Source organism: Arthrobacter sp. MMS24-S77 (assembly GCF_054888235.1).
In genome coordinates, this window is sequence record NZ_JBTZRN010000001.1 from 1540673 (window position 1) to 1770045 (window position 229373).

General features: G+C 64.1%; 204 protein-coding genes, 4 tRNA genes, 3 rRNA genes and 6 pseudogenes (1 of these 217 cut by a window edge). 158 read left to right on the top strand and 59 right to left on the bottom strand.

The genetic code is table 11. The features are described 5' to 3' along the window. From ACX5I4_RS07000 to ACX5I4_RS07040, 9 genes are all read left to right on the top strand, one after another. Positions 1 to 1262, top strand: partial view of a YibE/F family protein gene (locus ACX5I4_RS07000; protein WP_461836046.1) — the 3' portion only. It extends 172 nt beyond the left edge of the window; 1262 of the gene's 1434 nt are visible here — the last part of the coding sequence; its start codon lies off the left edge, out of view; its stop codon occupies positions 1260 to 1262. A gap of 105 nt (positions 1263 to 1367) precedes the next feature. Continuing rightward, entirely contained in the window at positions 1368 to 2306 is a 939-nt protein-coding gene (locus ACX5I4_RS07005; RefSeq protein ID WP_461836047.1) for an ABC transporter ATP-binding protein, read from the top strand. Then, positions 2303 to 3079: an ABC transporter permease gene (locus tag ACX5I4_RS07010; RefSeq protein WP_461836048.1), complete on the top strand. Its 777-nt coding sequence runs from the start codon at positions 2303 to 2305 to the stop codon at positions 3077 to 3079. Before ACX5I4_RS07005 ends, ACX5I4_RS07010 begins: the two co-directional genes overlap by 4 nt. Before the next feature lie 22 nt (positions 3080 to 3101). Next, positions 3102 to 4256, top strand: a complete 1155-nt coding sequence (locus tag ACX5I4_RS07015) for a sensor histidine kinase (protein ID WP_461836049.1) — start codon at positions 3102 to 3104, stop codon at positions 4254 to 4256. Next, positions 4253 to 4864 carry a response regulator transcription factor gene (locus ACX5I4_RS07020; RefSeq protein WP_461836050.1) on the top strand — a complete coding sequence of 204 codons (612 nt, stop codon included), beginning with the start codon at positions 4253 to 4255 and terminating at the stop codon, positions 4862 to 4864. The genes ACX5I4_RS07015 and ACX5I4_RS07020 overlap by 4 nt, the downstream gene beginning before the upstream one ends. 38 nt (positions 4865 to 4902) lie before the next feature. Further along, positions 4903 to 6084, top strand: a complete 1182-nt coding sequence (dusB, locus tag ACX5I4_RS07025; RefSeq protein ID WP_284751334.1) for a tRNA dihydrouridine synthase DusB — start codon at positions 4903 to 4905, stop codon at positions 6082 to 6084. A gap of 113 nt (positions 6085 to 6197) precedes the next feature. Next, positions 6198 to 7508: a deoxyguanosinetriphosphate triphosphohydrolase gene (locus tag ACX5I4_RS07030; protein WP_461836051.1), complete on the top strand. Its 1311-nt coding sequence runs from the start codon at positions 6198 to 6200 to the stop codon at positions 7506 to 7508. Between the two features lie 59 nt (positions 7509 to 7567). Continuing rightward, positions 7568 to 9490 carry a DNA primase gene (gene dnaG, locus ACX5I4_RS07035; protein ID WP_461836052.1) on the top strand — a complete coding sequence of 641 codons (1923 nt, stop codon included), beginning with the start codon at positions 7568 to 7570 and terminating at the stop codon, positions 9488 to 9490. Positions 9491 to 9553: 63 nt separating this feature from the next. Beyond that, a tRNA-Asn gene (locus ACX5I4_RS07040) sits at positions 9554 to 9626 on the top strand. Positions 9627 to 9683: 57 nt separating this feature from the next. Here ACX5I4_RS07040 and ACX5I4_RS07045 read toward each other — a convergent pair. Together ACX5I4_RS07045 and ACX5I4_RS07050 are read right to left on the bottom strand one after the other, a co-directional pair. Next, positions 9684 to 12890: a fibronectin type III domain-containing protein gene (locus ACX5I4_RS07045; protein ID WP_461836053.1), complete on the bottom strand. Its 3207-nt coding sequence runs from the start codon at positions 12888 to 12890 to the stop codon at positions 9684 to 9686. A gap of 275 nt (positions 12891 to 13165) precedes the next feature. After that, a complete protein-coding gene (locus tag ACX5I4_RS07050; protein WP_461836054.1) occupies positions 13166 to 13936 on the bottom strand; it encodes an MBL fold metallo-hydrolase in 771 nt (256 codons plus the stop codon). A 162-nt stretch (positions 13937 to 14098) separates the two neighbouring features. Here ACX5I4_RS07050 and ACX5I4_RS07055 point away from each other — a divergent pair. Further along, a tRNA-Asn gene (locus ACX5I4_RS07055) sits at positions 14099 to 14171 on the top strand. 78 nt (positions 14172 to 14249) lie between these two features. On the opposite strand, the gene ACX5I4_RS07060 is transcribed toward ACX5I4_RS07055, so the two are convergent. The 3 genes from ACX5I4_RS07060 to ACX5I4_RS07070 form a co-directional block, all read right to left on the bottom strand. Further along, complete coding sequence (locus ACX5I4_RS07060; RefSeq protein WP_395801685.1) at positions 14250 to 14657, bottom strand: hypothetical protein; 408 nt, start codon at positions 14655 to 14657, stop codon at positions 14250 to 14252. Positions 14658 to 14715: 58 nt separating this feature from the next. Continuing rightward, complete coding sequence (locus ACX5I4_RS07065) at positions 14716 to 14898, bottom strand: hypothetical protein (protein ID WP_461836055.1); 183 nt, start codon at positions 14896 to 14898, stop codon at positions 14716 to 14718. A 62-nt stretch (positions 14899 to 14960) separates the two neighbouring features. Continuing rightward, positions 14961 to 16190, bottom strand: coding sequence for a multidrug effflux MFS transporter (locus ACX5I4_RS07070; protein ID WP_461838668.1), 1230 nt, complete (start codon positions 16188 to 16190; stop codon positions 14961 to 14963). 175 nt (positions 16191 to 16365) lie between these two features. On the opposite strand from ACX5I4_RS07070, the gene ACX5I4_RS07075 reads away from it, so the two are divergent. The 12 genes from ACX5I4_RS07075 to ACX5I4_RS07130 all read left to right on the top strand — a co-directional run bounded on the left by ACX5I4_RS07075 (position 16366) and on the right by ACX5I4_RS07130 (position 28264). Next, the gene (locus ACX5I4_RS07075; RefSeq protein WP_461836056.1) at positions 16366 to 17214 is read left to right on the top strand and encodes a phage holin family protein; all 849 of its coding nucleotides are present in this window, start codon (positions 16366 to 16368) and stop codon (positions 17212 to 17214) included. 50 nt (positions 17215 to 17264) lie between these two features. Next, positions 17265 to 17888 carry a CDP-alcohol phosphatidyltransferase family protein gene (locus tag ACX5I4_RS07080; RefSeq protein WP_461836057.1) on the top strand — a complete coding sequence of 208 codons (624 nt, stop codon included), beginning with the start codon at positions 17265 to 17267 and terminating at the stop codon, positions 17886 to 17888. Continuing rightward, on the top strand, positions 17888 to 18793 hold the full coding sequence (locus ACX5I4_RS07085) for a DMT family transporter (protein ID WP_461836058.1): 906 nt from the start codon (positions 17888 to 17890) through the stop codon (positions 18791 to 18793). Before ACX5I4_RS07080 ends, ACX5I4_RS07085 begins: the two co-directional genes overlap by 1 nt. Positions 18794 to 18903: 110 nt before the next feature. Beyond that, a complete protein-coding gene (locus tag ACX5I4_RS07090) occupies positions 18904 to 20100 on the top strand; it encodes a glycosyltransferase (protein WP_461836059.1) in 1197 nt (398 codons plus the stop codon). A gap of 109 nt (positions 20101 to 20209) precedes the next feature. Next, positions 20210 to 20283: transfer RNA gene (locus ACX5I4_RS07095), tRNA-Ile, on the top strand. 154 nt (positions 20284 to 20437) lie between these two features. Beyond that, a complete protein-coding gene (locus tag ACX5I4_RS07100; RefSeq protein ID WP_461836060.1) occupies positions 20438 to 20872 on the top strand; it encodes an EAL domain-containing protein in 435 nt (144 codons plus the stop codon). Between the two features lie 185 nt (positions 20873 to 21057). Further along, on the top strand, positions 21058 to 22515 hold the full coding sequence (locus ACX5I4_RS07105; protein ID WP_461836061.1) for a glycogen synthase: 1458 nt from the start codon (positions 21058 to 21060) through the stop codon (positions 22513 to 22515). A 24-nt stretch (positions 22516 to 22539) separates the two neighbouring features. After that, complete coding sequence (locus ACX5I4_RS07110) at positions 22540 to 23988, top strand: hypothetical protein (protein ID WP_461836062.1); 1449 nt, start codon at positions 22540 to 22542, stop codon at positions 23986 to 23988. Continuing rightward, positions 23988 to 25142, top strand: coding sequence for a hypothetical protein (locus tag ACX5I4_RS07115; RefSeq protein ID WP_461836063.1), 1155 nt, complete (start codon positions 23988 to 23990; stop codon positions 25140 to 25142). Before ACX5I4_RS07110 ends, ACX5I4_RS07115 begins: the two co-directional genes overlap by 1 nt. A 393-nt stretch (positions 25143 to 25535) precedes the next feature. Continuing rightward, complete coding sequence (locus ACX5I4_RS07120) at positions 25536 to 25943, top strand: SulP family inorganic anion transporter (protein ID WP_461838669.1); 408 nt, start codon at positions 25536 to 25538, stop codon at positions 25941 to 25943. A gap of 106 nt (positions 25944 to 26049) precedes the next feature. Continuing rightward, positions 26050 to 26985 carry a polyphosphate kinase 2 gene (gene ppk2, locus ACX5I4_RS07125; protein ID WP_461836064.1) on the top strand — a complete coding sequence of 312 codons (936 nt, stop codon included), beginning with the start codon at positions 26050 to 26052 and terminating at the stop codon, positions 26983 to 26985. 88 nt (positions 26986 to 27073) lie between these two features. After that, entirely contained in the window at positions 27074 to 28264 is a 1191-nt protein-coding gene (locus ACX5I4_RS07130; protein ID WP_461836065.1) for an acyl-CoA dehydrogenase family protein, read from the top strand. On the opposite strand, the gene ACX5I4_RS07135 is transcribed toward ACX5I4_RS07130, so the two are convergent. Further along, on the bottom strand, positions 28261 to 28788 hold the full coding sequence (locus tag ACX5I4_RS07135; protein WP_461836066.1) for a M23 family metallopeptidase: 528 nt from the start codon (positions 28786 to 28788) through the stop codon (positions 28261 to 28263). The genes ACX5I4_RS07130 and ACX5I4_RS07135 overlap by 4 nt on opposite strands. A gap of 434 nt (positions 28789 to 29222) precedes the next feature. Between ACX5I4_RS07135 and rpsB the strand changes: the two genes are divergently transcribed. The 6 genes and pseudogenes from rpsB (at position 29223) to ACX5I4_RS07165 (ending at position 34113) form a co-directional block, all read left to right on the top strand. Next, on the top strand, positions 29223 to 30086 hold the full coding sequence (gene rpsB / locus ACX5I4_RS07140) for a 30S ribosomal protein S2 (protein WP_461836067.1): 864 nt from the start codon (positions 29223 to 29225) through the stop codon (positions 30084 to 30086). Positions 30087 to 30207: 121 nt separating this feature from the next. Then, positions 30208 to 31044: a translation elongation factor Ts gene (tsf, locus tag ACX5I4_RS07145; protein WP_184735951.1), complete on the top strand. Its 837-nt coding sequence runs from the start codon at positions 30208 to 30210 to the stop codon at positions 31042 to 31044. Between the two features lie 143 nt (positions 31045 to 31187). After that, on the top strand, positions 31188 to 31925 hold the full coding sequence (gene pyrH / locus ACX5I4_RS07150) for a UMP kinase (RefSeq protein WP_265978470.1): 738 nt from the start codon (positions 31188 to 31190) through the stop codon (positions 31923 to 31925). Positions 31926 to 32027: 102 nt separating this feature from the next. Next, a pseudogene (gene frr / locus ACX5I4_RS07155) lies at positions 32028 to 32584 on the top strand (ribosome recycling factor). Further along, a complete protein-coding gene (locus ACX5I4_RS07160) occupies positions 32584 to 33507 on the top strand; it encodes a phosphatidate cytidylyltransferase (protein WP_461836068.1) in 924 nt (307 codons plus the stop codon). The pseudogene frr and the gene ACX5I4_RS07160 overlap by 1 nt, the downstream one beginning before the upstream one ends. Positions 33508 to 33528: 21 nt before the next feature. Beyond that, positions 33529 to 34113, top strand: coding sequence for a DivIVA domain-containing protein (locus tag ACX5I4_RS07165; RefSeq protein ID WP_461836069.1), 585 nt, complete (start codon positions 33529 to 33531; stop codon positions 34111 to 34113). 82 nt (positions 34114 to 34195) lie between these two features. Here ACX5I4_RS07165 and ACX5I4_RS07170 read toward each other — a convergent pair whose 3' ends face one another. The 4 genes from ACX5I4_RS07170 to ACX5I4_RS07185 are packed head-to-tail and all read right to left on the bottom strand — an operon-like array spanning position 34196 to position 37928. Then, a complete protein-coding gene (locus ACX5I4_RS07170) occupies positions 34196 to 35671 on the bottom strand; it encodes a sodium/solute symporter (protein WP_461836070.1) in 1476 nt (491 codons plus the stop codon). Beyond that, on the bottom strand, positions 35668 to 36030 hold the full coding sequence (locus tag ACX5I4_RS07175) for a DUF485 domain-containing protein (RefSeq protein ID WP_461836071.1): 363 nt from the start codon (positions 36028 to 36030) through the stop codon (positions 35668 to 35670). The genes ACX5I4_RS07170 and ACX5I4_RS07175 overlap by 4 nt, the downstream gene beginning before the upstream one ends. Continuing rightward, positions 36027 to 36746 carry a LytR/AlgR family response regulator transcription factor gene (locus ACX5I4_RS07180; protein ID WP_461836072.1) on the bottom strand — a complete coding sequence of 240 codons (720 nt, stop codon included), beginning with the start codon at positions 36744 to 36746 and terminating at the stop codon, positions 36027 to 36029. The genes ACX5I4_RS07175 and ACX5I4_RS07180 overlap by 4 nt, the downstream gene beginning before the upstream one ends. A 15-nt stretch (positions 36747 to 36761) precedes the next feature. Further along, positions 36762 to 37928 carry a sensor histidine kinase gene (locus ACX5I4_RS07185; protein ID WP_461836073.1) on the bottom strand — a complete coding sequence of 389 codons (1167 nt, stop codon included), beginning with the start codon at positions 37926 to 37928 and terminating at the stop codon, positions 36762 to 36764. A 164-nt stretch (positions 37929 to 38092) separates the two neighbouring features. Here ACX5I4_RS07185 and ACX5I4_RS07190 point away from each other — a divergent pair, with 164 nt between their 5' ends. Both ACX5I4_RS07190 and ACX5I4_RS07195 read left to right on the top strand, forming a co-directional pair. Beyond that, complete coding sequence (locus tag ACX5I4_RS07190) at positions 38093 to 38473, top strand: DUF485 domain-containing protein (RefSeq protein WP_461838670.1); 381 nt, start codon at positions 38093 to 38095, stop codon at positions 38471 to 38473. Further along, complete coding sequence (locus ACX5I4_RS07195) at positions 38470 to 40086, top strand: solute symporter family protein (protein ID WP_461836074.1); 1617 nt, start codon at positions 38470 to 38472, stop codon at positions 40084 to 40086. Before ACX5I4_RS07190 ends, ACX5I4_RS07195 begins: the two co-directional genes overlap by 4 nt. Positions 40087 to 40172: 86 nt before the next feature. On the opposite strand, the gene ACX5I4_RS07200 is transcribed toward ACX5I4_RS07195, so the two are convergent. The 4 genes and pseudogenes from ACX5I4_RS07200 to ACX5I4_RS07215 all read right to left on the bottom strand — a co-directional run bounded on the left by ACX5I4_RS07200 (position 40173) and on the right by ACX5I4_RS07215 (position 42406). Further along, complete coding sequence (locus ACX5I4_RS07200; protein ID WP_461836075.1) at positions 40173 to 40733, bottom strand: hypothetical protein; 561 nt, start codon at positions 40731 to 40733, stop codon at positions 40173 to 40175. Positions 40734 to 40761: 28 nt separating this feature from the next. Further along, positions 40762 to 40935, bottom strand: a pseudogene (locus tag ACX5I4_RS07205) (DUF4383 domain-containing protein); the annotation flags it as partial. A gap of 99 nt (positions 40936 to 41034) precedes the next feature. Continuing rightward, positions 41035 to 41751, bottom strand: a complete 717-nt coding sequence (locus ACX5I4_RS07210; protein ID WP_461836076.1) for a hypothetical protein — start codon at positions 41749 to 41751, stop codon at positions 41035 to 41037. 169 nt (positions 41752 to 41920) lie between these two features. Continuing rightward, positions 41921 to 42406, bottom strand: coding sequence for an Lrp/AsnC family transcriptional regulator (locus ACX5I4_RS07215; protein ID WP_461836077.1), 486 nt, complete (start codon positions 42404 to 42406; stop codon positions 41921 to 41923). 196 nt (positions 42407 to 42602) lie between these two features. Between ACX5I4_RS07215 and pdhA the strand changes: the two genes are divergently transcribed. Genes pdhA through ACX5I4_RS07230 form a run of 3 tightly spaced genes read left to right on the top strand, consistent with a single transcriptional unit; the run spans position 42603 to position 46191 of the window. Then, positions 42603 to 43769: a pyruvate dehydrogenase (acetyl-transferring) E1 component subunit alpha gene (gene pdhA / locus ACX5I4_RS07220; RefSeq protein ID WP_461836078.1), complete on the top strand. Its 1167-nt coding sequence runs from the start codon at positions 42603 to 42605 to the stop codon at positions 43767 to 43769. Further along, positions 43769 to 44779, top strand: a complete 1011-nt coding sequence (locus ACX5I4_RS07225) for an alpha-ketoacid dehydrogenase subunit beta (protein ID WP_461836079.1) — start codon at positions 43769 to 43771, stop codon at positions 44777 to 44779. The genes pdhA and ACX5I4_RS07225 overlap by 1 nt, the downstream gene beginning before the upstream one ends. After that, positions 44776 to 46191, top strand: coding sequence for a dihydrolipoamide acetyltransferase family protein (locus ACX5I4_RS07230; RefSeq protein ID WP_461836080.1), 1416 nt, complete (start codon positions 44776 to 44778; stop codon positions 46189 to 46191). Before ACX5I4_RS07225 ends, ACX5I4_RS07230 begins: the two co-directional genes overlap by 4 nt. Positions 46192 to 46277: 86 nt before the next feature. On the opposite strand, the gene ACX5I4_RS07235 is transcribed toward ACX5I4_RS07230, so the two are convergent. Then, complete coding sequence (locus ACX5I4_RS07235; RefSeq protein ID WP_461836081.1) at positions 46278 to 46931, bottom strand: SACE_7040 family transcriptional regulator; 654 nt, start codon at positions 46929 to 46931, stop codon at positions 46278 to 46280. Between the two features lie 151 nt (positions 46932 to 47082). Here ACX5I4_RS07235 and ACX5I4_RS07240 point away from each other — a divergent pair, with 151 nt between their 5' ends. Genes ACX5I4_RS07240 through ACX5I4_RS07270 form a run of 7 tightly spaced genes read left to right on the top strand, consistent with a single transcriptional unit; the run spans position 47083 to position 54983 of the window. Beyond that, complete coding sequence (locus tag ACX5I4_RS07240; protein ID WP_461836082.1) at positions 47083 to 48690, top strand: carboxyl transferase domain-containing protein; 1608 nt, start codon at positions 47083 to 47085, stop codon at positions 48688 to 48690. Between the two features lie 5 nt (positions 48691 to 48695). Then, positions 48696 to 50822, top strand: coding sequence for an acetyl/propionyl/methylcrotonyl-CoA carboxylase subunit alpha (locus tag ACX5I4_RS07245; protein ID WP_461836083.1), 2127 nt, complete (start codon positions 48696 to 48698; stop codon positions 50820 to 50822). Positions 50823 to 50824: 2 nt separating this feature from the next. Beyond that, positions 50825 to 51988: an acyl-CoA dehydrogenase family protein gene (locus ACX5I4_RS07250; protein WP_461836084.1), complete on the top strand. Its 1164-nt coding sequence runs from the start codon at positions 50825 to 50827 to the stop codon at positions 51986 to 51988. A 19-nt stretch (positions 51989 to 52007) separates the two neighbouring features. Then, entirely contained in the window at positions 52008 to 52817 is an 810-nt protein-coding gene (locus tag ACX5I4_RS07255) for a CoA transferase subunit A (RefSeq protein ID WP_461836085.1), read from the top strand. A gap of 2 nt (positions 52818 to 52819) precedes the next feature. Next, the gene (locus tag ACX5I4_RS07260) at positions 52820 to 53572 is read left to right on the top strand and encodes a CoA transferase subunit B (RefSeq protein ID WP_461836086.1); all 753 of its coding nucleotides are present in this window, start codon (positions 52820 to 52822) and stop codon (positions 53570 to 53572) included. Further along, positions 53569 to 54150, top strand: coding sequence for a MaoC family dehydratase (locus ACX5I4_RS07265; protein ID WP_461836087.1), 582 nt, complete (start codon positions 53569 to 53571; stop codon positions 54148 to 54150). Before ACX5I4_RS07260 ends, ACX5I4_RS07265 begins: the two co-directional genes overlap by 4 nt. Next, positions 54147 to 54983, top strand: a complete 837-nt coding sequence (locus tag ACX5I4_RS07270) for an HpcH/HpaI aldolase/citrate lyase family protein (RefSeq protein ID WP_461836088.1) — start codon at positions 54147 to 54149, stop codon at positions 54981 to 54983. Before ACX5I4_RS07265 ends, ACX5I4_RS07270 begins: the two co-directional genes overlap by 4 nt. A 19-nt stretch (positions 54984 to 55002) precedes the next feature. Here ACX5I4_RS07270 and ACX5I4_RS07275 read toward each other — a convergent pair whose 3' ends face one another. Beyond that, positions 55003 to 56472, bottom strand: coding sequence for a lipase maturation factor family protein (locus ACX5I4_RS07275; protein WP_461836089.1), 1470 nt, complete (start codon positions 56470 to 56472; stop codon positions 55003 to 55005). Positions 56473 to 56510: 38 nt separating this feature from the next. Here ACX5I4_RS07275 and dxr point away from each other — a divergent pair, with 38 nt between their 5' ends. The 5 genes from dxr (at position 56511) to ACX5I4_RS07300 (ending at position 61520) form a co-directional block, all read left to right on the top strand. Next, on the top strand, positions 56511 to 57695 hold the full coding sequence (gene dxr, locus ACX5I4_RS07280; RefSeq protein WP_461836090.1) for a 1-deoxy-D-xylulose-5-phosphate reductoisomerase: 1185 nt from the start codon (positions 56511 to 56513) through the stop codon (positions 57693 to 57695). A 17-nt stretch (positions 57696 to 57712) separates the two neighbouring features. Then, positions 57713 to 59044: a M50 family metallopeptidase gene (locus ACX5I4_RS07285; RefSeq protein WP_461836091.1), complete on the top strand. Its 1332-nt coding sequence runs from the start codon at positions 57713 to 57715 to the stop codon at positions 59042 to 59044. Between the two features lie 96 nt (positions 59045 to 59140). Then, a complete protein-coding gene (locus tag ACX5I4_RS07290) occupies positions 59141 to 59434 on the top strand; it encodes a YciI family protein (protein WP_184735894.1) in 294 nt (97 codons plus the stop codon). A gap of 66 nt (positions 59435 to 59500) precedes the next feature. Then, positions 59501 to 60667, top strand: a complete 1167-nt coding sequence (gene ispG / locus ACX5I4_RS07295) for a flavodoxin-dependent (E)-4-hydroxy-3-methylbut-2-enyl-diphosphate synthase (RefSeq protein ID WP_078105708.1) — start codon at positions 59501 to 59503, stop codon at positions 60665 to 60667. Then, positions 60630 to 61520 (top strand): GNAT family N-acetyltransferase, encoded by an 891-nt coding sequence (locus ACX5I4_RS07300; RefSeq protein ID WP_461838671.1) that lies wholly within the window; start codon positions 60630 to 60632, stop codon positions 61518 to 61520. Before ispG ends, ACX5I4_RS07300 begins: the two co-directional genes overlap by 38 nt. Before the next feature lie 31 nt (positions 61521 to 61551). On the opposite strand, the gene ACX5I4_RS07305 is transcribed toward ACX5I4_RS07300, so the two are convergent. From ACX5I4_RS07305 to ACX5I4_RS07320, 4 genes are all read right to left on the bottom strand, one after another. Further along, positions 61552 to 62790, bottom strand: coding sequence for an IS110 family RNA-guided transposase (locus tag ACX5I4_RS07305; RefSeq protein WP_461835174.1), 1239 nt, complete (start codon positions 62788 to 62790; stop codon positions 61552 to 61554). Between the two features lie 413 nt (positions 62791 to 63203). Continuing rightward, positions 63204 to 63812 (bottom strand): TetR/AcrR family transcriptional regulator, encoded by a 609-nt coding sequence (locus tag ACX5I4_RS07310; protein ID WP_461836092.1) that lies wholly within the window; start codon positions 63810 to 63812, stop codon positions 63204 to 63206. Continuing rightward, the gene (locus ACX5I4_RS07315; RefSeq protein WP_461838672.1) at positions 63809 to 64552 is read right to left on the bottom strand and encodes an ABC transporter permease; all 744 of its coding nucleotides are present in this window, start codon (positions 64550 to 64552) and stop codon (positions 63809 to 63811) included. Before ACX5I4_RS07315 ends, ACX5I4_RS07310 begins: the two co-directional genes overlap by 4 nt. Positions 64553 to 64560: 8 nt before the next feature. After that, complete coding sequence (locus tag ACX5I4_RS07320; protein WP_461838673.1) at positions 64561 to 65352, bottom strand: ABC transporter ATP-binding protein; 792 nt, start codon at positions 65350 to 65352, stop codon at positions 64561 to 64563. Positions 65353 to 65529: 177 nt separating this feature from the next. Here ACX5I4_RS07320 and ACX5I4_RS07325 point away from each other — a divergent pair, with 177 nt between their 5' ends. The 4 genes from ACX5I4_RS07325 (at position 65530) to ACX5I4_RS07340 (ending at position 70054) form a co-directional block, all read left to right on the top strand. Continuing rightward, positions 65530 to 65754 (top strand): hypothetical protein, encoded by a 225-nt coding sequence (locus ACX5I4_RS07325; protein WP_461836093.1) that lies wholly within the window; start codon positions 65530 to 65532, stop codon positions 65752 to 65754. Positions 65755 to 66000: 246 nt separating this feature from the next. Next, on the top strand, positions 66001 to 67812 hold the full coding sequence (locus ACX5I4_RS07330; RefSeq protein ID WP_461836094.1) for a proline--tRNA ligase: 1812 nt from the start codon (positions 66001 to 66003) through the stop codon (positions 67810 to 67812). Then, on the top strand, positions 67809 to 68606 hold the full coding sequence (locus ACX5I4_RS07335) for a sulfite exporter TauE/SafE family protein (protein WP_461836095.1): 798 nt from the start codon (positions 67809 to 67811) through the stop codon (positions 68604 to 68606). The genes ACX5I4_RS07330 and ACX5I4_RS07335 overlap by 4 nt, the downstream gene beginning before the upstream one ends. A 56-nt stretch (positions 68607 to 68662) precedes the next feature. After that, on the top strand, positions 68663 to 70054 hold the full coding sequence (locus tag ACX5I4_RS07340; RefSeq protein ID WP_461836096.1) for a pyridoxal phosphate-dependent decarboxylase family protein: 1392 nt from the start codon (positions 68663 to 68665) through the stop codon (positions 70052 to 70054). A 39-nt stretch (positions 70055 to 70093) separates the two neighbouring features. Here ACX5I4_RS07340 and ACX5I4_RS07345 read toward each other — a convergent pair whose 3' ends face one another. The 3 genes from ACX5I4_RS07345 to ACX5I4_RS07355 are packed head-to-tail and all read right to left on the bottom strand — an operon-like array spanning position 70094 to position 72981. Further along, entirely contained in the window at positions 70094 to 71116 is a 1023-nt protein-coding gene (locus tag ACX5I4_RS07345; protein ID WP_461836097.1) for an aminoglycoside phosphotransferase family protein, read from the bottom strand. 35 nt (positions 71117 to 71151) lie between these two features. Then, on the bottom strand, positions 71152 to 71880 hold the full coding sequence (locus ACX5I4_RS07350) for a VIT1/CCC1 transporter family protein (protein ID WP_461836098.1): 729 nt from the start codon (positions 71878 to 71880) through the stop codon (positions 71152 to 71154). Positions 71881 to 71931: 51 nt separating this feature from the next. Then, the gene (locus tag ACX5I4_RS07355) at positions 71932 to 72981 is read right to left on the bottom strand and encodes a DUF4439 domain-containing protein (RefSeq protein WP_461836099.1); all 1050 of its coding nucleotides are present in this window, start codon (positions 72979 to 72981) and stop codon (positions 71932 to 71934) included. A 175-nt stretch (positions 72982 to 73156) separates the two neighbouring features. Between ACX5I4_RS07355 and rimP the strand changes: the two genes are divergently transcribed. The 6 genes from rimP to ACX5I4_RS07385 all read left to right on the top strand — a co-directional run bounded on the left by rimP (position 73157) and on the right by ACX5I4_RS07385 (position 79759). Further along, positions 73157 to 73780: a ribosome maturation factor RimP gene (gene rimP, locus ACX5I4_RS07360; protein WP_461836100.1), complete on the top strand. Its 624-nt coding sequence runs from the start codon at positions 73157 to 73159 to the stop codon at positions 73778 to 73780. Beyond that, the gene (nusA, locus tag ACX5I4_RS07365; RefSeq protein WP_461836101.1) at positions 73780 to 74760 is read left to right on the top strand and encodes a transcription termination factor NusA; all 981 of its coding nucleotides are present in this window, start codon (positions 73780 to 73782) and stop codon (positions 74758 to 74760) included. The genes rimP and nusA overlap by 1 nt, the downstream gene beginning before the upstream one ends. Positions 74761 to 75016: 256 nt before the next feature. Further along, positions 75017 to 75325, top strand: a complete 309-nt coding sequence (locus ACX5I4_RS07370; protein ID WP_461838674.1) for a YlxR family protein — start codon at positions 75017 to 75019, stop codon at positions 75323 to 75325. A gap of 152 nt (positions 75326 to 75477) precedes the next feature. Beyond that, complete coding sequence (infB, locus tag ACX5I4_RS07375; RefSeq protein WP_461836102.1) at positions 75478 to 78327, top strand: translation initiation factor IF-2; 2850 nt, start codon at positions 75478 to 75480, stop codon at positions 78325 to 78327. A 320-nt stretch (positions 78328 to 78647) separates the two neighbouring features. Beyond that, on the top strand, positions 78648 to 79157 hold the full coding sequence (gene rbfA, locus ACX5I4_RS07380) for a 30S ribosome-binding factor RbfA (protein WP_078105698.1): 510 nt from the start codon (positions 78648 to 78650) through the stop codon (positions 79155 to 79157). 116 nt (positions 79158 to 79273) lie between these two features. Continuing rightward, positions 79274 to 79759, top strand: a complete 486-nt coding sequence (locus ACX5I4_RS07385; protein ID WP_461836103.1) for a nucleoside deaminase — start codon at positions 79274 to 79276, stop codon at positions 79757 to 79759. A 3-nt stretch (positions 79760 to 79762) separates the two neighbouring features. On the opposite strand, the gene ACX5I4_RS07390 is transcribed toward ACX5I4_RS07385, so the two are convergent. Then, positions 79763 to 80917 carry a pyridoxal phosphate-dependent aminotransferase gene (locus ACX5I4_RS07390; RefSeq protein WP_461836104.1) on the bottom strand — a complete coding sequence of 385 codons (1155 nt, stop codon included), beginning with the start codon at positions 80915 to 80917 and terminating at the stop codon, positions 79763 to 79765. Positions 80918 to 81004: 87 nt separating this feature from the next. On the opposite strand from ACX5I4_RS07390, the gene truB reads away from it, so the two are divergent. From truB to ACX5I4_RS07435, 9 genes are all read left to right on the top strand, one after another. Then, positions 81005 to 81925 (top strand): tRNA pseudouridine(55) synthase TruB, encoded by a 921-nt coding sequence (gene truB / locus ACX5I4_RS07395; protein ID WP_461836105.1) that lies wholly within the window; start codon positions 81005 to 81007, stop codon positions 81923 to 81925. Positions 81926 to 81927: 2 nt separating this feature from the next. Continuing rightward, a complete protein-coding gene (locus ACX5I4_RS07400; protein WP_461836106.1) occupies positions 81928 to 82281 on the top strand; it encodes a hypothetical protein in 354 nt (117 codons plus the stop codon). Between the two features lie 2 nt (positions 82282 to 82283). Continuing rightward, the gene (locus ACX5I4_RS07405; protein ID WP_461836107.1) at positions 82284 to 82733 is read left to right on the top strand and encodes a hypothetical protein; all 450 of its coding nucleotides are present in this window, start codon (positions 82284 to 82286) and stop codon (positions 82731 to 82733) included. Between the two features lie 119 nt (positions 82734 to 82852). Next, entirely contained in the window at positions 82853 to 83836 is a 984-nt protein-coding gene (locus ACX5I4_RS07410; RefSeq protein ID WP_461836108.1) for a bifunctional riboflavin kinase/FAD synthetase, read from the top strand. A gap of 36 nt (positions 83837 to 83872) precedes the next feature. After that, entirely contained in the window at positions 83873 to 84727 is an 855-nt protein-coding gene (kynA, locus tag ACX5I4_RS07415) for a tryptophan 2,3-dioxygenase (protein WP_461836109.1), read from the top strand. 187 nt (positions 84728 to 84914) lie between these two features. Next, positions 84915 to 85184 (top strand): 30S ribosomal protein S15, encoded by a 270-nt coding sequence (gene rpsO, locus ACX5I4_RS07420; RefSeq protein ID WP_028266602.1) that lies wholly within the window; start codon positions 84915 to 84917, stop codon positions 85182 to 85184. Positions 85185 to 85438: 254 nt separating this feature from the next. Next, on the top strand, positions 85439 to 87691 hold the full coding sequence (locus ACX5I4_RS07425) for a polyribonucleotide nucleotidyltransferase (RefSeq protein ID WP_461836110.1): 2253 nt from the start codon (positions 85439 to 85441) through the stop codon (positions 87689 to 87691). Between the two features lie 154 nt (positions 87692 to 87845). Beyond that, the gene (locus tag ACX5I4_RS07430; protein ID WP_461836111.1) at positions 87846 to 89189 is read left to right on the top strand and encodes a M16 family metallopeptidase; all 1344 of its coding nucleotides are present in this window, start codon (positions 87846 to 87848) and stop codon (positions 89187 to 89189) included. 173 nt (positions 89190 to 89362) lie between these two features. Next, positions 89363 to 89824: a DUF1579 family protein gene (locus tag ACX5I4_RS07435; protein WP_461836112.1), complete on the top strand. Its 462-nt coding sequence runs from the start codon at positions 89363 to 89365 to the stop codon at positions 89822 to 89824. 24 nt (positions 89825 to 89848) lie between these two features. On the opposite strand, the gene ACX5I4_RS07440 is transcribed toward ACX5I4_RS07435, so the two are convergent. The 3 genes from ACX5I4_RS07440 to moaA all read right to left on the bottom strand — a co-directional run bounded on the left by ACX5I4_RS07440 (position 89849) and on the right by moaA (position 91624). Further along, complete coding sequence (locus ACX5I4_RS07440) at positions 89849 to 90142, bottom strand: hypothetical protein (RefSeq protein WP_461836113.1); 294 nt, start codon at positions 90140 to 90142, stop codon at positions 89849 to 89851. Positions 90143 to 90222: 80 nt separating this feature from the next. After that, the gene (locus ACX5I4_RS07445) at positions 90223 to 90489 is read right to left on the bottom strand and encodes a MoaD/ThiS family protein (protein ID WP_461836114.1); all 267 of its coding nucleotides are present in this window, start codon (positions 90487 to 90489) and stop codon (positions 90223 to 90225) included. Positions 90490 to 90493: 4 nt separating this feature from the next. Beyond that, positions 90494 to 91624 carry a GTP 3',8-cyclase MoaA gene (moaA, locus tag ACX5I4_RS07450; protein WP_461836115.1) on the bottom strand — a complete coding sequence of 377 codons (1131 nt, stop codon included), beginning with the start codon at positions 91622 to 91624 and terminating at the stop codon, positions 90494 to 90496. A 179-nt stretch (positions 91625 to 91803) separates the two neighbouring features. On the opposite strand from moaA, the gene ACX5I4_RS07455 reads away from it, so the two are divergent. From ACX5I4_RS07455 to ACX5I4_RS07535, 17 genes and pseudogenes are all read left to right on the top strand, one after another. Continuing rightward, on the top strand, positions 91804 to 92535 hold the full coding sequence (locus ACX5I4_RS07455) for a response regulator transcription factor (protein WP_461836116.1): 732 nt from the start codon (positions 91804 to 91806) through the stop codon (positions 92533 to 92535). Continuing rightward, positions 92522 to 93790, top strand: coding sequence for a sensor histidine kinase (locus tag ACX5I4_RS07460; protein WP_461836117.1), 1269 nt, complete (start codon positions 92522 to 92524; stop codon positions 93788 to 93790). Before ACX5I4_RS07455 ends, ACX5I4_RS07460 begins: the two co-directional genes overlap by 14 nt. Beyond that, the gene (locus ACX5I4_RS07465; protein WP_461836118.1) at positions 93787 to 95352 is read left to right on the top strand and encodes a molybdopterin-dependent oxidoreductase; all 1566 of its coding nucleotides are present in this window, start codon (positions 93787 to 93789) and stop codon (positions 95350 to 95352) included. The genes ACX5I4_RS07460 and ACX5I4_RS07465 overlap by 4 nt, the downstream gene beginning before the upstream one ends. Positions 95353 to 95396: 44 nt before the next feature. After that, positions 95397 to 96617: a molybdopterin molybdotransferase MoeA gene (locus ACX5I4_RS07470; protein WP_461836119.1), complete on the top strand. Its 1221-nt coding sequence runs from the start codon at positions 95397 to 95399 to the stop codon at positions 96615 to 96617. After that, positions 96605 to 97183, top strand: a complete 579-nt coding sequence (gene moaC, locus ACX5I4_RS07475; RefSeq protein ID WP_461836120.1) for a cyclic pyranopterin monophosphate synthase MoaC — start codon at positions 96605 to 96607, stop codon at positions 97181 to 97183. The genes ACX5I4_RS07470 and moaC overlap by 13 nt, the downstream gene beginning before the upstream one ends. After that, complete coding sequence (locus ACX5I4_RS07480) at positions 97180 to 97680, top strand: MogA/MoaB family molybdenum cofactor biosynthesis protein (protein WP_461836121.1); 501 nt, start codon at positions 97180 to 97182, stop codon at positions 97678 to 97680. Before moaC ends, ACX5I4_RS07480 begins: the two co-directional genes overlap by 4 nt. Further along, positions 97670 to 98125: a molybdenum cofactor biosynthesis protein MoaE gene (locus tag ACX5I4_RS07485; protein WP_461836122.1), complete on the top strand. Its 456-nt coding sequence runs from the start codon at positions 97670 to 97672 to the stop codon at positions 98123 to 98125. The genes ACX5I4_RS07480 and ACX5I4_RS07485 overlap by 11 nt, the downstream gene beginning before the upstream one ends. A 54-nt stretch (positions 98126 to 98179) precedes the next feature. Further along, complete coding sequence (gene dapB, locus ACX5I4_RS07490) at positions 98180 to 98938, top strand: 4-hydroxy-tetrahydrodipicolinate reductase (protein ID WP_461836123.1); 759 nt, start codon at positions 98180 to 98182, stop codon at positions 98936 to 98938. 4 nt (positions 98939 to 98942) lie between these two features. Further along, entirely contained in the window at positions 98943 to 99434 is a 492-nt protein-coding gene (locus ACX5I4_RS07495) for a hypothetical protein (protein WP_461836124.1), read from the top strand. 60 nt (positions 99435 to 99494) lie between these two features. Further along, positions 99495 to 99911 (top strand): hypothetical protein, encoded by a 417-nt coding sequence (locus ACX5I4_RS07500; protein ID WP_461836125.1) that lies wholly within the window; start codon positions 99495 to 99497, stop codon positions 99909 to 99911. Between the two features lie 42 nt (positions 99912 to 99953). Then, positions 99954 to 100700: a carbon-nitrogen hydrolase family protein gene (locus tag ACX5I4_RS07505; RefSeq protein ID WP_461836126.1), complete on the top strand. Its 747-nt coding sequence runs from the start codon at positions 99954 to 99956 to the stop codon at positions 100698 to 100700. A 64-nt stretch (positions 100701 to 100764) separates the two neighbouring features. Next, positions 100765 to 101675 (top strand): annotated as a pseudogene (gene dapA, locus ACX5I4_RS07510) (4-hydroxy-tetrahydrodipicolinate synthase). 27 nt (positions 101676 to 101702) lie between these two features. Further along, entirely contained in the window at positions 101703 to 103394 is a 1692-nt protein-coding gene (locus tag ACX5I4_RS07515; RefSeq protein WP_461836127.1) for a ribonuclease J, read from the top strand. A 210-nt stretch (positions 103395 to 103604) separates the two neighbouring features. Beyond that, complete coding sequence (locus tag ACX5I4_RS07520; protein WP_461836128.1) at positions 103605 to 106457, top strand: FtsK/SpoIIIE family DNA translocase; 2853 nt, start codon at positions 103605 to 103607, stop codon at positions 106455 to 106457. A gap of 9 nt (positions 106458 to 106466) precedes the next feature. Then, a complete protein-coding gene (gene pgsA / locus ACX5I4_RS07525; protein ID WP_461836129.1) occupies positions 106467 to 107072 on the top strand; it encodes a CDP-diacylglycerol--glycerol-3-phosphate 3-phosphatidyltransferase in 606 nt (201 codons plus the stop codon). Then, positions 107069 to 107572 carry a CinA family protein gene (locus tag ACX5I4_RS07530; protein WP_461836130.1) on the top strand — a complete coding sequence of 168 codons (504 nt, stop codon included), beginning with the start codon at positions 107069 to 107071 and terminating at the stop codon, positions 107570 to 107572. Before pgsA ends, ACX5I4_RS07530 begins: the two co-directional genes overlap by 4 nt. Before the next feature lie 131 nt (positions 107573 to 107703). Then, a complete protein-coding gene (locus tag ACX5I4_RS07535) occupies positions 107704 to 108156 on the top strand; it encodes a helix-turn-helix domain-containing protein (protein WP_461836131.1) in 453 nt (150 codons plus the stop codon). A 192-nt stretch (positions 108157 to 108348) separates the two neighbouring features. Here ACX5I4_RS07535 and ACX5I4_RS07540 read toward each other — a convergent pair whose 3' ends face one another. Then, positions 108349 to 108846 carry a MarR family winged helix-turn-helix transcriptional regulator gene (locus ACX5I4_RS07540; protein ID WP_461836132.1) on the bottom strand — a complete coding sequence of 166 codons (498 nt, stop codon included), beginning with the start codon at positions 108844 to 108846 and terminating at the stop codon, positions 108349 to 108351. A 41-nt stretch (positions 108847 to 108887) separates the two neighbouring features. On the opposite strand from ACX5I4_RS07540, the gene ACX5I4_RS07545 reads away from it, so the two are divergent. From ACX5I4_RS07545 to dapF, 7 genes are all read left to right on the top strand, one after another. Next, a complete protein-coding gene (locus ACX5I4_RS07545) occupies positions 108888 to 109127 on the top strand; it encodes a DUF3046 domain-containing protein (RefSeq protein ID WP_461836133.1) in 240 nt (79 codons plus the stop codon). 238 nt (positions 109128 to 109365) lie between these two features. Then, positions 109366 to 110412 carry a recombinase RecA gene (gene recA / locus ACX5I4_RS07550; RefSeq protein ID WP_461836134.1) on the top strand — a complete coding sequence of 349 codons (1047 nt, stop codon included), beginning with the start codon at positions 109366 to 109368 and terminating at the stop codon, positions 110410 to 110412. 151 nt (positions 110413 to 110563) lie between these two features. Further along, a complete protein-coding gene (locus tag ACX5I4_RS07555; RefSeq protein ID WP_461838675.1) occupies positions 110564 to 111091 on the top strand; it encodes a regulatory protein RecX in 528 nt (175 codons plus the stop codon). Between the two features lie 129 nt (positions 111092 to 111220). Continuing rightward, the gene (locus ACX5I4_RS07560) at positions 111221 to 112441 is read left to right on the top strand and encodes an aggregation-promoting factor C-terminal-like domain-containing protein (protein WP_461836135.1); all 1221 of its coding nucleotides are present in this window, start codon (positions 111221 to 111223) and stop codon (positions 112439 to 112441) included. A gap of 82 nt (positions 112442 to 112523) precedes the next feature. Then, a complete protein-coding gene (miaB, locus tag ACX5I4_RS07565; RefSeq protein ID WP_461838676.1) occupies positions 112524 to 114041 on the top strand; it encodes a tRNA (N6-isopentenyl adenosine(37)-C2)-methylthiotransferase MiaB in 1518 nt (505 codons plus the stop codon). Between the two features lie 6 nt (positions 114042 to 114047). Then, complete coding sequence (gene miaA, locus ACX5I4_RS07570) at positions 114048 to 114989, top strand: tRNA (adenosine(37)-N6)-dimethylallyltransferase MiaA (RefSeq protein WP_461836136.1); 942 nt, start codon at positions 114048 to 114050, stop codon at positions 114987 to 114989. Between the two features lie 31 nt (positions 114990 to 115020). Next, entirely contained in the window at positions 115021 to 115989 is a 969-nt protein-coding gene (gene dapF / locus ACX5I4_RS07575) for a diaminopimelate epimerase (protein WP_461836137.1), read from the top strand. Here the strand turns inward: dapF and ACX5I4_RS07580 are convergent. Then, complete coding sequence (locus ACX5I4_RS07580; RefSeq protein WP_461836138.1) at positions 115970 to 116584, bottom strand: class I SAM-dependent methyltransferase; 615 nt, start codon at positions 116582 to 116584, stop codon at positions 115970 to 115972. The two genes, dapF and ACX5I4_RS07580, sit on opposite strands and share 20 nt — an antisense overlap. A 377-nt stretch (positions 116585 to 116961) precedes the next feature. Between ACX5I4_RS07580 and hflX the strand changes: the two genes are divergently transcribed. After that, on the top strand, positions 116962 to 118524 hold the full coding sequence (gene hflX, locus ACX5I4_RS07585) for a GTPase HflX (protein ID WP_461836139.1): 1563 nt from the start codon (positions 116962 to 116964) through the stop codon (positions 118522 to 118524). After that, positions 118517 to 120580, top strand: coding sequence for an ATP-dependent DNA helicase (locus tag ACX5I4_RS07590; protein ID WP_461836140.1), 2064 nt, complete (start codon positions 118517 to 118519; stop codon positions 120578 to 120580). Before hflX ends, ACX5I4_RS07590 begins: the two co-directional genes overlap by 8 nt. A 121-nt stretch (positions 120581 to 120701) precedes the next feature. On the opposite strand, the gene lexA is transcribed toward ACX5I4_RS07590, so the two are convergent. Next, the gene (gene lexA, locus ACX5I4_RS07595) at positions 120702 to 121451 is read right to left on the bottom strand and encodes a transcriptional repressor LexA (protein WP_461836141.1); all 750 of its coding nucleotides are present in this window, start codon (positions 121449 to 121451) and stop codon (positions 120702 to 120704) included. A gap of 368 nt (positions 121452 to 121819) precedes the next feature. Here lexA and ACX5I4_RS07600 point away from each other — a divergent pair, with 368 nt between their 5' ends. The 8 genes and pseudogenes from ACX5I4_RS07600 (at position 121820) to ACX5I4_RS07635 (ending at position 128069) form a co-directional block, all read left to right on the top strand. Continuing rightward, the gene (locus tag ACX5I4_RS07600) at positions 121820 to 122179 is read left to right on the top strand and encodes a LysM peptidoglycan-binding domain-containing protein (protein WP_461836142.1); all 360 of its coding nucleotides are present in this window, start codon (positions 121820 to 121822) and stop codon (positions 122177 to 122179) included. A gap of 89 nt (positions 122180 to 122268) precedes the next feature. Next, positions 122269 to 123387, top strand: a complete 1119-nt coding sequence (locus ACX5I4_RS07605) for a histidinol-phosphate transaminase (protein ID WP_461836143.1) — start codon at positions 122269 to 122271, stop codon at positions 123385 to 123387. Between the two features lie 43 nt (positions 123388 to 123430). Continuing rightward, positions 123431 to 124057 carry an imidazoleglycerol-phosphate dehydratase HisB gene (gene hisB / locus ACX5I4_RS07610; RefSeq protein WP_461836144.1) on the top strand — a complete coding sequence of 209 codons (627 nt, stop codon included), beginning with the start codon at positions 123431 to 123433 and terminating at the stop codon, positions 124055 to 124057. Then, positions 124054 to 124809, top strand: a complete 756-nt coding sequence (gene hisH, locus ACX5I4_RS07615) for an imidazole glycerol phosphate synthase subunit HisH (RefSeq protein WP_461836145.1) — start codon at positions 124054 to 124056, stop codon at positions 124807 to 124809. Before hisB ends, hisH begins: the two co-directional genes overlap by 4 nt. 1 nt (position 124810) lies before the next feature. Beyond that, a complete protein-coding gene (locus ACX5I4_RS07620) occupies positions 124811 to 124969 on the top strand; it encodes a hypothetical protein (protein ID WP_172465499.1) in 159 nt (52 codons plus the stop codon). Between the two features lie 61 nt (positions 124970 to 125030). Then, positions 125031 to 125777, top strand: a complete 747-nt coding sequence (priA, locus tag ACX5I4_RS07625; protein ID WP_059387797.1) for a bifunctional 1-(5-phosphoribosyl)-5-((5-phosphoribosylamino)methylideneamino)imidazole-4-carboxamide isomerase/phosphoribosylanthranilate isomerase PriA — start codon at positions 125031 to 125033, stop codon at positions 125775 to 125777. Beyond that, positions 125777 to 126679, top strand: coding sequence for an SseB family protein (locus tag ACX5I4_RS07630; protein WP_461836146.1), 903 nt, complete (start codon positions 125777 to 125779; stop codon positions 126677 to 126679). The genes priA and ACX5I4_RS07630 overlap by 1 nt, the downstream gene beginning before the upstream one ends. 80 nt (positions 126680 to 126759) lie before the next feature. Then, positions 126760 to 128069, top strand: a pseudogene (locus ACX5I4_RS07635) (MFS transporter). 87 nt (positions 128070 to 128156) lie between these two features. On the opposite strand, the gene ACX5I4_RS07640 reads toward ACX5I4_RS07635, so the two are convergent. Further along, on the bottom strand, positions 128157 to 128543 hold the full coding sequence (locus tag ACX5I4_RS07640) for a DUF1844 domain-containing protein (RefSeq protein WP_461836147.1): 387 nt from the start codon (positions 128541 to 128543) through the stop codon (positions 128157 to 128159). Positions 128544 to 128923: 380 nt separating this feature from the next. On the opposite strand from ACX5I4_RS07640, the gene infC reads away from it, so the two are divergent. From infC to ACX5I4_RS07665, 5 genes are all read left to right on the top strand, one after another. Beyond that, the gene (gene infC / locus ACX5I4_RS07645) at positions 128924 to 129952 is read left to right on the top strand and encodes a translation initiation factor IF-3 (RefSeq protein WP_461836148.1); all 1029 of its coding nucleotides are present in this window, start codon (positions 128924 to 128926) and stop codon (positions 129950 to 129952) included. A 117-nt stretch (positions 129953 to 130069) separates the two neighbouring features. Further along, on the top strand, positions 130070 to 130264 hold the full coding sequence (gene rpmI / locus ACX5I4_RS07650; protein WP_059387794.1) for a 50S ribosomal protein L35: 195 nt from the start codon (positions 130070 to 130072) through the stop codon (positions 130262 to 130264). A gap of 117 nt (positions 130265 to 130381) precedes the next feature. Beyond that, positions 130382 to 131062 (top strand): 50S ribosomal protein L20, sunset domain variant, encoded by a 681-nt coding sequence (rplT, locus tag ACX5I4_RS07655; RefSeq protein WP_461836149.1) that lies wholly within the window; start codon positions 130382 to 130384, stop codon positions 131060 to 131062. Positions 131063 to 131087: 25 nt separating this feature from the next. Further along, positions 131088 to 131984, top strand: coding sequence for a TrmH family RNA methyltransferase (locus tag ACX5I4_RS07660; RefSeq protein ID WP_461836150.1), 897 nt, complete (start codon positions 131088 to 131090; stop codon positions 131982 to 131984). Between the two features lie 102 nt (positions 131985 to 132086). Further along, entirely contained in the window at positions 132087 to 133004 is a 918-nt protein-coding gene (locus tag ACX5I4_RS07665) for a cation diffusion facilitator family transporter (protein ID WP_461836151.1), read from the top strand. Positions 133005 to 133041: 37 nt separating this feature from the next. Here ACX5I4_RS07665 and ACX5I4_RS07670 read toward each other — a convergent pair whose 3' ends face one another. Further along, complete coding sequence (locus ACX5I4_RS07670) at positions 133042 to 134250, bottom strand: MFS transporter (RefSeq protein WP_461836152.1); 1209 nt, start codon at positions 134248 to 134250, stop codon at positions 133042 to 133044. Positions 134251 to 134398: 148 nt separating this feature from the next. On the opposite strand from ACX5I4_RS07670, the gene ACX5I4_RS07675 reads away from it, so the two are divergent. After that, a complete protein-coding gene (locus tag ACX5I4_RS07675) occupies positions 134399 to 134839 on the top strand; it encodes a (deoxy)nucleoside triphosphate pyrophosphohydrolase (protein WP_461836153.1) in 441 nt (146 codons plus the stop codon). On the opposite strand, the gene ACX5I4_RS07680 is transcribed toward ACX5I4_RS07675, so the two are convergent. After that, positions 134836 to 135915, bottom strand: coding sequence for an Rv2578c family radical SAM protein (locus ACX5I4_RS07680; protein ID WP_461836154.1), 1080 nt, complete (start codon positions 135913 to 135915; stop codon positions 134836 to 134838). The two genes, ACX5I4_RS07675 and ACX5I4_RS07680, sit on opposite strands and share 4 nt — an antisense overlap. A 98-nt stretch (positions 135916 to 136013) precedes the next feature. Here ACX5I4_RS07680 and pcp point away from each other — a divergent pair, with 98 nt between their 5' ends. After that, entirely contained in the window at positions 136014 to 136664 is a 651-nt protein-coding gene (gene pcp, locus ACX5I4_RS07685; protein ID WP_461836155.1) for a pyroglutamyl-peptidase I, read from the top strand. A 118-nt stretch (positions 136665 to 136782) separates the two neighbouring features. On the opposite strand, the gene ACX5I4_RS07690 is transcribed toward pcp, so the two are convergent. After that, complete coding sequence (locus ACX5I4_RS07690) at positions 136783 to 137433, bottom strand: SIMPL domain-containing protein (protein ID WP_461836156.1); 651 nt, start codon at positions 137431 to 137433, stop codon at positions 136783 to 136785. Continuing rightward, on the bottom strand, positions 137430 to 137876 hold the full coding sequence (locus ACX5I4_RS07695; RefSeq protein ID WP_461836157.1) for an eCIS core domain-containing protein: 447 nt from the start codon (positions 137874 to 137876) through the stop codon (positions 137430 to 137432). The genes ACX5I4_RS07690 and ACX5I4_RS07695 overlap by 4 nt, the downstream gene beginning before the upstream one ends. A gap of 183 nt (positions 137877 to 138059) precedes the next feature. On the opposite strand from ACX5I4_RS07695, the gene pheS reads away from it, so the two are divergent. The 3 genes from pheS to ACX5I4_RS07710 all read left to right on the top strand — a co-directional run bounded on the left by pheS (position 138060) and on the right by ACX5I4_RS07710 (position 142365). Beyond that, positions 138060 to 139121: a phenylalanine--tRNA ligase subunit alpha gene (gene pheS, locus ACX5I4_RS07700; RefSeq protein WP_461836158.1), complete on the top strand. Its 1062-nt coding sequence runs from the start codon at positions 138060 to 138062 to the stop codon at positions 139119 to 139121. A 2-nt stretch (positions 139122 to 139123) separates the two neighbouring features. After that, positions 139124 to 141673, top strand: a complete 2550-nt coding sequence (pheT, locus tag ACX5I4_RS07705) for a phenylalanine--tRNA ligase subunit beta (RefSeq protein ID WP_461836159.1) — start codon at positions 139124 to 139126, stop codon at positions 141671 to 141673. Between the two features lie 92 nt (positions 141674 to 141765). After that, positions 141766 to 142365 (top strand): 4'-phosphopantetheinyl transferase family protein, encoded by a 600-nt coding sequence (locus ACX5I4_RS07710; RefSeq protein WP_461836160.1) that lies wholly within the window; start codon positions 141766 to 141768, stop codon positions 142363 to 142365. A 13-nt stretch (positions 142366 to 142378) separates the two neighbouring features. On the opposite strand, the gene ACX5I4_RS07715 is transcribed toward ACX5I4_RS07710, so the two are convergent. The 4 genes from ACX5I4_RS07715 to ACX5I4_RS07730 form a co-directional block, all read right to left on the bottom strand. Continuing rightward, complete coding sequence (locus ACX5I4_RS07715) at positions 142379 to 143758, bottom strand: M1 family metallopeptidase (RefSeq protein WP_461836161.1); 1380 nt, start codon at positions 143756 to 143758, stop codon at positions 142379 to 142381. An 84-nt stretch (positions 143759 to 143842) separates the two neighbouring features. Next, positions 143843 to 147793: a Pls/PosA family non-ribosomal peptide synthetase gene (locus ACX5I4_RS07720; protein WP_461836162.1), complete on the bottom strand. Its 3951-nt coding sequence runs from the start codon at positions 147791 to 147793 to the stop codon at positions 143843 to 143845. 89 nt (positions 147794 to 147882) lie between these two features. Continuing rightward, positions 147883 to 148848 (bottom strand): quinone oxidoreductase family protein, encoded by a 966-nt coding sequence (locus ACX5I4_RS07725; protein WP_461836163.1) that lies wholly within the window; start codon positions 148846 to 148848, stop codon positions 147883 to 147885. Between the two features lie 135 nt (positions 148849 to 148983). After that, positions 148984 to 150072, bottom strand: coding sequence for a fatty acid desaturase family protein (locus ACX5I4_RS07730; RefSeq protein ID WP_461836164.1), 1089 nt, complete (start codon positions 150070 to 150072; stop codon positions 148984 to 148986). A 186-nt stretch (positions 150073 to 150258) separates the two neighbouring features. Here ACX5I4_RS07730 and argC point away from each other — a divergent pair, with 186 nt between their 5' ends. The 9 genes from argC to ACX5I4_RS07775 all read left to right on the top strand — a co-directional run bounded on the left by argC (position 150259) and on the right by ACX5I4_RS07775 (position 159850). Continuing rightward, a complete protein-coding gene (argC, locus tag ACX5I4_RS07735; RefSeq protein WP_461836165.1) occupies positions 150259 to 151290 on the top strand; it encodes an N-acetyl-gamma-glutamyl-phosphate reductase in 1032 nt (343 codons plus the stop codon). Beyond that, the gene (gene argJ / locus ACX5I4_RS07740) at positions 151287 to 152453 is read left to right on the top strand and encodes a bifunctional glutamate N-acetyltransferase/amino-acid acetyltransferase ArgJ (protein ID WP_461836166.1); all 1167 of its coding nucleotides are present in this window, start codon (positions 151287 to 151289) and stop codon (positions 152451 to 152453) included. Before argC ends, argJ begins: the two co-directional genes overlap by 4 nt. 12 nt (positions 152454 to 152465) lie before the next feature. Further along, complete coding sequence (gene argB, locus ACX5I4_RS07745; RefSeq protein WP_461836167.1) at positions 152466 to 153410, top strand: acetylglutamate kinase; 945 nt, start codon at positions 152466 to 152468, stop codon at positions 153408 to 153410. Continuing rightward, positions 153407 to 154717, top strand: coding sequence for an acetylornithine transaminase (locus ACX5I4_RS07750; protein ID WP_461836168.1), 1311 nt, complete (start codon positions 153407 to 153409; stop codon positions 154715 to 154717). The genes argB and ACX5I4_RS07750 overlap by 4 nt, the downstream gene beginning before the upstream one ends. Then, positions 154714 to 155724 carry an ornithine carbamoyltransferase gene (argF, locus tag ACX5I4_RS07755; RefSeq protein ID WP_461836169.1) on the top strand — a complete coding sequence of 337 codons (1011 nt, stop codon included), beginning with the start codon at positions 154714 to 154716 and terminating at the stop codon, positions 155722 to 155724. The genes ACX5I4_RS07750 and argF overlap by 4 nt, the downstream gene beginning before the upstream one ends. Further along, entirely contained in the window at positions 155724 to 156260 is a 537-nt protein-coding gene (locus ACX5I4_RS07760; protein WP_461836170.1) for an arginine repressor, read from the top strand. Before argF ends, ACX5I4_RS07760 begins: the two co-directional genes overlap by 1 nt. A 106-nt stretch (positions 156261 to 156366) precedes the next feature. After that, positions 156367 to 157572, top strand: a complete 1206-nt coding sequence (locus ACX5I4_RS07765; RefSeq protein WP_461836171.1) for an argininosuccinate synthase — start codon at positions 156367 to 156369, stop codon at positions 157570 to 157572. Beyond that, positions 157572 to 158987, top strand: coding sequence for an argininosuccinate lyase (gene argH, locus ACX5I4_RS07770; RefSeq protein WP_461836172.1), 1416 nt, complete (start codon positions 157572 to 157574; stop codon positions 158985 to 158987). The genes ACX5I4_RS07765 and argH overlap by 1 nt, the downstream gene beginning before the upstream one ends. 125 nt (positions 158988 to 159112) lie before the next feature. Next, complete coding sequence (locus ACX5I4_RS07775) at positions 159113 to 159850, top strand: maleylpyruvate isomerase family mycothiol-dependent enzyme (protein ID WP_461836173.1); 738 nt, start codon at positions 159113 to 159115, stop codon at positions 159848 to 159850. Here the strand turns inward: ACX5I4_RS07775 and ACX5I4_RS07780 are convergent. After that, positions 159756 to 161321 (bottom strand): DNA-3-methyladenine glycosylase 2 family protein, encoded by a 1566-nt coding sequence (locus ACX5I4_RS07780; RefSeq protein WP_461836174.1) that lies wholly within the window; start codon positions 161319 to 161321, stop codon positions 159756 to 159758. The genes ACX5I4_RS07775 and ACX5I4_RS07780 overlap by 95 nt on opposite strands. 95 nt (positions 161322 to 161416) lie before the next feature. On the opposite strand from ACX5I4_RS07780, the gene ACX5I4_RS07785 reads away from it, so the two are divergent. Beyond that, positions 161417 to 162067 (top strand): DNA-3-methyladenine glycosylase, encoded by a 651-nt coding sequence (locus tag ACX5I4_RS07785; protein ID WP_461836175.1) that lies wholly within the window; start codon positions 161417 to 161419, stop codon positions 162065 to 162067. Between the two features lie 18 nt (positions 162068 to 162085). Here ACX5I4_RS07785 and ACX5I4_RS07790 read toward each other — a convergent pair whose 3' ends face one another. Then, positions 162086 to 162721 (bottom strand): GNAT family N-acetyltransferase, encoded by a 636-nt coding sequence (locus ACX5I4_RS07790; RefSeq protein ID WP_461836176.1) that lies wholly within the window; start codon positions 162719 to 162721, stop codon positions 162086 to 162088. A gap of 158 nt (positions 162722 to 162879) precedes the next feature. On the opposite strand from ACX5I4_RS07790, the gene ACX5I4_RS07795 reads away from it, so the two are divergent. The 5 genes from ACX5I4_RS07795 (at position 162880) to rrf (ending at position 172457) form a co-directional block, all read left to right on the top strand. Then, a complete protein-coding gene (locus ACX5I4_RS07795; RefSeq protein WP_461836177.1) occupies positions 162880 to 165108 on the top strand; it encodes a HelD family protein in 2229 nt (742 codons plus the stop codon). Positions 165109 to 165152: 44 nt separating this feature from the next. Next, positions 165153 to 166463, top strand: coding sequence for a tyrosine--tRNA ligase (tyrS, locus tag ACX5I4_RS07800; protein ID WP_461836178.1), 1311 nt, complete (start codon positions 165153 to 165155; stop codon positions 166461 to 166463). A gap of 529 nt (positions 166464 to 166992) precedes the next feature. Continuing rightward, positions 166993 to 168515, top strand: a 16S ribosomal RNA gene (locus tag ACX5I4_RS07805). 536 nt (positions 168516 to 169051) lie between these two features. Further along, positions 169052 to 172189 (top strand): 23S ribosomal RNA (locus tag ACX5I4_RS07810). 151 nt (positions 172190 to 172340) lie between these two features. Then, positions 172341 to 172457 (top strand): 5S ribosomal RNA (gene rrf / locus ACX5I4_RS07815). The 16S, 23S and 5S rRNA genes sit together here, the layout of an rRNA operon. Before the next feature lie 560 nt (positions 172458 to 173017). On the opposite strand, the gene ACX5I4_RS07820 is transcribed toward rrf, so the two are convergent. Next, entirely contained in the window at positions 173018 to 174067 is a 1050-nt protein-coding gene (locus tag ACX5I4_RS07820) for a hypothetical protein (protein ID WP_461836179.1), read from the bottom strand. Between the two features lie 54 nt (positions 174068 to 174121). Here ACX5I4_RS07820 and ACX5I4_RS07825 point away from each other — a divergent pair, with 54 nt between their 5' ends. The 10 genes from ACX5I4_RS07825 to ACX5I4_RS07870 all read left to right on the top strand — a co-directional run bounded on the left by ACX5I4_RS07825 (position 174122) and on the right by ACX5I4_RS07870 (position 183978). Further along, positions 174122 to 174970, top strand: a complete 849-nt coding sequence (locus ACX5I4_RS07825; RefSeq protein WP_461836180.1) for a hypothetical protein — start codon at positions 174122 to 174124, stop codon at positions 174968 to 174970. Further along, positions 174963 to 175952 (top strand): HAD-IIA family hydrolase, encoded by a 990-nt coding sequence (locus tag ACX5I4_RS07830; protein ID WP_461836181.1) that lies wholly within the window; start codon positions 174963 to 174965, stop codon positions 175950 to 175952. Before ACX5I4_RS07825 ends, ACX5I4_RS07830 begins: the two co-directional genes overlap by 8 nt. A 9-nt stretch (positions 175953 to 175961) precedes the next feature. Beyond that, positions 175962 to 176216, top strand: a complete 255-nt coding sequence (locus ACX5I4_RS07835; RefSeq protein ID WP_461836182.1) for a hypothetical protein — start codon at positions 175962 to 175964, stop codon at positions 176214 to 176216. A 2-nt stretch (positions 176217 to 176218) separates the two neighbouring features. Then, a complete protein-coding gene (locus ACX5I4_RS07840; protein ID WP_461836183.1) occupies positions 176219 to 177031 on the top strand; it encodes a TlyA family RNA methyltransferase in 813 nt (270 codons plus the stop codon). 13 nt (positions 177032 to 177044) lie between these two features. Continuing rightward, on the top strand, positions 177045 to 178067 hold the full coding sequence (locus tag ACX5I4_RS07845) for an NAD kinase (RefSeq protein WP_461836184.1): 1023 nt from the start codon (positions 177045 to 177047) through the stop codon (positions 178065 to 178067). A gap of 3 nt (positions 178068 to 178070) precedes the next feature. Further along, entirely contained in the window at positions 178071 to 179810 is a 1740-nt protein-coding gene (gene recN / locus ACX5I4_RS07850) for a DNA repair protein RecN (RefSeq protein ID WP_461836185.1), read from the top strand. Between the two features lie 212 nt (positions 179811 to 180022). Next, positions 180023 to 181765, top strand: coding sequence for a CTP synthase (locus tag ACX5I4_RS07855; RefSeq protein WP_461836186.1), 1743 nt, complete (start codon positions 180023 to 180025; stop codon positions 181763 to 181765). Positions 181766 to 181792: 27 nt separating this feature from the next. Further along, positions 181793 to 182455 carry an NUDIX domain-containing protein gene (locus ACX5I4_RS07860; RefSeq protein ID WP_461836187.1) on the top strand — a complete coding sequence of 221 codons (663 nt, stop codon included), beginning with the start codon at positions 181793 to 181795 and terminating at the stop codon, positions 182453 to 182455. Between the two features lie 2 nt (positions 182456 to 182457). Beyond that, positions 182458 to 183420, top strand: coding sequence for a site-specific tyrosine recombinase XerD (gene xerD, locus ACX5I4_RS07865; RefSeq protein WP_461836188.1), 963 nt, complete (start codon positions 182458 to 182460; stop codon positions 183418 to 183420). 54 nt (positions 183421 to 183474) lie between these two features. Beyond that, positions 183475 to 183978: an 8-oxo-dGTP diphosphatase gene (locus ACX5I4_RS07870; protein ID WP_461836189.1), complete on the top strand. Its 504-nt coding sequence runs from the start codon at positions 183475 to 183477 to the stop codon at positions 183976 to 183978. A gap of 80 nt (positions 183979 to 184058) precedes the next feature. On the opposite strand, the gene ACX5I4_RS07875 is transcribed toward ACX5I4_RS07870, so the two are convergent. The 6 genes from ACX5I4_RS07875 to ACX5I4_RS07900 all read right to left on the bottom strand — a co-directional run bounded on the left by ACX5I4_RS07875 (position 184059) and on the right by ACX5I4_RS07900 (position 190873). Further along, on the bottom strand, positions 184059 to 185210 hold the full coding sequence (locus ACX5I4_RS07875; RefSeq protein WP_461836190.1) for a bifunctional 2-methylcitrate synthase/citrate synthase: 1152 nt from the start codon (positions 185208 to 185210) through the stop codon (positions 184059 to 184061). Between the two features lie 71 nt (positions 185211 to 185281). After that, on the bottom strand, positions 185282 to 186190 hold the full coding sequence (gene prpB / locus ACX5I4_RS07880) for a methylisocitrate lyase (protein WP_461836191.1): 909 nt from the start codon (positions 186188 to 186190) through the stop codon (positions 185282 to 185284). Further along, positions 186191 to 187711 carry an MmgE/PrpD family protein gene (locus ACX5I4_RS07885; protein WP_461836192.1) on the bottom strand — a complete coding sequence of 507 codons (1521 nt, stop codon included), beginning with the start codon at positions 187709 to 187711 and terminating at the stop codon, positions 186191 to 186193. It abuts the gene before it with no gap. A 10-nt stretch (positions 187712 to 187721) separates the two neighbouring features. Next, complete coding sequence (locus ACX5I4_RS07890) at positions 187722 to 188363, bottom strand: GntR family transcriptional regulator (protein ID WP_461836193.1); 642 nt, start codon at positions 188361 to 188363, stop codon at positions 187722 to 187724. 132 nt (positions 188364 to 188495) lie between these two features. Next, positions 188496 to 189209: a response regulator gene (locus ACX5I4_RS07895; protein WP_461836194.1), complete on the bottom strand. Its 714-nt coding sequence runs from the start codon at positions 189207 to 189209 to the stop codon at positions 188496 to 188498. After that, a complete protein-coding gene (locus ACX5I4_RS07900; protein ID WP_461836195.1) occupies positions 189206 to 190873 on the bottom strand; it encodes a sensor histidine kinase in 1668 nt (555 codons plus the stop codon). The genes ACX5I4_RS07895 and ACX5I4_RS07900 overlap by 4 nt, the downstream gene beginning before the upstream one ends. Positions 190874 to 191025: 152 nt before the next feature. Here ACX5I4_RS07900 and ACX5I4_RS07905 point away from each other — a divergent pair, with 152 nt between their 5' ends. The 11 genes and pseudogenes from ACX5I4_RS07905 to ACX5I4_RS07955 all read left to right on the top strand — a co-directional run bounded on the left by ACX5I4_RS07905 (position 191026) and on the right by ACX5I4_RS07955 (position 201970). Next, complete coding sequence (locus ACX5I4_RS07905) at positions 191026 to 192351, top strand: cation:dicarboxylate symporter family transporter (protein ID WP_461836196.1); 1326 nt, start codon at positions 191026 to 191028, stop codon at positions 192349 to 192351. 243 nt (positions 192352 to 192594) lie between these two features. Next, the gene (locus tag ACX5I4_RS07910; RefSeq protein ID WP_461836197.1) at positions 192595 to 193494 is read left to right on the top strand and encodes a ParA family protein; all 900 of its coding nucleotides are present in this window, start codon (positions 192595 to 192597) and stop codon (positions 193492 to 193494) included. A 155-nt stretch (positions 193495 to 193649) separates the two neighbouring features. Further along, positions 193650 to 194536, top strand: a pseudogene (locus tag ACX5I4_RS07915) (segregation and condensation protein A). Beyond that, positions 194493 to 195157, top strand: a pseudogene (scpB, locus tag ACX5I4_RS07920) (SMC-Scp complex subunit ScpB). Before ACX5I4_RS07915 ends, scpB begins: the two co-directional pseudogenes overlap by 44 nt. Positions 195158 to 195324: 167 nt before the next feature. Then, positions 195325 to 196590: a pseudouridine synthase gene (locus tag ACX5I4_RS07925; RefSeq protein WP_461836198.1), complete on the top strand. Its 1266-nt coding sequence runs from the start codon at positions 195325 to 195327 to the stop codon at positions 196588 to 196590. A 3-nt stretch (positions 196591 to 196593) separates the two neighbouring features. Beyond that, positions 196594 to 197700, top strand: a complete 1107-nt coding sequence (locus ACX5I4_RS07930; protein ID WP_461836199.1) for a prephenate dehydrogenase — start codon at positions 196594 to 196596, stop codon at positions 197698 to 197700. Continuing rightward, positions 197700 to 198413, top strand: coding sequence for a (d)CMP kinase (gene cmk / locus ACX5I4_RS07935; protein WP_461836200.1), 714 nt, complete (start codon positions 197700 to 197702; stop codon positions 198411 to 198413). The genes ACX5I4_RS07930 and cmk overlap by 1 nt, the downstream gene beginning before the upstream one ends. 25 nt (positions 198414 to 198438) lie before the next feature. Next, complete coding sequence (locus ACX5I4_RS07940; protein ID WP_461838677.1) at positions 198439 to 199068, top strand: lysophospholipid acyltransferase family protein; 630 nt, start codon at positions 198439 to 198441, stop codon at positions 199066 to 199068. Between the two features lie 80 nt (positions 199069 to 199148). Beyond that, positions 199149 to 200699, top strand: coding sequence for a ribosome biogenesis GTPase Der (gene der, locus ACX5I4_RS07945; RefSeq protein ID WP_461836201.1), 1551 nt, complete (start codon positions 199149 to 199151; stop codon positions 200697 to 200699). 127 nt (positions 200700 to 200826) lie between these two features. Then, positions 200827 to 200903 (top strand) — tRNA-Pro (locus tag ACX5I4_RS07950). Between the two features lie 770 nt (positions 200904 to 201673). Beyond that, complete coding sequence (locus ACX5I4_RS07955; RefSeq protein WP_461836202.1) at positions 201674 to 201970, top strand: zinc ribbon domain-containing protein YjdM; 297 nt, start codon at positions 201674 to 201676, stop codon at positions 201968 to 201970. A gap of 108 nt (positions 201971 to 202078) precedes the next feature. Here the strand turns inward: ACX5I4_RS07955 and ACX5I4_RS07960 are convergent, their stop codons facing one another. Beyond that, positions 202079 to 202525: a MarR family winged helix-turn-helix transcriptional regulator gene (locus ACX5I4_RS07960; protein WP_461836203.1), complete on the bottom strand. Its 447-nt coding sequence runs from the start codon at positions 202523 to 202525 to the stop codon at positions 202079 to 202081. Positions 202526 to 202695: 170 nt separating this feature from the next. Here ACX5I4_RS07960 and ACX5I4_RS07965 point away from each other — a divergent pair, with 170 nt between their 5' ends. Beyond that, a complete protein-coding gene (locus tag ACX5I4_RS07965) occupies positions 202696 to 203919 on the top strand; it encodes an MFS transporter (RefSeq protein ID WP_461836204.1) in 1224 nt (407 codons plus the stop codon). Between the two features lie 49 nt (positions 203920 to 203968). Here the strand turns inward: ACX5I4_RS07965 and ACX5I4_RS07970 are convergent, their stop codons facing one another. Continuing rightward, on the bottom strand, positions 203969 to 204865 hold the full coding sequence (locus tag ACX5I4_RS07970) for a DNA-formamidopyrimidine glycosylase family protein (protein ID WP_461836205.1): 897 nt from the start codon (positions 204863 to 204865) through the stop codon (positions 203969 to 203971). 163 nt (positions 204866 to 205028) lie between these two features. Here ACX5I4_RS07970 and gcvH point away from each other — a divergent pair, with 163 nt between their 5' ends. The 5 genes from gcvH (at position 205029) to ACX5I4_RS07995 (ending at position 208111) form a co-directional block, all read left to right on the top strand. Then, positions 205029 to 205415 (top strand): glycine cleavage system protein GcvH, encoded by a 387-nt coding sequence (gcvH, locus tag ACX5I4_RS07975; protein ID WP_234753789.1) that lies wholly within the window; start codon positions 205029 to 205031, stop codon positions 205413 to 205415. A gap of 141 nt (positions 205416 to 205556) precedes the next feature. Then, complete coding sequence (locus ACX5I4_RS07980; RefSeq protein ID WP_461836206.1) at positions 205557 to 206036, top strand: FHA domain-containing protein; 480 nt, start codon at positions 205557 to 205559, stop codon at positions 206034 to 206036. Between the two features lie 20 nt (positions 206037 to 206056). Beyond that, the gene (gene ftsR, locus ACX5I4_RS07985) at positions 206057 to 206773 is read left to right on the top strand and encodes a transcriptional regulator FtsR (RefSeq protein ID WP_461836207.1); all 717 of its coding nucleotides are present in this window, start codon (positions 206057 to 206059) and stop codon (positions 206771 to 206773) included. Beyond that, positions 206773 to 207276 carry a bifunctional nuclease family protein gene (locus ACX5I4_RS07990; RefSeq protein WP_184739384.1) on the top strand — a complete coding sequence of 168 codons (504 nt, stop codon included), beginning with the start codon at positions 206773 to 206775 and terminating at the stop codon, positions 207274 to 207276. Before ftsR ends, ACX5I4_RS07990 begins: the two co-directional genes overlap by 1 nt. Positions 207277 to 207517: 241 nt before the next feature. Next, positions 207518 to 208111, top strand: coding sequence for a MerR family transcriptional regulator (locus tag ACX5I4_RS07995; RefSeq protein ID WP_461836208.1), 594 nt, complete (start codon positions 207518 to 207520; stop codon positions 208109 to 208111). Positions 208112 to 208274: 163 nt separating this feature from the next. Here ACX5I4_RS07995 and ACX5I4_RS08000 read toward each other — a convergent pair whose 3' ends face one another. After that, positions 208275 to 209093 (bottom strand): ParA family protein, encoded by an 819-nt coding sequence (locus ACX5I4_RS08000; protein WP_461836209.1) that lies wholly within the window; start codon positions 209091 to 209093, stop codon positions 208275 to 208277. Positions 209094 to 209406: 313 nt separating this feature from the next. On the opposite strand from ACX5I4_RS08000, the gene ACX5I4_RS08005 reads away from it, so the two are divergent. The 3 genes from ACX5I4_RS08005 (at position 209407) to ACX5I4_RS08015 (ending at position 214248) form a co-directional block, all read left to right on the top strand. Then, positions 209407 to 212802 carry a pyruvate carboxylase gene (locus ACX5I4_RS08005; protein WP_461836210.1) on the top strand — a complete coding sequence of 1132 codons (3396 nt, stop codon included), beginning with the start codon at positions 209407 to 209409 and terminating at the stop codon, positions 212800 to 212802. Between the two features lie 106 nt (positions 212803 to 212908). Beyond that, positions 212909 to 213397 (top strand): helix-turn-helix domain-containing protein, encoded by a 489-nt coding sequence (locus ACX5I4_RS08010; protein WP_461835803.1) that lies wholly within the window; start codon positions 212909 to 212911, stop codon positions 213395 to 213397. Between the two features lie 38 nt (positions 213398 to 213435). Beyond that, on the top strand, positions 213436 to 214248 hold the full coding sequence (locus ACX5I4_RS08015) for an IS3 family transposase (protein WP_461835804.1): 813 nt from the start codon (positions 213436 to 213438) through the stop codon (positions 214246 to 214248). A gap of 71 nt (positions 214249 to 214319) precedes the next feature. Here ACX5I4_RS08015 and ACX5I4_RS08020 read toward each other — a convergent pair whose 3' ends face one another. Next, positions 214320 to 214679: a DUF2750 domain-containing protein gene (locus tag ACX5I4_RS08020; RefSeq protein WP_461835805.1), complete on the bottom strand. Its 360-nt coding sequence runs from the start codon at positions 214677 to 214679 to the stop codon at positions 214320 to 214322. A 284-nt stretch (positions 214680 to 214963) separates the two neighbouring features. Further along, a complete protein-coding gene (locus tag ACX5I4_RS08025; RefSeq protein ID WP_461836211.1) occupies positions 214964 to 216775 on the bottom strand; it encodes an AMP-dependent synthetase/ligase in 1812 nt (603 codons plus the stop codon). A 207-nt stretch (positions 216776 to 216982) separates the two neighbouring features. On the opposite strand from ACX5I4_RS08025, the gene ACX5I4_RS08030 reads away from it, so the two are divergent. Further along, positions 216983 to 218098 (top strand): ROK family glucokinase, encoded by a 1116-nt coding sequence (locus ACX5I4_RS08030; RefSeq protein WP_461836212.1) that lies wholly within the window; start codon positions 216983 to 216985, stop codon positions 218096 to 218098. Between the two features lie 42 nt (positions 218099 to 218140). Here the strand turns inward: ACX5I4_RS08030 and ACX5I4_RS08035 are convergent, their stop codons facing one another. Together ACX5I4_RS08035 and ACX5I4_RS08040 are read right to left on the bottom strand one after the other, a co-directional pair. After that, the gene (locus ACX5I4_RS08035) at positions 218141 to 218698 is read right to left on the bottom strand and encodes a hypothetical protein (RefSeq protein WP_461836213.1); all 558 of its coding nucleotides are present in this window, start codon (positions 218696 to 218698) and stop codon (positions 218141 to 218143) included. Beyond that, on the bottom strand, positions 218691 to 219506 hold the full coding sequence (locus ACX5I4_RS08040) for an alpha/beta hydrolase (RefSeq protein WP_461836214.1): 816 nt from the start codon (positions 219504 to 219506) through the stop codon (positions 218691 to 218693). The genes ACX5I4_RS08035 and ACX5I4_RS08040 overlap by 8 nt, the downstream gene beginning before the upstream one ends. A gap of 155 nt (positions 219507 to 219661) precedes the next feature. Between ACX5I4_RS08040 and ACX5I4_RS08045 the strand changes: the two genes are divergently transcribed. Further along, positions 219662 to 220465 (top strand): lysophospholipid acyltransferase family protein, encoded by an 804-nt coding sequence (locus ACX5I4_RS08045; RefSeq protein WP_461836215.1) that lies wholly within the window; start codon positions 219662 to 219664, stop codon positions 220463 to 220465. A gap of 67 nt (positions 220466 to 220532) precedes the next feature. Next, on the top strand, positions 220533 to 221948 hold the full coding sequence (locus tag ACX5I4_RS08050) for a class II 3-deoxy-7-phosphoheptulonate synthase (RefSeq protein WP_461836216.1): 1416 nt from the start codon (positions 220533 to 220535) through the stop codon (positions 221946 to 221948). Positions 221949 to 222035: 87 nt separating this feature from the next. Here the strand turns inward: ACX5I4_RS08050 and pknB are convergent, their stop codons facing one another. Together pknB and ACX5I4_RS08060 are read right to left on the bottom strand one after the other, a co-directional pair. Then, the gene (gene pknB / locus ACX5I4_RS08055; protein ID WP_461836217.1) at positions 222036 to 224111 is read right to left on the bottom strand and encodes a Stk1 family PASTA domain-containing Ser/Thr kinase; all 2076 of its coding nucleotides are present in this window, start codon (positions 224109 to 224111) and stop codon (positions 222036 to 222038) included. 72 nt (positions 224112 to 224183) lie between these two features. Beyond that, the gene (locus ACX5I4_RS08060) at positions 224184 to 225548 is read right to left on the bottom strand and encodes a lytic transglycosylase (RefSeq protein ID WP_461836218.1); all 1365 of its coding nucleotides are present in this window, start codon (positions 225546 to 225548) and stop codon (positions 224184 to 224186) included. A 234-nt stretch (positions 225549 to 225782) separates the two neighbouring features. Between ACX5I4_RS08060 and ACX5I4_RS08065 the strand changes: the two genes are divergently transcribed. Next, complete coding sequence (locus tag ACX5I4_RS08065; RefSeq protein WP_461836219.1) at positions 225783 to 226136, top strand: Rv2175c family DNA-binding protein; 354 nt, start codon at positions 225783 to 225785, stop codon at positions 226134 to 226136. Between the two features lie 97 nt (positions 226137 to 226233). Here ACX5I4_RS08065 and ACX5I4_RS08070 read toward each other — a convergent pair whose 3' ends face one another. Together ACX5I4_RS08070 and ACX5I4_RS08075 are read right to left on the bottom strand one after the other, a co-directional pair. Beyond that, positions 226234 to 227325 (bottom strand): polyprenyl synthetase family protein, encoded by a 1092-nt coding sequence (locus ACX5I4_RS08070; protein ID WP_461836220.1) that lies wholly within the window; start codon positions 227323 to 227325, stop codon positions 226234 to 226236. After that, complete coding sequence (locus ACX5I4_RS08075) at positions 227322 to 227609, bottom strand: hypothetical protein (RefSeq protein WP_461836221.1); 288 nt, start codon at positions 227607 to 227609, stop codon at positions 227322 to 227324. The genes ACX5I4_RS08070 and ACX5I4_RS08075 overlap by 4 nt, the downstream gene beginning before the upstream one ends. A 344-nt stretch (positions 227610 to 227953) precedes the next feature. Here ACX5I4_RS08075 and dinB point away from each other — a divergent pair, with 344 nt between their 5' ends. Beyond that, complete coding sequence (gene dinB / locus ACX5I4_RS08080; RefSeq protein ID WP_461836222.1) at positions 227954 to 229210, top strand: DNA polymerase IV; 1257 nt, start codon at positions 227954 to 227956, stop codon at positions 229208 to 229210. The last annotated feature ends 163 nt before the right edge of the window (positions 229211 to 229373 follow it).

A 229373-nucleotide genomic window follows, 5' to 3' on the forward strand; every position in this document is an offset into this window, starting at 1 on the left:
CCTTCGCGAGCCCCTACACAGCCGCTCCCGGGGTGACGTTTGATACCGGCAAGATCCAAGCCGTCACGCAGGAGAGTTGCTCCCAAGGCACCCAAGCTCCGGGTACGAACGGTACGAACCAAAGCAATGGCACACAGCAGCAAGGTTCCCAGTGCACCTTCGCGTCCACGCAGCCGGACAACGGCGGCAGCCCCGTGAAAGTGGTCATCAACCCGGATGTCGCCAAGTCCCACGGCGTCAAAGTGGGGGACAGCATCCGCTACCTGAACCTCTCCGGGGTGCAGGGCGCAGCGGCAGGCAACGGCTCGCCGTCGTACGTTTTCCTGGATTTCGTTCGGACCGTTCCCATGGCGCTTCTGGCGATCCTGTATGCCGTGGTGGTCATTGCGGTCGCGCGCTGGCGTGGCTTCAGGGCACTCCTGGGCCTGGCCGGAGCCTACGTGGTGATGGTCAGCTTCATGCTTCCCGGATTGGTGGAAGGCAAGCCGCCGCTGCTCGTGGCTCTGGTCGGTTCCACTGCGATCATGATGGGGGTGCTCTATTTCGCCCACGGATTCTCGGCCAAGACCTCCACCGCGTTGCTGGGCACGATCTTCGGCCTCGGCATTACGGCGCTGCTGGCGGCCTGGGCCACGGATGCGGCTAATCTGACCGGGATCGGAAGCAGCGAGGGCGCCACGCTGGTGAACATGTCGGACAAGATCTCCCTCTCCGGGATCATCCTTTGCGGGCTGATCATCTCCGGGCTCGGAGTCCTCAACGACGTAACCATTACCCAGTCCGCGGCCGTGTGGGAACTCTACGAACTGGCGCCGGAAACCGGTGCGCGCACGCTGTTCACGTCCGCCATGAGGATTGGCCGTGACCACATCGCCTCCACGGTCTACACCATCGCCTTTGCCTATGCGGGCGCCGCCCTTCCGATCCTGATCATTGTCATGCTGTACGACCGCCCGTTGGTTGATGCCCTCACCAGTGCGGAGTTGTCCGAGGAAGTCATCCGCACCCTGGTGGGCTCCATCGGCCTGGTGCTGGCCATTCCCGTGACCACGTTGATCGCGGTGCTGGTGGTCAAGGCGACCGGTCCCCGGCGACTCGCGGCAGCCGACGACGCGGATTCGGCACCAGCCGACGACGACGACGGCGACGTCCGTGAGCTTGAAACTGCCGGGTCCGCCGACGCCTTCGAATCGTTCGACACGGGCGAGCTCGCCGCCGTCGTCATGACCAGGCGGGCACGCAGGGAAGCCGAACGTCGCTAGCCCCCCGATGACATTTGTCATCCCTCATTGGTGACACACGCCCCGGACCCGGACGCGGATCTCGGCTTTGATGGGTAGTGGAGTGAACCAAAGCCAAGGAGAGTCATGACAACAGCGAGTGTGCCGGCCGTCCACGCCGCCGGACTGCACAAGAGCTTCGGGAAGGTCCACGCCGTCCGCGGCCTCGACCTCACCGTGCAGCCGGGGGAGGTGGTGGCGTTCCTCGGTCCCAACGGGGCCGGCAAGACCACCACGATCGACATGATCCTCGGATTGAGCGCCCCGGACCAGGGAAGCGTTTCCATCTTCGGCCACACCCCCAGGGGAGCCATCGCCCGCGGTCAGGTGGCAGCCGTGATGCAGACCGGCGGCCTACTGCGGGACATCAGCGTCCGCGAGACCGTGCAACTCAACGCAGCGATGTTCGATTCCTCCCGCCCCGTGGACGAAGTCCTGGCGCGGGCGGGCATCCTGGAGATCGCCGACCGAAAAGTGGAGAAGTGCTCCGGCGGCCAGCAGCAGCGGTTGCGCTTCGCCATGGCCCTCGTCTCCGATCCCGGATTGCTCATCCTGGACGAGCCCACCACCGGCATGGATGTGGCGGGACGACGCGACTTCTGGACCGCCATCAGGACCGACGCCCAGCGCGGACGGACCGTCATCTTCGCCACCCATTACCTCGAAGAGGCCGACGCCTACGCGGACAGGATCGTCCTGGTCCGGCAAGGCAGCATCGTCGCGGACGGCACCGCCGCCCAGATCAAGAACCTTGCCTCTGGCCGTACCGTCAAGGCTTCGCTTCCTCCGTCGGAGCGCGGTCTCCTGGCAGGGATGCCTCCGGTGGAAAGCATGGATTACGACGGCGGACGCGTCACCGTCCGTACCGGCGACTCGGACGCCGTCGTGCGGTACCTGCTCAACAACACGGGAGCCCGCGACGTCGAAGTGGCGGCCAATAACCTCGAGGAGGCGTTCGTCGCCCTCACCGGAGACGATGCCGTGCCGGAATCCACGAGCATCACTTTTGAAGGAGACCTCGTATGAGCACGGCAACAGTCGTCCAGGATCGGAAACCGTCCGCCGGCGGGGTCAACCGCACGTTCCTTTGGATCGAGATCAAGCGGATGCTCCGGAACCGCCGGACCATCATTTTCACGGTGTTCATGCCCGCCGTCTTCTTCTTCATTTTCGGCTTGTCCAACAAGGACAAGCTTCTGCCCAACGGGCACAGCTACGGCCAGTACATCCTCATCAGCCTCACGGTGTATGCGGCCATGACCGCTGCCACCGGCGCGGGCAGCCAAGTGGCCGTGGAACGCGCCCAAGGCTGGAGCCGCCAGCTTCGCCTCACGCCCCTCCTGCCCGGTGCGTATATCGCGGTGAAGGCCATGGCTGCGCTGACGCTGTCCCTCGTGGCCGTCGTGGCCCAGTTCGTCATCGGTGCCCTGGCAGGTGTCACCATGGATGTCCAGACCTGGCTGACAGCGGGGTTGGTAGCCTGGCTGGGCTCGCTGGTCTTCGCGGCCCTCGGCTTGTTCGTCGGCTACCTCATGCCGAGCCAGAATGTCATGCAGATCCTCGGGCCGGCCTTGGCCATCCTTGCCATGCTCGGTGGACTGTTCATGCCGATCGAGATCATGGGGGAGACCTTCGGGAACATCGCCAAGTTCACACCGGCCTACGGGATCGGGCAATTGGCCCGGAGTCCCATCACCGGCGAGTTCGACTGGGCGTGGATTGTCAACGTGCTCATCTGGCTCGTGATCTTCGTGGCCGGGGCCGCGATGGCCTTCCGGCGCGACACGAAACGCGTCTGAGCAGGCCACTAAGGTAAGGACCATGACCAGCAACGCACGCGGAACCTCCTCCAGGGATGTGCTCACCGGCACCATGTTCCGTGGTTCGATGTTCCGCGGTCCCGGCCCACGGGGCTGGCTCATCGGCGCGGGACTCTCCATCCTGCTCTGGGCCTGGCCGACGTGGAACATCGTGTGGTCCGTCGACGAGCCGCTGGCCTGGAAAATGGCGGCGTCGGCGTCACTGATCGTGTTCTTCGCCGCCTACGTCTTCCTGCCCCAGATCAGTTGGCGCCGGGGCGTCCGGGCAGGCATCGTGTCCGTCTGCATCCTGCTGACGCTGAACGGGGTGAGCGTCTTCCTCATCGGAAGGGAAGCCTTGTGGACTTGGACGTTCCTTGCCTGCGCCATCGCCATGACGTCCCTTCCGCCGCGCACCGATTTCTTCCTCATCGTCACTTTGTCCCTCGCCTCCTTCTCCGCCCAGCTGCTGACGGGCAACGGGGAGCAGGCCCTGCTCCAGGCCGGGATCATCTTGTCCCTCGGCCTCATGATGTCCGCCTTCGCGCGGCTGATCCGGCAGACCGCACGGCTCCGGGAAGCGCAGACTGAACTGGCCGACGCAGCCGTCGCTGCAGAGCGCAGCCGCGTGGCCCGGGACATGCACGACATCCTGGGGCACTCCCTGACGGTGATTGCCGTGAAAGCCGAGTTGGCCGGGCGCATGTTGGACACGGTCCCCGGTGGCCCGGCCAGGGACACGGCCGCCGCCGAGATCTCTGCGGTGCAGGACCTGGCCCGTGGAGCGCTCGCCGACGTCCGGGCCACGGTGGCCGGTTACCGCGGCGTCAACGTCCTTGCGGAGCTCGCAGTCGCCCGGACGGCATTGGAATCGGCCGGGATCGACGCCGAATTGCCTGGAACCGTGGAACAGGTTCCGGCGAGGCACAGGGAGCTCTTCGGCTGGGTGCTGCGCGAAGGGATCACCAACGTGGTGCGGCACTCCGGTGCCGCGCGCTGCCGCGTCCGGTTGACGGCGTCGAGCGTTCTGGTGGAGGACGACGGCGTCGGCCCGGCGTCCGGGGGACGCTCCGGGAACGGGTTGGCCGGGATCCGTGAACGCGTGGGTGCCGCCGGGGGAACGGTCAGTATTGGCCCGAGTGACCTGGGAGGGTTCAGATTGGCGGTGGAGGTATGAGCATCCGATTGGTGATCGCGGATGACCAGGCGCTGGTGCGTGGAGCACTGGCGGCCTTGCTGGGACTGGAGCCGGACATCGAGGTGGTCGCCGAACTGGGCGACGGGACAGGGGTGGCGGCCGCCGTCGTCGAGCACTCCGCGGATGTGGCAATGCTCGACGTCGAGATGCCCGGCCTGGACGGGATCAGCGCGGCAGCAGCCGTGCGGCGAGCAGCGCCGTCATGCCGGGTCCTTATGGTGACCACCTTCGGACGGCCCGGCTACCTCAAGCGCGCCATGCAGGCGGGAGCCTCCGGGTTCGTCGTCAAGGACACCCCGGCGCGGCAACTGGCCGAAGCCGTACGCCGTGTCCATCAGGGCCTCAGGGTGGTGGACCCCGCGCTCGCCGCGGAATCATTGACCGCCGGGGACAGTCCTTTGACCGAACGCGAGGGGGACGTGCTCAAGGCCGCGTCCGACGGCGGAACGGTCGCCGATATCGCGAAGGCGGCGATGCTTTCCGAAGGGACCGTCCGGAACTACCTGTCCGCCGCGATGGCCAAGACCGGCGGCCGGACCCGTGCCGAGGCCGTGCGGATCGCCGAAGACAACGGCTGGCTGCTCTAGCGGCCCGTCGATTTGCCCGGCTTTGAGACAATGGACGGGTGACTGTAGTAGCAACACCCCCTTCGCCCAAGCTTGAGCTGCCCCCGTTGCAGCTTGGCCGGATCACCGTGGACACTCCCGTGATCCTGGCCCCGATGGCCGGTATCACCAACTCGGCGTTCCGCAGGCTGTGCCGTGAATACGGCGGCGGCCTGTACGTCGCCGAGATGGTGACCTCCCGCGCCCTGGTGGAGCGCACGCCGGAATCGTTGCGCATCATTTCCCACGACGACGACGAGAAGGTCCGGTCCGTGCAGTTGTACGGCGTGGACCCGGTCACCGTGGGCCAAGCCGTGCGGATGCTTGTCGAAGAGGACCGTGCTGACCACATCGACCTCAACTTCGGCTGCCCCGTGCCCAAGGTCACCCGGCGCGGCGGCGGTTCGGCCCTGCCTTGGAAGATCGACCTCTTCACCTCCATCGTCCAGACGGCGGTGAAGGAAGCCTCCAAGGGCGATATTCCGCTGACCATCAAGATGCGCAAGGGCATCGACGAGGACCACCTCACGTACCTCGACGCCGGCCGCATCGCCCGCGATTCCGGTGTTGCCGCCGTCGCGCTCCACGGCCGCACTGCCGCGCAGTTCTACTCCGGCCAGGCCGACTGGTCCGCCATCGCCCGCCTGCGTGAAGCCCTACCGGACATCCCCGTCCTGGGCAACGGCGATATCTGGTCCGCCGAGGACGCAGTGCGCATGGTGCGTGAAACCGGGATCGACGGCGTCGTGGTGGGTCGCGGCTGCCAGGGCCGCCCGTGGCTCTTCGGTGACCTCCAGGCGGCCTTTGAAGGCAGCGATCAGCGCCACCGCCCTGGCCTGCGCGAAGTAGCCGACGGCGTCTACCGTCACGCTGAACTCATGATCGAGACCTTCGGCAACGATGAATACAAGGCCCTACGCGAAATCCGCAAGCACATGGCTTGGTACTTCAAGGGCTACGTGGTGGGCGGGGAATTGCGCGCCAAGCTCGCCACTGTGCCCACCCTCGAAGTCCTGCGCGAGCTGCTCGACCAACTGGACATGGACCTGCCGTATCCGGGCATCGATTCGGAAGGCCCGCGCGGCCGTGCAGGTTCACCCAAGAAGCCGGCTTTGCCCAAGGACTGGCTCCTCAGCCGGCAAATGGACGCCGACCAGACCCGCGACATCGCCGCGGCGGAATTGGACGTTTCGGGCGGCTAAAGCGCGGTCAGGATCGCCGCGTGCACGCGCAAGGCCCGACTCGTGGAAAACTGGCTGCATAGGCACCGGCAGCATGGACACCGGTGGACGGCAAGCGGAGGAGGCGGATACCCATGGGAACTGAAGCGATGTCTGCGGCACGCACTGCCGAAAACGGAACGGCCATTCCAGGCTATGGCGAGGCCGACTCGGCACGCTGGGTACAGGAGCCGCGGAAAAACACCTACCGCTCGGACTTCGAGAGGGACCGCGCGAGGGTGCTGCATTCTTCCGCCCTCCGCCGGCTCGGTGCGAAGACCCAGGTGGTTGCCCCGGACACCGACGATTTCGTCCGCACCCGCCTGACGCACAGCCTTGAAGTGGCCCAGGTGGGCCGCGAGTTGGGCCGCGCGCTTGGTTGCGATCCGGATGTTGTGGACACGGCGTGCTTGAGCCACGATCTTGGCCACCCGCCCTTTGGCCACAACGGGGAATCCGCCCTCAACGAGGTAGCCCACGGAATCGGTGGCTTCGAAGGCAACGCACAGACCCTGCGCTTGCTGACCCGGCTCGAGCCCAAGGTCCTCACCGCCGACGGCCAGCCCGCTGGTTTGAACCTGACCCGCGCGAGCCTTGACGCGGCCTCCAAATACCCGTGGTCCGCCGTGGACGCCCCGGTCATCCACGGGCAGCGGAGCAGCAAGTTCGGCGCCTATGAGGACGATCTGCCCGTGTTTACCTGGCTTCGGGACGGCGCGCCCGGCAACCGCTCCTGCATCGAGGCCCAGGTGATGGACCTCGCCGACGATATCTCCTACTCGGTCCACGACGTGGAGGACGCCATCGTTGCCGGCCATTTCCAGCTGAAGTGGCTGGACAATCCGGACCACCGCGCACGGGTGGTGGGGTACACGAAGCAGTGGTACCTGCCCCACAATGATCCTGCCGAGATCGATGCCGCCCTCGCCAGGCTCGAAGCCACGAGCGTGTGGGTCCGTGAGGCTGACGGCAGCCGCAAGTCGATGGCTGCGCTGAAAGACATGACCAGCCAGTTGATCGGCCGCTTTTGCCAGAGCGCCCTGGAGACCACACGGAAGCATTTCGGCCCGGACCACCTCACCCGGTACGGCGCGGAACTCATGGTTCCGGAAGAAACCGTCACCGAAATCGCGGCCATGAAGGGCCTCGCCACGACGTTCGTGATCTCCACGGACCATCGGCAACCCGTCTATGAACGCCAACGGGAAGTCCTGCACGCCCTGGTTGGCGTACTCAATGCGAGCGGAGACCGGCATCTGGAACCGATGTTCGCCGCGGACTGGCGGGACGCCCCCGACGACGCCGCCCGGCTTCGCGTCGTCATCGACCAGGTGGCGTCCTTGACGGACGCTTCGGCGCTGGCGATGTACGAACGGCTCGTGGGTAGCCTTCCGTCGCTCTGGTAGCCGCTGGCAACCCAAGCGGCGGCCCGGGGCCGGTCCCGCGGAGCGACTAGGATGGTGACGTGGCTGGCCTGATCAAACGTGAAGATATCGACGAAGTACGCCAGCGCACCGATATCAAGGAAGTGGTGGACGGCTACGTCACCCTCAAGGGTGCTGGCCTGGGCACCTTCAAAGGCCTGTGCCCCTTCCACGACGAGCGCTCGCCGTCGTTCACGGTCCGCCCGCAAGTGGGCCGGTACCACTGCTTCGGTTGCGGCGAAGACGGCGATGCCATCTCCTTCGTCCAGAAGATGGACCATAGTTCATTCCACGAGGCCGTGGAAAAGCTGGCAGCGCGGATCGGCTACGAGCTGCGTTACGAAGACGGCGGCACTGGCCCCAATCGCGAAGAGGTCGGTAAACGCCAGCGGCTCCTGGACGCCCACAAGATCGCCGATGAGTTCTTCCGTGCCCAACTGCTGACGGCGGGCGCCGCCGAGGGGCGCAACTTCCTGCACGGCCGGGGTTTCGATCGGGCCGCGGCCGAACAGTTTGGCGTCGGCTATGCACCGCAGGGTTGGGATTCGCTCCTGAAGCATCTGCGCGGTCGCGGTTTCACGGACGCTGAATTGAAGCTGACGGGAATGTTTTCCGAAGGCAACAGGGGCATCTACGACCGCTTCCGCGGCCGGCTCATCTGGCCCATCCGGGACATCGCAGGCGACACCATCGGCTTCGGAGCCCGCAAGCTCTACGAGGACGACCAAGGCCCCAAGTACCTGAACACTCCGGAGACCGTGCTCTACAAGAAGTCCCAGGTCCTGTACGGGATCGACCTCGCCAAACGGAACATCGCCAAGGACCGCCAATTGGTGGTGGTTGAGGGCTACACGGACGTCATGGCCTGCCACCTGGCCGGAGTCGGTACCGCCGTGGCCACCTGCGGTACGGCGTTCGGTACGGACCACATCAAGATCGCCCGCCGCTTGCTGTCCGACGACGGCACCGGGGGAGAGGTCATCTTCACCTTCGACGGCGACGCCGCCGGGCAGAAAGCGGCATTGCGCGCCTTCGAGGAGGACCAGCGTTTCGTCGCCCAGACCTATGTGGCGGTGGAGCCCACCGGGGCCGATCCGTGTGATTTGCGCCAGCTCAAGGGGGACGCGGCCGTACGGGACTTGATCAGCACCCGGCGGCCCCTTTTCGAATTCGCCATCCGGGCCTCCCTCAGGCGCCACAACCTGGACACCGTGGAAGGCCGCGTGGCCGCGCTGCGCGAGTCGGCTCCCGTGGTGGCGCAGATCCGCGATTCCGGAATCCGCCCGGCCTATGTCCGCGAGCTGGCAGGCTGGCTCGGCATGCCCATTGAGGAAGTCAGCAGGGCAGTAGGCCTGGCTGCCAAGCGCGCCGCGTCCGGCGCCCCCGCGCCAGGGGCTGCGGGAGCCCCGGGGGCTGGGCAAGGCACATCGCCGGGCCAGGCCGGCCAGCCGGCGGCAGCACCGCCGTCGGATGCTCCCATCGCCTTCATGCGCCCGGACCCGCGGGACCCCGTGGCCGCCATGGAACGGCAGGCACTTGAAGTGGTCATCCAGAACCCCGCTGTCCTTGGTGGAGAAGCCTGGGCGCGGTTTGAGGCCTCCCACTTCACGACGCCGGCCTATGCAGCCGTGCACACGGCTGTCCGGGCCGCCGGGCTTGCCCACGCGGGAGACCCTGTGGCCTGGGTCGAAGGGATTCGCCAGGAGGTTCCGGAACCGCTGCAAGGCCTGGTCTCCGAGCTTGCCGTGGTGCCCCTGCCGGCCAGTACGCCTGAAGCCCTCCAGCGGTACTGCCGGGACATCCTGGCCCGGCTGTTCGAACTGCAGATCACCCGGGTCAAGGCGGACAAGATGGGCCAGCTGCAGCGCCTGGATGCTTCAGCGCAGCCGGAGGAATTCCAACGCCTCAACCGCGAACTCATGGAGCTGGAAATGCAGCGCCGTGCTCTCCGCATGGACAGCTGAGGACCCTCCACGGCGCCGATTTCGTTTCCCGGCAGCCCTTTGTTAGGCTGGTACACGCTTCATTCCTCCGTAGCTCAATTGGCAGAGCATTCGACTGTTAATCGAAGGGTTACTGGTTCAAGTCCAGTCGGAGGAGCGCTACTCAAAAATCCCCGTCCTCAGTAGAGGGCGGGGATTTTTGGTGTCTGATTCTTTACCTCGTGGTGAGGGAGGCGTCATCGAGGTACATCCAGGTGTCGTCGGCGGGGCTGGCGCCGTCGAGGTGGACGTTGATCCAGAGCGTGATGGTCTGGCCCTTGTATGCGGAGAGATCGGCGCTGAACTGCGTCCACGTGCCGGAGTCGCTGCAGAGTTTGAACAGGCTGGCCAGGGTTGTCCCGGTGGCGGAGCGGACCTGTGCTTCCATCCAGTCGTACCGGCACGTGGTGCCGTTGCAGGTGTCGTCATTCGTGTGCGGCTGGTACCAGAAGGACAGCGTGGTGGTTCCGGTCGCGGGCACCGTGATGGTTTGGGACAGGCTGCTGTCGCCGAGGGGTTCGTTGCCGGACGCCAGGCCCAGGAGCGCCGAGCCGGTGCCGGTATGGGCAGTGGTAGAAGCTACCGGTGCCCTGACGCCACCCGTGGTCCAGGAGGTGAGTCCGGATTCGAAACCGCCGTTGGCAATGGTTGACGTGGTAGTGGCCGTGGGCGTGACCGCCGCAGACGCCGCAGACGCCGGTGACGTGCCGATCGCGTTGGTGGCTGTGACCGTGAAGGTGTACGCGGTGCCGTTGGTCAGCCCTGTCACGGTAGTGCTGGTGGCCGGGGGTGCACCGGTGACGGTGACCGGTGTCAGGGTGGTAGCGCCGGCATGCGGAGTGACAGCGTACGAGGTGATCGCGGATCCGCCGTTAGCCGGCGCGGTCCAGGACACGACGGCGGAGGCGTTCCCCGCCGTCGCGGTCACCGCGGTAGGGGCGGCAGGCGCCGTCGCGGTTGCGTTGGGCGTGACCGGCGGTGAGGCCGACGACGCCGGAGAGGTGCCGATCGCGTTGGTGGCCGTGACCGTGAAAGTGTACGCGGTGCCGTTGCTCAGCCCGGTGATGTTCGCCGTCGTCGCGGGTGGGTTCCCGGTGACGGTAACGGGTGCCAGGGTGGTGGCACCCGCGTGCGGGGTGACGGCGTAGGAGGTGATCGCGGATCCGCCGTTGGCCGGGGCGGTCCAGGACACGGTTGCTGACGCGTTTCCCGCCGTCGCGGTCACCGTGGTGGGGGCGGCAGGCGCCGTCGCGGTCGTTTGGCTGTTGGTGAGGGTGACGTCGTCGAGGTACATCCAGGTGTCGTCTGCGGGGCTGGCGCCGTCGAGGTGGACGTTGAACCAGAGGGTGATCGTTTGGCCGCTGTAGGCGGAGAGACTGGCGCTGAGCTGGGTCCAGGTGCCGGAGTCGCTGGAGAGTTTGAACAGGCTGGCTAAAGTAGCGCCGGTACTGGAGCGGACCTGTGCTTCCATCCAGTCGTACCTGCAGGTGGTTCCATTGCACGTGTCGTCTGCGGTATGGGGCTGGTACCAGAAGGACAGCGTGGACGTGCCAGTGGCAGGGACCGTAATCGTCTGGGCCAGACTGCTGTCACCGAGGGGCTCGTTGCCGGAAGCCAAGCCGAGTAGCGCCGAGCCGGTGCCGGTGTGGGCGGTGGCGGAGGTTACGGGTGCCCTGACACCGCCGGTTGTCCAGGAGCTGAGCCCGGATTCGAAGCCGCCGTTGGTGACGCCGGGAACGGGCGCCGTAGGCGTGACGGGAGCCGATGCGGCAGACGGCGCGGATGTCCCGACGCCGTTCGTCGCCGTGACGGTAAATGTGTAGGCCGTTCCATTGGTCAACCCAGTGACGGTCGCCGCAGTCGAGGGCGGACTTCCGGAGACCGTCACCGGAGCCAAAGCCGTGCCGCCAGACGAAGGCGTCACGGAATACGAGGTAATCGGAGAACCACCGTTAGCCGGTGCCGTCCACGACACCGCCGCGGAGGCGTTGCCCGCCGTCGCGTTCACGCCTGTTGGAGCGGCAGGTGCGGTCGGAGCCGTCGGCGTGACGGCAGCCGATGCGGCAGACGGCGCGGACGTCCCGACGGCGTTTGTCGCCGTGACGGTGAACGTGTAGGCGGTGCCGTTGCTGAGCCCGCTCACTGTCGTCGTCGTCGCGGGCGGGTTTCCGGACACGGTGACCGGAGCCAGGGTGGTAGCGCCCGCGTGCGGGGTGACGGCGTAGGACGTAATCGCGGAGCCGCCGTTGGCCGGCGCCGTCCAGGATACGGTTGCGGAGGCGTTGCCGGCAGTCGCGGACACCCCGCTTGGTGCCGCGGGCGCTGTCGCGGCGGCAGTGACAGTGACCGGGTGCGTGACCGTCCCTGTCAGGCCGGCGTTATCCGTCACCGTCAGTTTCACTTGGTAGGTTCCCGCCGCGGCGTAGGGGTGCGACGGCTTCACGCCGGTTCCCGCCGGGGACCCGTCGCCGAAGTCCCAGCTGTAGGAGGCCACGGTTCCGTTCGGATCCGTCGAAGCTGAACCGTCAAACGTCGCCGTCAAGCCCGACGTCGAGGATGTGAAGGCGGCCGTCGGTGGCTGGTTTGCCGCATTTCCCAGGGCCTGGGCCACCGTTTGTACGGACGTTGTCCCGTTGGCCGTTCTCGCCGCGAGCCATGTGATGAAGGTATTGAAGAGCGAGGGGCTGATGGTCAGGCTGGGTTCTGTCCCGACGGCAATGTGGTGGAATGTCAGTTGTACCCATCCACCTCCCGGTTCTGCGTTGGTCACCAGGTCCTCAAGGTTCTGCAGCGTCCAGGTGCTGTCCACTTCATCCGGCGCCGCTGTGTTGTAAGGATTGGCCGGGGGAAGGGTCTCCGCGAAAGGACAACCCGAGCAGCTGGCGGGGGAACGGATGTCACCCAAATTGCGCGCACTGGCAAAACCGCAATTCTTCACGATTTGCTCGACGGAAGAGTTTTCGGCGGCGAAGGGATAGGCAAAGTTGGTGGCGTTGAACCCCCAGCTGGCAAGGGTGGTCCGTCCGCCGCAAACCTCGTTGGTGGCTGCCGAGGTGGACAAGGTGGTGAGGTCGGGGTGGGTGATCGTGTGGCCGCCGATCTCGTTGCCATCCGCAGCGATGCTGTTCAGGTTGGCCCGGGTGAGCCATGAGGGATTATCGATCCAACTGGTCGTGATGAAGAACGTCCCGTGCAGTCCGTGCGACTTCAGCACCTGTTCGGCCGCGAGCTGATCATCATTGCCGTCGTCGAAGGTCAGGCTGATGATCGTCTTCGGCAGGGCCCGGGCCGGGGCTCCGATGTAGACCATCGAGTAGCCAAACAATAACAGGACGGACGCGGCAGTTGCCCAGCGGAACCATGGGTTGCGAATGCCTGGCACCTTCTCGCGCCAAACCGAACTGCGCCCCTGCTGCCGGAGCAAAATGGGCCGCCGGAACAACACGGGCGGCCGGGACAACACTGGCCGCCGGAACAGTATGGTCAGGAGCCGCATCGGCTTCCCCTTTGGCTGAACAGACCGGATCAGTATCCCCAGGTCCGGAGCCTAAGGGTTAGGCGCGGCACGGGTTAAGAGTGGGCGGTACCTGTTTTGGTTCCATTCCCGGCCTCTTCACTCAGGCCCGGATACGCGTACTTAGCCGGAGCGCCAAAAGCTCAATTGAACGGCGCGTAATGGCCGTCCGAGACGAGTTCGATGATCCCCTGGGATGGAGTCACGATCGGTCCATGGCCCGGCAGGATGGTCTCCGCGCCCAGCTGCCTGAGGACTTCCAAGCTGGCCCAGGTTTCCGCGGGGCGGTGATGGAAGACTGCGGGCAGCATCTGCGGACCGCAGACCGGACTGATGGCATGGCCTGTGATCAGTGCATCTCCTGTCACGACGGCCCTGGCTGAAGGAACCCAGAAGGACACGTGCCCGCTGGTATGGCCGCCGGTGGCAATGATTTGGGGATGTCCCGGGAGCGCGTCCAAAGTACCCTGGGTCATGGCTGCCACCTCCGGGACCGCGACGTCGGACAAGCCCCCGGATCGGACGGCATGTACGGCCCAGGCGCCCACCTTGGGGCTAAGTACGCGCAAACCGAGATCCTTCACGCTGATTTGTTCGAGGACCTCCCGGCGGACATTTCGCAATTCCGCATGGTGCGCGAATACCGGGATGCCCATTGCGGAAATTCTCGCGGCATTGCCGATGTGATCGGAGTGGCCGTGCGTCAGGAGAACCGCCGACGCATTTTCGATAGCCAGCCCCAGGAAATTGATGCTTGATTGGAGCAATGGCCAGTTCCCCGGATAGCCCGTGTCAATAAGGGTGAATTCCCTGTCCCGCCTGAGGACGGTCCAGTTGACTGCGGGGCCTTCGACGAAGAAGACGTCCTCGGCAACCTCCTTCACGTTGTCCTCAGGGGACCACTTCTTCGACATGTTTCCTTCCCTTCGTAGGAGCCGGACCATCCTACCGCCGGAGGGCGTCACGTCCGCGCCGTTCGTGATACCCGGGAGGGGTATCTTGCCTGGCTCCCCGCAGGTGATCTTGGGTCGATTTCACTTGCGGCAAAACCTTTGCTAAAGTCATAACCGCTTCATTCCTCCGTAGCTCAATTGGCAGAGCATTCGACTGTTAATCGAAGGGTTACTGGTTCAAGTCCAGTCGGAGGAGCGCGAAGGCCCCGCACCGGTTTTGATCGATGCGGGGCCTACTTTTTTGCTTCGATTTGTTCGGTTTTTGCCCAATATTTCAGACGAAATCCATCTCCACTTGCAGGAATCTCGCCGCTTCGGCCACGGCAGCCCGGAAAGCCTCCTCCTCGGTGGGTGGCGTCCGCGGTTCCCGCGGGTGCCATTCGTGGGCAGCGGAGTGAACACGTGTGAATCCGCCGCCCGGGGGTGCGTAGAAGATTCCGAAGCGTTGGACGGGCCATTCGGGCGAGGTTTCCGGAGCCACAAGCAGGGCCGCGCCATTTGTTGGATTGAACCACTGGGCAATCGGGCGGCGGCGGTCCTCCGTGAAGAGTCCGGCCGCGTAGAGGGCCGCGGACTGGGGGCTGGTCACGGTGCACAGGCGATCCCACCACAGCGGCAGGATGCCGTCATCCCTGCGCTGCCATGGGGCTGGAATAGGTTGCAGTTCCTGCCAACGGGGCACACCTCAACTTTATCGCCGGGCCATGCCCCGCAACAGGCCTCGACCCAACGTACGGTGCTTAGTCCCGTTTCCTCCAAGGCCCAGGATTGATCCGGTAAAGAATCGCAGAGCCGACGACGGCGCCCAGCAGCGCTCCGAACACGGCGTTTCCGGCCCCGCGGCCCAGTAAGAAGCCGACGACGGCGCCCAGCATCGCCCCGAGGAAGAGGCCCCGGCCGTTGCGGTGCGGTTTGCGCGTCATGGATCGAGCCTACTTCTCCGCGGGGAGGTGCGGTCCCCCTCATCGGTGAAGGGACTTGCGCATCAGTGGATGGAGGGGACGGTGCGGGGCCGCACTATGAGCCACAGGGCCGCAACGGCGCACGCGAGGCACACTGCTTGTACGGCTCCCATGGGCACGGCAGAGCCCACGCCCAGCCAGCCAACCACCGGTGGAATGATGCCGGCCATCAGGAAGTTCGAGGCGCCGAGCAGGGAGGCCGCCGTTCCAGCCTGAGCCCCGTGATTGGCCAAGGCAATCACCTGAACGCACGGGAACATGAATCCGGTGGCCAGGATATAGAACCACAGCGGGACCATGACTCCCCACAGCCCGAAGTGCAGGAGATCGAACAACACGATCAGCGCCGCCATCAGCAGCATCCAAGCTGTGGCAAAGGCCATGATCCATTGGGGTGCCACGCGCTTGATGACCCTGGAACTGATCTGGACGCCGGCGACGATGCCCAGGGAGTTGACGCCGAACAACAGGCCGTATTGCTGCGGAGAGAAGTCGTAGACCTGCTGGAAAAGGAAGGTCGATGCCGAGAGGTACGCAAACAGCCCGCCGAAGTTGAACCCGCCCACCAGCAGCATCCCGACGAAAATCCGGTCGGCGAACACGGCTTTGTAACGCTGGCCCGCCGTCGAGGTCGTCTGCCGACGGAGTTCGGCAGGATACGTTTCCCGGATAAGGAACACCGCGGCAATGAACACCAGGATTCCGTAGCCCGCCAGGAAGTAGAAGATCCCCGGCCATGGCATCACCAGCAGCAGTTGGGAGCCGATGATCGGAGCCAGAATCGGCGCGAGGCCATTGACCAGTGACATCCGGGAGAACATCCGCACCATGGCATAGCCCGCGAAGAGATCCCGAACCATGGCCATGGCCACCACGCCGCCGCCGGCCGCACCGACGCCCATGAGGACGCGGAACAGGGCGAGCGTGTTGATGTCCGTGGATAGTGCGGCGCCGAGGGAGGAACCGATATGCAAGGCTGTTGCCAGGATCAACGGCACGCGGCGTCCGAATTTGTCGCTGAACGGGCCCACCACCAACTGCCCGACGGCGAAGCCCACCGTTGTACCGGTCAATGTGAGTTGAATCGCAGCCGCCGACACGTCGAAGTGGTGCTCCAGTGCGGGGAATGCCGGTAGATAGAGGTCCACCGTAAAAGGACCCAAGGCGGTCAAAGCGCCAAGTAGCAGGATGTAGAGGAGTTTTTCGCGTCGGCTGAGGGAATCGCCCGGTACAGGGGGAGTGTTCACGATTATCAATCCTATGTGCGACAGATCATATTTATCCGGGATGGCAGGGGCGCGCCGCAGGACTGTCCCGGAAGTTGAGGCTGAAGCTGAATGGTAGTTTTGTGGACAGGTGCGCGTGGGCAGTTGTTTGCCCCGTGCCAGTGCCGGGTAGGAGCAAGTAGGAAGCAGTGAGGCGGAACCAATGAGTGGACGTCACAGCGGCCGGGCTGGCCAACGCCCGGGCATTTCGGCATTGCCGAACACCCTCAAACTTGCGGCCCGGCTCGCGCCGCGGCAGCTCAATGATGAAATCAGCATGGCCAAGCTTGAGCTCAAGGGCAAAGGCAAGGTCCTGGGGGTTGCCGGTGCATTCGTCGGCGTCGCGCTGATCTTCCTCTCCTTGCTCGTCATCGCCTTGGTGGTTGCCGCCATCATGGGCCTGGCCACGGTCATGCCGGCCTGGCTGGCTGCGCTTGTGGTTGCTGCAGCGTTCCTGCTGATCGTTCTTGTCGGAGCCCTCGTCGCATTCCTCGCCTTCAAGAGGGCCATGCCTCTTGTACCTGAGAAGACCATCCGCGGTATCAAGCACGATCTCGGCATCATCAAAGAGGGGACGTCGTTCGACGCCAGCATCCTGGACCCATCGTCGGAGGCCTATAAGGCTGCGGAAGCAGCGAAAGCGGCTGCAGCCGAGAAGGCCAAGGCCGAGAAAGCCGCCAAGGCAGAGGCACACAAGGCCGAGCAGCCTCCTGCTCCGAGCGAGGCGGAGCTGCTGCGCCGCCTGGAGCAGCGCCGCGAGCACCTCGCGGACGTCCGCGAGGTGCTCGGCGTCGAGCTCGATGTCAAGACCCAAGGAAAGGCCCTCCTGGACGTTGCGGGGCACAAGCTCGACGACGGACGCCAGTTTGCGGCCGACAAGCTCGCAGATCTCGGTGAGAAGGTTCCGGCAGGGCTGCCGGAGCGGCTTGTCGCACGCTGGAAGGAGCTACTGCTCTTTGCCGCCTCCGCCACGGTGGCTGCGGTGGGACTCCGGAAGCTGTTCAAGAAGTAATCGGGACGGTAAGCAACCACATCAGCCGCGGACTATGGAAAGGGGGACAGATGAAGTTCATCGGTGCAGGCGCGCGGCCGGGCCAGCCGCAGATCGACCACGATCTCATCTTCACCGTCCCCAATTTCCTGACCGTCCTGCGCTTCATGGGCGTTCCGCTGTTTGTGTGGCTGGTCCTGTGGCAGAGGGAATACGGTTTCGCTGTGTTGGTTCTTGCCATCATGGGCGGCACTGACTGGGTCGATGGTTACGTCGCCCGCCGCTACAACCAAGCCTCCAAGCTGGGCCGTATCCTCGATCCGGTGGCGGACCGCCTGGCACTCATCACTGTCGCTGTCACTCTCGCCATCGCTGGAGTGGTGGCCTGGTGGTACTTGGCCGCCCTCGTGGTGCCCGACGTCGTGCTTGCCACAGCCTCGTTGTTCTATTTCCACAGCCACCCTGACCTTCCGGTGAGCCGGATCGGCAAAATCCGGACGGCATTCCTGCTCCTAGGCACGCCGCTTCTGGTCCTCTCCAAGCTATCGATTCCCTTCACCGGTGTTTACTTCGTGATCGCTTGGGTCTGCCTGGGTTTGGGCCTTGCGGGCCACTGGGTGGCTGCCTACAACTATTTCTGGGCCATCCTCCGCAAGGGCAAAGAGCTCAAAGCCAACGACGGCGGTCGTAGCTGATGGTCTGGTTTGCAGTCCTTCTTGCGGTGCTTGGCGCCTTCTGCCTTGCCATTGGTGCCCAGCGCCAGGGCAGCGCGGTTAAGGCCGATACCGGTGGACTCGCCTTGAGTTCCAAAGGATTCTTGAGACTTCTCAGGAATCCACGGTGGATGTTGGGCCTGCTGTTGCTTGCCTTGGGCATGGGCATGAACGCCATTGCCTTGGTGTCAGCTCCCCTGACCGTGGTTCAGCCCATTGGTGCCATCGCTTTGGTGATCACCACGGTGGTCAACGCCAAGGATCAAGGCCTCAGCATCAACCGCGGCACCGTGGTGGCGATCTCGGCGTGCGTGACGGGCTCGGCACTGTTCGTCCTGCTGGCGGTCAATGCCACCCAGGAGAACCACCACGTCACTGGCGAAGACGAAATAACCATCGTGCTCCTGCTGGCGCTCGCCGTCGGGCTCTTTGGAACTTTGGCTGTCATGTTCCGGCACCGCATGAGCGCCTTTGTATACATCCTGGGTGCCGGTGTGTTGTTCGGATTCGTCGCAGTACTGACACGCATCATTGGCCGGCACCTTCTGGATCCCAACGGGCACTTTCTGCTCAACGTCCAGTGGTACACGGTGGTGGCCATCGCCGCGGCCGGCGGACTCGGCTCCTGGTTCGTGCAGAGCGCGTACTCCGGCGGCCCACCAGATCTGGTGATCGCAGGGCTCACTGTGATCGACCCCATTGTCGGGATCGCCATTGGGATCGCCATTTTGGGTGAGCTTCGTCCCGATGTCCACGCCGTGCTCGCAATCGCCATGGCTGTGGCCGCTTCCCTTGCTATCGTGGGGGTTATTGCCCTGAGCCGGCACCATCCCGAGGTCACCAAGCGAAAACGTGACGCGAAGGCGGCAGCAAGCCGGAAGGCCTAGGGCAACGCTCGACAACCGTGCCCCGCACACCCGCGGCAGGCAACCGGCGAAGACGTCGTAGGGCCAGATACCTTGCGATGTTCGCACCGTGACAATCAGGAGTTCTCCACGTGACCATTCCCGAAACCAACAAACCCCTCACCATCCTGATTGCGGCGGACACATACCGCCCGCAGGTCAACGGTGCTGCTCAGTTCGGGTACCGGCTTGCCAAAGGCATGAAGGCACGGGGGCACGACGTGCACGTGCTGGCCTGCCGGGCGGACAACGGCAAGAGCTTCACCGAATTCGGGGATGAAGCCACCGTGCACCGCCTGAAGTCCCACGGGGTCTTTACTCACGAGTACTTCCGGATTTCCTACCCATGGGAAATCAAGAAAGACATTGCGCTGCTCTTCGACAGGGTGCGGCCCGACGTCGTGCACATCCAGAGCCACTACATGATCGGGGAGCACGTTCTGTACGAGGCAAAGAAGCGCGGCATCCGAATCATAGCCACCAACCACTTCATGCCCGAAAACCTGAACCCGTTCCTCCCGTTCCCACAGTGGTTCAAGGACATCATCGGGCGCGTCTCGTGGAAAGACATGGGCAAGGTCATGGGCCTGGCCGACGTCGTCACGACGCCCACACCGCTTGCCGCCAAGGCAATGCACCAGCACGCGTTCCTCCGCAAGGTCCTGCCGCTCTCCAACGGTATTGACGCCGCCGCCTACGAGTTGCAGCCGGGGGAAGAAATCGAGCCTCATGCCAACCCCACCGTTCTCTTCGTAGGCCGCCTTGCTGAAGAAAAACACGTGGACGTGCTGATCGACGCCATCTCCAAGACGCCTGCCGAGCTCAAGGTGCATCTCGAGATCGTGGGCGGCGGCGAGGTCCGCGCCGCTCTGGAAGCGCAGGCCAAGCGGCTTGGTTTGGGGGAGCGGGTCAAGTTCCTGGGCTTGGCCAGCGATGAGGACCTGAGGAAGGCCTACATTCGCGCCGACCTGTTCTGCATGCCCGGAACTGCCGAACTGCAGTCCCTCGTGACCCTTGAGGCAATGTCGGCGTCGACGCCGGTTCTCCTCGCCAATGCGATGGCCCTGCCGCATCTGGTGCGCGAAGGCGAGAATGGGCATCTGTTCACGCCTGGGGACAGCAGCGAGTTGGCGGCCCGGATCACCGAGCTCTTCCGCCTGCCGGCTGGCGAACTAGAAGCCATGGGCAAGGCGAGCCGCGCAATGGTGGAGCCGCACAGCATCCAGGGCACCCTGCAGACCTTCGAGGACCTGTACCGCGGCGCTTCCTATGACGACAAGGTGGTCTAAAAGGCACGTGGCTTACGGTTTGGCTTCGGGTTGGCATCGAGGGCCGAATTGTTTTGCTAGAGTGTTTTGGCCGGGACGGGCGCTGACATGAGCGGCCCCCGGCCGACTCGGGGCTATAGCTCAGCTGGTTAGAGCGCGGGACTCATAATCCTAAGGTCCTCGGTTCAAGTCCGAGTAGCCCTACCGAAAAGAGCCCTTGAGCTGCGGAAACGCAGATCAGGGGCTCTTTCATTTTGGAGTTCTAAGGTAGCCACCCACCGGAAACGCTTCAAACACACTCTGGCGATGTCGTGTACACGGTCGCGTTGCCGGGACGCTAGCTGATGTTCATGGTGTGATGCTCCACGCTAAATTCGCCGGCAAGCGCCGTGTCGGCCGGATCGGCCGCGGCCGGGCGCCGTCGTCTTTCGTTCGGGATGCGCTCATCCGCTGCCGGCTTCCACATGCTCTTCTGGACGGCGCGTTGACCTTGAATTATCAGCCGCTCCGGGACCTGGCCACCGGCGTGGACCACGGCGTCGAGGCGCTGTTGCTCTGGACCGACGTCGAACTCGGGAGGGTCCCGCCGGCGGAATTCGTCCCCGTGGCTGAACACACCGGAGAGATCCTTAGCATCGGCGCCTGGGTCATTGACCTGGCCTGTGCGCAGGCGCGGTCGTGGGCAGATGCGGGAACGCCGCTGAAGATCGCGGTGAACGCGGAATCCGCGACAGCCCCTTCAACATCGTTCTTAATGGCGGTGAAACGTAATGGCGATGGCGATGAAACTTAATGGGGGTGAAGTTAACGGCAGTGGAAGCCTTGGGGCAGGGCAGCTACGGACGGGGTCCTGACGGGCACCCGCTGCCCGGCGCGCGGTACGGTTCACAGTAGAAGGACGCCGACCGCTCCACGCCCCGTTTGCACGTGGCGTGGAGGGCGGCTGGATCACGGCGGGGGTGTGGCATGTATGTAGTGATGGTGGCGAGCGAGTGCGCGCCGGTGGCCAAGGCCGGCGGTCTGGGCGATGTGGTTTTCGGGCTAAGCAGGGAGCTGGAGATCCGGGGGCACGAGGTGGAGATCGTGCTGCCCAAGTATGCGGGCATGCGGTATGACGACGTGTGGGGGTTGACGATCGACTACCACGACCTATGGGTGCCGTGGCACGGGGCTGCAGTCCGTTGCACCGTGTGGTTCGGCTACGTGCATGGGCGGAAGTGCTTTTTCATCGAGCCGCACTCGGGCGAAGGATTCTTCGACCGGGAGCTCATGTACGGCTACCCCGACGACGTGGACCGCTTCACGTTCTTCTCCAAGGCCGCCATGGAATACCTGTACAAGGTGGGGAAACGCCCTGACGTGATCCACTGCCACGACTGGCAGACCGGACTGATCCCGGTCCTCTTGTATGAGCAGTACGGGCATGTGATGCCCGACCAGCGGGTGTGCTACACCATCCACAACTTTCGCCACCAGGGTCTGACCGGCCCCCAAGAGCTTTGGAGCACGCAGCTGGGCCGGCCCGACTATTTCCTGGACCGTGTCCGCCTCGGTGACGACCATCGGTTCGGGGCGGTGAATCTAATGAAGGGCGGGGTGGTCTATTCGAACTTCACTACCACGGTCTCACCTAACCATGCCGAGGAGGCGCGCCACGGCGACGGCGGGGACGGGCTGGGACAAACCTTGTCGACACATCAGGTCAAGTTCGGCGGGGTGCTCAACGGGGTGGACTACGAGACCTGGAACCCCGAGATCGACCCTTTCCTCCCCGCCCATTATTCGGCGGAGCGGATGGAGGGCAAGTATGAGGCGAAGAGACGGCTGCGGGAACGGCTCTGGATGCGGGACACCTTCAGCCCGATCGTCGCCTATGTAGGACGCCTCGACGACCAGAAGGGGATGCACCTGGTGCATCACGCCCTGTTCTACGCCCTCCAGAGGGGGGCACAGTTCGTGCTCTTGGGTGACGGCCTGCACAACGGGATCAACGGACACTTCCGGCATCTCAAGCACTACCTCAACGACAACCCGGACTGCCACCTGGAGATCGGTTACAGCGAGGAACTGGCGCACCTGATTTACGCAGGGGCGGACATGGTGGTGGTGCCGTCCATGTTCGAGCCGTGCGGGCTGACCCCTATGATTGCCATGCGCTACGGGACCATTCCGGTGGTGCGGGCGGTGGGCGGCATGGTCGACACGGTCTTCGACCGGGACTTCTCGGACCGTCCGGGCTGGCAGCGCAACGGATACGTGTTCCACCAGACCGACAACACGGCCATCGAGTCGGCGCTGGAACGGGCGTTCGGGCTGTGGTTCGACTTCCCCGGCGAGTTCCGCCAGCTGATGCTCAACGCGATGCGCAGCGACTACTCCTGGGCCGGCCCGGGCCAGGACTATCTCAACATCTACGACCACATCCGCCACAAGTAGCCCGACCCCGGGGGAAGGAAGCCGATGGACATCATGGACGAGTACGTGGATGGCCTGCCGAATATCTGCGGGGAGGAGACCATGATCGCCCAGGCGATCGCAGCCGGCCGGGAACAGCGAGCGTTCAACGAGATGGACCTTGCCCGGCTGGGCAGCGGCTTCGCCGTGGCGTTGCACATGCACCAACCGTTGATACCCGCCGGCGGGCAGGACCTGCAAAACGCGGCGGTGATCTCGAACCTTGCGTGGATGATGGACCACCCGGGCCAGGGCGACAATCACAACGCCCCGGCCTTCGCATGGTGCTACAAGCGGATGGGCGAGTTCATCCCGCAACTCCTGGAGCGCGGACTGGCACCCCGTGTGATGCTGGACTACTCAGGCACCCTGCTGCACGGTATGCGCCAGATGGGCCTCAATGACGTGTTCGACGCGCTGGCCCGGATCACCTGCGAAGACCCCTGGCGCGGTGCGGTTGAGTGGCTGGGATCGACCTGGGGGCACGCAGTGGCCCCCTCCACCCCCATCCAGGACTTCCGCCTGCATGTGCGCGCCTGGCAGCACCACTTCGCCGCCATCTTCGGCACCGAGGCGCTTAGGAGAGTTCGGGGTTTCTCCCCGGCCGAGATGGCTCTGCCGAACCAGCCCGATGTCGCATATGAATTCGTGCGCACACTAGTTGAGTGCGGCTATAGCTGGGTCCTGGTCCAAGAGCACACCGTCGAACGCCCCGACGGCAGTCCAATAGACCGCCCGCACCTGCCGCATCGGCTCACCTGCACCAGCTCCAGGGGTGAGACCGCCTCGATCACCGCGATCGTCAAAACACAAGGCAGCGACACCAAGCTGGTCGGCCAGATGCAGCCCTACTACGAGGCCAAGAATCTCGCATCCGTGCAGTTGGCCGGCCGGACGGTCCCGCCGCTGGTGACCCAGATCGCGGACGGCGAGAACGGGGGAGTCATGATGAACGAGTTTCCCCCCAAATACTTTGATGTCATCGCCGAGTCCTCCGGCTCGTCCAGCCCCGCTTTGAACGTTTCGGAGTATCTCGAAGCCCTCACCGCCCTCGGTGTCGACCCGGCGGACCTGCCGCCGATCCAGCCGGCGGGGCAGCACCGGGTATGGGAGCGGCTCGACCCGGGCGAGGGACCCGGGCGGCTCGAAGAAGTGATCGAGGAGCTCTCCGGTAAGGACGGCAGGTTCCACATGGACGGCGGCAGTTGGACCAACAACGTCTCCTGGGTGTCAGGCTATGACAGCGTCCTTGCCCCGATGCAGCGGGCCAGCGCCCTTTTCAACCAGCGATTCCTCACCGCCGGGGTGCCCAGCAGCGATCCCGCCTACCGCCGGGCGCTGTTTTACCTGCTGGCGTGTGAGACCAGCTGCTACCGCTACTGGGGTCAGGGCATCTGGACCGACTATGGCGCCGAGCTCGCCCGCCGCGCCATCGAAGCCTGCGAGGCCGCCTAATGGCCGGGCGGATCGACTTCGCGCTGGTGCTCAACCTGCACCAGCCCGCCGGCAACCTCGAGAACCTGCTCGACGCCGACCCGTGGGCAGCCCGAGAGATCCTCTACGCCCTCGACCGCATCCCAAGGTCCCTGTGGCCATATGAGGACATCGGCCGGGTCCACCTGTCGATCTCAGGCGCCCTACTGGAGACCCTCGCGGATCCGGCCTTCCAGTCCCGCGTGTATGGGATCGTGGACTGCGGATCGCTGCTTTGGCACTTGCAGAACACCGCCATTATCGACATCCTCGCCACTGGCTACCACCACCCTGTCCTGCCCCTCATACCCGCCCACGACTGGCCCGACCAGCTCCAAGCGTGGCGCCAGGCGGGCGAACGGCTCTTCGCCCGCCCCCACATGGGTGGGTTCTGGCCGCCCGAGATGGGCTTCACTATGGAGCTCATCCCCCTCCTGCAGGCAATGGGCTACCGTTACGTGCTCGTCGACTCCAACCACGTCGAGGCGGTCGACCCGATGCGCTGGGACGAACTGCGCTACCGAACGCATATCGCCCGCCACGGTGGCGCCCAGATCACCGTGGTCGTGCGCGACCGGGAACTCTCGGACGCACAGCAGTCCGGGATGGACTCCGACTGGTTCATTCGCGAGGTCAAAGCCCGCACCCGCCACTGCGACTTTACGCCCCTGGTCACTACCGCCACTGACGGCGACAACGGCGGATGGTTCAGAAACACGACCGCCGGCTCCAGCTTCTGGACTGCCTTTTACCAGCCCTTCCTCGAACGGGCCCGCAGCGGCACGGCTGGCGGGGTCGCCCCCACCTTCATAGCCGACCACCTCGACCGCCACCCGCCCTACGGCGAAGTACGAGTGCGCGACGGGGCCTGGAACACCGGTTGGCACGACGGCAGCGGCTTCACACAGTGGACCGGCAGCCGCGCCCAGCGCGACGCCCTCGCGCGTGTCCAGCAGGTCAGCGGACAACTTCATGCCGCCGCCAACCGGGCCGACCCGTCCAACCCCGGCCTTGAGTTGGCCCTCCGCCATCTCCTCCAAGCCCAGACCAGCTGCAACTTCTTCTGGGGCGAAGCGTGGCTCGCCCGCTGCCATGGCGAACTCGACCACGCCGCCGCCGCCATCACGCCAACCTGATCGTAGCCAGTTCCCGACGCCGTCGGCGGCTCCAGCCGCCTTGAACCGCCAGCCGGCAAAAACCCTGGACGAGAGGGACTCGAGCAGGACGTCTAGAGCCTTCCAGAGCAACTCGAGGCGCCTCGTTCCTGTGTCCGCGCGCGAGGTGGGCCCCGTGCCCGTCTGTACCGCAAAGCCCGGAAGACGGCCCCCGGCCTCCGGCTACGCCATTGATCTTGGCCGCAGCTGATCCCTCAGACGCAGACCGGCTGTGGCCCTGGGTTCGTCCGATTATGGATGGCTAGCAGGGGCATGATGGGACATGATCGGAATATGCGCTGATCCGGAAAGATTCCATTCTGGGCGGTCCCGCCAGCCCTGCGTGGCTACAGGATCGAGTGGCTGCGCCACGACCTGGCGGCTGGCGCCGCCCTTTTCGCGATCTTGGTCCCCGCGGGCATGGCGTATGCCCAGGCCGCCGGTCTTCCACCGGTGACCGGTCTGTACGCAACGGTAGTGCCGCTGATTGTCTACGCCGCGGTCGGGCCGTCGCGTGTGCTGGTGTTGGGGCCGGATTCTGCGCTCGCGCCGATGATCGTTGCAGCATTGGTTCCCCTGGCCGCGGATAACGAGCAGAAATCCGTTGCGCTGGCAGGTCTCCTGGCCATACTGATCGGCGGCATTTTGCTGTTCGGGTCGGCCCTGAGGCTGGGAATCCTCATTGGACTGTTGTCGAAGCCCATCCGGCTCGGCTACCCGGTCATCAACCTTTTCCTCCGGGCGGGACCGGTTCCGGCCGCGGATGACCCAGGGCGGACTTGACCGCGGGATGTCAGGCAGGCATGCCCGGCCGAAAATGACCTGCCCGGGATGCCTATTGTCCTGTTAGACTGCCGGCGACACTTCGCGGCGCCACGAGGAGGCCCGGATGGTGGAGGCAGAGAACACGTGGACCCCCGAGGACCCGTGGTGGGTCAGGGACAATCTTCGCCACGCCATCGACCGCCTCGTCGGGCTGGGATACACGGTCCGCGGCGGCCAGGGCGAGGACCCCGAGCTTATCGACCCCGGCGGCTCAGCTGTGGAGACGTGGCGGGAGGACTACCCTTACGACGAACGGATGACCCGCGACGCATACGAGGCGGAGAAATACCTCCTGCAGATCGAACTGCTCAAGTTCCAGTACTGGGGCCAGGACCGCGGTTACAAGAACGTGATCGTCTTTGAGGGCCGCGACGCGGCCGGCAAAGGCGGGACGATCAAGCGCTTCACCGAGCACCTCGACCCCCGCTCCGCCCGAACCGTCGCGCTGGGCAAGCCCTCGGACCGTGAACAGGGCCAGTGGTATTTCCAGCGATACATCCAGCACCTGCCCACGGCAGGTGAAATCGTGATGTTCGACCGCTCCTGGTACAACCGCGCCAACGTCGAACGCGTCATGGGATTCTGCACCGACGAGGAATACCAGGCCTTCATGGCGCAGGCACCCTTGTTCGAGAAGATGCTGGTGGATTCCGGGATCCACCTGGACAAGTTCTGGTTTTCGGTGACCCGGCACGAGCAGCGCACCCGCTTTGCCATCCGCCAGATCGACCCCGTCCGGCGCTGGAAACTCTCGCCCGTGGACCTTGCCTCCCTCGACCGGTGGGAGGCCTACACCGAGGCAAAGGAACAAACCTTCCTCCGCACCGACACGGACCACGCGCCCTGGATCACCATCAAATCCAACGACAAGAAGCGCGGACGCATCAACGCCATGCGCTACTTCCTCAACCAGTTCGACTACGACGGCAAAAACACCGCGGTGGTCCACGACCCGGACCCGCTGATCGTGCGCCGAGGCCGGATCGCTGTCGGCGACTGAACTTGGAATCCGGTCAACGGGTCTGAACCTTGCAGGAGCCCTTCGTCTGCGATATGTTACTCACCAGTAACTTACGCAAAGGAGTGCCATGTCCAAGGCAGCAATCGACCTCGAGAACCTCCCGTACGCCGATGGCGACTTCTATGGATTTGAGCAACTGCTAACAAGCAAGGAGCAAGACCGGCTGGCCGAGATTCGGGCCTTCCTCTCCCGCGAGGTCAAGCCGATTGCCGTCGATTGCTGGAACCGTGGGGAGTTCCCCATGGAACTGATCCCCAAGCTGGCTGAGATCGACTTGGTGAGCCCGGTGAGGCGGCAAGGCTATTCCAACGTGTTCGCAGGCCTTGTCCACGCGGAGGCAACCCGCGCGGATGCTTCAATTGCCACATTCATGGGCGTCCACGACGGCTTGTTCACTGGTTCCATCGAGGCTCTGGCATCCCCGGAACAGCAGGACGCCTGGTTACCTGACATTTACTCCCTCAAGAAGATCGGCGCCTTTGGACTCACTGAGCCATTGGGCGGTTCGGACGTCGCAGGCGGCACCCGGACAACTGCGCGCCGCGAGGGCGACAACTGGATCATCAACGGAGCCAAGCGCTGGATCGGCAATGCCACGTTCTCCGACTGGGTGGTGGTCTTTGCCCGTGACCTCGCCGACAATCAGGTCAAGGGCTTCATGGTGGACACGAGCCTGCCGGGATTCAAAGCCACCAAGATCGAGAACAAAATTTCGCTGCGGACAGTTCAGAACGCCGATATCACCCTCGAAAATGTTGTGGTTCCGGACTTCTTCAAGCTTGCCAATGCCAACAGCTTCAGGGATACCAACAAGGTCCTCAAAGTCACGCGTCTCTCCGTGGCCTGGCAGGCGGTGGGGCAGCAGCTTGCGGCGTTCGACGTCGCCCGCCGCTACGCGCTGGAGCGTCTCCAATTTGGGCGGCCCCTGGCTTCGTTCCAATTGGTCCAGCAACAGCTGGTGCAGATCCTCGGCAACACGGTCAGCTCCATGGGCATGATGGTCCGGCTCGCTCAGCTCGAGGATGCCGGAGTGGCCAAGGACGAGCAATCTGCGCTGGCGAAAGCCTTCACCACGGCCCGCATGCGCGAAAGCGTGGCCTTGGGCCGAGGCGTCTTGGGGGGCAACGGCATTGTCACGGATTATGAGATGGCCAAGATCTTCGCCGACGCCGAGGCGATCTACTCCTACGAAGGCACCCACGAAATCAACACCCTCGTCGCGGGGCGGGCCATCACGGGGATTTCCGCCATCGTCTAGTGGTTATCAGTGTCTAGTGGCAGCAACACGGATGGGCGGAGATTGGTGACAAAGGCAAGCGGGTTGACGTAGTCCTCCCCGCGCCGCACGCCCCAGTGGATGCAAGGTGATTCGGAGCAGTGACCGGTCTTGACCATGCCGATTGCTTGGCCCTTGATCACGGTAGCGCCCTCCTTGAGTTCGCTCCTCACGGGTTCAAAGCTGCTGCGGAGCCCGCCGCCGTGGTCGATCGCTATCACCGGCCTGTCCACCACGACGCCTACGAAGCTCACGGTGCCGTCGGCGGGGGCGGTGACCGGGGCGCCGTCGTTGGCTGCTCGCAGATCAACGCCGCGGTGCCCGCTTAGCCAGGGTTTGTCCGGAGGGTCGAAACCACGCAGGACGGCAGGCTTGGGGGAGAGCGGCCACGCCCAGTCCGGGCGGGTACTGGCGGCGGCTTTTTCGGAACCCGGGGCGGCGGCGGTGGGGGTCGCGCCCAAAGCCAGCACCAAGAGTAGATTGACCAAAAGACTTGCCGTTCTCATGGAACAAGCCTTCGTCAGCCCGGTGAGTCTCGAAAGCCGCAAGATTGACTATGTGGAAAACCTGACGAAATAACGCCGGAACCTGGAACCTGGACCTCGTGCAATTGCGGTCAAGAGGGTGGGGGCGCTGTAGTACACTTGGTGGAGCAGTTTGCTGTGCCCTCACGCTTGTTCAGAAGCGCTTCTCATTCAGTTGCGCGGGGGCTCCAGGCTGACTACGCGTATCCAACCCTCCAACTGCGAATCCTTGCGGATTCAACGCTGCGGAGGATTGTGCCTCTTGCGGTCCGGCGAGTCATTGGCCGGATGAGAAGTGCAATGGATGCCAGGAGCCAGGGCCCGTTTGGGTTCGGCTAATTAACCGTCAACTATTGGCAGGGTAAGAGCGGCCCGTGTGGCGCTCTCATGAATGACCTGCCGGAAGGAGCGTCGGCATGCCCGTCGTAACTATGCGCCAGCTGCTTGACAGCGGCGTCCACTTTGGACACCAGACCCGTCGTTGGAACCCGAAGATGAAGCGATTCATCTTCACGGAGCGCAACGGCATCTACATCATTGACCTTCAGCAGTCGCTGTCCTACATCGACCGCGCTTTCGAGTTCGTCAAGGCCACTGTCGCCCACGGCGGCACCGTCCTGTTCGTCGGCACCAAGAAGCAGGCCCAGGAAGCAATTGCTGAGCAGGCTACCCGCGTTGGCCAGCCGTACGTCAACCAGCGCTGGTTGGGCGGTATGCTCACCAACTTCCAGACCGTTGCCAAGCGCATCCAGCGCATGAAGGAACTCGAAGAGATCAACTTCGAGGACGTCGCAGGCTCCGGTTACACCAAGAAGGAGCTCCTGCTCCTCAAGCGTGAACTCACCAAGCTGGAAACCAACCTCGGTGGTATCCGCAACCTGACCAAGGCTCCTTCCGTTCTGTGGGTTGTTGACACGAAGAAGGAACACCTTGCTGTTGACGAAGCCAAGAAGCTGAACATCCCGGTTGTTGCCATCCTGGACACCAACTGCGACCCCGACGAAGTTGATTTCCCGATCCCGGGTAACGACGACGCCATCCGCTCCGTAAACCTGCTGACCCGCGTGGTTGCTGACGCTGTTGCCGAGGGCCTCATCGCCCGCAACCAGCGCGCAACTGGTGCTGCAGAGGCTCCGGAAGAGCCGCTGGCTGAGTGGGAGCGCGAACTCCTCGAAGGCAGCAAGGCCGAAGCTGCTGAAGCTCCGGCTGCGGAAGCTGCTGAAGCCCCGGCCGTCGAGGCCACCGAAGCTGCTGCTGGCGAAGCCGAAGCAGACAAGTAAATCCGGACCTTTCCTGCACCGGATATCGGTGCGGGGAGTTACTGACAGGATGGCGGCCCACAAGGTGGGCTGCTGTCCTGTCAGTCCGTAAACACATAAATTTCTAGACAGAGGGGTTCACATGGCGAACTACACTGCTGCTGACATCAAGGCCCTGCGCGAGCGCACCGGCGCCGGCATGATGGACGTCAAGAAGGCTCTTGACGAGGCCAATGGCGACGCCGAGAAGGCCATCGAGATCATCCGCATCAAGGGCCTCAAGGGCGCTACCAAGCGTGAAGGCCGCTCCACCGCCGAGGGCCTGGTTGCAGCCAAGGTCACCGACGGTGTTGGCGTAATGATCGAGGTCAACTGCGAGACCGACTTCGTCGCCAAGGCTGACAAGTTCATCCAGCTGGCCGACAAGGTCCTGGCCGTCGCTGTCGAGTCCGGCGCTGCCGACCTCGAGACCCTGCTGGCCATCGACGTCGACGGCAAGCCCCTTTCGGAGGTTGTCGTCGAAGAAGGCGCAGTCCTCGGCGAGAAGGTCGTCGTCCGCCGCATCGCCCGCATTGAAGGCGGCACGGTTGACGCTTACCTGCACAAGACCTCCAAGGACCTCCCGGCCCAGGTCGGCGTCCTGTTCGCCGTTGAGGGCGAGGGCGACGCCGCTGCTACCGCAGCTCACGACGTTGCCGTCCACGTTGCAGCCATGGCTCCGAACTACCTGAGCCGCGAAGACGTCCCGGCCGAACTGGTCGAGTCCGAGCGCCGCATCGCGGAAGAGACCGCCAAGGCTGAAGGCAAGCCGGAAGCCGCTCTCACCAAGATCGTGGAAGGCCGCGTGACGGGCTTCTACAAGGGTGAGGTTCTCCTGGACCAGGCATTCGCCAAGGACTCCAAGAAGACCGTTGCCCAGGTTCTCGAAGAGGCCGGCGTCAAGGCAACCGCAGTCGCTCGTTTCCGCGTCGGAAACTAGTAAGACTTCAAAAGGGGTGGTCACTGCGGTGGCCGCCCCTTTTGCATGCAATGGCAGGCGCGCCGAGCGCATCTACAGTCGGCAGCTTTCTGCCCGGCCCCCAGCAAGATAATCTAGCCAGAGTCCACAAACGGGAAGGCACCATGGAAACCGAGAACACTGCAATCCAGCCCGGAAAGACCCGCCGCCGAGTGCTGCTGAAGCTGTCCGGCGAGGTCATCGGCGGCGGAAAGCTCGGTGTAGACCCGGAGACCGTCCGCGCTATCGCCAAGCAGATCGCCGCAGCCGTTTCCGAAGTCGAGGTGGCAATCGTGGTCGGTGGCGGCAACTTCTTCCGCGGCGCCGAACTGTCCCAGAGCGGCATGGACCGCTCCCGCGCCGACTACATGGGCATGCTCGGCACCGTGATGAACTGCCTGGCACTACAGGACTTCCTGGAGCAAGCGGGCGTCGAGACCCGCGTCCAGAGCGCCATCACCATGGGCCAGGTGGCCGAGGCCTACATTCCGCGCCGCGCCATCCGCCACATGGAGAAGGGCCGCGTGGTCATCTTCGGCGCGGGCGCCGGACTTCCATATTTCTCCACAGACACTGTTGCCGCCCAGCGTGCTCTCGAAGTGCATGCCGACGTCGTCCTGATGGCGAAGAGCGGGGTAGATGGCGTGTACACCGCAGATCCCAAGAAGGATCCCACCGCTGAGAAGCTTGAAAAGCTCAGCTACGACGAGGCCCTGCGCCGTGACATCCGCGTCATGGACCAGACAGCCATGACCATGTGCAAGGACAACGATTTGTCCATGGTGGTCTTCGGCATGGAAGGCGAAGGGAACGTCACCCGGGCCATCCTCGGCGAAAAGCTTGGCACCCTGGTCACTCCCTAGCAAGGGCTAGGATATTTCTAGGACTCTTCCGCCCGCAGGGGCGGAAATTTACTGTGCATCGCGGCCCGTGGAACGGGGCGCGACTATTTCTGAGGAGAAACCATGATCGAGGAAACCTTGCTCGAAGCCGGCGAAAAGATGGACAAGGCGGTCGAGGTAGCCAAAGAGGATTTCGCGACGATCCGTACCGGTCGTGCCAACCCTGGGCTTTACAGCAAGGTGATCGTGGAATACTACGGCACCCCCACGCCGCTGCAGCAGCTGGCTTCTTTCGCCATTCCGGACGCCAGGACCATCCTCATCACCCCTTACGACAAGACCGCGATGCGCGACATCGAAAGGGCCCTGAGCGACTCCGAGGTGGGCGCGAACCCGTCCAACGATGGCAACGTCATCCGGATCACCATCCCGGAGCTGACCCAGGAACGCCGCAAGGAATACGTCAAGATCGTCAAGGGCAAGGGTGAGGACGCAAAGGTCACCATCCGAAGCATCCGACGCAAGGCCAAGGACTCCTTGGACAAACTCGTCAAGGACGGCGAAGCCGGCGAAGACGAGGGCGCACGTGGGGAAAGGAACTCGACGCCATCACCAAGGCCCATGTCGACGGCATCGACGAGCTCCTCAAGCGCAAGGAAGCCGAGCTGCTCGAGGTCTGATGAGCGAGGCTGAGCCGGCGCCCGCGCAGGGAGTTCCCACACGCGCCAGGCGCCAACGAGGCAACCCGACGCCTAAGGCGGGAAGGAATCTTCCGGCCGCCATCGGCGTCGGGCTTGCCATGCTCTTTGCCGTTCTCGGCGGGCTGCTGTTCCTGCCGCTGGGCTTCGTCCTCCTGACCACCGCATTTGCGGTTCTTGGCGTGTGGGAGATTTTCCGCGCCCTCGAAGGCCAGGGAACCCGGATGCCGATCATCCCGGTGATGACCGGCACTGTGGCGATGCCGCTGGCGGCTTACTTCGGCGGCGCCGAGAGCCTGCTCTTCGCCATGGTGCTCAGCAGCGCGGCCGTCCTCCTCTGGCGCTCCCTTGAAAGCGCCGCCGGCGCTCCCCGTAGCGTCTTTGCCGGAATTTTCACCCTTGCCTGGGTGCCCTTCCTGATCAGCTTTGCCATCTTGCCCCTCCACGCCAGCGGGGGAGCGACGACGGCGGGACCCTGGCCCGCTGGACAGGTTCCGGCAGGTGCCTGGCAGATTGCCGTCATGCTGTTGCTGGTGGTGTCCAACGACACTTTTGGATACCTTGTCGGCGCGCTGTTCGGCAAGCACCCGATGGCTCCCAAGATCAGCCCCAAAAAGTCCTGGGAAGGCTTCGGAGGCTCGGTGGCAGGTGCCATGGTGATCGGGATCCTGGCCAGCGTTTTCGTTCTGGGGAGGCCCTGGTGGGTCGGCGTGGTGCTGGCCGTCGGCATGGTGGCCGCGGCTACCGCAGGTGACCTCGCGGAATCCATGGTCAAACGGGAACTTGGCGTCAAGGACATGAGCAGCATCCTGCCCGGACATGGCGGGGTCATGGACCGCCTCGACTCGATTGTCTTCGCGGCTCCGGCAGCATTTATTCTTTTCGCGCTGTTGAGCGGCGCCTGACAACCACCCAGAAGGAAAGCAGTGGCAGTGGACATTCGTCGCCAGATCCCCGCAGCATTTGAGCGCGTGGAGCGTAGCAAGTACGGCTACAACGCCAAGCAAGTAGACCAGTTCTTCCAGCGCGCCCGGATGTCGTTTGAAAACAGGGCCGAGGCATCGGAGAAAGTCGGCAGCAACGATGTCCGCGCCGTTTCTTTCGATCCCGTCAAGGGCGGCTACGACGCCACCGCCGTGGACGCTGCCTTGGACCGCCTCGAAGATGCGTTCGCCCGCCGGGAACGTGACGAGCTGATAGCGGCCGAAGGTGAGGAAGCTTGGCTGTTGAAGATCGGCAAACTCTCCGGAGTGTTGCGAGGCCGTCTGCACCGACCTGATGGCGAACGTTTCCGCCGGCCGGAGAAGAAGCGGACGCGCAGCTACAACATCGCCGAGGTCGATGCCTTGTGCGTTTCCCTGATCGGTTACCTGGAGAATGACAAACCGCTAAGCGTCGACAATGTCCGCCGCGCCGCGTTCTCCGAGGCGAGAGGGCACGATGGCTACGAAGAGGCCCAGGTTGATGCGTTCCTGGACCGGGTTGTGGAACTCATGGCGGCGATCGACTAGCTTCGACCAGTAAAGCTCGGAAGCCGGCGTTCCTTCGGCTGCGTTCCTTCAGCGGCGCTGGCGTTCCTTCAGCGGCGTTCCTTCAGCGGAGCTGACGTTCGGTGGCCAGCGGGCGTTCCGGGACGTGAAGCCGGGTCATCAGCCGCGTCACCGTCCCGGGAATCCGGTGTTTCGTTGCGCGCGAGACCAGCACCATCACGCCAAATGCGGCCGGCACGGTCCACGCCGCAGGCTGGGCAAGCCATCCGGGGGCGACGGACGAACCCATGACCGTGGTCGCCACCAGCGCACCCCCGCAGAGGACAGCCCCTGTCACCATGCCGGAAATCGCGCCGGCGTCGGTCAGGCCACGCCACCAAATGCCCAGCAGGAGGACGGGACAGATGGTGGACGCCGTGAAGGCGAAGACCAGCCCCACGCTGCCGGCCAAGGCTGTCGAATCCGTGGTGAACGCAAAAGCCAAAGGCACGACGGCGGCCAGGAGTGCGGCGAGCCGGAATCCCCGCACGCTTCCACCCAGAAGGTCCTGGCTGATGACGCCAGCGAGCGAAACCACTAGTCCTGACGTCGTCGAGAGGAATGCCGCGAACGCCCCAGCCACGACCAATGCCGAGAGCAGATCGCCGGGCACACCACCCAGCAGTTTTCCGGGCAGCAGGAGGACCAAGGCGTCGGGCTGTCCGTTGCGCGCAAGCTCGGGTGCGAAGACCCGGCCCAGCAGGCCGGACGCTGTCGGGAACAGATAGAAAACGGACAGCAGCCCCAACACAATGAGGGTTGTCCGGCGTGCCGATTGGCCGTCCGGGTTGGTATAGAAGCGGACCAGGACGTGCGGGAGTCCAAGTGTTCCGAAGAGCAGTGCCACTAGGAGCGAGACCGTCTGGTAGAGCCCTGCCGCAGGAAGGCCCGTGGGATTGCTGGATGCCTCCGCCATGGCTGGTGTGCCGCCGTCGGCCTGGTGCATCAACAGGAACACTACCGGGACAGCCAAAGCCGTCAGTTTGAGCCAGTACTGGAATGCCTGCACGAAGGTGATGGAGCGCATGCCACCGGCCACCACAGTCAGGCAGACCACCACGATGACGGCGATGGAGCCCACCCATGAGGGCAAACCCGTGCTGATCCGGATGGTCAGCCCGGCGCCGTGTAGCTGCGGCACGATGTAGAGCCATCCAACAGCCACCACCGCGAGGCTCGTGACGCGGCGGACGGCTTTGGACTCGAGCCTGGCTTCCGTGAAATCCGGGATCGTGTAGGCGCCTGACCGGCGCAAGGGAGCCGCGACGAACAGCAGCAGCATGAGGTAGCCGGCGGTGTAGCCTACCGGGAACCAGAGGGCGTCTGTTCCGGTCAACAAGATCAGCCCCGCGACACCCAGGAAGCTCGCCGCGGACAGGTATTCACCGCCGATCGCCGAGGCGTTCCACCAGGGCCGCACAGTGCGGGATGCCACGTAGAAGTCGCCCGTGGTCCGCGAAATGCGCAGCCCGTAGAAGCCGATTGCCGCCGTCGCGAGTGCCACCCCCACAAAGGCCGCCAGGCCGACTGCAGGATTCACTTCTCCTCCACGAGATCGCGGTAGCGGGCTTCGTTCCTTGCCGCTGATCGGTTGTACAGCCACGCACTCAACCCGATCACCGGGTAGAGCGCCACTCCGAGGATGATCCAATTGACGGGGATCCCGAGAATCCGCATTTGTGCGAGGTCCGGGACCAGCGCCACCATGAGCCCGTAGGCGGCCAGCACCAGAAGGAACCCTGAAGCCACCACCACTGCAAGGCGCAACTGCGAACGGATCAGGGACCGGACGAAGACCTGTCCGACGTCCGAGTCTTCGGCCGCCTCGCGCGAATGGTACGGGCGCGTGGGCGCTACCCTGGCTGCCGACTGCGGGGCGGTGACCCGGACCCGGGTCATCCTTGTGGCCGGATCCGGGTGGCCTCGAGCTTGTCCCGCACTGAAGGAAGATGCCTGCGGCTGATTGGCAGTTCGGCCCCGGCCACCGTGACGCTGGGGCGTGCCGCGGCCAGTTTCATGTGCCCCACGTGATTGAGGGACATCAGGTAGGAGCGGTGGATGCGGATGAATCCGGCTTCTGCCCATTGCTGTTCGAGGTCGCTCAGCGGCACCCGGATCAAGTAGCTCGCCTCCGCGGTGTGCAACCGGGCGTAGTCGCCCTGTGCCTGGACGTAGCTGACGTCGTCGCGCCGGATCATGCGCGTGGTCCCGCCTTGGTCGACCGTGATCATCTCCGGGACCTTGCTTCCGTCCTTGATGAGTTCGCTGATGCGGCTGATGGACCGGGCGAGGCGCTCGGCTCGCACCGGCTTCAGCAGATAGTCGACGGCGGCCAGTTCGAATGCCTCGAGCGCACAGTCCTCGTCGGCGGTGACGAAGACGACGGCGGGAGGGCGGGCGCTGTGCGAGATGGCGCGGGCGATGTCCAGGCCGGAAACCGCTGGCATATGGATGTCCAGGAAGACAGCGTCCACGGCCTCGGCTTCGAGGGCGTGGAGGGCTTCGGCGCCGGAGGCCGCCCGGTGGATGGTACCGATGCGCTCGTCCTTTCCCAGCAGGAAGGCGAGCTCTTCAACGGCGGGGAGCTCGTCGTCGGCGACGAGTACGTTGATCATGGTTATAGATTAGCCTCAGGCATCATGGCTCGGCTGGGACTTCGGCACGCGCATGGTGATCAACGTGCCTTCGCCCGGCGCGGTCTCGATGACCAGGCCGTGGTCGTCGCCGTAGACCTGCCGGAGGCGGGCATCGACGTTTCGTAGTCCAACATGGTCGCCGTCGGCGTGGCCGGCCAGCACGGAGCGCAGGTGTTCGGGATCGATGCCCACGCCGTCGTCCTCGATGGTGACCTCTGCGAAGGCTCCGGAATCATTGGCGCAGATAGTGATGTGACCCGGTCCTTCCTTCGCTTCAATCCCGTGGCGCACCGCGTTTTCCACGAGCGGCTGCAGGCTCAGGAAGGGAATCACCGTGCTCAGGACTTCCGGCGCGATCCTGAGGCTCACCTGCACCCGGTCCCCGAAGCGCGCCTTCTCCAACAGCAGATAGCGGTCGATGCTCCGAAGTTCCTCGGCCAGTGTGGTGAAGTCGCCATGTCGCCGGAAGGAGTACCGGGTAAAGTCCGCGAACTCGACCACGAGCTCCCTGGCCCTTGCCGGATCGGTGTTGATGAACGAGGCGATGGCGTTGAGTGAGTTGTAGATGAAATGAGGGCTGATCTGCGCGCGGAGGGCCCGGACTTCGGCCTCCATGAGCAAGGTACGGGAAGCATCCAGCTCGGCCAGTTCCACCTGCACGGCCACCCAGTCCGCCAGTTCACTGGTAGCCCGGACCAGCCCCGCCCCGGCTTGCGGTGCGAAGGCGGCAACGGCCCCCACCACGCGGTTCCCGGCCCGGATCGGCGCGATCACGGCGTTCAGCTCGCGTGATGCGGACACAACTACCGTCCTCCCGTCGGAGAGCACTCCCGCGGCGAGCCCCATCAAGGCGGCTTTCAGTTCTTCCGCTGCGCCGTCCCAGGCCAGGACCGACTCGGTGTCCGTGATGGCCAGGGAGTCGCAGCCAAGCAGGGAACGCAGTTGCTTGCTCGCCTTGCCCGCTCCCGCCGCGTGGAGTCCGGTGCGCAGGTGCTGCCCGGCGCGCGACGCCGCGTGCAAGGTTTGGTAGGTGGCCCTCTCGGCGTCCGTGCCCAGCTCGCGGAAGGAACGGATCACCTTGAGGCCCACCCCGACGACGATCGCCACGGCGAGCACGATGACGGCGATCGCGGCGGTGGTGACGAGCGGGGAATCCGGCATGGAGCAAGAGTAGCGAATCCGCCGTTCGGCGCAGCAACGTGTCCACTGGGCGATGCCTGTGCCTGCGGATCTGGAAGTGGTGCAGCTGCCCGGTGAATAGTGATTCCAGTCACATTGGCTAGGAGTGTGTGGTCGATGTAGACATTCACAACCAGGAGGAAGCCATGGGTAACGAGGCCCAGACACCGGACGCAGCGGCGTCCGTGGATTTCCAGGAAGTCCAGCAAACGGCGCAGTTCCAGGAGCTCCGCAAGCGCCACCGCAGTTTTGTCTTTCCAATGGCCATCGCATTCCTGCTTTGGTACTTCGCCTATGTCCTGCTGGCTGACTACGCCGTGGGCTTCATGTCCACCAAGCTGTGGGGCAACATCAACGTCGGCCTCGTCCTGGGCCTGCTCCAGTTCGTCTCCACCTTCGGAATCACGGCCTGGTATGTCAGCTACTCCAACCGGAGGCTGGACCCGATCGCCGCAGAAATCCGGAATGAGATCGAGGGCCATGAATTCGATAAGGGCGGCGACGCAGTAAGAGGGGCAACAAAATGACTGGAATGGTCCCGATGGTCAACGTTGCCGCGCTCAAGGACACCACGCTGCTCAATATGGGCATTTTCGCCCTGTTCGTCCTGGTCACCATGGTGATCGTGTTCCGGGCAAGCCGGAACAACAAAACGGCCGCGGACTACTACGCCGCCGGGCGCTCTTTCACCGGTTCGCAGAACGGCACCGCGATCGCCGGCGACTACCTCTCCGCCGCTTCTTTCCTCGGCATTACCGGAGCAATCGCCGTCAACGGGTACGACGGTTTCCTGTACTCCATCGGATTCCTGGTCGCCTGGCTCGTCGCATTGCTGCTTGTCGCCGAGCTGCTGCGCAACACGGGCAAGTTCACCATGGCCGATGTGCTTTCCTTCCGGCTGCGCCAGCGCCCGGTGCGGATCGCCGCGGCCCTGTCCACATTGGCCGTTTGCTTCTTCTACCTGCTGGCACAGATGGCGGGAGCGGGAAGCCTGATTTCCTTGCTCCTGGGCATCAGCGACTGGGGCGGTCAGGCCTTGGTGATTGTCGTCGTCGGCGCCCTCATGATCATGTACGTGCTGATCGGCGGAATGAAGGGCACCACCTGGGTCCAGATCATCAAAGCCGTGTTGCTCATCTGCGGTGCGGCAGTCATGACCCTTTGGGTGCTGTCCATTTACGGCTTCAACCTGTCGAACCTGTTGGGTGCTGCGGCGGATTCCGCCAAGAACCCCAACGTGCTCAATCCCGGCCTGCAGTACGGCAAGACCGAGACCTCCAAGCTGGACTTCATGTCCCTCGGCCTGGCATTGGTCCTGGGTACGGCCGCCCTGCCGCACGTGCTGATGCGCTTCTACACCGTGCCCACGGCCAAGGAAGCCCGCAAATCGGTGGTCTGGTCCATCTGGCTGATTGGACTGTTCTACCTGTTCACCTTGGTCCTTGGCTATGGCGCCGCGGCCCTCGTTGGGGCCGACACCATCAAGTCCGCTCCGGGCGGCGTCAACTCCGCTGCGCCGCTCCTCGCGTTCCACCTGGGCGGGCCATTGCTGCTGGGCTTCATCTCCGCCGTCGCGTTCGCCACGATCCTTGCGGTGGTGGCCGGCTTGACCATCACGGCGGCAGCCTCGTTCGCCCACGATATCTATGCGAACGTCATTTCCAAGGGCAAGGTCGACGCCGGAGCCGAGGTCAAAGTGGCGCGCCGGACGGTGGTGGTCATCGGGGTCCTCGCGATCCTCGGAGGCATCTTCGCCAACGGACAGAATGTCGCCTTCCTCGTGGCGCTCGCCTTCGCAGTGGCGGCATCGGCCAATCTGCCGACCATCGTCTATTCCCTGTTCTGGAGGAAGTTCACCACGCAGGGGGCCGTATGGAGCATGTATGGCGGCCTTGCGGCAGCCATCATCCTGATCGCGTTGTCGCCGGTGGTTTCCGGTGCGAAGACGTCCATGATCCCGGGCGCCAACTTCGCGGTCTTCCCGTTGAGCAACCCCGGAATCGTATCCATTCCGCTCGCGTTCCTGCTTGGCTGGCTCGGCACCATGCTGGACAAGAAGCGTGAAGACACGGCGAAACAAGCCGAGATGGAGGTCCGGTCCCTGACCGGCATCGGCGCCGAGAAAGCGGTGAATCACTAGGAGTTTCCTGGCTGTCCGAGAAAGCCAAGAATCCTTCCCACACGTTGTGCGGGAAGGATTCTTGCTTCAGCCGTCGGTTGGGAGGGTTAGTGGTTGTGACCGCTTGGTATCGAGTGCGATCCGTGCGGGACGGCATGCTGCCCGGCCACCGATGCGGCCAGCCCCGGTGTCGTCACTGCTGCGACCACGACGGCGGCGGCAAAGGCAGCGACTACGAGCGCACCGGTCCGTGGGGGAGCCGCTGCCGTTCCGCCGTCGTCGCGGTACCTGCGGGCGAGCCAAGCTGACGAGCCCAGTGCCATCAGGACCAGGAAAAGAGCCGCCAGGTGACCGCCGTCGAGCAATCTTTGGGCCATTCCAGCCACTAGCACGGCTACGTGGACCAGCACGGCTGACATAAGTCCGATGGTTGTCGCCTTGCGGAACCGGAGCCGTCCGCGTTGCATGCTCGCAATCGAGCCCGCAAGCAGTGCCAGGCCCCAGACCGCGAAGATTCCGCCCGCCCACATGAGGGGTCCACGGCTCGAAATGTAGCTTGACGCGATGGAAAGCTCCACGAGGCCGGCCCCCATTCCCGCGAAACACGAAAACAGGGTGACGGAGGCTCCGGCGGTCGGTCCCACGGACGTCGCTGCTTGGGCTGACACTGACCGCTCCTTCCGGGTTCGAGGTCTTCTAGACGTGGGCCCCGGCGGTGTTGGCCCGAACCTTGTCTTGGGAGAGACCCACGCCGAGAAGTACCACTGCGCTGGCAAGGTGCAGGACGTTGTCCGCGCCGTTAAGGGCAATGATATTCAGCGCGGAACCCACGAGGAACAGGCCGAGGATGCCGACCATCGGATAGATAGACACCGCCAACATAGAGCAGCGCTCCACCGATGGCGCTCTCAACCGGATATTCGGACCACGCGGTGCCGTGGATGGGTGGTGGTGACTATTTTTTCGGCACTAGCCCTGGGGCTCGAGGCGGATGGCGTTCAACTTCAGGTCGTTGCCCACAAAGCCGTACCTGAATTGGACGTTCTTTCCTTCGCATTGCAGGGTTCCGGCGACATCGGCAGTGTTGGTGCCATTGACTGAATTCACCATCACGGAGTCGTAGTGGGGCTTGCAGCTGTTGTTTAGTTGAAGGCCAGCGACGCCGGCAACAAATTTCGCCTTAGGCAAGCTTTGGGCGAGGGCAGGGTTCACGTACTTGTCGTAGGCTTGCTCGCTTTGGCCATTCACGATCAGCCGAGTGAAATCGTCGGAGACGGCCTGGACCCTGTTTGTGGCGTTTCCCACCACATTGACCAGCACGATGACCCCCACGACGATCAGCGCCAGCACCGCCCCCACCACTCCGAGGATGATCCAGAGGAGCTTCCGGTTTTTGGCGGGCGGCGGAACCGCCATGCCGTATAGTCCGGGGGCGGGATACTGTCCCGGGGTGGCGTACTGCGCAGGAGTCGCGTATTGGCCCGACGCCGGATACTGGCCCGGAGCGGCGTACGGGCCTGGCGGGGCGTAGGGGGAGGGAGTGCCGTAGCCTGGCGCTCCCTCTCCGTAGCCTGGCGCTCCCGCTCCGGGAAACGGTGGGGCGAACGGGGATGGCCCGGCCCCCGACGCCGGCGGGACGGCTTGGGGGTCGTGGTTCGGCTGCGGCGGTACGTTTGGGGTGCTCATGGTGGTTCCCCTTCCCGGCGACCAGGCCCAGCGCCGCCAACCGGACGGAAGCCGCCAGCCGGCCCCCAAAGGCGTCCACCTGCATCAAATCGCACATTCCGGTGCGGAGCAAGGCCATCCTGCAGCTTCGTCGTCGGCATCCGCTACTTTGTCGGCGCCGCTACCGAGCTTAGTTGGTGCGGAGCGCCGTCTTGGCAGTCCGGTTCAGCAACGGCTGCACCCGGAACGGAATCAATTCGCCCATGGACATCGCGGTATCGGTTCGTTCCACGCCGTCGCACGCCAGGATCTTGCCGTTGATCCGGAACAGGTCCTCGGCGTCGAGCGCTACAACCCGCAGCAACAGGTCAGCCGATCCGGTGAGCCCGTACCCCTCCAGGATTTCCGGGATTTCGGCGAGGTCCAAGGCAAGCTGTCCGAGCTTCTGCTGCTGCACGTGCACGGAAATAAACGCCATGAGCGGATAGCCGAGGGCCGCAGGGTTGATGCGTCGTTCGAAGGACAGGAACGCGTGCTTCTTCTCCAGTTGGGCCATCCGTGCCTGGACCGTATTCCGCGATAGTCCCAGCTTCTGCGCCAAAGCCACCACCGTGCCGCGGGGGTCCTTCGCCATGGCCGAAAGCAGGCGAGTGTCTGTGCCATCCAAAGCTTGCATAATGCGCAACGTTAGCACGGTGAGCCGGGCCCGGACAGGGCAGAATGCGCAGAATTTTCAACGGTGGTTGTACCCAATGAGCATTGTGAGTAGGGTCACAATTAATCCAGGCGACGACGCCCGGATGCTGGCCCGCGGCTGGATCACAAGTCCCTCCAAAAGGCCTGCGAGCACGAGCTGAAAGGTGCGATCAACTGTGTTGACGGACGAAGCCGGCCAGGACGCCTACAAGGCTCCGAATCCCGGAATCAGTGCAGAAAGCCCTCGTCGGACCGGTGGGAACCTGGTCCAACTGATTTCCCCCGCGGGGGAACGCATCAGCCACCCGGAGTTCGATCTCTGGGTCAGCGATGTCACGGACGAGCAGCTGTGCTCGCTGTATGAGGACATGACAGTCATCCGCCGCATCGACGCCGAGGCCACCGCCTTGCAGCGTCAGGGGGAGTTGGCCTTGTGGCCGCCGCTGCTGGGCCAGGAGGCATCCCAGATCGGTGCGGGCCGGGCGCTCCGGGATGACGACTTCGTTTTCCCCAGCTACCGGGACAACGGCGTGGCCTACTGCCGCGGCGTGGAACCGACGGACCTGGTCCGTGCCTGGCGCGGCAATGCGTCCTCCGGCTGGGACCCGTACCGCCACAACATTGCCACCCAGCAGATCATCATCGGCTCGCAGTCATTGCACGCGACCGGTTACGCCATGGGTATCCAGCACGACGGCGCCGACTCGGTAGCGGTTGCATTCTTCGGTGACGGTGCCACAAGTGAGGGTGACGTCAACGAGGCAATGGTCTTTGCCGCGAGCTTCCAAGTGCCCGTGGTCTTCATCTGCCAGAACAACCACTGGGCCATCTCCGAGCCCGTCCGGATCCAGTCCCACATCCAGATCGCCGACCGTGCCTCAGGATTTGGAATCCCCAGCATGCGCGTCGACGGGAACGACGTCCTGGCCGTTTTGGCGGTCACCCGCATTGCGCTGGACAGGGCACGCAAGGGTGGAGGACCCACGTTCATCGAAGCGGTGACCTATCGCATGGGCCCGCACACGACGGCGGATGATCCCACCCGCTACCGCGACGCCAACGAGCTTGAGGACTGGGCGGCCAAGGACCCGATTGCCCGACTCAAGGCACTGCTTCGCACCAAGGGCCTGCTGACGGAAGAAGTCGAAGCCAAGACCCACGCCAAAGCTGACGAGGTAGCCAGAAACCTGCGGGCGGGCGTCATCAGCATGCCGGATCCTGCGCCGTTGGACCTTTTCAACCACGTGTACAGCACGCCCAACTCCTGGATCGAACGCCAGAAGGACCACTACTCCCGCTATCTGGAAAGCTTCAGCGGATCAACCCAGGAAAGGGCACTCTGATGAGCAAGCTGACATTCGCCCGCGCCATCAACGCCGGCCTGCGCAAGTCCCTCGAAAACGATCCCAAAGTTGTCCTCATGGGCGAGGACATAGGGGCGCTCGGTGGCGTTTTCCGGGTCACCGACGGACTCCAGAAAGACTTCGGCAAGCATCGGGTGGTTGACACTCCCTTGGCCGAGTCCGCGATCATCGGCACAGCCGTCGGGCTGGCCTACCGCGGCTACCGTCCGGTCTGCGAAATCCAATTCGATGGCTTCATCTACCCGGCGTTCGACCAGATCGTCAGCCAGGTCGCCAAGATGCACTACCGCACACAAGGCCGCGTGAAGATGCCCATCACCATCCGCGTTCCCTTCGGCGGCGGAATCGGTTCACCTGAGCACCACTCTGAATCTCCGGAGGCGTACTTCACCCACACCTCGGGACTGCGCGTCATCAGCGTCTCCAACCCGCAGGATGCCTACACCATGATCCAGCAGGCCATCGCCTCCGACGATCCTGTGCTGTACTTCGAGCCCAAGCGCCGTTACCACGACAAGGGCGAGGTGGATGAGACTGCAGATCTTTCCACTGCGCTGTCCATGGAAAAGGCCAGGGTGGTCACCCCAGGCAGCGACGTCACCTTGGTGGCGTATGGCCCGCTCGTGAAGACCGCCAGCGACGCGGCTATGGCTGCCGCCGACGAAGGAATCTCCGTGGAGGTTATCGACCTGCGCTCGCTGGCTCCGATCGACTTCCCGGCAGTGGAGGCGTCTGTCCGCAAGACCGGTCGGCTGGTCATCACCCATGAGGCTGCGCAGTCCGGTGGGCTCGGCGCGGAAATCGCCGCGAGCATCACCGAGCGCTGCTTCAACTACCTTGAATCAGCGCCAGTCCGGATCACCGGGTTCGACATCCCGTACCCGTACTCAAAGCTCGAGATGCACCATTTGCCGGATCTGGACAGGATTCTTGACGGCGTGGATCGGGCACTCGGCCGCGGCAACTCCCTGAGCGGCCTGGAAGGATGAGCGCCACCATGATCAAGGAATTCAGGCTGCCGGACCTCGGAGAGGGACTCACCGAGTCGGAAATTCTTAGCTGGAAGGTCGCGGTGGGGGACACCGTGACACTGAACCAGGTCATCGCCGAGGTGGAAACGGCCAAGGCCGTGGTTGAGCTTCCCTCGCCTTTCGCGGGAACCGTGGCCGCTTTGCACGAACAGGCCGGATCCGTGGTGGAGGTCGGCAAGCCGATCGTCTCCTTTGAAGTCGACGACGCCGGAGCCTCACCTTCCGGTGCTGCCGGTTTCGGCGAGGTCGCCTCCACGGAAAGCCCGGCGGAGGCCGCGGCGAAACGCGAGCCGAACCTCGTTGGCTATGGCGCCGTCGTCGAAAAGTCCGGACGCCCGGCGCGACGCCAGCGGATGTTTGACGGGGGCGCCCTCGAACGCGAGCCCGTTCCCGCCGTCGAACCCGTTCCCGTCGTTGAACAGCCCGCTCCGCTCGCCGTTTCAAGCGAGCCGGCGGCGGAACAAGAGCGTCCGCGGTCCACTCCTCCGGTCCGTAAGTTGGCAAGGGATCTCGGAATTGACCTCGGGCTGGTCAAGGGAACCGGGCCGGCAGGGCTCATCACGCGTTCCGATGTCCAGGATTTCGCGGCTGGGTTCCAGGCGCAGGTCTCCGTTCCCGAGGTCGCCCCGACCGCGGCTCTCGCCGCGTCCGCCGTCGGTGTTTCCGCAGAACGCGAGACGCGCACCCCTATCAAGGGAGTCCGCAAGTTCACGGCCGCCGCGATGGTGCAAAGTGCCTTCACGGCGCCGCATGTGACGGAGTTCCTGACCGTTGACGTCACGCCCACCATGGAACTGCTGACGCGGCTCAAGGCTAGTCGCGAATTTGCCGGGTACAAGCTCACGCCGTTGACCATCGCGGCAAAGGCAGTGTTGATTGCCCTGCGAAGGAACCCGACCCTGAACTCCCGCTGGGACGAAGCCGCTCAGGAGATCGTGCAGTTCAACTACGTGAACCTGGGGATTGCCGCCGCTACACCGCGGGGACTGACTGTTCCCAACATCAAAGACGCCCACACGATGACCCTGTTGGAACTGTCCACCGCTTTGTCCGAACTGACGGATACCGCACGTTCCGGCAAGACCTCGCCGGCAGACCTCACGGGCGGGACCATCTCGATCACGAACATCGGCGTGTTCGGGATCGACGCCGGAACGCCCATCTTGAATCCGGGCGAGGCCGCCATCGTGGCGCTGGGATCGGTGCGCAAAGCTCCGTGGGTGCACAATGACGAACTCGCCGTGCGCCAGGTGATGTCCCTGAGCCTGTCTTTCGACCATCGGCTGGTCGACGGCGAACAGGGTTCGAAATTCCTAGCCGATTTGGGCGCGATTCTCTCCGACCCGGCCACGGTCATGACCATGATCTAACAGGCCCAACTGACTCGCAGTTGTTGTCGTTTTGACGGCTCATAACGACATCTACTGCGAGTCAGTTGGGTCTTGGAGGCGCCAGGCTAGCGCACCGTCAGCGCCGCCAGGGCCATCCGTTCGAGGATGGGCCGGGCGCTTTTGACCGCCATGCGTCGTCCGTGGTGCCGCACGGAGTGGGGAGTCGAGTTGATCAAACCGAAGGCTGCGTGTGCCCGTACCCGCAGCTCGGCAGGATCCGTGTCGGGATGCAGTTCGCCGAGGACTCCCACCCACAGTTCCACGTAGTTGCGCTGCAGGGTGCGGACTTCGGCCTGGTCGGAGTCGCTGAGGTTGCTGAAATCGCGGTCCTGGACCCGGATGACATCGGGATTGCTGAGGGCGAAGTCCACATGGAACTCCACCAATCCGCGCAACGCGGTTTCGGCGTCGGGGGCCTCGGACGCCACGGTACGGCCGCCGTCGAGCAGATTGCGGCTCACGCTCAGGAGCAACTCGGCGAGCACGGCTTGTTTTCCCGGGAAATGCCGGTACACCGCAGGGCCGCTTACTCCTGCGGCGGCCCCCAGGTCTTCCAGCGACACACGGTTGAAACCGTCGGCGGCGAACAACCCGGCCGCGGCGGTTAGGAGGGCCTTGCGCCGTGTTTCCTTGGCTTGGCTTCTTTGGGTCGGGCTGTCTTGCTTGGGGCTCCGCGGGGTTGGGCCGTCCTGCTGGGAGCTCCGCTGGAAGGTGACCACAATTCCTCCTTTTGCACGCGTCCAATTCAGCGCCGATACCGGGACGGGCCAAGTGCCGAGGTGATGGACAACACAGTTAATAGAGACTAACCTAAATTCCAGTTATGCGGTACTAACTGAGATGGCCCTGGGCCGGGATGGGACGCAGTCGATGGAGACACTCGCCAGCCAGCTGGATACCAGCAGCGATCAGTTCGCGGCCAACGCGGAAGCGCAGCTGTCACTGGTGCAGGAGTTGAAGAAGCGACTTGCCGTGGCGGCCCTTGGTGGACCGGAGAAATCGCGCGAACGGCATATCTCCCGGGGGAAGCTGTTGCCACGGGAACGTGTCAACTACCTGTTGGACGAGGGCAGCCCGTTCCTGGAGATCGCTCCGTTGGCGGCCAATGGGATGTACAACGATGATTCACCCGGTGCAGGCGTCATTGCAGGCATCGGTTTGGTACACGGCCGCCAGGTGATGGTGGTTTCCAACGACGCCACGGTCAAGGGTGGGACGTATTACCCGATGACGGTGAAGAAGCACCTCCGGGCCCAGGAAATAGCCCTGGAGAACAAGCTGCCTTGTGTCTATCTCGTCGATTCCGGGGGAGCGTTCCTGCCCAAGCAGGACGAAGTGTTCCCGGACAAGGAACACTTTGGCCGGATCTTCTTCAACCAGGCGAAAATGTCTGCCGCGAAGATCCCGCAGATCGCCTCGGTCATGGGATCCTGCACGGCCGGTGGCGCCTACGTACCCGCCATGAGCGACGAAACGGTGATCGTCCGCAACCAAGGCACCATCTTCCTGGGCGGGCCGCCCCTCGTGAAGGCCGCCATCGGCGAGATCGTCACGGCTGAGGAACTGGGTGGCGGGGACGTCCACTCAAGGATTTCGGGCGTGACGGACCACCTCGCCGAGAACGACGAGCACGCGCTGCAGATCGTCCGGGACATCGTCTCCACCCTGCCCAAGCCGGCCGCGCCCGCGTGGGACGTGGACACCGCCGTCGAGCCCGTAGTGGACCCGGGCGAGATCTATGGTGCGGTTCCCACGGACGTCAACGCCCAGTACGACGTCCGCGAGGTCATTGCCCGTCTGGTGGACGGTTCCAGGTTCCACGAGTTCAAGAAGAACTACGGCACCACCCTGGTGACCGGGTTCGCCAAGCTGCACGGCCATCCTGTGGGCATTGTGGCCAATAACGGAGTGCTGTTCAGCGAGTCCTCCCTCAAGGGCGCACACTTCATCGAGCTCTGCGATCAGCGCGGCATCCCCTTGGTTTTCCTGCAGAACCTCTCCGGCTTCATGGTGGGCAAGGACGTCGAACAGGGCGGCATCGCCAAGAACGGCGCCAAGATGGTCACCGCCGTGGCTACTGCCCGCGTGCCGAAGCTGACCGTGGTGATCGGCGGTTCTTTCGGTGCAGGAAACTACTCGATGTGCGGCCGTGCCTACTCACCACGGTTCCTGTGGATGTGGCCCGCCAGCAGGATCTCGGTCATGGGCGGGAACCAGGCCTCCAGCGTGCTGGCCACCGTCAAGCGGGACCAATACGAGTCCCGCGGCGAGGAATGGTCCGCGGAAGACGAGGAAGCCTTCAAGGCCCCCATCAAGCAGCAATACGAAGACCAAGGCAGTCCCTACTACTCCACCGCCAGGCTCTGGGACGACGGCATCATCGACCCCGCTGACACCCGGCGCGTCCTGGGTATGGCCCTCGACACCGTGTCCCGCCAACCGCTGCCGGAAACCTCCTTCGGCCTCTTCCGGATGTGACCCCCATGACAACCAACCCTTTCGACACCGTCCTTGTCGCCAACCGCGGCGAGATCGCCTGCCGCGTCATCCGCACCCTCAAGGCCATGGGCATCCGCTCGGTGGCCGTCTATTCAGACGCCGACGCCGGAGCGCGGCACGTGCGCGAAGCGGACACTGCCGTCCGGATCGGCACAGCAGCGGCGGCGGAGAGCTACCTGCGGATAGACGCCATCATCGAGGCCTGCCTGCAAAGCGGCGCCCAAGCCGTCCACCCCGGTTACGGATTCCTGGCCGAGAACGTGGAGTTCGCCAAGGCCCTGGACGCAGCCGGGATCGCGTTCATCGGCCCCGGCATCGACGCCATCGAGATCATGGGCGACAAGATCCGTTCCAAGAACCACGTCATGTCCTACGGCGTCCCCTGCGTTCCGGGCATCGCCGAACCAGGCTTGAGCGATGCGGAACTGATCGAAGCGGCGCCCGGCGTCGGCTTCCCTTTGCTGATCAAACCGTCGGCCGGGGGCGGTGGCAAAGGCATGCACATTGTGGAACGGCTCGAGGATATGGCGGCTACTCTGCTGACGGCCCGGCGCGTGGCGGCGAGCGCCTTCGGTGATGACACCCTTTTCCTGGAGCGGCTCATCCAAGCGCCCCGGCATATCGAGGTCCAGGTCCTCGCCGACAACCACGGCAACGTGATCCATCTCGGCGAGCGCGAATGCTCGCTCCAGCGCCGCCACCAGAAGGTCATCGAGGAAGCGCCGTCCCCCTTGCTGGAATCCCTCGCGAATGGGGCCGAGGTCCGGGCACGGATCGGTGAGGCCGCCTGCCAGGCTGCCCGAAGCGTCAAGTACAGCGGTGCGGGCACAGTCGAGTTCCTCGTCTCGGACCAGGACCCGGAGCACTTCTTCTTCATGGAGATGAACACCCGCCTCCAGGTGGAGCACCCCGTCACGGAAGTGGTCACAGGCGTCGACCTTGTCGAATGGCAAGTGCGCATCGCCGCCGGTGAGGTCCTCACGGTCGCACAGTCCGACGTCGTGCTTGACGGTCATGCCGTTGAGGGGCGCGTTTACGCGGAGGTGCCCGAACGCGGCTTCATGCCATCCATCGGGGAGATCGTGACGCTCCGGGAACGGGCAAGCAGCGATCCGCACGTCCGCGTCGACTCCGCCATGCTCCCGGGATTGTCCGTCACCGGCGACTACGATCCCATGCTCGCGAAGGTTATTGCCTGGGGCCCGGACCGCAAAGCGGCCCTGGACACCCTCGACCTTGCGCTGGGGGACTACACCCTGCTGGGTGTACAGACGAACGTTGAGTACCTGCGGCTCCTGATCAACGACGACGACGTCCGCGCCGGGCGCCTCGACACCGGCTTGATCGAGCGCAAGCTGGAGGGGATGGAATTCCGTCAGGTGGCGGACGTGGAGTTGATCGCCGCGGCGATGCTGGGCCGCCCGGCCTTGGCGCCGGCCGAGGCGACATCTCCCTGGAACACCCCGGACGGTTGGCGCATCGGCGCGCCCGCGCCATGGAAGACCACCATCGGACGTCCCGACGCCGGCCTGTCGACGGTCGCGCTCACCGGGAACGGTTCGGGCTTCACTGCGAGCGTGGACAACGGCGTCGTGCACACAGCAGAGATGCGGCCGGGATCCGCCCGACAAACGGCGCTGGTGCTCGACGGCGTCGAGCACCATTTCGCGCACGGCTCACCATCTCCGGGAGGCGCCGCATATGGCCAGCCCCGAGAGCTATGGCTCGGCAGCGACGGCTGGTCCTGCCGGCTGGAGATCCTGGACCGCGAGTCCCGGCTCCAACGGATCCTCGCGGGCATCCAGCGCGAGGAAGGCGCCGCGGACCCGGAAGTCCGGTCTCCCATGCCGGGAACTGTCGTCTCCGTTTCGGTGCACAACGGCGACCACGTGGAAGCGGGCCAGGTCCTCCTTGCCGTGGAGGCAATGAAGATGGAGCACCAATTGGTGGCCTCGGTGTCCGGCACCGTGCACCTCAGCAGCAAAACCGGGGACCTCGTCAAGGCTGACCAAGTCCTCGCAACCATCCACGTGGCGGCAGAACCCGCCCCAGAACCCGCCCCTGAAGTCACAGCGGAACCGACTGAAAACCAGAAAGACGAGGAAGTCTAGCCATGGCAAGTTTTGAACTCAGCGAGGAATACCAGGACCTAAGCAACTCGGTCCGGGAATTCGCCGACGAGGTAGTGGCCCCCGTGTCCACCAAGCACGACGAGGAACACAGCTTCCCCTACGAAGTCGTCAAGCAGATGGGCGAGATGGGCCTCTTCGGCCTGCCCTTCCCTGAAGAGTTCGGCGGCATGGGCGGAGACTACTTCGCACTCGCCCTCGCGCTGGAACAGTTGGGCCGGGTGGACCAATCCGTGGCCATCACCCTCGAAGCAGGTGTCTCGCTCGGCGCCATGCCGGTGTACCGCTTCGGTACCCAAGCGCAGAAGGAACACTGGCTGCCCCAGCTGACTTCCGCTGAAGCGCTCGCGGGCTTCGGCCTGACCGAGCCGGAAGCAGGCTCGGACGCCGGCGGCACCAAGACCAACGCACACCTCGAGGACGGCCGCTGGGTCATCAACGGCAACAAGGAGTTCATCACCAACTCCGGGACCGACATCACCCGGCTCGTCACCGTCACCGCCGTCACCGGACAGCACGAACGCAAGGACGGGAGCATCAAGAAGGAGATCTCCACAATCCTGGTTCCTACCGACACGCCCGGCTTCACTGCGGAAAAGGCCTACAACAAGGTGGGCTGGAACGCCTCCGACACCCACCCGCTCACCTTGAACAACGTCCGGGTACCCGAGGAGAACCTGCTTGGTGTCCGGGGACGGGGGTACGCCAACTTCCTGTCCATCCTGGATGAAGGCCGCATCGCCATCGCTGCCCTCGCCACCGGTGCGGCACAGGGGTGCGTTGAATTGTCCGTGAAATACGCCAAGGAACGCGTGGCTTTCGGGCACAACATCGGCAAATACCAGGCAATTCAGTTCAAGATCGCCCGCATGCAGGCACGGGCCCACACCGCACGGTTGGCCTACTACGACGCGGCCGCGAGGATGCTGGCCGGCAAGCCGTTCAAGACCGAAGCGGCCATCGCTAAGATGGTCGCAGGCGAGGCAGCCATGGACAACGCACGGGACGCCACCCAGGTGTTCGGTGGCTATGGCTTCATCAACGAATTCACGGTGGCACGGCACTACCGCGACTCCAAGATCCTGGAAGTCGGGGAGGGCACCACCGAGGTCCAGTTGATGCTCATCGCCCGCGAGCTGGGCCTTTGACCGTCAGGGAAGGTAAACGATGATTGACAAAGTTGTTGCCAGCGCCGCGGAAGCGGTGAAGGACATCCACGACGGCGCCTCGCTCGCCGTCGGCGGGTTCGGCTTGTGCGGCATCCCCGTGGCGCTGATCGATGCACTCTACGATCAAGGCACCAAGGACCTTGAAACTGTCAGCAACAACTGCGGCGTGGACGACTGGGGCCTGGGCATCCTGCTCAGGGACGGACGCATCCGCCGGACCATCAGTTCCTATGTTGGCGAGAACAAGGAGTTCGCACGGCAGTATTTGGCCGGCGAGCTCGAGGTGGTTCTCACACCGCAGGGGACACTGGCTGAGAAACTGCGCGCCGGAGGCGCCGGCATCCCCGCGTTTTTCACGGCGGCGGGCGTCGGGACGCAGGTCTCGGAAGGCGGGCTTCCGCAAAAGTACGACGCCGACGGCAACGTTGCGATCGCGTCCTCGCCAAAGGAAGTGCGTACCTTCAACGGCGCGGACTATGTCTTGGAGGAGTCACTGACCCCCGACTTCGGACTGGTGCATGCCTGGAAGGGCGATCGTCACGGGAACCTCGTCTTCCATGCGACGGCCATGAACTTCAACCCCTTGTGCGCCATGGCTGCCCGGATCACCATCGCCGAGGTAGAAGAGCTCGTGGAGCCCGGCGAACTCGATCCGCAAAACATCCACACGCCGGGCATCTTCGTCCAGCGGGTCGTGCTTGCACCGGACACGGAGAAGCGCATCGAAAAGCGGACGGTGGCCTTGACCCCGGCGTCTGCCGCGGGCACTGCCGAGGCCACCGGTACTAGCGATCAGGCAGGAGCGTAGCCATGGAAACAAACACCACCCAGGATGTGCCGCCGCGTCCCGAGGCGGTCAGGCATGAGTACCGCCGCGCCGACGCCGACCATCACGAAGGCAAAGGCTGGACGCGCAACGAACTGGCCGCCCGCGTAGCCCGCGAGCTCAGCAACGGGCAATACGTCAACCTGGGGATCGGCATGCCCACCCTGATTCCCAACTACATCCCTGACGGGGTCGAAGTGATCCTGCATTCCGAAAACGGCATCCTGGGCGTCGGCCCTTATCCTGCCGAGGACCAAATAGACCCCGACCTGATCAACGCAGGCAAGGAAACGGTCACCGTCAACGCGGGCGCCGCGTTCTTCGACTCGGCAACATCGTTCGGCATGATCCGCGGTGGTCACGTGGACGTCGCAGTGCTTGGAGCCATGGAGGTCGCAGCCAACGGGGACCTGGCCAACTGGATGATCCCGGGAAAGATGGTCAAAGGCATGGGCGGAGCCATGGATCTCGTGTTCGGCGCCAAGCGGGTGATCGTGATGATGGAGCACGTGGACCGCAATGGCAAGCCCAAGATCGTCAAGGAATGCTCGTTGCCAGTAACGGGGAAGGGCTGCGTTGACAGGATCATCACCGATCTTGCCGTGATCGACGTGGTCTCGGACGGCGGGGAGTCGAGGCTGGTCCTGCGCGAGCTGGCGCCGAATGTCTCCGCGGAGGACGTTGCGGCCGCGACCGGCGTCGAGCTTTTCGAAGAAGACCAGGAACTGACCGTATGACCGCGAGCCCTGAAACCCCGGGCAAGGGTGGTCCCCGCGCCGCTGAACCCCGAGTCCCCGAACCCCGAGTCCCCGAACCCCGAGTCATCGAGCAGCGGGGGCTCTACTTCGACGAGCTCGAGGAAGACGTCGTCTACGCGCATCGCCCGGGCCGGACCGTGACGGAAACGGACAACGTCCTGTTCACCACGCTGACCATGAACACCCAGGCATTGCACTTGGACGCCGCGTGGAGCGCCACCCAACCTTTTGGCCAGCGGCTCATGAACTCCATGTTCACGTTGTCCACCATGGTGGGGCAGTCCGTGACGCAGCTGACCCAGGGCACCATCATCGCCCAGCTTGGCCTCACGGACGTCTCTTTTCCGCACCCGCTCTACCACGGCGACACCCTCTACACGGAGACCGTGGTGACCGGGAAGCGGGCCTCGTCGTCGCGTCCCGGGCAGGGCATCGTGACCATGCAGCACACAGGCCGCAACCAAGACGGCACGGTTGTGGCCTTGGCCACGAGGGCTTGCCTCATGTGGACCCGGACCGCGCATCTCGAGGCGCAACAGGGGACAATCAATACATGACCTTCACGATGGGCCCCGCATTGCTTTTCTGCCCCGCCGACCGTCCGGAACGGTACCAAAAGGCCGCCGAGCGCTCCGACGCAGTGATCCTGGACCTCGAGGACGCCGTCGCGCCGGCGGACAAGAAACGCGCCCGGGGCGCCATTCTCGCCCAGGTCGGCTCGGGGGGCGAGACCGCCGAACTCGACCCCAGCCGTACGATTGTGCGCGTCAACCCGGTGGGCACCCCGGACTTCGAGAAGGACCTGCACTGCCTCAAACACACGCCCTACCGCACCGTGATGTTGGCCAAAGCGGAGACCGGCGAACAGCTGAAAGCACTTGAGGGGTACCACGTCATTGCCTTGTGCGAGACGGCCAAAGGGATCATCAACGCGAGTGAGATCGCCCAGGCCCAGAACGTCGTCGGGCTCATGTGGGGTGCCGAGGACCTGATCGCCTCCATGGGCGGCACCTCCAGCCGCAAGGACGACGGCGGCTACCGGGCCGTCGCCATGCACTCCCGTTCCACTGTGCTGCTTGCCGCCAAGGCTGCGGGCAAGGAAGCCATCGACTCGGTCTACGTCGACATTCCCGATCTTGCCGGGCTGGGTGTGGAATCCGCAGACGCAGTGGCCAGTGGATTCGGTGCCAAGGCCTGCATCCACCCGAACCAGGTGGCCGTTGTCCGCGAAGCCTACGCACCCTCGCCGGATGCCGTCGCTGAGGCGCGGGAGCTGCTTGATGCGGCCGCCGCGGCCGGAACCGGGGTATTCCAGTACAAGGGAAAAATGGTGGACGGTCCTATCCTCAAACACGCCGAATCGACGCTGCACAGGGCACGGCTGTCCTAAAGGCCCAGTCCTGCCGCATCTAGCGTCCACGCCGCCGCGACGGCGGATGGCCCAGCGGGGCGATGACCTCGTAGAGCTCCATCCGGATCCAACGCTGGCCCGTTTCGCGGAACTCGGCCCTTGTGGCGAAGCGGTACAGGAAGCTGCGGGCCCGCACCCAACGGGGCGGTGCGCCGTCGAACGGATCCTGGCGCAACAAACGCAAGGTGGGCCGGTCGGCGTCGAGCAGCTTGCCGAGGAACGCGTAGAACCACTCCTCGTGCACAGTGCGCAAGGGCAGGAACCACATCAACCAGTCGAGGCGCAAGTGGTACGGCGCCCACTGGCGCGGGAGCCGGCGGACGTCGCCGGGCTTGCCCTTGAAGCCGTATTCGCGCCAATCGGCCTCATCGACGGGAACGTCCGCCTGCGTGCCCTCCACCACGATTTCCACCCGGTGCCGCGTCACCGTACCGAACGCCCCGTAAGTGTTGACCAATTGCCAACGGTTGAAACTCGCGTTCATGAGCTGCTCCCGCGAGAGCAGGTTGCGGATGGGCCAATAGCTGAGCACCAGGAGGAACGCAGTCACCGCGAGTACGACGGCGAGCCACCACACCGGGGACTGCGGAACTGCCGCCGTGGCCGGGTACCGCTGTTGTGGAATGAACGGCAGCACAGCGTGGGCCACGGGATCGCTCACCGCAGCGAAAGCAAGCACAATCGCGGACCAGTTAAGCCACGCGAAGTTACCGCTCCCCACCAGCCAGAGCTGCGTGAACACCACGATTCCAGCGGCAATGCTGGCCAGTGGCTGCGGGAAGAACAGGAAGAACGGCACCACCAGTTGGGCGAAGTGGTTGCCCAGCACTTCCACGCGGTGAAGGGGTTTGGGCAGCAGGTGCGCATGGCGGCTGAGCGGCCCAGGCATGGGCTGCGTCTCGTGGTGGTAGTACAGGGCGGTTAAATCACGCCACTCGCTTCCGCCGTGGATCTTGATCATGCCTGCGCCGAACTCCAGCCTGAACAACAGCCACACGAGCAGCACGAGGATGGTCTTAGGCGGGGGAGTCTGCTCCGAGCCGAGGAAGGCAACCGTGAATCCCATTTCGAGCAGCAGCATCTCCCAACCGAAGCCGTAGAAGGTCTGGCCAACATTGACGATCGACATGTAGAGCAGCCACAGAGCCAGGAACGCGGCCAGGGGAAGCCACGGCGGGCCAAGCTGCGGAAGTCCGCCCACAAGCGTCAAGGAAACGGCGAGTCCGGCAGCGCACACTGCCCGGAGCAAAGTGTCCGAATATTTCCAGCGGAACAAGCTGGGCCTGCGCAAGATCCTGTGACCATCCACGTACCGGGGGACAGGGAGAAGCCCGTGTTCCCCGAGGAGCGCAGGGAACTGGTTGAGGCTGGACAGGAACGCGATGAAGTAGAGCGCGGCCGTGCCACGCTGGAGCACCTGCCGGGCGAATTCATAGTCCGGCGCCTCGAACCACGAGACCCAGTCCACAAAACAACGCTACGCCTGGGGTGCGGGATACTTAAGCAATGCAGCCGCGCAAGATCGTTCTCCTCGGGTCCACTGGTTCCATCGGCACACAGGCGATTGAGGTCGTCGACGCCGCTCCCCACCTGTTCGAGGTCGTGGCACTGAGCGCAGGCGGCGGCAACCTGGAACTCATCGCGCAGCAAGCCGTCCACACAAAGGCCCAGGCAGTGGGCATCGCCTACGGCGACGCCCATGAACTCCAGAGACTCATCAGTGCGGCCGCCTCCGCCGCCGGACTCCGGAACTATGATCCGGCAATCATCACGGGAGCGGACGCTTCCACCAAGATTGCCGCGATCGAAGCGGACGTCGTACTCAACGGCATCACCGGTTCCATCGGCTTGGCCCCCACGCTGGCAGCGCTCAAGTCCGGCGCCACCCTCGCCTTGGCGAACAAGGAATCCCTGATCGTGGGCGGCGCGCTCGTGAAGGCCGCGGCCGCCGTTGACCAGATCGTGCCTGTGGATTCCGAGCACTCGGCCATCGCCCAATGCCTCCGCGCGGGAACCGACAAAGAGGTTGAAAAACTCATCCTAACAGCGTCGGGCGGGCCTTTCCGGGGCCGGACCCGCGAGCAACTCCGCGACGTGACGCCGGCCGAGGCTCTTGCCCACCCCACGTGGGATATGGGCCTGATGGTCACCACCAACTCAGCCAGCCTGGTCAACAAAGGCCTGGAAGTCATCGAAGCGCACCTGCTGTTCGACGTCCCTTTGGACAGGATCGACGTCGTGGTGCACCCGCAGTCAGTGGTGCACTCCATGGTGGAGTTCGTGGACGGCTCCATCATCGCCCAAGCCTCGCCACCGGACATGCGGCTGCCCATAGCCCTCGGACTCGGGTGGCCGGACCGCGTGCCCCGCGCCGCCAAGGCTTGCGACTGGACCCAGGCCACCAGTTGGACGTTCGAACCCCTTGACTCGGTAGCCTTCCCCGCGGTGGAACTCGCTAAGGACGCCGCGAAGCAGGGCAGTACTTTTCCGGCCGTCTTCAACGCGGCCAACGAGGAAGCCGTGGAAGCCTTCCACGCCGGCAGGATCCGCTTCACCGACATCGTGGACACGGTGGAGTCAGTCCTCAGCGAACATTCAGGATCCTTGGAGCTGACGGTGGACTCTGTGTTGGATGCTGAGAGGTGGGCACGCACGCGCACCCACGATCGTTTAGCCAACAGCACCCTTTAGGAAGCAGTACTTAAGGCATGAATCCCGTCATCCTGTTCATTCTCGGAGTCGTCTTCGTCGCGATCGGCGTGGCCGTCTCCATCGCGCTGCACGAGGTGGGGCACCTCGTGCCCGCCAAGCTTTTCAAAGTGCGCGTCACGAAGTACATGATCGGTTTCGGCCCCACCCTCTGGTCCACACGGAAAGGCGAGACCGAATACGGTTTCAAGGCCATTCCGCTTGGCGGCTACGTCTCGATGATCGGCATGTATCCGCCCAACAAAGATGATGGCAGCGTGCGTCCGTCCAGCACGGGTATGTTCCAAACCCTTGCCACCGAGGCCCGGTCCGCGGCGCATGAGGACGTGGGACCGGGCGACCAGAACAGGGTCTTCTACAGGCTGCCGGTCTGGAAAAAGATCATCATCATGCTGGGCGGCCCGGCTATGAACCTGCTGATCGGCCTTGTGCTGACCGCGGTGTTGCTCATGGGCTTCGGTGTTTCCACCGCCACTACCACCATTGCCACTGTCTCCAAGTGCCAGGTGAAGGCGGGAGAAACCGTTGATCCCAATTCGCCGGACTGCCAGCTGACCCCGGCGGCGGTCGCCAAGCTCCAGCCCAACGACGTTGTCACCGGCTTTGACGGCAAGCCTGTGACCAGCTGGGCTGAAATGAGCAGTTGGATCCGGGCTTCCGCAGGCAAAGCCGTCCACATCACCGTGGAGCGTGACGGCAAGAGCGTCACCACGGAAGTAACCCCGGTGCTTTCCGCACGCCCTGTTATCGGAGACAACGGCCAGCAGGCCAAGGGCGCGGACGGCAAGCCGCTGTACGAAGAAGTCGGGTTCCTCGGCATTGGTGCCCAGACCGCCATGGTGCCCCAACCGGCGTCGACCGTTCTTCCGATGGCCGGAGAGAACATCAAACAAATCGCCGGGGTCATCCTCAACCTGCCCGCCCGGGTGGTCGGCGTGGCACAGGCTGCGTTCAGCTCCGAGCCGCGCGATCCCAACGGTCCCATCAGCGTGGTGGGTGTCGGCCGGGTGGCCGGTGAAGTCGCCGCCATGGAGGAGGTCCCGTTGCAATCACGCATCGGCGCGCTTGTGGGGCTCCTGGCGGGACTGAACTTCGCGCTCGCCGTCTTCAACCTGATTCCGCTGTTGCCGCTCGACGGTGGGCACGTGGCTGGCGCGCTCTACGAGGGAGCCCGGCGTCGAATCGCCAAGCTGCGCGGTAAACCGGATCCTGGCGCTTTCGACATCGCCAAGCTCCTGCCGCTGACCTACGTCGTGGCCAGCCTGCTCATGGCCATGGGTGCACTGTTGATCTACGCGGACATCGTCAAGCCCGTCAATATCTTCGGCTGATCCGGGTGCGCGTGAAGCTGCGGGGGACGTCCCGGATTGGGCTGGCCTCTGAATTGTACTGGCCGCTGAATTGTACTGGGGGGATAGGCTATCCATATGACTGTTTTCGCTGTTGAGTACGTGTACGACGCCGAGTCCGCCGAGGTGCGCGACGCGAACCGCCCCGCCCACCGTGCCTGGCTCGCCGGTCTTGCCGAGCAGGGGACCCTGCTGGCGAGTGGTCCTTACACCGATGGTGCGGGTGCGCTGTTGCTGCTGAAGGCCGCCGACGAGTCCGAGCTGAACGCAACGTTGAAGGAGGATCCGTTCGCCGCCGCACAAGGGATTGCAGGCATCCGGACGTCCGAGTGGAACCCCATTATCGGAGTGCTCTCCGCCCACGCTTCCTAGCAGCATGACCGGCCGGGGCCCGGAACCAAGCCCTGCGATCCACCCATTTCAACCCAAGGAGTCCACGTGACCTCGGTCAGCCTGGGAATGCCATCAGCCCCGCCCCCCGTTCTCGCGCCCCGCCGCAAGACCCGCCAGATCAAGGTGGGCTCGGTGGGCGTCGGCTCCGATTCACCCATCAGTGTGCAATCGATGACCACCACCCCCACCACGGACATCAACGCCACCCTGCAGCAGATCGCGGAGCTGACGGCGTCCGGCTGTGACATCGTTCGTGTCGCTTGCCCGTCCGCGGATGACGCCGAGGCGCTGCCGATCATCGCCCGCAAGTCGCAGATCCCGGTGATCGCGGACATCCACTTCCAGCCGAAGTACGTCTTCGCTGCGATCGAGGCAGGCTGCGCCGCGGTGCGCGTCAATCCGGGCAATATCCGCAAGTTCGATGACCAAGTGAAGGAAATCGCCAAGGCCGCCAAGGACCACGGGACTTCCATCCGGATCGGCGTCAACGCGGGATCCCTGGAGCCAGGCATCCTGAAGAAGTACGGCAAGGCCACGCCGGAAGCCCTCGTGGAATCGGCAGTGTGGGAAGCTTCCTTGTTCGAAGAACACGGCTTCCACGATTTCAAGATCTCGGTCAAGCACAACGACCCCGTGATCATGGTGGCGGCCTACGAGATGCTCGCCGAAAAGGGCGACTGGCCCCTGCACCTTGGCGTGACCGAGGCTGGGCCCGCGTTCCAGGGCACCATCAAGTCCGCTACCGCCTTCGGAGCGCTTCTGTCCCGAGGTATTGGCGATACCATCCGCGTGTCCCTGTCCGCGCCGCCCGTTGAGGAAATCAAGGTAGGCAACCAGATCCTGCAGTCCCTCAACCTGCGCCCACGCAAGTTGGAAATCGTCTCCTGCCCATCGTGTGGACGCGCCCAGGTGGACGTCTACACCCTCGCCGAGCAGGTCACCGCCGGACTTGAGGGAATGGAGATTCCGCTCCGCGTCGCCGTTATGGGTTGCGTGGTGAACGGCCCGGGTGAGGCTCGCGAAGCCGATCTGGGCGTTGCGTCCGGAAACGGCAAGGGACAGATCTTCGTGAAGGGTGAAGTCATCAAGACTGTTCCCGAGAGCCAGATTGTTGAGACACTGATCGAAGAGGCCATGCGTATCGCCGAAGAGATGGGGGAGGCCGATGGCGAAGATGCTGTCAAGGGTAGCCCCGTGGTTAGCGTCTCGTAGTAAAGACGAGACTGGTGCCGATGGGATTTCCGTCCGGGTGCTCGGCGCTGCCGACACCCGGTCCCTTCGTGCGCTCGCGATGGAAGACGCCGTAGCGAACGTCTTCATTTTGGCGCACCTTGACTCGTCGGGGAGCGCCGCACCCACGTCCGGCGGCGCGAGTGTGTTCGGAGTGTTCGACGGCGACACCCTGGTAGGTGCCTGCTGGGCCGGTGCCAATCTGGTTCCGGTGCAGCTGGACCCCGAATTGGCTGCCCGTGTGGCCTCAGCCGCACACCGGGCGGGCCGTCGCTATGCCTCGATCTTCGGGCCTGCGGAGTCCGTGCTTGCACTTCATTCCCGGCTGGAGCAACTGGGGCACTTCGCCCACGAGGTTCGCGCGGACCAGCCGCTTCTGGCCATATCGGGCCCACCTGCAGTCGAAGCCAATCCGCAGCTCGGCTTCGGAGACATAGCGGACTTCGACAGGATCCTACCGGCTTGTGCCGCCATGTTCGAAGAAGAAGTGGGTTATTCGCCCTTTCTCGGGAGCGAAGACTTCTACAGCCGTCGGGTGGCCGGGCTGATCCGGCAAGGCCATTCCTTGGTGCACATCGACGCCGGAACCGTGAAGTTCAAAGCCGAACTCGGTGCCGTCACGGCGCAGGCAACCCAGGTCCAAGGCGTCTGGATGAACCCTGAGTTCCGCGGCCAAGGACTCAGCGCCGGGTACATGGCGGGCGTGGTTGTCTTGGCCCAGCGCTTTGCACCGATCACCAGCCTGTACGTCAACGAATACAACACCAGGGCGCGCGCCACCTACGAGCGGGTCGGTTTCCAACGCCTCGGAACCTTCGCCACGGTGCTGTACTGACCAACCCAACTAATACGAAAGTAGGGGTGGGTCAGGCTGCAGTGACCGGTGTGAGCGTGACGTCGTAGCCGAGGCTGGTGAGTTGCTTGATGGCGTTGTTCTTGGCGCGGGTCGGGTTGATGCGGGTGAAGTGGTCGGCTCCGGGCTCGTTGTAGCACTCTCCGTTGGCGAGCATGTGCCAGGCTGCGGTGAGGATGGAATGTTCGACGGCGACGAGGGCTTTGTTGCGTCCGCTTCGGGCTGTGATGCGGTGGTATCTCGCGGCGAGGTAGGTGTTCTTGGACCGTGCGGCCGACATGGCCGCGGTGCCCAGGGCTGCCTTGAGGTATTTGTTCCCGGGCAGGATGTGCGCGGATTTGATCCGTCCGGCGGACTCGTTGGATCCGGGACTGACGCCGGCCCAGGACGCGAGCCGGGCGGGGGTTTCGAACACGGCCATGTCCGCACCGGTTTCGGCGATGATCACTTCGGCAACTTTGAGGGAGACTCCGGGGATGGTGGCCAGGGCTTCCCTGGCGTCGCGAAAGGGTTCCATCGCCTCCTCGATCCGTGCCGTGAGGGTCTCGATGACCCGGGTGTGGGTGTCGATCTGGTCCAGGTGCAGGCGGGCCATGAACGCGTGGTGGGGTTTGAACCGCCCGGTGAGCGCGTCAACGAGGGCCGGGATCTTCGAGCGCAGCACTCCCCGGGCCATGCCGGCCAGGACATCGGGGTTGCGTTCCCCGTTGATGAGGGCCTCGAGCATGTCCCGGGAGGACACCCCGGTCAGGTCCGAGACCACGGAGGAGAGCTTGATCCCGGAACTCTCCAGGAACTTCTCCAGCCGCTGGATCTCCCGGGCCCGGTCGCGGGTGGCGATCGCACGGGCCCGGGTCAGGTCCCTGAGTTCACGGATCGGTTCCGGCGGCACGAACGAGGCCCGCAACAACCCGAAAGCGGCCAACTGCGCCAGCCAGGCCGCGTCGGAGACGTCCGTCTTGCGCCCGGGGATGTTCCGGGCGGCCTTGGCGTTGACGAGCATCACCGGCAGCGTTTCCTCCATCAGGTAGTAGAAGGGCTTCCAGTAGTCACTGGTCGCTTCCATCACCACCGTGGTCACATGTTCGCGTTCCAGGAACTCCCGCAGTTCCAGGATCTTCTGGGTAGTCGAGCCCCAGGTCGTGACCGTCGACGCATAGGTCCCGGCCCGCGGGCCCGGCACCCGCACGCAGAGTTTCGCGTCGCGTTTGGAGATATCCAACCCCGCGGCCCGCTCGTGAACAATGTCCATTCCTTCTTCCCTCCAACACCCTCAGGCGGCCATCTACTGTGTCCGTCTCGGGGAGGACAGGGAATATGTTCAGGAATCTAATACCCGTGCTTCACAGCAACAATCCACGGTTCCCGTGGAAGCCCTCCCACACCACGCTGACTCACGGACTCAAGGCACCAACTTGGGTCGGCGTTCACCAAGACGAACACCTCCATGATCACCGAGCCGCCCGGAGAGGGCCAGAGTCCAGGTGCGCCAGACGCATACTTTCCCGGTCCACGGCGCGCTAGCGGCGCTCATCCGCTGACTCGCAGTAGTTGTCGTTATGAGGGCTCATAACGACAACTACTGCGTGGGCCCACGCCGCCAGGGTTCCCTGGCCGAGCTTGCGAGGCGAGGGTGGCGGTGGGGACTAGTTGGGCGGGAAAGCGCTACGTGAGCTCCTCGGTGAGGTAGTGCTGGACGTTAGGTGCCACGAGCCGCACCACCTCGTCCTGGGAGGCCGAAGCAAGTGGTTCAAGCCGGACCACGTAGCGCATCAGCATCAGCCCCACTATCTGCGTGGCGACAAGGTTGCCGCGCATTCGAGCTTCCTCGGGGGAGCCGGGGAGCCCAGCTGTGATCCTGGAAAGGATGGTCCGGGCCACCATCTCGCGCAGCAAGGCGGTCCTGGCCTTGGATCCGATGGTTCCCCTGACAAACGCCACGAGTCCGTGTTGCGCCGGGCTTTCCCACAACCGCAACACGGCACGGACGATCGCCTCCGAACGCTGTGCCGGATCGAGTGATTCGACGCCGGCAAGCACCTCCGCAGGATCCGCCGGGAGCTCGACGCTCTGGGCGAAGAGCTCGTCCTTGCCCTTGAAGAAGTGGTGGACCATGGCCGGGTCCACCTCGGCCTCCCGGGCCACTTGCCGCAGGCTCGTGCCGTCGAAACCATGCTCGGCGAAGAGCCGGCGCGCCGTCGCCAGGATCAATTCCCGCGAGTCGCTGCCGCCGCTGCGGCGTCCCCGCCGAAGCGGCGGCAAGGCGCCGCTCATGAAGTCCGCCGTCGGAGGGTGAACGAGGCCAGGACCAAAACCCCCACCACGATCGCCGCCATGACGCCCGCGTCCTGCCACATGGCCTGGGTTGCCCCGGCGTTGCCGGCGATCTGCTGGAGGGCGTCAACCGAAAACGTCAGTGGCAGCACATTGGAAATGCTCTCGAGGACGCCGTTCATGTGTTCCCGCGCGACGAAGAGCCCGCACAGAAGGATCTGCGGCACCACCACTACCGGCATGAATTGCACCGCTTGGAATTCGGTCCGCGCGAAGGCCGAGCACAACAGGCCCAGGGCGACTCCCAGCACGGCGTTGATGACGGCGATCAACACCACATAACCCGGACTCCCCTTGATATCCAGGTTGAAGATCCAATAGGCCACGGCCGTGGCTACCAGGGATTGCAGGGCCGCCATGATCGAGAACGCCAACGCGTAGCCGAACAGGAGATCGGCTTTGTGGATGGGCGTCGTCAGGAGCCGCTCCAGCGTCCCCGAGGTCCTTTCCCGCAACATCGTGATCGAGGTGACCAGGAACATCACCACAAACGGGAAGATGGCCAGCATCATCAGTCCGACGCGGTCAAAGGTCCGTGGGAATCCAGGCGGCAAGGTCTCGTTCTCGAAAAGGAAATACACGGCCGTGAGCAGCAGAGCAGGAACAACCATGATGAGCGCGACGCTGCGGTGGTCGTGCCGCAGCTGTCCCAGAACCCTCCTGGAGGTCGCGAGCATCATTCGAGGGTTCATGACGCCACCTGGCTTTCACTGGCGCTCCGGTGATGGGGAGCCGTATCGGATTCCTGGATGATGCGCAGGAAGGCTTTTTCGAGGTCGTGGCTGTGACCACGTTCGCTGAGTTCCGCAGGACTCAGTTGGGCCAGCAAAATGCCGTCGCGGAGCAAGAGCAGCGAGGAGCAGTGTGAGGCCTCTTCCATGACATGGCTCGACACCAGCAGAGTGGTTCCCGATTCGGCCATGGCGGCGAAGCGTCCCCAAAGTTCGGCCCGCAGTACGGGATCCAGGCCCACTGTCGGTTCGTCGAGGACCAGCAGCTGCGGATGCGAGACGAGCGCGCACGCCAGCGAGACACGGCTGAATTCACCGCCGGACAGGTCCGCCGTCTTTTGCCGCGCCAGTGCTTCGAGCCCGACGGCGGCAATCGCCTCCGCGGTGTCTGCCGCCGTCGTGCCGTGCATGGCTCCGAAGTATCTGACGTTCGCTTCGACGCTGAGGTCTGTATAGACGCTCGGCGCCTGGGTGACGTAACCGACGTCGTGCCTCAACGATGGCGTGCCGGCTGGACGGCCCAATACATCTATGGTGCCGGCAGTGAGTCGTTGGACCCCGACTATTCCCCGCATCAGGGTTGTCTTGCCGCTCCCGGAGGGGCCGAGCAGTCCGGTGATCCGGCCGGGTTCGATGGCGAAGTCCAGGCCGCGCAGGATCTTCTTGTGGCCACGGGTGACGTGCAGGCCCTCCGCCTTGACTGCCGGGCGCGTGACTGGGGCGCTACTTCCTGATGTGCTGTGGGACATCGTCGCCTCCGGGAATGACTTATTCATCAGGTGATGAATAAAAGGTAAGCCCGGTACCGGCAGCGGTCAACAATTATTGATTAGTCCAAGTCCTTGAAAAAGGTGTCCGCGATCACATATGTTCGGACCAGCCGTGTCGTTGGGGCGCGGATGGTTTCAGAGAGGAAACACAAACAAATGGCTGTAAGCGTTGATCTTTCGAAGGCACTCGACAAGGCATTTGAAGACAAGTCGCTTAAGGAGATTCTCGACGCGTCTCCGGCAGCGCTTGCAGGTGTCACCGATGCAACCGCTGAGAAATTGCAGGAAGCCCTGGGAATCAAGACCATTCGTGACCTCGGTAGCAACAAGTTCTTCGCAGTCGCGGGCGTTCTGGTTGCCCTGGAAGGCAAGGCTGACTAAGCCTCCAGGACAGCGCCCGCGGCCGACCGGCCGCTGAGCCACGCCATGGCAGGATGACCAGCCGCCCAGCGGCCAGGGGCTTCCACCGACCATGGCGTGGCTCATCTGCGTTTGGCAGGGTTGCGCAATCAGGAATCAGCCGGGTCTGCGCGCACGAAAGGGCCCGGCGAGTGGCCCGGCTGTAAGCCGGTAGATTAGTACGCAGTAGATTTTGCCAGCTCTTGCCATAGAAACGGATTCTGACCCGTGGTCCTTCGCCTCTCCCAGCTGTTCCTGCGCACCCTGCGTGAAGATCCCGTCGACGCCGAAGTCGCCAGCCACAAACTCCTGGTCCGCGCCGGCTACATCCGCCGCGCCGCACCGGGTATCTACACGTGGCTGCCGCTGGGATTGAGCGTCCTGCGCAAGGTCGAGCAGATCATCCGCGAGGAAATGGCCGCCATCGGCGCCCAGGAAGTCCACTTTCCGGCCCTGCTGCCACGCGAACCGTACGAAGCCACCAACCGCTGGACCGAATACGGCGAGGGGCTGTTCCGCCTTCAGGACCGCAAGGGTGCCGACTACCTGCTCGCCCCCACGCATGAGGAAATGTTCACCCTCCTGGTCAAGGACTTGTACTCCTCGTACAAGGACCTGCCGTTGAGCCTCTATCAGATCCAGAACAAGTACCGCGACGAAGCACGCCCCCGGGCTGGCCTCCTCCGCGGCCGTGAATTCATCATGAAGGACTCCTACTCCTTCGACGTCGACGACGCCGGCCTGGATGCCAGCTACGCAGCCCACCGCGCCGCGTACCTGAAAATCTTCGAGCGCCTTGGACTCGAAGTCATCCCTGTTGCGGCCACGGCAGGCGCCATGGGCGGATCCAAGAGCGAAGAATTCCTGCACCCCACCGAGATCGGCGAGGACACCTTCGTGCGCTCGGCGGGCGGCTACGCGGCCAACGTCGAAGCCGTGACCACAGTGGTCCCGGACGAGATCGACTTCACCAACACTCCCGCCGCACGCGTCCTGGACACTCCGGACACACCCACCATCGAAACCCTCGTGGCAGCTGCCAACCAGCTCGCTCCGCGCAGCGATTCCGACGGCGGCGCCTGGACTGCCGCGGACACCCTCAAGAACGTGGTCCTCGCTGTCACGCTGCCCACGGGCGAGCGCCAGATCGTGGTCATAGGCGTTCCCGGCGACCGCGCCGTGGACCTCAAGCGCGTCGAGGCCAATATCGGTTCCTTCCTGCCCATCGCAGGGGAGATCGGACTGGAAGCGGCCAACGAGGAAGACCTCAAGAAGAACCCGGCACTGGTCAAGGGCTACATCGGCCCTGGACTGGCCCTCGGCGAAGCCGTGCTGGGACTCGAAGGCACGTCCAAGCTGCTCTTCCTTGTTGACCCGCGGATTGTCTCGGGCACCAGCTGGGTCACCGGAGCGAACGAGGACGGCAAGCACGTCTTCGGCCTGGTAGCTGGCCGCGACTTCGCCTGGGACGGCGTCATTGAATGCACCGAAGTCCGTGCGGGAGACGAAGCCCCGGACGGCTCGGGCCCCCTGGAGACCGCACGCGGCATCGAAATGGGACACATCTTCCAGCTCGGCCGCAAGTATGCCGAGGCCCTGGACCTGAAAGTCCTGGACCAGAACGGCAAGCAGGTTGTGGTCACCATGGGTTCCTACGGTGTCGGAGTGACCCGTGCCGTGGCCGCCCTCGCCGAGGCCAACAACGATGAGCGCGGCTTGATCTGGCCTCGCTCCGTAGCCCCGGCGGACGTCCACGTGGTCGCCGTCGGGCGCGGCGAGGAAATTTTCGCGGCGGCCGAGAAGCTCTCGGCCGAACTCGAGGCTGCCGGCCTCGACGTGATCTACGACGACCGCCCCAAGGTTTCCCCGGGCGTGAAGTTCGGTGACGCCGAGCTGGTGGGCGTCCCTACCATCGTGGCAGTCGGCCGTGGCCTGGTGGACGGCGTTGTGGAGATCAAGGACCGTCGCACCGGTGAGGCCGAAAACGTGGCGGTCGAGAAGGCCGCCGACTACGTAGTCAACGCCGTACGCCAGAAGTGATCTCCGGCTTCGAGTCGGTCCAGCTCACCACGCTCATCATGATCGTGGTGGCCGGATTCGCAGCCGGTTGGATAGACGCAGTAGTGGGCGGCGGGGGACTGATCCAGCTCCCCGCCTTGCTCCTGGTTCCGGGGATTACTCCCGTCCAGGCCCTGGCCACCAACAAGATGGGCTCCATCTTCGGAACAACGACCAGTGCCGTCACCTATTACCGTCGGGTTGGCCCTGACCTCAAGACGGCCATACCTATGGCGGTGATTGCCCTCGCGGGCAGCTTCGGCGGAGCCGTCTTGGCCGCCAATCTTCCTGCGAGCGTGTTCAAACCCATCATCGTGGCGGCCTTGATCGCCGTCGCGGTCTTCACAGCGTTGCGACCCAACGCGGGAGAGCTGACCGCGCTGCGTCACGACGGCCATAGGCATTACGTCGTGGCTTGCGCCATCGGTGCCGTGATCGGGTTCTACGACGGCCTGATAGGTCCTGGAACAGGCTCGTTTCTGGTGATCGCCCTCGTCTCCGCTATGGGCTATGCCTTCCTCGAAGCCAGCGCCAAGGCGAAGATCGTCAACATGGCCACCAACGCCGGGGCGATCTTGTTCTTCCTGCCGCACGGATCGCTGCTGTGGGGCGTCGGTGCCGTGCTGGGGCTGTCCAACATGGCAGGCGGGTACCTCGGTGCCCGGACTGCCGTGAAACAGGGCAGTGGCTTTGTGCGCGTGGTGTTCCTGATCGTGGTTGGCGCGTTGATCATCAAGCTGGGCCTAGACGTCTGGCACGACTACTTCTCGAAGTAGCCGGCTGGTTCCAGCCGGCGATGGCCCGGGGGAAGCCGCGGGCGTAGCATGCACTCATGTGGGTCGATTCCAGCGACTATGAGCAGGCACTCGAACGTGCATGGGAGCATACCAGGGAGTGGTTGAGGGCCTTGCCTGGGCGTCCTGTACGGCCACGCAACACCGCCGATGACATCGCGGCGGTCTTCGGGGGCCCGCTTCCAGCCAGCGGGCTGGAGCCGGCTGCCGTCATCGATTTCCTCGCCGAACATGCAGAGCCCGGACTGATGGCCATGCAATCGGGGCGCTTCTTCGGTTGGGTTATCGGAGGCACCGTGCCCGCCGGCATGGCCGCGGACTGGATGGTCTCCGCCTGGGACCAGAACACCGGGCTGCGTTTCGCCACACCCGCGACCGCAGGGATCGAGGAAGCCGCCGGGCAATGGCTGCTCGAGCTGCTCGGTCTTCCGGAAGGGTCCGACGTCGGGTTTGCCACCGGGGCGAGCATGGCCAATTTCACGGCGCTGGCGGCAGCTCGCTGGCGCCAGTTGGGCAACGCCGGCTGGGACGTCAACGTCGGGGGACTCCAAGGCGCGCCGAAACTGCGGGTCCTCGTCGGAGCGGAACGGCACGAGAGCCTGGACATGGCATTGCGCTTCCTGGGATTGGGGACTCCTGAAGTTGTCCGGGCCGACCGCCAAGGACGGATCGATCCAGCCGCGCTCCGGTTCGCGCTGGAGGCCGGCTCCGGACGCGGGCCAACCATTGTGTGCCTCCAAGCCGGGAACCTCCACTCGGGAGCCTTTGATTCTTTCCCCGAGGCGATCTCGGCTGCCAAGGAGCACGGCGCCTGGGTCCACGTTGACGGCGCCTTCGGACTATGGGCGGCGGCGGTACCGGAGCTGCGGCACCTGGTCGAAGGCGTGGAGTTGGCTGATTCGTGGGGGACCGATGCCCACAAGACCCTCAATGTGCCCTACGACGCCGGAATTGTCGCGGTGCGCGATGTTGCCGCCCTTCGATCGGCCATCGGCATGCACGCCGAATACCTGATGCAGGACGATCACGGCCCTGGCGACCCCATGGAAAAAGTCCCCGAGCTGTCCCGCCGGGCCAGGGGAGTGCCGGTGTGGGCGGCCTTGCGGTCCTTGGGTGCCGACGGCGTGCGGCAGCTTGTCGCGGGACGTGCGGAGTGCGCTGCGGAATTGGCGCGGCGGCTTGCGGAGGTGCCGGGCGTGGAGGTGCTCAACGACGTGGTGTTCACGCAATTGTCCTTGGCCTTCGGTTCAGACGAGAGGACCCGGGCCATCACGGACTTCATCATGGCCGACGGGAGGGTCTGGATGTCCGGTTCGCGATGGCACGGCAGGGATATCCTGCGCGTTTCGGTCACGAACTGGTCCACGGATTCGGCCGATCTGGATGTTGCCGTGCAAGCCATCAAGGATGCGTTGGAGGCAACAGCCTGAGCCGATGGCTTTGCCGCCAACCCTCACCGGAGCTAAACCCTAATCGGATCCAGCCAGGCCCGGCTCGGGCAGATCGTGCGCGGCGGGCAGCCCGTCCAGTGGCCGCCCCGCGAGGGTGCTGGCCACCCACAAGGAGCGGGCCAGATCGCCTTCATGATGAGGCTTGCCGGCGTACCAGAGGGCGTTCTGCACTTCGCGCACCACGCTCCATTCCCGGGCAGCCTCACTGTCCAAGCCGGCCGCGTTGCTGAAATCTGCGCAACGTTCAAGGAGTGCAAGTTCCGGGGCCGTTCTGGAGAGATCGCGGATACGGTTCCACAGGATCGGGGCGACGGCGAATTCTGCCTCCCCGACCATCGGCTGCGGATCAATGGCCACATATCCGCGTTTCCTGACGGACTGGTGGCCGTTGAGGTGCGGGAGGATGTTCATGAAATGCAGATCGCAATGAACCAGGACGTCCCTGCCTGCGCGGCGTCCAACAGCGCCCCGTGTCTGGCACACCTCCAGCGCGGCTTCGAGGAGCCAACGCGGGAAGGGCTGGCCGAGTTGCTCCCAGTCAGCGGGCAGCTCATCGCTCCAGCGCTCGGCCCGGGCCGCTATGTGCTCAAACTCTTTCCATTCGGGCCGCTCGTCCGGTTCGATGCTGAGTTCCCGTACGAGCGTTCCCCAAACGTCGCGGGCTTCGTCCATCGGGGCACTGTGCAGCCAGCGGCCGGCGTCGAGCCGCTCCAGTACCATCGCGCAGGAGGCAGCATCGGCGTCGTGCAGCTTGACCGCGCCGGTACCGCCCCAGAGGGCCAGCGCATGCCGTTCAACGAGGGCCTCCTCGTGTGGGAACGCTATCTTGAGCACCGAACGGGCGCCGTTGTAGATGACCGGAATGACGATGCCGCCGTGGCCATTCCACGGTTCCGCCCCTGGTCCCAGGTCAACGGACAACTGCCAACGCTCCAAGCTGCTGTTGATCAGTCCAGGCAGCCCGGAGAGCCACGCCCGCCCCTCCGCTGTGCGGGAGTAGCGCGCCCGGAGATCGCCAGGGATGGAAACGAAAGTAGTCATCACCGCCAGCCTACCCAAGCCGGTCCTAGAGCGGTTTAGACCACTCCGGTGGAGCCCAGGAGGCTTCCGATGAAGAACGTCGCAGCGAGGGCAAGGGCGCCCCCGATGACAACGCGCACGGCGGCCCGAGTCCTCGAGCTGCCGCCGATCCAGGCTCCAAGGGCTCCGGTAATTGCCAGTGCGAGCAAGACGGAAATGAAGGTCAGCGGCACACGCAGCCCCGGGGGTGGGAGCAAGATTGCGAGCAACGGCAGCACCGCGCCCAAGGTGAAGGCAACCGCGGAGGCGAAGGCCGCATGCCATGGGCTGACGATGTCGTCTTGGTCGATGTTCAGTTCGGCGGAAAGGTGAGCGGCCAAGGCGTCGTGCTCCGTCAATTCCACGGCCACTTTCCGCGCTGTTTCAGGCCGCAGGCCCTTGGCTTGGTAGATCGCAGTGAGTTCTGCGAGCTCCTCGTCAGGCTGCTCGGCGAGCTCCCGGCGCTCCTTTTCAATGAGTGCCTTCTGGCTGTCGCTTTGGCTGCTGACGGACACATACTCGCCCAGCGCCATGGACACTGCGCCGCCCACGAGTCCGGCCGCGCCGGCCGCGAGGATGGCACCGGTGTTCGTCGTTGCTCCAGCGACGCCCACCACGATCGCGGCAACGGAGACTATTCCGTCGTTGGCGCCAAGGACGCCTGCGCGGAGCCAGTTGAGCCGGTGGGCGAGATCGTTGGCGTGCGGTTCGTTTTCGTGCAGGGCTGCAGTTTCAGTAGAAGCCATGGAACAAGCCAAGCACTTGGGGGCCGCAGCCGCCAGCAAAGAAAGGCTTTCCTATGGAGCCGGGGTGCTCGATGGGAGTTGAGGCAGGGCGGCGCTATCAATCGAAAGTCCGGGGAAAGGTCCAACAGGAGTTCCCAGAGCTTGAGTGCGCTTGGCTGCGTCGACCAGCCCGTCGACGGCCCATTGGCGCGTCTCACCCTCTGACAACGCCACGAGATCGGCATAAGCAGTCAGCGAACTCGCCTCCATGCTTCCCAGCGCAGCTCCGGGTTTGGCGGCGAAGCTGGCTGGCAAACGATAGCCGGCTTCCCGTGGCGGGGTTGCGACGCAGTGCAGCCTGCCTTGGGCCTCCGCTCCGCGGAGAAGTTCTTGATGCCGGGCCAGCCACGTGGCAGCCGTCGCGGATGCCTTTGCGTCCAGCTTGGTCAGGGCCACCTGGTAGGCATAGATCGCCTCTTGTTCGGAGCTGACAACGGCGGCAAGGGCTGTGGGAAGATCAGCCTGGACGGATCCTGTCCCGGGTGCCGTTGGTGCTGTTGCCGACGTTCCGGGCAGCGCCGGGCAACTCGGGGCCGGTGCCGGGGCGGAAGTCGCCTCGGGCGTGGCCGCCGGTACCGGCAGGCCCCAGATTGTGGCCAGTCTCGATGACTCGAGAAGCTGCGAGGTCCCGACGGCGGCAAGGAGCCGCGCCGTCCCGCCGTTGGCCTTCGCGGCGTCCGCCAGGCGACGGGAAGCGCTCGAGGAGAGCGCAGAGACGAAACCGGCCCGGGTCGGACGGCCCTGGCTGGCACTGGGGCCGGGGGAAGCTGAGGGAGTGTTCGATGCGGCAGGGCTGGAAGGTGGCAGCAGCGCCTGCGCCTGGTTTGTCAGCAACATCACAGTGTCCGTGCTCTCCAGAAGCGATGCGCTTTCCAGGAGCGACTCGGCCGCGGAGAGGGCCTCGGAGCGGGCGGCTTCGGAAAACGGCACCGCTCGCGGTTTTCCGGCGTCCCGGGGGACCAAGACGGCGCCGACTCCCACGACGAGGACTGCCAGCAAAGCCAGAAGAAGGGCTCTCGTCCAGCCGTGGCTTCGTGGTTTTTCAGCAGTCTCGTGGTTCACAACAGACCATGGTGTCACGCTCACGGGCAATCTGATGCCAGTACACCTGGACGGTACCGGTTGACCACTCATTTTCGGGGGCCATCACCACGATCGCGACAGCCCGTGCACCACGGCGCCGCAAATATCGTTAAGCTAGTAGTCACAACATCATCTATCGGGAGGCGGCTGGCCAGTGAGTCATTCGGAAGCCACGACTTCAACAGACCAGGCTGGAACGGATCCTACGAATCCACCACAACACGAGGTCCGCAACCCGGAAGAGAGCAGGCTGAGGGCCCTTCTGGAGCCTGCCGTCCTGGCAAGCCGGCTCTACCTTGAGGATGTTGCCATCCAGGTTGCAGGTTCCCATCGGGTGGTCCACGTGGTCATCGACCTGCCCCAGGAAGAGACCGGGGGCGTCAGCCTGGACGTCATCGCGGAGGTCTCCAGGGCCCTTTCGGACATTCTGGACAACGATCCCAAGACGGACGCCCGCCCCTACGACCTCGAGGTCTCCTCGCCCGGCGTCGGCCGGCCCCTCACGGAGCCCCGCCACTGGCACCGGGCCCGCGGACGCATGGTCAAGGTCAACGTGATCCAGGGAGAGAACCTGACGGGCCGGATCCAGTCCGTCGACGACGACGGCGTCACGCTGGTTCCCGAGCAAGAGGTCAAGAAGGGGATGAAGCCCAAGCAGGGCGAACCCGTGAAGATTCCTTTCGACAGGATCCGCCAAGGAAAAGTCGAGATAGAGTTCAGCCACCTCAACGAGGCCGTGCTGGAAGACGAGTACAACGGACCTTCCGAGGAGGCCTAATGGATATTGACATGAGTGCGCTGAGACTCCTGGAGCGTGAGCGTGAAATCCCGCTGGACCTCCTGATCCCCACCATCGAGCAGGCGCTCTTGGTGGCATACCACAAGACGCCAGGCGCTTTCGAGAAGGCCCGCGCAGAGCTGGACCGCAAGAGCGGACACGTGACCATTTGGGCTACGGAAATCGACGACGACGGCGAAGCCATCGGCGAGTTCGAGGACACCCCCGCGGGGTTCGGCCGCATCGCAGCGAGCACTGCGCGGCAAATCATCCTGCAGCGGTTGCGCGATGTTGAAGACGACAACGTCCTGGGCGAATTCAAGGGCCGTGAGGGCGAACTCGTCGCCGGCCTGATCCAGCAGGGCAACAACCCGCACATGATCCAGGTGAACCTCGGTTCCGTGGAAGCCTTGCTGCCGCCGCCCGAGCAGGTGCCGGGGGAGAGGTACACCCACGGCAACCGCCTGCGTGCCTTTGTGGTGGATGTCCACCGCGGCGCCAAAGGACCCTCCATCACGCTGTCACGTTCACACCCGGGCCTCGTCCGGAAGCTTTTCGAACTGGAAGTTCCGGAAATCGCGGACCGCTCGGTCGAGATTGTCGCGTTGGCGCGCGAGGCCGGGCACCGGACCAAGATGGCTGTCAAAGCGAACACCCCCGGCATCAACGCCAAGGGCGCTTGCATTGGTGAAATGGGCTCGCGCGTGCGCGCTGTCATGACCGAACTCAACGACGAAAAGATCGACATTGTCGACTTCAGCGACGATCCGGCGACGTTCATCGCCAACTCCCTCTCGCCGTCGCGCGTGAATTCGGTCACCATCACCGACGAGGCCACACGGTCCGCGAGGGTGGTTGTTCCCGACTATCAACTGTCCCTTGCCATCGGCAAAGAAGGCCAGAACGCCCGCCTCGCCGCCAAGCTGACCGGCTGGCGAATCGACATCGTCTCTGACGCCGCACCGGCCAAGGGCAACTAAACCCGCCCGGAGGCGTCCGCCCCCGGATCCTTACGCCCTATGGATTCGGTGGCCGGGCCCCCGGGGGCTTAGACTGGATGGAACCGGGCCTATGTCCGGTGTCCGTGCGCTTTGGCGTGCTCGCGGCTTGTGGAGGCAACAATCTCAACAAGGCGGGGGCTGGCCCCAAGGAAAGCAGAACCGCAGAGGCAGGAAAAGACACTGAGGCAGGTTGATACACCCAGTGGCTGAACCGCTTCACACCAGGCGCGAGCCTGTGCGTACCTGCATCGGATGCCGGAAACAAGGCAGCCGGAGTGAGTTGATCCGGCTCGTCGCCGAAGGCGGCGGGTCACCCGTCGTCCTGGTGGATGAACGACGCCGGATGGCTGGCCGGGGTGCGTGGCTGCACCCCAGCAACACATGCCTGGCGCTGGCAACCAAACGGCGTGCTTTCGCAAGGGCCCTCGCGGGCGCAAGTGAAGTCACCGCCGTCGAACGTTACCTGGCGGCAGTCATACCCCCTGCGGACACCCCCGTGAAAGCAGGAAAACCGTCCAAACCTGAAAGCGGGTCAGAAAACTGATGGAAACCCGATGAGTTCCCAGCGATGAGTGCGCAACGATGACAACTTTGTTGCGCTCAGCACAGGGCCTTTCCGCCGCGTTCGCGGCTGGGGCCCGCAGTAAGAAGTAGACGGTTCGTGCCTGGCTCGGTGCGGACCGAGACAGGAGAAATGTGGCCAAGGTCCGCGTACATGAGCTCGCCAAAGAGCTCGGTATTACTTCCAAAGATGCAGTGACAAAACTGCAGGAATTGGGCGAATTCGTTCGCTCCGCCTCTTCAACCATTGAGGCCCCCGTCGTGAAGAAGCTTCGCGACGCCTACCCGGGTGCCGGCGCTGCAAAGGCCGCTGCTTCGGCAACGGCTTCCATTGCAGCCCCCAAGGCGCCCGCTGCCCCTGCTGCACCCGCAGCATCCCGCCCGGCTCCGGGCCCCGCAGCGCCCAAGGCTCCGGTTCCCGCCCCCAAGGCTGAGACTCCCGCCCCGGCAGCGCCTGCGGCTCCCGCAGCCACCGCAAGCCCTGTTTTCGCCAAGCCGGGCGCCCGTCCGGCGCCCAAGGCCGAAGCCCCTGCTCCAGCACGTCCGGGTAGCCAGGCTCCGCGCCCCGGCGGTCCGCGTCCGGGTAACAACCCGTTCGCGACGTCGCAGGGCATGCCCCGCGGCCGTGGCGACGGCGAGCGTCCTCCCCGTCCGGGCAACAACCCCTTTGCGACTTCGCAGGGTATGCCCCGTGCCGGTGGCGGTCGCACTGAAAGCGATCGTCCCGGTGGTCCGCGTCCCGCGGCCGGCGCAGGCGGTCCCCGCCCCGCAGCCGGTGCCGGTGGACCGCGTCCAGGCGCACCGCGTCCCGGTGCTCCCCGTCCGGGTGCTCCACGTCCCGCCGGTGGGCCTGCAGGAAACCGTCCTACCCCGGGCATGATGCCCAACCGTACTGAGCGTCCCGCTCCCGGTGGCGCAGGCCGTCCGGGTGGCGCTGGCCGTCCCGGTGGCGGCCCCGGCCGTCCGGGTGGCGCTCCTGGCGCAGGCACTGGTGGCGGAGCTCCCGCCGGCGGTGGCTTCGGCAAGGGTGGCCGCGGACGCGGCGGCACCCAGGGTGCCTTCGGCAAAGGTGGCGCAGGACGCGGCAAGCAGCGCAAGTCGAAGCGTGCAAAGCGTCAGGAACTGGAGCAGATGAGTGCTCCGTCGCTGGGTGGCGTATCCGTACCCCGCGGCGACGGCAACACCGTGGTCCGGCTCCGTCGCGGCTCGTCCATCACGGACTTCGCCGACAAGATCGAGGCGAACCCCGCCGCACTGGTGACCGTCCTGTTCCACCTCGGTGAAATGGCAACGGCTACGCAGTCGCTGGACGAGGACACCTTCGGCCTGCTCGGCGCAGAACTCGGCTACAAGGTCCAGGTTGTCTCTCCGGAAGACGAAGAGCGCGAGCTCCTCGACTCCTTCGACATCGATCTCGATGCCGAGCTGGAAGCCGAAGGCGACGACGTCCTCGAACCGCGTCCCCCGGTAGTCACCGTCATGGGTCACGTTGACCACGGTAAGACCCGACTGCTCGATGCCATCCGGAAGACCAACGTGGTTGCAGGTGAACACGGCGGCATCACCCAGCACATCGGTGCCTACCAGATCAGTCACATCCACGAAGGCACTCCGCGCGACATCACGTTCATTGACACCCCCGGTCACGAGGCGTTCACCGCCATGCGTGCCCGTGGTGCCAAGGTCACCGACATCGCCATCCTGGTTGTCGCAGCCGACGACGGCGTCATGCCGCAGACGGTGGAAGCACTCAACCACGCCCAGGCGGCCAACGTGCCGATCGTCGTCGCGGTCAACAAGATCGACAAGGAAGGTGCGAACCCGGACAAGGTCAAGGGCCAGCTCACCGAGTACGGTCTGGTTCCCGAAGAATACGGTGGCGACACCATGTTCGTTGAGGTTTCTGCCCGCCAGAACATCAACATCGATGAACTGATCGACGCCGTCCTGCTGACCGCAGACGCCGCCCTGGACCTGCGCGCCAACCCGGACAAGGACGCTCGAGGCATTGCCATCGAAGCGAACCTGGACAAGGGCCGCGGTTCCGTGGCCACCGTCCTGGTCCAGTCCGGCACCCTGGCCGTCGGTGACACGATCGTGGCCGGTACGGCCCACGGCCGCGTCCGTGCCATGTTCGATGAAGACGGCAACGCCCTCGACATCGCGCTTCCGTCCCGTCCGGTCCAGGTCCTGGGTCTGTCCAACGTACCGCGTGCAGGCGACACCTTCCTGGTGACCTCCGACGAGCGTACGGCCCGCCAGATCGCTGAAAAGCGTGAAGCGGCCGACCGCAACGCGGCACTGGCCAAGCGTCGCAAGCGCATCAGCCTCGAAGACTTCGACAAGGCTGTGGCCGAAGGCAAGATCGACACCCTCAACCTCATCCTCAAGGGTGACGTTTCCGGTGCCGTCGAAGCCCTCGAAGACGCCCTGCTCAAGATCGACGTCGGCGACGACGACGTTCAGCTACGTGTCATCCACCGCGGTGTGGGTGCCATCACGCAGAACGACGTCAACCTCGCCACGGTGGACAACGCCATCATCATCGGCTTCAACGTCAAGCCCGCCGAGCGCGTGGCCGACCTGGCCGATCGTGAAGGCGTGGACATGCGCTTCTACTCCGTCATCTACTCGGCAATCGATGACATCGAGCTGGCCCTCAAGGGCATGCTCAAGCCGGAGTACGAGGAAGTCCAGCTCGGCACCGCCGAGGTCCGCGAAGTCTTCCGTTCTTCCAAGTTCGGAAACATCGCCGGTTCCATCGTCCGCTCGGGCATCATCCGCCGTAACACGAAGGCACGCGTCAGCCGCGATGGCAAGGTCATCGGCGACAACCTCACCGTTGAGACGCTCAAGCGCTTCAAGGACGACGCCACCGAGGTCCGCACGGACTTCGAGTGTGGTATCGGTCTTGGCTCGTACAACGACATCAACGAAGGTGACATCATCGAGACCTTCGAGATGCGCGAAAAGCCGCGCGTCTAAGGTGTCGCAGGCCGGTGCTGCTCTCGGGCGGCTCCGGCCCGTTCCGCCGATATAGGGGCCCCGCCCCTACGCTGGGCGGCTGACGTCTTACGACGTCGGCCGCCCAGCTTCGGCAGGCCCGATGCCACTCCCGGGCCCCCATATCGGCTCCACGGGCCTCAGTCGAAAGCTCTCGGTCCGTTCCGGGCCCCCCATATCGGCTCCACGGGCCTCCGTGGGGACCTCTCGGTCCGTTCCGGGCCTTTTTGGCGAGTGGCATTTTTTAGACTTAAGTACGCAAGTTGCTAACGCGCCGTCGTACGCAAATTTTAGGAGTAGAAATGGCTGATCCGGCACGCGCTGCCAAGTTGGCGCAGCGGATTAAGGTTGTTGTTGCTGAGGCACTGGGCCGGCGGATCAAGGATCCTCGGGTTGAGGGCATCACGATTACCGATGCGCGCGTCACCAACGATCTTCAGCACGCCACCGTGTATTACACCGTCTTCGGTGACGAGGTTGCCCAGGCCGATGCTGCCAGGGCCTTGGAGAAGGCCAAGGGTGTCTTGCGCCAGGAAGTTGGCCGCAATATCACCGTGCGGCTGACTCCTACCTTGGAATTCGTTGCCGACCTCATTCCGGTCAACGCCTCGAACCTTGAGGAACTGTTGCGCACCGCCAAACAGCGCGACGCAGAGGTGGCCGCCCTGGCCGCCGGCGCCAAGCACGCGGGCGATGCAGATCCGTACAAGAGTGATGCCCCGCAGGACGCGGACATCGACGAAGACGATTTTGACGAAGAAGACATCGACCTCCGCGCCGATGAAGACATCGACGAAGACGGCGGCAAGTAGTCCACCGACTTCTTCAGCAGGGCCGGATCCGGCAGTCCAAAGCGACTGTGGATCCGGTCCTGTTTGTTAACCCCGAAAGTCGGGCCAAAGCGGCGGGCCGTGGCTAAGATCGGAGCATGGCGGCGCACGATGCAGTTCAGAGTCCCGAAAACTACCTTGAACACGCCCTACGGCTCGCGGTCCAAAACGTGGCCGACGGCGGCGGGCCTTTCGGCGCCGTCGTGGTCACCCCGGACGGACGGCTCCATGACGGCGTCAACCGGGTCACCCGCGACAACGATCCCACAGCGCACGCCGAAGTAGTCGCGATCCGGCGGGCGGCGTCGGAACTGGGAAGCTTCGATCTGAGCGGCTCCGTGCTCTACTCAAGCTGCGAGCCGTGCCCGTTGTGCCTCTCGGCGGCCTTGTGGGGCCGCGTAAGCAGGGTCTACTTTGCCGCGGACCGGCACGGGGCCGCCGCTGCAGGCTTCGACGACGCCGTGTTCTACGAGTACTTCAACGGCATCCGGCCGGAACTGCTGCCCGTCCACCACACGGAGGTTCCGGCGTCGGAGGCTCCTTTCGATGCGTGGCGCGGGCACAAGAACCGGAGAAAATACTGAGGTTCACGGCCGTGCCGGAAGCCGACCGACGCCGTCGAGCAGCTGCTGGTGATCACCGCACAACGCAATCCTGATCCACCCTTCGCCGATGGAACCGAACGCGGTGCCGGGTGCCACGGCCACTCCGGACTCCGCGAGGAACGCGCGCACCCAGGCGCGTACGTTTCCGCCGCTCACATGCGAGACGTCCGCCCAGAGATAGAAAGCCCCCTGCGCGCCCAGGAAAGGAATGCCTTTCTCCGCCAGCACCATTGAGGCGGCGTCCCGGTTGGAGCGGTAGTGCTCCCGTGCGGTGTCCACATAGTCCTGCGGGCCGGTCAGGGCCGCGATGGCAGCGTACTGGGAAGGCGAAGCCACGCAGGAAACGATCGCTTCCATGACGTTGTTCATCTTCCGCTCCAGGCCCGGCGGGCAAATGAGCGCGCCGATCCGCAGTCCCGTCAGCCCGTACGTTTTGGACAGGGTCAGGGACGTGAAGACCCGCGCCTCCCCGGGAACAGTGCTGTCGAAACGGGCAGGACTCGTGTGCGGAACGTCGAAGGTAAAGGCTTCGTAGCATTCATCCGAAATGATCCACAGATCGTGCTTGACGGCCAATTCCACGAGCTGGCGGGTGGCTTCCTCGCCGATCACGGCGCCCAAAGGGTTGGACGGCGAATTCAGGACCAGCACCTTGGTGCGCGGCGTGATCAGTGCCTCGATGTCCTCGATGCGGGGTTGGAACTCGTTCTCGGGGTAGAGCGGATACCGCACCGGGACGGCGTGGAGCAAATGGCTCGTCATGGCAAAAGTGGGATAGCCGGGATTCGGAATCAGGATCTCGTCGCCCGGGGAGAGGAGCAGGCTCATCGCAAAATGCAGCCCCTGCTGTGCTCCGTCCACGACGTACACACGCTCTGCCCCGACGTCCACCTTGTTGTGGGCGCGGAACCGCTCGGCGAAGGCTTCCCGCAGGGCAGGGATCCCGGCATTGGGAGTGTAGTTGGTCTCGTCCCTGTCCAGGCAAGCGATTCCTGCGTCCAGGATGTGCCGGGGCAGCGCAAAGCCGGGCTCGCCGATGCTGAGGACAATCGCCCCGGGAGCCGCCCAAGCGGCCTCGGTGATCTCGCGGATCTGGTTCACGGGGACTTCGCGGACGTGTGTGGCAAGCTCTGGCATGGGAGCCATCTTAGCCGCGGTGCCGTACCGCTCCGGGACGCTTCACCCCCGCAGGATGCATGCCCCGGCACGGATATACTGGGAGGCGTGCTTTCTGGACTGGTAATCGTTGACAAGCCGCAAGGATGGACCAGCCACGATGTGGTTGGACGGATGCGGCGGCTGGCTGGTACCCGGAAAGTGGGCCACGCGGGAACATTGGATCCCATGGCCACCGGCGTCCTGGTGCTGGGGATCAACAAGGCCACGCGGCTGTTGACCTACATCGTGGGCACCTCAAAGACGTACTCCGCCACCATCCGGCTCGGCGAATCCACCATCACGGACGATGCCGAAGGCGACATCACCGCAAGCCGCAATGCCGCCGGGGTCACAGAGGATGCCATCCGTTCCGGCGTCGCCGGGCTCACCGGAGATATCCAGCAGGTTCCCAGCAGCGTCAGCGCCATCAAGGTCAACGGCGAACGTTCCTACGCGCGCGTCCGTTCGGGAGAAGAGGTCAAGCTCGCCGCCCGGCCCGTGACCATCCACCGCTTCGAGATCCACGGCATCCGCAGGGTCGACGACGGCAGGGTAGTGGACATCGATGTCACCGTTGAGTGCTCCTCCGGTACGTACATCCGCGCGCTGGCGCGTGACCTTGGCGAGACCCTCGGCGTCGGCGGCCACCTCACAGCGCTGCGCCGCACCCACGTGGGACCGTACTCCCTTGAGCAGGCCCGCACCCTGGAACAGCTTGCCGAGGAACTGGAAGTCCTCGAAATGTCTGCCGCTGCCCGCGCGCTCATGCCCAACCGGGAGCTGAGCGACGCCGAAACCACCGAAATCTCCTTTGGCCGCAGGATCGCCGCTGGGCCTACAGCGGGCATGGCGGAGGCAGCCACCCCTGAGAACCCCGCTGCTGCATTCTCCCCGTCTGGAGAACTCGTGGCGTTGCTGGCCGACTCGGGGAGTTTCGCCAAGCCGGTCCTGGTGTTCGCCCCTGACAACGAAAAGCAGGCACACTAGCCATGGACGGATACTTCTACGCTGTCCTCGTCGTCGGACTGCTGTCCACGATCACCTGCGTCGTCGCGGGCATCATGAAAAAGGCCCCCAACGACGTCACGATTCTGTCCGTTGCCGCCGTCGAACTCGTCCTGCTTGTCTATCTAGTGGGATCGATCATCCGCGTCGCGATGGGTGAAAAGATTGCGGGGGAGCCTTGGGAGTTCTGGGGTTACATCATCACTGCGCTCATGCTTCCCATCGTGGCCGTGTATTGGTCCATCCTGGAACGGACCCGTTGGAGCAATTTCGTCATGGGCGCCGTGGGCGTCACCGCATTGGTCATGGCGGCCCGCATGAACCAGATCTGGTACTGACATTGGAAGAAGCACACAAAGTGACTGTTGAGACCACCCAGAAGAAGAACCGGGACACCCGCAACACCGGTCCCGGGAGGCTGCTGATTGCGGTCTACGCGGTTTTCGCGATCTCGGCCACGGCCCGTGCCGGATACCAGATCCTGACCAAGTTCTCGGATGCTCCCTTGGCGCACATCCTCTCGGCTTTCGCGGCGATCGTGTACGTCGTGGCCACGGTCTCCCTCGCCAAGCCGGGCCGCACATGGTTCAAGGTGTCCTTGGCGGCAGTCCTCGTGGAAATGCTCGGCGTCCTGGTAGTTGGTGCCATCAGCCTTTTCGACCCGGTGGCTTTCCCGCACGACACCGTCTGGTCCTTGTTCGGCCGCGGCTACGGTTTTGTGCCGCTGATCCTGCCGGTCCTGGGCTTGCTTTGGCTTTACCGCCGACGCCCGGCACGGCTCCCGGAGTAGAAACCGGGGGCTCCGCCATCCGGGCGGGACAGCCGTTGGACAGCAGGTAACCTTAGAGAATTCCGGCGCCGGACCAGGCCGCCGGGCATTGTGAATACCAGCAGTAAAAGGCGAGGTTGATGGTCCACATCTGGAACGATCCCACCGAGGTCCCCGAGGATTTCGGTCCCAGCGTCGTTACCATCGGGAACTTTGATGGGGTCCATCGCGGACACCAGCAGGTGCTGACGCAGCTTCTGCGCACCGCAAAGCAGCACGGCGCGCGGTCCGTCGTCGTGACTTTCGATCCGCACCCGGCCCTGGTCCACCGCCCCGATTCCGCACCGGAGCTCATCATGGGGCTGCAGGACAAGCTCGATGCCCTGGCCGACGCGGGCGTGGACGCTGTCCTCGTCATGAAATACAACCTCGCGCTGGCAGGCATGACGCCCGAGGAATTCGTCGGCACCGTCCTGCTCGACGGGCTTCACGCGGCACACGTCGTGGTGGGCCACGATCTTCGTTTTGGTGCGGGAAATTCCGGCGACGTCGGCACCATGCAGGAATTGGGCAAGGACCTGGGATTCGGCGTCCACGTGGTCAACGAGTTTGGCGCGGAGGGCTTTCCAGTGCACGACGACGGCGGCACGGACCGCCGCTGTTCCTCCACCTGGGTGCGCGAGGCCCTCGCTAAGGGCGACGTCGAGACCGCGGCCGCCGTCCTCGGCCGCCCGCACAGGATGCGTGGGGAAGTGGTTCACGGCGCCGCTCGCGGACGCGCCCTGGGCTTTCCCACGGCGAACCTGGACCACGGCGCCACGGGCTACGTGCCCGCGGATGGAATCTACGCAGGCTGGCTTATCGACGAGTCCGGTACCCGCTGGCCTGCCGCGATTTCCGTGGGTTCCAACCCCACCTTCGACGGTGTGAGCCGCCAGGTGGAAGCCCACGTCATCGACCGCCCGGAAGAGGCCGTGGAGGATTTCAACCTCTACGGCCAGACCGTCGTGGTGGAATTCACGGCGCGGCTGCGCGGGATGGTGGCCTATCGTGGGCCTGAGGCACTTGTTGATCAGATGCGGCTCGACGTCATCCGGGCCCACGATCTATTGCTGAACAAGTAGCCCTATTCGTCAGCAGGGATTCGGAGGGCACGTATCGTGAGCGTTGAGAAGAACACCCGCCCACTCGACGAAGGCATCGTCAAAGATTTCAGCTCACGCATGAGCTACGGCTCTTACCTGCAGCTTCCCTTGCTGCTCAGCGCACAGCAACCTGTCAGCCAGCCGGAGCACCACGACGAACTCTTGTTCATCATCCAGCACCAGACCACCGAGCTGTGGCTGAAGCTGGTCCTCCACGAGCTCCGCAGTGCCGCTGCGTGGCTGCGCGAGGACGATCTTGGCTCCGCACTCAAGGGCATCGCAAGGGTCAAGCACATCCAGAAGACTCTCACGGAGCAATGGTCGGTGCTGGCCACCCTGACTCCCACGGAATATTCGCAGTTCCGCGGCTTCCTCGGGAACGCCTCCGGCTTCCAGTCGAGCCAGTACCGTGCCGTCGAGTTCATCCTCGGCAACAAGAACGCCAAGATGCTGCCAGTGTTCGAATCGGATCCGGAATCGCGGGCCATGTTGGAGGAACTCCTGCGCGCGCCCAGCATCTACGACGAATTCCTCGCCTACCTTCACCGCCATGGCTACGACGTTCCGGCGTCCGTCCTGGACCGGGACGTCACCCAGGCCCATCAGTTCGCCCCCGAGCTCTTGCCGCTCTTCAAGCACATCTATGAACATGCCGCGGACAACTGGGCGGCCTACGAGGCCTGCGAGGAACTGGTGGACCTTGAGGATAACTTCCAATTGTGGCGCTTCAGGCACTTGCGTACTGTCCAGCGGACCATCGGCATGAAGAAGGGAACCGGAGGTTCAAGCGGAGTTTCCTTCCTTCAAAAGGCCCTTGACCTGACGTTCTTCCCCGAGCTGTTCGCTGTCCGGACTGAGATCGGGCAGTGACCGGAACTCGTCTTTGAGGAGGGTCACACGGCAGCTTTCGACAAGATTGCCGGGCTGCCGGTAAACTGAGGGATGGATCCGGCTGCAGTCCGTGGCGGCTGGACCTGTTTTGTGTGCGGTCATCGGCACGAACAACCCGGCAGCGAGGCGCTGAATCGGGACGCACGGCACAACTCTAGGAGTTCACGTGGCACTTGAAGCCGCTGTTAAGCAGTCCATCATCGAGGCATACGCAACGTCCAAGGGCGACACTGGTTCGCCGGAGGTCCAGATTGCTGTCCTGACTCAGCGGATCAAGGATCTGACTGAGCACATGAAGGAGCACAAGCACGACTTCCACACCCAGCGCGGTCTGCTGGCTATGGTTGGTCGTCGCAAGCGCATGCTGGGCTACCTCAAGAAGACTGACATTGCCCGCTACCGTGCGCTCATCGAGCGCCTCGGCCTGCGCCGCTAGTTTGACTTCGGGCGGCCCGATCCTCCGCGGAACGGGCCGCCTTTTCTCCATAACTAAATCCAACACTTAACAGGAGTTCAACCGCATCGCGCATTCGCGGTCCTCGGTAGTGATCCCCGGGAACAGCCTTCTGTGATGAAGGCACAGCCCGTGGGTCTCGATCGATGACCGGGTGTCGTACGGGCCAGGAACAGACGCTGGCCTGGGTCGATGCGGGAGGACTTCCGCTAAACAAGAAACGGAGGTGACTCTCAATGGAGGGTCCCGAAATCCAGTTCTCAGAAGCCATCATCGACAACGGCCGCTTCGGCAAGCGTGTTATCCGCTTCGAAACCGGCCGCCTTGCCAAGCAGGCAGCCGGCGCAGCGATGGTCTACATCGACGAAGACACCGCCCTGCTTTCCGCAACCACCGCGGGCAAGTCCCCGCGTGAAGGCTTCGACTTCTTCCCGCTGACCGTCGACGTCGAAGAGCGCATGTACGCCGCCGGCCGCATCCCGGGCTCGTTCTTCCGCCGTGAAGGCCGCCCGTCCACCGAAGCCATCCTGGCTTGCCGCCTCATGGACCGCCCCCTGCGCCCCGCTTTCGTCAAGGGCCTGCGCAACGAGGTCCAGATCGTCGTCACCGTCCTGGCGATCAACCCGGACGAGCTCTACGACGTCGTGGCCATCAACGCCTCGTCCATGTCCACCCAGCTCTCCGGACTCCCGTTCTCCGGCCCGATCGGTGGCGTCCGCGTTGCCCTCATTGCCGACGAACAGGGCACCGAATGGGTTGCTTTCCCGAAGCACTCCCAGCTCGAGAACGCCGTCTTCAACATGGTTGTTGCCGGCCGGATCGCCGGTGACGACGTCGCCATCATGATGGTTGAGGCCGAAGCCACGGACAACTCCTGGAACCTCATCAAGGAACAGGGCGCCACCGCTCCCACGGAAGAAGTTGTTTCCGAGGGTCTCGAGGCCGCCAAGCCGTTCATCAAGGCCCTGTGCGAAGCCCAGGCAGACCTGGCCGCCCGCGCTGCCAAGCCCACGGTCGAGTTCCCGGTCTTCCTGGACTACCAGGACGACGTCTACGCTGCTGTTGAGGCCGCCGCTGCCGAGAAGCTTGCCGCTGTCTTCCAGATCGCCGACAAGCAGGACCGCGACAACGCCTCCGACGAGCTCAAGGACGAAGTCCTTGGCGCCCTTGCCGGCGAATTCGAGGGCCGCGAGAAGGAGCTTTCCGCAGCCTTCCGCTCCCTGACCAAGCAGGTTGTGCGCCAGCGCATCCTCAAGGACCAGATCCGCATCGACGGCCGTGGCCTGACGGACATCCGCCAGCTCACCGCCGAAGTAGAGGTCCTGCCGCGCGTTCACGGTTCCGCCATCTTCGAGCGCGGCGAGACCCAGATCATGGGCGTCACCACACTGAACATGCTCAAGATGGAACAGCAGATCGACTCGCTGTCTCCCGTGACGCGCAAGCGCTACATGCACAACTACAACTTCCCGCCGTACTCCACCGGCGAGACCGGCCGCGTCGGCTCCCCGAAGCGCCGCGAAATCGGACACGGTGCACTCGCAGAGCGCGCCTTGGTTCCGGTTCTGCCGTCCCGCGAGGAATTCCCGTACGCCATCCGCCAGGTGTCCGAGGCCCTCGGATCCAACGGTTCGACGTCGATGGGTTCCGTCTGCGCCTCCACGCTGTCCCTGCTCAACGCAGGTGTGCCGCTGAAGGCCGCTGTTGCCGGTATCGCCATGGGCCTGGTTTCCGACCAGGTCGACGGTCAGACCCGCTACGCAGCCCTGACCGACATCCTCGGCGCCGAAGACGCTTTCGGTGACATGGACTTCAAGGTTGCCGGTACTTCCGAGTTCGTCACGGCCATCCAGCTGGACACCAAGCTTGACGGCATCCCGGCATCGGTCCTGGCCGCAGCCCTGAAGCAGGCACGTGAAGCCCGCCTGCACATCCTCGATGTCATCAACGCCGCCATCGACACCCCGGACGAGCTCTCCGAGTTCGCACCGCGCGTCATCGCCGTCAACATCCCCGTTGACAAGATCGGTGAGGTCATCGGCCCCAAGGGCAAGATGATCAACCAGATCCAGGAAGACACCGGCGCCGACATCTCCATCGAAGACGACGGCACGGTCTACATCGGCGCCACCAACGGTCCGTCTGCCGAGGCAGCACGCGCCGCGATCAACGCCATCGCCAACCCGCAGATCCCGGAAATCGGTGAGCGTTACCTGGGTACGGTCGTCAAGACCACCACCTTCGGCGCGTTCGTTTCCCTGACCCCGGGCAAGGACGGCCTGCTGCACATCTCCGAGCTGCGCAAGCTGGCCAGCGGCAAGCGCGTGGACAACGTCGACGACGTCGTCTCCGTGGGCCAAAAGATCCAGGTCGAGATCACCAAGATCGACGACCGCGGCAAGCTCTCCCTCTCCCCGGTCGTGGCCGAGGAAGAAGGCGCCGCTTCTGAGGAAGCTCCCGCCGAAGAGGCTGAAGTATCCGCAGAGTAGCCTGAACCGGCACGGCACGCGGCAGGACCGGTGGACATGTCCACCGGTCCTGCCCGGTTTAACAACGAATTCCCGCCCCAAGGTCGATGTGCCCGCTGGTACGATTGCAGCCAGATTCGGCACCCGTGATTTTCCGCAGAACTGAAAGGTCTTGATGACTGTCGTACCCCTCCCGCTGGCGCAGACCGTGCCCGGCGGCGAACTGATCCATGGTGCCGAAGGCGGCTCCGTTGTCCGGCGTTCGGTGCTTCCCGGGGGCGTTCGCGTGCTCACCGAGGCCATGCCCGGGCAACGATCGGCAACCATCGGATTCTGGGTGGGGGTCGGTTCCCGGGACGAGGCAGAGGGCCAGCACGGCTCCACCCACTTCCTGGAGCACCTCTTGTTCAAGGGGACCAGGCGGCGCACAGCCCTTGAGATCGCCTCCGCTTTCGACGAGGTGGGCGGTGAATCGAACGCGGCCACGGCCAAGGAAAGCACCTGCTACTTTGCGCGAGTGCTGGATACCGACCTGCCCATGGCCATCGACGTGATCGCCGACATGATTACCGGCGCGGTGCTGGATCCGACGGAACTCGAGCAGGAACGCGACGTGATCCTCGAGGAAATCGCCATGGACAGCGATGACCCCACCGATGTTGCCCACGAGAAATTCGTGGCCGCGGTACTCGGTGTGCATCCGCTGGGACGCCCGATCGGCGGCACCCCTGCCGCCATCAAGGCCGTGTCCCGCGATTCCGTGTGGGCACATTACCAGCGCTATTACCGGCCGGACGAAATCGTCATCACCGCCGCGGGCGGCCTGGACCACGACGTCGTTTGCCGCCTCGTGCTCGATGCCTTGCGGACGGCCGGCTGGGAGCTTGAGGACACCGCTGCCCCCGTTGAGCGCCGCTCCACCGAGCGGGCGGACATCACGGGTACCGCAGGGCTGCATGTGATCAAGCGTCCCGTGGAGCAGGCCAACATCATCATGGGCTGCCCTTCGATCGTGGCTACTGACGATCGGCGCTTCGTGATGAGCGTCCTGAACGCGGTCCTTGGCGGTGGCATGTCTTCGCGCCTCTTCCAGGAGATCCGCGAAAAGCGGGGCCTCGTCTATTCCACCTATTCCTTTGCCTCTGCCTACGCGGACGCAGGCTACTTCGGCATGTACGCCGGCTGCACGCCGTCGAAGGTCAAGCAGGTTCTGGAACTTCTCGGGGCTGAACTGGACAAACTTGCTGCTGACGGGATCACGGACGAGGAATTGCGCAAGGCCGTAGGCCAATTGTGCGGCGGAATCGTCCTGGCCCTGGAGGACACCGGTTCCCGGATGTCCCGCCTTGGCCGCGCCGAGTTGGTCTCCGGTGAGTTCCAGGACATCGACGAAACACTTCGCCGCATCAAGGCCGTCACAGCCGAGGAAGTCCAGGAACTCGCCCGGGTTCTCGCCGAAGCACCCCGCACCGTGACCGTCGTCGGGCCTTTCGACGAGACGGAGACTTTCGGCCTCTAAACGCGGCCCCTCCCTATGGACATGCCCCCCGTTGGAGCCTTGGAATGGACATAACCCTGATATGTCCACTCCTGGCTTGGAACAGGGGGCATGTCCGGTGGGGAAGGCTGGACGCGCCTGCTCGATCGGGAACATGATGGTGACGTATCCATCGTCGTTGCGCAGGAGTCGCCATGAACGAGCCATTGAAGAGTCATGCACACACTGCGCTGGAGGCGTTCCTGGGCCATTGGCGGGGGAGCACCGAGCTTGCCGCTTCTCCGTGGGGCCCGGCCCGGACCGCCGACGCCGAGGTGACTTTCTCACGCGCGGCCGGAGGATACGCCCTGGTGCAGAGCTACCGGCACGTCGAGCCCGATGGTACCCATTTCGAGGGGCACGGTGTCTTCACGGTTGACCCCGACCACGGAGACACCCTGTGGTACTACGTGGACAGCATGGGCCGGCCGCCGGAAGCACCGGCGCGTGGCCACTGGCAGGACGGCACACTTTGGCTTGAGCGGCGCAGCCCTCGCGGGACCGCGAGACACACCTTCAAAGTAGATGGCGGAGTGCTGACGCACATGGCCGAACTTCGGCTGGGCGACGCCGCGACATTCAGCCCCTTCATGATCTCCGTCTGCAGGCGCGTCTGAAGTACGCCTCCAGGGGCACGGCAGTCAGAGGATCTTGGCCTCCACGGATTCTACGATCCGGGTCTCCGGCGTGCCGTCGAGCGAGGCAGGCCTTCCCGGCCCGCTCCACACCTTCGTCCGCAGGGTGTTCAGCATGGACTCAGCGTGCTCCCGCTCGGCGAAATCAAGCTCGATCAAGACGCGCTGCGAATCGTCCACGGGCCTGCAGACCCTGTAGGAAACAACGCCGGAGCCAGCACGATCTGCCGGATCCGAGTCGAATGACTGCTTCCATGCGGCGAAGTCGTTCACAGCGTGTTCGATCTGGAGGGTGTACATGGCTCTTCCTTTGCTGTTGCGCGGATAGGCACAGCGTAGGCTCCTTGGGCCTGGGGAACCACCCTTCGGCCGGGGTCGGCTCAGCCTCCGGCAAACGGCGGAAGGACGTCGACGACGTCGTCCGCACCAAGAGCAGCCGAATGGTCGCGGACCGCTACCTCATTGCGCAGGAAACTGCTGCGGGAAACAATCCGGGCCAGGGGGGGCGTGCCAGCCGGTGGTTCCGGACGTTCGACGGCGAGGAGGGCGGCGATGAGCCCGTCCAGGCCGGTTCCTTCCGGAAGGTCGTGGTGTTCCTCTTCGACGCCTGCCGCGGCGCGTGCGGCAGCGAAGTAACGTACAAGCACAGTTTCAGCCTCCGATTGCACTCATGCTGCGGTCCGGCTGGACGAAGTCGGGTGCACCAAGGCCGGTGTGGTCCATGCCGTGCGCTTTGGGTTTGATCCACATGGCGTCCTGCCAGCGTTGGGCGAGCTCGTCGTCGTCCGCTCCGGAGCGAAGTAGTCCCAACAGGTCGAATTCCTCGCGGGAGAACAGGCAGCTCATGATCTTGCCTTCGGCGGTGATCCTGGTGCGGCGGCAGTCGGAACAGAACGGCTCAGTGACCGACGCGATGATACCGACGGTGCCCAGAACGGGTCCCGCGGCTTCCGCGGATGCCGGGTTCCGGCGTCGTACGTCGAATCGTTCGGCCGGTGCGCCGTCGCGTTCACGCGGGTCCGGGGTCAGGACGAAGTCCCGGGAGAGCAGTTGGCGGATCTCCGCTGCGGTGATCATGTCCCGCCGGGTCCAGCCGTGATCGGCGTCCAGCGGCATTTGCTCGATGAAGCGCAGCTCATAGCTGCGGTCCAAGGCCCAGGCCAGGAGATCGGGGGACTCGGCGTCGTTGATTCCGCGCATGAGGACGGCGTTGATCTTGACCGGTCCCAGGCCCGCAGCCCAGGCGGCATCGACACCGGCCAGCACCTTGTCGAGGAAGGGCCGCCGGGTCAGTTTGGCGAACGTTTCTTCGTGCAGGGAGTCGAGGGAGACGTTGATGCGTGTGAGCCCGGCTTCCTTGAGCGCGGCCGCCTTCTTGTCCAGGCCGACGCCGTTGGTGGTCATGGAGATCGGCAAATCGGGATGTGCCTCGCGGAGCGCCGAGATGATGTCCACGAGGTCGGCACGCACCAAGGGCTCGCCGCCGGTGAGGCGCAGCTCGCGGACCCCGAGTTGTTCGACGCCGATTCGCACTATCCGGACAATCTCGGCGGCGGTCATGACGGCCTGTTTGGACAACCATTCGAGGCCTTCGGCGGGCATGCAGTACGTGCAGCGGAGATTGCATTTGTCGGTCAGGGACAAGCGCATATCGGTGGCACGGCGTCCGTAGCGGTCGAAGAGGCCCACAGGGGTTCCGGCAGGGCGCGGCGGGGGCGCAGACACGCTGCGTCCCGTCCCATCGCCCGTAGCGGGCAACGGCATGCCTAGCTGAACACTCATGGATTCAGGCTACGCCAGGCAGGGCCCAAGAGTGATATCGCCCACTGGTCACGTTCGTCGGCTGCTTGCCGCGCAAGGCAACGCAAAGCGCGAGTTCTTACGGAATTCGTACGGTTGGCCCGCTGGCGGCCGGATCAGGCACCACGGGCACATTGCGAATCTATGCTGAAGGTGTGAACATGCAGCCCGCCCCGCACGCTGCCGAACCTGGCAACCGCCGCATTCTCTTGGTCGAAGACGAACAGACCATCGCCGACGTCGTCCGGGACTATCTGGTCCAGGCAGGCTTCCAAGTCGATCTCGCGGGCGACGGCTTCACAGCCCTGAGCCTCGCAGCCGCCAGGCGGCCCGATTTAGTCATCCTGGACCGGATGCTGCCGGGACTCGACGGGGTGGAAGTGTGCCGCAGGTTGCGCCTGGCCATGAGCGTTCCGATCATCATGGTCACAGCCCTCGGCACAGAGGACGACCGCATACTGGGCCTGGAAACCGGAGCGGACGACTACGTCACCAAGCCCTTCTCACCCCGCGAGCTGGTTCTCCGGGTGAAATCCGTGTTGCGCCGGAGTATCAGGGAATTCAGCCCTGAACCTCCCGTGGAACTTGCCGGCTTCGAATTGGATCCGGCCTCGCGCACGGTGCTCCATGATGGAAAGCCACTGACGTTGACGGTGCGCGAATTCGATTTGCTGGCTTTCCTGCTTCGCCGGCCCAACCAGGTCTTTAGCCGCGAGGACCTCATCAAGGCAGTGTGGGGCTGGGACTTCGGGGACCTGTCCACCGTGACGGTCCACGTCCGCCGCTTGCGCGAAAAGATCGAGGACAACCCCACAACCCCGGTGCTGCTCAAGACGGTCTGGGGAGTCGGCTACCGCTTCGACGCGAAGGCAGGTGGACATGCAGGCAACTGAAATGTTCACCATCCTGGGGTGGATGTTGCTGTGGGCTGTCCTCATCGGGGCTTTGACCCTCGCCCTGCTGCGATTCCTGCGCGGTGCCTCGATCCTGGTTCAGATCTGCCTCGTGGTGGTGGCCACCGTTGCTGTTCTCGTGGCCGGAATGGTGAGCGCGTTCAACGCCATGTTCATTTCGGCCCGGGACCTCGAAGTGATGTGGTACATCCTCGGGGTGGCCTCGGCCGTGGCCATTGCCATTTCCCTGGTCCTCGGCGCCGGCGTATCCCGCAACGCCATTCGGCTCGTGGCCGCCACGCGCCGGCTCGGCAGCGGCGAAGCCCTCGACGGCTCGGTCCTGCCACCATCGGCATCGCGGCGAACCGCGCCCGCCATGAACTCCGAGCTGGCCCAGCTCGCCCAGGAACTCGAAGCGAGCAGCCTCAAACTGGAGGAATCCCGGAGACGCGAGGCCGCCGTCGAAACTGCCCGTCGCGAGCTGGTCTCCTGGATCTCGCACGACCTCCGGACTCCCTTGGCAAGCATGCGGGCCATGGCCGAAGCACTGGAAGACGGCATGGTGGCCGACGTTCCCGCCTACTATCGCAAGATCATCGGCCAGACGGATCAAATGGCAGTGATGGTCAACGACCTCCTTGAACTGTCCAAAATCCAGGCGGGAACGCTCCGCCTCAGCGCGGAAGCCCTGGACCTCTACGACCTGGTGAGCGACGCCATCGCCGATCTTGCCCCGCTTGCCGCGCAGCGCGGCATCCAGCTCGACGGCGGTGGAGACCGGGAGTGCATGGCGGTCGCAGATGGGCCCAGCTTGGGACGGGCTGTCCGCAACGTGCTGCTCAACGCGATCATCTACAGCCGGCCCGACGGCGGTGTGCAGGTAAGCGTCGGACGCGAAGGCAGCGACGCCGTCGTCGACGTCGTGGACAGTTGTGGGGGCATCGACGACGACGACCTCGCCCACGTTTTCGAGACCGGCTGGCAAAAGGACCGCTCCAGGGGCGCAGGCATGCGGTCCGAAGAGGGGCAACCGCGCTACAGCGGAGCCGGCGTGGGGCTCAGCATGGTGGCAGGCATCGTCAAGGCCCATGGCGGCAGCGTCACCGTGGCGAATACCGGGGAGGGATGCCGTTTCACCCTCCGTCTTCCCTCGGGGGCACCGGAAACGGCATCCGCCACCGGCGCAATTCCGGCAGAGACAGCCCCCGCCGAGCCAATTCCGGCAGCGGGCACCAAACAGGCAGGCACGACATGAGCAGGACCACTCCGAAGGCAGAGAAACCCAGTACGAGGACGTCGGCCCGTTGGGCTGCAGCATGCGGCGTCGTGGCCATCGGCCTTGGGGTGGCCGCCGGAGAGCTGTTGGCTGGTTTCCTGAGCCCGTCCGTCTCACCCGTCACCGCGCTTGGCGGTGTGGTGATCGACGCCGTACCGGGTTGGGCCAAGGAACTGGCCGTCAGCCTTTTCGGCACCGCGGACAAGATCGCCCTGATCGTCAGCATCGCACTGGTGACTCTGGTCCTTGCCGCGGCCGCGGGACTCTTGGAGTACCGGCGAAAAGGAGCGGGGCTCGTGCTCGCCTTGCTCGCCGGAGCCGCCGGATTGGCTGCCGTTTTGACCCGTGCCCAAGCGGCACCCACCGCCGCCATCGCCCCGGTCGTGGCCACCGTGGTCACCATGCTGTTCCTCCGGCTCCTGATTCAACGGCTCGAAACCTGGCGTCCGGGACCGGAGGCCAGTGATATGCCCTTGGCCCGCCGAAGCTTCGTGCAATTGCTCGGTGGAACGGCGATCGCAGCCGTGGTCGCAGGAATCGTGACCACGGTGGTGCGCAGGGCAGGAACCGTGGCTTCCGATTTCCGCCGCGGGGTGGCCCTGCCAGCGCCGGCGGCACCGGTGCAGAAAGTTCCCGACGGCGCCGCACTTACCTTGGCGGGACTGCAACCGCTCGTCACCCCGAACCCCGACTTCTACCGGATCGACACCGCGCTGATTCCCCCAGCCGTGAATCCACCGGAGTGGATCCTCAAGGTGACGGGCCTGGTGGAACGCGAAGTCCAGCTCGATTTCGCCACCCTGCTGAGCAAACCGATGATCGAGCGCCACGTGACCATCGCCTGTGTATCCAACGAGGTCGGTGGAAACCTCATCGGAAATGCCCTCTGGCTGGGCTGGCCGGTGCGGGAGCTCCTGGCCATGGCCGGGCCAAAGCCCGGTGCGGACATGGTGCTGTCCCGCAGCACCGACGGCTGGACTGCCGGAACCCCCCTCGAAGCGCTCACCGACAATCGCGACGCTATCCTGGCCGTCGGCATGAACGGCGAACCCTTGCCGCTGGAACATGGCTTCCCCGTCAGGATGATCGTGCCGGGCCTTTATGGATATGTCTCGGCTACCAAATGGCTGACGGAACTGAAAGTCACCCGTTTCGCGGACGACCAGGGCTACTGGACGCCGCGCGGCTGGAGCGACCATGGACCGATCAAGACGCAGTCCCGCATCGACGTGCCGCGGGATGGCCGCTCGGTCAAGGCCGGTACGGTCCAGTTCGGCGGTGTCGCCTGGGCGCAACACCGCGGCGTTTCCAAGGTGGAGCTACGGGTCGACCGCGGCAATTGGCAGGAAGCCAAGCTCGCACCGGGAATCTCCACGGACACGTGGTACCAGTGGCAGGCAGGCCTTGATCTGGGTGTTGGCGACCATGAGGTCCAGGTCCGTGCCACCGATGCTACCGGCACGTCCCAGCCCGAAGCCCGTACTCCCGTAGCCCCGGACGGCGCCACGGGATTCCACACCATCCGCGTCACCGTCAACTGACACTAGGCTGGGTAGGTCTGAGCGAAACAATCGGGAGGAACACCGTGGCCAGATCCGTTGCAGCCCACCGCGAAGCCGTCCAGGAGTTGCTGTCCGGCCTTGCGCGCCAAGGAAGCACCGAGGTGCTGCCCTTGATGGCCGCGCTCGGCCGCGTCCTCGCCGCCGATGTCCTGGCGCCGCTCAGCCTGCCGCCATTCGCCAACTCCCAGATGGACGGTTTTGCCGTCCGCTCGGCGGACCTCGCACCTCACGCAGGGAGCGACGTCGGTGCGGAGCTGACAGTCGTTGATCCAGTCCCGGCGGGCGCGTTCCCGGCTCGGCTCGTGCCCGGCACCGCGGCCCCCATCATGACCGGCGCCATGATGCCCGACGGTGCCGACGCCGTCGTGCCCATCGAACAGGCTGTGCCTGATGTCTTCCCCTCGCCCGGTGTGGCAGCAACCGTCCGCCTTCCGACAACCGAGCCGGGAACGTTCGTCCGCGACGCCGGGAGCGACATCGCCGAGGGGGCCGTTGCTTTGCGGGCCGGGACTGTGCTCGGCCCGGGGCAGTTGGGGTTGCTCGCCGCCTTGGGGATGACCGCCGTCGAGGTCCGAACGCCGGTGCGTGTGCTCCTGGTGACCACGGGCGATGAAGTCGTGGAACCCGGCACGTCCTTGCCGGAAGGCAAGATCTACGATTCCAACGGAACCCTGTTGGAAGCCGCTATGGTGCAATCCGGCCTCCGGGTCACGCGGACGGGAATCAGCGGCGACGATCCCGCTGCCCTGGAAAACCTCCTCCACGCCAACGTCGGAGCAATCGATCTCATCGTGACCACCGGCGGAGTCAGCAAAGGTGCCTACGAAGTGGTGAGGCAGGCCATGGAGGGCCAAACGGTCGAATTCGTGTCCGTGGCCATGCAGCCTGGCGGCCCCCAAGGGATCGGAACGTTCGACGGCGTGCCCCTCCTCGGATTTCCCGGCAACCCCGTGAGCTGCCTGGTGTCCTTCGAGATGTTCCTTCGCCCTGCGCTCGCCGTCGTCGTGGGAAACCCGGCCTTGCGGCCGAGCCTGCTGGCGCGCCTTACCGAGTCCCTCACCTCGCCGGCAGGTAAGCACCAGGTCCGCCGCGGCACCCTCCTTCCGGGTGGAACAGTCCGGCTGGAGGGCGGTGCCGGTTCCCATCTCATCCATGCGCTTGCCAACTCGAACGCGCTGGTCCAGGTCCCCGCGGACGTCACGGAACTCGACGCCGGGGCGGAAGTGGAAGTATGGATGTTGTGAATGACACTTCAGACTCCGCCGGCGTAGTTGGCGGCCCCATCCGCTTGCGCCAGGATGGCGGTGGCGGCCTTACGCATTTGCGCCAGGATGGAACCGCCCAGATGGTCGATGTCTCCGGGAAAGCCGTGACCACGCGCGAGGCTACGGCCACCGCCACCGTCCACAGCACCTCCGAGGTACTTGCCTTGCTCGGTGCGGGTGAGCTTCCCAAGGGGGACGCCCTGGCCGTGGCGCGCGTTGCCGGCATCATGGCGGCCAAGAAGACCCCCGACCTCATCCCGCTGTGCCACCCGCTGCCGATTTCCAAGGTCACTGTGGACTTCGAGCTCGGTCCGGACACCGTAAGGGTTCTGGCGACGGTCAAGACCAGGGGCGTCACGGGCGTGGAGATGGAAGCACTGACTGCGGCATCCGTGGCCGCGCTCAGTGTCTACGACATGATCAAGGCCGTGGACAAGCACGCCGTCATCAGCGGCATCCAGGTGCTCGCCAAGAGCGGCGGAAAGAGCGGCGACTGGGCCCTTCCCGCCTCATCCGGCACGCCGAGTGAGGGGTCACGCGCATGAGCGGCTGCGAACCCCAACGTGGTCCCCGGAAGGCCGGCGTCGTTATTGCCTCCACCCGTGCCGCGGCGGGAATCTACCAGGACGAAACCGGCCCCGTGATCCTGGACTGGTTGGCCGAACACGGTTACGAGACCTTCCCCGTCATGGTGGTGCCGGACGGCGAGCCGGTCGGTGCCGCGATCCGTGCGCTCCTGACCCAGGAACCCGCCGTCGTAATTACCAGCGGCGGAACTGGGCTGAGTCCTGATGACCGCACTCCTGAAGTCACGCTGCCATTGTTGGATCGCGAAATACCTGGCCTCATGGAAGGCATCCGCCGCGCTGGAGCCGACAAGACACCCCTGGCCATGCTCAGTCGGGGCCATGCCGGCACCGCAGGCAAGACATTCATCGTGAATCTGCCGGGTTCGCCCAAGGGCGTCATGGACGGGCTCGCCGTACTTGACCCCGTTATCGGCCATCTATGCGATCAATTGGAGGGAAGTCATGGCCACTGAAACCGACTTCGAAGTAATCAGCGCCATCCTTAGCGCTGAGCCGATTTCCGTGGACCAAGCCATAGCAGCCGTGGAATCGGACACGGCGGGCGCGGTGGTGAGCTTCAGCGGTGTGGTCCGCAACCACGACGGCGGCAAGCCCGTGGACAGGCTCAGCTACAGCGCCCACCCTACCGCCCACCAGGTCATGGCCGACGTCGTGGCGCAGCTCGTGGCGGAGCACTCGGGAGAGGCCGCCCGGCCTGTCCGGATTTGGGCAGCGCACCGGATTGGCATGCTGGAGATTGGCGAGCCTGCGCTTGTCTGTGCCGTTGCCGCTGCCCACCGTGGACAGGCCTTCGCCGTGTGTTCGGAGCTTGTGGACAGGATCAAAGCGCAGGTGCCCATCTGGAAGGAACAGTTCTTCAGCGACGGCACCGTGGAATGGGTCGGGGCGGGGGAGTAGCCGGGGGTTGCCACAGGGCAATCCCGGGGTGCTCCGCCCGGTAGGGTTAAGGGCATGACCGAACAACTTGCTGTTGCCGTGCTGGGCGCCCAAGGGCGCATGGGTATCGAAGCCGTCAAGGCGGTGGAGGCAGCCGCAGACATGAAGCTTGTCGCGGCACTCGGCCGCGGCGATTCCCTCGATACCCTGCTCGACGCCGGTGCCAAGTATGTTGTGGACCTGACCGTTCCGGACAGCACCGAAGCGAACGTCCGTTTCGCCGTCGAGCACGGAATGCACGCTGTTGTCGGCACCACCGGCTGGGACGCCGCGCGGCTTGCGGCCTTGCGCGGGTTGCTTGCCGCGAACCCCGGTTCAGGGGTCCTGATCGCACCGAACTTCGCCCTGGGTTCCGTCCTGGCGTCGGCCTTCGCCGCCAAGGCTTCGAAGTATTTCGAATCGGTCGAAATCGTCGAATTGCACCACCCCAACAAGGTGGACGCGCCGTCGGGCACGGCCGTCCGCACGGCCCAGCTGATTGCGGCCGCCCGCGAAGAAGCCGGCGTGCCGGTCAGCCCGGATGCTACGGACACGGCCCTTGACGGTGCGCGCGGTTGCGACGTGGACGGTGTCCGGGTCCACAGCGTCCGCCTGCGCGGGCTCGTGGCGCATCAGGAAGTGCTCCTCGGTGGTCCGGGGGAGCAATTGACCATTCGCCACGATTCCTTCGACCGGGGTTCCTTCATGCCTGGCGTGCTGCTGGGACTGCGCAATGTTGCGGCCCACCCCGGGCTGACAGTCGGCTTGGACGGCTACCTGGACTTGGGGCTGTAGGCGCATGGGCTCGCTCTGGAACGCGTTCAAGAAGAACCGCACCAAGATCTGGGTGGGTGCTGTCACGCTGCTGCTGGTTCTCTACCTGGTAGTCACCTTCCAGCGTTCGATCCTCCTGCTCAGCGACCAGAACCTGGTAGCCAAGGGAATCGGCGCGGCCTACCTCGTGCTCCCCATCATCGGAGCGTGGGCATTGATCCGCGAACTTCTGTTTGGCGCCCGCACCGAGAAAATGGCCAAGGTGCTCGAAGCCGAGGGCGGGCTACCGGTGGACAACCTGCCGCGTACGCCTGGAGGGCGCATCGTCCGCGCCGCCGCGGACGCAGAGTTCGAGAAGTACCGCGTGGAGGCCGAGGCAGCGCCCGAGGACTGGCGTTCCTGGTTCCGGCTCAGTTGCGCCTATGATGCAGCCGGTGACCGCAAGCGCGCCAGGGAATCCATGCGCGACGCCGTCCGCCTTTTCCGCGCGCAGCCCACCGCGGAAGAGGCGCAGTAGCCGAGGTCCCCTGGGTGGAAGAATCTTGTATTCGAATATATGTTCGAATACCATGGCTGCATGAACGATCCTTCGAAGCGGCCGAACGCGTACCCCCAAGGCCTGGATGGGCCCATGAAGGCGATGAGCCCGGGCGTCGTCGATTTCCTCTTCCGGCAACTCGTCGCGGGGGAGCCGCCCGAAGATGTGCAGTGGCGGCGCGAGGGAACCGTTCTGGGCGAACAACAGCCGGGAGCCGAGCTGGCCAGGCGGCTTGCGGAGACTGACCTCGAATCGTTGACCCCTGTTGAATTGTTCGACTACGTGCGCGCCGCCCAGCGGCTGGGCGCGTGGGCGGACCGCTTGCGGGAATCGGCGGTTGCCCGGTATTGCTCCCAGGAGACGCCGCGGGTGCCAGGCGCCCAGGAGGAGCCGAAGCGAGGCAACCGGGCGACGTTTCCGGGTGGCCGGTCCGGCTGCCAAAGTGGTCCTGCCTAGGCGGTCCGGTCCCGCCCGCAAAGTCCGGTCTAGGATGGCTGGGTGACTGCTGCCCTGACTGTTGCCGCCATTCAATACGAAGCGCTCGACGGCGGTGTGCCCGCCAACGTGCCGGAGCACGTGCGTCTGATCGAGGATGCCCACTCGCACGGTGCACGGCTGGTTGTCTTCCCCGAGCTATCCCTGACGGGCTATGACCTGAAGCTATTTGCCGACGAGGACGCCTGGGTGACTCCGGGGGATCCAAGGCTTGAGGCCATCCGTCAAATCTCCACGCGGACGGGCATCACGGTGATTGTCGGTGCCGCATTCCGGGAGGACGGCGGAACGCCGCGCCTGGCTTCCCTCCTCATCCGGCCGAGCGGAGACGCGCCGCCCGCGTTCAAGACCCACCTGCACGGAGTCGAACGGGAGTTGTTCGTGCCAGGAACCGGTCCGGCCTTCCTCGAACTCGACGGATGGAGGATTGCCCTGGCCATTTGTTTCGACGCCGCCGTGCCGTCCCATGCGTCCTCCGCGGCCGAGGCGGGAGCCGACGTCTATGCTGTTTCGGCCGTCTATGTCCGCGGCGAAGAACACCGGCTGGGTCTCCATCTCGGCGCGAGGTCCATGGACTACCGGATGTTCGGCGTCCTTGCCAATATGGGCGGTCCCACGTCCCTCGGAGATTCCTGCGGACTCAGCGGTGCATGGGGCCCGGACGGCCGCGCGCTCGCCCGGCTCGACGTCACCGGTTCGGCAATTGCCGTCGCGACGCTTCAGCCTGAGGCCTTGCTCCCATTTCGCTGAATTTGACGACAATCACGGCGCCTTCATTCTCCTATCCCGCAGCTGACAGGGTAACGTTTTTCATATGTCTGACTCTCGTGCGAACGTTCCTGCTCTCGGTACCCTTCTGACCGCCATGGTCACCCCGTTCACCAAGGACGGCGAAGTCGATTACAAGCAGGCAGCGGAACTGGCAGTCAAACTCGTCGATGACGGCTGCGACGGCCTGGTTGTCACCGGAACAACAGGTGAGACCTCCACGCTCACGGATGCGGAAAACCTCGGCATGTTCCGCGCCGTGAAGGAGGCTGTCGGCGGTCGCGCCGCAATCATTGCGGGTACCGGAACCAATGACACCGCACACTCGGTGCACCTCTCCCAGGAAGCCGCGAAGCTCGGCGTCGACGGACTCCTGATCGTCACGCCGTACTACAACAAGCCGAGCCAGGCCGGCGTCCGTGCCCACTTCGAGACCATCGCATCGGCCACCGAGTTGCCGGTTATGTTGTACGACATTCCCGGGCGTTCTTCCATCCAGATCGCGCCGGAGACCATGATCGGCCTTGCCGCCCACCCCAACATCGTCGCGGTCAAGGATGCCAAAGCCGATTTCGCCGCTGCAACGCGTGTCATGGCTGAAACCGACCTTCTTTTCTATTCGGGGGACGATGGCCTGATCCTCCAGTGGATGGCCCTGGGCGCAGTGGGCCTGGTAGGCGTCACCACGCACGTCGTCACCCGCCGATTCCGTGAGCTCGTCGACGCCATCAACGCGAACGACCTCGGCACGGCGCGCAAGATCAATTTCGAACTGGAGCCCGTGGTCCGTGCAACCATGACCAGGGTCCAAGGCGCTGTCGCCGCCAAACAAATTCTTAATGGCAGGGAGTCCTGCCCAACTCGGTTGTCCGTTTGCCCCTCGTGGAGCCGGACGCCGCCGAGATCGCAACCATCCGCGAGGACTTGGCGGAAGCTGGAATGGACTTCACCGTCTAGAAGGATTCCGCCGGAAAGTAGCGCATTATGACCCAAACCGCCCTTCCCGGACTTGCCACCCCGCCCAAACTTCCGCAGGGAACGCTCCGGATTGTGCCCCTTGGCGGGCTGGGGGAGATCGGCCGCAACATGGCCGTTTTCGAAATCAACGGCAAGCTGCTGGTTGTCGACTGCGGCGTGCTCTTCCCTGAAGAGACACAGCCGGGCGTTGACCTCATCCTGCCCGATTTCTCGTACATCGAGGACAGGCTGGACGACGTCGTTGCCATCGTCCTGACGCACGGCCACGAAGACCACATCGGCGCCGTGCCGTACCTTCTGCGCCTGCGCCCGGACTTGCCGTTGGTCGGTTCCCAGTTGACGCTTGCGCTCGTTGAGGCCAAGCTCCAGGAACACCGGATCAAGCCGTACACACTCACGGTTGCCGAAGGGCAAGTGGAGCAGTTCGGGCCGTTCGAATGTGAATTCGTAGCAGTCAACCACTCGATTCCGGACGCCTTGGCTGTCTTCATCCGAACCGCCGGCGGCAATGTGCTGCACACGGGCGACTTCAAGATGGACCAGCTGCCCCTGGACGGCCGCATCACGGACCTGCGTCACTTCGCCCGCCTGGGCGAAGAAGGAGTGGACCTGTTCATGGCCGACTCCACCAACGCGGATGTCCCAGGGTTCACCACGGCCGAGAAGGAAATCGGTCCCACGCTGGACCGTCTGTTCGGCCAGGCCAAGAAGCGCATCATCGTTGCGTCCTTCTCCTCGCACGTGCACCGTGTCCAGCAGGTTCTCGACGCCGCCGCCAAGCACGGCCGCAACGTCGCCTTCGTGGGCCGGTCGATGGTGCGCAACATGGCCATCGCGGCGAAGCTTGGCTACCTTGACGTCCCGCCGGGAATCCTCGTGGACATCAAGAACATCGACAACCTGCCGGACCACCGCGTCGTCCTGATGTCCACGGGCTCCCAAGGCGAGCCCATGGCGGCACTGTCCCGCATGGCTAATGGCGACCACCGCGTAGTGGTCGGCCAGGGCGATACCGTCATCCTGGCCTCAAGCCTCATCCCAGGCAACGAGAATGCCGTTTACCGGATCATCAACGGGCTGCTCAAGCTCGGCGCTGACGTCGTCCACAAGGGCAACGCCAAGGTGCACGTCTCCGGCCACGCGGCCGCGGGCGAGCTGCTCTACTGCTACAACATCCTCAAACCGCTGAACGCCATGCCCGTGCACGGAGAAACTCGCCACCTCATCGCCAACGGCAACCTGGCCGAGGACTCCGGCGTCCCCTCGGACCGCGTCATCCTGAGCGATAACGGCACGGTCATCGACCTCAGGGACCACAAGGCAAACGTCGTGGGCCAAGTTGAAGTGGGCTTCGTGTACGTTGACGGCTCCAGCGTGGGTGAAATCACCGACGCCGACCTCAAGGACCGCAGGATCCTCGGCGACGAGGGCTTCATCTCCGTCATCACCGTGATCAACCGCACCACGGGCAAGATTGTCTCGGGTCCGGAGATCCACGCCCGCGGCGTGGCCGAGGACGATTCCGTGTTCGATGAGATCATCCCCAAGATCAACGCGGCCCTTGAGGAAGCGGTGCTCCACCACGCGGACCACACCAACCACCAGCTGCAGCAAGTGGTCCGTCGCGTGATCGGTACCTGGGTCAACCGCAAGCTTCGCCGGCGCCCCATGATCATCCCCTTGGTTTTGGAGGCCTAGCTTCTGGAGGCATAGCTTTTGGAGGCATAGCCAGCACGGACACCCCAGAGCCAATCTCAGTCGGCCCGGTTCTTACGAACCGGGCCGCTCGTGTTTCCGGGCCGGGATCGCTGCGAACAACGTCGGCTGATTGTTCAACAGGCGCAACATGGTTCCTCGGCGCCCCTGAAATCCGCGGGATTCCGCACGGACTGGGGTAGCGTGGCGGACATGGCGACTCGTACTACCTCCGCGCCTAGAGGCAGCTCCAATAACAAATCCGGCGGCTCGGGCAGCGGCCGGACCCCGGCTAAGTCCGGCAGGAGCGGCACAGCGACGGCCCGCAGCAAGCAGGCTGCCGTCGTCGAACCCCAACAGCCCTGGATCCTGCGTGCGCTTGCGGGGGCCTGGCTGGGAATCGGGCACGTGGTGGGTGCTGGCATTCGGCGGATCGGACACGACGTCAGTGACCTTGACCCCGCGGACCGCCGGGACGGCGCCGCGCTTTTCAACCTGGCGCTCGGTGTCTTCATCGCAACCTTCGCCTGGTGGGGCTTCAAAGGCTGGTTCCCGGACGCCGTCTACGGCATCGTGAACGGAACTTTCGGCTGGGTGTCGCTGACTTTGCCGCTCATGCTTTTCGTCTGCGCCTTCCGGCTCTTCCGGCAGCCATGGGACAGCCGCGGCAACAACCGCGTGGGCATCGGCTTCCTGATCATGACCTTCGCCGGCACCGGTTTGGCCCACATCATCGGGGGCCAGCCGACCGTCGCCGATGGTTTTGACGGCCTCCGGCGAGCCGGGGGAATGCTCGGGTTCCTGGCGGCGTCGCCGCTTGCCGCCATCCACGCCGCAGTACCCGTCATCGTCTATGGCGCCCTGGCGTTCGTCTCCCTCCTCATTGTGACGGCTACGCCCTTCGGCGCCATACCGCGGCGCCTCCGCGGCGCCTACGAGCACCTCATGGGCGTCGACCTGGCGGATGCCGACGGAGAACACGGCGATTCGCACGACCGCAGCTACCTCTACGAAAACGAGACGGCTGTGGAGCCGAAGAAGAAACGCCGCAAGCGCTTCTTCGGCAAGGACCACGACGACGACACCGGACTTGAGGGCTATGTCGGCGATGAGGCGTTCGAGCACGCAATCGTCGACGACGACGCTCCTCCCGCGAACGGCGCGCCTTCCGTGCCGCCCGGGGTGCGCCGCCCGACCCAGGCGGAAATCGCCGTCGAGAAGATCAAGGCCGCACAGGGACTGGGAAACCCGAAGGCAGCCGCGGAAAACGCCACCGAAGCGATCCCCCTGGTCGCGCCGGCCGCCGTCGTTCCCCCTGTCATCGTGCCTTCGGCGCCTGTCAGTCCGCCGCCGCCCCCGACGCCGATTCCGCAGCGCACCGAACAACTTTCGCTCGCCGGCGACGTCACCTACACGCTGCCCTCGTCGGACAACCTGACCCCCGGTTCCATCCCGAAGGAACGCACGGAAGCGAACGACGCCGTGGTGGCCGCCCTGACGGACACCATGCAGCAGTTCAACGTCGACGCCACCGTTACCGGCTTCAGCCGCGGCCCCACCGTGACCCGCTATGAGATTGAACTTGCGCCGGGCACCAAGGTGGAGCGCGTCACGGCGTTGTCCAAGAACATCTCCTACGCGGTGGCGTCGAGCGATGTCCGCATCCTCAGCCCGATCCCCGGCAAGTCCGCCATCGGCATCGAGATCCCCAATACGGACCGCGAGACCGTGTCCCTCGGCGATGTCCTGCGCAGCCAGAACGCGAGGCGCACGGACCACCCCATGGTGATGGGCGTCGGCAAGGACGTCGAGGGCGGCTACGTCGTCGCAAACCTGGCCAAGATGCCCCACTTGCTCGTTGCAGGGGCCACCGGCGCCGGTAAGTCGTCCTTCGTGAACTCCATGATTACGTCCATCCTGATGCGCGCCACCCCCGACGAGGTCCGCATGGTCATGGTGGACCCCAAGCGCGTGGAACTGACCGCGTACGAGGGTGTTCCGCACCTCATCACGCCCATCATCACCAACCCCAAGAAGGCCGCCGAGGCACTCCAGTGGGTGGTCCGTGAAATGGACGCCCGCTACGACGACCTCGCCAACTACGGTTTCAAGCACATCGACGACTTCAACAAGGCGGTCCGCGCAGGGAAGGTCGTTCCGCCCGTTGACTCCAAGCGCGTCATCAAGCCGTACCCGTACTTGCTGGTGATCGTGGACGAGCTCGCCGACCTCATGATGGTGGCCCCGCGGGACGTCGAAGACTCCATTGTCCGTATCACCCAGCTTGCCCGCGCTGCCGGCATCCACTTGGTCCTGGCGACCCAGCGTCCCTCCGTGGACGTCGTGACGGGCCTCATCAAGGCGAACGTCCCTTCCCGCATGGCTTTTGCCACGTCCTCCGTCACCGACTCCCGTGTGGTCCTTGACCAACCTGGCGCGGAGAAACTCATTGGCCAAGGTGACGCGCTCTTCCTTCCCATGGGCGCCTCCAAGGCGATGCGTGTGCAGGGCGCATGGGTCACCGAATCCGAAATCCACCGTGTGGTTGAGCACGTCAAGGGCCAACTCAAGGCTGTCTACCGGGACGACGTCGCGCCCGAGGCGCAGAAGAAGCAGATCGACGACGATATCGGAGATGATCTCGAGGTCCTGCTGCAGGCGACGGAACTCGTGGTCACCACGCAGTTCGGCTCCACGTCCATGCTGCAGCGCAAGCTCCGCGTCGGTTTCGCCAAGGCCGGCCGCCTCATGGACCTGCTGGAATCGCGTGGGGTCGTGGGGCCATCGGAAGGCTCCAAGGCCCGCGATGTCCTGGTCAAGCCGGACGACCTCGCTCCCGTGCTGGCAGCCATGAAGGGCCAGGAGGCTCCGGCTGCGCCTGATGCGCACACCGCGGCCCTCAGCGACAATGCGAACGCGAACATGGCCGTCGGAGGCTATGCCGAAGACTTGGTCGCCGCCGATCTCGAACGCCGCAAGCAGGTCACGGATTACCACGACGGGGCAGACAGCTCCGATGACGAGGACGACGGCGGCGAGGACGCCTGGTCACTGACCGGACGGTAGCCTAGAGGGGTGACTACATCCGAGGGCAGCAAAGCCGGTTCCAACAGCTCCGACATCTGGAACCTGCCAAACATCCTGACGATGCTTCGAATCGTGCTGGTCCCGTTCTTCGTGTGGTTCCTCCTCGCGGACAACAGCCAGCACGGGATCTGGCGCTGGGCCGCCGTGGTCGCCTTTGCTGTGGCCATCTATACGGACAAGCTCGACGGCGACATCGCCCGCAGCCGCAACCTCGTCACCAACTTCGGCAAGATCGCCGACCCCATCGCGGACAAGCTGCTCATCGGATCCGCCCTGGTTCTTCTGTCGGCGCTGGGGGAGCTGCCGTGGTGGATCACCATCCTCATCCTCGTCCGTGAGTGGGGGATCACCGCCCTGCGCTTCTTTGTCATCCGCTATGGCGTCATGCCGGCCTCGCGCGGCGGCAAGCTCAAGACCGTCATCCAGACCGTCGCCATCTTCCTCTACATTCTGCCGTTGAATTCCTTCGCTCCTTGGCTCGGGAGTGTTGCTTTCTGGGTCATGATCGTCGCCCTCGCCATCACGGTGTGGACCGGCGTCGAATACGTCATTGAGGCCGTCAAGCTCCGCGCCGCAGGCAGGCGGGCGGCATGAGCCGGACCGCTGACGAGGTGGCCGCGACTGCCGTCGGCCTCGCCATTGAGAGGGGCCTCACGGTGGCTACCGCGGAATCCCTGACGGCCGGCCTGGTGGCTGCGACCCTCGCTGATACTCCAGGGGCGTCAGGCATGCTCCAAGGTGGCGTGGTCGCGTATCAGAATTCGGTGAAGGCGGGGGTTCTAGGCGTGCCTGCGGAGCTTCTTTCCGCCGTCGGATCCGTCGATGCCGCGGTGGCCGCGGCCATGGCGGACGGCGCCAGGCGCGCGTGCGGGGCCGACGTCGGGGTGTCCACAACGGGGGTTGCCGGGCCTTTGCCGCACGACGGAAAACCGGTGGGAACCGTCTTCATCGGTGTCGCCTCGTCGAGCGGAACCGCGTCGCACGCCTATTCCTTTCAGGGGGACCGGCCGAGCATCCGTGCGCAGGCGAACGTGGCCGCTTTGGAGCGCTTGCTGGAGTGCCTTGTCCGCACAGACCTACCACGCGTAAAGTAGCCGGGAACAAAAACCGCGGCCCAATAGTTGTTACATTGTGTCGCCTCGGAATGGCCGAGGCGCCTAGGATGTAGAAACAACCGGTGCACCTGCGCGGTGGACCGGACTCACGAGGGAGCAAGGCGATACAGATGGTTAAGCAGCCCGTATCCGTAAACGGCGTTGTCCGCTGGAAGGATGTGGGCTTGGCCGAGAAGGCACCGAGCGAACAGAAGGAGCGCAAAATGGTTGTACTGCGTCACGAAATCGGTGATGTTCTGCGCGATGTCCGCCAGCGTCAGGGTCGTACGCTCCGCGAAGTCTCGCACAGCGCCCGCGTTTCCCTTGGCTACCTGAGCGAAGTTGAGCGTGGTCAGAAGGAAGCATCCTCAGAATTGCTTTCCTCGATCTGCTCGGCGCTGGACGTTCCGTTGTCAGGCATGCTCCGCGAGGTCAGTGACCGGGTTGCCGTCGCCGAAGGGCTTGCTGTTCCGGACACCGTCCCGCAGGAATTCGCCCAGCGCTATGGCCGCGATCTCGACCGCGAGCTCAGCGCCGAACTGAACGGCGACTTCACGCAGGGCATGCTCTCCGGAGCCCGCTAGACGGACCCTGCCCTCCGGTATGCGGTTACCAGCGCTACCGGGAGCGTTAGTTTCCTGTGCGCCCGCGCAAATGATGCGTGAGGCCCGCAAGTGTGATGTCCGCTGTGCCTGAGGTATGGCTGGATACTCAAAGCAAAGAAGGAGGGCCTCCAACTGGAGGCCCTCCTTCGTTGGGTCTTCGTTGCCCGGTGGTCAGTCTTTGCCGATTCCTTCGCCGTAGGCGGCGTTGAGCCGCTCAATGTAGTCCGCCAGCGTCTGGATTTCCTCCAGCGGCCACTCACCCAGGCGTTCCCGGAAGACCTGCCTGCGCGCGTCCTGGACCTGGTGCATCTTTTCCTCGCCTTTAGCGGTGAGCCGGATCGACTGTGCACGCCCGTCCTGCGGATCGGCCTCTTTGTAGACCATGCCGATGTTCTCAAGGAACGCGATCTGGCGGCTCACGGACGGCTTCCCGACGCCGATGCACGAGGCGAGCTCCGTCAGGCGAATGGGGCCCTCCTTCCGGATGATCGACAGCAGTCCGTACGCGGCCGGCTCCATATCGGGGTGGACCTGGCGGGATAGCTGGTGGGACAGCGATCGCGCGCGTCGCCAGAACATGCTCAGCTGGTGTTCCACCTGCTGGAGGGCGGCGTCGACGTTGTCGCCCGCCTCCACCGTCTCTGGTGCGTCGTCGGGAGTGTTGCTCATGACAACCATTCTAGAGTCCGGTCCCGTGAGAGACTCTATTGGTGCGGATCAGTGACTTCTGGCGGCTGATGGACGATGAATTCGGGGCTGGCTACTCCCGGGTCCTCAGCAGCTCCCTTGTGTTGGCCGGCGTTGGCGGCCGTACGGCAAACGACGCCTTGGCTGCGGGCTATAGCCCCCGCGACGTCTGGCTTGCCGTGTGTGACGTCCAGGACGTTCCGCCGGAGCGACGGCTCGGCAAGGACGTCAAGCCTTCCGACAAGGGTGCCGGGAGGTTCTGAGGTCCGCTTTCCCGGGACACGCCCGCCAATTGTTCGAATATCTGTTCGGATGAGGCTATGCTCCTTTCAGAGGAAAATTGACCCTAACGGACCGGTTTCCGCATCATTCGAATCCCGTGGTTTTCCACATAGACGAAGTCGCACGCAAAATTGTCAGCGGCCCGTACTAGCGTCGGATGAGACAGGAAAGCGGCCGTTCAGGCCAGTCCACAGCGAGAAAGCATCAGAGGTGTGAACCATGGCGGCAAATCAGGATCGTGAGAAGGCGCTCGAGGCAGCGCTTGCCCAAATTGACAAGCAATTCGGCAAGGGTTCGGTCATGCGTCTGGGTGACGAAGTCCGGGCGCCTATCGAGGTCATTCCCACCGGCTCCATAGCCCTGGACGTCGCCCTTGGCATTGGCGGCCTGCCTCGTGGCCGTGTCGTCGAAATTTACGGTCCGGAATCCTCTGGTAAGACCACCGTGGCGCTGCACGCCGTGGCCAACGCCCAGCGACAGGGCGGCATCGCAGCCTTCATCGACGCCGAGCACGCCCTCGATCCCGAATACGCGGCGAAACTGGGCGTCGACACGGACGCGTTGCTGGTTTCACAGCCGGACACCGGTGAACAAGCGCTTGAGATCATGGACATGCTGATCGGCTCCGGCTCCTTGGACGTCATCGTGATCGACTCCGTCGCCGCGCTGGTTCCCCGCGCTGAAATCGAAGGCGAAATGGGCGACTCCCACGTGGGCCTCCAGGCCCGCCTCATGAGCCAGGCGCTGCGTAAGATCACCGGCCGGCTGAGCCAGACCAAGACGACCGCCATCTTCATCAACCAGCTCCGTGAGAAGATCGGCGTCTTCTTCGGTTCCCCGGAAACCACTACCGGTGGTAAGGCCTTGAAGTTCTATGCTTCCATCCGGATCGACGTCCGCCGCATCCAGACGCTGAAGGAAGGCGCGGATTCGGTAGGTAACCGCACCAAGGCCAAGATCGTCAAGAACAAGATGGCTCCGCCCTTCAAAATTGCGGAGTTCGACATCATCTATGGCCAGGGCATTTCCCGTGAGGGCGGCATTATCGACATGGGCGTCGAGCACGGCATCATCAAGAAGTCCGGTTCGTGGTTCACCTATGACGGCGACCAGCTGGGGCAGGGCATGGAGAACTCCCGCCGCTTCCTGCGGGACAACCCGGAACTGGCCGCGGAGCTCGAGAGGCTCATCAAGGAAAAGCTTGGTGTCGGAGTCAAACCGGCCGAAGCCGAGCCCTCTCCGAAGCTGAAGGCCGTTGACGGCTAAGCGCCAGGGGCATTCACAGTCCTCAGGCTCGACCCGGTCCTCTGGCTTCGCAGGGTCCTCAGGCTCAACACAGTCCTCAGGTCCCGCACAGTCGTGGGGTCCGTCTGCGGATTCCGCTGTGGCAGCGGACGCCGACGCCAATCCGGAGGCGGTGGCCAGGGCGATTGTGCTCCGCCAATTGACCAACTCACCGAAAAGCAGGCTGCAGCTGGCACGCAAATTGGCTGAGCGGAATGTGCCGGAAACCGTGGCCGAGTCCGTGTTGGACCGTTTCGAGGAAGTCCGGCTCATTGATGATGCCGAGTTTGCAGAGATGTGGGTCCGCAGCCGCGCCCAGTCGAGGAAACTTGCCCGGGGTGCCCTGCGCCGCGAATTGGCGGACAAGGGCATCGACGCCGAGACAGCTGAGGTTGCTTTGGCGCAACTGAGTGATGACGATGAGCGGAACGCAGCCAGGGATCTGGTCGCCCGCCGGCTGAGGCCCGGCGTCGACCTTTCGGACAGGGCCGAACGCGATAAGCAGACCCGTCGGCTGGCGTCGATGCTCGCCCGCAAGGGCTATCAGCCATCAGCGGCTTTCCGGATCGTTGGGGAGGTCTTGGACGAAACAGTGGCAGGTGAATGGGAGTCCCGTGGTGCCCGGGGAACCAGTGACCCGGAGGCGGACTACATCGCTTAGACGGGGAGCCCTGGCAAACTGAGAGCTGCCTGTGAGTATCGTCCCTGTGAGCGACGTCGGGTATCTGCTTCGGTGACCGTCGGCTAAGGTTCTGGACTAGTGTTCCGATTCGGAAGCAGGTCAGATCCAATGAAACCGTCGCCGTGGTGGCTTTCGGCAGTCGTTGTGCCTTTGCTTGTCGTGTCGTTGCTCCAAGCGGTCCCGGCCTCGGCCGACGACGCTCCGCCGTCGGGCTACCCCAGTTGGGCGGAGGTGCAACAAGCCCAAGGAAATGAGGCGGCCGCGAGCGCAGAAGTGGCCCGCATCAACCAATTGCTCGTGGGACTGCAGCAGAAGTCGGGCGAACTCGGTGCGGCTGCCATCAAAGCGGGAACAGAGTACGCCAAGGCCCATGACGCCCTGGTGCACCAGGAGGCAGTGACCCGGAAACTGGCCGAGGCGTCCCAGCAGGCGAAGGCGAAAGCGGATTCCCTGAAGAAGGCCACGTCGTCCCTGGTCGTCAAGGCATACGAGTCGGGTGGATTTGATCCCGGCCCGTGGTCCCTGGCGAATGCCGCTATCGAACCTGGCAATCTCCAGAGTTACGCTTTGCTGAACCGGGTTTTGGATCGTACGGCGAAACTCCACGCGGATGCCCTGGGCGCGGCCCAGGCATCTGCGGCCGCAACGGCCCAGGAGCAGGCTGCCCGCGATGTCTTGGCCCAGTTGGACAGTGACGCCGCTGCGAAGGCGCAGGCCGCAGAGTCTGCCAGGCGCGCCGCCGAAGACAGCGTTGCCGCCACGGACGGCCAGCGAAAGACCATGGTCGCCCAGCTCGCGTCATTGACATCTACTTCTGCTGCAGTCGCGCAAAAATACCAAGAAGGCCAAGTGGCGCTTGCCGCCTATCAAGCTGCCCAGGAAGCCAAGAGGGCGGCTGCCCAGCGTGCCGCGGAAGCTGCCGCCGCTGCCGCGGCCAGCCAGCAGGCCCAACAACCCATCAGCAGCGGACTCGGCGGCGCCGGTTCCGGTGGCGGGGGCGGTGGCGGGGGAAACGTCGTCAACGACCCGGCAGGGGCGCGGCAATATGCTTCCTCGCGACTTGGTGCATATGGCTGGGGCCAGGAGCAGATGCAGTGCCTGTCCCAGCTGTGGACCCAGGAATCAAGCTGGATGACAGATGCCACCAATCCAAGCAGTGGCGCCTACGGCATTGCGCAGGCGCTTCCGCCGGACAAGTACTATTCCGCGGGTAGCGACTGGCTCAGCAACTACCGGACCCAGATCGAGTGGGGACTTGGCTACATCCGCGACCGCTACGGTTCTCCCTGCAACGCGTGGCAGCACGAGATCGGCTTCAACTGGTACTAGCTCGAGGGGCTACCCTAGATTGGTGAGTTCCCCTTCCGTAGCACCAGCACCAGCCTCCCTTGAGCAGCCCAACCCGGCCCCTGTGAGGGTCGCCGCGCCCGCCCACGAGGCGCAGCGCACGTACCAGGTCCGCACTTTCGGTTGCCAGATGAATGTCCATGACTCCGAGCGCATGGCCGGACTCCTCGAAGAGGCTGGTTATGTGCCCGTCGACGGCGGCGTCGCCGACGTCGTGGTCTTCAACACCTGCGCGGTCCGCGAGAACGCCGACAACAAGCTCTACGGCAACCTCGGAGAGCTCAAGCAGGTCAAGGCGGCGAACCCCGGGATGCAGATTGCCGTGGGCGGGTGCCTGGCTCAGAAGGACCGCGAAACCATCGTGCGCAAGGCTCCCTGGGTGGATGCCGTGTTCGGTACCCACAACGTGGGCGCGCTCCCGGCATTGTTGGACCGGGCCCGCCACAACAACGAGGCCCAGTTGGAGATCCTGGAATCGTTGGACGTCTTCCCGTCCACCCTTCCCACCAAGCGTGACTCCGTGTACTCGGGTTGGGTTTCCATCTCCGTGGGCTGCAACAACACCTGCACGTTCTGCATCGTCCCGTCCCTGCGCGGCAAGGAGAAGGACCGGCGCCCGGGCGAGATCCTGGCTGAGATCCAGGCGCTGGTGGACGACGGTGCCGTCGAGGTCACCCTGCTGGGCCAGAACGTGAACTCTTACGGCGTGGAATTCGGCGACCGCCTGGCCTTCTCCAAGTTGCTCCGCGCCTGCGGTGACATCGAGGGCCTTGAACGGGTGCGCTTTACGAGCCCGCACCCGGCCGCCTTCACCGACGACGTCATCGACGCGATGGCCGAGACACCCAATGTCATGCCGCAGTTGCACATGCCCCTGCAGTCCGGCTCGGACAAGGTGCTCAAGGACATGCGGCGCTCCTATCGTTCCACCAAGTTCCTGGGCATCCTGGACAAGGTCCGTGACAAGATCCCGAACGCCGCGATCACGACCGACATCATCGTTGGCTTCCCCGGTGAGACGGAAGAGGACTTCCAAGCAACGCTCGACGTCGTCGAGAAGTCACGCTTCGCCTCCGCGTTCACGTTCCAGTACTCCAAGCGCCCGGGCACCCCCGCTGCGGACCTTCCGGAGCAGCTACCCAAGGCGGTTGTCCAGGAACGCTACGAGCGTCTGACAGCCCTTCAGGACCGCATCGCGGCCGAGGAGAACGCGAAGCAGCTTGGGCGACGGGTTGAGCTCCTCGTCACGGCGCAGTCCGGTCGCAAGGCCGAGGAAACGCACCGCTTGTCCGGCCGGTCCCAGGACCAGCGGCTGGTGCACTTCTCCGTCCCGGAAGGCGCAGAGGCCCCACGGCCAGGCGATTTCGTCACGGTGACCGTCACCGAGGCAGCGGCCTTCCACCTCGTCTCGGACCCGGCCACGGCGGCGGATTACAGCCTGAGGCGCTCCCGCGCCGGGGACGCCTGGGACCGATCGCAGGCCGATTCCTGCGGCGCTCCGGCGCCTGGTGCAGGTGCCGGTTCCGCTGGCCTGAAGGGCGTGTCCCTCGGCATGCCGTCGCTGCCCGTGCGACGCGGCTAGCCGGAGATGGCAGAAGCACCGGCCGGATCAGTAGATCCGAAGCCGCCCGTGATCGCCGTCGTCGGGCCTACCGGGTCCGGCAAGTCCGATCTTGGCGTCGCCCTCGCCCTTGCTCTTGACGGCGAGGTCATCAACGCCGATGCCATGCAGTTTTACCGGGGCATGGACATCGGCACGGCCAAGATCAGTGTCGCGGAGCGCAGGGGAGTGCCCCATCACCTCCTGGACACCATGGAGGTGACCCAGGAAGCCAGCGTCTCCGACTTCCAGGCCGAATGCCGGTCGGCTATCCGCGACATCCACAACCGCGGCAAGCACGCCATCCTGGTGGGCGGCTCGGGGCTTTACGTTCGGGCGGCGCTCGATGTGCTGGAATTCCCCGGCACGGATCCTGACGTCCGGCAACGGCTGGAACAAGAGCACGAAACATTCGGCATCCACGGCCTCCAGGAACGCCTGCAACGCGTCGACCCCGTTTCCGCAGGCAGGCTCGGCGACGCGCGCCGCGTCATCCGGGCGCTGGAAGTCTTCGAGCTCACAGGACGCCCGTTCAGTTCCTTTATGCCGCAGCGCGAGTACTTTCAGCCGGCCGTGCAGATAGGGCTCGACGTCGACCGCGACGTACTGCGCGATCGGCTCGCCGGGCGCGTCCACAGGATGGTCGACGCCGGACTTCTCAAGGAGGTTGCGAGGCTGGACGCCGCCGGACTGCGGCAAGGCAAGACAGCCTCGCGTGCTCTGGGCTACGCCCAGTTCCTCAAGGTCCTCGACGGCGAGTTGGACACGGCCCGGGCGGCCGAGGAAACCATCGTGGCCACTCGCCAATTCGCCCGCCGCCAGCTCACCTGGTTCAGGGCCGACCCTCGGATCCATTGGCTTGACTGGCAGGATTCCGATTTGGTGGCCAAGGCCGCAGAAATCTGCGCACGTCCGGCGCAGGCGATTTAGGCGCAACCCGCGGTACAGGTAGCCTTGATCCATGGACGAAACCATCGCATTTTCCGCCCCGCAGCCCGCAGCTGCCGGCGGTGCCGTACCCGCCTCCGGTCTGCACGGACTGGCCTTTTCCAAGGGACACGGTACGGGCAACGATTTCGTCCTCATCGCGGACCCGGTGGACGCGCACCAGATCTCTCCGGCAGAGGTTGCAGCACTTTGTGACCGCCACTTGGGCATCGGCGGGGACGGGCTCATCCGTGCCGTCCCGTCGCGATTCCTCCCTGAGGGCCGCCAGATCCTCGAAGCAGACTCCGCCGCTGAATGGTTCATGGACTACCGGAACGGCGACGGCTCACTGTCCGAAATGTGCGGCAACGGCGTCCGCGTCTTCGTCCAATTCCTCATCGAGCAGGGTCTTGTCACCCTCAACGCCGGAGAGTCCCTGACCATCGGAACCCGCGGCGGCATCAAGAAGATCGTCCGCACCGCTGACGGTTACGCGGTTGACATGGGCCCATGGGAGTTCATTTTCCCGCAGGATGCCACCAGCAAGGCCATGGACTCCCTCGTCAGTGCCGACGGATTGGAAGTTGCCCGGCCCGCACTGTCGGTCAGCATGGGCAATCCCCACACAGTGGTGGCACTCGCCGAGCTTTCGGAGCTTAAGGCTACCCAGCTCTTCAAGGCGCCCGTCGTGGATCCCAAGCCAGTCAGCGGCACCAATGTCGAATTCGTGGTTCCCGCAGAGCCTCTCGTGCACGACGGGATAGGGACCATCACCATGCGCGTCCACGAGAGGGGCGTCGGCGAAACCCAGTCGTGCGGCACGGGTGCCTGCGCGGCCGCCGTCGCGATCCGCCACTGGGCCGGGGAAGGCGCTCCCGACAAGTGGCGCGTCAACGTGCCCGGCGGCGTCGTCGGTGTGCGCTTCTTCCCGGGCGCTGGCGGCAGTGAACACGTTGAGCTCAGCGGCCCCGCGGTGATTGTTGCTAGCGGGACGCTTTCCTGATTCGCAGGATGCGGAAGGATTTCGACGTACTCTCTCGGGAGACGGAGAAGGAACCGTCGAGGGTCTGGGCAAGCCAACGTTGAAGTGAATCGGCCCCGAGGTTTTTTTGGACCACGAGCCAAGCGTTTCCGCCGGGGGCAAGCCGCGGCAACCACAGGAGCAGCAGCTCGTGGAGTCCATCCTTGCCGATGCGGATGGGCGGGTTGGACCAGATGGTGTCGAACGTCACGGCCGGGTCGACGTCGTCTGGCAGGCTTGCGGTGACATTTCCGAGCTCCAGCAGGGTCGCGTTCTCGTTTGTCAGCGCGATGCAGCGCTCGTTGACATCAACCGCGTGGACGCGGGCATGCGGAGCCATGAGCCCCATGGTCAACGCAATGGGTCCCCAGCCGCAGCCGATGTCCAGCAGGTTTCCCTGCGGGGCCGGCGGTGGAACTTCGGAGAGCAGGATCGCTGTTCCTTTGTCGATCCCGTCGGGGCTGAAGATGCCACTCGAGGTCTGGAGCCGGCGGGTCGCGCCGGCCAGTTCCACCGTGAGGGGCTTGCGGGTGAACGGCCCCGCGGGCTGTGCGCTGAAATAGTGAGCAGACTCCATAGCTTGCCAGATTAGTGGCCAGCAGCGGGCAAGGGAAACCGCGGGCCGCCCCGGCCGAACTTGACATTGCCTGATAGTCTGGTGCGCATGTTCTTGATCTTTGAGTAGTCGGCACCGCCCGCGACGCAGGCCTGCATCAATTGCAGCGCCATTCCGCCTTGGCATGTCCGTTCCAGACCTTCCTTATTGACGTCTGGACGCTCAGCAGATCGTCCTCTTCCCGTCCCGGGATCAGTGCACGCAATAGGCGTGCGCCGTCCCGGAGGGAGATCTCCGACCATCGGCAGAGCCTTGCCAGGCATCAGCCCTGCGCGAATTCCGCGCCACAAGAGACGAATCGGCACTATTCTGGAAATGCCGAACCCCTAAAGGAGACCATGACCACGCAGAAGAACACCGGATCCGATTCCGACGCCCAGGACATGAGTCCTGAAGAAATCCAGGCTGTCATCGACCGGATTCTCTCCAAGGACGCACCGGCCCTAGTGCAGGAACGCGACGAACCCAGGGGCGTGTTTGGCAAGGCCCAAGCGATTTCCCGCCTGGACGAAGAACACAGCATCTACGACGGCGATCAAGAGGATCTGGCCGAGCGCCGGGCCCTGCGCCGTACCGCGGGTCTGTCCACGGAACTTGAAGATGTCACCGAAGTCGAATACCGGCAGTTGCGACTTGAGCGCGTCGTCCTGGCCGGTCTTTGGACCGAAGGCACCCTGGCCGACGCTGAGAACTCCTTGCGGGAACTTGCAGCGCTGGCCGAGACCGCCGGCTCGGAAGTTCTGGATGGGATCGTCCAACGGCGCATGAAGCCGGACCCCGGCACCTTCCTTGGCTCCGGCAAAGCCCAGGAGCTCAAGGACATCGTCTTGTCCACCGGTGCGGACACCGTGGTGGTCGACGCCGAATTGGCGCCGTCCCAGCGGCGCGGCCTTGAGGATATCGTCAAGGTCAAAGTGGTGGACCGCACCACGTTGATCCTCGATATTTTCGCGCAGCATGCGAAGAGCCGCGAGGGCAAGGCCCAAGTGGAGCTGGCACAGCTGGAATACCTGTTGCCGCGCCTGCGTGGCTGGGGCGATTCCATGTCCCGCCAGGCCGGTGGCCAGGTGGGCGGTGCTGGCGCCGGTATGGGTTCCCGCGGCCCTGGTGAAACCAAGATCGAACTGGACCGCCGTCGAATCCGCACACGGATGGCCAAGCTGCGGCGGGAAATCGCCGCAATGAAGCCGGCCCGTGAGACCAAGCGCGCCAACCGCCGTCGTAATGCCGTTCCTTCGGTCGCCATCGCCGGCTACACGAACGCGGGAAAGTCCTCCCTCCTCAACCGCCTGACGGACGCCGGCGTCCTCGTGGAGAACGCCTTGTTCGCCACGTTGGATCCTACGGTCCGCAAGGCCCAGACCCCGGACGGGATCGGCTACACGCTTTCGGACACCGTTGGCTTCGTGCGTTCGCTGCCCACCCAGCTCGTGGAGGCGTTCCGCTCCACGCTGGAAGAGGTGGCCGACGCCGATCTGATCCTCCATGTCGTGGACGCCTCGCACCCGGATCCGGAGGGCCAGATCGCGGCCGTCCGGACAGTCTTCAGTGAAGTGGATGCCCGGAAAATCCCGGAAATCATCGTCTTGAACAAGGCAGACGTCGCCGATCCGTTTGTCGTGGAGCGGCTCAAGCAGAAAGAGCCACGCCATGTGGTGGTGTCTACCCGAACAGGGCAGGGCATTGCCGAGCTTCTTGGGGCCATCAGCACGGCCATTCCGCGTCCGGGTGTGCGCCTTGAGGTTCTCATTCCGTACAACCGTGGGGAGCTCATCAACAAGCTGCACAACACCGATGCCGAAATCCTGAGCCTTGAGCACGAGGAAGAAGGCACCCGCGTGGTGGCCATGGTCCATGAGAACCTGGCCGCCGAGTTGGAGTCGTTCGTCAGCAATGGTTGATCCGGAAGCGGGGGAGCGCGGAGAAACCGTGGGGGAACGGACCGCCCTTGAACTCCTGGACAAGGCCGTCGCCGGCATGGGCGGCCAAAACCGCACGGGCCAGCACCAGATGGCAAAACACGTGGCGCGGGCGATCGAGACCGGTGAGCACCTTCTGGTGCAGGCAGGCACGGGCACAGGCAAGTCCCTCGCCTACTTGATTCCCTTGATCGCGCACGCGATGGAGAGCAACAAGCCCACGCTCGTGTCAACGGCCACCCTCGCGCTCCAGACGCAGATCGTGGGCCGGGACCTGCCGCGGCTCCTGGAAACCATCAATCCGGAGCTGGAGCGCCCGGTCAGCATCGCGCTGGTCAAGGGGCGGGCCAACTATGTGTGCCGTCACAAGTTGGAGGGCGGATTTCCCAGCGAGGAACCTGCCGAGGGGCAGTTGTTCTCCCTCGGCGAGGACACCAGCGTTCCCCATCTCGCGGCCGCGATCGGCGGGCCCTCATCCCAGCTCGGAAAGGAAGTGCTGAGGCTGCGCGAGTGGGCCGGGAAGACGGTGACCGGCGATCGCGACGAACTCATGCCGGGCGTGACGGACCGGGCCTGGCGCCAGGTGTCCGTCACGTCCATGGAGTGCCTCGGGGCGCAAAAGTGTCCGATGGCGGAAGAGTGCTTCAGCGAGCTCGCCCGCCACCGCGCCGCGGAATCCGACGTCGTAGTCACCAACCATGCGATGCTCGCCGTCAGCGCCTTCGAAGGCCTGGCCGTGCTGCCGGAGTACGACGTCGTGGTGGTGGATGAGGCACACGAGCTCCAGGACCGCGTCACTGGCGCAGTCTCGGGGCAGCTGTCCGTGGCAATGATCCATGCTGCCGCGTCCAGCGCCCGCAAACACACAGCCATTACGGTGGACGCACTGAATGCCGCAGCGGACCGGCTGGAGCCCGCACTTGCCGGCGCGCCTTCCGGTCTCTTGCCCAATGGGCTCAACGACGAACAGCTTGATTGCGTGGACCAGCTCCGGGAAGCCTGCCGTGCAGCGCTTTCCGATTCGAAGGGGGATTCGTCCAACTCGGTGGACGGCGGACGCCAGCTTGCGCGCTCCCGGCTGATGTTGATCTTGGAATTGTGTGAACGGCTGCTCGCGGCCCGGGAAAACAGGGAGGTCGTGTGGCTCTCGCGGAACAGCACTTTTGATCCGCAGCAGGGATACACGGCGCCGGATGAAGAATCACCTGCGCTCATCAATATCGCACCACTCAGCGTCGCAGCTCGGCTCCGGGAAGGGCTCTTCGCGGGCCATACCGTGGTGTTGACCTCTGCCACCCTGGCTATTGGTTCCGCTTTCGAGGCCACTGCGGGAGGGCTGGGACTGACCGGGCAAGGCGCGCCGAGCTGGACTGGCGTGGATGTCGGCTCGCCCTTCGACTACCCCAAGCAGGGCATGCTGTACGTTGCCAGGCACCTGCCCAAGCCCGGACGCGGCACCTCGCCCGAGGCGCTTGACGAACTTGAAGAGCTCATCCGGGCCTCCCACGGTGGAGCCTTGTGCCTCTTTTCCTCTCGACGGGCAGCGGAGGAAGCCGCGGACGCGATGCGGTCGCGCTTGGACATCGAGATCCTTTGCCAGGGTGAGTCGACCATGGCGGCGCTGGTCAGGCAGTTTGCCGAAGAGGACGACACCTGCCTGTTCGGCACCATGTCCCTTTGGCAAGGCGTCGACGTTCCGGGCGGTTCGTGTCGGCTGGTGGTCATTGACAGGATCCCGTTCCCGCGACCGGACGATCCCCTGATGACTGCTCGGTCCCGCGCGGTAGCACAAGCCGGCGGCAATGGGTTTATGGCGGTATCTGCGACGCACGCGGCCATCCGGCTTGCCCAGGGCGCTGGCCGTCTCATCCGTTCGACCGGCGACAAGGGTGTGGTGGCAGTACTGGATTCACGGCTTTCGACCGAGCGCTACGGTAACTTCCTCCGGGCAGCCTTGCCGCCCTTCTGGGCCACCACGGACCGTGCGGTGGTCCGGGGGGCGCTCGAACGGCTCTATGCCGAATCGGCCAAGGCCTAAAGCGGCTGCGACCTCAAAGGTCGTCCTAAACGGAGCACTTCCTAAAGTGGGCGCGTCCTAAAGTGAACGCGTCCTAAAGTGGGCGCGTCCTAAAGTGGGCGCGTCCTAAAGTGAACGCGTCCTAAAGTGAACGCAGGACCGAGACGACCTTGCCCATAATGGTTGCATGGTCGCCCAGAATGGGTTCGTACTGCGTGTTCTGGGGGAGCAACCACGTGTGGCCGTCACGCTGACGGAAGGTCTTGACGGTGGCTTCGTCGTCCAAGAGAGCCGCCACGATGTCACCGTTGATGGCATCATTCTGGCGCCGCACCACTACCCAGTCCCCATCGCAAATGGCGGCGTCGATCATGGAATCACCGGCGACCTTGAGCATGAAGAGCTCGCCATGGCCCACCAACTGACGGGGCAGCGGCAGGACGTCCTCAACTGTCTGGTCGGCCAGGATGGGTCCACCAGCGGCGATGCGGCCAACGAGGGGCACCATGGCCGTATCGCTGGCACTGGCAAGCTCGGTGACGGCCAAGCCGCCGGCGCTGCGGAGTTTCGCCGGTGCTTCAACGCCCGGTATGACAGAGCCGCCATCCAACGTCAATGGCATGAGGACTTCCATCGCCCGTGGGCGCTTGGGATCGCGACGAAGGTAACCGAGCTTTTCGAGCTGCGACAACTGGTGCGTGACGCTGGACAAGCTGGCCAGGCCAACCGTGTCCCCGATTTCGCGCATCGACGGCGGATATCCGTGATCGTTCACGGAACGTTGGATGGTCTCCAGGATCTTCTTCTGGCGGACGGTCAGGCTCTTGGGAGCCTTTTGTGGCTGCTGGCTCCGCGGTGAGGCCGACCCGCTGCCAGTGGCTTTCGCTGCCATGTTCGCCAACGCCCTTCCGTTCCGCCCGATACGCCAGGAGCGCTTGCCGGGACTGTTGGCCTGAAATGTCAGACCCTCCTGTTGCACTGATTCAGTGCTTGTTTCTTCACTCAAACGTAGGGCAGGCGCAGGCGTTTATCAAACATTTGTTCTAGCGAGTCTCGACACCGTTCGTTGATAAGTGCTAAAAATGTCGTAGCAAGGTTCGAATATGTGTTCTATAAACGTGTTGCAGGTTCGGGGAGTCCGTTCGATTTGTTCGAATACATCAACTAACAACCTGCCTGCAAACACTGACTGAAGGCAAGAATTGGCAGCCGCACTCCAGAGGTTCCGGAACGCGGCATTTGTTCAGAAGGGCTCGGCTCATGTCCGCAATCACCACCATCCATGCCACAGGCCGCAGTGCGGCACCGGCTCGGCTCCGGTTGACCCGCCGGGGCCGCGTGGTCTTTTTCGGTGTTCCCGCAATGCTCTTGGTTGCAGCGCTGCTCAGCCTGGCGGGGTTCCTGAATTCGCCCGCCAAGGCTGCAGATTCGGCGGCCCAGTTGCAACCCACCTCCACCATCAGCGTCACGGTCCAAACCGGCCAGTCTCTCTGGGGGATTGCCGGGGTGGCTGCACCTTCCCGGGATCCGCGCGACGTGGTTGCCGAGATCATCCAGTTGAACAACCTCCAGGACGGCCGCATCGTGCCGGGTCAACAGTTGTTCGTTCCGGCTGTTTGACCGCAGTTCCGCGGTTTGACAACAATCTTGGGCGGACGCTTGGGCGTCACAGTTTCAGGGCATCAGCCACGGCACCTTAAACTGTCATGGTGAGTGACCAGCTTGAGCGACTTGACCGACTTCCCCTCCGGACCAACCTCCGAGGCCTGAGCCCCTACGGCGCGCCGCAGCTTGATGTTCCGATTTTGCTCAACGTCAACGAAAACACCCATGGCGTACCCGCTGATGTCCAGGCGGCCATCACCGAGGCTGTGGCGGCGGCCGCCACCGGACTGAACCGTTACCCGGACCGCGAGTTCACCGAATTGCGTGAGGCCCTCGCCGAGTACCTGGGCCACGGAATGGCGGCAGAGAACATCTGGGCGGCGAATGGCTCCAACGAGGTTCTGCAGCAGATCCTCCAGGCCTTCGGCGGCCCGGGACGCACTGCACTTGGCTTTCCGCCCACGTACTCCATGTACCCCCTGCTCGCCAGTGGGACGGACACCGCATACATCGCCGGGGTCCGGGCAGAGGACTATGGCCTTGACGCCGCCTCGGCCGCCGCGCAGGTTCGTGAGCTCCAGCCGAACGTCGTGTTCCTGTGTTCTCCGAACAACCCCACGGGCACGGGACTTGGCCTTGACGTGGTCGAGGCCGTGTACGAAGCCGGAGAAGCAAGCCAGGCGATGGTGATCGTGGACGAGGCCTACCACGAGTTCGCCCACGACAACACTCCGAGTGCGTTGACGCTGCTCCCCGGCCGTGAGCGCCTCATCGTTTCCCGCACCATGAGCAAAGCCTTCGCCCTCGCTGGTGCGCGCATCGGCTACATGGCGGCAGCCCCCGAGGTTGCCGATGCAATCCGTTTGGTTCGCCTCCCTTATCACCTCTCGGCCATCACCCAGGCAACCGCCCTGGCCGCACTGCGGCACCGCGAGGCCCTTATGGCCGACGTCGAAGACATCAAGATCCAGCGGGACCGTATTGTCAACGAACTGACCCGTATGGGGCTCAAGCCTGCCGCCTCGGATTCCAATTACGTGTTCTTCGGCGGACTCGCGAACCCGCACGCTTTGTGGCAAGGCCTGCTTGAGCGCGGAGTCCTCATCCGCGATGTCGGCATACCGGGCCACCTCCGGGTCACGGCCGGTACCGAGCCGGAGACCACGGCCTTCCTCGAGGCGCTCGAAGCCCTGCTGGACGGCCAAGTCTCCGCACCGGCCTAGACTTGAACCAGTCCCACCACTCCTTCCTCCTAAGGACATCTCAATGAGCGAAAACGGCGCCAGCACGGCGGCCGCCCGGACAGCACGCATGGAACGCACCACCAGTGAGTCCTCCGTCCTGGTCGAAATCAATCTCGACGGCACGGGGGTCTCGGACATCAGCACCGCGGTGCCGTTCTACGACCACATGCTGACGGCGCTCTGCAAGCATTCGCTCATCGACATGACCGTCAAGGCCACTGGAGACACCCACATCGATGTCCACCACACTGTGGAGGACGTTGCCATCACCTTCGGCGAGGTGCTGCGTACCGCTCTGGGCAACAAGGCAGGCATCCGTCGTTTTGGTGAGGCAACCGTTCCCTTGGACGAAGCCTTGGCCCATGCCGTCGTCGACGTTTCCGGACGGCCTTACTTGGTCCACGGCGGAGAGCCAGCTGGCCAGGAATACCACCTGATCGGTGGGCACTTCACCGGTTCGCTGACGCGGCACGTCTTCGAGGCGATCACCCTGCACGCCGGCATCTGCCTCCACATGAACGTTCTGGCCGGCCGGGACCCGCACCACATCGTGGAGGCCCAGTTCAAGGCCTTCGCACGTGCGCTCCGTTCGGCCGTCGAGTCCGATCCCCGGGTCGAAGGCATTCCGTCCACCAAGGGCGCCTTGTGAGCGGGCACATCCTGAAGGATGGCGCTGTCGTGGACCCGAAGGCTGCAAGCCGCATTGTCTCCCCTGAGGGAAAGCCGACGGTAACGGTCCTGGACTACGGTTCGGGAAATGTCCGCTCTGCCGTTCGCGCTCTTGAGCGTGCTGGCGCGGATGTCACGCTGAGCGCCAAGCCTGAAGACGTCCTGAACGCGGACGGCCTGTTGGTACCGGGCGTCGGTGCTTTCGAGACGGTCATGCGCGAGCTCAAGGCGGTGGACGCCATCCGGATGATCGGTCGTCGCGTTGCCGGCGGCCGGCCCGTGCTGGGGATCTGCGTTGGGCTCCAGGTCCTGTTCGAAGCGGGCGTGGAGCATGGAACGGAGGCCGAAGGAATGGGCGAGTGGCCCGGCAAGGTGGAGCTCCTCCCTGCACCGGTTGTCCCGCACATGGGCTGGAACACCGTAGACGTGCCGGAAGGCTCAAAGCTGTTCGCCGGCGTCGAGCACGAACGTTTCTACTTCGTGCACTCCTATGGCGTGCAGAAGTGGGAATTCGACGTCGTCCAGCCCCGCATGGCACCGCCGAAGGTGACCTGGTCCGAACACGGCGCCCCGTTCATCGCCGCCGTGGAGAACGGTCCTCTGTGCGCCACCCAATTCCACCCGGAGAAGTCCGGCGACGCCGGAGCCCGCCTCCTGCGCAACTGGGTTGAGAGCCTGCGTCCGCAAGCAAGAACCCAGCCGCAGGCGGCCGAGGCCGAAGGCGCTGCCTGATATGTGGTCTGTTATCTTCATGGGCGCGGCCGGGCTGCTGGTTGGCGGCGGAATCTCCTTCCACCAGCAGAAACGCCCCGCCTGGGTCTCCATTTCGTTTTACGTACTCGCCGGCCTGGCACTGCTGGCGGCCTACCTCTTCACCCTGCCTGCCAAATGACTGCGCCTGCCAAATAACTTGCCGGGCAACTAGCGCCCGCCCCACGACACCGAGGACCTCAATGACCACCGCCTCCGAACTGCCTGTTCTGGAACTCCTGCCCGCCGTCGACATCGTGGACGGCCAGGCCGTCCGACTCCTCCAAGGAGAGGCCGGCTCGGAGACCAGCTACGGCACCCCGCTGGAAGCAGCGCTGAACTGGCAGAATGCCGGCGCCGAGTGGGTGCATATGGTGGACCTCGACGCTGCCTTTGGCCGCGGCAACAACGCCGGCCTCATCAGCGAGGTGGTCTCGCAGCTCAACGTCAAGGTGGAACTCTCGGGAGGACTGCGCGACGACGAGTCGCTTGAGCGTGCGCTTGAGCTAGGCGTCGCCCGCGTGAACCTCGGTACTGCCGCCTTGGAGAACCCTGAATGGACTCGCCGGGCCATCGACCGCTTCGGCGACAAGATCGCCGTCGGGCTCGACGTCCGTGGCACGACGCTCGCGGGCCGCGGCTGGACCAAGGAAGGCGGGGACCTCTGGGAGGTGCTGGCCCGTCTTGAGGACGCCGGCTGCGCCCGCTACGTGGTAACTGACGTCACGAAGGATGGAACGCTGCAGGGCCCCAACGTCGAACTCCTGCGCCAGATGGTGGAAAAGACGGGCAAACCGGTGGTCGCGTCCGGCGGTATCTCGAGCTTGGAAGACCTGCGTGTGCTGCGGGAGCTCGTGCCGCTCGGCGTTGAAGGAGCGATCGTGGGCAAGGCGCTGTACGCCGGTGCGTTCACGCTCCCGGAAGCCCTGGACGTCGCCGGCCGCCGCTGATGTCCCAGGATCCACAGTCCCCAGCAGCTGGCCAAGCTTCTGCCCCGGCTTCCCGGCAATTGCCCGGGCACATCGCGGCGGCCCTCGCCGGTGCCGGCGGAGCAGGCGACTCTGCCGGCCAGCCCTGGGCGGGCCGGAACCTGGGCGGTGATGCCGCCAAGATCCACAATTTCGAGGACGACGACGGAACGGCCGACGCCGGGTACCTCGCCGCTGTCTCGGCCCTCCTCGCCGGCACGGGAAGCGAAGCCGGGGTGGTGGCTTCCTTGGCCACAGCCAGGGTTTTTGTCCCGGTTGTTGCCCAGCTCGCTGAGGAAGCGGCAGGAGTGGACGGCCTCCATGCCGACAAACAGGCCGACATGGCTCTCGTCACACTGAAGGCGCCGGATGGCCGCACGGCCATGCCCGTCTTCACTTCGGCCGCCGCCCTGGAAGCCTGGCACCCGCAGGCCCGTCCGGTGGCCGTCTATGCGGCGCGGGCAGCACTGTCTGCCGTCTCGGAAGGAGCTCAGCTGCTCGTCCTGGATCCCGGCTCGGATGTCACGTTCGTGGTGCGCCGGCCCGCCATGTGGGCATTGGCACAGCAGCGGGACTGGACGCCGTCGTACCTTGATGATGAACTGGAGTTTGCTCTCAATTCCTTGGCGGGGATGTACCCGGCCGTTCGGCGCCTCGAGATCCGGCCAGGATCAGGTATGGCTTCGCGGACAGCTGACGGATCGGCCATGGCCGGCGGGGGACCGGGGCCCGAATTGCGCGTGGTGCTGTACCTCGAAGACGGCCTGGATGCTGCCGCGGTGCAGGATCTGGTCTCCGGGCTGAACGGGCGTTGGGCGCAGAACGAATTGTTCGCCGAGCGGGTTGACTCGATCGAAGTCAGCTTGCAGCGGGCGGCACAGTAGCCGAAGGCACAGGGGGAACGTCCTTGTCCTGCCGTCGGCAGAACAGGGGATGTAGCTAGTGAATTTCTCTCTACCGGGAGATGCTGTCCATCACGTCCGTGCGGCGTCTCTTGCTGGTGGGCATGATTGCCCGCATACCGCACTCGGCGGCGGGCGTTCTACTCACCCTGCACATCGTGTTGACGCTGGGCAAGGGATACGCCGCAGCCGGCGCTGCCGCCGCTGTATTCACTATCGGCATCGCGGTGGGCGCTCCGTGGCGGGGACGCCGCGTGGACACTGTGGGCCTGCGCAAGGCGCTCATTCCTTCGGTGGTCTCGGAGCTGGTCATTTGGTCCGTCGTGCCGCACGTGAGCTACGAATGGATCCTGCCGCTCGTTTTTGTCGGCGGCCTGCTGACGCTACCGATCTTCAGTGTCATCCGGCAGTCGCTCGGTGTCCTGGTGGATGGTGAGCAACGCCGTTCCGCGTACGCCCTGGACTCGATTGCCACCGAAGTGGTCTTCATGGTCGGCCCCGCGGTGGGCGCCGTGGTGGCCACCAGCGGGTTCACCGTCCTGGGCCTCACCGTCGTCGGCGTCTGCACTTCGGCCGCCGGGCTCTTCCTCCTGTGGTTCAACCCGCCCACCCGCAGCGATGATGTCCTGGATGCCGGCCAAGCGGCGGACCGGGACGCCGATGAGCTCCATGCAGCCGAAGCTGCGGTTGTGGCGTCGGCTCCGGCCCATCTCCAGGAAGCTGCCTCAGAGATGGCACAGGTAGTTTCCCAGCCTTCCGGGTTGCGGGAAAAATGGCCAGGAACTTCACGTGGTTCACCGCGGCAGTGGCTGCGGTGTTCGCCGTTGCCGCAGGATCCGGCATGGTCCTGAGCGGTACCGACGTCGGAATCGTGGCGGTATTGCAACGCGGCGGGCATGAGAGCGAGATCGGAATTGTTTTCTTCTTCTGGTGCGCCTCATCGGTAGTCGGCGGACTCATTTACGGAGCGATGCACCGGCCCGTCTCGCCGATCCTGCTCCTGCTGGGCATGGCGGCCCTGACCATTCCGATGGGTTTCGCCGGGGATACGTGGACTCTTGCCTTGCTGTCCCTTCTGCCCGGGCTGCTCTGCGCGCCGGTGCTGTCCGCGGCCTCCGAAAAGGTGGCTGACATCGTCGACGAGGACCGGCGCGGCGAGGCAATGGGTTGGTACGGATCGGCCCTGACAGCCGGCGTGGCCTTCGGTTCGCCCGTCGCCGGGCTCTTTATCGACGGGGTGGGGCCCTGGGCCGGATTCGTGGCCATCGGAACGGCTGGAGTGGTGCTGTGCCTTGCCGGACTGGTTCTACAGCAACGCCGACGCCGGAACATGACCAACGCCCAGGCCAGCGCAGGGGATCCAGCTAACTGAGCTTGTTTACCTAAGCTGCCGGGATACGACGACGGCGGGCCGGCCGGAAGGCCAGCCCGCCGTCGCGGTCCAACAGGTGAGTCCGGCTCAGTTGACCGGGCCGGTGAACTTTTCGCCGGGGCCCTTGCCTGGTTCGTCCGGGATCAGGGAAGCTTCGCGGAACGCGAGCTGGAGGGAGCGCAGGCCATCGCGCAAGGGGCCTGCATGTTGTGAACCGATTTCCGGTGCTGCGGCCGTGACCAGTCCTGCCAGGGCGGTGATCAGTTTGCGGGCTTCGTCCAGGTCCTTGAGCTCCTCTGCATCGGGGTCGTCGGCCAAGCCCACCTTGACAGCCGCTGCGCTCATGAGGTGAACGGCGCCGGTGGTGATGACCTCAACCGCCGGAACTTCCGAAATGTCGCGGATCTGCTGGCCTACTCCGGCGTCAGCGCCGGTGGGCTCGTGGTCGAGGGAATTGCTGTCTGAAGTGCTCATGCTGGTAAGCTTGTCACAGACCGACTGGAAGTCGCCATTTTTCCATGGCTCACGCAGTACTCGGCCACCCATCGTTAATGTGCGGTTGGTGGACGATTTCTGTAGAATTGGTTTTCAGTTTGCAAGCGGAGTTCTCTCCCACCCGCGTCAGCCGTTTCCCTTCGGGGATGTAAGTTGTCGGGTACCTGGTCGGACACCGTTCAAGGTAAGCCTTGGATGGTGCGAACGCCTCCATCGAGGGGCTGCATCCGATCTTTCGAGGCCTTCGATTGCGCCAGCAATTGGGGGCCTTCTCTATTTGCCGGTGGAATACTCATCACAACAACAGGAGCTTTGACATTAGCGAGCCAAGAATCAATGAGCGTATCCGCGTCCCCGAGGTGCGTTTGGTCGGCCCTGCCGGCGAACAGGTTGGAATCGTCCGTATCGAGGACGCCCTGCGTCTTGCTGCCGAGGCTGATCTGGATCTCGTTGAAGTTGCACCGCAGGCCAAGCCTCCGGTGTGCAAGCTGATGGACTTCGGCAAGTACAAGTACGAAGCCGCTGTTAAAGCCCGTGAGGCCCGCAAGAACCAGACCAACACGGTTCTGAAGGAAATCCGCTTCCGCCTGAAGATCGATACCCACGACTACGAGACCAAGCGCGGCCACGCGCTTCGGTTCCTGGGCGCCGGTGACAAGGTGAAGGCCATGATCCAGTTCCGTGGACGTGAGCAGCAGCGCCCCGAAATGGGCATTCGCCTGTTGCAGCGCTTCGCCGAGGACGTTGCCGAAGTTGGCGTGATCGAGTCCAGCCCGCGCATCGATGGCCGCAACATGGTCATGGTGATCGGCCCGCTGAAGAACAAGGCTGAGGCCAAGGCCGAGGCCCGCCGAGCGGCGCAGCGCGCAGAAGCCAAAGCCCAGAATGAAGCCAAGGCTGCTGGCCGGATCGACGTTTCGGGCGAGGATGCTCCCTTGACGCAGTCCCTCGCGGACCTGCTTCCGGCGGAACTCTTGACCCAGGTGGCGGAAACCCAGGCAGAGGAAACGGCGGCAGAGGAAACCGCGCCGGAATCCGTTGAGGCCGAGGTTGCCGAAGCTGAAGAGGTAGCTCCTGTTGTTGAGGAAGCGGCTGAAGTTGAAGAGACGCCGGTTGTTGAAGCAGCTCCCGTAGTCGAAGCAGCTCCGGTTGTTGAAGCAGCTCCCGTAGTCGAAGCAGCCCCGGTTGTTGAAGCAGCTCCGGTTCCCGCACCGGCGCCGGCAAAGGCTCCTGAGCAGGCGGCTTCGAAGCCGGTTGTACCGGCCGCCCCCAAGCCTGCCGCTACACCGGTGCCGAAGCCGATGGCTAAGCCTGCCATTCCGAAGCCTGCAGCTCGACCGGCAGCCCCCAAGGCTGCTCCCAAGCCTGCGGCACGCAAGACCAACTAGTCACGCCGCAGGAGGCATCCCCTCCGCCCGGCACGAAAGCAGCGGTCACCCCTTATGGGGTGGCTGCACGAAAGAACTGCAGACCCAGTCTGCGGACACGTAAGGAGATCGGTTCCCATGCCGAAGATGAAGACCCACAGCGGTGCTAAGAAGCGCTTCAAGCTGACCGGTACCGGCAAGCTGAAGCGTCAGCAGGCCAACCGCCGCCACTACCTGGAGCACAAGTCCTCCACCCTGACCCGTCGCCTTGCCGGTGACAAGATCGTCTTCAAGGGCGATGCCAAGGTCATCAAGAAGATGCTCGGCGTCTAAGTTCCAAGTTTTCTGGTTGCCGCCATCCGGTAGCAGCCGACTACACCAAAGCCTTCTCAGGCCGGCCGGGTTTCCGGCAGTAGCAGCTTGGGATAAGAATTTTGAAGGAGTACGCACGTGGCACGTGTGAAGCGGGCGGTAAACGCCCACAAGAAGCGTCGGGTTGTCCTTGAACGGGCCAAGGGTTACCGCGGTCAGCGGTCTCGCCTGTACCGCAAGGCAAAAGAGCAGCTGCTGCACTCGTTTGTGTACAGCTACGGCGACCGCCGCAAGAAGAAGGGTGACTTCCGTCGCCTCTGGATCCAGCGCATCAACGCTGCATCCCGCGCCAACGGCCTGACCTACAACCGCCTCATCCAGGGCCTGAAGGCCGCTGAGGTCGAGGTTGACCGCCGCATGCTGGCAGAGCTGGCCGTCTCTGACGCCAACGCTTTCGCCGCACTGGTCAAGGTCGCGAAGGACTCCCTGCCTGCCGACACCTCCGCTCCGGCCGCCAAGGCCGAGGCTGCTCCGAAGGCTGCCGCCAAGGCTGCTCCGGCTGCCAAGACCGCTGCCGCTGTGAAGGCCGCCGTTTCCGAGAAGCCGGCCATCGAAGGCGCTGTTGTTGCCGTTGAAGGCGAAGCTGCACCGGAAGGCCACGCCATCAAGGGCAACGCCGAGTCCAACAAGTACCACGTTCCGGGTTCCACCTGGTACGACGTCACTGTCGCCGAATACTGGTTCTCCACGGTTGAGGCTGCAAAGGCTGCAGGCTTCGAGCCTGCCGGCGGCGAAGCCCGCCAGCAGATCAAGAACTAGTCGCAATAGCCACTAAAGTTCTTATATGAACGAAACCGGGCGCCCGCAAGAACTTCCGATGTCCAACCCCCGAGCTGATCGGGTCAGGGATGTCGCAAAGCTTGCCGGGCGCCCGGCCCGTTTAAAGCGGGGCAGGTTCCTCGCAGAGGGCCCCCAAGCGGTTCGGGAGGCGCTGGTCCTGCATCGGGAGCGGACGACGGCGGGGGAGTCCGGCGTCGTGCACGAAGTTTACGCAAGCGAAAGCTGCCTGGACCGGCTCCCTGAACTGGCTGAGCTCGCCAATGGCGTTGCCTTGCGCCTGGCCAATGACGATGTCCTGGCCGCTATGGCGGACACCGTCAATCCACAGGGCATTGTGGCCGTCTGCAGTTTTGTCGACGTCAGCCTTGAATCAGTGCTCGACGCCGGGCCGCGGCTCCTCGCCGTCATGTGCCAGGTGCGGGACCCCGGCAACGCGGGAACAGTGCTGAGGGCGGCCGATGCTGCCGGAGCGGATGCCGTGGTCCTGACGGCCTCCAGCGTGGATATTTACAATCCCAAGGCTGTGCGGTCCACCGCGGGCTCCCTCTTCCATTTGCCGGTCGTCCTCGGTGCGGACGTCGAGGAGCTTGTGGCCCTCTGCAAGGAGCGTGGCATCGGGATCCTGGCAGCGGACGGTTACGGCACCCTCAATCTGGACAAGCTCCAGGATGAGAATGCGGCACGCCGCCTGGGTGTGTCGGCAGCCCCTTCCGACTACGCACTCGAAGCCCCGACGGCTTGGCTGTTCGGTAACGAAGCGCAAGGACTTTCAGACTCCGAGCTGGCCCTTGCCGATCATCGTGTGGCAGTGCCCGTCTATGGCTCGGCTGAAAGCCTGAACCTCGGCACGGCCGCAACTGTCTGCCTCTACGCCAGCGCACGCTCCCAACAAAGTTCCTGACAGCGTCGCTACAGGTACGGTATTCCTTGCAGGAAGGCGACGCCGCGGTCCGTTCCTGCGAATCACTCACATCCCCTGAACCGAAGAAGAAGTGGAGCTTTCGTGGCTGCAAATGGCGGTACCAAGGCGATCGTGGCGGCACTGGCTGCCAACCTGGCGATCGCCGTGCTCAAATTCGTCGCATTCATCCTGACCATGTCATCGTCAATGTTGGCCGAAGCGATCCACTCCGTGGCCGACTCCGGCAACCAGTTGCTCCTGCTGCTCGGCGGGAAGCGGGCACAAAGGGCGGCGAGTCCCGAACACCCGTTCGGCTACGGCCGTGAACGCTACATTTATGCCTTCATCGTTTCGATCGTGCTGTTCAGTGTTGGCGGCCTTTTCGCGCTCTACGAATCCTGGGAGAAGTTCCAGCACCCGCACGCCATTGAAGGCGATTTCTGGTGGGTGCCGCTGGCCGTGCTGCTCGGTGCGATTGTGGCAGAGTCGTTCTCTTTCCGCACCGCCATCCACGAGTCCAATCCCCTGCGTGGCAACCAGAGCTGGATCAAGTTCATCCGCAATGCCAAGCAACCTGAGTTGCCGGTGATCCTCCTGGAGGATTTCGGAGCCCTCTTGGGCCTCGTCTTTGCGCTGTTCGGAGTCGGCCTGACCCTCATCACCGGCAATGGCGTGTGGGACGCCGCGGGAACGGGAATGATCGGCCTGCTTCTTGTGGCAATCGCCGTGGTGCTCGCGGTGGAAACCAAGTCCCTGCTGCTCGGCGAATCCGCCACCAAAGAGGACAACGCGCGCATCACCGAAGCCATTGAGTCCGATGGCACCCGCATCATCCACCTCAAGACCATGCACTTGGGTCCGGAAGAGTTGCTGGTTGCGGCGAAGATCAGTGTGGGCGTTGCGGATACCGGTCAGGCCATCGCCAAGGCGATTGACGACGCCGAACTGAGGATACGCACTGCGGTGCCGATCGCCCGGGTCATCTACCTAGAGCCCGACGTCGAGCGGGTCCAGGTCTAAGCAGCGCCACCGCAGCAGCAGAGTTGCGAAGACAGCACTATGCAGCCAGCGGCTTCTTGCGCTCCAACCAGCCACTGACGCCCGCGACGCCGAGGCCCAGGATTGCCAGGACAGCGCCAACCAGGGCCGGGGCCACGTAGCCCCAACCCCATGCGATGACCACGCCGCCGAGGAACGCGCCAAGGGCGTTCGCGATGTTGAGTGCGGAATGGTTGAGCGAAGAAGCCAGCGACGGTGCGTCCGGCGAAGCGTCGAGCAGCCGGGTCTGCAACGGTGGAATGAGCATGGAGCCGATGCCGCCCACGACGAACACCATGATGAATGCCGACCACGCCCAGTGGGCGGCGATGGCGTAGACCACCAAGGCCAGTGCGATGGCCGGAAGGACCCGGTAGATGGTTCCCATGACGGACTTGTCGGCGATCCGGCCGCCCAGGATATTTCCTGCCACCATACCGAGTCCGTAGAGGGCTACCACCAGGGGTATCAGCGACTGCGGGATGCCGGCCACGGATGTCATGGTGTGGGCGATGTACGTATAGGTGGCGAAGAAACCGCCAAAACCGATAATTCCGATCAGCAGTGCCAGCCACACTTGGATGCGTTTGAGGGCGCCAAGTTCCCGGCGAATGCTCGCTTCGGGGTGCGCAGGCTCAAAGGGCACGAACTTCCACAGCAGCACACTGGTGGCCAGGCCGATGATACCGACCACCACGAAGAGCAAGCGCCAGCCGAAGGTCTGACCAAGCCACGTAGCAGCGGGAACGCCGATGACGTTCGCGATGGTGAGCCCGCCCATGACCATCGAAATCGCCCAGCCACGCTTGGTAGGCGCAACCAGGCTCGCCGCGATGACCGCGGCGATCCCGAAGAAGGCTCCATGGGGCAGTCCCGAGGCAAACCTCGTGATCACCATGGTTCCGTAGTCAGGAGCAATAAAGGACGTCAGGTTCGCTATGGACAGGAACAGCATGAGTCCTAAGGCAAGTTGCTTGCGGGGGAGCCGGGCGCCAAGTGCCGCGAAGATCGGTGCACCCACCACTACACCCAAGGCGTAGGCGGAAATCAGGTTCCCGGCCTCGGGAGTGCTGATGTTGAGCCCCTGCTCGATCTCCTTGAGCAAGCCCATCATGGTGAATTCCGTGGTCCCGATGGCGAATCCACCCATGGCGAGGGCAAAGATGGCCAACGCCACGTGGCGGCTTCCGGCCTTTTTGGAGGTCTTGATGACAGCGGTGGTGGTCATTGTCCTGTTTCTTGGGGGGGTGAGCGGGAGGCCGCACGAACGGGATTAATCCGACTTTCAAGCTTAGTGCGAGACTCTGGCGAATGCCCCTGCATGTGACAACTTCCACAGGCAGGACCCGTGGCCTGATGGCCAATAGACTGTTGCGGTGACTGGACTGATAAGCGTGGCGGGCGCCGCCGTCGTCGATTCCCTTGAAAACCCGAGCCGGTTGCTGGTCGCCCGGCGCAGCGCCCCGCCGCAATTCGCCGGAATGTGGGAGTTCCCGGGCGGCAAGCTCGAGGCCGGAGAGTCCTTCGAGGACGCGCTGCACCGGGAATTGATCGAAGAACTCGGGATCACAGTCCGGCTCGGGGCCGAAGTGGTGGCGGACGACCATGCCGGGTGGCCCTTGAACGAGCGGGCCGTCATGAGGGTTTGGTTCGCTGAACTGCTCGACGGCGAACCGCGTCCGCTCCAGGACCACGACGAACTTCGCTGGGTCTCCCTCGGTAGCGGCGACGAGGCGTTCGCGTTGCCCTGGATTCCCGCTGACCTGCCGATTGTCCGAGCCCTGCTGGAACGGGTGGACTCAGGATTGCCCGGCTAAAAAAGCGTCGACTGGCCAGCCGGTGGAAGGGGAATTGATTCCTCTTTGCTGGCAGCGGCGTTCCGGTGGCTGAAACCGTTGCTCCCTGAAAAGCCGTGCCGGGCCTTGAAGTAATTGAGGCGGCCGCTCAGCCAGGTCCTGTATTCCTTCGAGGCATACGAGCCCTGGCCATAGAGACGCCGGTACTTACCGACGAGGCCGGCGTGGTTGGCTGCCAGCCACTGCATGAACCATTCGCGGGTGCCCGGCTTCAGGTACAACGCCCCTGCCGTCACTCCGGTGGCACCGGCCTCGGACAAGGCGGTGAAGAGCGACTCCAAGGCGTCATCGCTGTCGGTTAGCCAAGGCAGGATGGGCATGGCCATGACTCCGCAGGGCAGGCCTGCCTCGCGCAGCCTGCGGATGAGTTTGAGCCTGGCGCGGGGTGCCGGGGTCCCCGGTTCGACAGCCGAGGCGAGGGTTTCGTCCGTCATGGCCAAGGAGATGCCCAAATCCACGGGTACCTGGCTGGAAGCGTGCTTAAGCAGGGGGATGTCGCGGCCCAGGAGGGTTCCCTTGGTGAGGATGGAGAACGGCGTACCGGAATCTGCCAAGGCCCGGATGATTCCAGGCATCAATTGGTAACGGCCCTCAGCCCGCTGATATGGATCCGTGTTGGTGCCGAGGGCCACATGATGGTGGCCCCAAGACGGCTTGGAGAGTTCCTTGCGCAAGACCTCGGCCGCGTTGATCTTCACGATCACCTGCGAATCGAAATCGTGGCCGGCGTCGAACTCCAGATAGGTGTGGCTCTTGCGGGCGAAGCAGTAAACGCAGGCATGGCTGCATCCGCGGTAGGGGTTGACGGTCCATTCGAAGGGCATCTGGGATCCGGACGCCACCTTGTTGAGCACCGATTTGGCGGTGACCTCATGAAAGGTGACTCCGGAGAATTCGGGGGTTGAGACGGAACGCACAAGCCCGGCGAGCGGCAGCAGGGCGTCCGGAGCTGGGGCGGCTCCGGACAGGACGCTGTTGCTGTTGTCTCCGGGTGCCGGACCACGTTGTGGTGAAAGTGCCTGTGCGTCCCATCTCATGGGCTCCATTCGAATATATGTTCGAACTATTGTCAAGGCCTGCTGAAAGATCGAAACCGGAAGCTGAAGGCTGGGGTGGCGGTTGCTAGGCTGGGGGCATGATTCTCCTGACGGGATTCGAGCCTTTCGGCGGCGACTCCAGCAATCCATCGTGGACCGCCGTCCTCGTGGCCCAGGAAATTTTGCGCGCCGAAGGACGCGAGGTTGAGGCGCTCGAGCTACCCTGCGTTTTCGGCCAATCCGCTGCCGTTCTGTGGGAGGCCATGGGGCGGCTGCGCCCCGAGCTGGTCATCTGCGTGGGGCTTGCCGGTGGCCGGGACCGGCTCTCCTTGGAGAGGGTGGCCATCAACTGCGATGACGCCAGAATTCCGGACAACGCGGGAAACCAACCCATCGACGAGCCTGTCATTCCGGCCGGTCCGGCGGCGTACTTCAGTACCCTGCCCGTGAAGTCCGCGCTCCGGGCGTTGCAGATCGCGGGAATCCGCGCGGAAGTGTCGCAGACAGCCGGGACGTATGTATGCAATCACGTGTTCTATGCCCTGATGCACGAACTCTCGGATGCGGCTGACGCGGCACCTGCCCGGGGCGGCTTCGTCCACGTTCCCTACGACGAATCACAACTGCCTCGGGGGAGTGCCGCACCGGCCATGGCTGCGCGGGACACGGGCCGCGGGATCGCCGTCGTCGTGCGTACCGCTCTCGAGACTCCAGTGGACGCGAAGCTGTCCGCGGGAACTGTTCATTAGGCTGGCGCTGCCCACTAGGCTGGCGCTGCCCATTAGGCTGGCGCTGCCCACTAGGCTGGCGCTGCCCACTAGGCTGGCGCTGCCCATTAGGCTGGCGCCGCTCACTAGGAGAGCCGGATCAACCGGCGTCGAACTCCGGAGACTCCAGCTCCCACTGCACCACCACGCTCGCCGAAACTGCCAAAGATCCTGCTTCGATGGCCACGCCTTCGGCGGCGACGGCGCGCTTCATGTCTCCCATCATCGGCACGGGCGATCCATGCTCCGGCCGCTGATCGATAGACAAGACCTGGCCCAGCCGGGCGCCGGCGAGTGCCGCAAACCGGGCGGCCTTCGCCTCGGCCTCCCGCCACGCGGCCTCCTGCGCCCGCGCTGCAACGGCCGAAGAATCCGTGAATCCTTGTTCGATCCCATTGATGCGCAGGCTGTCGCCACCTGCGGCCACCGCCGCGGATATGGCGACGGGGGCTGCAGACGGCGGGCTGACCCGGGCAACCAAGGTGGTTGATGCAAGGTATCCCGTGACCTTCTGCCCCTGGTTTTCGGCCCAGACCAGCTCCGCCCGCAGATTGAGGCCGCTGGTTCGCAGGTCGCGCTCAACCACCCCGTGCCCGCGCAGCGCGTCCGTCACCGCTGAGGCAACCTCTCCGGCGTCGTCGTATGCCGCTCCGGCGGCATCACGCCTGACCTCGACGGCGAGCGTAAGCGTGAGAAGGTCGGGAACGGCTTCCGCTGTTCCCTCGCCGGTGACAGTAATGGCGCGGGTCATTGTTGTGCCTCGTTTCGCTGTTGGGTTTGGCGGACTGGAATCCGTTTGTCCGGGTAACCACCGGCAACCAATCCGGCCTGCCTTTCGAAGAAGTTGCCTGTGCCGGGGTTGCCGGTCCGAAGCAGGGACCAAAGTGCGCAGAGGAGGTACAGCGGAAGGAAGGGCAGTCCCAGGCAATAGGCGTACTGCGTGCTATGCCGCTCTTCGTGGCCGAGGAGGACGGCATCTGTTCCTGCGCTCGCCGCTCCCGCGCGGAAAAGCACCACATTTCCCACGGTGAACGCCGCTGCCTTGGGCAGGGTCCAGCGATAGCCGCTGGCGATGATGAGCCCCCTCGGTCCGCGAGTGCGCGGCGCGTTGGCGGCACGGGCAATCATGACGCCCAGAAGGGTGGAGAGGTTCAGGGCGTTGGTGATCTGACGAAGCCGCTCACCGGGTGTCATGAGGCCATGCTAGTCCCGGGCGCCGATGAACGATGAGACAGCGTCACGGGTTAAATCCCGGCCGAAGCCTTCAACTAGACTGGGGGTTAGTGTCCGCCGGACCCGTCTGGCGAGCATTGCTCCCGCCTTTGCCATGGCCCCGCCTGGTGAAGACCATTTCCGACTCGTAGCTAAGAACAGTAGATGACTGACACTTTGCCGGGCGCTGCCATCCCGAACCCTCTGGATGAAGCTGCCATCACCGCTGCCGTTGAGGAAGCAGTCGCCGCGATTGCCGCTGCATCCTCCCTCGAAGAACTCAAAGCCGTCCGCTTGGCGCACACCGGCGAGAAGTCGCCCTTGAGCCTTGCCAACCGTGAAATCGGTGGCCTGGCCAAGGAGCAGAAGGCCGCTGCCGGCAAGCTCATGGGGTCCTCACGAGGCCGCGTCAACCAGGCGCTGGCAGCACGGACCGCCGTGCTCGAAGCCGAAAACGACGCCCGTATCCTCGTAGAGGAAACCGTGGACGTCACGGCAGCGCCGCGGCGACGCCGCGCCGGTGCCCGCCACCCTCTGTCCACCCTGCAGGACCGCGTGGCAGACATCTTCGTCGGCATGGGGTGGGAAATCGCCGAGGGCCCGGAGGTCGAATCCGAGTGGTTCAACTTCGACGCGCTCAACTTCAAGCCGGACCACCCGGCCCGCGAAATGCAGGACACCTTCTTCGTGGAACCTCCCGAGGCGCACCTGCTCATGCGTACGCACACCTCCCCGGTACAGGTCCGTTCGATGCTGGAGCGCGAAGTGCCCATCTACGTGTTGTGCCCGGGCAAGGTATTCCGCACCGATGAACTCGATGCCACGCACACGCCCGTGTTCCACCAGTTCGAAGGCCTGGCCATCGACAAGAAGCTGAGCATGGCAGACCTCCGTGGCACGTTGGAGCACTTCGCACGGCAAATGTTCGGCGATGAGGCCCAGATTCGACTGCGGCCCAACTACTTCCCGTTCACCGAACCGTCTGCGGAACTGGACATTTGGCACCCCGGTGCCAAGGGCGGTCCCCGCTGGATCGAATGGGGCGGTTGCGGCATGGTCAATCCCAACGTCCTGCGCGCTGCCGGCATCGACCCGGACGAGTATTCAGGTTTTGCTTTCGGCATGGGCATCGAGCGCACGCTCATGTTCCGCAACGAGGTCGGCGACATGCGCGACATGATCGAAGGCGATGTACGTTTCAGCGAGCACTTCGGGATGGAGATCTAACAGTGCGTATCCCACTTTCCTGGCTGCGTGAATTCGCGCAGGTTCCGGCCGACGCAACGGCCGAAGACGTCATGGCGGAGCTCGTCAAGGTCGGTTTTGAAGAGGAAGCCGTCCACCGCCCCACGGACGGACTCAAGGGTCCCATCGTGGTGGGCCAGGTCCTGAGCCTGGTCAAGGAACCGCAGAGCAACGGCAAGACCATTAACTGGTGCCAGGTGCGCGTGGTCCCCGAAGGGCAGGAGCAGACCCTGACCGGCAAGGGCATCGACCCCTCCGGCGTGCAGGGCATCATTTGCGGTGCCCACAACTTCGTCGAGGGCGACAAGGTAGTCGTGACCCTTCCGGGCGCCGTACTCCCGGGCGACTTCCACATTTCCGCACGCAAGACCTACGGGCACCTGTCCGCGGGCATGATCGCTTCGGTACGCGAACTCGGCATTGGCGAGGACCACGACGGCATCCTGGTGCTCTCCCGCATCGGCCTGGATCCCGAAATCGGCACCGACGCCATGACGTTGCTGGGTCTTTACGACGAAGCCGCGGAAATCAACGTCACTCCGGATCGCGGCTATGCGTTCTCGATCCGTGGCGTCGCCCGCGAATACGCCCACGCCACCGGAACCGGCTTCACGGACCCGGCCGCCAAGGTCAATGCCCCGGCGGCACTCTCCGGCGGCTACGGAGTCAAGCTCAACGACGACGCTCCCATCTATGGCAAGCCTGGTTGCGACCGCTTCGTAGCCCGCACGGTCCGCGGAGTAGACGCCGCCCGCCCCACCCCGCCGTGGATGGTGTCCCGGCTGCGCTTGGCCGGCATCCGCTCCATTTCGCTGCCGGTGGACATCTCCAACTACGTGATGCTCGAACTCGGCCAGCCGAACCACTGCTACGACCTCGACAAGCTCGCGGGCGACATCGTGGTCCGCCGCGCCGTGGCAGGGGAGAAGATCACCACCCTTGACGACAAGGTGCGTGCGCTCGACGTCGAAGACCTCCTGATCACCGACGACTCCGGGGCGATCGGCATCGCCGGCGTCATGGGCGGCGCCAACACCGAGGTCTCCGATTCGACCACCAACATCCTGGTCGAAGCTGCACACTTCGACGAGGTCTCGATCGCACGGTCCCGTCGCCGGCACAAGCTGCCGTCAGAGGCATCCAAGCGATTCGAGCGCGGCGTGGATTGGCAGGTTGCCAACATTGCCGCCCAACGCGTTGTTGACCTCCTCGTTGAACTGGCAGGAGGCACCGCTGACGAAGCCGGGACCGACGTCGGGACCGCCCCCGACGCCGTGAACATCGAGCTGCCGGCCGGTTACGCGGCCGCTCGGATCGGCATCGACTTCACCGAAGAACAGATCACTGGTTCCCTCGAGGACCTGGGCGCCATCGTTCAGAAGGACGAAGCGAGCGGCTCCTATTCGGTCACGGCCCCGAGCTGGCGCAATGACCTGGAAACCAAGGAAGACCTCTCCGAGGAAATCGCGAGGCTGGTTGGCTACGACAACATCCCGGCCACCTTGCCCGTGGCCCCTCCAGGCCGCGGTCTGACCCGGACCCAGCAGCAAAAGCGCCGCGTGGTCCAGGCCCTGGCAGATTCCGGCCTGACCGAGGTCCTGTCGTATCCGTTCGTCTCCAAGCCGGCCAATGACACCTTCGGCGTGGCCGCGGAAGGCGCGGCGCGCACTGCCCTCAAACTGGCCAATCCGATCAGCGAGGAACACGGCTACCTGCGTACGTCCGTGCTTCCCGGCCTGATCGAGGTTGCCCGCCGCAACCACTCCCGTGGATTCCGCGACCTCGCCCTCTTCGAGGCTGGCTCGGTGTTCCTTCCCGGCGGGCAACTGGGTACGGCGTCCATCCCTCCGTTGGGCGTCAAGCCTTCCGACGAGGTACTTGATGGACTGTACGACGGCGTCCCGGACCAGCCGCTGCACATCGCAGCTGTCTTGACCGGACATGATTCGCCTGCCGCCGCGGCCCATGCGCCGCGTGCCTGGGACTGGGCCGACGCCCTGGACGTCGCCCGGCTCATAGGCGACGTCCTGGGCGTGGAGCTCGTGGTCAGCCAAGGAAGCCACCAGGCGTTCCATCCGGGCCGTGCCGCCCAGTTGGCGCTCCGCTCCGGAGACATCGTGGGCTACGCCGGCGAACTGCACCCGAAGCTGCTCGCCGCCCATGATATGCCGGCCCGCTCCGTGGCTCTCGAGCTCAACGCGGACGCGCTCTTCGACGCCGCTCCGGACGTGATTGTTGCCAAGCACATTTCCGGTTTCCCGGTGGCCACGCAGGATGTCGCCCTTGTGGTGCCGCGGGACGTTCCGGCGGACGCCGTCTTGGCTGCCCTCCGGGAAGGCGCAGGCGAACTCCTCGAGGACGTCGCCTTGTTCGACGTCTACGCTGGCCAGGGCATCGAGGATGGCAAGAAGTCGCTCGCCTTCGGGTTGCGATTCCGCGCCACTGACCGTACCTTGACTGCGGACGAGGCATCGCAGGCCCGTGAGGCCGCCGTCGCCGTCGCCGCAGACCGATTCGGGGCAGTCCAGCGCTGACCCGCATCAACACCGGGATCGAGGGGCTGGATGTCCGCATCCAGCACCTCGATCGCGCGCGATCCGCCGTCATCGAGCAGATAGCGGCGGATTTGCTGTCTCAGGCCGAGATCCTTCGCGGGAACGCCATGGCCCCGGTCCTGCGCTCGGAGTTCCTGGCGTCCAGGGTGGCCCAGCAGAACTTTGCCGCCGCCCTCCTGGGCGTTCCGGCCTTGAAACTCCAGGCGGCCTATGAGTGCCCGGAATGCGGTGCCGGTCCGGAGATTGCGCATGGCCGGCCCGGATACCTGCTCGACGGCGGCCCCGCACCTCTGGTGCTCAGCGCCTCGCGGGCATCGGGCTGGGTGCTGTTTGCCGCCGTCGTACATCCGGGACCCGGGCTCCGGCTGGGAGCCGATCTGGAAAGCGCGGCAGGCACGGAGTTCGCCGGCTTCGACGGCGTCGCGCTGACCGCGCGCGAGCGTCGCCACGTCGACGCCCTGGACCCCAATCACCGTGCGCTGGAGCGGGCGCGACTATGGGCGCGCAAGGAAGCCTGGCTGAAGATGACAGGTGTTGGGCTCCGGGCAGAACCGAATTCCCTCGAGGTGCTGGAAACGCCGGGGCTATGGGACCTCGAGCTCCCGGCCAGCGCTGACGGGCGGGACCTGCCGGCCGGACTGGTTGCTGCCGTCGCGCTAACGTCCGGCTAGCTGAACCGTTGGATTAGCTGAAAGCGGGGAGCCTTGCCTGGTACAGCCAGGGCTCCAGCACGCTGGCGGCGTCGAGCCCCGGAACGTAGGCGTTGGCCGTGACGATGAATTCCGCCGTGGAGACCGAGCTGTGGCGCTTGCTCTCAGTCCAGTGCCGCAACAAATCGAAGAACGCCGTGTCGCCGCACGCAAGGCGAATGGCATGGAGAGCCAGCGCCCCGCGCTTGTAGACGCGGTCATCGAACATTCGGTCCGGACCGGGGTCGCCGATCACCAGATCCTGGGCGGCGGCGTCGAGCTTTCGCCACGCGGCCCTCGTTCGGTTGGCGAGGGACATGACGCCGGCCTCTTCGGACCAGATCCATTCGGCATAGCAGGCGAAACCCTCGTGCAGCCAGATATCCCTCCAACTACTCGCGGTGAGCGAGTTGCCGAACCATTGGTGGGAGAGCTCGTGGGCGATCAGGCGCTGCGCCTCCCACGATTGCTCCATATGGTTGCGGCCGAAGATGGAGAGCGTCTGTGCCTCAAGGGGGATTTCGAGTTCATCGTCGGTGACCACGGCGGTGTATTCCCCAAAGGGATACGGACCGAAGCACTCCACGAACGTGCGCATCATGTCGGTTTGCCGTGCCAGGCCTTCCCTGGCCTCGGACAACAAGCCGGGGGAGACGGCCACAAACTGGGGCACCGGAGTGTGCCGCAGGCCCTCGGCATGGTGGGCAGTTCCGGCCCCTTCCCTGTTGAAGGAGGGGCTCAGCTGGTGGAGCCGGTAGCGGCCGATCTGAACCGTGGCGAGATAGCTGGCCATCGGCTCGCTCTGTTCATATACCCAAGTCTCCCGGCTTGATTTCCGGCTGTGCGAGACGAGCCGTCCGTTGCAGATGGCGCGGTAGTTGCCGTCGGTGGTGATGCTGATCAGGTAGCTGGACTTGTGCCTCGGATGGTCGTTGCACGGGAACCAGGAAGCGGCTCCGTTCGGCTGGCCCGCAACCAGTACGCCGTCGTCGAGCTCCTCCCAGCCGACTTCGCCCCACAGTCCGCGGCGCGGCTTCGGATTGCCGTCGTAGCGGAGTTCGACAGTGAAGGTCTGGCCTGCCCGCAACCGGTCCTTGACGGCGATCACAAGATGCTCGCCGCGGGGGCTGAACTTCGGCACCTTCTTGCCGTCCACCAGGATCTTGGAAGCTTTCAAGCCCACCAGGTCCAGGACCACGGAGTCTGTGTCTTCGAGTGCCATGCAACGAAGCATCGCGCGGCCGTTGAGCCTATTGCTGCCCAGGCTGTAGTCCAGGTCCAACTCATACCGCAACACCTGGAATGCCGTGCTCCCGTGGTGCAAGGTATAGGGATCGACGGCAGTTCTGATTGTTCCTGGTTCGCTGCGGCTCATGTGCGCTGGCTGCCTCCGTGTAGCTTGCTGTGCTGCTGTTGTCATGGGCTGGTGGGTTTCACCGGGTCCTCTTGCCAATCTACGCTACGGCCCGGACCAGGGGCTGACGGGGTTGCCGATCCAGTAGGTGCCTGCAGGAACAGTTTCGCCCCGCATGACGAGCGACGCCGGTCCAACCGTTCCGCCCGCCCCGATACTGGCGCGCGGCAGGATGACGCCGTGCGGGCCCATCGTGGCGCCGTCCCCGAGAACCACCGTATCGATGCTCATGATTCGGTCGTGGAAGAGGTGTGTCTGGACCACGCAGCCGCGATTGACCGTGGAACTTTCGCCGAGTGTGACAAGGTCCGCCTCGGGCAACCAGTAGCTTTCGCACCACGTACCTCGGCCGATTTTCGCACCGAGTGCCCTGAGCCACCACACCAGCGCCGGCGTGCCGGATGCTGAGCGCGCGAACCACGGAGCACTGACCATCTCGATGAAGGTGTCAACCACTTCGTTCCGCCAGATGAACGAGCTCCACAGGGGATGCTCGCCTTCCTTGATCCGGCCCACCAAAATCCATTTCGCGGCGACCGAACTTGTTGCGGCCACGGCACCTGCGGCGAGGACCACGATGCCGCCCAGGACGGCCGCGAGCCAATAAGAGGACACCGAGGCGATCCAGTCGAGGACCAGCATGATCCCGACGGCGATCGCCACAGTGAGGATGACGGGCACGAGTCGGCACAATTCCCACAGGGTCCGTTTGGCCTTGAGGGCCAAGGGCGGATTGAATGTAAGGCTCTGGTCGGCATTCACGGCGGTACGGCGCAGCCTGACGGGCGGACTGCCCAGCCAGGAGGTGCCCGATTTTGCCTTGGCCGGCGTTGCCGAAAGCACCGCGACCAGCGAGTTCTTGGGCACGCTGCGGCCTGCGGCGGTCATGCCGGAATTGCCGAGGAACGAACGTTTCCCGATCTTGGCCGGTGCGATCTTCATCCAGCCGCCGCCAAGCTCGTAGGAGGCCACCATGGTGTCGTCGGCGAGGAATGCACCTTCGCCGATGGTCGTCATGCGTGGTAGCAGCAGCACCGTGGAGGCCTCCACGTTACGGCCTACTTTGGCGCCCAGCAGGCGCAGCCACACGGGCGTGAAGAGGCTGGCATAGATGGGGAAGAGCAGGTCCCGCGCCATGTCCAGCACCCGTTCAGTGGCCCAGACCTGCCAGCCAACGCGGCTGCGGACGCGGTAGTACCCCTCCGCGAGACCGATACCGAGCATCCGTGTGGTCGCCAGGATCAGCAGGAGATTGCAGAAGAACCAGGCCAACGCTGCAAAAGGGATGGCAAGCAGGATTTCCGGGAAGGCATCCTGCAGGGAATTCCTGCCTTGGATGAAGGCCAGGACCACGCAGGCACCAGCGAACGCCGAGACATAGGGGATCAGGGCGAGCAGCGCCGAAGCCGTTGCGAACGCCGCGAACCAGAGCCGGCCGATCAGATGGTGCGACGACGGGGTGTCCGGCCAGCCATTCTTGGCTTTGCCACGGCGTTCGGCGGGGGAACCTGCAACAAGGTGCCCGGCCTTGACCTTGCCCAAGACGGCGGAGCCGGGTTCCACGCGCGCGCCCGCGCCGATGCTGGTTCCAGGCATAAGCGTGCTGCGGGAGCCCACAGTGGCGCCGGCACCTACGTGGATGGCACCGATGTGCACATAGTCACCATCGATCCACCAGGCGGAGAGATCCACCTCGGGCTCGATGTTGCAGCCGCTGCCCAGGGAAAGCAGCCCGGTGACCGGAGGCAGGGAATGCAGATGGACGTTGTTCCCGATCTTCGCCCCCAGCGCCCTGGCGTAGTAGGGAACCCACGGCGCGCTGGCGAGGCTGATGGCGCCCGAGAGGTCCTGGATCTGTTCCGCAAGCCACAACTTCAGGTGAACTTTTCCGGAGCGCGGGTAGGTTCCGGGTTGGAGGCCACGCAGGAGGGCCCTCGCAGCGAGAATCGAAATGGCCATGCGTCCCGGGGGGCTGACGAATACCAGCCACGACGCCAGGATCCACCACCATGACACCACAGGGGCGGCTGAGAAACCGGCGAAGTCGGCCAGCAAGTGATTGGCAGCCATGAGGTAGGTGAGCCAGCGCATGCCCACCAGGATGTTGAGGAAAATGCCCATCAGGGTCTGGAAGATCTGCGATTTCCGGGAGGTCGGGCGAACCGTGCGTTCGGCTGGCGGCCCCTGGATGCCACCTTCCGGCAATGACTGCCGCGCGGCATCGATCAGGGCACCTACTCGGGGGGTCGCGTAGATTTCTGCCACCGTAATGGTGGGATAGCGCACTCGCAGGGCCGAGACGAGCTGGGCAGCGGCGAGCGAGCCACCACCGTACGCGAAGAAATCGGCGTCGAGCGATGTGACACGGGAACCCAAGACGCGTTCCCACTGCTCCACTACCCACTGCGCGTCCTCGGGAAGGTTGAGCGGTGCCTTGTCCGCATCGGCCGCTCCTGCGCCCGCCAGGGGCCAGGGCAGCGAATGCCTGTCCACTTTGCCGCTGGTCTTCGTCGGAAGGGAAGCCACCACCGTAAGCAGCGGGATCAGTGCCGCGGGAAGGCTTTCGGTGAGCAACTCCCGGGAAGCCGCGAGGTCGATGTCCTCAGGTCCTGCCGGGGCCAGGTAGCCGACCAGTATCTGGTTCCCGGCCGCCGTCGTGCGGACGGCAGCGGCGGCTCCGGCAACGCCGGGCAGGGCCTGTAGTGCGGCGTCGATCTCACCGAGTTCGATGCGCCGGCCACCCAGCTTGACCTGTTCGTCCGCGCGGCCTTGGAAGATGAGGCCGGCTTCCTCGTAGCGGACGAGGTCGCCGGAGCGGTACGCACGTTCCCACCCCAGGGACGGCATGGGCGCATACTTTTCGGCGTCCTTCACCGGATCGAGGTAGCGGGCTAGTCCGACGCCGCCGATGATCAGCTCACCCGTCTCGCCCTCGGCGACTGGAGTCCCAACGGCATCGACGACGGCGAGGTCCCAACCGTCCAGCGGCAATCCGATCCGGACGGGACCGTCCCCGCCCAGGGGAGCCGCGCAGGCCACGACGGTTGCTTCCGTGGGACCGTAGGTGTTCCACACTTCGCGGCCGTCCACGGCGAGCCGTTCGGCGAGTTCGGGTGGGCAGGCTTCGCCGCCGAAAATGAGCAGGCGCACGTTCTCGAGGGCTTCCGCGGGCCACAGGGCCGCGAGCGTGGGAACGGTAGACACCACGGTGATGCCGTGGTTGATGAGCCACGGGCCAAGGTCCATGCCGGAACGGACCAAGGCACGCGGAGCCGGGACGAGGCAGGCACCGTGGCGCCACGCCAGCCACATCTCTTCACATGAAGCATCGAATGCCACCGAAAGACCGGCGAGGACCCGGTCCTGCGGCCCAATGGGATCGTCCTGGAGGAAGAGCCGGGCTTCGGCGTCAACAAAGGCCGCGGATGAGCGGTGCTGCACCGCGACGCCCTTTGGTGTGCCGGTAGAGCCTGAGGTGAAGATGACCCAGGAATCGTCATCCAGGCCCGGCGCACGGGGAGCAGGGTGCGGTGTCGGCCGCTCGCCGGAGACGTCGATCCTGCGGCCCTTGGTGACGACGGCGGACACTTGGGCTTCGCCGAAGACGAGCCGTGCCCGTTCCTCGGGATCGTCCGCGTCCACCGGCACGTAGGCGGCCGCAATCGAGAGGATCGCCAGGATGGCAATGTAGAGATCGTTCGTGCCGGACGGGATCCGGACGCCGATCTTGTCTCCGGGGCCAAGTCCAGCTGCACTGAGCGTGGCGGCAAAGCCGCGCACCTGCCCCATGAGCTCGGAGTAGCTGAGCGACTTGTGCCCGTCATCGAGGGCCGATGCCTCCGGAAACGTCCGGGCCGTGTCATCGATGATGTCGATAAGCGTGCGCGTTGGCGGCGCGGCTCCGGCGCCTTGCAGCTGGGGCAGATGCTCAGCTTGGAGTTCCAGGCGGTCCGCCGGGATTTCATGTTCCTGGGTCACGTTCGAAGTTTCGCGCATAGAGGTGAACAGAAAGTGTCAACGGCCTTCTGGCCGTTGCCGTGGCTTGGTCCAGTGTTAATGGAACGGACACTTTGCCGTCGCCGCACTTATGGAACCAGCAGCAACTTGCCAGTGGTCTTGCGGGCTTCGAGGTCGCGATGGGCCTGGGCCGCTTCGGGCAGAGCGTACGTTCCGCCAATCCGGACTTTGAGCGTTCCGCTGGCCACAGCGCCGAAGAGTTCGGCTGAACGCCAGCGCCGTTCCTGCGGGTTCTGGAGGAAGTGGCCGAGCGTGGGGCGTGTCAGGGACAACGATCCGCCCGCGTTCAGCCGCTGCGGGTCAAAGGGAGGCACTGGTCCGGACGCTGCCCCGAACAGGACAAGGGAGCCGCGGATTCGCAGGCTGGCAAGGGAATCGTCGAAGGTATCCTTGCCGACGCCGTCGTACACCACATTGACGCCTTCGCCGTCGGTGAGTTCACGGACCCTGTCCGCAAATCCGGCGTAGCGCAGGACCTCGTCTGCGCCGGCTTCCCGGGCAAGGACTTCCTTCTCGTCCGACGAGACAGTGGTGATGACGCGGGCGCCGCGGGCCTTGAGCAATTGCGTCAGGATGAGTCCCACGCCGCCAGCGCCTGCGTGGGTCAAGACTGTGTGGCCTGGTTCCACGCGGAAGGAAGAGTTGATCAAGTAGTGGGCGGTCATTCCCTGGAGCGGAAGGGCGGCCGCTGTGTGGTCGTCGACGCCGTCCGGCACCGGAAGTGCTTTGTCGGCATCTACCAAGGTGTACCCGGCATAGCTGCGCGATCCTTCAGCAGTGGCGACCCTGTCCCCGACAGCGAAGTCCGCGACGTCTGCACCGATGGCCTCAACGGTGCCGGCGGACTCTGAACCAGGGGTGAATGGGTATTCAACCTTGTAGATGCCGCCACGCTGATAGGTGTCAATGAAGTTCACCCCTGCGGCTGCAACCTTGACGAGCAACTGACGTGGGCCAGCGGCCGGAACTTCTGCTTCGGTGAGTTCGAGGACTTCGGGTCCTCCGGCTTGCCGGGCGATGATCGCATGCGTCATGGGTCTCCTTCTCCGTCGGGGCACTTTCGCGCCCGCATTCACAGAACCATCCTAGGGAGCGGAGTCCGTCGAGTGTCCAGTCAGAGGGGCAGGCCCGTGGTTCGCCGTAATGTGCCCAGGTGGTCCACTCGGAAGTCAGCCTCTGCCGTGCGCGGAAGCAACGGGGCAGTCGAAGCCGCGGCCGGCAGCGAGTCCTACCTCATTGAGGTAGCGCACGACGATTGCGTACGACTGCATCAGCGTGGTTTCGGTATGGGGAATGGAGTGCTCTTCGCAGTAGCTTCGAACGATCTCCGAAGCGCGGCGCAGGTGGGGGCGGGCCATGTCCGGAAACAGGTGGTGTTCTGCCTGGTGGTTGAGGCCGCCCAGCAGGATGTTCATGAACGGTCCGCCGGAGATGTTCCTGGCAGTCAGGATCTGGCGACGCAGGAAATCGACGCGGGAGTCGGTAGGCAGGACCGGCATCCCCTTGTGGTTGGGGGCGAAGGAAGCGCCCATGTAGAAGCCGTACACCATGATCTGGACGCCCAGGAAGGCAAATGCCATGCCAATCGGGAGGAAAGTGAAGGCGAGGGCCGGCAGCGCGAGGAGACGTGCCAGAAGGATGGGGGTCTCCACCCAGCGGTGCTTGATGGCTCCGGGGCGGAGGATGTACATCAAGGACTCCCACTGCAGGCTGATGCCTAGCAACATCAGGAGCGGGAAGAAGAACCAGCCCTGCCTGCGGGTGAGGAACGCGAAGCGTCCTTGCCTGCCTGCGGCGGCTTCAACGTGGAAGGCCAAGGCTCCGGTCTTGATATCCGGATCCTTGGAAATCACGTTCGGGTTGTTGTGGTGTGCGCCGTGCTTCTGTTCCCACCAGGAGTAACTGATGCCGGCAACCGACGTGGCCAGGATCCGGGCGGACCAGTCATTGGCCCTACGGGAGGCAAAAATCTGGCGGTGACCGGCCTCATGGGCCAGGAAGCTCAACTGGGTGCAAAGGATGCCCAGGGCAGCGGCGATGAGGAGTTGGTACCAGCTGGGGCCAATCAGCGCGAAGCCGAACCAGGTACCGGTCAGCAGGAGGACCAAAGCAGCAAAAACGCTGATATAAAAGCCGACGCGGCGCTTCAAAAGCCCTTCCGCGCGGACCGTCTTGAGGAGTTCAGAATAGCTGAGCACGACGGCGTTAGGCTGCCGGACGCTCTTAGTGGGACGTTCCGTGGTGGAGGTCGGTGACATATGCAGTTGCCCCGTAATAAATAACGGGCAACGCTGCAACCGACGATCGGCTGCACGGTCTAGATCACCCTCTACTCAGCATACGCCCCCAAATCAGCCCTGCCGAGATCTGCCCTCGATGGGGCTTCGAAAAAGGGCGTGCATAAATATCGGCGACCATGAATAGTTTTGCTGTATAGTCTTGCCATGACTATTTCTGTTGCCGTCTCCGGTGCCAGCGGCTATGCCGGAGGCGAGGTGTTGCGCCTCCTGGCAGGCCATCCGGATGTCACCATCGGTGCCATCACTGCACACAGCAATGCCGGTTCCAGACTAGGGGAGTTGCAGCCGCATCTCCATGGTTTGGCCAGCCGGATTCTCGAAGACACCAGCGTGGAGAACCTCGCCGGCCACGACGTCGTGTTCCTGGCGCTCCCGCACGGAGCCTCGGCCGAGATCGCCGCTCAACTGCCGGAAGGCACGCTGGTGATCGATGCCGGCGCGGACCACCGGCTCGAAGATCCGGCGGCGTGGGAAAAGTTCTACGGCTCGGCCCATGCCGGCACTTGGCCCTATGGGCTGCCGGAACTCCCCGGCCAGCGTGAAGCCCTCAAAGGCGCCAAGCGCATTGCGGTACCCGGGTGCTACCCCACGTCGGCCCTCCTCGCCCTCACCCCCGGCTTCGCCAACAAGCTCCTCCAGCCGGACGACGTCGTGATTGTGTCCGCCTCCGGCACCTCGGGCGCCGGCAAGGCGGCCAAAGTGAACCTCATCGGCTCCGAGGTCATGGGCTCCATGAGTCCCTACGGCGTGGGCGGCGGACACCGCCACACTCCCGAGATCGAGCAGGGGCTTTCCAATGCCGCCGGCGAACAAGTCACCGTGTCCTTCACTCCCACCCTCGCGCCGATGAGCCGCGGCATCCTGAGCACGGCAACGGCCAAGGTCAAGGCGGGCGTCACTGCAGCCGAACTCCGCAGCGCCTGGGCCGAAGCCTACGACGACGAACCGTTCGTCCACCTGCTTCCTGAAGGCCAGTGGCCCGCCACCAAGTCGGTGCAGGGTTCCAACCACGCAGTCATGCAGTTGGCTTTCGACGAACACGCCGGCCGCGTGATTGTCACGTGCGCCATCGACAATCTGACCAAGGGGACCGCCGGCGGCGCCGTGCAGTCCATGAATATCGCCCTCGGCCTGGACGAATCCGCCGGCCTCAACGTGCAAGGAGTCGCCCCGTGACCATCACCGCCCCCCAGGGATTCCGGGCCGCCGGCGTCAAAGCAGGCATCAAGGCATCGGGCAACCCTGACCTCGCCCTGGTTGTCAATGACGGCCCGCTCAAAGCCGCAGCAGCCGTTTTCACGTCCAACCGGGTGGCCGCGGCCCCAGTGCACTGGTCCCGCCAAGTCCTCTCCGACGGGCGTGTGGATGCAGTAGTGCTGAATTCCGGCGGGGCCAACGCCTGCACCGGGCCGCAGGGATTCCAAAACACCCACGCAACCGCAGAAAAAGTGGCGGCTGTCCTCGGGATCTCCGCCTCCGACGTCGTGGTCTGCTCCACTGGCCTCATTGGTGAGCAACTGCCCATGGAAAAGATCATCCCGGGCATTGACGCAGCCTTTGCGGAACTCTCGGAAGACGGCGGTCTCGCCGCTGCGACGGCGATCATGACCACGGACAGTGTTGCGAAAGAAGCAGTCTTCACCGGCACCGACGCCGAAGGCAAGACCTTCACGGTCGGAGGGATTGCGAAGGGTGCCGGCATGCTGGCGCCTGGCCTCGCGACAATGCTGGTGGTGCTCACCACGGATGCGCAGGTCCCGGCGGAAGAGCTCGACGTCGTGCTCCGCGACGCCACGCGCGTCACTTTTGACCGCACGGACTCGGACGGTTGCATGTCCACCAACGACACCGTGGTCTTGCTGGCTTCCGGGGCATCCGAGGCCATCCCGTCCGCTGAACAGCTTGGTGCCGGCATCACCCAGGTGTGCGCCGAACTTGCCCGCAAGCTGATCGGCGACGCCGAAGGTGCCAGCCACGACATCGCCATCCGCACGTTCAACGCTGCGAGTGAGCGCGACGCCGAAATCGTCAGCCGTTCCGTGGCCCGCTCAAACCTCTTCAAGACCGCCATCTTCGGCAAGGACCCCAACTGGGGCCGCGTCCTGTCCTCGGTGGGCACCACGGACGCCGTCTTCGAACCGGACCAGCTCAACGTGTCCATGAACGGCATCCAGATCTGCCGCAACGGCAGCATCGGCGACGACCGCAACCTCGTGGATCTTGAGCCCCGCGAGGTACTCGTGGAGATCGACCTGCAGGCCGGCGACGCAGAGGCAACCATCTGGACCAACGATCTCACGCACGACTACGTGCATGAGAACAGCGCCTACTCGAGCTAGACGGGGATGACCATGACTGCGCACACCCGCGAAAATACGTCCATGAGTGATGCCCAGGACAAGGCCGCAACCCTGATTGAGGCGTTGCCCTGGATCCAGCGCTTCGCAGGCACCACCATGGTGATCAAGTACGGCGGCAACGCCATGGTCAACGAGGAACTCCGCCGTGCCTTCGCGGAGGACGTCGTCTTCTTGCACCATGTGGGTATCCACCCCGTCGTGGTGCATGGTGGCGGCCCGCAGATCAACTCGATGCTCGGCAGGCTCGGCATTGAATCCGAATTCAAGGGCGGCCTGCGCGTCACCACCCCCGAGGCCATGGACGTGGTCCGCATGGTGCTCACCGGACAAGTGGGACGCGAACTCGTGGGTCTCATCAACTCCCACGGACCCTATGCAGTCGGCATGTCCGGTGAAGACGGCGGTCTCCTGCGCGCCGTGCGCACCGGCACCGTGGTGGATGGGGAGCAAGTGGACCTCGGCCTGGTCGGCGAAGTGGTGGGTGTTGATCCCACGGGAATCGAGGACATCCTCGACGCCGGCCGCATCCCGGTCATTTCCACGGTTGCCCCCGAGATCATTGACGAAGGGGACGGCACAGGCTCCACCACAGGCCAGGTCCTCAACGTCAACGCGGACACCGCCGCAGCGGCGGTCGCCTCCGCGCTGGGCGCGTCCAAGCTCGTCATCCTGACCGACGTCGAAGGACTCTATGCCAACTGGCCCGACAAGTCCTCGCTCATCTCTTCGCTGACGGCCTCGGAACTGCGGGAGATGTTGCCGCGGCTGGAGTCCGGCATGATCCCCAAAATGGCGGCTTGCCTGAAGGCCATTGATGAAGGAGTGGAGCAGGCGCACATCGTGGATGGCCGCTTGCCGCACTCCATGCTCCTGGAAACCTTTACGACCGCGGGCATCGGAACCCAGGTTGTCCCCGACGAGGAAGTAGACGCATGAGTCACAACGAAGCAGAACTGGTCGAAACGCCCGCAGACGCCATCACCGGTCACAGCACGGGTTCCGACTGGCTCGCACGCTACTCTTCCTCCCTCATGGGCGTCTTCGGCACCCCGCAGCGTGTCCTGGTCCGCGGTGCAGGCTCCCTCGTGTGGGACGCCGACGGCAAGGAATACCTTGACCTCCTGGGCGGTATCGCCGTCAACGCCTTGGGCCACGCACACCCCTTCGTCACGTCGGTCATCGCCAGCCAGCTCGCCACCCTGGGGCACGTCTCCAACTTCTTCACGAGCCCTACCCAGATCGCGCTGGCTGAGAAGCTCCTGTCCATCACCAACGCTCCCGCCGGCTCCAAGGTATTTTTCGCCAACTCCGGAACCGAAGCCAACGAGGCAGCCTTCAAGCTGGCGCGGCGCAATAGCTCTGGCACGCGCACCAAGATCATCGCGCTCGAAGGTGCCTTCCACGGCCGCACGATGGGCGCGCTCGCCTTGACCGCCAAGGAAGCCTACCGGGCGCCCTTCGAGCCCTTGCCGGGTGGCGTGGTCCACATCCCGTTTGGCGACATCGAGGCCCTCCGCGCCGCCGTCGACGAAACGACGGCGGCCGTGTTCCTCGAGCCCATCCAAGGCGAGGCGGGCGTCCGCCCGCTCAGCGTCGAGTACCTGCAGGCGGCTCGCGAAGCCACCACCGCCGCCGGCGCGCTGCTGATCCTGGACGAGGTCCAGACCGGCATCGGGCGCACCGGCAAGTGGCTCGCCAGCGAAGACGCCGGAATCGTGCCCGACGCCGTGACCCTCGCCAAGGGCCTGGGCGGCGGCTTCCCGGTCGCCGCGCTCATCACTTTCGGAGAGTCGACGTCGTCGCTGCTGACAGCGGGCCAGCACGGCACCACGTTCGGCGGGAACCCGGTGGCAACGGCCGCCGCCCTCGCCACCTTGCATGCCATCGAAAACCAGGGCGTGCTGGCGAACGTGCTCGCCGTCGGCGCGCGGCTGCGGGCCGGACTGTCCGACGTCGACGGCGTCACGGAAGTCCGAGGGGAAGGCCTCCTGATCGGCTTCGATCTTGACGCCGAGATCGCGCCCGCCATGGTGACTGCTGCGCTCGACGCCGGCTTCATCATCAACAGCCCCGGCCCGCGCACGATCCGGCTGGCCCCGCCGCTCATCCTGACCATGGAACAAGCCGACCGTTTCCTCGACGCGCTGCCCGGCATCATCCAGGCGGCAGCTGCACAGACCTCTGAACCCCTGACCGCTGCACCCCTGACCGCTGCACCCCTGAACGCTAAGGACGCACAGTGAACACCTCCACACGTCACTTCCTCAAGGACACGGACCTCACACCGGCCGAGCAAGCCGAGGTACTGGAACTCGCAGTCCGGATGAAGGCCGCACCGTACAGCGTCCAACCGTTCGCAGCGCACGGCAACGGACGCAAGACCGTCGCCGTCATCTTCGACAAGACCTCCACCCGTACCCGCGTCTCCTTTGCCACCGGCATCGCGGACATGGGCGGCAACGCGCTCATCATCAATCCGGGCGAAGCGCAGATCGGCCACAAGGAGTCCGTCGAGGACACCGCAAAGGTACTCGAACGCATGGTCTCCACCATCGTGTGGCGTACCGGCGCGCACTCCGGCCTCGTCGCCATGGCCGAAAACTCCAAAGTCCCCGTCATCAACGCTCTCTGCGACGACTACCACCCGTGCCAGCTCCTGGCGGACCTGCTGGCGGTCAAGGAGCACAAAGGTGAGCTCAAAGGGCTGACCATGGCCTACCTCGGCGACGCCGCGAACAACATGGCCAACTCGTACCTCCTGGCGGGCGTCACAGCGGGTATGCACGTCAGGATCTCGGGGCCGGAAGGCTATCTGCCGGCCGCCGACATCGTTGCTGCAGCCGAGGAACGGGCCGCAGAGACCGGCGGTTCCGTGCTCATCACCATTGACGCCGCAGAAGCCCTTCGGGGGGCCGACGTCGTCGCCACGGACACGTGGGTGTCCATGGGCCAGGAAGCCGAAAAGGAAGCCCGGATGCAGCTCTTCCGCGAGTACTCCGTGGACGAGGCCGCCCTGGCACTGGCCGCACCGGACGCCGTCGTGCTCCACTGCCTGCCCGCCTACCGCGGTTACGAAATCTCCGCAGGCGTTATCGATGGACCGCAGTCCATCGTCTGGGATGAAGCAGAGAACCGATTGCATGCCCAGAAGGCGCTCATGGCCTGGCTCATGCACCAGTCCGGGCTTGCCGTTGTGGAAGGCCTCGCACCGTTGGCTGCGTCCACCGTGCCTGTGGAGGGCGGCAACTAGTGTCCACCCACCCGGCATCGCATGGCGCCAGCCCCGCCACCAAGACCGCCCGGCAGGCGCGGATTACCGCGATCCTGACGGGTGAGTCCGTGCGCTCGCAGGCTGAGCTGGCGGCCCTGCTGGCGGACGACGGCGTCCAGGTCACCCAGGCGACCCTCTCCCGGGACCTGGTGGAACTGGGGGCGGTCCGCGTGCGCGGCAAGGACGGCGCACTGGTCTACGCGGTGCCCGGTGAGGGCGGTGACCGCAATGCCAAGAGCGGCGTCACCCAGGAAATCCTGGACGCGCGCCTGTCACGGCTTTGCGGGGAGCTGCTGGTCACCGCGGAGGCGTCAGGCAATATCGTGGTGCTGCGGACGCCGCCGGGTGCCGCCAACTTCCTTGCCCTGGCCATCGACCACTCGGTGATGCCGTCTGTATTGGGTACGATCGCAGGCGACGACACCTTGCTTTTGGTTGCCAGGGATCCCGACGGCGGGGCCGAATTGGCAGCCCGATTCCTCCAACTGGCCCAGGAAGCCGGACCGGGCAACTAGCCGCACTGGGAAACCAGCCCGGTCCAGTAACTGAACTATTCCGGCCTTCGGGTCGTTCCCAAGCATTTGACTCAAAAGAACCAAGCAACAACAAAGGAGCACTCTCGTGACTGAGCGCATTGTTCTGGCCTACTCCGGTGGCCTTGATACTTCCGTAGCCATCGGCTGGATCGGTGAAGCCACCGGTGCCGAGGTCATCGCTGTGGCGGTCGACGTCGGACAGGGCGGCGAGTCGCTGGAGACGATCCGCCAGCGCGCCCTCGGCTGCGGCGCCGTCGAGGCCTACGTGGCCGACGCCCGCGACGAGTTCGCGAACGAATACGCCATGCCCACGCTGAAGGCCAACGCCCTCTACCAGGGCCACTACCCGCTGGTCTCGGCCATTTCCCGCCCGGTGATCGTCAAGCACCTCGTCAAGGCCGCCCGCGAATTCGGCGCCACCACTGTGGCGCACGGCTGCACGGGCAAGGGCAACGACCAGGTCCGCTTTGAGGTCGGCATCCAGACCCTCGGCCCGGACTTGAAGTGCATTGCACCCGTCCGCGACCTCGCACTGACCCGCGACAAGGCCATTGCCTTTGCAGAGGAAAAGGGACTGCCGATCGAGACCACCAAGAAGAACCCGTACTCGATCGACCAGAACGTCTGGGGACGCGCCGTCGAAACCGGTTACCTCGAGGACATCTGGAACGCTCCCACCAAGGACATCTACGACTACACGGCCACCCCGGAATTCCCGCCGGCACCGGACGAGGTCACCATCACCTTCGAAGCCGGCGTGCCGGTGGCCATCGACGGCGTCAAGCGCACTCCGCTCCAGGTCATCCAGGAACTGAACCGCCGCGCCGGTGCCCAGGGCGTTGGCCGTATCGACGTCGTCGAGGACCGCCTGGTGGGCATCAAGTCTCGCGAAATCTACGAAGCTCCAGGCGCGATGGCCCTCATCACCGCTCACAAGCACCTCGAGGACGTCACCATCGAGCGCGAGCAGGCCCGCTTCAAGGCCACCGTCGGCCAGCGCTGGTCCGAGCTGGTCTACGACGGCCAGTGGTTCTCCCCGCTCAAGCGCTCCCTGGACGCTTTCATCGAGGACACCCAGAAGTACGTCTCCGGCGACATCCGAATGGTCCTGCACGGTGGCCAGGCCATCGTCAACGGCCGCCGCTCTGACACCTCGCTCTACGACTTCGACCTCGCCACCTACGACACCGGCGACACCTTCGACCAGTCGCAGGCCAAGGGCTTCATCGAGCTGTGGGGAATGTCCTCCAAGGTCGCCGCGGGCCGCGACCTGCGCGTGTCGGGCCAGTAATGACGTCGGCGACGAACACTGGCGCGCTGTGGGGCGGCCGCTTCGCCGGCGGCCCCGCAGATGCCCTTGCCGCACTGAGCAAGTCCACGCATTTTGACTGGCGGCTGGCCCGCTACGACATCGCCGGTTCCAAGGCGCATGCCCGCGTGCTGCACAAGGCCGGGCTGTTGGACGATGCCGAACTCGAAGGCATGCTCGCCGCACTCACCCTGCTGGATGACGACGTCGCGAGTGGCGCCTACCAGCCTGCGGAGAGCGATGAGGACGTGCACGGTTCCCTCGAACGCGGGCTCATCGAGCGGGCCGGAACCCACCTGGGCGGCAAGCTCCGGGCAGGGCGCTCGCGCAACGACCAGGTGGCCACGTTGGGCCGCATGTTCCTGCGCGACCATGCCCGCATCATTGCCCGCGGCGTGCTCGCAACGATCGACGCCCTCGTGGAGCAGGCCAAGGCCCACCGGGGTGTTGCCATGCCCGGCCGGACGCACCTGCAGCATGCCCAGCCCGTCCTGCTGAGCCACCATTTGCTGGCCCACGCCTGGGCACTGTTGCGCGACGTGCAGCGGTTCCAGGACTGGGACAAGCGCGCCGGCATCTCGCCGTACGGTTCCGGTGCCTTGGCTGGTTCCTCGCTCGGGCTGGATCCTGAGGCCGTCGCCGCGGATCTCGGGTTCTTCTCGGCGGTCCACAACTCGATCGACGGCACCGCCTCGCGCGATGTCTTCGCCGAGTTCGCATGGATCTGCTCGATGATCGGCATCGACTTGTCGAGGGTCTCCGAGGAAGTCATCCTGTGGGCCACCAAGGAGTTCTCCTTCGTGACGCTGCATGATTCGTACTCCACGGGGTCTTCGATCATGCCGCAGAAGAAGAACCCGGACGTCGCCGAACTCGCCCGCGGCAAGGCAGGGCGCCTCATCGGGAACCTGGCCGGCCTGTTGGCGACGCTCAAGGGCCTGCCGCTCGCGTACAACCGCGACCTGCAGGAAGACAAGGAGCCGGTCTTCGACGCCGCGGACACCTTGGAAGTGCTGCTCCCGGCAGTCTCCGGAATGATCGCCACGCTCACCTTCAACACTGAGCGCATGGCATCCCTGGCACCACAGGGTTTCGCCTTGGCCACGGACATCGCCGAGTGGCTTGTCCGGCAGGGCGTGCCGTTCCGGGAGGCCCACGAGCTCTCCGGTGCAGCGGTGAAGCTGGCTGAGGGACGCAGCGTTGAGCTGTGGGACCTGACCGACGAGGAGTACGCGGGCATTTCGGAACATCTGACCCCCGAGGTCCGCTCCGTGCTCAGCACCGAAGGTTCGCTCAATAGCCGGAACTCGCAGGGCGGAACGGCCCCGGCCGCCGTCGAGCGCCAACTGCTTGCCCTCGAAGCTGAACTCGCAGTGGTTCGGCAGTACGCGCAGTAACCAAAGCAGGTCCACACCGGTGGGCATTTCGCGGCAGTGTTTTACGCAAAAGCTGCCACGAAATGCCCGCCGTTGTCAGTTAATCCTCGTTAACAGCCGTTAACTCTGTCGGATACTATGGCGCTATGACCGAGATCACTACCTCAGCGCTTCTTGCCGAGCTCCACAAAGCAGCCGGCACTGTCACCGACGTTGTCGCCAAACTCGGCGAAGCCGATGTTGCAGCTCCCTCCGAGCTGCCCGGGTGGACCCGCGGCCACGTGCTGGCGCACATTGCCGGCATCTCCAACGCCATGGCCCGCCAGCTGGAATACGCCGCCCGCGGCGAGACCATCGACATCTACGACGGCGGCTACGAGGGCCGTACGAAGGCCATTGAGCTGGCGGCGAGCCACAGCCTCGCGGAACACCGTGACGCCACCGAGGCCGCCCTCGCCCGGGCCCTGAGGGCCTTCGACGGGCTTGTGGAGTCCGGCTGGAACACCCGGATCAGCTTCCGGAACGGAACAGTGCTCGACGGCGGCCTGGCGCTCTGGCGCGAACTGGTCATCCACGTCACGGACCTGGGAGTCGGTCGCGGCCCGGAGGCCTGGAGCCGGCAATTCTGCGAGCATCTCTTCGATTTCCTCTCGGCCCGCGTGCCCGCAGACCAGAAATTCGTGCTTCAGCCCCTGGGCCTGCCGCAGCTGGTCATCGGCTCGGGACGGCAGTCCGTTGCCATCAACGGCATGATCACGGACATCGCGGCCTGGCTCGCCGGGCGCACGCCTACCCTGGGAAGCCTGCGGGCCTCTGCCGACGCGGACGGTGTTGACTTGCCGGAGCTTCTCCCGTGGCCATCGAGCGTTCCCGCGGCGCACTAGCGTTGACGCGTTTGCTTGCAGCTGCGCGCCACAGGTGCATCGTGGCGTAAGAACGCCACGGGCTCACGTTGCGGAAGTCTGCAGGCAGGCCTTCCGCGGCAGCCAGATTCTTGAGGCCGTTCCGAACCGCCGCATCGTTGGCGAGGAAGACGTCCGGGTCGCCGATGACCCTCATCGCCACGTAGCCCACGGTCCATGGTCCGACGCCGGGCAGCGGCAATAGTTTGTCCGCGAGCGTTTGGGGGTCATCGCCGTAGTCGAAGTCGAGTTCCCTGCTGGCCATGGCTGCTGCCGCGGCCAGCACGGAATCTATGCGCCGTTGCGGGCCTCTCAGCAGTTCCCGCCCCGAGCCGGCGATCTCCCCGGCCGTGGGGAAAAGACGGTCCAGGCCCAGTGCGTATCCTGCGTGCCCTTCCGGCAGGCGGGTCCCGGCGTCGGAAAGTTGCGTCAACGCGGTCCGGGCGGCGGCTACGGTGATTTGCTGGCCGATCATCGCCCGGATCAGCAGCTCTTGGGGATCCACGGCGCCCGGGACCCTGATCCCGGGCGTATCGCGAACTGATGAGTAGAGCCTGGCATCGGAGGCCAACGCCTCGTCCACGGCCACAGGATCGGCGTCGAGATCGAACAATCGCCGCACGCGGCTGAGGAGCACGGGAAGATCGTGGAGATCCATGGTACTGACGGCGAGGGTCAGCGCGCCGCCGCGCGCCCCGGCGTCGTACTCCACCGTGAACGCGGCATCGCCGCGGGGCAAGCGGAGGGTTCGCGCGTAACTTGTAGGACCGGCCAGCTCGATGCCGGGAACCGCGCGGGCGGCGAGGAAATCGAAAATCCCCGCGTCGAATGGCTCCCGGTACGGGAGCTTGAGGGTCAGGGAGGTAGCCCCGCCCTGCCTGCCCTGATGGCCAAGAGGCCTCGCTGTGGCCCGCAGCGCTGTCGGGGTCAGGGCAAAGACTTCGTTGATGGTGTCGTTGAACTGGCGGACGCTATTGAACCCGGAAGCGAACGCGACGTCTGCGAGCTTCATCGAGGTTGACACCAGGAGTGTCCTGGCCGTCTGCGCCCGGCTGGCCCGTGCGAGGGAAAGCGGCCCGGCACCGAGCTCATGGCTGAGGATCCGGTTCAACTGGCGGGAAGAGTAGCCCAGCCTCGTGGCGAGCCCTTCGACGCCCACCCGGGAGATCGCGCCATCGTTGATGAGACGCATGGCCCGGCCGGCGACGTCCGAACGCAGGTTCCACGCCGGTGTGCCCGGAACCGCCTCCGGGAGGCACCGCTTGCACGCCCTGTACCCGGCCTCGTGGGCCGCTGCCGAGGTTTCGTAGAACGTCACGTTCTCGGCCTTCGGCGTCCGGGCCGGGCACGACGGCCGGCAGTAGATGCCCGTCGAGCGGACTGCGGTGAAGAACTGGCCGTCGAACCGGGGATCCCGCGCATCGATGGCACGGTAGCGTTGCCAAAAGTCCATGACTTCATCCTTACAGCATCGGCAGGCGCTTCCTAGCGGAAATCGGACATTGCCGACGACGGGTCCAGCTGCCGGATCTTTGCTAGGGTCTGGGCATGACAACGCAGGGTGCATCCCCGGACGCCATCCGGGCCATCCTTACCGGGGATCCCCGGGACGTTGCCCCCTTGCTCCTCGGCGCCGTGCTGAGCCACCGGACTCCGGAAGGAACAGTGTCCGTCCGGATCAGCGAGGTTGAGGCCTATCTGGGGCCGCGGGGCTCCGCCCAACCCGATCCCGGGTCACATACGTTTGGCGGACCCACAGCACGCAACGCTCCCATGTTTGGTCCGGCTGGCCACCTCTACGTCTACTTCACGTATGGCATGCACTATTGCGCCAATATTGTTTGCGGTCCCGACGGTGTTGCCTCCGCGCTGTTGTTGCGCGCAGGGGAGGTGGTGGCGGGGCAAGCCCTGGCACAGTCCCGCCGTCCGGCGTCGAGATCGCTGACCGACCTCGCCAGTGGGCCCGCCCGGCTTGCGTCCGCCTTGGGGCTGACCACGGCGGACAGCGGCCGCGATGCCTTGGCTGAGCCGTTCGGCCTCGAACTTCCGGCTACCCCGGCAGCGCAATCAGCAGTCGCGAGCGGACTGCGGGTGGGCGTATCAGGCGACGGCGGTTCCGCTGACTACCCGTGGCGGTTTTGGCTCTCCGGGGACCCCACTGTATCCCGTTACAAGCCGGGCCGAAGCCGCGCCGTCTAGAAGCCCCGGGGGCATCCCTCAAGCAGCGTGTTCGCTCCGGGTCGGTTCGGCGACATACGCGCAGTGGTTGTCGGGCAGCTCGAAAGGCGCCAGACGGCCAAGCAATGATTCGCGCACCTGGGGCCATTCCTCCCGCAGGATCGAGAACACGGCCGTGTCGCAGCGGCTGCCGTCGGGGGCAAAGCGGTGCCCGCGCAGCGTGCCCTCGTAGCTGGCGCCAATCCGCTGAATGGCTGAGGCGCTGCGTGTATTGCGCGCATCGCAACGGAAGCCAATCCGGTGGACGTCCAGCACATCGAAGGAATATGCCAGCAGCAGTTGCTTCGCCGCCGGATTGACGTGGCTTCCCCAAAACGGGCGCCCGTAGAAGGTCCCGCCGATTTCGAGGCGCTGCTGCCGGGGACTGTACTCGCACAGGGACGTCGTCCCCAGCAGCGCACCCGTCCGCTGCTCGACGACGGCGAACGGGATGGTTGCCGGATCTTCGAGGCGGGCCGCGAAGAGTTCGGCCAGTTCCGCGGCGCTCAAAGGCTGTTCGGCGGCCATGCCGGACCACATCCCGGAGTCCACGAAATCAAACAGTGGGCCGGCATGGGCGGGGGAGAGCGGGACCAGGCTGATGCCGTGGCGGGTCAGGGCAACGTCGTGCTGCATTGCAGCATTGAAGCACCACCGGGTACGGACTGAAAAGCTCAGCAGGTTAGCTCTGAGTGAACATTGCGTGACGTACCGGCGTGCGGGCAGTTTCACACGCGTCAAGCAAAACCGCTGTAGAATGGACGGTCCGTCTTTTTCGATAGGGGAACGTTTCGATGCACGACGCTGATTTGCTCCACGAACGGGAGTACGTGGCCGGTCTTTACTCGCGCCTGGATGAGTTGCGGGAGGAAAAGCGCCAGCAGCTGGCGCAGGTCCGGCGCGCCGGAGCGGTGGGCACCATGCAGAACGTTTCTGAACGTGACGCCTTCGCGGCGCTGTACGAGGACCGCCTCGCCCAGCTCGACGCCGTCGACGACCGTCTCGTGTTCGGGCGCCTTGACCTGGACACCGGAGAGGCGCAGTACATCGGCCGCATCGGCCTCTCCACGGCGGATCTCCAGCGACTCATGGTCGACTGGCGCGCCCCCGAAGCCGGCCACTTCTACCAGGCGACGGCCTTCGACCGGCAAGGCGTCCGCCGTCGTCGTCACCTGATCTTGCAAGGCCGCGAGGTCAAGGCAATCGAAGACGATGTCCTTGATGCGAGCATGCTGGCGGACAACGACTCCCTCCAGGGCGAGGGTGCTCTCCTCGCGGCCTTGAACTCCAAGCGCACAGGCCGCATGTCGGACATCGTGGGCACCATCCAGTCCGAGCAGGACCGCATCATCCGTTCGACCATTTCGGGAGCCCTCGTTGTCCAGGGCGGCCCTGGTACCGGTAAGACCGCCGTCGCGCTTCACCGTGCGGCCTACCTGCTCTACACCCACCGTGACCGCCTGAAGTCCGCGGGAGTGCTGCTCGTTGGCCCGTCGTCGTCGTTCATGCACTACATCGAGCGGGTCCTGCCTTCCCTCGGCGAGACCGGCGTGGTCATGGCCAGCCTTGGACGCCTCATGCCGGGTATCCATGCCGTCCCGGAAGCGGATCCCGATGTCGCAGCGCTCAAGGGCAAGCTGGACATGGCGGGTGTCATTGCCAATGCCGTGGCCAACCGGCAGCGGACGCCCGCCGAGGACCGCATCCTCGAGGTTGACTCCCGCAAGCTCACTTTGTCTGTCCGGCAGGTACGTCGCGCCCGGGACAGGGCACGTGCCACGGGCAAGCCGCACAACGAAGCACGCGTGACGTTCGTGAAAATCCTGCTGCGCGAGCTCACGGAGCAGCTGACGGAGATCGTTGAGGAATCGAACATCGGCAACAATGCCGACCGTTCCTACCTCGCCGAGGACGTCCGCTCGGCACGCGACGTCAGGATCGTCCTGAACCTGTGCTGGATGCCCATGACGCCCGAGAAGCTCGTCTCCGAGCTCTTCAGCAAGCCTGCCATCCTGGAAGCCTGCACCCCGCACCTCACGCCCGCGCAGCGTGCCCTCCTGCTTCGCCCCGCGGATGCCCCGTGGACGGAAGCCGACGTTCCGCTGCTCGACGAGGCCGCTGAGCTCCTGGGCGAGCTGGATCCTGCGGCCGGCAGGGGACTGGCGCAGCAAGAGCACGACCGTGCCCGTGATATCGCCAACGCCAAGCAGACCCTGGTCAACATGGAGGCCATGGGCGTCGACGTATTGATGACGGCCGAGGAACTGGCGGACCAGAACCAGGAACGCGAAACGCGACTGACCGCGGCGGAACGAGCCACGAGCGACCGTTCGTGGGCGTTCGGACACATCGTGGTGGACGAAGCCCAGGAACTCTCGCCCATGCAGTGGCGGCTTTTAGTCCGCCGCTGCCCGTTGAAGTCCTTCACGATCGTCGGCGATATCGCCCAGACGAGTTCCTCTGCCGGTGCGAATTCCTGGCAAAGTGCCCTCGCGCCGTCGTTCGGGGATCGCTGGCAGCTCGAAGAACTCACCGTCAACTACCGCACCCCCTCGCAGATCGCCGAAGCAGCCGTCCGCATGGCGAACCGCGCAGGCCTGGTTGTCTCGGCTCCCAAGGCCGTCCGTGAAGGCAAATGGTCGCCCATCGTGGACCGCGTGGACGAAGCGGGCATGGTGGACCGGCTCGTTGAAATCCTCCCGGAAGAACTGGAAGCGATCGACGGCGGCCTCCTCGCGGTGATTGCCGACGGCGCCCTCCTGCCGCGCGCTGCAGCCGCCCTCCGTGGCGTCTACGGCCACCGTGTGGGCACCGGAGCGGGCAGCTATTCCCAAGACATCGTGGTCATCAGCCCGAAGGAAGCCAAGGGCCTCGAGTTCGATGGCGTCGTTGTTCTGGAACCCGCCGCCATGCTCAATCACGAGCACGGCAAGGTGGGCGATCTGTACGTCGCCATGACCCGTCCGACGCAGCGACTCCGGCTTATCACCGCCGCGCCGCTGCCGGCGGGTATCGAGCGCTGAGGGAAACAAGCAAGCTGAATGGCAATCCTGCTAACTTAGAACTCGTGTCACACGTAAACAACCTCGAGTCCCAGCACAACGACCCGGGCTTTGCCAATATCTGGCAAGAGCTCAAATGGCGCGGCCTGATCCACGTTTCCACTGATGAAACGGAATTGGAAAAGCTGCTCGCCGGGGACCCGATCACGTATTACTGTGGCTTCGACCCCACGGCTCCGTCACTGCACCTTGGCAACCTCGTCCAGCTGCTGCTCATGCGCCGCCTGCAGTTGGCCGGCCACAAGCCGCTAGGCCTCGTGGGCGGCTCCACCGGCCTGATCGGCGACCCGCGCCCGACGGCGGAACGCACCTTGAACACCAAGGACACGGTTTCGGAGTGGGTCGGCTACCTTCAGGCGCAAGTCCGCCGCTTCCTCAGCTTCGAGGGCGACAATGCCGCACGCATGGTGAACAACCTTGACTGGACCGCACCGCTGAGCGCCATCGACTTCCTGCGTGAAATCGGGAAGCACTTCCGCGTGGGTACCATGCTCCGCAAGGATGCCGTTGCCTCCCGTCTCAGCTCCGATGAAGGCATCAGCTACACCGAGTTCAGCTACCAGATCCTGCAGGGCATGGACTACCTCCAGCTCAACCGCGATTACGGCTGCGTGCTGCAAACCGGTGGCTCGGACCAGTGGGGCAACCTGACGAGTGGCACGGAGCTGATCCGTAAGGTCGACGCCAAAGTTGTCCACGCCTTGGGCACGCCCCTCATTACCAATTCGGACGGCACCAAGTTCGGTAAGAGCGAGGGCAACGCCATTTGGTTGGACGCCCACATGTGCAGCCCGTACGCCTTCTACCAGTTCTGGCTCAACACCGCAGACGCCGACGTCGTTGACCGCCTCAAGGTCTTCACTTTCCTTAGCCGCGCCGAGATTGAGGAACTTGGAGCCGCTGTTGCCGAGCGCCCGTTCGCACGCGAGGGCCAGCGCCGGCTCGCCTACGAAGTCACTTCGCTGGTGCACGGAGTCGATGCGACGGAGAAAGTGATCGCTGCTTCGGCTGCACTGTTCGGCAACGGCGATCTCTCGGTTCTGGACGAAGTGACCCTGGCGTCCGCAACGGCCGAGCTGCCGTCTGCCTCGATCGGCGCGGATGGCTTGGGCATCGTCGACCTCCTGGTTGCTTCCGGACTGTCCGAGAGCAAGTCTGCCGCCCGACGCACGGTGGGGGAGGGTGGCGCCTACGTGAACAACAGCAAGGTGACCGACCCCGACGCCGTCATCGACCAGGCGGAACTGCTTCACGGCCGGTACCTGTTGTTGCGCCGCGGGAAGAAGAATCTGGCCACCGTCGAAGTGACCATCTGACGGTTCCTTGACGCGCCAGCCCTGACTATTGCACGCTCCTCCGAGGCCGACTTGCGCCGCCCCGGGGGAGCGTGTATCGTTTTCTGAGTTGCTGCCGCTGATGCGGACAAATTGCGACAAAATCCCATCGAATTGCGAATGATCCGATTTTGGACGAAAGTCTGGAAATCGGATAATTTATCGACTCTGTGGGGAAATTCGATTCGATTGGGTGAATTTCCGGAGAAATCCTGGATTTGCAAAGTTGAAATGAATGAAATAAAGTAGAAACATCGCAGCGAGGAAATGCGGAACGTCGAATTCAATTGAATTTGTTCCGGGGAGTATTCGGATTGTGTCTGTTGTTTGAGAACTCAATAGTGTGCCAAGTTTGTTGATACCGGTTTATTTTATATGAATTGGTTGAATTTTGCCGGGCCTTGTCCGCCCCTGTGGGTGGGGTCTGGTATTTTTAGCTGGTTTCAAATTTTGTGCAGCTGCTTCGACCGTTGTTTCCGGTGGTTGTGGTTGTGTCTGTTTTTGTTTTACTTCAACGGAGAGTTTGATCCTGGCTCAGGATGAACGCTGGCGGCGTGCTTAACACATGCAAGTCGAACGATGATCTCCAGCTTGCTGGGGGGATTAGTGGCGAACGGGTGAGTAACACGTGAGTAACCTGCCCTTGACTCTGGGATAAGCCTGGGAAACTGGGTCTAATACCGGATATGACCGTCTGACGCATGTCATGGTGGTGGAAAGCTTTTGCGGTTTTGGATGGACTCGCGGCCTATCAGCTTGTCGGTGGGGTAATGGCCTACCAAGGCGACGACGGGTAGCCGGCCTGAGAGGGTGACCGGCCACACTGGGACTGAGACACGGCCCAGACTCCTACGGGAGGCAGCAGTGGGGAATATTGCACAATGGGCGAAAGCCTGATGCAGCGACGCCGCGTGAGGGATGACGGCCTTCGGGTTGTAAACCTCTTTCAGTAGGGAAGAAGCGAAAGTGACGGTACCTGCAGAAGAAGCGCCGGCTAACTACGTGCCAGCAGCCGCGGTAATACGTAGGGCGCAAGCGTTATCCGGAATTATTGGGCGTAAAGAGCTCGTAGGCGGTTTGTCGCGTCTGCTGTGAAAGACCGGGGCTCAACTCCGGTTCTGCAGTGGGTACGGGCAGACTAGAGTGATGTAGGGGAGACTGGAATTCCTGGTGTAGCGGTGAAATGCGCAGATATCAGGAGGAACACCGATGGCGAAGGCAGGTCTCTGGGCATTAACTGACGCTGAGGAGCGAAAGCATGGGGAGCGAACAGGATTAGATACCCTGGTAGTCCATGCCGTAAACGTTGGGCACTAGGTGTGGGGGACATTCCACGTTTTCCGCGCCGTAGCTAACGCATTAAGTGCCCCGCCTGGGGAGTACGGCCGCAAGGCTAAAACTCAAAGGAATTGACGGGGGCCCGCACAAGCGGCGGAGCATGCGGATTAATTCGATGCAACGCGAAGAACCTTACCAAGGCTTGACATGAACCGGTAACGCCTGGAAACAGGTGCCCCGCTTGCGGTCGGTTTACAGGTGGTGCATGGTTGTCGTCAGCTCGTGTCGTGAGATGTTGGGTTAAGTCCCGCAACGAGCGCAACCCTCGTTCCATGTTGCCAGCACGTAGTGGTGGGGACTCATGGGAGACTGCCGGGGTCAACTCGGAGGAAGGTGGGGACGACGTCAAATCATCATGCCCCTTATGTCTTGGGCTTCACGCATGCTACAATGGCCGGTACAAAGGGTTGCGATACTGTGAGGTGGAGCTAATCCCAAAAAGCCGGTCTCAGTTCGGATTGGGGTCTGCAACTCGACCCCATGAAGTCGGAGTCGCTAGTAATCGCAGATCAGCAACGCTGCGGTGAATACGTTCCCGGGCCTTGTACACACCGCCCGTCAAGTCACGAAAGTTGGTAACACCCGAAGCCGGTGGCCTAACCCTTGTGGGGGGAGCCGTCGAAGGTGGGACCGGCGATTGGGACTAAGTCGTAACAAGGTAGCCGTACCGGAAGGTGCGGCTGGATCACCTCCTTTCTAAGGAGCGCCATTATCATTTCCGTGGTTGCCGCATGGTGGCCGTGGGGGTGTGTGGAAGCAAAGCCCATTGCGCAGGCGTCTGTTCTGCGGTGGGTGCTCATGGGTGGAATATCAGCAGATAGCGGCCGGTTGTTTCTTTCCTGTCCTTAGTACGGATGCTCTTTGAGTGTCCTGGAACGGTGCGGGTGGGGGGTGTCCGGTTTTCGTGTTTGGCACACTGTTGGGTCCTGAGGCAACAGGGCCATGGCCTGCGGGTGTCCTTCTTCTTTTTGGGGGGCGGTGCGGGGTGTGGGTTTGGTGTTTCCGGTTGTCCTGGCTGCATGTCCTCGTGCGTGGTGGCTGCCCCTTTTTGGTGGGGTGGCTGGTGCGGGGGTGTGGTACGGGGTTGTTGTTTGAGAACTACATAGTGGACGCGAGCATCTGACACGGGCAGGCCCTTGGGGTTTGTCTTGTGTCTACAGCAATTTCTTTTTTTTGAACCCGGCCCTTCTTTTGGGGGGTCTGGTTCTCTCGAGAAGTCTTTGATTTTTGTGTGGTCAAGTTTTAAGGGCACACGGTGGATGCCTTGGCATTAGGAGCCGAAGAAGGACGTAGGAATCTGCGATAAGCCTGGGGGAGTTGATAACCGAACTTTGATCCCAGGATGTCCGAATGGGGAAACCCCGCCAGGCGCGTTTGCGTGATCTGGTGACCCGCATCTGAACACATAGGGTGCGTGGGGGGAACGCGGGGAAGTGAAACATCTCAGTACCCGCAGGAAGAGAAAACAAGAGTGATTCCGTTAGTAGTGGCGAGCGAACGCGGATGAGGCTAAACCGTTCCATGTGTGATAGCCGGCGGGCGTTGCATGGGCGGGGTTGTGGGACTTTCCGTACTGGTTCTGCCGGACCGGTGGGGTGAGAGCATGAGCATAGGTGAACGGTCTTGAAAGGCCGGCCGTAGAGGGTGTGAGCCCCGTAACCGTAATGTTGTGTGCCGCCTGGAGAGGATCCCAAGTAGCACGGGGCCCGAGAAATCCCGTGCGAATCTGTCAGGACCACCTGATAAGCCTAAATACTTCCTAATGACCGATAGCGGACCAGTACCGTGAGGGAAAGGTGAAAAGTACCCCGGGAGGGGAGTGAAACAGTACCTGAAACCGTGTGCTTACAATCCGTCGGAGCAGCCTTGTAGCTGTGACGGCGTGCCTTTTGAAGAATGAGCCTGCGAGTTAGTGTTACGTCGCGAGGTTAACCCGTGTGGGGTAGCCGTAGCGAAAGCGAGTCTGAACAGGGCGAGTGTAGTGGCGTGATCTAGACCCGAAGCGGAGTGATCTACCCATGGCCAGGTTGAAGCGACGGTAAGACGTCGTGGAGGACCGAACCCACTTCAGTTGAAAATGGAGGGGATGAGCTGTGGGTAGGGGTGAAAGGCCAATCAAACTCCGTGATAGCTGGTTCTCCCCGAAATGCATTTAGGTGCAGCGTTGCGTGTTTCTTGCCGGAGGTAGAGCTACTGGATGGCCGATGGGCCCTACAAGGTTACTGACGTCAGCCAAACTCCGAATGCCGGTAAGTGAGAGCGCAGCAGTGAGACTGTGGGGGATAAGCTTCATAGTCGAGAGGGAAACAGCCCAGACCACCAACTAAGGCCCCTAAGCGTGTGCTAAGTGGGAAAGGATGTGGAGTTGCGAAGACAACCAGGAGGTTGGCTTAGAAGCAGCCATCCTTGAAAGAGTGCGTAATAGCTCACTGGTCAAGTGATTCCGCGCCGACAATGTAGCGGGGCTCAAGTACACCGCCGAAGTTGTGGATTTCAGACAGGGACAAGCCTTCGTGGTTCAGTCGTCTGGAGTGGTAGGGGAGCGTCGTGTGGGCGGTGAAGTCGCGGTGTAAACCAGCGGTGGAGCCTACACGAGTGAGAATGCAGGCATGAGTAGCGAAAGACGGGTGAGAAACCCGTCCGCCGAATGATCAAGGGTTCCAGGGTCAAGCTAATCTGCCCTGGGTAAGTCGGGACCTAAGGCGAGGCCGACAGGCGTAGTCGATGGACAACGGGTTGATATTCCCGTACCGGCGAAGGACCGCCCATGCCAAGCGGGGGATACTAACCGCCCGGAGCCTGCCCAAGCACCCTTGTGGTGTGCGGGTTTTGGCCGAGCGCGGGACCTGATCCCGGGAGGTAAGCGTATTAACAGGTGTGACGCAGGAAGGTAGCCGGGCCGGGCGATGGTTGCCCCGGTCTAAGGATGTAGGGTCAGCGATAGGCAAATCCGTCGCTGTGTCTTGGATGACGTTCCTGAGATCTGATGGGACCCCCGTCATGGGGGGATCCGGTGATCCTATGCTGCCTAGAAAAGCATCGGCGCGAGGTCTTAGCCGCCCGTACCCCAAACCGACACAGGTGATCAGGTAGAGAATACCAAGGCGATCGAGAGAATTATGGTTAAGGAACTCGGCAAAATGCCCCCGTAACTTCGGGAGAAGGGGGGCCCCAACCTTGAACACCGCTTGCCGGTGGGAGGGGATCGGGGCCGCAGAGACCAGGGGGAAGCGACTGTTTACTAAAAACACAGGTCCGTGCGAAGTCGCAAGACGATGTATACGGACTGACTCCTGCCCGGTGCTGGAAGGTTAAGAGGACCGGTTAGCCGCAAGGCGAAGCTGAGAATTTAAGCCCCAGTAAACGGCGGTGGTAACTATAACCATCCTAAGGTAGCGAAATTCCTTGTCGGGTAAGTTCCGACCTGCACGAATGGAGTAACGACTTCCCCGCTGTCTCAACCATAAACTCGGCGAAATTGCAGTACGAGTAAAGATGCTCGTTACGCGCAGCAGGACGGAAAGACCCCGAGACCTTTACTATAGTTTGGTATTGGTGTTCGGAGTGGCTTGTGTAGGATAGGTGGGAGACGTTGAAGCCCTCACGCCAGTGGGGGTGGAGTCATCGTTGAAATACCACTCTGGTCACTTTGGACATCTAACTTCGGCCCGTGATCCGGGTCAGGGACAGTGCCTGATGGGTAGTTTAACTGGGGCGGTTGCCTCCTAAAAAGTAACGGAGGCGCCCAAAGGTTCCCTCAGCCTGGTTGGCAATCAGGTGTCGAGTGTAAGTGCACAAGGGAGCTTGACTGTGAGAGAGACATCTCAAGCAGGGACGAAAGTCGGGACTAGTGATCCGGCGGTACATTGTGGAATGGCCGTCGCTCAACGGATAAAAGGTACCTCGGGGATAACAGGCTGATCTTGCCCAAGAGTCCATATCGACGGCATGGTTTGGCACCTCGATGTCGGCTCGTCGCATCCTGGGGCTGGAGTAGGTCCCAAGGGTTGGGCTGTTCGCCCATTAAAGCGGTACGCGAGCTGGGTTTAGAACGTCGTGAGACAGTTCGGTCCCTATCCGCTGCGCGCGCAGGAAATTTGAGAAGGGCTGTCCTTAGTACGAGAGGACCGGGACGGACGAACCTCTGGTGTGTCAGTTGTACTGCCAAGTGCACCGCTGATTAGCTACGTTCGGATGGGATAACCGCTGAAAGCATCTAAGCGGGAAGCTCGCTTCAAGATGAGATTTCCAAACACCTCGTGTGTGAGAGGCCCCCAGCCAGACCACTGGGTTGATAGGCCGGATGTGGAAGACAGGACCAACGACTGTTGAAGCTGACCGGTACTAATAGGCCGACAACTTACACCACACAAACAAAACTGCTTGCGTCCACTATGTGGTTCCCGAACAACAACCCGTTGTTGTCACAGGAACAAACCACAACTGAATAACAACACCACAATGTTGTAACCAGTCTTCCCACCCCCGCACCCAGCGTGCCGGCGGGACGGGTAACAAGGTTACGGCGGTCATAGCGTGGGGGAAACGCCCGGTCCCATTCCGAACCCGGAAGCTAAGACCCACAGCGCCGATGGTACTGCACCCGGGAGGGTGTGGGAGAGTAGGACACCGCCGGACAACCATTACAGTTCAGGCCCCGACATCGAATGTCGGGGCCTGAACCATTTAACACCCAAACACCCGCCCTCACAGCCAGACCCCCGCTCACCTATGACCCGGTTTCCACCAACCCCGCTCACTTATGACCGGTTGTGGGCGGACCCTCGCTCACCTATAAGGGTGTCGGGGTCAAACTCCCGCTCACTATCAACGGGCCGGCCCCAGCCCCCACCCGCCGTCGGGGACACAGGTGAGCGGGCGTCCCGCCGGGACCCGCCATATGTGAGCGGGCGTCCGCCCGGAAGGCACGATAAGTGAGCGAGCGTCGTTTGAGGCTTCCGACCATTTGGCAGCCCAAATGCCGATACTCCGTCCTTGGACTCGGATCTGCCAGCCGGCCGAAGGGGCTCAGCCATGCCTGGGGTTGTGATGATTCCCACGGGAAGCTGAATAGGCGGTCCTCGAATGCGTTCGAGGATGGCTGTTCACCTAGAATTACATAAGAGATACGAGCCGGATCCCGGCGGCGTGAGAACAAAATACGGATAAGAGCGGCTGCGCATGCGCCAGTGGTCAGCTCACAACAGGAGGAATCCATCATGGCTGAGCACAACGGCGGCAACCGCGGCAACTTCGGCGGTGGCCGTGGCGATCGCGGTCCGTTCCGCGCCAACAACAATTCCGGGGGCGACCCGCGAGGATTCCGTTCCAGGGACAATCGTGAAGGCAGTACTGGCGGTGACCGTAAGCCTTTTGGTGATCGTCCGAGCCGTGAGGGTGACCGGGACCCTAAGCCCTTTGGCGATCGTGACCGTAAGCCCTTTGGTGATCGTGACCGGAAGCCGTTTGGTGATCGTCCGCGTCGTGATGGGGATGCGCGCCCGAGTTTTGGCGATCGTGACCGTAAGCCCTTTGGTGATCGTGACCGGAAGCCGTTTGGTGATCGTCCGCGTCGTGATGGGGATGCGCGCCCGAACTTTGGCGACCGTGACCGGAAGCCGTTTGGTGATCGTCCGAGCCGTGAGGGTGACCGGGATCGCAAGCCGTTCGGCGACCGTCCGCGTCGTGATGGGGATGCGCGCCCGAACTTTGGCGATCGTGACCGCAAGCCGTTCGGCGACCGCAAGCCGTTCGGCGACCGTAAGCCAGCTGGTGACGGTGAGCGCCGTGGCTTCGGTGACCGCGACCGTAAGCCGTTTGGTGATCGTCCGAGCCGTGAGGGTGAGCGTGATCGTAAGCCTTTTGGTGATCGTCCGAGCCGTGAGGGTGACCGGGATCGCAAGCCGTTCGGTGATCGTCCGCGTCGTGATGGGGATGCGCGCCCGAGTTTTGGTGATCGTGACCGCAAGCCGTTCGGTGATCGTGACCGGAAGCCGTTCGGCGACCGTCCGCGCCGTGAAGGCGAGGGAGAACGCCGTAGTTTCGGCGATCGTCCCGAGCGCGGTCCCCGCAAGTTCGACGGCCCACGTACCGAGGGACGCAGCTTCGGCGGCGGATCCTGGGAAGAGCGTCCCGCGCGGGTTCCGAACGCAGCGGACCTGCGCAGCGCCAACCGCCCGGACCGCGAGCGTTCCCCAGAGATCGACGACGACGTTACGGGCCAGGAGCTCGACAGGGTCACCAAGCATCAGATCAAGACCCTTGAAGGCACTAATGCCGAATGGGTTTCCAAGCACCTTGTGATGGCCGGCCGGCTCATCGATATCGACCCTGAGCTGTCCTTCCAGCACGCGTTGGCAGCCAGTCGCCGTGGTGGACGCTTGGCAGCTGTCCGTGAAGCTGTGGGCCTCACCGCCTACGCTGCCGGCCACTATGGCGAGGCGCTTCGCGAGTTCCGCACCTACCGTCGGATCAGCGGCTCCAACGTCCATTTGCCGCTCATGGCTGACTGCGAACGCGGTCTGGGGCGACCTGACCGCGCGCTGGATGTCGTCCGTTCTCCCGAAGCCCAGGATCTCGACGCCCCTGGCAAGGTTGAACTCGCAATTGTGGCCTCCGGAGCCAGGACCGATCTTGGCCAGTTGGATGCCGCCGTGGCTGAGCTCGAGATCATCCAGCTCGACATCAACCGCGCCTTCTCCTACAGTCCGCGCCTGTTCCGCGCTTACGCAGACGCCCTGACGGCAGTGGGCCGCGCAGAGGAGGCCGGCAAGTGGCAGCGCCAGGCAGTCGTTGCGGAAAATGCCCTTGGCGTAGGAGACTTCGAGGACCCGGACATCATCGACCTCGGCGAGGACGATGAAAACGAAGCTCGCAAGCCTCGTTTCCGGAACATCGAAGAGAACAAGGAGCGAACCGAAGAGAGCAAGTCCGAGGCTGCCCCGGTACGCGCGGAAACGGTCCTCGGCTCTGAAGCCACCGAACAGGACGACGTGGAACTCGACGACGTCGAGTCTGACTACTTTGAGTCCGACGACGCCGAGTCCGACCGCGATTCCGTCGAGGACGCCGAAGAGGACGAAGAAGACGAGGAAGACGAGGAAGACGGGGAAAAGGCTCCCGAGGACGGCGAAGAGACCAAGAATGACTGAGGCCCCACTGGTTTCACGTTTCGACGCAGTTCTGTCCGATTTGGACGGAGTTGTTTATGCGGGCCCCCACGCCATTCCCGGCGCCGTGGAGTCCCTGCAGCGGCTTGAATCGGTGGGGGTGCGGCTTGGATATGTCACCAACAACGCCTCGCGAACCCCCGCCCAGGTTGCGGCGCATCTTCGTGAGCTTGGTGCACCGGCTGAGGACAATCAGGTGGTCAGCTCTTCGCAGGCCGCCGGCGATCTTCTGGCCGGTCTCCTGGCTCCCGGTTCGCGCGTGATGATCACCGGTAGCGCGGCGTTGGCCCATGAGATAGAACTCGTTGGCCTCACCCCCGTCCATAGCGCCGAAGAGAAGCCCGTGGCAGTAGTCCAGGGCTTCAATCCGGAAATCGCCTGGAAGGACTTGGCCGAGGCATCCTACGTTGTTGCTGCGGGTGCCCTCTGGGTCGCCACAAATACGGACATGTCCATTCCCCAAGCCCGCGGTATTGCACCCGGTAACGGGACCCTGGTGGCCGCCGTCGCGTCTGCCACGGGGAAGCAACCGAGAGTCGCAGGCAAGCCGGAAGCCCCGCTCTTCCACTCGGCGGCACGGAGGCTCAAGTCAGAGCGCCCGATCGTGGTGGGCGACCGCCTCGACACCGACATCCTCGGCGGCAACCGTGCGGGCTTCGCGACGGCGGCGGTCCTCACCGGGGTCGACACGCCCGAGTCCATCCTTGCCGCACGCAGTTCGGAACGCCCCGGCTACCTGCTGGCCGATCTCACGGAACTATACGAGCCGTACCCCGAGATCGTCGAGGAGGACAGCACGTTCCGCTGCGGAAAGGCAACTGCTGAAGTCCAAGATGGCCTGATCACCGTCTCCGGGTCCGAGAAGGACCTGGACGCCTGGCGGGCCGCGTGCGCAGCCTGGTGGGCCGCCAACCCGGACGCGGCAGAGGCTACATCGCCGCGGCTCGAATGGCTCGAAAACTAGACTGGTCCAATGAGCGAGTTGAACGATCACCCGGAGAGCGCCGTCGAACCGGACGCGACCGACCTGGACGGCCTGGGGCCGCGCAGCGTCGAACCGCACGATGCGCCATGGCCGGACGACACTGCCGCCAGCGGTGATGCAGCCGTGGATTCGACCCTGGAACGGCTTGCGGACATCCCCTCAGTGCCGGTGGCCGAGCACAGCGGCATGTACGCCGAGATCCACGACTCCTTGATGGCGGCCCTCGACGCCGAAGAACGCTGAGCATGGCCAGACTTGACCAGGAGCTCGTCACCCGTGGATTGGCGAGGTCGCGGACCCATGCCGCGAAACTCATTGCGGACGGGAAGGTCAGTTCCGGAGGCAGCGTTCTCGCCAAGGCGGCGCAACAGGTCTTCGAAACTACCGAACTCGATGTCCAAGCCCACGCCGAGGACATTTACGTCAGCCGCGCCGGCCACAAACTGGCCGGGGCGCTGGCAGCGTTCCCTTCCGTCGTTGTGGAGGGAAAGCGGTGTCTCGACGCCGGAGCCTCCACCGGCGGCTTTACGGACGTGCTGCTCCGGCAAGGTGCCGCACACGTAGTGGCGGTCGACGTCGGGCATGACCAGTTGGTGCCGTCCTTGCGGAACGATCCGCGCGTCGCTGTCCATGAGGGCCTCAACGTCCGCTATATGACTCCGGAACAAATCGGCGGCCCGGCCGCGCTCACCGTGGCAGACCTGTCCTTCATTTCCCTTACCCTGGTTCTGCACCCGCTCGCGGCATGCACTGAACCCGGGGGAGACCTTGTGCTCATGGTGAAGCCCCAATTCGAGGTGGGCAAGGAACGCCTGAGCCGCACAGGCGTGGTCACGTCCGACCATGAACGGCGGCGCGCGGTAGCCCAAGTTGCGAAGGCGGCAGTGGACGCCGGCCTTGAACTCTGCGGCCTGGCACCGAGCCCTTTGCCGGGCCAGGACGGAAATGTGGAGTACTTCCTGTGGATAAAACGCAGGATTCAGGCGGACTTGCCTAAGATCGAAGAGCGTGACGAGGAAGTTACTGCACTGATGGAACGAATCTGGACCACCCACTAGAAAGCAGAACACCATGAGCAGGCGCGTTTTGGTCCTTGCCCACACCGGGCGTGAGGACTCCCTTCGCGCGGCCTGGGATGCCTGCGGGCAGCTCCACTACTCAGGTCTGATTCCCGTAATGCAGAAATCGGAACTGGACGACATCGAACGGTTCTACGGTGTGGTGGATAAGCCGATCGAAATCCTTCATGAGGATGTCCGGTTGGAGGACGTCGAACTCGTCATGGTTCTTGGCGGCGACGGCACCATCCTGCGCGCGGCCGAGCTGGTCCGCAACGTCGATGTTCCCCTCTTGGGCGTCAACCTCGGGCATGTTGGCTTCCTCGCCGAGAGCGAACGGGCTGATCTTGCCCAGACCGTTGAATGGATTGCCAGCCGCGAATACACCGTGGAAGAACGCATGACCATCGACGTCCAAGTGTGGGTCCGTGGCCAGAAGATCTGGCACACGTGGGCTCTCAACGAGGCGGCCATTGAAAAGGCTGACCGGGAGCGCATGATCGAGGTAGTGACCGAAGTGGATGAACGTCCCCTGACGTCCTTTGGCTGCGACGGAGTGGTGCTCGCAACCCCCACGGGCTCCACGGCTTACGCGTTCTCCTCCGGCGGTCCAGTGGTGTGGCCTGAGGTGGAGGCCTTGGTGATCGTCCCCATCAGCGCCCATGCCCTCTTCGCCAAACCCCTCGTTGTGTCGCCGCGGTCCAAGCTGGCTGTTGAGATCCTCACCCGGACTGACGCCCAAGGCGTGCTGTGGTGCGATGGCCGACGTTCCGTCGACCTGCCGCCCGGCGCCCGGATTGAGGTAACACGATCCACCAGGCCCGTACGGCTTGCCCGCACCCACCAGACCCCGTTTTCCGCGCGGCTCGTCCGGAAGTTTGAGCTCCCCATCCACGGTTGGCGAGGCCCGGCACCCCGTTCGGCGGACATCCACACCGGTCCTACCCCCGTGGTCAGGACTTTCAAGCCCAGCCCTTTGCCAACGCCCCAGGACGTGCGGACAGGCAGAGCGGCCGACCCCACCAAGGAGATGTAAACCATGATCGAGGAACTCCGGATCCGTGATCTCGGCGTCATCACCGACGCCACATTGCCGTTGGGGCCCGGACTGAGCGTCGTCACGGGCGAAACCGGCGCCGGCAAGACCATGGTGGTCACCGCCGTCGGCCTCCTTCTGGGAGCACGGTCCGACGCCGGTGCGGTGCGCTCCGGCGCCAAGTCAGCCTCCGCGGAGGCCCGGCTGTTGCTCGATCCCGCGCACGCCGCCGTGGAACGGGCCGTGGAGGCCGGCGGCGACGCTGAAGAGTACGACGGCGGCACTCAGCTCTTGCTCGCCCGCACCGTGGGTGCGGACGGCCGCAGCCGTGCTTTCGTGGGCGGCCGGTCGGCGCCTGTGGGCGTGTTGGCAGAACTTGGCGAGAGCCTGGTGGTGGTGCATGGCCAGTCGGACCAGATACGGCTGAAGGGTGCCGTGGCGCAGCGGCATGCATTGGACCGTTTCGCCGGGGCCGACCTCGCCGCGATGCTCACGGAATACCAGGATCTTTACAGTCATTGGAAGTCCAGCCAGGCGGAGCTCGATACCCTCCGAGGCGAGGCCCGGGAAAGGCTACGGGAGGCGGAATCGCTCGCTGCCGCGCTCCAGGAAATCGACGGCGTCGATCCCCAGCCGGGCGAGGACGAGTCCCTCAAGGCAGAGGCAGTGAAACTGGCCAACGTCGAAGAGCTTCGCATTGCCGCCGCAGCTGCACATGAAGCCCTGATCGCGGAGGAATTCGGCGAAACGGCCGACGCCACGACGCTGATCGACTCGGCCAAACGGACCTTGGAACAGGTTTCCGAACATGACGAAGCGTTGGCGGGGGCTGCCACGCGGCTCGCCGAGATCGGCTTCCTCATCAACGACATCGCGGGGGAGCTGTCCAGCTACCAGGCCTCCTTGGACTCCGAAGGACCCGAACGCCTTTCGGAGATTGAGGACCGGCGTGCGGCCCTGGCCAAACTCATTCGGAAGTACGCTCCGAGCATCGACGAGGTCTTGGAATGGGCAGCCGCTTCGAGGACCCGGCTGGACGAACTGCAGGACGACTCCAGCAGGATCGAAGCCCTCGACGCTGAGGTGACTGCCGCGGAATCCACGCTTCGGAAGCAGGCCACCCGGATTTCCAAGTCGCGGTCGAAGGCCGCCAAAGAGCTCTCCGCGCGCGTGAGTGCGGAGCTCACCGCCCTTGCAATGGCCGATGCAACCCTGGTGATCGAGGTGGACAGCCAAGGGCAGCTGGGGCCGCACGGCGTCGACGACATCTCCTTCCTCCTGCAACCGCACTCAGGCGCCCCTGCCCGCCCCCTCGGCAAGGGGGCTTCCGGTGGTGAGTTGTCCCGTGTCATGCTCGCCATCGAGGTGGTCCTTGCCGCAGTGGACCCCGTGCCGACGTTCGTCTTTGACGAAGTAGATGCCGGAGTCGGTGGGCGTGCCGCCGTCGAGATCGGACGCCGGCTCGCCATGCTGGCGCGCCACGTCCAGGTGCTGGTGGTGACCCACTTGCCACAGGTTGCCGCCTTCGCGGACCAACACATCCGGGTCACCAAGACCTCGGTCAGGGGAAGCGACGGCAAGACCGCCACGGGCTTCACGTCCAGCGATGTCCAGCTCCTCGATGATGAAGAACGCGTGAAGGAGCTTGCCAGGATGCTGGCGGGGCAGGAAGACTCGGAGTCTGCGCGTGCGCATGCCCAGGAGTTGCTGGACGACGCCAAGCTGCTACCCCAGCAGGCGTAGCCGAACAGCTCCAGCCGTAGGACATCAGTCACATCCAGGCCTTGAGGGACCGGGAGCCGGCTCATGCGGGGGGCGCTGCCAAGCCGCGGATTCCCGAGCGGCTGACCTGTTACTGGCGGGTCGGGTGGGCTTTACTCTTGATCCTTGCCCCACGGCAAGGGACTATTGAGCATTTGGGAAAACGGCTAGCGGACCCTTTGGAGGCGCAATTGATGATAGGCTCGAATTCCGTGGTGCAGCGATCAAATTCCCGTGTAAATTCCCGGTTCCCGGGCTCGTCCAAGACGACCAAACACATCTTTGTCACTGGCGGTGTGGCGTCCTCGCTCGGTAAGGGACTGACGGCTTCGAGCCTCGGCCACCTGCTGCGGGCACGCGGTTTGTCTGTAACTATGCAGAAGCTCGATCCCTATCTGAACGTGGATCCGGGCACGATGAACCCCTTCCAGCACGGCGAAGTCTTCGTCACGGACGACGGCGCCGAAACCGATCTCGACATCGGACACTACGAGCGCTTCCTCGATGAAAACCTCGAGGGCTCGGCCAACGTTACGACCGGCCAGATCTACTCGACCGTCATCGCCAAGGAACGGCGCGGCGAGTACCTCGGCGACACCGTCCAGGTCATCCCGCACATCACGGATGAGATCAAGCGCCGCATGCGCCTGCCCGCCGAAGGCAAGAACGCTCCGGACGTCATCATCACCGAAATCGGTGGCACTGTTGGCGACATCGAGTCCCAGCCTTTCCTGGAGTCCGCCCGCCAGGTCCGCCAGGACATCGGCCGCAACAACGTCTTTTTCCTCCACGTCTCCTTGGTGCCGTACATCGGCCCGTCGCAGGAACTGAAGACCAAACCAACGCAGCACTCCGTTGCCGCCTTGCGCTCCCTCGGCATCCAGCCGGAAGCGATCGTGATCCGTTCGGACCGCGAAGTGCCCGACGCCATGCGCGAAAAGATCGGCCGCATGTGCGACGTCGATATTGACGCCGTGGTCAACGCCGCCGATGCTCCCAGCATCTACGACATCCCCAAGACGCTGCACTCCCAGGGCCTTGACTCCTACGTCGTCCGAGCCCTGGATCTCCCGTTCAAGGACGTCGACTGGACCAGCTGGGACAAGCTCCTCGAAGCAGTCCATAACCCCAAGCACCAGGTTGAAGTCGCCTTGGTGGGCAAGTACATCGACCTCCCGGACGCCTACCTGTCCGTGACTGAGGCCTTGCGCGCCGGCGGTTTTGCCAACGAAACCAAGGTCAAGATCCGCTGGGTCCCGTCCGATGAATGTGAAACCCTCGAGGGCGCTACCAAGTCCCTGGCCGGCGTTGACGCGATTTGCGTTCCCGGCGGTTTCGGCATCCGCGGCTTGGAAGGCAAGCTGGGCGCGCTCAAGTTTGCCCGCGAAACCAAGCTTCCGGTTCTGGGCCTGTGCCTGGGCCTGCAGTGCATGGTGATCGAATACGCCCGCAACGTGGTCGGCCTTGAAGGCGCATCCTCCAGCGAGTTCGAGCCCGACTCCAAATACCCTGTCATCGCCACCATGGAAGAGCAGCTGGACATCGTGGACGGCAAGGGCGACCTGGGCGGCACCATGCGCCTTGGCCTCTACGAAGCCAAGCTGGACGAAGGCTCCGTGGTTGCAGAGACCTATGGCGCAACCACGGTCAGCGAACGTCACCGCCACCGTTACGAGGTCAACAACAAGTACCGCGAACAGATCGCGGCCGAGGGCCTGGTGTTCTCCGGAACGTCTCCCGATGGCAAGCTGGTTGAGTACGTGGAGCTGCCGCGCGAAGTACACCCTTACTACGTGGCAACGCAGGCCCATCCGGAGCTCAGCTCCCGCCCCACGCGCCCGCACCCGCTGTTTGCTGGCCTGGTGAAGGCCGCGCTGGAGCGCCAGGCAGGCGTTGATTCTGCGGCAAAGTCGGCCCGCAAGGTAGCTGCGAAGTAATCGCTCACACAAACGAAGGACGGCGCGATGCCCGGTATCTCTGAAACCCCCAGTACTTTTCGGAAGGTTTCGGACATGCCGAGCCCGCGCCGTCTTTTGTCGTCCAACAAGGTTTACGAAGGCCGCGTTTGGGACGTCGTCAGCGACGCCTTTGAGCTGGGCGAAGATACCGGTACTTTGGTTCGCGACTACATCGACCATCCCGGCGCTGTTGCGGTGTTGCCGATGAATGTCGACGGCGAAATCCTTTTGCTCAAGCAATATCGCCACCCGGTCGGTATGGATCTTTGGGAGATTCCCGCCGGGCTTCTTGACGTGGCCGGCGAAGACTTTGTGGTGGGTGCAGCCCGGGAGTTGGCGGAGGAGGCCGATCTTGCGGCCGTCACGTGGAACGTCCTGGTGGACTTCTTCAATTCGCCCGGATCTTCGAGCGAGGCGATCCGAATCTATCTGGCGCGGGGACTGGGAGACGTGCCTGAGGCCGAACGCCACGTCCGCACGGAAGAGGAATCCGAAATAGAACTGGTGTGGGTACCTCTCGACGAAGCTGTTTTGGCAGTGCTCGAAGGCCGCCTGCACAACCCGTCCGCCGTCGTCGGGATCCTCGCCGCCGCGGCTGCGCGCGCCGACGGTTTCAGGGGCCTGCGCCCGGCAGATGCCCCCTGGCCGGCCCACCCAAGCCAGCGCTGACCATGCCCCAGCTCGCGGAAACCCGGATTCAAACAGCCATTGACCTGGCCGTCACGGACTACCTGCAGCACCTTGGCGTGGAACGCGGCCTCGCAAGCAACACGTTGTCCGCCTACCGGCGGGATCTGTCCCGCTATTCGAACTTCCTGGCTGCCTCCGGCGTCGACAAACCAGGCAACATCTCCCGCCATGACGTCACCGCCTTTGTGCAGGCACTCGCCGACGGCTCGGATGGCGCGGCAGCACTCGGCGTCCGCTCTGCGGCGCGCACCGTGGTTGCGGTCCGGGGGCTCCACAAGTTTTGGGCCTTGGAGGGGACGACGACGGCGGACCCCGCCAGCGATGTCCACCCGCCAATGCCCGGCAAGCGCCTGCCGAAGGCCATTAGTGTTGGCGAAGTGACCCGGATCCTCGAAGCGGCCGGTGCCGACACCGCCACCGGCCTGAGGGACCGAGCGCTCCTGGAGTTCCTCTACTCCACAGGTGCCCGAATCAGCGAAGCTGTGGGGCTCGACGTTGACGATGTCTCCCTCGAAGCGGAAGCCGATGGGCCCGCGATCGTACGGCTCTTCGGAAAGGGTTCAAAGGAGCGCCTGGTGCCGCTGGGGTCCTATGGTGCTCGCGCCGTCGGTTCCTATGTGGTCCGCGGAAGGCCTGCGCTGGCAGCCAAAGGAAAAGGCACCCCGGCACTGTTCCTGAATGCCCGCGGAGGACGGATCAGTCGGCAAAGTGCCTGGACAATTCTGAAGACTGCAGCGGAGAAGGCCAACATCACCAAGGATGTCTCCCCGCACACCCTCCGGCATTCGTTTGCCACGCATCTGCTTGAGGGCGGTGCGGATGTCCGTGTTGTGCAGGAGCTCCTCGGCCATGCCTCGGTGACCACCACGCAGGTGTACACCTTGGTCACCGCAGATACCTTGCGAGAGGTGTACGCATCCGCGCATCCTCGGGCGCTCGGCTGATCCCGGTCACTTAAGGCACGCTTCCGGAGACCCGCAGGGAGCTAGGCTTGGTCAATGACTGCAGACCACGTCACCCTGTGCTTCCTTCTTCGTGACGGCGACGCCGGCAAGGAAGTTCTCCTGGGTCGGAAGAAGACCGGCTTCGGCACCGGGAAGATTGTCGGTGTGGGCGGGCACGTGGAATCCGGCGAGACAGCGGCCGAAGCCGTATGCCGGGAAGTGCAGGAAGAAATCTTCGTCCACGTCGAAGAAGAGCATCTCATTCCCGCAGGCACAGTGGATTTCGTCTTCCCCGCCAAGCCCGGGTGGAACATGTTCACCACGGTGTATCTGACCGAGCATTGGACCGGCGAACCCGCCGAAAGCGATGAGATAGCTCCACAGTGGTACCGGGTGGCAGGGCTCCCGGTCGAACAGATGTGGGCCGACGCCGAACACTGGTTGCCTGCCATGATTTCCGGCCAGCGCATCGCAGTGGAGGTCGTGCTTGCCGATGACAACGAGAGCGTCGCGGAAGTGCACACGGCCGATTGGTTGGATTCGGGAGCAGCGCGCTAGCTGCCGGACAAATACACCAACAACGACGTCGGCCGACACCTCCCCACGCGGTAGCCGGCCCGACGTCGTACATGGAGGAATTACGGCAGGTGCCGTTCGTCCACGCCGTTGTATTCGCTGAGCGGACGGATCAGGGAGTTCGATGCGGCCTGTTCCATGATGTGCGCGGTCCAGCCGGTGATGCGGCTGGCGACGAACAGCGGGGTGAAGGTGGGGGTGTCGAAGCCCATGAGGTGGTAGGTGGGTCCGGCGGGGTAGTCGAGGTTGGGCTTGATCGCCTTGGCCTCGTCCATGGCTTGTTCAAGGCCGTTGTACAGGCCCAGGATTTCCGGCCGGCCGTAGTGGGCGATCATCTTATCCAGGGCGGCCTTCATGGTGGGCACGCGGGAATCGCCGTGCTTGTAGACGCGGTGACCGAAGCCCATGACCTTCTTCTTTTGCGCCAGGGCCTGCTCCATCCAGGTCTTCGCCCGGCCCGCGGCGTCCTCCAGCGATTCCTCGGTGCGGATGCCGATTTCCTCGAACGTCTCCATCACGGCTTCGTTGGCGCCGCCGTGCAGCGGACCCTTGAGGGCTCCGATCGCCGCGGTGACCGCGGAGTGCAGGTCCGAGAGGGTGGAGGTGACAACGCGGGCCGTGAAGGTGGATGCGTTGAAGGAGTGCTCGGCGTAGAGGATCATCGAGACGTTGAACGCCTTCACGACTTCTTCCACCGGGTCCTCGCCGAAGGTCATCCACAGGAAGTTCGCGGAGTAGCCGAGGTCGTCCCTCGGTGCCACGGGTTCGATGGGTTGTCCGTCCCCGCGGCGGCGGCGCTGGTCGTAGGCGACCACGGCCGGCATGGCGGCGAACAGGTCAATTGCCTTCGCCATGTTGGCTTCCGGCGTGGAAACCTCCGCCAACGGGTGCCGTGCCCCCAGCACAGAAGCGGCCGTACGGCACACATCCATCGGGTGGGCTGTGGTGGGCAGCGTATCGACGACCTGCTTCACCACCGGGTCAAGGGCGCGGCCTGCGCGCTCGCGGGCTGTGAACTCTGCAAGTTCTTCCGGCGTGGGCAGCTCACCGTTCCACAGCAGGAAGGCAACTTCCTCGAAGCTGCACTTGGCGGCGAGTTCCTGCACGGGATAGCCGCGGTACAGCAGCGAGTTGGTGTCCGGGTTGACCTTGGAGATCGCGGTGTAGTCAACCACGACCCCGGCCAGGCCCTTCTTGATCTCAACAGCTACCATGCTGTCCTCCTTCGTTCGTCGGCAAGCACTCCGGAATAGCCGGAGCGCCTGCATCCCCTTGGTTGATCCAGTTACCGGCTGAGGCCAGGAATCTGGAAGTTGAAAACGCTCGTATCGAAGTGGTTGTAGGCCTCGTAGTCCACGAGGTCATAGAGGCGCGCACGGGTGAGCATGTTCTCCACCTGGGCCTCCTGCGTTCCAGTGGCCTTGATCGTTTCCAGCGTACGCTCTGCAGCGCCCATGGCAATGCGGAGCAGGGTGACGGGGTAGATCACGATGTTCACGCCGACGCCCTGGAGCTGTTCCACCGTGAATAAATCACTCTTGCCGAACTCGGTCATGTTGGCCAGGATCGGCACATCCACTGCATCACGGATGGCTTGGAACTCGCTGAGATCCTTCATGGCTTCCGGGAAGATCGCGTCAGCGCCGGCTTCGACGAGGGCCCGGGCACGCTCCTGGGCGGCCTCGATGCCCTCGACGGCACGGATGTCGGTCCGGGCCATGATGAGGAAGTTCGGGTCGCGCCGGGCGTCGGCCGCGGCGCGGATGCGCTTTGCAGCGGTGTCGACGTCGACCACGTTCTTGCCGTCCAGGTGCCCGCAGCGTTTCGGGTTGAACTGGTCCTCGATGTGGCACCCGGCGAGTCCGGCGTTTTCAAGCTCCTGGATGGTGCGTGCCACGTTCATCGGTTCGCCGAATCCAGTGTCCGCGTCCACGAGGCACGGCAGTTCGGTCATGCGGGCGATCTGCCCGGCCCGGGTGGCGACCTCAGTGAGGGTGGTGAGCCCGATGTCCGGTAGGCCGAGGTCGTTGGCGAGGACGGCACCGGAGATGTAGACGCCGGGGAAGCCCTTTTCCTCGATCAGGCGTGCCGAGAGCGGGTTGAAGGCGCCGGGGAACTGCTGGATGGTCCCGGAAGCGAGCATCTCGCGCAGGGCGAGGCGTTTCTGTTCCGGCGTGGTCTTGGAGTAGAGCATCTAGAACAGCCCTTTCGGTGCGGCGGCGAGGTCGATGACGCCGGGCGCGGCGGTGATGTTCAGCTGGTCCAGTTCGCCCGGTCCGAGATCCGGGAGGGCTTCGGCGGCGGCGAGGAAGCGTTCGATCTCGGACGCCTCGACCAAACCGGTAGCAAGCGTGCGGAACTTGTCGATGTACTGTTGGCGGGCGAAGGGCCGGGCACCGAGCGGGTGGGCGTCGGCGACGGCGATCTCATCCGTGATCACTGTCCCATCCGTGAGTGTGATGACAACAGTGCCGCCGAAGGCCTTTTCCGCGATGTCCAGGGAGTGGTAGCGGCGGGTCCATTCGGGATCTTCCACGGTGGTGACCTTGTGCCACAGTTCCACGGTGTCCGGGCGTCCGGCACGCTCCGGGCTGTAGGAGTCAACGTGGTGCCAGGCACCGTCCTGCAGTGCGACGGTGAAGATGTACGGGATGGAGTGGTCCAGCGTCTCGCGCGAAGCGGTGGGGCTGTACTTCTGCGGATCGTTGGCGCCGGAGCCGATCACGTAGTGGGTGTGGTGGCTGGTCTTGATGAGGACGGAGGCCACGTTGGCGGGGTCCGTGGCTTCGGGGTGCTCTTTGTGGAGTTTGCGGGCGAGGTCGATCCAGGCCTGGGCTTGGTATTCGGCGGAGTGTTCCTTGGTGTAGGTGTCCAGGATGGCTCGCTTGGGCTCCCCGGCTTCGGGCAGCGGGACTTCATAGGAGGCGTCCGGGCCGTCCAGCATCCAGGCGATGACGCCGTCTTCGCCTTCGTAGATGGGCACGGGGGAGGTCTGGCCGCGCATGGCCCGGTCCACGGCTTCGACGGCCATCTTGCCGGCGAACGCGGGGGCGTGGGCCTTCCAGGTGGAGATTTCACCCTTGCGGGACTGCCGCGTGGCCGTGGTGGTGTGCAGGGCCTGGCCGACGGACTGGAAGATCGTCTCGACGTCCAGGCCCAGGAGGGTGCCGATGCCCGCGGCGGCGGAGGGGCCGAGGTGGGCCACGTGGTCGATCTTGTGCTTGTGCAGGCAGATGGCCTTGACCAGGTTTACCTGGATCTCGTATCCGGTGGCGATGCCGCGGACCAGGTCCTTGCCGCTCGCGCCCACGTGCTGGGCCACGGCGAGGATCGGCGGGATGTTGTCGCCGGGGTGGGAGTAGTCGGCAGCCAGGAAGGTGTCGTGGTAATCGAGTTCGCGGACGGCGACGCCGTTGGCCCAGGCAGCCCACTCGGGGGAGACCTTGTCGCTGATGCCGAAGACGGACGAGCCCTTGCCGTTGGTGGTCGGCGCGTGGGTCAGGGCTTGCGCCCGGGCGGCGATGATCGGAGCACGGTTCAATGAAGCGACAGCGACGGAGGCATTGTCGATGATCCGGTTGATGATCATTTCCGCCACCAGGGGGGCCACCTCGACGGGGTCGGCGGCGACCGTGGCGATCTTGTGCGCCAACTGGTCCTCACGGGCAAGGTTCTCTTCGCTCTTGTAGACGCGGACGTGGTTGTTCTTCACCATGGTGCTCCTTTTAGTGAGGTGTGTGGGTGGCTTTGACGTGGGAAAGACTGCGGTGCAGATGGACGGTGGTGGCTGCTTCGGCGAGCCGGGGGTTGCCTGCCGCGATGGCTTCGGCGATCGCGGCGTGCTCGGCCGCGGCGGCTTGGAGGCGTTCGGCGTCGTCGGCCGCGAGGCGGCGGACCCGCACCAGGTGAACGCGCAGGCTGCGCATGGCCTGGGCGAGGTAGGAATTGGAGATGGCCTCGTCGATCGCCTCATCCAGCCTTCCCACCAGGGCGTAGTAGTCGTGCCGTGCGGGATCGCTGTCGTTGAGCATTTCCGGGGCCCGGAGGAGTTCGGCGTGGAGTTGCTTGAATACCGCACGTTCACCGCGTTCAGCGGCGAGGGCGGCAGCTTTGCCTTCCAAGGTTTCGCGCAGCTCGAACAGTTCGTCGATGTCCTCCAGCGAAATATCGGTGACGACGACGCCGCGGCCGCCCGCCGCCGTCGTCAGCCCTTCCGCGCTGAGCCGACCCAGCGCCTCCCGGACGGGCGTGCGGGACACACCCAGGCGTTCGGATTGTTCCACTTCGGCCAGGACGGTGCCGGGGGCCAGCCGCCATTCAATGATGTCCTCGCGCAGGGCGGCATAGGCCTTGTCGCTGGCGCGCATGGATCCTCCCTCTGCTGTGCGGATGCCATCAGTGTATACACAAACCTCAGTTCAGCCTAGCTTTGTTCAAAAAAACCAGCTGAGATTCGATCTGTGTATACATAGCTTCGGTGTGCACGTGCGGGTGGGGCGCTAACTCCGGTTCCAGCGATACTCATTTTCGGGTCGTCCTGGAGTGCCGTAACGCGGATTCCTGGTAACCAATCCGGCGTCGGCCAAGTACTCGAGGTAGCGTCGAACGGTGACCCGGGACATGCCAAGGGCCTCGGTTGCCTCACTGGCGGAGACGGCCCGGCCGAGGCTTGCGAGAAGGTCCTTAACGGAGTCCAGGCTGTGGGCGGAAAGGCCCTTGGGCAGCGGGAGCTCGGTGGGCGCGCGGAGGCTCGCGAAGGCCTGGTCCACATCACTTTGCGAGGCTCCACTGGCACGTCCGCCCGACGCCGGTGCGGCAAGTTGCTCGCGGAACATACGGTAGCTCGCGAGCTTGTCCGCGAACGTTGCGAAGGTGAACGGCTTGATCAGGTATTGCACCACACCGATTGACACGGCGCTGCGGACAATGTTCACTTCCCGGACCGCAGTGATGGCGATGATGTCGGCCAGCAGGCCGGACGCGCGCATCCGTCGGGCGACGTCCAGTCCGTGAAGGTCCGGCAGGTTCATATCCAGCAGCACGAGGTCCACCGGTTGCCCCGCGGCGGCGAAATCGTTGAGTAGACGCAGGGCCGATTGTCCGTCCGGGGCTGTTCCAGCAACAGTGAAACCGTCGATTCGGCCGACGTAGACGCCATGGGCATCGGCTGCGATGGGTTCGTCCTCGACGACGAGGACGCGGATATCGGTCATTCGGCTTCTTTCCTGGAGTCCGGCGCGGGGAGCGCCACACGGAACAACGCACCGCCCAAGGCGCTGGTGGATTCGCTGATGGACAGCGTACCGCCCAGCCTCTGCACGGCTTGGCGTACCAGCGCCAGGCCAACGCCGCGGGAGGGAGCTCCAGGGCCCGCACTCTGTCCGATGCCGGCTGCTTTGGTGCTGAATCCGTACTGCCAGACGTCGTCCACGATGCCGGGATCGATGCCATGGCCGGAATCGACAACCGTGAACGTGGTTCCGTCCGGTCCGGACTCGATTCCCAGTTCCACTTTCCGCGGAGGGGGAGCGGCGGCCGCGGCATCGAGCGCGTTGTCCAGCAGGTTGCCCAAGATCGTCACCAGGTCCTGGACGGCCAAGCCTTGAAGGCCGTCCCCGCCGGACACCGTGACCGTGAGCTCGGCTCCGCGTTCGTGTGCCTCGGCCGATTTCCCCATGATGAGTGCACTCAGGACGGGTTCGTCCACTGAAGCCACCAGATGGTCGGTCAACTGTTGGCTTAGCTCAAGGTCCTTGGTGGCAAAATCCAAGGCGTCGGCAGTACGCCCGAGCTCCATCAGGGAAACAATGGTGTGCAACCTGTTCGCGTGCTCATGGGTCTGGGCCCGCAAAGCGTCGGACAGCGTCTTCATCGTCTCCAGTTCGCTGCCCAAGGACTCGATTTCCGTGCGATCCCTGAGCGTGGCTACGGTACCGAATACGGCGGGGCGTTGCCGGCCACTCATTCCCGGCGGCCCCACCGCCGGCGCTTGGTTTACCACCAGGATCCGGGAGCCTGTGAGGTGGATTTCGTCATGTGCAGTGCGGCCGGATTCGAAGAGGCTGTGGAGGCTGGCATCCAGGGGCAGATCCGAAAGGCGCGGGGCGGCACCTGCTGCAGGGTCGACGTCGGACGGTTCCAGACCCAGCAGTTCGGCGGCCTGGTCGTTGTACATGACCACGCTGCCACCGGTGTCGATGAGCACCACGCCTTCGCGGACTGAATGCAGGACGGACTCGTAGTACGCGAACAGCTGTGCCAATTGCTCCGGTCCCCAGCCCCGGGTCACGGAGCGTAGGTATCGGCCCAACAGCCACGAGGCCAGGGAGCCGCCTACGAGCATGGCCAAGGAGATGGCGATGATTGCTGTGAGCCGCGCCGACACCGCGACGTCAACGGTTCGCACAGTGACGCCCGCAGCCACCAGGGCCCGAACGGTTCCGGAAGAGTCCTCTACCGGAACGATGGTGCGCACCGACGGGCCGAGGGTGCCGGCCGTGACTTCGGTGAAGGTTTGTCCGTGCAATGCCGGGTCAATGGTGCCGATATAGGGTTTGCCGATTTCGTCGGGGTTCGCGTGGGTCCAGCGAGTCCGGTCCGGCGCCATGATGGTGATGAAGTCGGCGTGGGCGTTGGCCATCACCACCTGCGCGTACGGCTGCAGTGTGGCTGAGGGATTTGGCGTGCCAGCGGCCTGAAGCACCAGGGGGTTGGCTGCGATCGCGGCGGCAACGGCCTGCATGCGCTGGCCAGCGTCGTTGTAGGCGCGGTCCCTGGCATCCACGAAGGCCGCCGTCCCCACGATCGCGGTGAGCGCCAGGATGAACAGCAGGTTCGCCACGAAAAGTCTCCGGGCAATGCTCCAGCGTCGGATCACGCGCTCCTCCTTTTGACCAATGCTGCGACCAATATGAACGCAACAGTGATTCACGTCACCCTGCCCCCAATGATGGATATCACAGCAGAGCGACGCAGGGACATTTTGCAGGAACCACGGCGCTTTCCAGAGTATCTAAAAGGAGCAAAGCCATGACCTCTCAAAGAGGAGAGATTGCACCCGCGAAGGCCGGGCGCAAGGGGCTGGACAAGTCGCATTACCTCTACATCGCCGTGATCGCCGCAGTTGTGCTGGGCGCCGTCGTCGGCCTGATGTTCCCTGACGTCGGAAAATCCCTCAAGCCGCTCGGCGACGGCTTCATCAAACTCATCAAGATGATGATCGCCCCGGTCATTTTCTGCACGATCGTCCTGGGCATTGGCTCCATCGCCAAGGCAGCCACCGTGGGCAAGGTCGGCGGGCTTGCATTGGTGTACTTCCTGGTGATGTCCACCTTCGCGCTCGCCATTGGGTTGGTTGTGGGCAACCTCATCCACCCCGGTGAGGGACTGAAGCTGACCCCCTACGACCCCAATGCGAAAGCTGCTACGAACAGCACCGCCGACTTCCTCCTGGGGATTATCCCCGGCGACATCCCCGTCTTGCCGACGCTCCTGGCCGCCATTTTGGTGGGCTTCGCGTTGCAGCGCATGGGCTCGCAGGGACAGCCGGTGCTCAAGGCCATCCAGCACGGACAGGCCCTCGTGTTCCGTATCCTCATCATGATCATGTGGCTGGCGCCGGTCGGTGCCTTCGGTGCGATTGCCGCCGTGGTCGGGGCGACCGGAGCCAAGGCAATCCTGAGCATGTTCACCTTGATGGTCGCCTTCTACATCACGTGCGCGCTGTTCATCGTCGTAGTACTCGGTACCTTGCTCCGGGTCGTGGCCGGCGTCAGCATCTTCCAGCTGATGAAGTACCTTGCCCGTGAGTACCTCCTCATCTTCTCCACTTCCTCCTCCGAGGCAGCGTTGCCGCGACTCATCGCCAAGATGGAGCACTTGGGCATCTCCAAGCCGGTTGTCGGTGTGACGGTGCCTACCGGTTACTCCTTCAACCTCGATGGAACCGCGATTTACCTGACCATGGCGTCGCTGTTCGTGGCCAACGCCATGGGCATCCCGCTGGACCTCGGCGCCCAGGTATCGCTCTTGGTCTTCATGATCATCGCGTCCAAGGGTGCGGCCGGTGTGACCGGCGCCGGTTTGGCCACCCTCGCAGCGGGTTTGCAAGCCCACCGGCCCGAATTGCTGGGCGGCGTAGGCATGATCGTGGGCATCGACCGCTTCATGTCCGAGGCCCGGGCCCTCACCAACTTCACGGGCAACGCGGTTGCCACCGTGTTGATCGGCACCTGGGTCAAAGAAATCGACCGCAGCCAGGTCAGCAGCGTCCTGTCCGGCGCCAGGCCGTTCGACGAGCTGACCATGATCAGCCACCACACTGAAGTCGAGGCAAAAGAGGCCGTGGCCGCATAGCGAGGCGCAGTCCAGAAGCTATGAAATGCGAGCAAGGCAGGACCCCTGGCGGGGCCTGCCTTGCTCGCGTGTCGGCGGCACAGGAACCCAACCTTCTACCTCAGCTAGAAGGTAAAGGCTCAAATTGCGGGCAAAGTCAAGTTCCGCGGAATGCCGTGTCGGGCGCTGTAGCCTAAGACGGGAGCAGTGCATGGCTGGAGACAGCCGCAGGAAATGACCGTCGTGGAGAGAGTGGATAGATACGTGAGCAGCGAACGGGGAGCAACTACGCTGGAGGGCACGGATTTCGATCTGGAAGACGCCGTCATGGGGCCAACGGGCCGCCCGCACCGCGACTTCCCCGAACCCGCGCCGCTGGCCTCCCACGGCCCGGCCAGGGTCATCGCCATGGTCAACCAGAAGGGCGGCGTGGGCAAGACCACGTCAACCATCAACCTTGCCGCTGCGCTCGCAGAGTTCGGCCGGCGCGTACTGCTCGTCGACTTCGATCCGCAGGGTGCCCTTTCAGCTGGCCTGGGTGCGAACCCGCATGAACTTGACCTCACTGTCTACAACGTCCTTATGGACCGCAAAGTGGACATCCGCGACGCTATCCAGCAGACCGGTGTCGAAGGCATCGACCTCCTGCCGGCAAACATCGACCTCTCCGCGGCGGAAGTCCAACTGGTCAACGAGGTCGCCCGCGAGCAGGTACTGGACCGCGCACTCAAGAGCGTCGAGGACGACTACGACGTTGTCCTCATCGACTGCCAGCCTTCCCTGGGCCTCCTGACGGTCAATGCCCTGACGGCCGCGCACGGAGTCATCATTCCGCTGATCTGCGAATTCTTCGCCCTTCGCGCGGTGGCCCTGCTCGTCGAAACGATCGAAAAGGTCCAGGACCGATTGAACCCGCGCCTGCAGGTGGACGGCGTGCTCGCCACGATGTATGACGCCCGCACCCTGCACAGCCGGGAAGTCATCTCGCGTCTCGTGGAGGCTTTCGGAGACAAAGTCTTCGAAACCGTCATCAAGCGATCCATCAAGTTCGCCGACGCCACGGTTGCCGCAGAGCCCATCACCAGCTACGCCGGAAACCATATCGGCGCCGACGCCTACCGACGCCTGGCCAAGGAACTGATTTCGCGCGGCGGCGCACCCTAGCCAGCGTGGCAGAGCCACTCACCCCAGCGGCCCCGCCCGCCCAGATTGGCCAGCTCGCACAGTCTGGTGACGCCCCGCCGTCGTCCCCTTCTGTAAACGGCGCGGACGACGCCGGTGCCTCGCCCACCACACGGAAGGCCGGCTTTGAGGTCCGGCTGGCGAACTTCACAGGCCCCTTCGATCTCCTGCTCGGCCTGATCTCCAAGCACAAGTTGGACATCACCGAAGTTGCGCTGGCCACGGTCACCGACGAGTTCATCAAGTACATCCGGCGACTGCAGGAACTGGGGGAGGACTGGGCCCTGGACGAAGCCAGCGAATTCCTGGTCATCGCCGCGACACTGCTGGACCTCAAAGCCGCGAGGCTCCTGCCAGCGGGCGAAGTCGAGGATGCCGAGGACATCGCCTTGCTGGAAGCCCGGGATCTCCTCTTCGCCAGGCTCCTGCAGTACAAGGCTTTCAAGCAGGTGGCCGCGATCATGTCCGGAACCTTGGAATCGGAAGCCCGGCGTTTCCCCGGCAAGTCGCCCTGGAAGGGCACTTCGCGGCACTGTTGCCCGAACTGATCTGGCGTCATACGCCCGAGCAGTTCGCGGCCTTGGCGGCCAGGACCTTGGCGCCGAAGGACAAGACGCCCGAGGAAGTCGGGCTCGACCACCTCCACGGAACGCCTGTCAGCGTCAAGGAGCAGGCCGAGATCATCGGGTACCGCCTGCAACGCGGCCTGCCGCAGTCCTTCAGGGCGCTGATTGCCGACGCGGAGTCCACCCTGGTTGTCGTGGCCCGGTTCCTGGCCCTTCTCGAACTGTTCCGCGACCGCGTAGTGGCCTTTGAACAGCCGGGGCCTCTGGCCGAACTGACGGTGCGATGGACCGGGCGTCCCGAAGGCTGGAGCAGCGACAATTTGAGCGACGAATACGAGTCCGGGCCCGTTGTAGCTGAGACGGACACTGTCGTTGAAACCGGTACCGACCAGACCGACAAAAAGAGGAGCCGCTGTGAGCGAGCAGGAAACAGGCGGGGACGGCCTTGCCGAGCTTGAAGCCCTACCCGGTGGCGCCCGCGCGGCTATCGAAGCCGTCCTGATGGTGATCGACGAACCGGCCACCGCGGAAGAGCTCGCTGCCGGGCTCAACGTGACGGTCGCCGTCGTCGAGGACTTGCTGGCGGGACTGCAGCAGGAGTATAGCGGCTATACTGTTAAAGCCCCGGGCAGGGACGCTGATGACTTGCACACCCATGCAAGTGTCTGCGCTACACCCCGGGGTTTTGAGTTGCGGAACGTTGCCGGAGGGTGGCGGATCTATTCGCGTGCGGAATTTGCCGACGTCGTGGGCAGGTTCGTTCTCGAAGGCCAGACCGCGCGGCTGACGCAGGCAGCCCTCGAAACCATGGCGGTCATTGCGTACCGGCAGCCGGTTTCCAGGGCCAGGGTGTCGGCTATCCGCGGCGTCAATGTCGATTCGGTCGTCCGGACCCTTGTCCAACGCGGGCTGATCGAGGACTCAGGAACCGATCCTGAGTCGGGGGCCATCCTTTACCGGACTACCTCGTACTTCCTCGAGCGCATGGGCATTGGCTCGGTGGCGGAACTGCCTCAATTGTCCCCCACCTTCCGGGGCTGGAGGGCATCGAGGAGTTCTTCGACGCCGAACGTATGTAGTCGTGGGACACAGGTGCGGCCGTAGGCAAGGCAAAACAACTCAATATTGCAAGGATCTACAAATGCCCGGCTAGTAGCGGGCAGAGTTCACACAGGGCAGATATCCTCTGTCCGGCTGGCTAATGTTGAGAAAGAACAAGCCGGCCACCATAACAAAAGGACGGGTCATGACACAGGCGGGACGCCAGGGTTCACCACGTAATAGTTCGGGACGAAACGGTTCCGGACGCAACGAGTCGCAGGACTCAGGCCGCAGCAGCGCAGGCCGCAGTGGCGCCGGCCGTACAGGAGGCAGCGGCTTCGGTGCCGGCCGGGGTGGCGCAAGCCGTGCCGGTGGCGCCTCCGGAGGCAGCAAGCGCAGCTTCTCCCCGGGCGGAGAACGCCCCTTCAAGCCAACTCGTCCGCGTGAAGAGCGCCCCTTCGACCCGGACAACCCCACCACGGCTGGCGGCTACGAACGCCGTGAAGACGCCGGCCGCCAAGATTCCAGGCCGGCCAAGGCACCGCGCAAGCCTGGTTCGAACAAGCCCGGCTTCGGCAAGGCCCCGGGCACGCCCGGTGCGTTGAAGCCCAAGGCCAGCAACAAGAAGCAGTACGCTTCCCGCGCCTTCGGGAGTGAGCGCTTCGGCCAGAACCTTGGACCGATCCGCAAGCCGCGCGGACGCCGCGGAGAGGTGGCGCAGTCCGAGCAGCACGACGCCGATGGCGTGCGCCTGCAGAAGGTCATGGCCCAGGCCGGCGTGGCTTCCCGCCGCGTGTGCGAGGAAATGATCCAGGAAGGCCGCGTCGAGGTCAACGGCCAGCTCACCACCGAGCTTGGCATGCGCGTGGACCCGACGTCTGCCGTGATCCACGTCGACGGCATCCGCATCCAGCTCGATGACACCATGCTCTACATGGTCTTCAACAAGCCCAAGGGCGTCGTCTCCACCATGGAAGATCCCGAGGGCCGTCCCTGCATCAGCGACTTCCTGAAGTCCTCCAAGAACAGGGGCGAGCGTCTCTTCCACGTCGGCCGCCTTGACGTCGCCACCGAGGGCCTGCTTCTGCTGACCAACGACGGCGAACTCGCCAACCGCTTGACGCACCCCTCCTACGAGGTGCCCAAGACGTACCTGGTACAGGTACGCGGCCCGTTCCCGCAGGGCGTCGGTGCGCAGCTGAAGGCCGGCATCGAGCTCGAAGACGGCATCGCTTCCGTCGACTCCTTCAAGCTCGTCGACTCCACTCCGGGCCACGTGCTGATCGAGGTTGTGCTGCACTCCGGCAAGAACCGCATTGTCCGCCGTTTGTTCGAAGCCGTCGGGTTCCCCGTGCTGCGGCTCGTGCGCGTCAAGATCGGTCCCATCGGCCTGGGAGACCAGCGCCAGGGCAGCATCCGCAACCTCGGCAAGCAGGAAGTCGGACACCTCCTGGCCTCCGTAGGACTGTAAGGCATGTCGGCATTCCACTCGCACGGCCGGGGCCATCTTGACGGCCCGGTGGTCGTCTTCGGCACCGGACTGCTCGGAGCCAGCATCGGTCTCGGCCTGCGTGGCCGGGGTGTCTCCGTGTTCCTTTCGGACCCCTCGCCAACCAACCAGGCCGTAGCCGTGGACATCGGTGCGGGCAGGCCATTGTCGGAGCTCGAGGGCTCTCCCCAGCTGGTTGTCGTCGCGGCGCCGCCGGACGTGACAGCCGACGTCGTCGAGCGTGCCCTGGGCGAATACCCGGAGGCCGTTGTTGTGGACATTGCCAGCGTCAAACTGGCAATCCAGGCCGACCTTCGGGGTCGCGGAGTGGACATGTCCCGCTACGTCGGGACGCACCCGATGGCGGGGCGCGAGAAATCGGGGCCCGTCGCTGCCCGCGGCGAGCTCTTCACCTCCATGCCCTGGGTTCTTTGCCCGTCCGACGAGACCAGCGCCGATGCGCTTCAGACCGCGCGTTCCCTGGCCGGTGACCTGGGGGCAATAGTTTCCCAGTTCACGGCGGAGGAACACGACGAAGCCGTTGCTTTGGTATCTCATTTGCCCCAGGTGATGTCTTCGCTTCTCGCCAGCCGCTTGCAGGGAACACCGCTTCACGCGCTGTCCCTCGCCGGCAACGGGCTGCGGGACACCACAAGGATCGCCGCCAGCGATCCCACCCTCTGGGTGCAGATCCTTGGCAACAACGCGGCCAAGATGGTGGATATCCTTCATGGTGTCCGTGAAGACCTCAACCGTCTGATCGGTACCTTGGAGGATCCCACCGCCCCCGGCGCCCGGCTGGACCTTGCCCAGCTCATCAGCGAGGGCAACGCGGGGCAGGCCCGGATCCCGGGAAAGCACGGCGGACCCCCGCAGGCATATTCATGGCTTACAGTTCTGGTAGACGACAGGCCCGGGCAGATTGCCAGGCTGCTGACGGAGATCGGTGAGATCGGCGTCAACGTCGAAGACCTCCGCCTGGACCACTCTTCCGGGCAGAACGTGGGCATGGTGGAGCTATCCGTCATGCCCAATAAGCATGACCTCCTTGTTGAAGCCTTGACCGACCGTGGATGGCGGGTACTCCAGTAATGACACGTGAACTTTTCGGCCCGGAGACCGTGGTACGCCCGGGCAAGCCTCTCGTGGTCGCCATCGACGGCCCGTCCGGCTCCGGTAAGTCCAGCGTCAGCAAGGAAGTTGCCCGACGCCTGAAGCTCGCCTACCTGGACACCGGTGCGATGTACCGTGCGTTGACCTGGTACTGCCTCAAGACCGGCATCGACCTCACGGACGGTGCCGCCGTCGAGCAGGCCTCAAAGGATCTGCCGCTGGAACTCAGCACCAGCTCCAACATCGAATACGTCAGCGTTGCCGGAGTGGACATCACGGAGGAAATCCGCGAGCCCAGGATTTCGTCGTCCGTCAGTGCAGTGGCAACCACCTTGGGTGCCCGCAATGAGCTGATTCGTCGCCAGCGCCAACTGATCGAACAGCACCACCGCCGCATGGTGGTGGAAGGGCGGGACATCACTACCGTCGTCGCACCCAACGCGGAGGTCCGCATGCTGCTGACCGCAAGCGAGGAAGCCCGGCTGCGGCGCCGCGGCCTCCAGCTCGGCGGAACGCAGAGCAAAGAGCAACTCGCCGCCCAGGTGATCCACCGCGACGCCAAAGACTCAACTGTGGTGAACTTCACCCAGGCGGCCGACGGCGTCGTCACCCTTGATTCCTCGGACCTTGACTTCGAGGAAACTGTCGAAACGGCGCTGAGCATTGTGGGCAAGGTCATTTACGGTGACTGAAACCCGCCTCCCGGCACGCTGGACCATGCTCTGGAGCCGGCCTGTGGGCTGGCTGTTGGATCATGTCCTGTACCGGACCGCAATCACCGGGCGCTCCAATGTTCCCAAATCCGGTCCGGTCATTTTCGCGGGCAACCACATCAGCTTCCTGGATGGGCCGGTGATGTTCGGCGCTGCTCCGCGGCCCATGCACATCCTGGTCAAGAAGGAGATGTTCAAAGGATTCCTGGGACGGGTGCTGCGTGCCTCGGGGCAGATTTCCGTCGACCGTTCAGGGGACCGCGCGGCGCTCCAGCTCGGAAAGCAAGTGCTCGACGCCGGCCGTTGCGTCGGGATTCTCCCCGAAGGAACGCGGGGGAGCGGCACGGCCGGCAGCATCAGCAATGGAGTTGCGTGGCTCGCCCTGATGTCCGGAGCCACAGTCATTCCCGTGGCGATCCTCGGAACGCGGATCGGCGACGAACACCGTGACTACATTCCCAAGCCGCGCCGCCGCCTGCAGGTCAGTTTCGGAGCTCCCTTCAATGTGACCCGCAGAAATGGCGAGTCGGGGCGTGTTTCAATGGACAGGGCGGCTGCGGAGATCCGCGCTGCGCTGGCTGGACACGTCCAGGATGCCGTCAAAACCACCGGTCAGTCCCTTCCTGGGGACTAAATGAACCGGCCCACAGCCAATGCAGCACCGCCAAGAAGAAGTAGCCGGGACGCCGGCAGATCACCACTAAGGAAAGTGCAATGAGCGATACGACTCAAAAGTCCGGCAACATCGGAGCCGGCGACGACGAATACACGCCCACCGGCACCGACCAGGTGGCTGAGAACCTTGCCGCCCTGGACGACGATGAAGCCGAACTCCGCGCAGCCTCCCTCCGGGCAGGCCTGGAAGACTATGACCTCGACGAGGACGACGCCGCCCTTCTGAGCGGGCTCTACGATGACGAAGGCGAAGACGGTCCACTCAAGCTTGACCCGGTACTGGCCATCATCGGACGCCCGAACGTCGGCAAGTCCACCCTGGTGAACCGAATCCTCGGCCGCCGCGAGGCTGTCGTCGAGGACACCCCGGGAGTGACCCGTGACCGCGTCATGTACTCGGCGCACTGGAACGGCCGCAACTTCACGCTGGTGGACACCGGTGGCTGGGAGCACGACGCCAGGGGCATCCACGCCCGCGTCGCTGAGCAGGCCGAGATGGCCGTGGAACTCGCTGACGCCGTGCTCTTCGTAGTGGACTCCGCCGTCGGCGCCACCGCGACGGACGAGGGCGTCATGAAGATGCTGCGCAAGTCCAAGAAGCCGGTCATCATGGTGGCCAACAAGGTCGATGACTTTGCACAGGAAGCCGACTCGGCCGCACTCTGGGGCCTTGGCTTCGGCGAGCCGTACCCCGTGTCCGCCCTCCACGGACGCGGCGTTGCCGACCTCCTGGACCACGTCATGGACACGCTGCCCGAGTTCTCCACGGTGGAAGGCGTTGAGCGCTCCGGCGGTCCCCGCCGTATTGCCCTCATTGGCCGTCCGAACGTCGGCAAGTCCTCGCTGCTGAATAAGCTGGCCGGCTCCGAGCGCGTTGTGGTTGACACCCTCGCCGGGACTACCCGTGACCCGGTAGACGAGTTCATCGAACTTGGCGGCCGCACGTGGCGCTTCGTGGATACCGCAGGAATCCGTCGCCGCCAGCACATGGCCCAGGGTGCAGACTTCTACGCTTCCCTGCGTACGCAGGCTGCGCTCGAAAAGGCGGAGGTTGCCGTCGTGCTCCTCGCCGTTGACGAAGTCCTCAGCGAACAGGACGTCCGCATCCTCCAGCTCGCCATCGAGTCGGGCCGCGCGTTGGTGCTCGCGTTCAACAAGTGGGACCTGCTCGACGACGAACGTCGCCGGTACCTTGAGCGTGAAATCGAGCAGGACCTGGCGCACGTGGAGTGGGCGCCGCGCGTCAACATTTCCGCCAAGACGGGCTGGCACAAGGACCGCCTGGTGCCCGCCCTGGACCTCGCCTTGGAGAGCTGGGACAAGCGCATCCCCACGGGACGCCTCAACGCGTTCCTGGGCGAGCTCGTGGCTGCCCACCCGCACCCGGTCCGTGGTGGCAAGCAGCCCCGTATCCTGTTCGGCACCCAGGCATCCAGCCGTCCGCCGAAGTTCGTGCTGTTCACCACAGGCTTCCTGGACCCCGGATACCGCCGGTTCATCACTCGCCGCCTGCGCGAGACCTTTGGCTTCGATGGCACGCCGATCGAGGTCAACATGCGCGTCCGCGAAAAGCGTGGCAAGAAGCGTTAATTGAGACGCGCATCACACCCGACACCGGCGAAGGTGTCATTGTGAACCTCGAACATCGTGTAAGCTTTTTGAGGTGGTTCGGCCGGACTGCTTAGGTGAAAATCTAGGCGGAGAACGGCAGAACTGACGGGCTGTAGCGCAGCTTGGTAGCGCACTTGACTGGGGGTCAAGGGGTCGCAGGTTCAAATCCTGTCAGCCCGACCAAAAAGCCGTGGGAACTCTAGGGTTCCCACGGCTTTTGCGTTTAAGCGTTGGTGTGGCAGCGAGTGCGCGTTGGATTCTGCTTTTCGGATGGGATCGTCGGTGCTCGGATGTCGGATTCTGCTCAATCACTCGAATGGATAGAATCCGGATCCGCGGGATCACGGGACCGGCAACTTCGGCGAAGAGAGTGATCCAGCAGAATCGACGCAGCCCCCACGTCTTCTTTTCGAAACCGGTGGGTCCCGCGATATCGGCGCATCAGCTTGGCCGAGTCATTCGCCGGATACCTACGAAAAGGATCAGCGTCAGGTAGATCCAGACAGAAGAGAAGACGCTCAACCCGGTCTGTTGACTTGCGGTCAGATGCAAGGGTTCGGCGAAGAGTGTCGGCATTGCACGCGCTGCCAGCCCAGGTAGAGCGCAGACTGTCATCAGTGCGATAAGCCTGGGCGAGCGAAGATACATGCTGACGAGCAGCCATCCCAGAGCGAGCCCCCATAGCGGCAATTGCACGGTTCACGCACCACCTTTCGATTTCTTGGGCATCGGCAATCTAAGGCCGACATCTGCCATCTAGGTGCTCAAACCCATGAAATAGGTGGTCCAAGCGGTCGATCTAGGTGTGCAATATCCAGTGATCTAGCGGTTCCTGTGAAGCGTCTAGGTGTGCCTGGGTCTCCGGCTAGGTGCAGGACCACCCCCGTCTATCATTGAACGGTGAGCGAAACCCTTCCCCTTGCCCTGAATGCGCCAGTGAATACACCTACGAGATGGGCGCCCTGCTGGTTTGCCCCGAGTGTGCCCACGAATGGTCGCCGGCCGTATCCGATGAAGCGGAAGCCGAGTCAGCGCAGATCAAGGACGCCGTCGGCAACGTGCTCGCAGACGGTGATACCGTCACCGTGATCAAGGACCTCAAGGTCAAGGGGAGCGCTACCGCCATCAAGGTCGGCACCAAGGTCCGCAACATCCGCCTCGTGAACGGCGTCGGAGACCACGACATCGACTGCAAAGTGGACGGCTTCGGACCCATGCAGCTCAAATCCAGCGTCGTCAAGAAAGTCTGACGCCGCCGAAGGCAGCCACCTGTCCCAGTAGCAACAAAACCCCGCCGCTCCATGGAAGGAGTGGCGGGGTTCGTCGTTTCAGCACGCGCCTCACGCGCCAAGCCGTACCTAGACCCCCTGCAGGGCCCCCAGTGCCTTGACCAGCGGCTCAAGCTCCGGCACCAACTCCGCGGCAGCCAACGATTCCGCCAGGGTTTCGTCGTGCACAGGCCTGGCCGCGAGCAGCAGTTTCTGGCCTGCCTCGGTGAGTTCGGTGTATATGCCGCGCCGGTCGTCGGCGCAAAGGATCCTGGTCAGCAGCGCACGGTCCTCGAGCCGGTTCACCAAGCGTGTCGTCGCGCTGCTGGAAAGAGCCGTAGCCCTGGCCAGCTGCTGCATGCGCATGTGCCAGCCGTCCTGGCGGCTCAGCGCGTCCAGCACGGTGTACTCGACCACTGAAAGATCCGCGGCCGACTGCAACGCCTTCTCCAGTGCTGCCTCGATGTTGCCGTGCAGGGCAGCGAGAGTGCGCCACCCCTGTGCACGCACCTCAACGGCGTCGTCCTTGATGCCCATGTCTGCCGTAACTCCTGCCGATTGATGAAGAAACCAGACGCGCAAAGTAGTTGCTTGCGCAATTACATGGCGTGTGCAACTATATATACAGCGTCTGCAACTAATATTCTACGGTTCTCGGCGACGCACTTCCAGTCTCACGGGAATCCATCCCCACAAAGGAGCACAACATGCCTGCAGGGTTGATTGCCCTTGCCCTGGGCGGATTCGGCATTGGCTTGACCGAATTCGTCATCATGGGCCTCTTGCCCGAGATTGCCACCGACTTCGGAGTCAGTGAAGCAGCCGCCGGCTGGTTCATCACCGGCTACGCACTGAGCGTCGTTGTCGGCGCCCTCCTGGTTACAGCGGCCGTAACGCGCTTGCCCCGTAAGCCCGTGCTGATCGGACTTCTCGTTCTGTTCATCGCCGGCAACTTCCTCTCCGCCATCGCTGACAGCTACCCGGCCATGTTGATTGGGCGTGTTGTTGCCGCCCTCTGTCACGGAGCCTTCTTCGGCATCGGCTCGGTCGTCGCAGCCAGCCTGGTCCCGGCACACAAGAAGGCCGGTGCGATCGCCATCATGTTCACGGGCCTCACTGCCGCCAACGTGCTCGGAGTGCCCTTCGGAACCTTTCTCGGCCAGAACCTCGGCTGGCGTTCCACCTTCTGGGCCATCACTGTCATCGGCGTTGTGGCACTCGTCGGCATCGCCCTCATGGTCCCGCGCACCAAGGACGGCGACGCTAACAGCAGCCTCCGCAGCGAGCTTGGTGCTTTCAAATCCGGACAAGTGTGGCTCTCCATCATCGTCACCATCCTGGGCTTTGGCGGCATGTTCGGCGCCTTCACCTACATCGCCTTCACCCTGACCGAGGTCTCCGGCTTTGATCCCCATTCCGTCCCGTGGCTCCTGGTCCTGTTTGGTGCCGGGCTGTTTGTCGGCAATATCGCCGGTGGCAAAGCGGCCGACAAATCCATCGACAAAACCCTCGTGGTCATCCTCGTGGGCCTGGTGCTGGTGCTCGTGTTCTTCGCACTCACCGCCGCGAGCCCGGTGGCCACCCTGTTCTCGCTTGCGCTCATGGGCGGATTCGGATTCGCCACAGTGCCGGGCCTGCAAATGCGCGTCATGCACTTTGCCACCACCGCGCCCACCCTCGCCTCTGGCGCGAATATCGGCGCCTTTAACCTAGGCAACGCCCTGGGTGCCTGGTTGGGCGGCGTCACCATCAGCCTTGGCCTGGGTTACACATCGCCCATCTGGGCTGGGGCTGTCATCACCGTCGCCGCCCTTCTCGTGATGATCGCCGCTGCTGTGGCCGCCAGGCGCGGGGGACCAGCGCAGGCTGCTTCCGCGCCGCAAGCAGCGCCCGACGTCGTACGCGAACCGGAGGAGGCACCGGTCGCCTAAGCGCAACACAAGAGGGCCCGCCACAGGATTGTGGCGGGCTTTCTCCGAATCAGGCGTCGTCGCTCGAGCCGCGCTTGGCCAGGATCTCGCCGATGGTCTGGCATGTGGGGCAGTACTGCATCGAGGTACCCACGAACGTAACCTCCCGCACGGTGTCCCCGCAGACCGGGCAAGCCTCTCCAGTCCGGCCATGCACGCGCATGGAGGCTTTCTTGGCCGGCTTCAGCTCGTCGGGCTTCTTGTCCGAGAACTCCCGGACCGCGCCACTGAGAATATCCTTCATCGTCGTGAAGAGACGCCCCACAGCGTCCGGATCCAACGAAGAAGCGATGGCGACGGGAGACAGCTTCGCCGCATGGAGGATTTCGTCGCTGTAGGCATTCCCGATACCCGCGATGAGCTTCTGGTTTTTCAGGATCCCTTTGATCTGCTGCCTGTTCGAGAAAAGCCTGCTGAACTCTTCCAAGCCAAAACCCGGGTCGAGGGGGTCAGGGCCCAATTCTGCGATGCCATGGACCTCAACAGGCCCGCGAACGATGAACATGGCCAATCCTTTCCACGTTCCGGTGTCGGTAAGGGTGACACTGTAGTCGTGGCCGTCATTCGAAAAACCCAGTTGTGCGGCGAAGTAGCCTCCCGCGTTGGTGGCTTCGGCGCCGGGTGGTTTGTCTGAGAACTGCAGCCAGCCGCTTTTCGCGAAATTGACGATCAAGTACAGAGGACCTGCTCCGCCCCGGGACGCTTCAACGGAAGGGGCGATCTTGAAAGCAAGGAATTTTCCCTGCCGACCCACGGAATCAATCCTCCGCCCGATCAGCAATTCATAGGGAGCATCCGCAACCTTCAGGGCGAACGCCGATGGCAGCAGTAACTGAGTGAGCTGTGCGCCGGATAGCCGCTCGTCCAAGAAATCGGTCAGGGCAGTGAGTTCGGGCAGTTCCGGCATGATCGCGCTCCTTCGACGGCGTTGCAGGACTGTGCGGCTCGGGCCTGGTTCCAATCATCCCAGACACCTGTGGGGAGGAGGGCTGGATGTGCTTATACTTTCAGCGGTGGCCGGATGACCGGGCCGCCGTCGTGGTCCGAAATGTCCCGATGAAAGGCGACTCATGAGCAACATTCCTGCCGATCTTTCCTACACCGCCGAACATGAATGGGTGAGTGCCCCGAATGCAGACGGCGTCGTGCGCGTCGGCATCACGGACTTCGCCCAGGATGCACTCGGCGATGTCGTCTACGCCCAGCTGCCCGAGCCCGGCACCACCGTGAAGGGCAACGATGTCGTGGGTGAAGTCGAGTCCACGAAGAGCGTGAGCGACATCTACGCCCCGGTCAGCGGCGAAATTGTCTCCCGCAACGACGCTCTCGACACCGACTCTGCCCTGATTAACTCGGATCCCTACGGTGACGGCTGGCTGTTCGAAGTAAAGCTTTCTGAAGCTGACGCCATCGAGACCCTTCTCAGTGCATCAGAGTACGAACAACAGGTAGGCTAAAAGGTATCTGGCCCGCCAAGCCGGTTCTCCCCGGAACAGGGGAGCGGCGGCGGCGGGCCAGCGACCTGTTTGGCCCGGGGGAACCGGGCAGTTGCGTAACCGGCAGTTGGTAACAATTGCTGGCGGATGAGGAGGATTTCCATGGTTGGCGGCAAGCGGAACCACGCCCGGGACGAGCACGGTGCTGTAGAACAGCCAACCTCGGAGACCACCTCAATCCAGCTCACGCCCGTGCGCCACCACGAGCAGGATGTCCGCCCGCCTTTGGCAGCCGAGGAGCGCGCGGCAGTCCAAGCCTTGCCCCCAGGTTCGGCATTGCTGATTGCCCACAGCGGCCCCAATGCCGGTGCGCGGTTCCTCCTGGACTCGGACACCACCACGGCTGGCCGCCACCCGGATGCGGACATCTTCCTTGATGACGTGACGGTTTCGCGCAAGCATGTTGAATTCGTGCGCACTCCCGAGGGTTTCGAAGTGGTGGACACGGGGAGCCTCAACGGCACCTATGTCAACCAAGACCGGGTAGACAACGTCCTGCTTAAGAACGGCAGCGAGGTCCAGATCGGGAAGTTCCGCCTCACCTACTACTTGAGCCCTGCCCGCGCAGCAGGCCAAGACTGATTCCGGGTACGCCTGTGGCAATGGCCCAGCCGGAACGGCGCGGACCGCAGGTCCTCAACATCGGAGAGGTCCTCGCTCAACTCAGCGACGACTTTCCCACCATGACGGCGTCCAAGATCCGTTTCCTTGAGGAAAAGGGACTGATCAACCCGAAGCGCACTCCTGCCGGATACCGGCAGTATGCCGAGAGCGACGTCGAGCGTTTGCGCTTCGTGCTGGCGCTCCAGCGCGACCAGTACCTGCCGCTCAAAGTCATCAAGGACTATCTGGACGCAATAGACCGAGGCGAGCGTCCCGAAAACCTTCCGCCCGGCGTGTCGGTTTCCCCCCGGATAGTCTCGGACGAACTGGCCGCCGAACTGCAGGGCCACGCACGCGCCTTGAGCGAGGAACAGCTCCGGACCGAATCCGGAGCCAGCGTCCCGCTTTTGCAGTCCCTCCTCAGCTTCGGGTTGATCAGCCACGTCAATGGAAAATTCGACGAACACGCCCTCCAAGTGGCGCGGGCATGCGTCCAACTTGAGAGCCATGGACTTGAGCCCCGGCACCTCAGGCCCTTCCAAGCCGCAGCCGAACGTGAATTCGGCCTGGTGGAACGGGTCGTTGCTCCGCTGACCTCCCGCAAGGATGCGGCATCGCAGTCCCGGGCTGCTGAAGCCGCCCGCGAAATCAGCGAACTCTGCCTCACCCTGCACCGTGCCTTGGTGCAGGACCGTATCTCCCGTATGGACGCATGATGATCGAGGTCGAGATTGTTGGCGTGCGGATTGAACTGCCTTCAAACCAGCCTCTGGTTCTCCTGCGGGAGATGCACGGGGAACGCCATGTTCCCATCTGGATCGGCACACCCGAAGCCAGCGCCATCGCCTTGGCCCAGCAAGGTGTAGTACCGCCTCGGCCCATGACCCACGATCTCCTGATCGACGTCGTTGAGGCCCTCGGCCACACGATCATCAGTGTGAATATTGTGGCGGTTGAGGACAATATCTTCTACGGTCAGCTCCAGTTCGACGACGGCACGGTGGTCAGCTCCCGTGCGTCCGACGCCTTGGCGCTTGCCTTGCGGGCGAAATGCCGCATCTGGTGTGCCGATGCTGTGATGGATGAAGCCGGTGTCCGGATCACCGAACACGATGAAGGCGAAGATACCGAGCCCGGCCCCGAGGTTGACGAAGAACGCGAATTGCGCCGTTTCCGGGAGTTTTTGGACGACGTCGAGCCCGAGGATTTCGAAGGCTGAGGGCTACCTAAGGTTAAAGTTGAGGGTGAAAGTTTCGACACGACCTGAAAATGGTTCGAACGTCTTTGACCTGAGGCCTCGGCACGCCTAACGTCGAAGGTATCAAGTTCTCGTTGCATCCGGGACCCGCGCAAGTCACACTGAAAGGTGCGGACGCGTTGAAATTACACGACTGCATTTCCCTTTCGTGTTGGCCGCCGTATGCACCATCCCCAAGGGAACTTCTGACAAGGAGGGTCACGTGAGTCCCAAAGGCGAAGCAGGCGAGCTAAAGCAGGCCTCGGCAGGCGTTGCTGTCCCCGCAAGCGGTGCCCAGGGTCTGCTTTTCACCGAGGACCTTCCGGTCCTGGATGAAGACGCCGGCTACCGCGGTCCCACCGCGTGCAAGGCAGCAGGGATCACCTACCGTCAGCTGGACTACTGGGCGCGTACAGGACTCGTCGAGCCCGCGGTGCGGGGCGCAGCTGGCTCCGGATCGCAGCGGCTCTATGGTTTCCGGGACATCCTGGTCCTCAAAGTCGTCAAGCGACTCCTGGACACAGGCGTGTCCCTCCAACAGATCCGCACAGCCGTCGAGCATTTGCGCGAACGCGGAGTGGAAGACCTGGCCCAAATCACGCTCATGAGCGATGGCGCGAGTGTTTACGAATGTACTTCAGCGGACGAAGTCATTGACCTGGTCCAGGGAGGCCAAGGCGTATTCGGCATCGCAGTTGGCCGCGTGTGGCGTGAAGTCGAGGGCAGCCTCGCTGCCCTCCCGAGCGAACACGCCGCAGAACAGTCCTTTCCGGACGACGAACTGAGCAAGCGCCGATCAGCGCGCCGCACGGGCTAAAACGGTGCGCCATACGGGCCGACCCACCGTCGGGATCCCCGCGTAGGCCACTGAAGACCGATGAAGCCGCCTTCCAACAGGAAGGGCGGCTTCATTGCGTTTCACGCCAGGGACGCAACCGTTCTCCCCAATGACGCAGCTTTGTGGAGCCGGCGCAGAACCTTTAGCGCTGGCGGCGTTCCCGCGTGCCATTGCCTGAGGACATCATGTTCTCCAAGAGGGTGTCAAACAGCTTGGCCGTGTTCTTGGCTGAATCCCCGGGCCAATGATGCACAGCGTGCGCCGCACCCTGGATTTGCTGCCAGTTCGCCTGCTCCGGAATATGTGGCGCCAACAAAAGGTCACCGAACATCGATTCCATCTCAGCGAGCCGGAACGTGTGCTCGGACGAGGCAGGGCGGACCCGGTTGGCCACAATGCCCGCAGGGGCCAGCTGGGGAGCGAATTCCTGGCGGAACAGTTGGATTGCACGCATGGTGCGTTCGGTGCCGGCTACTGAGAAAAGCCCGGGTTCGGCAACAAGCACAACGCGGTCACTGGCGCTCCAGGCCATGCGGGTCAATCCGTTGAGCGAAGGCGGGCAATCCACAAGCACCAGCTCATACTTTTCGGCCGGGGCAAGGACGGCAGAGAGCCGGCGGAGATCGCGGCGTCCGAGGTCCGGCCGATCGTAGATTCCGGTGTAGGCGGATCCGACGGCGACATCAAGGGCCGTCCCTCCGCCATTGCGGCGTGCCTGTTCAACCCAGCCGCTGCTGACCACGTTGTCCAGGAGCCTGGCCTTGCGGGGATTCTTCAGCATGCGGCCAATGTCGAGCTGGTCGCTGGCCTGGACGCCGAGGGCTGTGGTGGCGTCGGCGTGGGGATCCAGGTCCACAACAAGGGTCGGGATGCCTGCGGCCAGTGCGGCCGAGGCCAACCCAGTGGTTACGGATGTCTTTCCCACGCCGCCTTTAAGGCTGCTGATGCTGACTACTTGCACTTGAAAACCCAAAACCTAACGCCGGTTGCCGTGTCGCGGTGCTTGCGTTCCGGTTGTGCCGGAACCGGGGCTCTGCCGCCGCCCTTCAACATCATATGTTGAGTGGCCGCCGAATCCTGCCTTATCAGCCCTGAACGGCTTGGATGGCTTGTTACTTCTCCGGTCTTTAGCACGTGAATCCGTAACGTGCGCGAAGGTACACTGCTCGTGACGAATCCCCATGTGACTGTCACCACAAAGATTTGTGTTTGGGTATGGAGGTCTTACACACTGTGACCACCGACCGTTACACCCGCAATGATGCAGGAGAAGCATGTTTTCCAAGATTCTGGTGGCTAATCGCGGCGAAATCGCGATCAGGGCCTTCCGCGCTGGCTACGAACTCGGCGCCAAGACCGTAGCGGTCTTCCCGTATGAGGATCGCAACTCGATCCACCGGCAGAAGGCTGATGAGGCCTATCTGATTGGCCAGGAGGGTCATCCGGTCCGCGCCTACCTTGACGTGGCCGAAATCGTCCGCGTCGCCAAGGAATCCGGGGCTGACGCAATCTACCCGGGCTATGGATTCCTGTCCGAGAACCCTGATCTCGCCCGGGCAGCCAAGGATGCAGGCATTACCTTTGTTGGCCCGCCGGCCGAAGTGCTGGAGCTGGCCGGCAACAAGGTGGCCGCCCTGGAAGCCGCCCGCAAGGCCGGTGTGCCGGTTTTGAAGTCCAGTGCGCCGTCCCGCGACATCGACGAGCTCATCGCCGCAGCGGACCAGATTGGATTCCCGATCTTCGCCAAGGCCGTCGCCGGTGGCGGTGGCCGCGGCATGCGCCGTGTGGAGACCCGCGAGGACCTTCCGGAAGCCCTGCAGTCGGCGATGCGCGAAGCCGACGCCGCCTTCGGCGATCCCACCATGTTCCTGGAGCAGGCCGTGCTGCGTCCTCGTCACATTGAGGTCCAGATCCTGGCCGATGCCGAGGGCAACGTCATGCACTTGTTCGAGCGCGACTGCTCCTTGCAGCGCCGCCACCAGAAGGTCGTGGAAATCGCTCCGGCCCCCAACCTGGATGAGTCCATCCGCCAGGCCCTGTACCGGGACGCTGTCGCCTTCGCCAAGGCATTGAACTACGTCAACGCGGGAACGGTCGAATTCCTGGTCGACACCGAGGGCGAACGTGCCGGCCAGCACGTCTTCATCGAGATGAACCCCCGCATCCAGGTAGAACACACGGTCACCGAGGAAATCACGGACGTAGACCTCGTCCAGGCCCAGATGCGCATCGCGTCGGGCGAGACCCTTGCCGACCTCGGCCTGAGCCAGGCTTCGGTATCCATCAAGGGTGCCGCCCTGCAGTGCCGCATCACCACGGAAGATCCCGCCAACGGCTTCCGCCCCGACGTCGGAAAGATCACCGGCTACCGTTCCGCCGGCGGCGCCGGTGTGCGTCTCGACGGCGGCACGGTCTACTCGGGTGCCGAGATCAGTCCGCACTTCGACTCCATGCTGGTCAAGCTGACCTGCCGCGGCCGCGACTACCCGGCCGCCGTGGCCCGCGCGCGGCGCGGCCTCGCCGAGTTCCGAATCCGTGGCGTATCCACCAACATCCCTTTCCTCCAGGCTGTTCTTGCTGATCCGGACTTCATTGCTGGAAACGTTGCCACCGACTTCATCGACAAGCGCCCCGAGTTGCTGAAGTCCCACGTTTCCGCAGACCGCGGAACCAAACTCCTGACCTGGCTGGCCGACGTCACCGTCAACAAGCCCAACGGGGAGCTCAAGGTCCACTCCGACCCCGCAGCAAAGCTACCTTCGGTTTCCGGAGTCGTTGCACCTGCCGGATCCCGCCAGCGGCTTCAGGAACTGGGTCCGGAAGGATTCGCCAAGGCACTGCGCGAGCAGACCGCCGTTGCGGTCACGGACACGACCTTCCGCGACGCACACCAGTCACTCCTTGCCACGCGTGTCCGGACCCGCGATCTCGTTGCGGCCGGCCCTGCCGTTTCAGCCCTGATGCCCGAACTGCTGTCGGTCGAAGCCTGGGGCGGTGCCACGTACGACGTCGCACTGCGCTTCCTCGGCGAAGATCCTTGGGACCGCCTCGCCGCTTTGCGCAAGGCCCTGCCCAACGTCTGTCTTCAGATGCTGCTCCGCGGCCGCAACACTGTTGGGTACACGCCCTACCCGGAAGAAGTCACCGAGGCGTTCGTCAACGAGGCCGCGGCGACTGGCATCGACATCTTCCGCATCTTCGACGCCCTCAACGACGTCAACCAGATGGCTCCGGCAATCCGTGCGGTGCGTGCCACCGGCACCGCCGTAGCCGAAGTCGCGCTGTGCTACACGGGCGATCTCCTCGACCCGGACGAGAAGCTGTACACCCTCGACTACTACCTGGATCTCGCCCAGAAGATCGTCGACGCCGGTGCGCACGTCCTCGCCATCAAGGACATGGCTGGCCTGCTTCGGCCTGCGGCCGCTGCCAAGCTTGTCAGCGCCTTGCGTGAGCGTTTCGACCTCCCGGTCCATTTGCACACCCACGACACCGCAGGCGGCCAGCTAGCTACCCTGTTGGCAGCCGTGGACGCCGGCGTGGACGCCGTCGACGTCGCGTCTGCGTCCCTGGCCGGCACGACGAGCCAGCCTTCGGCGTCGGCCCTTGTGGCCGCCCTGGCACATACCCCGCGGGATACCGGCCTCAGCCTGGCGAACGTCAGCGCGCTGGAGCCCTACTGGGAAGCAGTCCGTCGCGTCTACGCACCGTTCGAATCCGGGCTTCCGGGTCCCACAGGCCGGGTTTACCAGCACGAAATCCCTGGTGGCCAGCTGTCCAACCTGCGCCAGCAGGCCATGGCGCTGGGGCTCGGGGAGCGTTTTGAGGCCATCGAGGACATGTACACCGCAGCGGACCGCATTCTGGGCCGCCTGGTCAAGGTGACCCCGTCTTCCAAGGTGGTGGGCGACCTCGCGCTCCATCTTGTGGGAATCAACGCAGATCCGGCGGACTTCAACGAGAACCCGCAGAACTATGACATCCCGGACTCCGTCATCGGATTCCTGTCGGGTGAACTGGGAGATCCTCCCGGAGGATGGCCGGAGCCGTTCCGCACCAAGGCGCTCCAGGGCCGCAGCATCAAGGTCCGCGACGTCGAGCTGAGCGCCGAGGACAGCGCGGCCCTCAAGGGCGATTCCAAGTCCCGCCAGGGGACCTTGAACCGGCTGCTGTTCGACGGTCCCACGAAGGACTACCTCAAGAGCGTCGACACCTACGGCAACCTGTCAGTCCTTGACACCCGCGACTACCTCTATGGTCTCCAGCTCGGCGCCGAACACGTCATGGAGCTCGAGAAGGGCGTGCGCCTTATCGCTTCCTTGGAAGCAGTCTCGGAGCCGGACGAAAAGGGCATGCGCACCGTCATGTGCAAGCTCAACGGCCAGTCCCGCCCCGTGGTGGTTCGTGACAAGTCCGTCGTCAGCAACGTGAAGGCTGCGGAGAAGGCTGACGCGTCCCAGCCCGGTCAGGTCGCAGCGCCGTTCGCCGGTGCCGTGACGCTGACAGTCAAAGCCGGCGACGCGGTCAAGGCCGGCGACACCGTGGCCACCATTGAGGCCATGAAGATGGAGGCATCCATCACGACGCCGGTAGCCGGCACGGTCTCGCGCCTCGCCATCAACAACGTGGAGCAGGTCCAGGGCGGAGATTTGTTGATCGTCGTCGTATAGCGGCCCGCTCCTCCACGGAGCACGCATAAAGGAAGGTCCCGGGCTCATGAACTGCTCCCCGAAAGTTGGACTGAGAAATCAGTTCTGACTTTCGGGGAGCAGTTTTATGGATGGAAGAAGTTCGTTGTCCGAGGAGCAGCGCGAGGCCGCGGTAGCGTTGTTTGAAACGGGTTGGGGTGCTTGGGCGGTAGCGACCCGACTCGGAGTAGGTAGAGGTGCCATCAAGCGTTTGTATGGACGATGGCGGACACGCGGAGGTACGACCCTGGTGGCGAAGCCAACACGACCGGTGTTCTCGTTTGAGTTCAAACTTGATGCTGTGCAGCGATACCGCTCGGGTGAGCCCAAAGTCGCCCTGGCGAAAGAGCTTGGGCTGTCCTCTCCGCTGTTGCTCGAGAAGTGGGCGCGTCAGTACCGGACCGAAGGCGAGGATGGGCTGCGCCCCAAGCCGAAAGGCCGTCCGAAGACGAATCCCGGGACAGCAAGGAAACCTGAGTCTGAGGTAGAGCGGCTGCGCCGTGAGAACGAACGACTGCGCGCAGAAGTGGCCTTCCTGGGAAAAGTAAACGCCTTGAGGGACGAGGAACAGCGCTAAAGGTCCGCGCTGTCATCGCTCTCAAGGCTGAGCACCGGTTGGAAGTTCTCCTGGACGTAGCCGGGTTAGCCCGGTCAACCTTCTTCTACCACCAGGCCCGTCTCCAAGGACCTGATCCACGGGCGTCCCTGAAGGCCGCTATTACGGAGATTTTCAAGAAGAACCACGGCCGGTATGGCCACCGCCGGATCCATATCGAACTGCTCAAGCAAGGGTGGACGGTCGCCAAGAAGACCGTCCTGAAGCTGATGCGTTCCCTGCGGCTGGTCTGCAAGGTCCGAAGCAGGAAGCGGTACAACTCCTATCAGGGCGAGCAGGGCATCGTGGCCCCGAACCTGCTGAAACGCCAGTTCGAAGCGGACGCCCCGGACCAGAAGTGGGTTACCGATGTGACCGAGTTCAGCGTCGGTGACCGGAAGCTCTACCTCTCACCGATCATGGATCTTTTCGACCGGCAGATCATCTCCTACGCGATTGGCACCTCGCCCAATTTAGAGCTGGCCAACGCCTCGCTGCGCGGCGCCTTGGCCACGCTGGAGAACGGGCAGAAACCACTCGTGCACTCCGACCAGGGATTCCAGTATCAGCACAACTCCTGGCGCACACTCTTGGCGAACGCCGGCGCGGTCCAATCGATGTCACGCAAAGCCAACTGCTACGACAACGCCGTCATGGAGAACTTCTTCGGACACCTGAAGGAAGAGCTCTTCCACCGTGTCCGGTTCCTCAACACCGACGCACTTGCATCAGCGCTGCACGAGTACATCCGCTGGTACAACACCGAACGAATTTCCACCAGGCTCAAGGGTTTGAGTCCGGTACAGTACCGTGCTCAAACGCTTGCGGCATAGGTCCCTCTTAGCCAACCCTGGGCAGGACACCTGGCTCCACTTCTTAACGATGTCGGTCAGCGCCGCCTGATCTAGTCACTTGACTCCCGGGCAATAAGGGATGACAGCGCAGCGGCGGGTTCTACGTCGTAGCCTGTTGCGCGGTTCCCCGACCAATTGAGTCCCAAGTTCAGCCCGTCGTTGTCAAGACCCTGTATCCACTTTGTTCGCCACTCACTAAGAGGGATGGCTACCTTTTCAAAGCCTTCGTATGCCTCGACTGTCGAGATGATTTTTTCTGCCCGAGAGGCTAAGGACCAAAAGGGCATTGAACGTACTCCGTTGCTTCCCATTGGGGCTGGGATGCCGTCAGAATCCCTAATCGTCCACACCCGCCCTTCTCGGACTACTTCGTCGAAGAACGCAGATGCGTGTGCGCCGCTGATGCTCATAGCGCTATGGTCTCAGAATCTGGGGATAGGACTAACGCCATAGACCAATCTCCGACCGTACTTCCGATTGGACGAACCTCAAACGAACACTCACTTTAGCGGCCATAGAACTGTTAGCAACGACAGAAGTCCCCGTCCCAAATGGGACGGGGACTTCTTCGAAGAGCCGATCGCTGGCCGCTAAAGTAGACCTCGCACAATAACGAGTCCAACTTTCGGGGACCAGTTCATCACGAGCCCGGGACCTTCCTTTATGCGTCGACGGATGCGTCAGGTGCAGCGTGTCAGGACGCCTTGGGGGCCGAATACATCTCCTCGATCACGGCGTCGAAGTCTTTCATGACCTGGGCGCGCTTGACCTTCAAGGACGGCGTGAGGTGGCCGGAGGCCTCGGTGAAGTCGGATGGCACGATCCGGAACGACTTGATGGCCTCCGCGTGGGAGACGGACTGGTTCGCGTGGCTGATCAGTTCCTGGACGGCCGCCCGGACCAGGGGGTTGTCCGCAGCGTCAGCCGGAGTGGTAGACGTTGGAAGGCCATGGCGTTCCAGCCAGCCGGGCAGTGCTTCCTCGTCGAGGGTGACCAGCGCGCCGATGAAGGGCCGGTTGTCGCCGATCACCAGGACCTGGGAAACCAGTGCGTCCGCCCGGATTTGGTCCTCGAGGAGGGCCGGCACCACGTTCTTGCCGCTGGCGGTGACGATGATTTCCTTCTTGCGGCCGGTGATCTTCAGGAAACCCTGTTCATCCAGTTCGCCGATGTCACCTGTGCGGAACCAGCCGTCCACGAAGGTGTCTGCGGCGAGGTCATCGCGCTTGTAATAGCCCTTCATGACGCAGACGCCCTTGGCGAGGATTTCGCCGTCGTCGGCGATCTTGACCGCATTGCCCGGGAGCGGTGCGCCTACTGTGCCGATCTTGATCAGGGACGGGGTGTTGACTGAGATGGGCGCCGTGGTCTCAGTCAGCCCGTATCCCTCCAGGATCTGCAAGCCGATGCCGTGGAAGAAATGGCCCAGCCGTTCGCCGAGGGGACCACCACCGGAGACGGCATGGCTGACGTGGCCGCCCATGGCTGCGCGGAGTTTCCCGTACACCAAACGGTCGAAGACGGCGTGCTTGAGCCTCAGCACCAGCCCGACGGAGCCAAACTGCTGCGCCTTGGAGTAGGCGATTGCCGTATCCACGGCCTTGTGGAAAATCGCACCCTTGCCACTGTCCTCCGCCTTGGTGAGGGCCGAGTTGAAAACCTTTTCGAAGACGCGGGGAACGGCGAGGATGAAGGACGGCTGAAAACTCTGCAGGTCCCCGAGAAGGTTCTTGATATCCGGGGTGTGGGCCACTTGGGAGCCGGCTGCGACGGCCAGGACCGAGATGAAGCGGGCAAAGACGTGGGCCAGCGGGAGGAACATGATGGTTTTGGCGTCCTCGTTGACGACGTCACCGAGGGAAGCCAGGGCGTTCTCCGAAAGTTCCACGAAGTTGCCGTGCGTGAGTTCGCAACCCTTGGGGCGGCCCGTGGTGCCGGAGGTATAGATGATAGTGGCGACATCGGCAAGTACCGCGCTGTTGCGACGCGACTCAAGCTCCTCGTCGCTGATCCCGCTACCCGCGCTGCGGAGGGTATCAAGGCCGCCGCGTTCAAGTTGCCATATATGGGCAACTGAGCCGAGTCCTTCGGCGGTGACCGCTTGGCGGATGACGTCCTCGTGGTGTGCAGACTCGGCGAATGCCGCGACTGCGCCGGAGTCGCCGAGGTTCCACGCCACTTGTGACGGCGATGACGTTTCATAGATCGGCACGGAAATGCCGCCTGCAAACCAGACGGCGAAGTCCACGAGGGACCATTCGTAGCGGGTCCTGGACATGATGCCCACTCGGTCACCCACGCCGACACCGTTGGCGATCAGGCCTTTTGCCAGCGCCGAGACGTCTTTGAGGAACTCCGTTGCACGGATGTCCTGCCATTGGCCCGCACCGTTGAGTTTGGCAAACAGGGCGGGGTTGGATGGCTTGGCAGCCTGACGAACCACGAGGTCCGTGATGTTGGTTTCGGGGGCAACATTCACCAGGGGCGGAACACTGAATTCACGCACGATAGCTCCTTCGATATCAACAGACCATTGCGGGGCTGCTCTAACTCTATACGGCCACGTAATGGGTGTGTCGCAATTCACCAATTTCAAGTTACTGATGAGTAACATTACTTGAAGCGTGTGATTCATCCAATGCGGCCGGTCATGGTGCTTGTTCATACAGGTGCCATGTCCGTACATATGCGGCACTCGGAATAGGATGGCGGCATGCCTCTGAATTCATCCAACGACCAGACCACGGCACGCGTTCGGAAGATTTCCTGGTCCGGTTCAACCGCAACTGGCCGGCGCCCCGGCTCCACACACGGTGGCATTCGCTGGGAGTCGGTTCCCTGGGCCGCCCGCCGCTCCCATCTTGGTCGTAGGGGACTGGCTATCGGGATCGACATCGGCGGCACGAAGGTTGCTGCGGGGGTTGTGGATCCCTCTGGCCATGTGGTTGACGAAGCGCGGCGCTCAACTCCTGGCAATGATGCCCGGGCCGTGGAACAGGTGATCGTCGAGTTGGTCCAGGAGCTGGGCAAAAGCCATCGCATCGCCTCCGTGGGGATCGGCGCGGCGGGCTGGATGGATCTCGACGGCGGCACGGTGCTGTTCAGCCCGCATCTCGCCTGGCGCAACGAACCGCTGCGTGCAAACCTGCAGAGCCTGCTGAGGCGCCCGGTTCTGGTCACCAACGACGCCGACGCCGCCGCCTGGGCTGAATGGCGCTTCGGCGCGGGGCAAGGGGAGAGCAGACTCGTCTGCATCACCCTGGGCACCGGCATTGGTGGTGCCATGGTCATGGACGGACGCGTGGAACGTGGGCGGTTCGGAGTAGCGGGGGAGTTCGGCCACCAAATCGTGGTGCCCGGCGGGCATCGCTGCGAATGCGGCAACCGCGGCTGCTGGGAGCAGTATGCGTCAGGGAACGCTCTCGGCAGGGAGGCCCGGGAACTGGCCCTCCGCAATTCCCCGGTCGCCTACGAATTGCTGAAAGCCGCCGGTGGCGCCGCGGAGAACATTACGGGCGTGACCGTGACGGAACGGGCAAAAGCCGGGGACTCGGCCTCAAGGGAGCTCCTGGAAGAGGTGGGGCACTGGCTTGGGCTCGGCCTCGCGAACCTCGCGGCCGCGCTGGATCCGGGAACGTTTGTTATCGGCGGAGGCCTGTGCGATGCCGGTGAACTACTGGTTGGCCCCGCGCGGACTGCATTCACCCGGAACCTGACGGGCCGCGGCTTCCGCCCTGCAGCCGCCATCAAGCTTGCCGCGCTGGGACCACGGGCAGGGATGATCGGCGCCGCCGATTTGTCCCGGGTCAGTGGCAGGGCGCGCGGCTAGGACGAGCTCCGCCGCGCGGTGTTGCGCGGTGCGCCAGCCTCCTTAGACGCGGGCGCCGTCGTCGTTCTCGTCTTTTTCCTGGGGCAGCTTCATGATGAGGTACACCACCGAAGCTAGAAATGCAGCCAAGATGCCCATGACCGCCAAGAGGGGCGCCGAGCGCCAGAACATCGCGGTAAACAGCAGTGCAAGCGGGCCACCCACTGCGCCGATCCAGGCGAGCATGGTCAGCGGTTCCGTACCGGCCAGGCTTGGTGGGTCCTCCGGAACGAACCCGTCCTCGTCCTCGACACCATAGTCACGCGGACCGGTCGCCCCGGTCTCTTCGCCTGCGTGTGCGCCGGGTCCTTCGGGGGCGCCTCTCCTTGCCAATCCCAGGGGATCGAAGTCCTGGAAGGAGCGGGTCGTGGAGGTGCCAGGAACCGCGTCCGGCCCTGGACCCTGCCCTTTCCCAGGATCCTTGGGGAGGTCTTCGGCGGGCAGCGGTTCGTCCAGCGCCGAGGAAGGCATCGACTCAAGCCGGGCCACCAGATCCAGCCAGACGGCGTCGTCGTCCTTGTTGGCGCTCTGGTCCGGCGAGTCCGGTCCCGGCCTATTCATGGGGTAAGTCCCGGAGTTCGGCGCCGGACTGGCGGGAAGGGGCGGAACTGTTCGTCAGTGCAGCCATCGTTTTCCGGATGAAATCGGCCGAGCCGCGGAAGATCTCCAGGGCATCGTTGTCCAAGGTGGCCACGTGGTAGCTGTTCTCCAGGGTGCTGAATTCCATCGAAGCCGGGACGCGTTCTTTCAACTGCTTGATGCTTCGGTCTGAAACCACGTGGTCCACGGAAGAGCGGAAGACGCGCACGGGGGCGGAAATCCGGGGGAGGAGAGCGACGGTATCCTTGTACATCTTCTTCAGCTCATGCGCGGCGGCGACCGGAGTCCTGGGGTAGGCGCCCTCGTCCATCCCTGGTTTGAGGATGTCGTTGGCAATGGCCGGGGTCGATTTCATGACGTGCTTGAGGACGCCAACCACTGCCGCGCGGGGGTCGTCGATCACCAGGCCAGGATTCACGACGACGGTCCCTGCCACGGGGCGGGTGGCCGCGATCCGGAGAGCCAGCGTCCCGCCCATCGACAAGCCCGCAGCGAAAACGAAATCGCACTCCGCCTGGAGTTCGAGATACGCCGCATCCACAGCGTGGTGCCACTCCTGCCAATGCCGTGTAGCCATGTCCTGCCACGTGGTCCCATGGCCCGGAAGCAAAGGCAGGCGCACGGCGTAGCCTTCCGCTGCAAGATACTCCGCCCATGGGCGCATGCTGTGCGGACTACCCGTAAAACCGTGGCTCATCACCACGCCGATGCTCGGTCCACTACCGGTGAAGGTGCTGGCGTACGGGGAGGGATCAGGGAGAGTGTTCATGATGACTCCGAGGCTACTCTGTTGGCGGCACTGCTTTCCGTCATGAGTCCATCGTGTCACTGTTCGGGACATTTCTCACTGGAGTAGGGTGGCTTCTGAGTGCCGGCCGGGACCGTCCGGACGCCTCGCAGACGCCGTCCCGGAGAGGAACCAAAGTGTTCTATTGGGTCATGAAACGGATCTTTTTGGGTCCGGTTCTCAAATTGCTGTTCCGCCCTTGGGTCAAGGGCCTCGACAATGTTCCCCACGATGGTCCCGCGATTCTCGCTTCCAATCATTTGTCCTTTTCGGACTCGATCTTCATGCCGGTGATGGTGCCCCGGCGCGTCAGTTTCCTGGCCAAGTCCGAGTACTTTACGGGCACGGGGCTCAAGGGCAGGCTCACGGCCATGTTCTTCCGCCTCACCAACCAGTTGCCCATGGACCGTTCGGGCGGGGCCGCCTCCGAGCTGTCCTTGCAGGCGGGTAAGGATGTCCTGGCCGGTGGCGGCCTGCTGGGCATCTACCCGGAAGGCACCCGCAGTCCGGATGCCAAGCTGTACCGAGGCAAGGTGGGAGTCGCCAAACTTGCCCTCCAAACCCGGGTCCGCGTTATTCCCGTGGCCATGATCGGTACCGAAAAGGTCCAGCCCATCGGCAAGCGTTTGCCCAACATTCGCCGCATCGGGATCATTTTCGGCCAGCCGCTCGACTTCAGCCGGTACTACGGCCAAGAGGAAGACCGCACCGTCCAACGCGCCGTGACCGATGAAATCATGTACGAGCTCATGCGGCTCTCCGGGCAGGAATACGTGGACGAATACGCCGCCGTCGTCAAGGCGCGACTGGCCGGGCAGCTTCCCGGCCCGGAGAGCGGTAGCGAACCAATTCCTGCCGAGGCCGGACCTGAAGACGGGCCCGACTCCGCCGGCGGATCAGAGCCGGACGATGGCGACGACGCCGTGCCTGGAAAAGTATGACGGCCCAGCGAATAACGGTTACGGCAGCCGTGCGCCGAACAGCGGGCAAGGCAACTAGTCTTGGAGAGTGACTGAGCTATCCGCGAACCCCGCACCGTCCGTGACCAGCCCGCTGGGCAGCCCCATGACCAGCACCGCGCAAAGTGGCGCGGCAAACTATCCCGGCTTGGACGACTGGCGGCAGCTGCCTATCTCGCAGCAACCCACCTGGTCCGATAGGGGCGTCTTCGATGCCTCTGTCAAAGAACTCTCCGTGCTCCCGCCGCTGGTCTTCGCCGGCGAAGTGGATGTGCTGCGCGAGCGCTTGGCCGCGGCAGCCCAGGGCAAGGCCTTCCTGCTTCAAGGTGGCGACTGCGCCGAGACTTTCGAGGACGCCACGGCCGACAAGATCAGCGCCCGCGTCCGCACCATCCTGCAGATGGCCGTTGTCCTCACCTATGGTGCGGCCATGCCCGTCATCAAGATGGGTCGCATGGCCGGCCAGTTCGCCAAGCCGCGATCCTCGAACGAAGAGACCCGCGACGGCGTGACGTTGCCTGCCTATCGTGGCGACATCGTCAACGGTTACGACTTCACTCCGGAGTCCCGGGCCCACGACGCCGGCCGCATGCTGAAGGCGTACCACACCTCGGCTTCCACCCTGAACCTCATCCGCGCCTTCACGCAGGGGGGCTTTGCCGATCTTCGCCTGGTGCACCTCTGGAACAAGGGCTTCACAGAGAACCCTGCCCACGCCCGCTACGAGTCCTTGGCCAGGGACATCGACCGTGCCATCAAATTCATGGATTCCTGTGGTGCCGACTTTGAAGCCCTCAAGCGCGTGGAGTTCTTCGCGAGCCACGAGGCATTGCTGCTGGACTACGAACGCGCCCTGACGCGCATCGACTCCCGCACGGGACTTCCTTACGACACCTCCGGCCACTTCCTCTGGATTGGCGAGCGTACGCGTGAACTCGATCATGCGCACGTGGACTTCCTCTCCCGTGTCCGCAATCCCATCGGCGTCAAGCTCGGTCCCGGAACCACCGGCGACGACGCGTTGCGGCTTATTGACAAGCTGGACCCGAACCGCGAGCCAGGCCGCCTCACCTTCATCACCCGGATGGGTTCCAAGAACATCCGGGAGAAGCTGCCCGCCGTCGTCGAGAAGGTCACCGCCTCCGGTGCCCAGGTTCTTTGGGTCACGGATCCGATGCATGGGAACACGGTCACCTCGCCCAACGGCTACAAGACCCGCAACTTTGACGACGTCGTGGACGAAGTCCGCGGATTCTTCGAGGTTCACCATGCACTGGGCACGGTACCGGGTGGCCTGCACATGGAGATGACCGGCGACGACGTCGCGGAATGCCTCGGCGGAGCCGATCCGATTGACCAGGACGCCTTCCTGGACCGCTATGAGTCCGTGTGCGATCCCCGCCTGAACCACATGCAGTCCCTTGAGATGGCATTCCTCGTGGCCGGGGCACTCACAAAGCGATAGGTCAGTCGGCCGGCGAACGGGCGGCGAGTAAGACACAAACAGAGAGGCGATCCGGAACATTCCGGATCGCCTCTCTGTTTGTAAGGTCTACACCACGGTCAAGGTGATGACGGCGCCCTCCGGGGCATCGCTGTCCACCGGGTTCTGGTCACGGACGGTGCCGAAGAAGCCGCCTAGGACGTTGTTGATCTTGACGTCGAACCCCAGCGACTCCAAAGCTTTGCGAGCGGCGTCCGCCTGCTTGCCGATGAAGCTGGGAACATGCACCAGCTTCGGTCCCTTGGACAGGGTCAAGGTGACCGGCTCGCCACGGGTCAAAGTGCCGTTCGCCGGGGTCTGGCTGACCACGGCCCCCGCCGGAACCTTCTTGTCATTGACGGGTTCCGGCGCAATTTTGGCGGTCAAGCCGGCGTCGCTGATCGCTTTGACCGCAGCTTGCTGGGTCATGCCGCGGACATCGGGTACAGGAAGGGGCTGTGGTCCCTTGGAAACCACCAATGCCACCGGCGTACCGTGGCGGACTGCCGTGTCCTGAGCGGGGGCCTGGGAGATGACCGAGCCTGAAGGCACCTTGTCGTCATACTGCTCGGTCACCTTCCCGAGCGTCATCCCGGCCGTGCCAAGCGCATTCTTGGCCTGGTCCAGTGTCAGGCCCGTCATCGCGGTGAGCGGAAACAACTGGGGACCCTTCGAAACGAAGAGCGACACGGGTTGGAACTTCCGGATTACTTGGCCGGACGCGGGCTCCGTTCCAATCGCCAACCCGGCCGTGACTTCGTCGTCGAACACGTCCTTCGGCTCAGATTGGAAGCCGGCGGTTCTCAGCAGTTGCTGGGCTTCCGCCACCGTCTTGTTTTTCGTGTCCGGAATGGTTCCGGGCGAGCCTGGCCCCATGCCGAAGAACCAGCCCGCGGCTGTGGCAAGGATTGCCAGGACAATCACCACAACTGTCCAGATCACCGCCCGGCGGCGCGGATTGCCTTCCCGCAAAGAGCGCGACGGCGTGGCCGCGGCGCGGGCGCGGTCCTTTTCTTCCTGACGCGCCATTTTCTTGATGTCGCGTTTACTCGCCGGAGCAGGCCGCTCCGAGGGCAATACGGTTTGACCCGTCGTCGCACCGGGGGAGAAGCCCGACGGCGGCAGCACCGTGGTCGGATTGCGCTGGCTCGAGATAATCTCCGTTGGGCGGCCGATCGTTTCCAGTGTCTCCGTGCGCTCGGCATGGAAAGATGCGACAACCACGGTTGCCCCCGCGTCTTGTCCACCTTCCGCCTCCGCGGCAAGCGCCTTGGCGGCCGGCGGGGTGATGTCCAGTTGTGCGTCGCTCAGGGTAGTCCGGATATGCCGCAGTTCCGACAAGAGCGAAGACCCGTCCACAGGACGCTCTTCGGGCTCCTTTGCGGTGCACCATTGAACGAGTTCGTCCACGTCGGCAGCGAGTCCAGGAACAGCGAGCGACGGCGGCACGACGCTCGAGTTGACGTGCTGGTAAGCCACCTGGATGGGAACGTCGCCGGAGTATGGTTGCTCGCCGGTAAGCATCTCGTAGAGCATGATGCCGGCAGAGTAGATGTCGCTCCGGGCGTCGGCGGGCTTGCCTAGGACCAGTTCGGGAGCCAAGTAGGCAACCGTGCCGATCAGGGAACCGGTGCTCGTGGTCGCCGTCACCGCCCGGGCCAAGCCGAAATCGCCCACCTTGATGCGGCCGTCGTCGGCGATCAGGACATTCTCCGGCTTCACGTCGCGGTGTATCAGCCCCGCTGCGTGGGCGGCAGCGAGTCCTTCGATGACGGGGTCTATCAGCGCAAAGGCCAGCCGGGGCGGAAGGGCGCTCTTTTCGTTGAGGACATCGCGGAGGGTATGCCCCTTGATGTACTCCATGACGATGTATGCAACATGGCCGTCCTGACCCTGGTCGAGGACGCCTACGACATGCGGGTGGGACAGGCTGGCGGCGGCCCGAGCCTCGCGCTGGAGGCGGTCAAGGAAGTTTTGGTCGTTGGCCAGATGCGGATGCAGCACTTTAAGCGCCACGTCGCGGTCGAGTCGCTCGTCAGTGGCAAGGTAGACGGTGGACATTCCGCCGCCCGCGAGGCGCGATCGGACGAGGTAGCGCCCGTCCACGAGGGAGCCGAGGAGATGGTCCGAAACTTGTTCCTGCACCCTACGATCCTAGTTGAGCAAAAACACGGGCCCGAATCGGCATGCGATCCGGGCCCGTGTTTGCGGCGTGGTTCAGCTGAAGTTCTTCTTGTGGGCAAGGATTGCGGCGACGTAGGCCTTGGTGTCGTCATACATGCCGTACTTGCTCACTGAGTACTGGCCCTGGTAGTAGCCTGCGATGGCCGTGTTGACGTCCTTGCTCGTGTTCACCAGCGCCCGAATGATCGCGACGCCGGCGGTGACGTTGTCGTACGGGTCAAGAAGGTTGAGCTTGCGTCCTACCAGTTGGGAGGCCCATTCGCCGGAGGAAGGAATAACCTGCATGGTGCCGATGGCGTTGGCAGGCGATACCGCACGCTGATTGAAGCCGGATTCCTGGTAGGCGAATGCCAATGCCAGGGAGGGGTCTACGCCCATCCGGCGCGCAGTGTCTGCCACAATCCCCTTCATCTGGGTGGTGCTCGGAACCGGAGAAGCATTGAGCAGCGCCTTGTTCGCGTTGGCTGAGCTGACGACGGCCGCCGGGTACGTGTAGCCCAGGAAAGTGCTCGGAACCAAGGGGGTAGCGACGGGAGCCGGAGCGGCAGGAGCGCCGGGGATGGCGAGCTTCTGGCCAGGGTAAATGATGGTGCTCATGGACAGCTTGTTGGCCGAGAGCAGCGACGAAAGGGAGACGCCAAGGCGGGACGCAATGCCGCCCAAAGTGTCACCGGACTTAATCGTGTAAGAGCCGGTGTTGGCAACTGCCGGTACTGCCGGCGTGGCCGGTGCCGGGGCAGGTGCCGGCGCCGCAGGAGCTGGTGCGTTTGTTCCCGGACCGACCTTGATCTTCTGTCCCGGGTAGATGATGGACCGGCCGTTGAGGCCGTTCCAGTTGAAGACGTCGGAGAGAGCCACGCCGTTGCGGGCGGCAATGCCGCCCAGCGTATCGCCGGACTTGACGGTGTAAGTCGCGGCCGACGATGACGACGCCAGCTTGGGGGCAGGGCTTGGCGCGGCCGGTGCCGGAGCCGACGCAGCAGTCCCGGAACCGGACAGCTTGATCTGCTTTCCCGGGTAGATGATGGTGTTGGCCGAGAGCCCGTTAAGCTGCAGCACAGTGTTGGTGTTCAACCCATAGCGGGACGCGATGCCGCTGATGGTATCGCCCCGGACGATCGTGTACATGGCCGGAACGGCAGGAGCCATTGCCTGCATTGAAGCCGGGATTGCCGAAGCAACCGCAGACGCCGGAATGACGTTGGCAGCCGCGGCCGAAGCCTGGGCCTTCATCGCCGCGGCCAGGGTGGACGGGATCCTCTGAGGCTGTACCGCCGGTAGCGCAGTTGCCGGTTGGGCAAGCGCCAGTGAAGAGAGCATGACGGCGGGCAGGGCCGCTGTGGTGGCCGCAATTATGGGCATGCTCGTTGTCTTCTTGGGCGAGCGGGGCGTCGTCATGGGAGCAATCCTCATCTCAGCAGCGGATATTTTGGGAATGCCGCTGTTGCCAGTGATACCAGTGTTTCTAAAGTGAGTAGTGATGCAAATGTGATCAATGTGAATCTCTCACATTTTTCGATTCCGCACAAGAAATCCCGGGGTATTCGATTCTTGGGCAATTCACGGCCACAAATCCTGCCTGGCCGCCGGGCTGGCTAGGCGCAAAGCCCACGGGCGTGGCAATCTTGATCCGTGAGTAATGTAGAAAGCCTCGTTTCCGATTGGCTGCCGCTGCCCGATGTCGCAGAGCTGCTGAACGTTTCAATCACCAAAGTCCACGGTCTTCTGGATGAGCGTGCAGTTGTGGCTGTGAGAGTGGGCGAACGGAACATCCGCTCGATTCCCGCCCTCTTCATCCAGGACGGTCATTTGGTGGACAGCCTGAAGGGCACCATTGCAGTGCTGGGCGATGCCGGGTATACGGATGAGGAGCTCATTGCATGGCTCTTCACTCCGGACGAGTCGCTGCGTGGCCGCCCTGTCGATGCGCTGCGTGAAGGGCGCAAGACGGAAATCCGACGCCGGGCCCAATCGCTGGCCTGGTAAGGACCCGCCTTAATACAGTGGTGGCGGCAGGAAACTGCCGCCACCACTGTATTAAGCCGTATCCTCAGCCTGCTTTTCGCCCGGATTAAGCAAGAGTTCATGCGGCCCGGCTGACAGCGGCTTCGGCCAGCTGCCGGAGTGCAGTGAGTGGGAGTTCAGCCAGGGGGAGGCGTTCCAAGGCTTCGAAAGCTTCGTTGCTGAGCTCTTCGATCATTGATTCCGTGGCTTCGAGCGCTCCGCAATCCACGATGATCCGCCTGATCTCGGCAACCTCGGCCTCACCGAGGTCCTGCCTGCCGAGCGTGGTGTCGATGTAGGCGGAATCGGCAGCTCCGGCTTGGTTGATGGCGAAGCCGACCAACACGGTCCGCTTGCCTTCGCGCAGGTCATCTCCCGCTGGCTTTCCAGTAGTCCCGGGGTCTCCGAACACACCCAAGACGTCGTCGCGCAGCTGGAATGCCTCACCAAGCGGTAGCGCAAAGGCGGAATAGCCTTGCAGGAGCTCTTTGCTGGCGCCGGCCAAGGCGCCCCCAAGTGCCAGGGGGTGTTCTGTCGAATACTTTGCCGACTTGAAACGGATGATGGACTGGGCGCGCTTGACTGCACCCCCGCGGTCCCGAACCGGACCTGCTACTTCCTCCAGGATGTCCAGGTACTGCCCGGCCATGACCTCGGCGCGCATCAGGTTGAAGATCCGCCGCGCAGAGGTCCCGGACGCAGCCCTGGCGCCGATCTGCGTGAACGCTTCCTCACTGAAGGACAGGCACAGGTCCCCAGTGAGAATAGCGGCCGCATGCCCGAACCGTTCGCTGTCGAGTGCCCAGCCCTGGCTCTCATGGAGCTGGCTGAACCGCTTGTGCACGCTGGGACCTCCGCGCCGGGTATCAGAGCGGTCGATGATGTCGTCGTGAATCAGGGCTGCGGCTTGGAAGAGTTCCAAGGCGCAGCCGGCCGTGATGATGTCGGGATGCGCAGACTCACCTCCGGCACCCCGCCACCCCCAGTAGCACATCAAGGCCCGGAGGCGCTTCCCACCTGTGACAAGGTTCGTGATGGAGCCCATGAGGGGAGTGACATCGGAGGATATGGTCGCCATGGTCTCCTGTTGCGCACCAAGGAAGCCGTTAAGTTTGGCGGCGACGTCGGCAACAAAACGGCCCTGTTCCGCACCGAGGCTTTCCGTAGTCACTTGACGGACCCGGCGGCCACGTTGGCGCCGATGGTGAACGTGGATTTGCCCGCGATTTCCACCACCGAGATGTTTACCGTTTCATTGTCCCCACGCAGGAAGTCTTTCGATTTGATGCTTCCCACAGTGTTCCCGGGAACTTCCTTGAAACCCTGTGCCGTGAGAGCAGACGTATAAAAGGCCACCACGGTGTCGGCCGGCGATGCAATAGTGCCGACCAAGGCCACCGAAGCCGGCGAGGTGTTCTTGTCGAAGCTGCTGGACTCCACGGCTGCCTGCGGCATCAGTGGAATCAGTTGTTTCGGGAACCCCGGTACGAGGGCTCCGACGGTCGCGGATGCTCCCGGGGTAGCCGTTGAAGAAGTAGTAGGCGCGGGGCTTGCCGAAGCAGCCGCGGGCCCGGACGATGTTGGCGCCGGCCCTTGGGATGCCGTGCTTGCAGGGGACGACCCGCAAGCCGAAATGGTCAACGCGACACCCGTGGCCAACAGGGCCAGGCTGACGGGTTGAGGCTTTCCAAAGAGCTTCACAGGGATTTCCTCCTGGGGACGACGCCGGATGCTGCTTCCAGCTTAGGGTGCCGGAAGCTGCCTCCAGTTTAACCAGTACAGCGGCATAGGATTTCCTTGTGAGACCACAAGCAGAGGACCCCGGGCAAGGATTCACCCCGGATCCTGCTGCTTTGCGGGAGTTGAGGCGTACCAGCATCCTCCACGTGGACATGGATGCCTTCTTCGTCTCGGTTGAATTGCGGACCCGTCCTGAACTCCGCGGAAAACCTGTCATTGTGGGCTTCCCCGTGGATCGCTCGGTTGTGCTGTCGGCCTCCTACGAAGCGCGTGCCTTGGGCGTAAGGTCGGCCATGCCCATGGCCAACGCCATGCGGATGTGCCCCAAAGCGGTCATCATCGAACCACGCCACGGCCTCTACTACGAGGTCTCCCGGCAGTTGATGGGAATCTTTGAATCAATAACCGATCTCGTAGAGCCCCTGAGCGTCGACGAAGCCTTCCTGGACGTCGGTGGGGCGATCAGGAGATTGGGTCCGCCACTTCAGATCGGCCATCTGATCCGGCGCCGCGTCGCTTCGGAGCTGGGAATCACGGCGTCCGTGGGGATCGCCGCCAACAAGTTCGTTGCCAAAATTGCTTCCACGCGCTGCAAGCCTGACGGCCTGCTGCTCATTGAGGCGGACCAGACCGTAGCGTACCTGCATGGTCTTCCCGTAAGCGCCTTGTGGGGAGTCGGGGCCAAGACTGCCGATGTCCTTGCCAGGCTGGGGATCCGCACTGTGGCCGATGTTGCTGCAACGCCGCTTTCTTCCTTGAAAAGGGTCCTCGGAGCTTCGGGAGAGCACGTCCACCGATTGTCCATGGGTTTGGATCCTCGGCCGGTCACGCCCACACGCCTGGAAAAGAGCATTGGCTCCGAAGAAACCTTCGCGGTCGATACCCCGGACGATGCACTGCTGCACCGCGAGTTGCTCAGGCTCTCACACCGCACCGCTTCACGGCTACGGACTGCCGGCATGGTGGCCCGGACCATCGCGCTGAAGCTGCGCTATGCCGATTTTTCGACAATCAGCCGCAGCAAGACGATGCATACGCCGGTGGACAGTGCCCAGCTGATCTATCAAGTGGCGAGCCAGCTCTTGGCATCCTTGGGGGACAGGCCCATGAGCGTGCGCCTTGTGGGGGTGCGGGCCGAGCAGCTCGAACCGGCCGAACACGCCTCGCTGCAGTTGAGCCTGGATCGCAGGGACGACAACTGGCGGGCGGCTGAGCAGGCGCTCGACCGCGTCACCGAGCGATTCGGCAGCAAAACCGTCCTTCCGGCGAGGCTTCTGGAACCGCGCGCAGAGCCCGAAGAGCCCGGATCTCCTTAGGCGTCGAAGAGCTCCTTGTGTGCCTCCGGCGTGTCTTTCAGAACAGCGGCCAACAAACTATCCTAGAGATACACAGATTTAGACCGTCTGGATAAATTGCTCCGTTGCGTCCGTTCCGTGAGACCGTGTTCACAAGACCCGGTCTTCGGGAACCCTTTTTTGG

Excerpts from the sequence above, each read along its gene's own strand:
- ACX5I4_RS07255 (WP_461836085.1), top strand. The coding sequence starts at position 52,008 with ATGATTGACAAAGTTGTTGCCAGCGCCGCGGAAGCGGTGAAGGACATC.
- ACX5I4_RS08035 (WP_461836213.1), bottom strand. The coding sequence starts at position 218,698 with ATGAATAGGCCGGGACCGGACTCGCCGGACCAGAGCGCCAACAAGGAC.
- ACX5I4_RS07185 (WP_461836073.1), bottom strand. The coding sequence starts at position 37,928 with ATGCCGGATTCCCCGCTCGTCACCACCGCCGCGATCGCCGTCATCGTG.
- ACX5I4_RS07715 (WP_461836161.1), bottom strand. The coding sequence starts at position 143,758 with ATGAGCCGCAGCGAACCAGGAACAATCAGAACTGCCGTCGATCCCTAT.
- ACX5I4_RS07465 (WP_461836118.1), top strand. The coding sequence starts at position 93,787 with ATGAGCAGGACCACTCCGAAGGCAGAGAAACCCAGTACGAGGACGTCG.
- ACX5I4_RS07210 (WP_461836076.1), bottom strand. The coding sequence starts at position 41,751 with ATGAGCACCCCAAACGTACCGCCGCAGCCGAACCACGACCCCCAAGCC.
- ACX5I4_RS07560 (WP_461836135.1), top strand. The coding sequence starts at position 111,221 with ATGAAACCGTCGCCGTGGTGGCTTTCGGCAGTCGTTGTGCCTTTGCTT.
- ACX5I4_RS07460 (WP_461836117.1), top strand. The coding sequence starts at position 92,522 with ATGCAGGCAACTGAAATGTTCACCATCCTGGGGTGGATGTTGCTGTGG.
- ppk2 (WP_461836064.1), top strand. The coding sequence starts at position 26,050 with ATGGTGGAGGCAGAGAACACGTGGACCCCCGAGGACCCGTGGTGGGTC.
- ACX5I4_RS07215 (WP_461836077.1), bottom strand. The coding sequence starts at position 42,406 with ATGCAAGCTTTGGATGGCACAGACACTCGCCTGCTTTCGGCCATGGCG.
- ACX5I4_RS07495 (WP_461836124.1), top strand. The coding sequence starts at position 98,943 with ATGGGCTCGCTCTGGAACGCGTTCAAGAAGAACCGCACCAAGATCTGG.
- ACX5I4_RS07580 (WP_461836138.1), bottom strand. The coding sequence starts at position 116,584 with ATGGAGTCTGCTCACTATTTCAGCGCACAGCCCGCGGGGCCGTTCACC.
- ACX5I4_RS07320 (WP_461838673.1), bottom strand. The coding sequence starts at position 65,352 with ATGTCCCACAGCACATCAGGAAGTAGCGCCCCAGTCACGCGCCCGGCA.
- ACX5I4_RS07020 (WP_461836050.1), top strand. The coding sequence starts at position 4,253 with ATGAGCATCCGATTGGTGATCGCGGATGACCAGGCGCTGGTGCGTGGA.
- ACX5I4_RS07400 (WP_461836106.1), top strand. The coding sequence starts at position 81,928 with ATGGACGGATACTTCTACGCTGTCCTCGTCGTCGGACTGCTGTCCACG.
- ACX5I4_RS07855 (WP_461836186.1), top strand. The coding sequence starts at position 180,023 with ATGATAGGCTCGAATTCCGTGGTGCAGCGATCAAATTCCCGTGTAAAT.
- ACX5I4_RS07015 (WP_461836049.1), top strand. The coding sequence starts at position 3,102 with ATGACCAGCAACGCACGCGGAACCTCCTCCAGGGATGTGCTCACCGGC.
- ACX5I4_RS07010 (WP_461836048.1), top strand. The coding sequence starts at position 2,303 with ATGAGCACGGCAACAGTCGTCCAGGATCGGAAACCGTCCGCCGGCGGG.
- ACX5I4_RS07680 (WP_461836154.1), bottom strand. The coding sequence starts at position 135,915 with ATGAGATGGGACGCACAGGCACTTTCACCACAACGTGGTCCGGCACCC.
- ACX5I4_RS07130 (WP_461836065.1), top strand. The coding sequence starts at position 27,074 with ATGTCCAAGGCAGCAATCGACCTCGAGAACCTCCCGTACGCCGATGGC.
- ACX5I4_RS07670 (WP_461836152.1), bottom strand. The coding sequence starts at position 134,250 with ATGACCACCACCGCTGTCATCAAGACCTCCAAAAAGGCCGGAAGCCGC.
- ACX5I4_RS07940 (WP_461838677.1), top strand. The coding sequence starts at position 198,439 with ATGCTCTGGAGCCGGCCTGTGGGCTGGCTGTTGGATCATGTCCTGTAC.
- ACX5I4_RS07690 (WP_461836156.1), bottom strand. The coding sequence starts at position 137,433 with ATGACCCGCGCCATTACTGTCACCGGCGAGGGAACAGCGGAAGCCGTT.
- ACX5I4_RS08030 (WP_461836212.1), top strand. The coding sequence starts at position 216,983 with ATGCCTCTGAATTCATCCAACGACCAGACCACGGCACGCGTTCGGAAG.
- ACX5I4_RS07875 (WP_461836190.1), bottom strand. The coding sequence starts at position 185,210 with ATGGTAGCTGTTGAGATCAAGAAGGGCCTGGCCGGGGTCGTGGTTGAC.
- ACX5I4_RS07840 (WP_461836183.1), top strand. The coding sequence starts at position 176,219 with ATGGCCAGACTTGACCAGGAGCTCGTCACCCGTGGATTGGCGAGGTCG.
- ACX5I4_RS07820 (WP_461836179.1), bottom strand. The coding sequence starts at position 174,067 with ATGCTTGGTGACCCTGTCGAGCTCCTGGCCCGTAACGTCGTCGTCGAT.
- ACX5I4_RS07175 (WP_461836071.1), bottom strand. The coding sequence starts at position 36,030 with ATGACCCGGGTCCGGGTCACCGCCCCGCAGTCGGCAGCCAGGGTAGCG.
- ACX5I4_RS07720 (WP_461836162.1), bottom strand. The coding sequence starts at position 147,793 with ATGCGCGAAACTTCGAACGTGACCCAGGAACATGAAATCCCGGCGGAC.
- ACX5I4_RS07590 (WP_461836140.1), top strand. The coding sequence starts at position 118,517 with ATGGTTGATCCGGAAGCGGGGGAGCGCGGAGAAACCGTGGGGGAACGG.
- ACX5I4_RS07795 (WP_461836177.1), top strand. The coding sequence starts at position 162,880 with ATGCACGACGCTGATTTGCTCCACGAACGGGAGTACGTGGCCGGTCTT.
- recA (WP_461836134.1), top strand. The coding sequence starts at position 109,366 with ATGGCGGCAAATCAGGATCGTGAGAAGGCGCTCGAGGCAGCGCTTGCC.
- ACX5I4_RS07385 (WP_461836103.1), top strand. The coding sequence starts at position 79,274 with ATGGCGGCGCACGATGCAGTTCAGAGTCCCGAAAACTACCTTGAACAC.
- ACX5I4_RS07105 (WP_461836061.1), top strand. The coding sequence starts at position 21,058 with ATGGTGGCGAGCGAGTGCGCGCCGGTGGCCAAGGCCGGCGGTCTGGGC.
- ACX5I4_RS07790 (WP_461836176.1), bottom strand. The coding sequence starts at position 162,721 with ATGCAGCACGACGTTGCCCTGACCCGCCACGGCATCAGCCTGGTCCCG.
- ACX5I4_RS07075 (WP_461836056.1), top strand. The coding sequence starts at position 16,366 with ATGAGTGGACGTCACAGCGGCCGGGCTGGCCAACGCCCGGGCATTTCG.
- moaA (WP_461836115.1), bottom strand. The coding sequence starts at position 91,624 with ATGAGTGTTCAGCTAGGCATGCCGTTGCCCGCTACGGGCGATGGGACG.
- ACX5I4_RS07245 (WP_461836083.1), top strand. The coding sequence starts at position 48,696 with ATGACAACCAACCCTTTCGACACCGTCCTTGTCGCCAACCGCGGCGAG.
- ACX5I4_RS07730 (WP_461836164.1), bottom strand. The coding sequence starts at position 150,072 with ATGTCACCGACCTCCACCACGGAACGTCCCACTAAGAGCGTCCGGCAG.
- ACX5I4_RS07925 (WP_461836198.1), top strand. The coding sequence starts at position 195,325 with ATGACACAGGCGGGACGCCAGGGTTCACCACGTAATAGTTCGGGACGA.
- priA (WP_059387797.1), top strand. The coding sequence starts at position 125,031 with ATGACCACCGCCTCCGAACTGCCTGTTCTGGAACTCCTGCCCGCCGTC.
- ACX5I4_RS07195 (WP_461836074.1), top strand. The coding sequence starts at position 38,470 with ATGACTGGAATGGTCCCGATGGTCAACGTTGCCGCGCTCAAGGACACC.
- ACX5I4_RS07990 (WP_184739384.1), top strand. The coding sequence starts at position 206,773 with ATGATCGAGGTCGAGATTGTTGGCGTGCGGATTGAACTGCCTTCAAAC.
- ACX5I4_RS07885 (WP_461836192.1), bottom strand. The coding sequence starts at position 187,711 with ATGGTGAAGAACAACCACGTCCGCGTCTACAAGAGCGAAGAGAACCTT.
- ACX5I4_RS07515 (WP_461836127.1), top strand. The coding sequence starts at position 101,703 with ATGACCCAAACCGCCCTTCCCGGACTTGCCACCCCGCCCAAACTTCCG.
- ACX5I4_RS07230 (WP_461836080.1), top strand. The coding sequence starts at position 44,776 with ATGAGCGCCACCATGATCAAGGAATTCAGGCTGCCGGACCTCGGAGAG.
- ACX5I4_RS07825 (WP_461836180.1), top strand. The coding sequence starts at position 174,122 with ATGGCCGGCCGGCTCATCGATATCGACCCTGAGCTGTCCTTCCAGCAC.
- argC (WP_461836165.1), top strand. The coding sequence starts at position 150,259 with ATGACTATTTCTGTTGCCGTCTCCGGTGCCAGCGGCTATGCCGGAGGC.
- xerD (WP_461836188.1), top strand. The coding sequence starts at position 182,458 with ATGCCCCAGCTCGCGGAAACCCGGATTCAAACAGCCATTGACCTGGCC.
- ACX5I4_RS07050 (WP_461836054.1), bottom strand. The coding sequence starts at position 13,936 with ATGTCGAAGAAGTGGTCCCCTGAGGACAACGTGAAGGAGGTTGCCGAG.
- rpsB (WP_461836067.1), top strand. The coding sequence starts at position 29,223 with ATGCCCGTCGTAACTATGCGCCAGCTGCTTGACAGCGGCGTCCACTTT.
- lexA (WP_461836141.1), bottom strand. The coding sequence starts at position 121,451 with ATGGCAGCGAAAGCCACTGGCAGCGGGTCGGCCTCACCGCGGAGCCAG.
- ACX5I4_RS07100 (WP_461836060.1), top strand. The coding sequence starts at position 20,438 with ATGCTCCACGCTAAATTCGCCGGCAAGCGCCGTGTCGGCCGGATCGGC.
- ACX5I4_RS07240 (WP_461836082.1), top strand. The coding sequence starts at position 47,083 with ATGGAGACACTCGCCAGCCAGCTGGATACCAGCAGCGATCAGTTCGCG.
- recN (WP_461836185.1), top strand. The coding sequence starts at position 178,071 with ATGATCGAGGAACTCCGGATCCGTGATCTCGGCGTCATCACCGACGCC.
- ACX5I4_RS07435 (WP_461836112.1), top strand. The coding sequence starts at position 89,363 with ATGAACGAGCCATTGAAGAGTCATGCACACACTGCGCTGGAGGCGTTC.
- ACX5I4_RS07695 (WP_461836157.1), bottom strand. The coding sequence starts at position 137,876 with ATGACACCCGGTGAGCGGCTTCGTCAGATCACCAACGCCCTGAACCTC.
- hflX (WP_461836139.1), top strand. The coding sequence starts at position 116,962 with ATGACCACGCAGAAGAACACCGGATCCGATTCCGACGCCCAGGACATG.
- ACX5I4_RS07300 (WP_461838671.1), top strand. The coding sequence starts at position 60,630 with ATGCTGTCAAGGGTAGCCCCGTGGTTAGCGTCTCGTAGTAAAGACGAG.
- ACX5I4_RS07860 (WP_461836187.1), top strand. The coding sequence starts at position 181,793 with ATGCCCGGTATCTCTGAAACCCCCAGTACTTTTCGGAAGGTTTCGGAC.
- ACX5I4_RS07530 (WP_461836130.1), top strand. The coding sequence starts at position 107,069 with ATGAGCCGGACCGCTGACGAGGTGGCCGCGACTGCCGTCGGCCTCGCC.
- ACX5I4_RS07250 (WP_461836084.1), top strand. The coding sequence starts at position 50,825 with ATGGCAAGTTTTGAACTCAGCGAGGAATACCAGGACCTAAGCAACTCG.
- ACX5I4_RS07480 (WP_461836121.1), top strand. The coding sequence starts at position 97,180 with ATGAGCGGCTGCGAACCCCAACGTGGTCCCCGGAAGGCCGGCGTCGTT.
- ACX5I4_RS07115 (WP_461836063.1), top strand. The coding sequence starts at position 23,988 with ATGGCCGGGCGGATCGACTTCGCGCTGGTGCTCAACCTGCACCAGCCC.
- ACX5I4_RS07955 (WP_461836202.1), top strand. The coding sequence starts at position 201,674 with ATGGGCGCCCTGCTGGTTTGCCCCGAGTGTGCCCACGAATGGTCGCCG.
- argB (WP_461836167.1), top strand. The coding sequence starts at position 152,466 with ATGACTGCGCACACCCGCGAAAATACGTCCATGAGTGATGCCCAGGAC.
- ACX5I4_RS08075 (WP_461836221.1), bottom strand. The coding sequence starts at position 227,609 with ATGCCGCAGGCAGCCGTGGAGTCCAGCAGCTTCGACAAGAACACCTCG.
- ACX5I4_RS07660 (WP_461836150.1), top strand. The coding sequence starts at position 131,088 with ATGAACGAAACCGGGCGCCCGCAAGAACTTCCGATGTCCAACCCCCGA.
- pcp (WP_461836155.1), top strand. The coding sequence starts at position 136,014 with ATGATTCTCCTGACGGGATTCGAGCCTTTCGGCGGCGACTCCAGCAAT.
- ACX5I4_RS08005 (WP_461836210.1), top strand. The coding sequence starts at position 209,407 with ATGTTTTCCAAGATTCTGGTGGCTAATCGCGGCGAAATCGCGATCAGG.
- ACX5I4_RS07390 (WP_461836104.1), bottom strand. The coding sequence starts at position 80,917 with ATGCCAGAGCTTGCCACACACGTCCGCGAAGTCCCCGTGAACCAGATC.
- ACX5I4_RS07430 (WP_461836111.1), top strand. The coding sequence starts at position 87,846 with ATGACTGTCGTACCCCTCCCGCTGGCGCAGACCGTGCCCGGCGGCGAA.
- ACX5I4_RS07005 (WP_461836047.1), top strand. The coding sequence starts at position 1,368 with ATGACAACAGCGAGTGTGCCGGCCGTCCACGCCGCCGGACTGCACAAG.
- ACX5I4_RS07630 (WP_461836146.1), top strand. The coding sequence starts at position 125,777 with ATGTCCCAGGATCCACAGTCCCCAGCAGCTGGCCAAGCTTCTGCCCCG.
- ACX5I4_RS07980 (WP_461836206.1), top strand. The coding sequence starts at position 205,557 with ATGGTTGGCGGCAAGCGGAACCACGCCCGGGACGAGCACGGTGCTGTA.
- ACX5I4_RS07780 (WP_461836174.1), bottom strand. The coding sequence starts at position 161,321 with ATGGACTTTTGGCAACGCTACCGTGCCATCGATGCGCGGGATCCCCGG.
- ACX5I4_RS07180 (WP_461836072.1), bottom strand. The coding sequence starts at position 36,746 with ATGATCAACGTACTCGTCGCCGACGACGAGCTCCCCGCCGTTGAAGAG.
- ACX5I4_RS07410 (WP_461836108.1), top strand. The coding sequence starts at position 82,853 with ATGGTCCACATCTGGAACGATCCCACCGAGGTCCCCGAGGATTTCGGT.
- ACX5I4_RS07260 (WP_461836086.1), top strand. The coding sequence starts at position 52,820 with ATGGAAACAAACACCACCCAGGATGTGCCGCCGCGTCCCGAGGCGGTC.
- ftsR (WP_461836207.1), top strand. The coding sequence starts at position 206,057 with ATGGCCCAGCCGGAACGGCGCGGACCGCAGGTCCTCAACATCGGAGAG.
- ACX5I4_RS07600 (WP_461836142.1), top strand. The coding sequence starts at position 121,820 with ATGTCCGCAATCACCACCATCCATGCCACAGGCCGCAGTGCGGCACCG.
- ACX5I4_RS07965 (WP_461836204.1), top strand. The coding sequence starts at position 202,696 with ATGCCTGCAGGGTTGATTGCCCTTGCCCTGGGCGGATTCGGCATTGGC.
- ACX5I4_RS07065 (WP_461836055.1), bottom strand. The coding sequence starts at position 14,898 with ATGACGCGCAAACCGCACCGCAACGGCCGGGGCCTCTTCCTCGGGGCG.
- ACX5I4_RS07270 (WP_461836088.1), top strand. The coding sequence starts at position 54,147 with ATGACCTTCACGATGGGCCCCGCATTGCTTTTCTGCCCCGCCGACCGT.
- ACX5I4_RS07190 (WP_461838670.1), top strand. The coding sequence starts at position 38,093 with ATGGGTAACGAGGCCCAGACACCGGACGCAGCGGCGTCCGTGGATTTC.
- ACX5I4_RS07620 (WP_172465499.1), top strand. The coding sequence starts at position 124,811 with ATGTGGTCTGTTATCTTCATGGGCGCGGCCGGGCTGCTGGTTGGCGGC.
- ACX5I4_RS08040 (WP_461836214.1), bottom strand. The coding sequence starts at position 219,506 with ATGAACACTCTCCCTGATCCCTCCCCGTACGCCAGCACCTTCACCGGT.
- ACX5I4_RS07345 (WP_461836097.1), bottom strand. The coding sequence starts at position 71,116 with ATGACTACTTTCGTTTCCATCCCTGGCGATCTCCGGGCGCGCTACTCC.
- ACX5I4_RS07640 (WP_461836147.1), bottom strand. The coding sequence starts at position 128,543 with ATGAGCACTTCAGACAGCAATTCCCTCGACCACGAGCCCACCGGCGCT.
- dxr (WP_461836090.1), top strand. The coding sequence starts at position 56,511 with ATGCAGCCGCGCAAGATCGTTCTCCTCGGGTCCACTGGTTCCATCGGC.
- ACX5I4_RS07725 (WP_461836163.1), bottom strand. The coding sequence starts at position 148,848 with ATGACGCATGCGATCATCGCCCGGCAAGCCGGAGGACCCGAAGTCCTC.
- ACX5I4_RS07540 (WP_461836132.1), bottom strand. The coding sequence starts at position 108,846 with ATGAGCAACACTCCCGACGACGCACCAGAGACGGTGGAGGCGGGCGAC.
- miaA (WP_461836136.1), top strand. The coding sequence starts at position 114,048 with ATGGCAGAAGCACCGGCCGGATCAGTAGATCCGAAGCCGCCCGTGATC.
- ACX5I4_RS07030 (WP_461836051.1), top strand. The coding sequence starts at position 6,198 with ATGGGAACTGAAGCGATGTCTGCGGCACGCACTGCCGAAAACGGAACG.
- dapB (WP_461836123.1), top strand. The coding sequence starts at position 98,180 with ATGACCGAACAACTTGCTGTTGCCGTGCTGGGCGCCCAAGGGCGCATG.
- ACX5I4_RS08060 (WP_461836218.1), bottom strand. The coding sequence starts at position 225,548 with ATGACGACGCCCCGCTCGCCCAAGAAGACAACGAGCATGCCCATAATT.
- ACX5I4_RS07350 (WP_461836098.1), bottom strand. The coding sequence starts at position 71,880 with ATGGCTTCTACTGAAACTGCAGCCCTGCACGAAAACGAACCGCACGCC.
- ACX5I4_RS07535 (WP_461836131.1), top strand. The coding sequence starts at position 107,704 with ATGGTTAAGCAGCCCGTATCCGTAAACGGCGTTGTCCGCTGGAAGGAT.
- ACX5I4_RS07110 (WP_461836062.1), top strand. The coding sequence starts at position 22,540 with ATGGACATCATGGACGAGTACGTGGATGGCCTGCCGAATATCTGCGGG.
- ACX5I4_RS07085 (WP_461836058.1), top strand. The coding sequence starts at position 17,888 with ATGGTCTGGTTTGCAGTCCTTCTTGCGGTGCTTGGCGCCTTCTGCCTT.
- argH (WP_461836172.1), top strand. The coding sequence starts at position 157,572 with ATGACGTCGGCGACGAACACTGGCGCGCTGTGGGGCGGCCGCTTCGCC.
- ACX5I4_RS07970 (WP_461836205.1), bottom strand. The coding sequence starts at position 204,865 with ATGCCGGAACTGCCCGAACTCACTGCCCTGACCGATTTCTTGGACGAG.
- ACX5I4_RS07520 (WP_461836128.1), top strand. The coding sequence starts at position 103,605 with ATGGCGACTCGTACTACCTCCGCGCCTAGAGGCAGCTCCAATAACAAA.
- pyrH (WP_265978470.1), top strand. The coding sequence starts at position 31,188 with ATGGAAACCGAGAACACTGCAATCCAGCCCGGAAAGACCCGCCGCCGA.
- ACX5I4_RS07290 (WP_184735894.1), top strand. The coding sequence starts at position 59,141 with ATGACTGTTTTCGCTGTTGAGTACGTGTACGACGCCGAGTCCGCCGAG.
- ACX5I4_RS07315 (WP_461838672.1), bottom strand. The coding sequence starts at position 64,552 with ATGATGCTCGCGACCTCCAGGAGGGTTCTGGGACAGCTGCGGCACGAC.
- ACX5I4_RS08010 (WP_461835803.1), top strand. The coding sequence starts at position 212,909 with ATGGATGGAAGAAGTTCGTTGTCCGAGGAGCAGCGCGAGGCCGCGGTA.
- ACX5I4_RS07325 (WP_461836093.1), top strand. The coding sequence starts at position 65,530 with ATGGCTGTAAGCGTTGATCTTTCGAAGGCACTCGACAAGGCATTTGAA.
- tsf (WP_184735951.1), top strand. The coding sequence starts at position 30,208 with ATGGCGAACTACACTGCTGCTGACATCAAGGCCCTGCGCGAGCGCACC.
- ACX5I4_RS07930 (WP_461836199.1), top strand. The coding sequence starts at position 196,594 with ATGTCGGCATTCCACTCGCACGGCCGGGGCCATCTTGACGGCCCGGTG.
- ACX5I4_RS07265 (WP_461836087.1), top strand. The coding sequence starts at position 53,569 with ATGACCGCGAGCCCTGAAACCCCGGGCAAGGGTGGTCCCCGCGCCGCT.
- hisB (WP_461836144.1), top strand. The coding sequence starts at position 123,431 with ATGAGCGAAAACGGCGCCAGCACGGCGGCCGCCCGGACAGCACGCATG.
- ACX5I4_RS07960 (WP_461836203.1), bottom strand. The coding sequence starts at position 202,525 with ATGGGCATCAAGGACGACGCCGTTGAGGTGCGTGCACAGGGGTGGCGC.
- ACX5I4_RS07750 (WP_461836168.1), top strand. The coding sequence starts at position 153,407 with ATGAGTCACAACGAAGCAGAACTGGTCGAAACGCCCGCAGACGCCATC.
- ACX5I4_RS07305 (WP_461835174.1), bottom strand. The coding sequence starts at position 62,790 with ATGGACATTGTTCACGAGCGGGCCGCGGGGTTGGATATCTCCAAACGC.
- ACX5I4_RS07870 (WP_461836189.1), top strand. The coding sequence starts at position 183,475 with ATGACTGCAGACCACGTCACCCTGTGCTTCCTTCTTCGTGACGGCGAC.
- ACX5I4_RS07135 (WP_461836066.1), bottom strand. The coding sequence starts at position 28,788 with ATGAGAACGGCAAGTCTTTTGGTCAATCTACTCTTGGTGCTGGCTTTG.
- rpmI (WP_059387794.1), top strand. The coding sequence starts at position 130,070 with ATGCCGAAGATGAAGACCCACAGCGGTGCTAAGAAGCGCTTCAAGCTG.
- ACX5I4_RS07785 (WP_461836175.1), top strand. The coding sequence starts at position 161,417 with ATGACAACGCAGGGTGCATCCCCGGACGCCATCCGGGCCATCCTTACC.
- prpB (WP_461836191.1), bottom strand. The coding sequence starts at position 186,190 with ATGCTCTACTCCAAGACCACGCCGGAACAGAAACGCCTCGCCCTGCGC.
- ACX5I4_RS07425 (WP_461836110.1), top strand. The coding sequence starts at position 85,439 with ATGGAGGGTCCCGAAATCCAGTTCTCAGAAGCCATCATCGACAACGGC.
- gcvH (WP_234753789.1), top strand. The coding sequence starts at position 205,029 with ATGAGCAACATTCCTGCCGATCTTTCCTACACCGCCGAACATGAATGG.
- ACX5I4_RS07775 (WP_461836173.1), top strand. The coding sequence starts at position 159,113 with ATGACCGAGATCACTACCTCAGCGCTTCTTGCCGAGCTCCACAAAGCA.
- ACX5I4_RS07830 (WP_461836181.1), top strand. The coding sequence starts at position 174,963 with ATGACTGAGGCCCCACTGGTTTCACGTTTCGACGCAGTTCTGTCCGAT.
- pheS (WP_461836158.1), top strand. The coding sequence starts at position 138,060 with ATGACTGACACTTTGCCGGGCGCTGCCATCCCGAACCCTCTGGATGAA.
- ACX5I4_RS08020 (WP_461835805.1), bottom strand. The coding sequence starts at position 214,679 with ATGAGCATCAGCGGCGCACACGCATCTGCGTTCTTCGACGAAGTAGTC.
- ACX5I4_RS07455 (WP_461836116.1), top strand. The coding sequence starts at position 91,804 with ATGCAGCCCGCCCCGCACGCTGCCGAACCTGGCAACCGCCGCATTCTC.
- ACX5I4_RS07225 (WP_461836079.1), top strand. The coding sequence starts at position 43,769 with ATGAGCAAGCTGACATTCGCCCGCGCCATCAACGCCGGCCTGCGCAAG.
- ACX5I4_RS07500 (WP_461836125.1), top strand. The coding sequence starts at position 99,495 with ATGAACGATCCTTCGAAGCGGCCGAACGCGTACCCCCAAGGCCTGGAT.
- cmk (WP_461836200.1), top strand. The coding sequence starts at position 197,700 with ATGACACGTGAACTTTTCGGCCCGGAGACCGTGGTACGCCCGGGCAAG.
- ACX5I4_RS07890 (WP_461836193.1), bottom strand. The coding sequence starts at position 188,363 with ATGCGCGCCAGCGACAAGGCCTATGCCGCCCTGCGCGAGGACATCATT.
- ACX5I4_RS07440 (WP_461836113.1), bottom strand. The coding sequence starts at position 90,142 with ATGTACACCCTCCAGATCGAACACGCTGTGAACGACTTCGCCGCATGG.
- der (WP_461836201.1), top strand. The coding sequence starts at position 199,149 with ATGAGCGATACGACTCAAAAGTCCGGCAACATCGGAGCCGGCGACGAC.
- ACX5I4_RS07905 (WP_461836196.1), top strand. The coding sequence starts at position 191,026 with ATGACCTCTCAAAGAGGAGAGATTGCACCCGCGAAGGCCGGGCGCAAG.
- ACX5I4_RS07895 (WP_461836194.1), bottom strand. The coding sequence starts at position 189,209 with ATGACCGATATCCGCGTCCTCGTCGTCGAGGACGAACCCATCGCAGCC.
- ACX5I4_RS07160 (WP_461836068.1), top strand. The coding sequence starts at position 32,584 with ATGAGCGAGGCTGAGCCGGCGCCCGCGCAGGGAGTTCCCACACGCGCC.
- dapF (WP_461836137.1), top strand. The coding sequence starts at position 115,021 with ATGGACGAAACCATCGCATTTTCCGCCCCGCAGCCCGCAGCTGCCGGC.
- ACX5I4_RS07285 (WP_461836091.1), top strand. The coding sequence starts at position 57,713 with ATGAATCCCGTCATCCTGTTCATTCTCGGAGTCGTCTTCGTCGCGATC.
- ACX5I4_RS07310 (WP_461836092.1), bottom strand. The coding sequence starts at position 63,812 with ATGAGCGGCGCCTTGCCGCCGCTTCGGCGGGGACGCCGCAGCGGCGGC.
- ACX5I4_RS07340 (WP_461836096.1), top strand. The coding sequence starts at position 68,663 with ATGTGGGTCGATTCCAGCGACTATGAGCAGGCACTCGAACGTGCATGG.
- ACX5I4_RS07835 (WP_461836182.1), top strand. The coding sequence starts at position 175,962 with ATGAGCGAGTTGAACGATCACCCGGAGAGCGCCGTCGAACCGGACGCG.
- nusA (WP_461836101.1), top strand. The coding sequence starts at position 73,780 with ATGGATATTGACATGAGTGCGCTGAGACTCCTGGAGCGTGAGCGTGAA.
- ACX5I4_RS07080 (WP_461836057.1), top strand. The coding sequence starts at position 17,265 with ATGAAGTTCATCGGTGCAGGCGCGCGGCCGGGCCAGCCGCAGATCGAC.
- ACX5I4_RS07485 (WP_461836122.1), top strand. The coding sequence starts at position 97,670 with ATGGCCACTGAAACCGACTTCGAAGTAATCAGCGCCATCCTTAGCGCT.
- ACX5I4_RS07845 (WP_461836184.1), top strand. The coding sequence starts at position 177,045 with ATGAGCAGGCGCGTTTTGGTCCTTGCCCACACCGGGCGTGAGGACTCC.
- moaC (WP_461836120.1), top strand. The coding sequence starts at position 96,605 with ATGGATGTTGTGAATGACACTTCAGACTCCGCCGGCGTAGTTGGCGGC.
- rbfA (WP_078105698.1), top strand. The coding sequence starts at position 78,648 with ATGGCTGATCCGGCACGCGCTGCCAAGTTGGCGCAGCGGATTAAGGTT.